This is a genomic window from Alteromonas gracilis (assembly GCF_036870955.2).
GTDB classification, from domain to species: domain Bacteria; phylum Pseudomonadota; class Gammaproteobacteria; order Enterobacterales; family Alteromonadaceae; genus Alteromonas; species Alteromonas gracilis_A.
Genome location: NZ_CP145482.2, coordinates 3863987 through 4094672 on the forward strand (window position 1 = coordinate 3863987; position 230686 = coordinate 4094672).

A 230686-nucleotide genomic window follows, 5' to 3' on the forward strand; every position below is an offset into this window, starting at 1 on the left:
GGATTGCAATTGAGCAGATTTATCAGCACTAGACGCTGACTGACTTACTAGTTCTTTATTGCTTTTTTCTAGCGCTAAAATTTCTGTCTTAAGCACATCGAGCTGTTGTAAATTACGCTGTTCAGATAACTCTTTCTTTTGTAAAGAGCCACGAACGAGAGTCAGCTCTTTATTCAACTCATTTTTCTTTTCAACTTCATTGCGAATTCGCTCATCACGCTGTTGGACAGATTCCGTTAAACTTTTCCTATCAGACTTAAGCTTTTCGAGATCATCTTTAACTTTTAAGAGTTCTTCTGACTTATTTTTCAGCTTGGCAGTTGTTGATTGAAGCGCATTAGAAAAATCGTCCTTCTCAATCTTATACTTTTTGCGTTCTTCGAACACCTGATGAAAAAGCGCCGTGCGATTGGCATTGAAAAACATTCCCTTAAGAGAATTGAACTCACTCATTGCAGAGCTTAGCGCTTTTTCAACCAAACTGCCTTGCTCATATTGTTGCAGCAAAACTTCGAGGCATTTGGGTACGCCAGTTAACTTTTTCGCACGTGTTTTGTGATGACGAAGTGTCTTATCGATAACAGAAGTCTCAGCAAGACTCTCGGAAGTAAGTCCTCCCGTGAACTTTGAGAAATCTGTAGCTACCTTATCGAAATCGTTAAGCAGGTCGTCATAAGAGACCAAGATACGTTCAATACCTCTCGAGTAAAACTCGGCTTTGAACATATGATCAGCCCACAACGAGATAGCATTGTTTGTATCCATACCATTGCGTTTTTTCAACGACTGGGCAATTTCAAGAGGATGGCGGTGTGCTAAAACTGCTTTTGGCTGAATATCCAGCTTTCTGCAAGCATCTAACCATATAGGTAGAAGAAGACATACGCGAGGGTCTTTAACTGCAAAAGCTTCAAAACAACTAAATTCTTTCTCTAGTATACGTACTGCAGAATTGACCAGCCTTTGATAATCAAGCTCATTGATGTCTGCAACATCAAAGAAGACATCATCCCAACCATGACCTCTACTCACTAACAGTGTTTCATTGAATTCTTGCACCGCTTTATTTTCAAAATAACCCTTAGGGTTATCTTCGCTAGCGTCTAATAAAGACTCTCCTAAAGGAATACCAAGGCTATTAAGCGTAGAAGCTAACGCAGAAGTGCCTGACCTATGCATCCCTAAGATAAAATAAGCAGTTCTCATTCAATAATCCCGTATATGAGTAGTAGTGTTTTAACGTGAAGACAAAGGTTGTGATATTTGCAGTTAGCTGAATAACACGAGGGTAGGATGATAACTATTAGCGCTACAACGTGCAACGTAAGAGAGTATTTATACAACTTTATACTGTCTTAGGTGTCAACTTTAAGTGGATAATTAGTACAGAAAACAAAAAACCCGGCCTAAGCCGGGTTTTTCTTGTGTTCTGATTACTCAGAACTAAGAGTATATTTTACTCTTCAGTTGCTTCAACTGCTTCTTCTTCAGCTTCTACAACTGGACGGTCAACTAGCTCAACATATGCCATTGGGGCATTGTCGCCAGCACGGAAACCACATTTAAGAATGCGAGTGTAACCGCCTGGACGAGCTTCGTAACGAGGACCAAGCTCGTTGAATAGTTTACCTACAACCTCTTTGTCACCAGTGCGAGCAAAAGCTAGACGGCGATTTGCAACGCTGTCTTCTTTAGCCATAGTGATTAGAGGCTCAATTACGCGACGTAATTCTTTCGCTTTTGGTAACGTAGTTTTGATCACTTCGTGCTTTACCAAAGAACTAGCCATGTTTTTGAACATAGCTTGACGATGGCTGCTGTTGCGATTCAACTGACGACCACTCTTACGATGGCGCATAGTTTTATCCTTCTCTACAAATCAGTTTGATAAAAACCTGATTAATCTTTTTCAGCGATGCTCTCTGGCGGCCAGTTTTCTAGGCGCATACCTAGAGAAAGACCACGAGATGCTAGAACATCTTTGATTTCAGTTAGCGACTTCTTACCAAGGTTTGGCGTTTTAAGTAGCTCAACCTCAGTGCGCTGTACCAGGTCACCAATGTACTGGATAGCTTCTGCTTTCAAACAGTTTGCAGAACGTACTGTCAGCTCTAGGTCATCTACTGGACGAAGCAGAATCGGATCGAATTCTGGCTTCTCTTCTTTCGCTTCTGGCTCAGATACATCACGTAGGTCTACGAATGCATCTAGCTGTTCAGCTAGGATAGTAGCAGAACGGCGGATCGCTTCTTCAGGATCCAAAGTACCGTTCGTCTCCATGTCGATGATTAGTTTGTCTAGGTCTGTGCGTTGTTCAACACGTGCAGACTCTACACTGTAAGCAATACGTTCAACTGGGCTGTATGAAGCGTCAACTAACAAACGACCAATTGGACGATCATCTTCTTCAGAGGAGCGACGGGTAGAAGCTGGTACATAACCACGGCCCATTTCTACTTTAATGCGCATGCTGATTTCAGCTTCGCCAGTTAAAGTACAAATAACGTGCTCAGGGTTTGTAATTTCTACGTCGCCATCATGCTGAATATCACCAGCAACAACAGGGCCAGCGCCAGATTTCACTAGAGTTAGGGTTGCCTCAGTTTTACCTTCAAGGCGAACCGCTAAACCTTTCAGATTTAGCAAGATTTCAATTACGTCCTCTTGTACACCTTCTTTGGTGCTGTACTCGTGAAGAACGCCATCAATTTCTACTTCGGTCACTGCACATCCTGGCATAGATGACAGTAAGATACGACGTAGGGCGTTACCTAGAGTATGGCCAAAGCCGCGCTCTAGTGGTTCCAAAGTTACTTTGGCACGAGTAGGAGAAACGTTTTCGATCTCTACTAATCTCGGTTTTAGGAATTCAGTCACAGAACCCACAATGCTTCCTCTTTAGTTAGCTTTACTTAGAGTAAAGTTCGACGATCAACTGTTCGTTAATTTCCGCAGACAGGTCAGTTCTTTCAGGAACGCGCTTGAAAGTGCCTTCCATCTTGCTGCTGTCTACTTCAATCCAGGTTGGCTTCTCACGTTGGTCAGCCAGTTCCAAAGCAGCAACGATACGCGCTTGCTTTTTAGCCTTTTCACGAACAGAAACCACGTCTTCGGCAGAAACGTTAAACGATGGGATGTTCACAACTTGACCATTTACCATGATCGCCTTGTGGCTAACTAGCTGACGTGCTTCAGCACGAGTGCTAGCGAAACCCATACGGTAAACTACGTTATCAAGACGCTGCTCTAGAAGTTGTAACAAGTTTTCACCTGTGTTGCCTTTTAGACGCGCAGCTTCTTTATAGTAGTTGCGGAATTGCTTTTCCAGAACGCCGTACATACGACGAACTTTTTGTTTTTCACGCAACTGAACACCGTAGTCAGACAAACGGCCACGACGGGCACCATGCTGACCAGGCGCAGTATCGATTTTACACTTAGAATCGATTGCGCGAACGCCGCTCTTAAGGAACAAGTCAGTTCCTTCGCGACGGCTAAGTTTGAGTTTAGGACCCAAATATCTTGCCATGATCTTTCTCCAACTGTCCGTCGATTAAACGCGACGTTTTTTCGGTGGACGACAACCGTTGTGAGGAATTGGGGTCACATCGGTAATGTTTGTGATCTTATAACCTGTAGCGTTAAGAGCACGGATCGCAGACTCACGGCCTGGACCTGGACCTTTAACGAAAACTTCAAGGTTCTTAAGACCGTATTCTTGTGCAGCAACACCTGCACGCTCAGCAGCTACCTGTGCAGCAAAAGGGGTAGATTTACGTGAACCACGGAAACCTGAACCACCAGATGTCGCCCATGCTAGTGCATTGCCTTGACGGTCTGTAATAGTCACAATTGTGTTGTTGAAAGACGCATGGATATGAGCCATACCGTCTGCAACCTGACGTTTAGCGCGTTTACGCGTGCTACGAGCTGGTGCTTTAGCCATAACTTACTCCCCGCTTACTTCTTAATTGGCTTACGAGGACCTTTACGGGTACGCGCATTTGTTTTAGTGCGCTGACCACGTAGAGGCAAGCTACGACGGTGGCGAATACCACGGAAGCAACCCAGGTCCATCAAACGTTTGATGCTCATAGAGACTTCACGACGCAGATCACCTTCAACGGTGAACTTTGCCACTTCGTCACGAAGCTTATCAATAGTAGCTTCGTCTAGCTCTTTGATTTTTGTATCTTCTGCAACACCAGCGCCCGCACAGATGCTTTTCGCACGTGTGGGACCGATACCGTAGATCGCTTGGATAGCGATTACAGCATGCTTGTGCTCAGGAATGTTAATGCCAGCGATACGGGCCATTAACAGCACTCCTCTTGTTTATTTGTCGACGACCTAAAAAGCCCGATAGGATACTTACCCGTCGACTAAATTGCAAATAAAGGTTCAGAATACTAAAAAGCAAAACTGCAGAACCTGATAAGTATTGTCAGGTTCTGCTTACAGTCTTGCCAATATTCTGTACCGCTTAGATTAGCCTTGACGCTGCTTATGCTTAGGGTCAGAACTGCAAATTACACGCACAACACCGTTGCGCTTGATAACTTTACAATTACGGCAAATCTTTTTTACTGATGCACGAACTTTCATTACATCACTCCCCTTTCTTTCAAAATTAAGGGGCTAACTTATCGGCCGTAGCCTTTAAGGTTAGCTTTTTTCAGCACAGACTCATATTGACTACTCATCAAATGTGTCTGTACTTGTGCCATAAAGTCCATGATAACTACCACAATAATTAGAAGCGACGTACCACCGAAGTAGAACGGCACATTCCAGGCAATTAGCATGAATTCGGGCACTAAACAAATAAAGGTTATGTACAGTGCGCCAGCCAAAGTAAGGCGAGTCATTACCTTGTCAATGTAACGCGATGTCTGCTCTCCTGGACGAATACCAGGAATGAACGCACCAGACTTCTTCAAGTTATCTGCTGTATCACGCGGGTTGAATACCAACGCCGTGTAGAAGAAGCAGAAGAAGATAATCGCTGCTGCATATAACATCACGTACAGCGGTTGACCAGGAGATAGCATAAGCGCTACATCTTGCAACCACGCTGTTGATTCATTCTGTCCAAACCATCCTGCGATAGTACCCGGGAACAGAATAATGCTAGAAGCAAAGATTGGTGGAATTACACCAGCAATGTTGACTTTCAGCGGTAAATGGGTGCTTTGTGCAGCAAAAACCTGACGGCCTTGCTGACGTTTTGCGTAGTTTACCACAATTCTGCGCTGTCCGCGCTCTACAAATACAACTAAGTATGTAAGAGCGATAACAATGACGCCAATCAACAGTAGGAACAACATGTTAATGTCGCCCTGCCTTGCTTGTTCCGCAGTCTGACCTATCGCTGTTGGCAGACCTGCAACAATACCAGCAAAAATCAATATAGAGATACCGTTACCAATACCTCGTTCGGTAATTTGCTCACCTAACCACATTAGGAACATAGTTCCTGTGACTAGACTCACTACTGCCGTAAAGTAGAATCCGAAGCCAGGGTTTATTACCAATCCATTAATCAGGTTAGGCAAACCAGTCGAAATACCAATAGATTGGAAGATAGCCAATACTAGCGTTAGGTAACGCGTGTACTGGCTAATTTTACGACGGCCTGCTTCGCCTTCTTTTTTAAGCTCTACCATCGGTGGATGAACCACCGAGAGCAACTGCATGATAATGGATGCAGTAATGTATGGCATAATGCCCAAAGCCAGAACGGATGCACGCTCAAGCGCACCACCAGAGAACATGTTAAACATTTCTACAATGGTGCCTTTTTGTTGCTCGAACAAGTCAGCAAGTACAGCTGGATCGATGCCAGGGATAGGAACATAAGAACCTAGTCTGAAAACAACAATCGCACCAAGTACGAACAACAATCTTGCTTTTAGCTCACTCAAGCCGCTTTTAGCGCCTGAATCCAATCCTGGTTTAGCCATCTAGCTTATTCCTCTACTTTACCGCCAGCAGCTTCAATCGCTTCTTTAGCGCCTTTAGTAACCTTTAAACCGCTTACTGTAACAGCGCGTGATACTTCACCGCTCTTAACAACTTTAACGAACTGGATTTCTTTCTTAACAAGTCCAGCTGCTTTTAAAGTTTCAAGAGACGCTGTATCACCGTCAACCTTCGCGATTTCAGCAAGAGTTACTTGATCAGTAACAAAGCTCTTGCGTGAAGTGAAACCGAACTTAGGAAGACGACGCTGGATAGGCATCTGACCACCTTCGAATCCTGGCTTAACACGGCCACCTGAACGGCTTTTTTGACCTTTGTGACCTACGCCACCTGTTTTACCAAGACCTGAGCCGATACCACGACCAGAACGCTTACCAGTAGGCTTTGAACCTTCGGCTGGAGAAATTGTATTTAAACGCATGTCTTACTCCTCCACTATCTCAACCATGTAATTTACACGGTTGATCATGCCACGAACGGCTGGGGTATCTTCCAGTTCACGAACATGGTTGATTTTACGAAGGCCTAAACCTTTAAGCGTAGCTTTGTGCTTTGGCAGACGGCCAATTGCACTTTTAGTTTGCTTTACTTTAATCGTTGCCATGTCTGATTACCCCAAAATTTCTTCTACAGACAATCCACGCTTCGCAGCAACTTTCGCCGGGCTGTTCATTTCTGTCAGCGCGTTGATTGTTGCACGTACAACGTTGATTGGGTTTGTAGAGCCGTAACATTTTGAAAGTACGTTTTGTACACCAGCTACTTCAAGTACTGCACGCATCGCACCACCAGCAATAATACCGGTACCTTCTGATGCTGGCTGCATGTAAACTTTAGAGCCAGAGTGACGACCTTTAATAGGGTGCTGTAACGTGTGACCGTTAAGGTCTACGTCAACCATGTTGCGACGTGCCTTTTCCATTGCTTTTTGGATTGCAGCAGGAACTTCACGTGCCTTACCGTAACCAAAACCAACGCGACCGTTACCGTCACCCACTACTGTCAATGCAGTGAAACTAAAGATACGACCACCTTTAACCACTTTAGAAACGCGGTTTACAGCGATCAATTTCTCTAGAAATTCACCATTTTGAACGTCTTGTTTAGCCATTATAAACTCCTAGAACTGAAGACCAGCTTCGCGAGCTGCATCAGCTAATGCTTTAACGCGACCGTGGTATTGGAAACCACTACGATCGAAAGCCACTGTTTTAATGCCTTTCTCAAGTGCGCGCTCTGCGATTGCTTTACCGACTACCGTCGCTGCTTCAGCGTTACCTGTAGACTTAAGACCTTCTGCAAGGTCTTTCTCAACAGTTGAAGCTGCAGCCAACACTTCAGAACCGCAAGGAGCGATTAACTGAGCGTAGATGTGGCGAGGTGTACGGTTTACTACCAAGCGATGCGCGGCCAGTTCACGAATTTTTGCACGTGCGCGAGTAGCGCGACGAATGCGAGCTGTTTTCTTATCCATCGTATCACCCACCTACTTTTTCTTAGCTTCTTTACGACGTACGTTTTCGTCAGAATAACGTACACCTTTGCCTTTGTAAGGCTCTGGTGGACGGTAACCACGAATGTTCGCCGCAACCTGACCAACCACCTGCTTATCGGCGCCTTTCACGACGATTTCAGTTTGGCTAGGAGTTTCAACCGTAATGCCTTCAGGCATTTCGTATACTACAGGGTGAGAGAAACCTAGCGTAAGGTTTAGTTTGGCACCCTGTGCTTGTGCACGGTAACCAACACCTAACAATGTAAGTTTTTTCTCGAAACCTTGTGAAACACCTTGAACCATTGCATTTAGGATAGAACGAGCAGTACCTGCTTGTGCCCAATTGTTTGCAAAGCCTTCACGTGGAAGTGCTTTCAATTGGTTGTCTTCCTGTGCAATTTCAACAGCGTCATTAAAAACGCGAGTCAAAGTGCCTTTACTACCTTTAACAGTAACTTCTTGACCAGAGATAGAAACTTCTACACCTGATACAACGTCTACTGGGGCTTTTGCTATACGTGACATTTCAACTCCTCCGTTATGCTACATAACCGATGATCTCACCGCCCATGCCAGCGTTACGCGCTGCACGGTCAGTCATCACACCTTTAGAAGTCGACACGATAGCTACGCCTAAACCACCCATAACCTTTGGAAGCTCATCTTTTTTCTTATAGATGCGCAGACCTGGACGGCTTACACGTTCGATAGTGTCAATTACTTGCTTGCCTTCGAAGTACTTAAGTGTAACTTCTAAAACAGGCTTAACGTCACCAGTAGCAGCGAAGTCAGTGATATAACCTTCAGCTTTCAATACTTCACAGATTGCAACGCGAAGTTTTGAAGAAGGCATAGTCACAGATACTTTCTGTGCCATCTGGCCGTTACGGATGCGGGTAAACATATCCGCGATAGGATCTTGCATGCTCATTATCAGCTACTCCTTACCAGCTGGCTTTCTTAAGGCCAGGGACTTCACCGCGCATCGCAGCTTCACGAAGCTTGATACGGCTAAGACCGAATTTGCGTAGGTAACCATGTGGACGACCAGTTACACGACAACGGTTACGTTGACGTGAAGAACTTGAGTCACGTGGCAGTTGTTGTAGCTTCAGAACAGCGTCCCAACGCTCTTCTTCAGAAACGTTAACATCGCTGATAATCGCTTTAAGTGCGGCGCGCTTTTCAGCATACTTAGCTACAAGCTTAGTACGCTTAGCTTCACGTGCCTTCATTGATTCTTTTGCCATAACCCTACACCCTTACTTTTTGAATGGGAAGTTAAACGCGTCCAGCAGAGCACGTGCTTCTTCATTAGAGCTCGCACTGGTAGTGATAGTAATATCCATACCACGAACTTTATCCACTTTATCGAAATCGATTTCAGGGAAAATGATTTGCTCACGCACGCCCATGCTGTAGTTACCACGACCGTCGAATGATTTAGGATTCAAACCACGGAAATCGCGGATACGCGGGATAGCGATTGAAATCAAACGCTCTAGGAATTCCCACATACGCTCGCCACGTAGGGTTACTTTACAGCCAATCGGATAACCTTCACGGATTTTAAAACCCGCTACTGATTTTCTTGCAACCGTAACAACAGGCTTCTGATAAGCGATAGCCGTCATGTCAGCTTGAGCATTCTCAAGTACCTTTTTGTCAGCAACTGCTTCACCTAAACCCATGTTTAGAGTGATTTTTTCAATCCGAGGGACTTGCATGACGCTTTTGTATCCGAACTGCTTAGCAAGTTCAGCTACTACTGTTTCTTTATAGAAATCATGCAGTTTCGCCATCGTACTCTCCAATATAATTAAACAAGTTCGCCGTTAGACTTGAAGAAACGTACTTTCTTCTCATCTTCGAAACGGAAACCAACGCGATCTGCTTTGCCCGTTGCCGGGTTAACAATCGCAACATTAGAAACGTGAATAGAAGCTTCTTTCTCAACGATGCCACCAGCTACGCCCAATTGTGGGTTTGGCTTAGTGTGCTTCTTGACAAGATTGATGCCTTCTACAATTACACGGTTGTCAGCAATAAGCACTTTAAGGACTTTGCCTTGTTTGCCTTTGTCTTTACCCGCTAATACGACTACTTCATCATCACGACGAATTTTATTAGCCATTATCGTGACTCCTTATAGTACCTCTGGGGCCAATGAGATGATTTTCATGAAGTTTTCACTTCTCAACTCACGGGTAACCGGGCCAAAGATACGCGTACCAATTGGTTGCTTGTTAGCATTAAGCATAACAGCCGCGTTACCGTCAAAACGGATGGTTGAACCATCTGCACGACGAACGCCTTTTCTAGTACGCACCACCACTGCGTTCAGTACGTCACCTTTTTTAACTTTACCGCGAGGAATTGCTTCCTTAACAGTAACTTTGATGATGTCACCGATACCTGCATAACGGCGATGCGAGCCACCAAGAACCTTAATACACTGAACCCTGCGAGCGCCGCTGTTGTCTGCAACGTCCAGGTTAGTTTGCATTTGGATCATGTTAGTGCTCCGCTCTTAAATTAAGACTCTCCCGAGTCGTTAGTGCTGCTAAAAACAACTGGATATCGTTGCTTTTATGTACATACCCCCATAAAAAGGGCGCGAAATAATAACAGAAAACTTTTTGAAGTGATAGCGGTAAATTGAATTATTTTTAAACTATAAGGCCAATAAAAAAGCCCCAGCGAAAAGCCGGGGCTAATAACCACGTCACAGGTTATCAAGCAGGACTTTTTAACGCATTTTCTGTTGTTTCGGCGTGTCGACGTAAATGCTTGTAGATGCACGCTTTTAGGCGACTTGCTCCAACTGGTTTAGATATGAAGTCATCCATCCCAGAATTCAAGCATTTTTCTTTGTCACCCACCAAAGCATTTGCTGTTAATGCGACTATCGGGATGTCTTGCGCTTCGCCTCCCATCTTGCGAATTCTCCTTGTTGCCTCTAAACCGTCCATTGTCGGCATGTTGCAATCCATAAGAATAATTGAGTAGGCGCTGTTGTTATCAAGTGTTTGTTGCACTTTTTCTATGGCTTCTGCACCGTTCTCTGCTAAGTCAGCATCGATGCCTACTACTTTCATTTGCTCCTTTATTACTAGCTGATTAATTTCGTTGTCTTCTACAACAAGCGCTTTGTACCGACTCAAATCTTTTACGTCGCCAAAATTCATAAACGCGTTGTCAAACTGAGCAATCGGTTGATGTACGGCTAGAGCGTTATCTAAAACCAGGTCAATGATAAATGTACTACCTTTACCAAGTTCGCTTTGAACGGTAACGTCTCCCCCGTAGTGATTAACAATTTGTTTAACGATGGCCAGTCCCAAGCCAGTACCACCAAAGCGTTTTTGTGTATTGTTACTCGCCTGCATGAAAGGGAAAAAACCAAAGACTGCTGTTGTTCGCTAATACCAATGCCTGTATCTGAGACACGGATTTTCAACTTATACTGTTCATCGCCATAATGAACGCAGCGCGCATCAAGCTTTACGACCCCCGTCTCAGTAAACTTAATCGCATTATTAAGTAGATTGATGATGACCTGACCAATGCGAAGTCCGTCGACGACAAATCGCTTTCCTTCTATAGCTTTTGTATTCACGTTAAGCGTTATGCCTTTACGGTCAGCTAACCGCAAGAACATGGGTATTTGTTCGCTAATGACACACGCCAAATCAGTAGATTCATTTTCGAAAGACATATTGCCCGAGTCTATTTTCGAAAAGTCGAGAATGTCATTAATAATACCTAATAATGATTCTGCGCTTTTCATCGCCACGGCTGTGTATTCTTGTTGTGTCAGCGATAATGACGTAGTTTCTAACGTCTCAAGCATACCTTGAATGCCGTGTATCGGGGTGCGTATCTCGTGGCTCATGTTTGCTAAAAACTCACTGCGCGTCTTCAAAGCTTGTTCAGCTATTTCCGTTTTTCTTCTAAGGTCCGCCTTATCTAAATATTGTTGAGTGATATCCATAGTGGCACCGATTATCTTAATACACCGCCCATTCTCCATAACTGGGTGTGCCCTACTTTCCAGCCATTTGTGCTCGCCAGCATCGGTCTCAACTTGAAATTCATAGTTAAACTCTTCGCCTGTTTTTATAATGCGCTTGAATCTCTCTACGTATTCTTGTTTTGCTCCTTCATCTTTGATCAGACTCACTACATATTCGGGACGAACAATTTTTTCGCCACTAACATTAAGCATCTTTTTCAATGATTCTGACCACACAAGCGTGCCCGAAGATATATTGAGTTCCCATGTTCCAACGCTAAGCAAGATTGGTAATTTGTAATAGCAAAGAATTTCTTTCTTCCAATACCGTTTTTTGTGCTTTTAGTTTGTCAATAACTTGCTGCTTCTCTAATTCATTGCCAATCCATGATGCGAGAAGCAGCAAATAATCAAGTTCTATCGACGTAAATGGCGCTTCACGTGATGTTGTGGAAGAAAAATTGACCGTACCAAAAAATTCTCCGTTTACTCTGACAGGACATGCTAAATAACTTTTTAACGTGAATTTCTCGAAACAAGGATGTGTAGCGCCAGGAGACGAGTCAATATTGTGATACGAAACAACAGCATCTGTTGCCACCACGTCAGCGCAGTAGGTGTCACACAGGTCAAAGACAGCGCCTTTTTCGATGCTGCTATCCGCCGTGTAAGCGGCGAGAACTTGGTATCGCTTACCCTGAATACTGCTCACTATGCCTGCTTCAAGACCTAGAATATTGCAGCCTATTTTCAATAGGCTTTGCAGCTTTTCTGCAAACGATAGCTGCGCATCATTGGAGACAGTATGTAAGTCCTGAATAATACTCATGAGATTATTCATCCCCTAAAGCTATACAAAAAAGGGCTAACGTCAAATGCCGCCAGCCCTTTAAAATTAAGCTATTTTGGGAAAGAAGAAAGTTTTGCCTCTTATCAATTAGTATAAAAAATGACTAACTGACTAATAAAGCACATTAATTTCATAACCCGTCGCAGTGTCCGCTGGTTCTAAAGTCACGATATAGTTTTCTTCTTCGGTAAATCCAAACAATGCGGTTCTATCTAACAAGATCTGTTCTTCATTATCGTCTTCATATACTGCTATGACTTCATAATAGTCGGAAGGTAATACTTCACTGGCACTTTCGCCAAACTCCAAGTTCTGTAAATCGTATTCAGCGGTATCAATAGTTTCGTCGTTGCGAACTAAATAAAAGTCCACATCTTCAAAGTCACTTACCAAATTAATGAAGTTAACAGTTTTGTCATAGGCTTGCGGCAGCCCACTTTCTACGAACGTCACCGCGCCAAGTTGGCTGTCAGTGTTGTAAATAAGTATAGCTTTACTCTCTCCTTGGTTCAGCGTCACCAATTTATTGTTAAGTGACGTCGCGCTGCTAGTTGGGTCGTTCACAGTAACGCGGTAATCGCCATAACGAATAGCCGTAAATGAAGACAGCTCGTCAGCGGCTAGGGTGAAGCTAACGTCTTCTTCATCAGTGTTACCGCCAAAACTTACTTGTAACTCTGCATCAATATTTGTCGAATTGTAAATGCGATACTGTGAATCAGCCTCTACATCAGTCAGCGCTGTGACTGTCGACGAGTTTAAGATAGTGTCGACAACAAGACCTTCTTGAATCGCACCGCTTACATCTCGAAGTGTCATGACGTATTCAGTTTCGTAAATGAAATCGAGAGTTTGAGATTCGAATACCACAGTATCGCTACCTGGCTCAGTAAGATAAACAGTATATTCACCTTCGTCGAAATAATCGCTGTCATCATCCGCATCCCAAAACGCTAACTCGCTCATATCTGCTGGGTTAACCGTTCCAAGAAAATTTGCTGCTTCAAACGGGTCGCCAGACTCACTCATGTAAAAGTCATAAGATGATTCATCTGCCGTTACTGACAACGCAAATAGGCGAAAATGGTCTTCCATCGACTCTCTTTCATACTCGTAAGTAGTGAAAGTGGGGCTAGCGAAGTCACCGCTCATGACAACGAGCGTCTTATGGCCTTCTGTCAGATCTATCGTTACAGCGTCGATATACACTTCTTGGTCATCTGAGTCCGTACGAATAAACTCCAACTCTAGTTCTCCCTCTTCCATAGAGAACATAGAGGTTGTATCGCCAAATTGTGCAGAACCGAAGCTGTCACCGTCAACTTCACGCATCTCAACATTAGCGCCATTAGGAGAGGCGTTGTAAAACTGTACATAGGCATAAGAGTAGTCTGAGCTACTGCTGTCAGAGCCACCACAGGCACTAAGGCCGAAGAGTGCAACAAGTACACTGATTATGGTTCTAAAACCCAGCGATTGATACGCAGATGGCGTGGCGATTTGCATAATATAGAATATCCTTCAGATGTTATTTTCGTTTTGTTGAAACAAACTTAGCGGTAAGCGAGTGCTTAAAAACATGCACCATACCGCCATCTGGCAGTAGAGGAAGGGGTTGGTTCAGCCGTTTACGCAATCTTTGCAAAGCTGAACATTCTTTAACATTTCTTGACAAAACCCTACAGCGAGCACGCGCTAGCTGTGCTAGGAATATTTGCCGCAAAATAAAAAAGCCTGCATAAAGCAGGCTTAAAAGGGAGACGGTTACTGTTTACTCGTACGAGTAAGACAAAGTTACACCGCTGTAAGTTGAGTATGCGCGAATACCAATATGCCATGTGCCAGCTGCTGGCGCATCAAACGTACATACTTCATTGTTGCCGCTTTCATACGGACGACAGTCATAACTGTTAGTTTCAGGTTGTGAGCCAAACTTAACGTAAAGATCTGCATCACCTGAGCCACCCGCAGTACTGATGGTCATGCGAGTTACACCCTCTGGAATTGTCCAGGTGTAGCGATCCCAATTGCGGCGAGTGCCTGATAATCCAGTAAGCTGGCCTGATACAGGTTCAACGCCTGGCTCAGAACCGCCACCATCTCCACCACCTGAGCCAGAACACCCGTTAGTATTAAGGTAGTTATAGGCGTCAGCTAGCTGCATTAAGCCATAACCGTAGAAATTATCTCGGCCTGAGCTGCCTTTGTCTTTAGCCGTAGCATTTAATGCATTTCTAATTTGGTTGTTTGAACACTGAGGGAAGTAACTCCATACCAACGCTGCACCACCAGCAACGTGTGGTGTTGCCATAGAAGTACCGCTTAACGATGCGTACGTATTGGTTGGGTATGTTGACTGTACTGCACTTCCAGGTGCTGCAATTTCTACTTGATCATTATATTGGCTGTAGCTTGCGCGGTTTTCATTAGAGTCAACCGCTGCTACCGACATTACTGCATCATAAGATGCTGGGTACGATTTAGCGCTGTTGCCATCGTTACCTGCCGCTGCAACCAATAGCATACCCGCATCAGTAAAGCTCTGCATTGCATTGCGCTCAGCAGTAGACGAGCTGCCGCCACCCAAACTCATGTTTACAACATCAGAACCCGCTGACTGACATTGAGTGATAGCATCGATAAGATCTGAAGCAAATGTCCATTGACCACTGTCGTTAAAGATCTTAATGATGTGCATGTCCACACCAGGATAAACGCCAATAACACCTTCATTATTGTCATAAGCGCCGATAGTGCCAGCAACGTGAGTACCGTGACCATTGCCATCGTTGTACCAATTACCTACAGCACTATTATTGGCTTGGCCCGACACACCACCATTAGTATCTGGTAAATCCGGATGCCCTAGGTTATAGCCAGTATCAATGATACAAACCTTACGTGCTTGTGTATCTGATTGACCAAACTGATTAGCTTGTACCATTGTGTAGCCGTAAGGCGTCGATTGTGCTTTTAGATAGCGAAGAGGGTCGTTCTCTACGCTTTGCACATTAGGGTTATTGCGAAGTTTGTTAAGCGCAACTTTTGACATGGTTGCGGCAACCATTCTGTGCTTCTCAAGCGTTTTATTGATAACGCCACCAGCTTTGGTTACTTCTGAACGAGCTTGAGCTATATCAAAAGCCTGTTTTTTAGCACTTTGACCTTTTAAGCCTTCGCCACTTACCATTGCGTCTTTAAATGTAACGATGTAGCGCTCTTGCTCAACTGTCTGATCAATGCCTAGTGTTAGTCGATTGCCTAACGCTGATTGAAGATTCTGTGGCTTCTCATCTACTTTAACAAGCCCTTCGCTTGCCGCCATAGCAGAGTTGCCCATTAAGCCAAGTGACACAGCAAGAGCTGCTGCAGTCACACATGTGTGTTTCTTGTTTAGTTTAGAGTTCAAATTTATTTCCTGTTTATCTGTCTTGTTGTATTTCAGCACTTTTATATATCCGTACTTTTGAAATGCATTTATTATTTATGACATACAGGTAAACCGTTACCTCATACGAAATGCCCATCCATGACTATCGGCGCAACTGCGTTGCAACGACTTCCCCGTTTGCCTAAAAATGTGTAAACCCCACTTTTTTGGATTTCACAAAGTCCATATTAAGAGCGTAATCAGCATGTTACGTATGTTGCCTTACCCCTGGTTGGTACTTTTCATACTTATTAAAAATACGCAAAAAACGGCATATCACGCTGAGCTCCCTAGCGCTGTGCGCCGTGGACAAATTTATATTAGGAACAAACCCACATAATTAACAATAATTAAAGAATCGCAATTGTAACAAAATATTAAAAATCAGTAAGAATAACTTAAAAATTAACGAAATAGAGTGAAAAACAAGCTAAAATCATCAAAATCGATGTATGGAGGGAAAATGAAATGGGCAAAAAACATAACCACACCCTGAGATATTTAAGAAAATCTAAACAGTAAAACATTTAAAGAAGTTTTGGGGAGGTGGGGCGAAGAGAGCGCGCTAGTAAATAATCTCACCAGCGCGAAATAGAACTAGGTTCGGCGTTGTCTAACTATTTCGTACAGACACACACCTGTTGCTACCGAGACATTGAGGCTTGTTACGCTACCAGCCATGGGTAATTTTACAAGTTCATCACAGGTTTCTTTGGTTAATCTGCGCATGCCTTTGCCTTCTGCGCCCATCACGAGCGCAGTAGGGCCTTTTAAGTCGACATCGTATAGCGTTTTATCAGTCTCACCTGCTGTGCCTACTATCCACAAACCTTTGTCTTGAAGATGCTTAAGCGTTCTGGCCAAATTGGTAATTTGAATAAGCGGCATAACTTCAGCCGCACCGCACGCCACTTTTCTCACCGTACCGTTCAGACTCGCCGACTTATCTTTAGGGACTACAACTGCATGCACGCCAGCGCCATCCGCTGTGCGCAAACATGCCCCTAAATTATGCGGGTCGGTTATGCCGTCAAGGACAAGAATAAGTGGCTGTGACTCACGAGCTAAAATGGCATCCAAATCAGCTTCGTCAAGTACACGAGCGGGCTTTGCCCGAGCTACCACACCTTGGTGCTGTTCGCCATTCACCTTGTCATCAAGCGCTTTACGCTGACAAAACTGCACAGAGATACCAAAACGGCGAGCCTGATTAACAATGGTCGTTAAACGATCATCGTTTCGCCCTTTTAACACTAATAGTTCCATTACACGCTCTGGCTCTTTTTCTAGAACCGACTGCATCGCATGCAAACCGTATAACCATTCTTGCTGCGCCATTTAACGCTTACCTCTTTTATTCAGCTTTAATGTTTTACCACTTTTGGCACCGTTTTTTCCGGCGCCCTTTCCTGACGGTTTTGACGTGCCGCTGCGTCTTGCACCATCTTTGCCTTTTGGCTTCTCGCTAAAATCGCGTTTGCCTTTGCCAGATGCTTTCTTTGCAGACTTTACTTTCACTTTCTTACCGCTAAGCGCCGCGCAGCATAGACTTATCAAGCAATAAATCAATCTTTCTTTCATCAAGGTTAACCGCAGCGACTTTAACTTCGACCGTATCACCCAATCTAAACTGACGATGTCCGGATTCTCCGACAAGCGCCTGTTTAACCTCATCATAGTGATAAAAGTCATCGTCCAGCGATGTAATATGAACCAGCCCATCAATGTGGTATTCGGTTAATCGAATGAATAAACCAAAGTTAGTGACCGAACTCACCACGCCTTCGAATGTGTCGCCAACATGGTCGAGCATAAATTCGCACTTTAGCCAGTCAGCCACATCACGGGTCGCGTCATCAGCGCGACGCTCTGTCATTGAGCACTGCTCGCCTAGCTGCTCAATTTCGTCGACGGTGTAATTTTTAGCACCGCTCACTGCTTTTTTGCCCTGCTGCTTCGCAATAATGCCTTTTAAAGCACGGTGAACGACAAGATCAGGATAACGGCGAATAGGCGAGGTAAAGTGCGCATATGCTTCAAGCGCTAGGCCGAAGTGGCCTACATTATCGCCATCATAAATGGCTTGTTTCATTGAGCGTAGCAGCATAGTTTGAATAAGTTCTTCATCCACACGACCACGAGTTTTAAGCACTACGTCGGTAAAGGCGGCGGGTTCAGCATCTTCGGTAATGCGGTGCGGTATGCCTATCTCACCCAAATAGCTAGTAAACGCGGTTAGTCTGTCGGCGTCGGGCTTATCGTGAACTCGATACAATGCGGGCGCTTCATGTTTCTCTAACATCAGTGCTGCGCTTACGTTCGCCATGATCATGCATTCTTCAATGAGCTTATGCGCATCGTTACGCACAAGAGGTACGATATTCTCTATCTTACGCTCGGCATTAAACACAAACTTCACTTCTTGAGTTTCAAACTCAATGGCGCCGCGTTTTGCTCTTGCTTTTTTCAGCGCCCGATACAAATCGTGCAAATTACGCAGGTGTGGTACATGGGCGTCGTAACGTTGATGAAGCTCTTTATCGCCCTGTAATATATTCCATACCTTGGTGTAAGTGAGACGTGCATGGGAATTCATAACCGCTTCGTAGAACTGAAATTCTTCTAGCGTTCCCTGAGCACTTATTGTCATCTCACATACCATACAAAGACGGTCGACTTCTGGATTCAAAGAACACAGACCGTTAGACAACACTTCGGGTAACATGGGGATCACTTGATCAGGGAAATACACCGAATTACCGCGTTGCTGGGCTTCGTCATCAAGGGCAGAGCCCGTGCGCACATAATGGCTCACATCTGCGATAGCAACCCATAACTGCCAACCACCGTCGTCAAGTGGCTCACAATATACCGCATCATCAAAATCTCGCGCATCTTCACCATCAATGGTCACCAAAGGTAATTGGCGCAAATCAATTCGCCCTTCTTTGGCGTCATCAGGAACCTGTTCAGTTAGGCTTTCAATCTGCTTAGCGACACCTTTTGGCCACTGGTGAGGAATATCAAATGTACGCAGCGCCATTTCGATTTCCATTCCTGGCGCCATGTGTTCGCCTAACACTTCGACAATCTTACCCACCGGACTCATTTTACGGCGCGGTCGTTGTGTTATTTCAACTACCACAACTTGCCCCATTCGAGCGCCATGTGTACTTTCAGGCGGAATAACAATTTCGTGCTGCAGACGGCTATCGTCAGGCACTACCATGCCAAACCCTTGTTCAACAAAGTAGCGGCCTACAATAGGCTCACTTCTTGGCTCAACCACTTGAGTCACAAATGCTTCTTTGCGTCCGCGACGGTCAGTACCGCTAATGCGCGCTTCTACAACATCGTCGTGCATAAACAAATTCATTTGCCCAGCACTGATAAACAAATCACCGCTTTTGTCTTCAGGACGCAAGAAACCGTAACCGTCACGATGGCCGATAATACGGCCTTTTATCAATTCATCACGGTTTTGAAGTATGTATTTTTTCTGCTTTGTAAACTGTACTTGCCCTTCGCGCTCCATAGCCCGAAGTCGACGCTGAATACCGATACGGGCATCTTCATCGAAAGCATTAACCAAATTGCAGATATCTAGGAACGACAATGGCATGTCGTGCTCTTTCAACAAGCTCATTAAGTATTCTCGGCTTGCTACCGGGTTTTCGTACTTCTCTTTCTCGCGCTGATAATGCGGATCATCACTCATGTATTTATAAATTACCTTTTATGTTCAATTTCGTTGCAACCACAAAGATAGATAGATGTGGTTGTTTGATGCACAGTATAACAGCATTTACCCTAAAACACGGCGAAGTAATTACCTCCACACAAAACATGTGCTGGTTGTCTGTGTTGATTTTAATACATGTTGGCATTACGACACTTTTCAGCGAGCACCAATTAAGTTGCGCACAGCTATTTTATTCTGTTACTCGCTGACATCACCCTGTCACAAAGCCAACGTATAAATTGGGGTTACTTTTTCTTATTTGATTGTTCAAATAACTTAATCAACTTACCCTACAAAAGAAGCAGGCATTATGGATAGAAGATCGTTTATTAAACTGTCCTCACTCGCAGGTGCAAGTGTGGCAGTGTCAACAGGACTAGCTGGCTGTGTCTCAAGCACATCAGCAAAGAGCAATGCCATATTCACTCACGGTGTTGCAAGTGGTGATCCTCTGCAAAGTGCCGTTATTATATGGACGCGAGCACTACCAGAATCTCCTTCGGTAAAAGCTGACGTGCTATGGGAAGTAGCTAACGACAGTAACTTCGCCAACGTTATAGCCAGTGGCATCGTAGAGGCTGCCGCGAACAACGATTTCACTGTAAAAGTAGACGTAACAGGTTTATCGCCTGATAACGCTTACTTTTATCGCTTCGTTAGTGCAAATAATGTCAGTCCAGTTGGTCTCACTAAAACCCTACCAAGCAGAAAATGTAGATAAAGTGACATTTGGCATTTTCTCTTGCTCAAATTATCCCGCAGGATTTTTTACGCCTTATATGGAAGCCTCACAGGATGACGCTATCGATTATGTGTTGCATTTGGGCGATTATATTTATGAATATGATGGGCAAGGGTATGCTACAGAACATGCGAAAGAGATAGGGCGTACTTTTGAACCAGACAATGATACCGAGCTATATACACTGACTGATTATCGCAAGCGCTATGCGCTATATCGCACCGACGAAGGCTTACTTGCACTTCATCAGAAAAAGCCTTTCATTGTGGTTTGGGACGACCACGAAATCACTAACGATACATATAAAGACGGCGCCGAAAATCACCAAGAAGATGAAGGCGACTTCTACGCTCGCAGGGCTGCGGCTGTACAAGCCTATTACGAGTGGTTACCTATACGTCCACCGTTTGGCGAGGAACGTCTTGAAATCTATCGCCAGTTTACATTTGGTAAACTACTAGACTTATATATGCTCGATACTCGCGTGTTGGCGCGTGACAAACAACTTGAGTATGCGCACTACCGCGACAACGAAACAAAAGCGTTCGATCAAGAAGGCTTTGTGAAAGATATCAGCAACCCCTCACGGGGATTACTTGGCGACACGCAACGCAGCTGGCTAAACACAGCCATGCAAAACAGTAACGCGAAATGGCAGATACTCGGCCAGCAGCTTTTAATTGGTCGTATGCTGTTTCCAGTATCTATTTTCAATGGTGTTCCTCGTGAAGATATTCCTTCGCACGTTCATACGTTAGCAAACCTTAAGCGTAAACAGATGCGAGGCGGCGAGCTTACAGAGCAAGAACTCGCCATGGTTGATACCGTTATGCCCTACAATCTCGACGCATGGGACGGCTACCCGGTGGAACGAGAGCGCTTGCTAGCACAACTAAAACAACTCAATAAACCGGTTATTGCCCTTGCGGGTGATACACATAACGCGTGGCATAACGCACTTACTCTAGAAGACGGTACGTTCGTAGCCACAGAAATCGCAACGCCTGGGGTGACATCGCCGGGTATGGAGCATTACCTTTCTATGGACGATGATGCAGCTAAAACTTTAGCCGAAGACCTCCCGTTATTGATAAGAGACTTAGCGTATTGCAACCTTCATCAACGCGGCTTTCTCTCACTTGAAGTCACTGATAATCAGGCCGTTGCTACATGGCATTTTGTTGACGCCATTTTGACAAAAAGTGGAAAAGTTACTGACAAGAAGACCTACACTATAAATGCTTAACTGATATCTGTGAGCAAATAACGAAGCCATAGAAAAAACATCTGAAAAAGCCGCCATGCAACATAGCAGAGGCGGCTTTTTATTGTGGAAGTTGTCAAAACCTTGTCTGTTAAAACTCGTAATACAAACGTACACCAGCAATTCTTGGCATACCGCGCACAAACGTTGGTATACCTAATCCACCACCAGTATTCCCTGCATCTATTAAGTACTCTTTATCAAACAAGTTGTTCGCGTAAATTTCATATGAAAATGCGCTATTGTTCTCACTAAACTTGAGCGATACATCGGTTAACGAATAGGTATCCTGAGACAGACCAGGGTAGTTGCTGCTTTCGAAAAAGACCTCAGACTGAAAGCTAGTCAGCCAGTTCACGTCGAATGTCCAATCGCCAACATAGAAGAGTTTGTTGATATTTATTGCTCCGCTTACTTCAGGGGCTAAACGGAATTTATTACCACCATATTGAAATGGTGAGCCATCAGACGTGTTGTCCGCAAACTCTGCATCGAGAAAGCCTACGCTAGCGGTGAATGTTAATGTATCGCTATAGTTGTAGGTAGCCATACCTTCAATCCCCGACATGGTAGAATCACCAACCGTAACCGTGATGGATTGAAGTGTATCTTGGTCAGTATAGCTTTGCTGATAATCACTGTACTCGTATGTAAAAATAGCACCAGAGAAAATGAAATTCGCACTTTGATACTTAACACCTAAATCATAGCTATCAACAATTTCCGCTCTGGTGATGTTAGTGCCACCTGCATTGGCATCAACGACAGGTGAACGACGGCCTTTTGCGTAGTTTGCATAGAGGTTCCAGCTATCATTCGCGTCGTAACTTATAGCAAATCGCGGCAGTGTATCGTCAAAGTCTCCTTCGGCCTCAAAAGTGAATGGGCCTCCAGGCAAAGCAAATGTGTTTCGGGTAAAGCGTGTCTCATCAATGTAACGAACACCAGCCGTCACGTTGATGCTGTCAGTAACAAAATAAGATAACTCGGCAACATAACTTCTAATATCAAGCTCAGCTTCAAACGTGAAAGGCCCTTGAACAAGAACAGGCGGAAAATCTGGGCTTGAAATAGGCGTGCCGTCTTCATTAAATAGCGACGATACCAAAATGGCACGAAGCGCTTCAATTTCAGCAAGCGATGCATTAGTTGCTATGTTTTGGTCTAGCGGAATATTAGACGACGCTTCTAACTGCGCTTTTACAGCATCGAAGGTACCACGGATAAAGGGGTCAACCATTACATAGTATGGCAAAATTGAATCGTCTTGATTAATTGAGGCACCAATGAATCCTGCAAGCTTATCTCCAGAATCGTACACTAGACGCATAGAGCCACCTTTTAGCGTGGCGTCGTTGTTAAAAAACGCATCTTGTATACGCAGCGCAGAACCATCTGCATCAAACCCCTCGCTGACTTCTACATCTTTATAAAACGCATCTGCATGTAAGCTTAGTGTTTGATTGAAATCGTAATTAACCGTAATGTCATAGGCTTGCAAGGTACGTTCGATCCCCAGTTCACTGCCTAAACTAAACTCGGCCGCGGTGTAAGGGCTTGTGTCGCCGTTATTTGGTGCAATAGATCCTGATTTAAACGCAATACCCGGCTGGTCGTTGTACTCCATCGCCGCTCTTGCGACAACCTCAAGCTTCTCATAACTAGCCTTATACGTTGCTCTTAATGCCTGTACCGATACTCCCTGCAAATCCTCTCCACTGCAGGCTTCGCTATTGCCAAGGTGATTATACATACTACCAAATGCGTAATACGCCCCTTCACTACACGCATTATTTTCTACAACTCCATCCATTTCGCGGTACAAACCAGCAATTCGAAAACTGTGATTGTCGTTAATGGGCTGATTGTACATAAACTCTACTTCTTCTCCTTGCTCACTGTTGTAACCAAGTTGAACTTTGACTTCTTTTTCATTGGTAGGAAGGTTGGAGTGGATACTGATCGCACCATTGGCGGCCGCTACACCAAATAAGGTGGGTTGTGGTCCTTTCAGTACCTCAACGCGTGCAATGTCAAAAAGCGCTACACTCGATACCGTTTTTTTACTGATATCAAAGCCATCTTGATACACTGAAATACGTGGTGTGGCCGATACTGCTGATACGTCATCCGTTACACCGCGAATGTTAAATGAAGGCAGGCTGACAGCTTGTTCTTGAATTTGTACGTTAGGAAGAATGCGAGAGAGTTCATCAAGCTCCATGATATTGGTACGCTCAAGAAACTCGCTACCAATCACGTCCATGGTTACTGGCACGTCCATTATAGACTGCTCACGCATTTGTGCCGTCACCGTAATTTCTTCAATATAGTCATTTTCATCTGCAGAGCCATCGGGTGTATTGCTCTGCGCTAAAGCTGACTGAGAAAGCGCGAATAAAACCGCACTAGCGATAAGTGTGCGAGGGTACATACTTGGTTCCTTTTGAGATGTGTGTTGAGTTTTTATTGAATGAGCTATCAATTATGTTTTGAGCAAAGAATGTAGTGGGGCTTTGCGACGGTTCAATGACGTGAAAGTGACAAGTGAAAGGCATTTTTGTGACATAAATCACAGAAATATCAGACCATTAATTGGATGTATGGTCTTTTGATGCAAAAGCGTGCTACGCTTCGTGTCAGTGTACTATTCGACCCAAACTATGTTGAAGGAAAGTAAAATGAAAAAGGCGATGATGATGCTGACCGCCGTAGGTGCAGCAACACTTTTGAGCGCATGTAGCGCAGAGCATGGAACTACGCAGTGTACAACAGCGGCACAGTCAGAATGGCAAAACCAAGAGATGTTCCAAGCCAAATTACTTGCTCAAGGCTATAAGATTAATGAGTTTAAAGTTACTGGTGGCAACTGCTACGAGATCTACGGCTTCGACAAAGACGAAAACAAAGTTGAAATTTACTTCAACCCAGTCGATGGAAGCGTAGTGAAAGAAGAGCGTCATTAATTGCCAATAAAGGCAATAACGCATGAATACGTGAAAACGCTGCAGTAACCTGTGGCGTTTTTTGTTGTTAAGCCGTGTGTCAAAAATTAACAAGAGTCTGCTCCGTGAACCGCGCTACAAACAATGAACTTATTATTTGGGACCCGCTTGTACGGCTTTGTCACTGGGGCATAGTTGCTGCGTTCATTGCCAACTACTTTATTGTTGAACCTGGCCGCCTTTACCACGAAATTGCAGGGTATTGCGCCCTCACGCTTGTTATTGTGCGAATGGTATGGGGGTTTTATGTCTCTCCTACCTCGTTTGCCAGCTTTAAAACCATAAATCTTTCTCAACACGCATTTCAAGCGCACCTTCGCCAGCTCAAGAACCAAAATATACCTAAGGCTCATGGGCATAACCCGTTTGGTTGGCTGATGGTATTCGCCGTTATTATCCTATTAGTTGGGTTAGGGATAACCGGCTTTATGATGGAGGAGATTGATGCCTTGTTTGGCAATAGCGCGCTGGAATGGACACACAGTCTTATGGCCGATGGGTTATATGGATGCGTGCTTGTTCATATCGCCGCCGTGTTTTGGACACAATATAAAGGGCAAATACAATTGATTCGCCCCATGCTTAGCGGCAGGCGTAAACAGTAAACGAGCAAATCTGCTTGTTAGCTATCTAGCGGACGTTTGGCCTCGCGCACCGCTTTTGGATGCATTAACTTTTCTAAACGCGCAAGGTAACCAGCGATTTGTTGATGCTGCTGTTTATCATCAGTTACCGAATTATATAGCCAATGGTAAGCGTCTTCATAATCATAGGGACTGCCGTACCCTTCAAGAAACAACTCCACCAAGCGAATTTGCGCTTTAAGGTTTTTCAGCGCTGCGGCTTCTCGCAAGTAAACCACTGCACGAGATTTATCTTGCTGAACGAGTGTGCCTTTCGCATAGTAGCGCCCAAGCTGCTCAAGCGCAGCAGGCAACCCTTGGTTGGCGGCGTCTTCCATATAACCAATACCGCGAGACGGCGCTGCATCCACGCACACGCCCCACGCTAGCATATCACCCCATAAAAACTGGTAAGCAGGTACCTTCAGTACATCTGCACGTGCTTCAATATCTTGAACAAGCTGGCACCTGTCCTCCACCACTTTATCAAGGTGGGTATTGGCATTGATAAGCTCGATGAGTTTATCTTGGCTGTACAATTGCACTGCTCTAAGCTCTTCTATGGTCTCGCCTTCTAACGCAAACGCCGACGAAGCGCATAGGCCGCAAAAAGACTAAGCCATCAAACTACATAGTTTTCGATGTGACAAATGTGAAATCATAACTATAAAAAGCACAAAACAAGCGTAACTAGGTTATCGACACAGTATAGAATAACTTAACCGATGCGCGTGTTCTTTACACAACTCTACGCCAGAACATGCTTGACAGTGCATTCTGGCGTTTCGTTATGAACTAAAAAGCTGTAGAACCTTCTTTAATGGCTGCTCTTTCTAGGGCACAAAGCAGACTGAATGTGACGAGCATGGTCGGCCAAATCAATACCTAAATCTGTGAGATAACCACCATCAGACTGGGTAATAAGCCCTTTAGCGTATAGCCTTGCTGCTGCATTTACCATTGATTGGCTGGCATCGTGATGAATTTTGAGCCCCTGAAGCAGGCTGTCTATTGGGAACTTAAGCAGTAAATTTAACTCGTCGAGCATGTCCTGATCGAATGTCGTCATGTAACCACCTTAGGCAAAGGGTTTATGAGAAGCGCTCAATTAGCAGCGCAAAAGTCGTGTTAGTCTTGTTTTAAGTTTCTTCCCCTATATCACACCCAATTGCCTGCGCTGTAAAGCGCAAATTTTCTCTGTAAAACGTTTAATCCGTTTTTCGTCTGTCTAACTGATCGGAGTTTGAAGCAAAATAGTATATTCTTGCCGTAATTAAACGACTGTAAATAAGCCAGCATAATGAAGTATAAAGACTTACGCGACTTTATTCGCCAACTAGAAGCAAAAGGTGAATTAGTTCGAATCAAGCAAGCCATAGATACCGATTTAGAGATGACGGAGATTGCTGATCGCACGTTACGCGCGGGCGGCCCAGCACTGTTATTTGAAAACCCCAAGAACCATGAGATGCCAGTTCTGGCTAACCTCTTCGGAACGCCTGAACGCGTTGCCATGGGCATGGGGCAAGACTCTGTTGAATCTCTTCGCGAAGTAGGCAAGTTGCTTGCCTACCTAAAAGAGCCTGAGCCCCCGAAAGGACTTAAGGATCTTTGGGAAAAGCTTCCAGTGTTCAAGCAAGTACTCAATATGCCAGCAAAGGTATTGAAGAAAGCCCCTTGCCAAGAAGTGGTGTTAACAGGTGATGACGTAGACCTATCCAAAATTCCTGTTCAGCGCTGTTGGCCTGGTGACGCCGCGCCTTTAGTAACATGGGGGCTTAGCGTAACCAAAGGTCCTCACAAGAAGCGTCAGAATTTGGGTATTTATCGCCAGCAAGTTATCGGCAAAAACAAGCTTATTATGCGCTGGTTGTCACATCGCGGTGGCGCGTTAGATTTTCGCGAGTGGTGTCAAACTCATCCGGGTGAACCCTATCCTGTATCAGTAGCACTTGGGGCAGACCCAGCCACTATTTTAGGCGCGGTAACGCCCGTACCCGATACGCTTTCGGAATACGCCTTCGCCGGACTATTGCGCGGCGACAAAACAGAAGTTGTTAAATCGATAAGTAACGATCTCCAAGTTCCCGCCAGTGCAGAAATTGTACTTGAAGGCTATATTGCACAAGATGAGACAGCGCCTGAAGGTCCCTATGGCGATCATACGGGTTATTACAACGAAGTTGATGACTTTCCGGTATTTACGGTAACGCACATTACCCATCGCAAAGACCCCATTTATCACTCAACCTATACCTAGCCGTCCACCTGACGAACCCGCTATTTTAGGGGTAGCGCTGAATGAAGTATTTGTGCCTATCTTACAAAAACAGTTCCCTGAGATTGTAGATTTTTATCTGCCGCCTGAAGGGTGTTCATACCGTATGGCCGTGGTAACAATGAAGAAGCAATACCCCGGCCATGCTAAACGGGTCATGATGGGCGTGTGGTCGTTTTTACGTCAGTTTATGTACACTAAATTTGTCATAGTGTGCGACGATGACGTGAACGCGCGTGACTGGAACGATGTCATTTGGGCGATTACTACACGTATGGACCCGGCGCGCGATACGGTAATGATAGAAAACACCCCTATTGATTATTTGGACTTCGCATCATGCGAGTGTCAGGGTTAGGCTCAAAAATGGGTATGGATGCAACCAATAAGATGCCTGGTGAGACAGATAGAGAATGGGGCGTCCCAATTGTCATGGATGAAGACGTGAAAAAACGGATTGATGATATCTGGGACGAACTTGGTATTATGTAGCCAACGTTAAAGAAAACGAACGACCAAAGGCGACACGCTAAACCCAAAAGGTAAGAAGAGAATACATGTCAGAAATTAAGTGTAAGGTTGCAAGCATTACGCCTTTAACCGATGTTGTACAGAAAGTTGAATTAACCCCTTCAGAAGCAATTAGCTTTAAAGCAGGTCAATACGCCATGATTGTCATGGGCGAAAAGGATATGCGCCCCTTTTCTATTGCAAATGCCGCTTTCGACAACGGCCGCATTGAGCTACATATTGGCGCCGAGCCTGGCAATAGCTACGCTGGTGATGTGCTTGCTCGCATGCGTGATGAAGGCGAAGTGTCAGTGGTAGTCGGCAATGGTGATGCGTATTTACAAAGTAACGGTTTGCCTATTGTATTAATTGCAGGCGGTACTGGTTTTTCTTATGCATATTCCATTTTGCAAGAGCACCTAAATAGTAGTGATAAAACCCCAATGACACTTTATTGGGGCGGTAAACACGCCGAAGATCTTTACTTAGCGGACGAATTAGCAACGCTTGCTCAAGCAAACGACCATTTCACCTTTGTACCTGTGGTTGAATTTGCAAAGGATGATTGGGCAGGTCATACGGGCTGGGTTCACCACGCAGTGATGGCAGACCATGCAAACTTCGAGAATGTTCAGGTTTATGTTGCAGGTCGTTTTGAAATGGCCAAGGTAGTTCGCGATGACTTCACACAACGCGGATTGAAAGCCGACAACCTGTTTGGCGATGCATTTGCCTTTATCTAAAACCTAGTGGCAGATACATAATCCATCGATGAAAAGCCAGGCGAATGCTGCGCTTTTTTGTTTTTAGCTGCGTTGTGCGACAACCAACCGATATGCGCGTTTACTCCAATTGTTCCTTTTTGCCGTATTGGTTATGGTGAAAAGATAAACACGTGGAGAATAAAATGATAAAAAAACACCCTCTTGCGACACTCTCGTCCAGTATTTTGCCCGCGGTATTTGCCGTCACTACCCTAACTTCCTTCTCAGCAACTGCTGATAGTGAACAGCAACAGGCTTTGTATGATATCGCCCAACAGGTGTCTGCTGACAACATCGAGAAAGACATCACGACGCTGGTTAATTTTGGCACTAGGCACACATTATCTGAAACCGAGTCAGACGAGTTTGGTATTGGCGCAGCACGTCGTTGGATTAAAGCTGAGTTTGAAAAAATCTCTGAACAATGCGGCGGTTGCTTAGAAGTCTATTTTCAATCAGACACCATCAGCGGTGAAAAACGCATTCCCAATCCCGTTGAAGTGGTCAGCGTTATTGCCGTTCAACGAGGTACAACTGACCCTGACCGCTACGTCATTATGTCGGGCGACATTGACTCGCGTGTGTCTGATGTCATGGACTTTACGTCAGACTCGCCTGGTGCTAATGACAATGCTTCAGGTTTGGCTGGTACGCTAGAAGCCGCACGAGTACTGTCTAAATACAAGTTCAACGGCAGTATTGTTTACGCCGCGCTTGTAGGTGAAGAGCAAGGTTTGTTTGGCGGTCGTATAATGGCTAACCAAGCGAAAGAAGACGGCTGGCGTATAAAAGCTGTTTTGAATAACGATATGATTGGCAATATCGAAGGTGTGAATGGTGTGATTAACAACACCACGGCACGTATCTTTGCCGAGGGGACACGCGTAACTGAGACCGCGGACGAGGCCAGATTGCGTCGTTTCACTGGCGGAGAAGTGGATTCGCCAAGTAGAAATTTAGCGCGCTATATTGACAAGATTGCCGACCAATACATCGAAAACCTAGACACCATGGTGATTTATCGCTTGGATCGCTTTGGTCGCGGTGGTCACCACCGTCCATTCAACGATTTAGGCTTTCCCGGTATTCGTATCATGGAGACCAACGAAAACTACACTCGCCAGCATCAAGACTTGCGCACAGAAGGTGACATTGTTTATGGCGACACGCTAGAAGGCGTGAACTTTGACTATGCGGCTAAATTGACGGGTTTAAATGCAGTATCATTAGCTGCAATGGCGTGGGCGCCTAACCCACCAGCTAATGTCAAGATTGCTAAGCGCCGTTCAGCCATCAACAAGCCTCAAATGGGATGCACTTGACGCTAAACAGAATCCGCAGCTAAAAGGCTACAAGATATATTGGCGCCATACCGACGCCCCACAGTGGGAGTTTAGCAAATACGTGGGCAATGTGACGCAGGCAACGCTAGAGAATGTAGTCATTGATAACTATTTCTTTGGTGTAGCAAGTGTCAATAACGACGGCGTTGAAAGCGTTGTGGTCTTTCCTGGCCCAGCGGGTAGCTTTGGCGAGTAGCGGTATCCTGTTCTGGCGATTGGATTAAACCGAATTAGTACATTACAGTGTACTAATTATGCCACTTGTATTGTGAGCGCAACTTTTGTTGCGCTCTATTAGCAACACCGCAGTACGGAGACAGTATCTTGCTAAACATATCAGTAATATCGATGCGACAAATAGTAACACGCGTAGGTAAGCAACTATCAGGTATGTTGTTCATGGCAATTTGCCTTTCTGGCGCCCTGCTCCCCAATATTGCGTTAAGTCAAAGTGTGTTGGGTGCTTCACCCTTTGAAACGTATGTCAGCGATAATGGTGAGCCCGCTAAACTTATGAAAATCGTAAATAGCGCATTTGAACAGGCGGAACTTGATGTTGAACTTCGTGTTATGCGCGATGCATTTTTGGGAAGTGCCGTTTTAATCGGTAAAGTTGACGGTAGATTTGCTTATATTCAACTGGGCGAAAACACCGATGAGTATGTACTGTCCAACATCTACTTACCCATTAATTTATACGCAGTCAGTAAGAAATTTGGTGTGGAAAACGTAATGCGTTTTGCCCACTTAAACGACAACCGTGTGGCAGTAGAAAACCGCTTCGCTAATACACCTGAGTTTCGTCTCTTAAAGAACATCAAGTGGTCTCGAAATCCGTCAACGTTCGATGCCTTTAAACAACTTGCAGACGACAGGGCTCCTTATCTTGTCACCACGAAGTTACTTGCCGAAGAGTTCAACCTTCTTCTAGAAAATGATAATGAAGAGCAACTCCACTTTTCTGGTAAGCCATTAATGACAACAGGGTTTCAAATAGCACTTCGAAAGAATGTACCCAATGCAAAAGCGACCATCGAAGCGTTTAATAAAGCCATCAGCGTAATGCAAAAACTTGGGCAATTTAATGAAATACTTAAAAAGCCTTGGCTGACAAAAGACGTTAATAATGACAACGTGGCCGACTTTATTGCAAGCAGCGCCGTCACGCGGACAAACCATACTCTTGAGCATGCTTATGCACTTGATAACTACGCTACGTCTAGCAAGAGTCTTTATGTTGTTAACGGTCAGTCATTTAACACGTTAGAAGACGCGCAAGAGGCATTGGAGGCAGCGAATGCCCAGGAAAACGCATCTCAGCCACAATCATCATTAGACGCAACCATATACAAACAATTAATCCGTAAATGGTAGGCACAGTGATGCTTAGGCGGGTGCATTCCCCTATTAGTCTGGTTTGTACATCTCAAGAATGGTTAATAACTCTTCGCCATCAATAGGTTTTGAAACATAGTTTGTAAACCCAGCTTTTAACGCTTTTACGCGGTCCGAAGTATATGCATAGGCCGTTAAAGCGACGGCATTCAACGACGCTATTTGAGGGATTTCACTGGCCCGTATTTTCATGACAAGCCCCAGCCCATCTAGTTCTGGCATACCAATATCAGACAGCACAAGGTCGAACGCTTCTGGCATATCGTTAATTTCTTTCCATGCCAGTAAACCGTTTTTAACCACATTCACTCTCGCACCATTAGATTCTAAAAAGAGTTTGATAAAATCACGGGCGTCCTGTTCATCTTCAGCAACCAGAATACGCAAACCATTTAGACGTCGAGACTCGGTTAAATCACTTATCTCCGCATTCTTAGTTTCTACAATATCTTCGTGAAGATTTAGCGGCGCGATAGGAAGTGAAACGAAAAATGTTGTGCCAGTGTTGGGGCCTTCACTTTCAACGTAAATTTCGCCGCCGTGCATTTCTACCAAGCTTTTCACAATAGAAAGCCCTAACCCCAAGCCGTGTCGATTATGCTCGTTTTTACCTTGATAAAAACGGTCAAATACATGGGATAACTGGTCGCGAGTCATACCTTTACCATTGTCCTTCACACGGAACAAATAGTTAGAGTGCTCACGGCGCCCTAGCACATGCACTGTGCCCCCTTTAGCCGTGAACTTAAGCGCATTGCTAAGCAAGTTATTGATCACCTGTTTGATGCGTAGACTATCGCCAAGAATTTGCGTGTGCTCATCATCACATGAAATAGTGAGCTGAATGTTTTTGCTTGCAAACCCAGCTTCGAAGGACTTAGCAACCTCTGCAATCGCATTGGCAACTTTCAGCGAATGCGTACTTAATTTCATCGTACCCGATATAATGCGTGACAAATCGAGGATGTCATTAATTAAGGCAGCCTGTGTGGATGCTGCGCGCTTAATAACACCGAGCGCATCTGTCATCCGGTCAACGTTTGTCACATCCATCAGGGCTAAATCGGTCCAGCCCACAATGGAATTAAGCGGCGAGCGTAATTCGTGAGAAATACTGGCCAAAAACTGATCTTTGGCCTTATCCAACTCTTCTAGTTTATTTATTTGCTTGTCGAGTGACGCTTTCAGGCTCAAGGCATAGGGAATAAACAGATGATCAAAGCCTTCAATAATAAGCTTATCGTCTTCGGTCCATTCCAACGACTCATCCGCCACACTTTGTAAGTACATATCAAAAGAATTACGAGGAGTCAGTGACTTACCGACATCTTTTGTTGCAGCCTCTTTTCCCGCCCAGCGAATGGTTTTGTCTCGTTGCTCTCTAAACCATACCGTGTAGTACCCCAACTTAGATGACACACATGAAATGTACATGCCGCGAATACCGTTTAATTCATTGGACTCCGTGACCTCATCACCCAGGCGATTTATAGCAATTGACTGCTCTGACTTAGCAATAGCAAACTTTTCTAACAGAGTCTCTAACGTTGACTCTGACGGTGTTTTACCCGTCAAGTAATTATAGGTTGGCGTAACAACAGCCATACCGCAAGATTCAGCGACCTCTAATAGCTGCTTCTCTTTCTGAACAATCGCTTCAAGAGGATTTGCAAACGTCGTTAATTGATGCACGATGGTATTTAGCATACGTTGGCGTGTCTGGAAATTCTCTTTCTTCTCGTGTAAGGCTTTGGTATGCAGTTGCCACGCATACAGATGCCCAAGAGATTCACACACCAAGCGCTTTTTCTGGTCGATATAGAGAGGTTGGCTATTATGACACGCCAATAGTCCCCAGAGCTTCCCTTCAAAAACAAGAGAAACCGAAAACGAAGAACGTATTCCCATATTCTTAAGGTACTGAATATGAAGAGGTGACACACAGCGCACCATAGACATAGAGAGGTCGAGAGGCGGTCTCTCGCTATCATCTAGTTTTGGGAGCAGACCGATTGGCCGTTCTTCCACATCATAAACACAGCGCACTCTATTTCTTAAATATAACTCACGCGCTTGCTTGGGAATATCTGACGCGGGAAACTTTAAGCCTTTGAACGAGCGTGACTCCTCGCGGGTAGCTTCACCGATAACTTCGCCACTGTACGTTTTATCAAACCGATAAACCATCACAGAGTCAAAACCAATATACGATTTAAATACTGAGGCTATCGCATCGGCTACATCATTAATTGACTCGCAATCTTCAACATCAGGCAATAGAGAGCGGATATCAACATCCATGGGTACCCATTGCTTTGCCGCTTCATAGCTTAACTGCGGCGTGGGCTCTAACTCGATAACTAGCAGGCCATTAGAGTCAAACGCGACACCACTGCCTTCTTTATCCCAGTCCTTGATATGGAGTGCGTCTTCTGCGAATTTCCATTGATATGCGCGGCGCGAATTGGTCCGTTTTAGTGCTTGGTAAATAGTTTGAAAGGTATGGGCATCTGGCGTGGGTATATCAATAAGCTCGGTGATAAGGGTTTTACCAGGAACGATATTGACGTTGAATAGCTCGTTGATGTTTTCACTGACAACCTGAACTTTTTTGTCGTTAGGATTAATTGCAATAACATAGCCAAAGCTTTGCACGCTTTCTATCAAATGTATGGCTTCATCTTCGCAATTTTGCAGCGTAACTTTTCTTTCGTTGCCCATTATATTGCCCACCATCGTGCCTTGTCATTTTCGCGCACCTGTGATGAATCTTAGTTAGGCGCTTGGTTTTATTAACCATATCAAAAGTTTGAATGAGTTTTATTCTACGCTTTTTATTCCTATTGTCGAACATCGTATGCGTTGTACTTTAGACTAAAAGGCGCTAATTGATTTTAAAGAAATACAGGGGCTGACCAGCAGAAGTGTGATGACGCCTTTAAGCACTGTGCAGAAAAGCACAGTGCACAAATGTGTTCATCAAAAGTAAAAAAGAAACCTAAGAACGTATTACTGCTAAAAACCGACAACGAGATGCAGTTGCGCAAAGAACGTTTTACGCGAAATGCTTTATAAGTTCGTCCCGCGGATACTGCGCGTCATAGCCGTTAGCTTTTAGCCAATTAACGGCACTTTCAAGCTCATCGAAATGGCAAAGAACGAAGCGATTCTGATCTGATACGAGCATTTTATTTAGCTGGTATTCCTTTAACATATTGCGACTGTAGACATGAGCAGCAAACGCCAGGTTATTGTTGTTACACCACTTCACTAACCCCTGAATAATGGGTTCTATCTCGGGTGTACCCAATATCCAGCTGTCGAGATAAACAATATGGGCCCATGGCGCGTGAGCGATCATAGAGGCTTGTTTGATAAATTCAGAGCTGTATTGTGACGCCACTGTACCACTCCAAATACCACTGAGGCTGGCATTTAGCACATCATCGGTTCGCCATAATTCAAAGCTACCTTTTTCTTTCATCGCTAAATGCCCTTTTTTTCTTCCGTCATTTCAGTATAGGTGATGATGAAGACAATATTAGCAATTCGCATATATTTCAGCCCCAATATGTGTCAAATTTAATCTACCGTTTTTCTCGCCACACCAACGAATTGTGGTTGAGCTGATGTAAATCCGCTTCTCCTTTGGCAATAGACTCACTAAGTTGCACCGCCTCATAGGCTTGTTCATAACTTAAGTTTTTATATGCGGGCTTGTTAATATGGTTATACCAAACGCCGTTACATATGTTGTCTAACACAATACGTTGAAAGCAATGGTCGTTTACAACAGGCCATTGCGTAGAGGGTTTACGAGCAAGTTCAGGTAGTACGCTTTTGGTTAGGTATAAATACTGATCGATAAGCAAAGCATGTTGTTCAGACATAGTGGTAAATGAAAAATACTAAAGACAGTGATGTTTACTTAGAAGACATTGAATTCGATCCATGTTACGCAAAATAGATAAAACATCTATTCCCCCTGTCCAGCGACATGGCGTGTAAATACGTGACGTATATTCTGGTTCAACGAGTTAGACATCGGTATCAATTATTTTACGTCAAAACGCTTTGGTTTAGCTAACAAGGGGAAAGGTTTATGTGTGATGAAACGACAGAACAGGATATACAGCGCAACCTAGAAAAAGATGGGTTATGTCGACGAGACTTTAACAAGTTACTTGCACTTGGCGCCCTAGGCCTAAGCTTCCCACAGTTTGCACTAGCTAGTGACAACATTGAAGCCAGTGATGTGCTTATAGACACCCCTGCGGGAAAAGCTGACGCGTATTTTGTGAGGCCGAGCCAAGGTCAACACCCGGCCGTGCTTATGTGGCCAGATATTAAAGGCCTAAGACCCGCCTTTAAACAAATGGCAAGACGGCTAGCCAACAGCGGTTATTCGGTACTGGTAGTTAACCCCTTCTACCGTGACGTTAAGGGATTGGCGCTGCCAGACGGTGTCAGCTTTCCATCAAAAGAAGCATGGGGAATTTTAGGAGGCTATAGAAAGCACTTAACCAATGACGCCGTGGTTGACGATGCAAAAGCGTTTTTCACCTTTCTAGATAGCCAACCTAGTGTTGATAAAAGAAAAGGCGGTGCAGCAATGGGCTATTGTATGAGCGGCTCTTTTGTTATGCGCGCAGCAGCGGCGATGCCCGGAAGGCTTAAAGCCATTGCTAGTTTTCACGGTGGTGGCCTGGCAAGCGCGGCTGAAGATAGCCCACACCTCACAGTAGCTAATTCAAGCGCTGCAGCATTACATGCTATTGCTGAAAATGATGATGCGAAAGTGCCAGAAATGAAGACACTCCTAAAAGCGGCATACCGTGACGCCAATATTCCAGCAGAAGTAGAGGTGTACGAGGATACGCTGCACGGCTGGTGCCCACCTGACTCTCGAGCCTACAACGAAAAGCAAGCAGACCACGCATGGAACCGCACGCTTTCACTATTTGAAAAGCACCTTTCATAACGAAAGCCCGATTGAACAGCGTCACTCTTTTGTCGCGCTGTCCTTTTATGGCGCTGTCGGCAAGCTCAACCAGTTGAATTAGCTGCAAAAAATGCCTGAACCAGCCCCGAATAAAGCGTGTTAATATCTGGCAGTGAGGCAACGTGTTGGGCAATAGTAGTATGCGCAGAACCACGAATATCCTGATCATACCCATGAAGTCGATTAATTAAATTGACCTAAGCCTTACCACGTTTTGCATATCGCCAGACATTAAAATGCACGCTTGGGCTAACACCAACCTTCGATTTTTGCGTACTGTTAAAACACGCTGGGCAGTTCCCACAATCTTTTGCCCGTCAACATTGAGGTTATAGTCGCCATCGCAGAACGAATGTGCAGTTGCATGGGGTTGTACGTTTATCCCCAACGATTCAAAAAACAGCGTCAGTGCATGGCACAAGCACTCGTAGGCTTGTTTAACAGAATAGGCACTATATTCTGGCCAAAGATAAAAGTGTGAAACGTTCAGCATGCCCGCTGTTTGGGGAACGGGCGCACCGCCAGAGCGGCGTGATAGCACTGACCATCCATCATCAGATAATGCTTTGACTACGTCTTGCGTTGCCTGCCATTTTCGTCCAGACGGCAGTACCAGAGTATTCTCGCTACATCGATAAATTTGTAAAGCTTGGTCTAAGTGCGACGCACGAATATCTTCAATAATTTGCGCTTCTTTTTCCCACATCTTTGGATATTGGGTATCAGCGTAACGAAAAATTTTAACTTTTGAATTTGCCAACGTCTTTAACTACCACCAAATAAAAATTGTGTTGAAATAACATCATGTTTATTAAACACAAGCCTATCCAAAGACCATAACACACTATGACTTGCGTTATGTCAGTCAGCACTTAAGTCGCGCAAAAAAATCCGTCATCATTTCATTATTTGGATAAAAACATCGGTCAACTTTTCAGTTGACAAAAATAGACGAGATCCACTTTAATAGTAGTAGTACAAACTACTATTAAATTAAACATGAATGAACAAGTCACCGAACAGTTACAAACGTTAGGTTTTACACAACTTGAAAGTGAGATCTACCTTCACCTTCTCAAGAACGGCATATGTACCTAGCTATTCTATTGGTAAGGGTATAAATAAACCTGTTGCCAATGTGTATAAAGCGCTCGATAGCCTTGGGCAAAAAGGCGGTGTTGTAAGTGCATCTAGCAAAAACAAAAAATTTGGCGCTGTTGATTGGAGAACACTGCTAGAAAACCATAAAAAGCGCTTCGACAATACGTTAGAGCAATTAAGCGAGCAGCTTGAGTCGATTGTGCAGCCTGACATTGATGAGCAGATTTATCAGGTTAATAACTGTGGTCAGGTTATTGAGACAGCAATTAGAATGATAAATGAAGCACAGAGTATGGTGCTTGCAGATATAGAGCCCGATGCACTCCCACTGCTCTCAAGCGCGCTAGTCCAAGCCGCAGAGCGAGGCGTTGAAGTAAGGGTTAAGCTTTACCAAGATGAAACGCTTCCAGGAGTAACAACCGTGTTACGCCGTCACGGCAGTCCAATACATGAAAAAGCTGATGATGTAGCATTCAGTGCGTCTTGCGATGGTTCGCAGTTTATCATTGCTATGTTATCAAAAGACAAGCGGCGCGTTATTCAAGCATTTCAAAGCCAAAGTGTGCTTATGAGCATGACTATGCATACACAAATCCTTTACGGCCAGTTACTTACAGACCTCAAGGACTATGTGAATAATGACGAGTTAGAAAAAGCCAAGACTGTGCTAGCAGAGACTGAGCATCTTCACCCCCTTAGTGCCGAAAATACCGTGTTTCAGCGCTACAAGGCTCGATACAACATTTGATATCTACACGACACTTCTAGTAAAAGGACCCCAGACTGTGAAAAAAACCGTATTTTATGTAGCACTGTTAACGACATGGATATCAGGATCTGTTTTGGCTAACCCATTTGATAAAGTGGATGATTACGTTCGCAAAAACAAAGAGATAATCCAGCTAAACTCTGGCACTGCAGTAGCCGTGATAAAGGGCGATAAAATAGTCTACGAAGGCTATTTTGGCTACGCAGATATACAGCAACAATCACCTGTAGATAAAAATACGGTGTTTTACATTGCGTCGATAACGAAAGCATTCTATGCACTGAATACGCTATTGCTGGAACATGACGGCAAAATAGATACGCAAAAGCGTTTGGCAGAGATGTTTCCTAGTATGGAGTTTCAGAAGGCATTACACAGTGATGACGTGACAATTACCGATTTATTGCGCCATACCAGCGGTATTGATAACTGGCCATTAGTGGCGCTGTTCCATTTCTGTGTTGATACCATTTTGCTGACGTCAGCAAAATGGTCTTCATAAAGCATATTCCACCCAACTATCATCATCTTTAGCCTGTTCCATTTGCCGGAACCACGCGATGTAATTATCCAGATAGGCAGTGCCAACACCGTTAAATTGCCTTAGCCACTGCTTCCAACGCATCATCCAGTTATTAAGCGTCTGTATATGATAGATCCCTTCAACAACCCGCTGATTATCCAAGGCTATTAGCCGTTTATGATCAAGTTCAAAGGGAAGATTTTTAACGATAGTCTGATAGGATAAATTACCATCAGTACACAAAACACTGTCAGGGGTTAGTACAGGCGCTAAAGAGCGCTCTAGTTCTTCTCGGGTGTTTCTGTTTAATACACAGTGGGTAACTGATCCATTGCGGTCTAGCGCCAGCATGATAGGAACTTTGGGGATCTCTTTACCCTTCGAACCTCGCTTTCTGGACGGCCTATCAAGCTTCCTTCGCCCTTTGAACGATTCATTAATAAAGGTCTCATCAGCTTCAATAATACCGTGCAGCTCAGAGGGCTTGTTACGCCTTGGCTGAGAGAGAAGTTGGTGACGCCACCGCCAAGCAGTTTTAATGTTTACGCCCAGCTCTTTTGCTGCCTCCCTGAGCTTCATGGTAAGCCACATTCCCTCAGAGTATTGATGCCATTTATCCCGAATTCTCATACCGGACAACGGTGTGCCACTGAGTGAATTGAAAGTTCGGTGACATGACTTGCAATAGTAGCGTTGTTGTCCACGAGACGTTGTGCCGTATTTGGTGAAGTGCTGACCTCCACAGTGAGCACATTCAGAAACACTTTCCTCATGTACCGCAATGGCTTTACCGACATGATCTGCTGAGATCCTGTCATCAACACACTTTCTCAGACGCTTTAACTGCACAAAGCTAAGTGTTCCCAAAGAGGCTTGTAAGGTGTTAAATTGAGCGTTGTTCAAGGCCGACTCCATCCTCCTGATATTGTTGGAAGTATAGCTCACCAACACAGAAATGGAACAGCGCCCCATTAGTACAGGTTACGGCATACACCGGGCAGCATGATAACGACTTAATCTCAAAAGTCATTCAAGACTCTTACCCTAACCCAAACGCACCGCTTGGAACGTTTGAATATACCAATGTGGGGTACAATATTTTAAGTCATTGGATGGATAATACCTTTGAAGAAAAGTGGCAAACACAGCTCGCTACAAATATTTTTGCACCTCTGAATATGAACCACACCTCGTCTTACATTAGTGATGCAACGAGTAATAACTGGCAGCTAGCACGAGGTTATTCCGTTAAGTCTCCCACCCCCAACGAGCCAGTTTATTTAACCAAAACCGACAGCAGTATGCAGTCTGCTTAGCGGAATGATTACCACAGCGAACGATATGGCTAACTTTATCCGGATGCAGCTAAACAAAGGGAAAGTTGACGGAGTGCAAATATTCCCCGAAGACGTAATTACCAAGTCCCATCAATCATTGGTAAAACACAGCATGTTTGGTTTTGAGCAGGAATATGGGTGGGGTTGGTTTATACGTGATGTTTTTGGCCAACGTTTATTAGAGCACCGAGGAGGCTATGCAGGCGCAAGTACCTATGTGTCGTTTATGCCAGAACAGAAAATAGGGCTTGTGGTATTGAGCAATCAAGACAAATGGGGCGGAGATCTAGCGTACGCGCTAGAGGAACTTGTATATGCAATAGCGCTAGACAAATCGGAAGATGAGATTAACGACATTATTGATAAATATGAATCTTACGCCACGGAATCTGCCAAAAAATTCTACGAAAACAAAAGTAACCTTGCTCCTGTTAGCTTAGCTACGTTAGACGAGCAGTATGTGGGTCTGTTTGTCCACGACACTCTGGGGAAAATAGAAGTCAGCCAACAGAAAGACGGTAGTTTTCATCTTAAGTGGGGTAACTTAGAGAGCGCGTTGCTCAAAGGAAGCGCGCCTCATACACTCAACGTAGAATTTGTACCTAGCAACATTGAAGAAATTGTTTTCTCATATGCAACAAACCAAAGACGTTATCTACAATATCGAGATTATTGGTTTACAAAATCTAAGTAGCGTTGAAGAGAGCGGAGAAACCCACTTCGCTCTACCTAGTTAGTTAATTAGTAGTGTTTACGTGGTTCACGACTAATAAACGCATGAATGCCATGCTAGAGTGATAAAAATTGAATTCATTTAAGGAAAAAGCAACCATGAAAACACGCGCTGCCATTCTATTCGTGGTGGGCATATCACTAAGTGCCCAAGCCAACGCTGAAGGATTTCTCGACTCACTAAAAGACTTCTTTGGTCTTGGCGATTCAAAAGCTGAAATGGTTGAACAGCCAACTGTGGATGGCTTGCTATCGGCGTTAACCGATAACTTAGACGTTAACAGCGACCAAGCAAAGGGCGGGCTGGCGTCATTGCTTAACTATGCAAAAAACAACGTCAATGCTGAAAAATTTGCCGCACTTAAACAACAAATGCCAGGTATAGACTCTTTAATGGGTGATTTGCCTGATATCAGCAATATGAAACAAGAAGGGCTTGGTGGCCTGCTTGATAAAGCATCTGAATACAGCGAATCGTTGAAAGCAGTCAACGACCTGAAAAAGCAATTTCAGGCCATTGGTTTAGAGCCACAGATGATAATGAACTATATCGAGCAAGCTAGTGCTTATCTAGATACTGAAGAAGGTAAACAAGCCAAACAAATGCTTATGGACGCTTTTTCATCTATCAATTTATAGTGTGAATAGAGCTCACATAAGTGAGCTCTTACTATTTAATCTAACTTATCCAGACCGTTTAGGCCCTGCTCCTGTAGCGTTTTATTTAGTGGCGCTATGTCTTCGTCAAAAAGCACAGACAAGTCTTTCTTGTATTGCTGCCATGTTTCATCGAGATCTTCCAAGCGCTTCAGTGCACCAGACTGAATAGGTGCGCCAGTACGGTCAAAGTTGTCGAGCAAAAAACGTATCTGACGGTCGAGCATGTTAGGCCAGTTAATATCGTCTTCGAAAGTTTGGAATTTAGGCTGAGTAACCAGTGACTCCCAGCCATCAATGGCCTTAACAATTCGCTCTATTGATGCAGACACATCGTTGGCCAACGCCGCATTTGCGTTGCTAACGTCATTAAGTTTTTCACGCACATTTCTTGCTTTTTGCAAATGAGTAAACAGTTCGTTCAATAGCGTTGTGCTTGCTTGAATACTTTGTTCAACCAAGTATAGCTGGTCAGTTCCAGATTCTTCACGCGGGTCGGGAAGCACTTTAAACGCACGAGTATGGCTATTACCTGCTACTGTTAGCGTAGCTTTATAGTCACCTGGCATCACTCTTGCGCCATTCCACCCACCGAAAAGCTTCACATTGTCGATACAGTTAAGCGGGGCGCGGCGAAGATCCCAGACAAACTCGTTGTAACCTGCTTTGGTAGAAGGGCGATTGAATTTCACCGGGCTACGCGCATCTTCGTTACCTTTAGCACATTTTTCAAAAGTTGTAGTGTTGGAACTGAGCTCTCGTACAAATTTACCATCGCTATCAGTAATCGTAATGGTAAGCACTTGGTCCTCTTCTAACTTTTCATTAAGTACATACCTAAAGGTTGCCCCTCTTGCAGGATTTTTTGCCTGTGGCATACCACTGCCACCGCCGCTAGCAATAAGTCTTGTGCCATCGATAGGGGCATACTGAAACAGCATTTCATCTTCGATAGATGTGTTTGCCTCATGCAGTGGTGCCAAGTCGTCTAAAACCCAGAACCCTCTGCCTTGGGTTGCCACTACTAACGTGGTGCCTTTTACTTGCATGTCGGTAATCGCCACTGGCGGCAAGTTCAAATCTAAGGACTGCCAGTTATCGCCGTCATCAAAGCTCACAAACATGCCGCTTTCTGTACCAGCATAAAGTAAGCCTTCACGTTCTGCGTCTTCACGCACTACCCTTACAAACGCGTCGTCAGGCAAGCCTTTATCGATTCGCTTCCAGCGTTTGCCGTAGTTTTCGGTTTTATAAATGTAGGGAGCATAATCGTTGAGTTTGTAGCCTGTTACCGCAACATACGCCTTACCGGCTTTGTGTGGGCTTAAGTCTATCGCATTTACCTGCGCTTCTTTCTTATGAGGCGTAATGTCTTGCCATGTTTCCCCTTCATTACGCGTAATATGAAGCTTGCCATCGTCAGCGCCAATCCAAATTTCCCCCGCATTTTGCGCAGACTCCGCTATGTAAAAAATAGTGTTGTAGTATTCTGCACCAGCTTGCTCGTTAGTAATTGGACCGCCGTTCAAACCTTGTTTCTCAGGGTCGTTTCGGGTGAGATCAGGGCTTATTTCTTGCCAGTTTACGCCTCGGTCAGTGGTTTTAAGCAACATTTGTGTTCCGTAATACACGGTATTCTTATTGTGCTTTGAAACAAGCACAGGCGCATTCCAGTTAGTGCGATATTTTTGATCTCGTGCATTTCGTCCAAATACATATTCCGGATAAGGCATGATTGGGCGAGTTCTGTTTGTACTTCGCGTGTATTCCGTTAGCGTCGCATTAATGGTGGTGGCGTAAATTAGCTCTGGGTTATCTGCATCAAATGCAATATGTGCGCTTTCCCCTCCCCCCACAGCAAATTGGTCTTCAAACCCTATACCACTGTCCCACGTAGCTGAAGGGATCGCCAGCGTCGTATTATCCTGCTGCCCTCCGTAGACATAAAACGGCTCAAGATTATCAGTTATCACACGGTAGAATTGTGCTGTAGGTTGATTGTAAATACTCGACCATGATTTACCGCCATCAAAAGTAACGGTTGCGCCGCCGTCATTCGCATTTATCATGTTTAAGCTATCACGTGGGTTTATCCATAAATCATGAGTATCGCCATGCGGTAGTTTCTTAATTTCAAACGTTTTGCCGCCGTCGATTGACTTGTGCAGCTGTACGTTCATTACATACACCGTATTCTCATCATTAGGGTCGGCTTTAATATGGTTGTAGTACCACGCTCGCGCTTTGAGAATGTTGTCACCGTTTAATTGCGTCCAAGATTTTCCTGCATCATCACTTCGATAGAGTCCTCCTTCTTCGGCTTCAATAATGGCATAGACCCTTTTGGGGTTGGCTGCTGATACATCTATTCCTACTTTGCCGATTAGTTTGGGCAAGCCCTTTTCTAATTTTTTCCATGTATCACCGCCGTCTTTTGATTTATAGATACCGCCGCCGTTGCCGCCTGACTTGATAAACCATGGGGTACGACCGTGGTGCCACATGCTGGCATATAAAATTCGAGGGTTGCTTGGGTCTATTGTAAGGTCGGCAGCCCCAGTATCACCGTTCACCTTTAAAACATGACTCCACGTTTTACCGCCATCTGTTGTTTTAAAAACACCACGATTTTCATTGGGCGCCCAAATATTGCCTTGTACTGCTGCCCATGCGATATCAGGGTTAGTTGGGTGAATTCGAATTTTAGGAATTTGGCCGCGTGTGTCTAAACCAACCAGCGTCCACGTTTCGCCTGCATCGGTAGATTTATATACCCCTTTACCATGGCTGGTCGTGACACCGCGAATAGGGCCTTCATAGGTTCCGACATAAATGACGTTAGGATCTGACGGGGCCACTGCAATTGAACCAATGCTACCAACGGCAAAGTCTTTGTCGGAAATCGCTTTCCATGACATTCCAGCGTTATTTGATTTCCAAACACCACCGCCAGCCGTTCCCATGTAGTAAAGTTGCGAATCGCCTTCAACGCCGGTTACTGCGACTGACCTTCCTCCTCGATAAGGGCCAATAAAACGGTATTTCATACCATCGAAAAGTGAGGGAGTAATGGTATCTTCTAGTGAATAGGCAGCCCCTTGATTTCCTAGGAACAGGATGGCACTTACTAACGCCATAGTAACGTTGCGTTTAATGCAAAACATATAAAGCCTTTATCTGGGAACAGTCGTCAACGACGAACGATTAAAAGGATAGAGTTGTTTACGATAAAAGCAGAATGCAAAATACCTGTCAATTAAAGTTAATTGAGCAGATATTGTTTTAATTGGCGATAACTCAATAAGATAACTAACAACGGCTCGCTTTAAATTAAAAATAATTCGCGAGTGAACCTGAAAGAGTCCATTTTCCACGTTATAATAACATTTGTTTAATATACGATGATGAGCGTTACCTTCCCATCGATCAGTACGCTCAATATGATAAATAATAATAAATAATTAGCAGCACGTTACATCGGACGTTTAAGTGCTTGAGAGTGTTAACAATGCATTTAAGAAGTCTGTTGCTTTGTTTGATTTTTGCTGTACTTTCGCTACCTGTATCAGGCATTGAGCGCAAACAAGCCATCATCGATTTATCGCAGCAAAAATCACTTACTGCGGGCGAATACGCCAATTTTTTCCAAGAATCATCTGCTCCCTTAACGTTAGAGCAAGCTATTGAACGTTTTGATACGTCGCCTCTGAATATGGGAAGCGGTCAGTCTTTGTCGCTGGGCATAAGTGTGTCGCCAGTATGGCTTAAAGTACGTTTGTTACTTCCCGAGAACGAAGATCCTCTCTATCGCTTTAGTGTAGAAACCCCGTGGCTGGACTACATAGATGCATGGCTTGTCCACAACGGAAAAATTATTAAGCAAGTGCGCGGTGGCGATGCGCTAGCGTATTCAGACAGACCGATGCAATATCGTTACTTTGCCTTTGAGTCTCCATTACCCGAGGGTGAAACAATGCTTTATATGCGTGTTGAAACCATTGGTCCCATGGCAATTCCTTTGTATATTTCTGAGGCAAAACTTGCTACACAACGTGATGTTTCAAGCGGTTATCAATACGGCTTTTTGTACGGCATTATGGTTGCACTTGCCGTATACAACCTTATTATTTATTCCAGTATTCGTCATAAAGAATATGGCCTTTACGCTTTGTATTTACTTGGTTTTGTAGCCAATAGTCTATCTTACACTGGGCAATTACACACGTGGATCACACCCGACTGGGGCCCATATTTCCAAGACTGGATGGATATATTTTTGATGATCACGTATTCCATTGCAGGCCTACATTTTGCGCGCGTGCTTTTGAATACGCGTTTCTACGCTCCTCTTTTAGATAAAGTGACAACGGCCGTTACTGTAGTGATCCCTATCGGCATGATTATTAGCGCTACGTTTAATCAATTGACCATTGCTCTTTTACTTGCCTTCATCCTCAATAGTAGCTTTGCCATATTGTTTATCGTATTGGGACAGCAAGCATTGAAACACAATGTACCTGCTGCCAGGCTATTCTTAATTTGTTCGGTCACCGCCGCTACCTGTATTTGTATATCCACAGCAGCCGTATGGGGTTTGGTGCCATATAACGACTTTACGTTTAAGCTCATCGAACTTGGTGTAGCATTTGAAGCCATCTTCTTAGCCTTTTTATTAGCACAGCGTTTTAGGTTGGCAGAAATAGAAAAGCAACTTGCCGTGCGAAGTGCACGCCAAGACGCACTGACTGGATTGAACAACCGAACCGGCTTTGAGCATTTAGTTCACCCGATTTGGCATCAACACGTTCGTAGAAAGCGTGATATATCTTTGGTTCTTATCGACATAGATCACTTCAAAAAAATTAATGACCAATACGGACATGCTATTGGTGACGAAGTACTGCGTTGCGTAGCGGCACTGCTCGAGCACGGCAGCCGACGGGGTGACATTATCGCCAGATGGGGCGGTGAGGAGTTTTTGCTATTTCTTCCCGATACCAGTGAAGAACAAGCCAATCAGCATGCAGAACGACTGCGTATATTAATTGAAGATGCTGTCATTGATAGCGGTGAAGCCAACATACAGTTCACCGCTAGTTTCGGTGTCTGCGGTACAAAAGAAGGCCTGCTAGCTGACACTACGCTAACCGAAGACGTTTTAGAACACATGATAAACGTCGCTGACAAAGCGCTTTATGATGTAAAACAATCAGGAAGAAACAGCGTTCGCGTAGCAAATTGCTGAGATTAAACCATCACTAGTTGGTTGTTCTCCTGGAGCCCTCTATTCCCCCGACGCAAAATGCATGCTTTCCAATTATTCTTGGAATGGTTGTAGTGGGGTTCTGCTCCGACCAAGTTGTAAATGCGGACAAAGTGTTTTGAACAACAGGCCAATGGTCTCTAAACAGCAAGTGCAAAATAGGCAGCAATGTTTCTAGCACCGCATCATCATTAAGACGGCAGACATTATCTGTGTCTGTTTATAATCTGATAACAGAAAATACGTGGTGATGCCATTACGAGCAAGAAGAGAAAGCCCAACAATAATATTAAGTCATGTCATCTACGCGAGACTATTTTAGTTAGGTTCGCCACAACTTCGTTATGAGCGTATGATAACTCACAGATTGCAGGCTTTCTCATTTTTAATAAACTTAATAACTAACGTTTAGCGTATTGCATGGTTATGGGAATAACCTGCCCATCATGAGTAACTTCAATTTTCATGTCGTCAAAACTTGGGGCTTTACCAGTTTGAGGATTGTTACTTGAGCCCCAGCCATCCGTCGGCCAATAGTCTTTTCCTCGAGAAAACTTTCCGTCTTCATCAAGATCATGCCAGATGGATACTGCGTAGATACCTGGCTCGACATTCAATTCAACCGTCATATTTTCATTCTCCTGACTTCGCAAAATAGTTCCGCCAGCACCTTCGTCAGTTCGGAACTGGTTGGCATCTTGTACCGAGATATAAAGTGGCGCATGCCCCGTCTTTATGCCTTCAAGGTTAACCGCTAACGTCACGTATTCATTGGCAACGACATTAGTGGTAAAGAGACTACCGCAGGCTGCTGCGATTAATGTTAAGGATTTTGCTAATTTCATATCTATTCCTCTATCATTTGACAATAAACTAGTTTGCATTTCAAACTAGTTTATTATCAAATCACAATTAAGTTTGAAAAACAAACTAATTTTTGATAAAAATCTCATTAATACAAGCAATGCAGGAAATACGTATGCAACCAGAGACTAAGCAACAGTTGTTAGACGACTTGGATTTTGCCGCTAAGCTAGCGAGAGACGGAGCAAATACGCCGTTGCTAGGAGGCACTTATTTCATTATTTGGAGTGGTTTATTAGTCCCGACCTTGATATTGCATGGAGCGACTATTGATGGGTTTTTGCCTATATCTGCTAATTATGTAGGACTTATGTGGATGGCTTACGGCATCGTTGGTACTGTATTATCTACCATATACGGGTTCAAAGCTCGCACTAAAAAAGGTATTAATTCTTGGCTCAACCGCCTATCACGGACTGCAGGGATAACAGTCAGCGTGCTGATCTTTTCATTCGCTGTTGCCATGACCGTTTCTGTAGCAATGGGCAAGTTTGAAAAAGAGAGTTTTAATCTAATACTACCTTTTGCCTTCGCCTTGCAAACCTTTCACCTCACCATTCTTGGCCGCTTAAGTCAGAAAGCGTATTTAATATCAGCCTCCTATTTTGCCGCAATCAGTATGCTTGTTACCTTAATATTTAACGATCTAAATCTTATTTATTACTTTTCAGCTTTTAGCGTTCTGTTAACAATGACACTACCTGGTTTTTTAGAGATTCGTGACGAGACCAAAAATGACTGAATCGGCTAATAACAAAAGCCAATCGCCTGATAACCAGCAAGGCTCTATACAGGAGATTGATGAAGTAATTCATGGGCGACTTAGACTTGGCGTCATGGCTTACTTATCAACGGTAAATCCAGCGAGTTTTGCTGAGTTAATTGAGCGTACAGGAGCGACGAACGGAAACTTATCAACTCATTTAGGAAAGCTAGAATCCGTAAGCTATGTAGTTCAGGAAAAGGGTTACAAAGGCAAGCGCCCCCAAACGTTGGTCCATCTGACAGACGCTGGACGTATTGCATGGCTAGATTATCTAGAAGCAATGAAACAATTGTTAGGTTAAATCAGTAGCTAACTGCGACCGCTACTATTCTGCATACCTCCCAAGAACTACTCGGGAATCACAAGCATTAGGCTGAGCAAAGGGCTTGCCAAGTAAGTCGCCCAAGCATGCAAGACTATTCGGATAGTCCGCTAGAGTTTTCCCGCGCCAGCTGCGTAAGCTCGTCGACCAGCCTCTTTTTATAGCGTCGCTGCCGACGCCTGGCTTTTGCCGGGCTGGCTCGCCAATCCGAACGCTTATCCGCTACCACCTCATCAATATCGCTGGCCAGTTCTACACGCCTGGCGTCTTTCGGTGATGTACGTTTAGGCATCGTTTAGACTTTGGCCTCTTTAATTGATTAGCTTTCATGCCTTTACGTCAAACGACCGAGTTGTGGTTCAACAGATGCAAGTCAGCATAACCACTGATGACCGACTCACATAAATAAGCTCTAATGTGAATTGCACTGACAACTGTTTGGTCTGGTAATTAGATCTTGGCTTATATAAGGCTTACTAACGCAATGTAAATTACAAAACCAATTGCATACCACTGTCGTAAAAAAAGGTAACATTATTTGGAATAACCTCATGCTGACAAATCTTGCTCCGCAATCACGCCGCTTGGCCCTGCGCGAATTTACCGCCCCACTGGATTGGGCAGGCACAGCGTTATCACTACGCCAACTGTTGTCACTACCCAAAGGTGATCGCCGTCCGATTATTCTAGCGCACGGGTTTTTAACCGATAAATGGTCGATGCGTCCTTTGAGAAGCTTTCTGTGCCACCTTAATTATGATGCGGTCGATTGGAATTTGGGTCGCAACCTTGGCAACGTTGACGAGGATATTGTCGGGTTAGGCAAGCAGTCGCTGGAATTATGCAGACAGCAATCCGCGCTAGTTACATTAATTGGCTGGAGCTTAGGCGGGGTCATTTGCCGTGAAGTCGCAAGGCTTTTTCCTGACTGCGTCAAAGAGGTAATCACTTTGGGCACACCGATCAGCGGCGGCCCCAAGTATACGGGACCAGGCAGGCGTTATGCGAGATTAAAAAATATCGATCTGGATGCCTTTGAACTTCAGGTGTTGGAGCGTAACAAACAAGGCTTCGAACAGCCGATTACCGTTCTCTTTAGCCGACGCGATGGTGTGGTTGGCTGGTAAGCAGCCCTTGATGTTTACAACCCACAAAGAAGTAGACTGCACTCATCTGGGTATCGGCATCCACAGCACCAGTTGGCGGTCTATTGCACTAACGCTGGCTGGGCAGAGCTCACAACTCCGTTATTCCGAACTCAGTGAGTTGCTGACTGCCTAAGCGTTTACCGAATGAAATTACATAAGCCAACGAATACATTTTAAGCACAGGAACTTGACTCGGCGTGAATCCGGCTGACAGCAAAGCAGCGTTGCTGAATCTCCAAGTTGTTCATTCGGCTTGAATCGACCTGCAGCACTGATTCCCTAAGCGTGTGCTTTTTGTCCTGTATTATCGTATTAACCCCTTAATAAAACGATAAATTTTGACGTACTACTGCATGCTTACTACCGAGTAAACAATTAACTGGACGTATGTATGTCACAAATAAACAATAATATCTATACTCATTGTTTTCACTTCATTGATGCGTTGTATTAACTTGTCTTCAACAACTCCTTATCTCACTTCCAGTCCAAGTTTCACGCAGTCATTGCTATGCTTTAGCGCAATCATCATGGTCATAGCGCTTGGCCTGTTTGGGTTCGGCATCAACTTACACGCGTTGTTTTTTTTATGCCTGCTTTGGGCGGGTGTGAATGCCTTTAGTCTAGGATACGGGTACTTACAAATCCGTGAGTTAATGACTAGGTGCACTTACTCGAGCAATGCCAGCAATCTACATCTTTATTCTGATTGGGATGGTTATTGCCAGCTTTATGCATAGCGGTACCATTGCAACGTTAATATACTACGGATTGAGTTGGTTGAATCCAAGCATATTTTTAGCCGTAGGGTTACTGCTCTGCGCTGTCATGTCGGTGGCTACAGGCACGTCCTGGAGTACTGTTGGAACCATGGGTGTCGTGCTAGTGGGCGTTGGTGTAGCGATGAACATACCTACGCCACTGGTTGCAGGAATGGTGGTCTGTGGTGCAACCTTCGGTGATAAAATGTCTCCCGTTTCCGATACAACTAATTTGGCTACAATGAGCGCTGAAACCAACCTTTATCGCCACATGTACGCAATGCTTCTTACCACCCTACCCAGCTTCTTTCTGACATTTTTGTTATTTCTGGTGATAGGCTTTAGCTTTGATAGTCAAAATATAAACGTAAAAAACGTGGGTGAAATCCAATCTGCTTTGGCCAGTTACTACAACCTCTCGCCTTACATCACATTATTGCCGCTACTGTTGCTTACAGTATTAAGTATTAAAAAAGTTCCCGCGGAAGTCACGATGACGGCCAGTATTATTCTGGCCGTCATCATTGCCATTTTCTTTCAACAGACCAGTGCAATAAGTGTCATTAATGCCCTGTGGGAGAATACGTCGCAGGCAACGGGCATTGAAAATCTTGATTCACTGCTAGGTCGTGGAGGCATTAGTAGTATGAGTTGGACCTTGCTACTGGCTATGATGGCCATAGCATTGGGGGGCATATTGCACGGGGCAGGCTTTCTGACCGTATTCGTGGCCGGAATTGTCAAACGAGTTAAACGTACAGCAACACTCGGCGTGGACGTGCTCGAATACGCGCCTTATGCTTTTTTCAACTACTTAAATCCAATCATCGCGGTATCAATGGCTGCAATGGGCATTGGGTTATTAAACATCAAAGACAAAGCATTGTGACCAGGCGATACACAAAAGCCGGGTTGCTGATGCTGGTTTTAGCGCTGGGCGGTATAAGCGTTATCATCGTGACAGATAGACCTGAAAAACAGAATACAGGCCAAAGCGCAGTAACCAATCAAATAAGAGCGCTGTCTATCTCGCACTTAGTATGTGAATTCTTGAGTAAACAAGATGATGCACGTTCAATCGATGAGCTTGCAAGTCACTTAAGTGAGGTATTTTCTTCAAAAACACCACAACCATCACCAGAACATAAAATAGGTAGGTGCGATAAAAAGCTCAACGAAAAAGAGTACTCGCTACTGAGCACTATGTTTATAACATTGCCGCTTGACGAGGCCTACTTGGAATTATTGAAGCACTTTAATTTGGAAGCGAAGTCAGTTTCAGAGCTGGTAAAGGCGCTTGGCAATAGCGTTGCTAGCTCTTTCGATATCTATTATACCGACGACAAAAAGCAACTTTTGGGATTTTCAGTCGAAAAAGATGATAAACGCATCTACGTGGTAGTAAACTTTTCTTACGATATGCATGACCTGCCACTTCCATTAGGATTTATGGCTTCAACGAAAATAAAGCTATGGAAAAGTGATTCCGGAGAAGTAAACGAGTTTGTTACTCAAGGTCCGTTGAGCATAGATTTACTTTCTACAGCAGTTATCATCGTAGATTGAAAAATATTTGATTAATTTACTAAACACAAAAACTACACGCCAAAGCCCCGCTCAAGCTGATCACTCCTAAGAGATTCTTCTAACTCTTTTTACACATTGTGTGATAACGACTTTCCGTAATGCCCAAGCTGCTTCAGAAATATCTAGCTACTTATCGCTATGACAATAGCGCTCCAATATAAATTTTTCCCATAAATGAGATACATAGCAGGTTTGTCCGAACAGCTGAGAGCACATCCCCCCATATGAAACGATTTATTAACCTTCATGAAATTCGACACAACTAACACAAAAAACATTGATCTCAATCAAATCAAATTATAAACTTTCAGTAATTTCTGAAGCTTCAGCAGGTAAAAAATATGAAGATGACGCCGTTAATCACATCTGCAGTCATGCACTTTGGGGAAATGGGCAGTCGATGGGGATTTAATCGCACCGTTGGTCAAATACTAGCGCTCATTGTTCTAAACGAAGAGCCAATTTCGGCTCAAGAAATTGCAGACGCATTAAACATCTCTCGCGGAAATACCAGTATGGGGCTTAAGGAGTTGCAGTCATGGCGTTTGGTAAAGCAGCACCTTGTACCCGGTGAGCGCAAAGAGTTTTTTGTACCAGCAGGCGATATATGGACGCTGGCAAATCGCGTTTTTGAAGAAAGAAGAAAACGTGAAATTGATCCCACTATGAGCTTGTTGCGCGATCTTCTTCTCGACACGCCAGCAAGTGAAAAAGAAGCCAACGCGCAAAACAAACTGAACGAAATTCACGATTTACTCGAATCAATAACGGCATGGTCTGAAGAACTTCAGAATCTTGGACCTGAAAAGTTAAATACGTTGATGAAGCTTGGCGCTGGTGTGGGCCGAATGCTTGAGTTTAAGGACAAGTTACTTCCGGGAAAAAACAGCGTTAACTAAGGGGTCTTCTATGGATGCATTCTTGCTGTCTCGATTACAATTTGCGTTAAATATTAGTTTCCATATTCTCTTTCCTACCATCACGATGGCGATGGGATGGTTTCTATTTTATTTTAAATTGCGTTCAAACCTGTCTGGTCATCCAGTATGGATGCGGATGTACCGTTTTTGGGTACGCGTATTTGCACTGAGCTTTGCACTTGGTGTGGTAAGCGGCGTTACCATGTCTTTTCAGTTTGGTACAAACTGGCCTGGTTTTATGGAAAAAGTCGGTAATGTGGCCGGACCGCTTTTAGGGTACGAAGTGCTTACAGCGTTTTTCTTAGAAGCAACGTTTCTTGGCATTATGTTGTTTGGCATACGCCGCGTGCCGAATTGGCTGCATACCGCGTCAACGCTCATTGTGGCCTTGGGCACAACAACATCTGCTTTTTGGATCTTGGCGCTCAATAGCTGGATGCAGACCCCACAGGGCTTTGAAGTTGTCGATGGTGTGGTGTACGCCACTAGCTGGAAAGAAATTATATTCAACCCCTCTTTCCCGTATCGATTCGCTCACATGATGTTAGCTTCTGGTTTAACAGCAAGTTTCCTTATTGCTGGTTTATCGGCCTATCGCATGCTGAAAGGTGACGACAAGCTTGCACCTCGGCTAGCGCTGAAGACGGCGACTTATACAGCTGCCGTACTTATTCCACTACAGATTTTTGCGGGAGACATGCACGGTTTAAATACCCTTGAACATCAACCTCAAAAAGTCGCCGCCATGGAAGGGCTTTGGGAAACCACAGAAGGTGCTCCGCTACTGCTGTTTGCAATTCCTGATGAAGAATCTAAAGAAAACCATTTTGAAATTCCCATCCCCTATGGGGCAAGTCTAATTTTGACCCACGAACTTAAAGGGGAAATTAAAGGGTTGAACGAATTTGAAGGAGAACATCCTCCCGTTGCGCCTGTTTTTTATGGGTTTCGGGTCATGGTAGGCGTAGGCATGTTGATGCTACTGGTTTCATGGTTAGGCAGTGGTTTTTTACTGCGCAACAAACCTTTACCAATATGGTTAAAACGAACGTTTGTGGGTATGGCATTTAGCGGCTGGTTGGCGACACTGGCAGGCTGGTATGTAACTGAAATTGGCCGCCAACCTTATTTGGTCAGCGGTGTCTTAAAAACCTCAGACGCGGTTACGCAACTGCCGCCTAGCAATATAGCACTGTCGTTTACGTTATACGCGGTAATCTACACTGTGCTGCTAATTGCTTACATGGGTACCCTAATGTTGATGTGCAGACGTGCTGTTGAAATTGAAGAAATTACAACAGAGGAACGCGAAATCGCGAAAGCGAAAATGCAGCCAACAAATACTGACCCTGTAACGGTCTAAGGAACAGACATGTTTGAAAACGTATCTGCAGAAATGCTTAGCAATATCTACGTGGGTCTACTCGGACTGTCTGTCTTGTTGTATGCCATTTTAGACGGGTATGACCTCGGTGTTGGCGTATTAATCCCGCCAAGAACCGAAACGTTTCGCGACGATATGATAGCGTCAATTGGTCCCTATTGGGACGCTAATGAAACTTGGCTTGTGTTGGCCATTGGCTTGTTACTAATAGCCTTTCCCGAGGCGCATAGCGAGGTATTACAAACGTTGTATTTGCCCGCTACGTTTATGCTATTAGGGCTTATTTTACGTGGTGTTGCTTTTGACTTTAGGGCAAAAGTAGTTCAGGTAAAGAAGCGCAAATGGGATATGGCATTTAAGTACGGTTCTTTGCTAACAACACTCGCACAGGGTTATATGTTAGGGATTTATGTCACAGGACTGCGAACTGACTTGTGGGCACAGGGCTTTGCACTACTCGCTGCATTTGGTGTAACGGCAGCCTATGCGTTTATTGGCGCATGCTGGCTTATTTTAAAATCTGAAGGCGAACTGCAGCAAAAAGCTTACTACTGGGCACGCCGAGGATTACTTGTTTTAGCGGGAGGGATCATTGCTGTGAGCATTGCGAACCTGACGCTTCATGACAGCGTTCGTGACCTATGGTTATCTGCGCCATGGGGATATGTGCTCTTTGCTTTTCCAGTGGCATGCTTTGGGCTGCTAACACTATGCGCGGTTTTACTGAAAAGACTCCCTGATGCTCAAGGAAAAGGAGAATGGCTGCCATTCTTCATTGCGTTACTGGTATTTTTGCTTTGCTTTGTGGCTTTTGGAATTAGCTATTATCCCTTCATTATACCTGGGGAAATGACTATCGCAGAAGCGCTCAGCGACGCCAATTCATTACGCTTCCTATTAGTCGGTGTGGTAATCGTTGTCCCGGTTATTTTGGCTTACACGGCTATGGTGTACAAAATATTCGCTGGGAAATCAGAAAAGCTATCATACTACTAAAAATGCCAATCACACTTGGCGCCTGACTGGCTTGGTCAGGCGCTACATACCATTTAGTGATAATGAGCATCACATCCATTCATTGGCTCATTATTAACCCACCAATTTAACTTTTGTTTCAACATTAACAATAGCTGTTCGCTTAAATGTTGATAGTAACTCCTTATTGCCTAAAAGATTTTAGTCACAAAAGTGATCTAAAGTTCAAGTTGTGTTCTAGAAAACAGATGAAGCGGTCAAAACTACCGCATTGACATTAAAGTGTAATAATACTATATTTCATTTGGGGCATTTTTATTAAGAAGGAGCCATTATATGGAAAATGTATTTCACTCATTTTCAAGGTTCTTCAAGCGCGCCCACCCCTATACGGTTGCCCATTACATAGGCCGTAAAAACGCGCAGCGTATCTTAGGATGTAAAATTAAAAAGAAATCCAAGATCTTTGCCGAACAGCACGTTGAAGACCAATCACATTAAATTGAGTTGGGGCCTGAATTAAGGCCCCATTTTTTTGCCCGTTGAAGACACACACTCGTCAAAGCACTTGAGTACAACTGATAGTGCTAATTTAACTTAAATGTATTCACGTTAGATTGAAGCTCGGTCGCCAGGCCCGCCAAACTTTGTGCTTCTGAATTCACATTGTTATTGGCTGCTTTTACATCATCACCTAGCATTTGAAAATCTAATACACCCTCGCGCGCTAGAGTGACTTGCTCTCTGGCATGTTGCACTAGATCAGATGCATCGTTACTCACTTTCACCAATGACAAAATGCTTTGACGACCATTCTCAAGTGTTGTGACCAAGTCGTTTGCCATTGCTAACGCGTTGTGCGCTTTGTCTTTGTTCGATGTCATTGTTCGTACCGACGCCTTTATCGACTCGACAATGGTCTCAAGCATTGTATTGATTTCTACCGTTGACTGGTGAGTTCTCGACGCTAGTGTTCGCACTTCGTCAGCAACCACAGCAAACCCTCGTCCAGATTCACCTGCCCTTGCCGCTTCAATTGCAGCATTCAATGCAAGAAGGTTGGTTTGATCTGCGATTTCAGCAATAGTAGACACCACGTTAGACACGTTTTTGCCATCGTTTTGCAATCTATCAAGTGTAGAGGCTGTTTTATCTATGTCTTGAGTCAGATCTGAAATGGCGCGAGCCGTGGCTTCAACATCGTCTCTACCTTGCGCGACTTGTTCTGCACTGCCTTGCGCTTCTTTAGCGGCTTGCTGCGACAAATGTAGGCTTTGCTCCATTTCACCAGACAGTGTGTCCATTACACTTACCAGTTGCTTAATATCGCCTTGGAAACTACTGATAGCACTGGCAGAGTGGCTTGTAGCGCCGTTAAGTGCTTTCGACGAATGATTAAGATCATTAACAGCAACTTGTAAATCCTGCATACCTTTGAGGAATACGCTCAGTAAGCCCTGAACGCTTTTGGTTATAGCATCAAGCTCAGACAGTTGCTGCCCAGGCAAATGCGTGGCTAGGCGACGTGAGCTCGCAAGCTCATTTAATTTCAACGCCATTGATTCGATAGGATTAGCGATATGTAGTTTAGCAAGCACGTAGCCCACAACCGACACAATAAGCAATAACACTATCAAACTGACAATAATCCACTCGCTGGTATTTAGCTCCGAGGAAATCGCCATTGTTCTATTGCTTGCTGCGCGCTCTACACTGGCTCTGACTTCATTCATTTGCTTATTCAATGCGTCTGACGCTGTGGTAATTTCAGCAAGATTATCTCGTGCCGTATCCCAGCTTATCGATGATGCAGACATCGTATTCTGTAGCGACGATATTGCCTTAGTGAGATTATCAAACTGCTTTTCGGTCTGGCTGGTTCCAGAACTAGAAAGCGTAGAAAATTGCGCTGAAACTGAGGCGACAATGTCTTTTTTACGGGCGTCGAATTGAGAGGTATCTAACGTTGTTCCGTAAAGCGAATAAGCAATAAGCACCAACTCTTTGCTACCGCTTTGAATGTTATTGATAGCGTTAAGCGAGGGAAGCGTCTCCGACACGTATGTGTCGACGAGGGTTTCAACACGATTGTTATTTTGCGTTAGTACAAATGCAGCAATGACAGCCACGATAATCACTAATGCATAACCCACCAAAATTCTCTGTTTTATAGTGTTAAACATGCTCTTCCCTTCTTTTTTGGGAGCATGATTAAACTCTTGCGCAACACATAACAATGCGTGCAGCTTAGTAAGAGGTTATCGATAGCACCCTCGTCAGTATTTCAGGCTTTTCTTGCTTATGAATAAGAATAGACCCTTTTGGGGGCTTTTTTCTTTCATCATTGAGTATTAACGCCTTTAAATCGCAACTAACACTGTATCGGCGTTTACGCGAGTCACTTTACCAAGATTTTTAAGGACTATTTCTAGGCCCCATTTATTAAAGATGAGTGAGAGGAACTGCGGTAGTGTACTTTATCTGTTCCATCGCAAAGCTCGAAGTTACGTCAGAAAACTCTATCCCGTTTACCAATCGCTTATAGAAATGATCGAAGCAATCCATGTCGGTCACCAGCACTTTAAGTAAATAATCATATTCGCCTGACATTCGATAACACTCTACAACTTCATCAAACGATGCCGCATGCTTCGCAAATGCCGCTAACCACTTCCCATCATGCTTACCCGCTTTTACTTGCACAAACACGGTCATGGTTAAACCTAGGAAACGGGCTTGCAATAAAGCGACACGCTTAGAGATTACGCCTTTCTCTTCCAGCTTCTGGATTCGACGCCAGCAGGGCGTCACGGTAAGCCCAACTTGCTCTGCAATTTCAGATACGGGCGTTTCCGCGTTTTGTTGGAGTAACGATAAAATAGCGCGGTCAATGCTATCAAACACAGTATTGTTCACGCTGTTATAACCACCATGGGTTGCTAAAATCTATATTTTCAGTTGGGATAACAAACTTAAACGGCTCTGAAAATCCACCCCAAAACGCTTTTTCAAGCGTTTCGTCGTTAAACTGCAGTTGGCCGCTTTCTTTATATTGCATCAACAACTTTTTATAGGCATCGACAGGCATAAGAGGGTTCGACTGTCTAAACACAACCCGACCGCCAAATGTTTTGTACATGGCTTTTTCAACGAGAAACTTAGTTACCTCTCGTTGCGCTATGCTTGAAATGTCTTTCGCTGACGCAGTGTCGCTCTCTGTTTCTCCCGCTCGTTGTTGGGATGAAGCTAACTCGTTACTAAATTTATCTTCAAACTGCTTTACCAGCGTTTCATCCGCTGTAATGCCATTGCGTTTGGCATAATCGAATATAATTCGTTCCACGACGCTGTCAAAGGCCGCTATTTGTATTCGGTAGTCAAGTAACGCATCAAAGTTGCCCTGTGCTTTTTCGCGCAGTGCATCTAGTTCAGTTTGGCTTGGCATAAGCGCGTCAGCCGTTAGTGACTCACCTAAAACAACAACCAGTGCTTGAGTCTGTGAATCATCTTCTTGGGCCATCGGCTGATTAAAACACGATAACAAGACAAGCCAACAAATTAAGTAGGTATTTCGAAATGACACGTTATTCTCCCTGAAACACTGCAAGTAGCACTTATGACTAACTCGGTTAGTAAAGCATTAAATAGGTGACGGAAGCAACTGAGAGGAAAAGCTAGTAGAACAACAAAAAGAGGGATTTAGATAGAGGGTGTACAAGAATGAAAAACGGCGGTCAATTGACCGCCGTTTTTGAATTCTTAGATAGCTTGCACGTTAGCAGCTTGAAGACCTTTTTGACCTTCTTCAACTTCAAATTCTACTCGCTGACCTTCTGGAAGCGTTTTGTAACCGTCAGAGATGATCGCACGGAAATGAACGAATACGTCCTTACCGCCGTTATCTTGAGTTAGAAAACCGTAACCTTTATCAGCGTTGAACCACTTAACTGTGCCTGTAACTTTAGACATGTCGTATAGACCTCAAATATCGTATTAAATAGCGCCTAAGCGCGTGTAACAAGTTTCTTTAGAGTCTTTAAATTGGCGGAGTATTGGGTCTTACTTACGAATGGACAAACAACTTACAACAAATTACCGGGTAACTCGAGTGGTTTAACATATAGCAAATAATACAAAATCGCGTCTATTTAAAGACTTTGGCCAAAAGCCAAGAACACTATAACACTCTTCGGGACGATTAATATACAAATTAATTGCTAAACTGCGGATTTCATAAATATTTCACTTCAACGTAACAAAGCTTATCGTCCGTTACGCCATGCCATAAACCAGCAAATCGCGCCTAAAACACCACTAAATGCAGGGATATACCACGATATATCATACATTGGTAATATTGCAGACATAAGCACAAAAGTGGCACCAACAATACTATAGTGAGTGGTCTGAGTTGTTTTCTTTTGTTCTTGTAATAAAGCAGCATGGGCACGCTGCTGTTGCAACGGCATCTTCTTCATTTGCTGCAGACTGTCATAGAGCAAGTCTGGCATTTCAGGAAGTTTCTCAGACCAAAATGGTAGGTTATCTTTTACCTTGCCCATCATGGCACTAAAGCCAATCTGCTCTTTCATCCAGTTTTCAAGAAAGGGCTTGGCCGTTTTCCACAGGTCAAGCTGCGGATACAGCTGTCGTCCCAACCCTTCAATATAAAGCAACGTTTTTTGTAACAGCACTAGCTGGGGTTGCACAACCATGTTGAATCGACGGGCAGTATTGAACAGTTGTAGCAGTACATTACCGAATGAAATTTCTGCCAACGGTTTTTGAAAAATAGGTTCGCAAACGGTGCGGATAGCCATCTCAAACTCATCGATATTGGTATCTTGCGGTACCCAGCCTGAATCAGCATGAAGTTGAGCTACTTTACGGTAATCGCGATTAAAAAACGCAATAAAGTTTTCAGCTAAGTAACGTTTATCCTCGCGATTTAATGTACCGACAATCCCAAAGTCTATGGCGATGTATTTCGGGTTTTCAGGGCTTTTTGTAGACACAAATATATTCCCTGGGTGCATATCCGCATGAAAAAAACTGTCGCGAAATACTTGAGTAAAGAAAACCTCTACACCACGCTCTGCCAGCTTTTTCATATTGGTATTTTGTGTCAGCAACGCATCAATGTTCGAAATTGGTAGTCCGTAAATACGCTCCATCACCAACACATTGCTTCTGCAGTAATCGCTATATATCTTGGGCACATATAACGCGTCAGAACCTTCGAAATTACGGCCCAACTGAATGCCGTTGGCAGATTCTCTAAGCAAATCTAACTCGTCTACAATGGTTTTGCGATACTCAACCACCACTTCAACGGGGCGAAGCCGTTTGCCGTCGGGCAACCAGCGCTGAAGTACGTTCGCTAAGCTAAATAACAACTCCATGTCGGCAACAATGGTATCGCGTATATCTGGACGCAATACTTTTACCACAACATCTTCATTATTCTGCTTAAGTTTTGCAGCGTGAACTTGCGCGATAGACGCCGAAGCCAGCGGTGTTTCGTCGAATTCACTGAACAGCTCGCTCAACTGGTTAATACCAAGTGCTTGTTTCACGATGTTCTGTGCTGCATCAGATGAGAACGGTGCGACCTTGTCTTGTAAACGCGCCAATTCATTCGCGATAGCGGGGGGCAGCAGGTCACGACGTGTAGACAACATCTGTCCAAACTTAATAAACACGGGCCCTAAACTTTGCAGCGCAAGCGTAATACGCTCGTCAACAGATTTACCTTTATGCTTATTGCGCACCCAGAAAATACCGTGACGCATGGCGCGAGCATACCAAGGCAACCACTTAGCGGGAATAAGCTCGTCTAACCCGTGTTCCAACAATACCTTGTTAATTCGGTACAACCTTACAATACGCATTAAAGGCCCTGTCTTATTACTTAAGTTTTTCTTCTAATTGACGCAGACGCGCGTCTAGGCGATCGGTGCTGTCGCGAAGCGCATTTACATCATCACTAAAATGCATGACTGCAAGGCGATGTGCAGCTAGTTGTTTTTCTTCAACAAGGCTATTCCCAACAACACGCCCGAGCGAGGACAATACAGACAGCGATTTTTTATGTACCGCTTTCGCTACTTGCACGGTTTGATGTGCAAACACATCGTTTGTTTTTTGGGAGAGCAATTCTTCTACATCAATATCTAGCTGCTGAAACAACGCACTAACCTGCTGAGCAACCTGCAATTCACCCTCTAAAAACAGCGCTTTCTGCTGAATAAGGCGCGTCAACTGACTGGTTTCTTTCAGTTCAGGCAAGGTACTCATCGATGTCTTTATGCAGCAATCCTTGCTGCCTAGGTGTGTAACAACATGGTCAAATGACTCATGCTCTGTTAGCACATCAACTCGGTTAGAAAACGATAGCGTGATGCCGTAAGGCAACGGCGAAACAAACGCAGTAAGGCGTGCACCATTAAGTGCTTTAAGCCGCTGTTCACTGCCTTCATCAAGTGAAAGTACTTTATTGATCGTCGTTTCTATCGTTGCCGCAACGAGGGATGAGGTGGGCATTAAAACTTGTAACCTCTGTGAAGTGCTACGATGCCACCCGTGAGGTTTTGATAATCACACTGATCAAAGCCCGCTTCTTCAAACATTCCTTTTAACGTATCTTGATCAGGGTGCATGCGAATACTTTCAGCCAGATACTGATAGCTTTCTGCGTCATTAGCGACAAGCTGCCCCATTTTCGGCAAAATATGGAACGAGTACATATCATAGAGTTTGCTTAACTGCTCTGAAGTAGGCTTTGAAAACTCAAGTACCAACAGTCTGCCACCTGGCTTAAGAACACGGTAAATGGAATTTAGCGCATTTTGTTTTTCAGTCACATTGCGAAGACCAAAGGCCATTGTAACAACATCAAAATGATTGTCTGGAAAAGGAAGCGCTTCAGCATCAGCCTGAACGTAGTCTATGTTGCTGACTAACCCTCTGTCGCGCAATTTGTCGCGTCCCACCTTTAGCATTGACAAGTTAATGTCTGCCAAAGTAACGCGACCTGTGGGCCCCACTAAACGAGAAAACTTGGCCGTTAAATCGCCTGTACCACCTACAATATCTAATACTTTGTTACCAGTGCGAACACCACTGCAATCAATCGTGAAGCGCTTCCATAAGCGATGAACACCCATCGACATTAGGTCATTCATGACGTCATATTTCGCTGCAACCGAGTCAAAAACATTGGCAACAAGTGACGCCTTTTGCCCTTTATCAACCTGCTTAAAGCCAAAGTGTGTGGTTTGATCTGGCGTCGAATCCGCTGATGTCGTGGAAGTCTGATTGTCGCTCATGACAGTCCTGTTCTATTGATTATTTATTGAGGTCGAAGTGTATCGGATTGTGATGGTAAGCAAAAGCTTTAAACCACACTGTATCGACAAACGTGCATGCTAAGCCACGCGATTATTGGTGCCCCAACTAAACGCAACAATAGCACTAATTTCCTGCAGTGAACGTCCACTCTCCTGCTGCCATGTTGCAAACACGTTGTTTGCCGCAGATAAGGATTTTTTGGTCGTCAATCCACCATCAATAATGTCATTTTTTCGCAAGTAGTCTTCGACATCGCGAGAAAATAAAAAAGTGTCTATACCCAAAGAACGCAGCATATAAGGCCCAGTATTGCCCCCCAGCCTTGCACCTCGCTTTTTGAGAAACTCCCACAATTGCGTGATGTCGTTTGCATTAAAGCTGGCAACAAAGTTACCAAAGCTACCGTGTTCGCGCGCAACATCCTTAATCATTATGGCGTTGTCTCGAACTGTCATCACTTTTTTATAGTTTCTGACTATGCGTTTGTCAGATGCCTTTTGCTCTAACATTTCATCCGGCATCAACAAAACTTTATCAATATCAAAGCCAAAGAACACCGTTTCAAAGTCAGGCCATTTTTGCTCTATAACGCGCCAAACAAAACCTGACTGAAATACTTTTTTGGTCATAGCCGCTAAAAAGCGATCATCACTGATCCCTTTAATTTGGCTTTTGCTGAGCGGCGCCTGAAGCATAGCTTCAAGCACCTTCTCGCCGCCTTTGCGCTCACACGCTCGGCGATAAATAGAGTGAAACGACTCAGCCATGAATATTTAGCCTTTAATACCGCTGTGGCGAAGAAGCGCATCAACTTGTGGTTCACGGCCTCTAAAGGCTACAAACAATTCCATAGGTGCCTTGCTTCCGCCCATCTCAAGAATATTCTCAAGAAATGCTTTGCCTGTTTCTCGGTTAAAAATCCCGTCTTCTTCAAATTTGCTGTACGCATCAGCCGATAGCACTTCAGCCCATTTGTAACTGTAATAGCCCGCTGCATACCCACCTGCAAAAATATGCCCAAAGCTATTTTGGAAGCGGTTAAATGACGGAGGAATGACCACAGCGACTTCTTCGCGCACTTTGTCTAACGTGCCTTGCACGTCAACAGTACTGCCCTTTTCGCTATGTAGAAGGAAATCAAACAAACTAAACTCAAGTTGACGCACCATTTGCATAGCAGACTGATAATCACGCGCTGCAAGCATGCGGTCTAACAAGTCAGCGGGTAATGGCTCACCTGTTTCAAAATGACCGGAAATAAAATTAAGTGCATCTTCTTCCCAACACCAGTTTTCCAAAAACTGGCTTGGTAGCTCCACGGCATCCCACGGCACACCATTAATACCCGACACACCTGCGGCCTTCATTTTCGTCAGCATATGATGAATGCCGTGACCAAACTCATGGAATAAAGTCACCACTTCATCATGAGTAAATAGTGCGGGTTTGTCGCCAACGGGCGCATTGAAATTACACGTCAGGTAAGCAACTGGAAGCTGTAATTCGCCATTTAACATCTCGCGACGCACGCGACACTCGTCCATCCATGCACCGCCGCGCTTTTTGGCGCGTGCGTATAAGTCGAGATAGAAACTACCACGCATCACATCAGCGTCATCCGTTATCGTAAAATAACGCACGTCGTCGTGCCACGTATCAACGCCAGGCTGCTCTACAACGTTAAGACCATATAAACGGTGCACTACTTCAAACAAGCCCGATAAAACCTTATCTTCAGGGAAGTACGGTCTCAGCATTTCATCTGAAATTGTGTACTTTTCTTGTTTCAGTTTCTCGCTGTAATAAGGCAAGTCCCATGCGGCAAGCTCAGTAACGCCGTGTGTTTCTTTGGCATACGAGCGCACTTCTTCTAACTCGCGTTCAGCCTGTGGCTTGGAACGGCTTGCCAAATCACGTAAAAACCCGATAACTTGGTCAGTAGACTCTGCCATCTTAGTCGCAAGCGAACGCTCTGCATAAGTTTCAAAATCTAACAACTGTGCAAGTTCAGTGCGCAGTTCTAGGGTTTCCTTAATGATATCTGTGTTGTCCCACTTGCCTGCATTCGGACCTTGTTCAGATGCTTTAGTCGCATAGGCACGATACATTTCTTCTCGCAGTGCTCGGTTGTCGGCATACAACATTACCGGTAAATACGACGGAATATCTAATGTGAATAGCCACCCTTGCAAGTCTTTCTGATGCGCCGCTTGTGCTGCTGCTTCTAACGCAGATTCTGGCATGCTAAGCCAAATCACTTTTATCGCTAACATGTTTAGTCCACCCCATGGTGGCATCCATCACGTTGTTTGAGAAGTTTGAGGATAGCTCGCTGAGTTTTGCCTGAATCTCAGCAAAACGTGTTTTCTTTTCGGCGGGTAATGCAACCCCAGAAAGTGTGAACTCTCGAATGGCATTTTCAATCACTTTTTGTTGCTCTTCAGATAAACCGGAAAATTCATCCGATGACTTTAGTGCTACATAAGCATTGTATAAGCCTTCGTGCTGTCCAACCCATGTACCGTATTCAGACAATAGTGGCAAACATCCGTCATGGGCCTCTCTGAGCGCGTCACTGCTTACAACACTGTTCATATGTGAAACAGGTGAAAACATCTTACTAAGCCTATCGTCAGACTCCTCTAAGCGTTGAACGACATTTTTGTATGAATAGTCCTTGGAAGCTACAACGTCTTCGATTTCTTTTTTGCACTGTTCGATAGCATTTTCAATAGCAGGCTTGATTGATTCAGGCGTAATAGAAGAAAAAATTGGTAGTCCGTCTACCATTTCGATTGCTGGTGTCGTCATAAAATGTGAGCTCTTATTTTGATATACGAAATATGATGGGGCTTAGCGAAGCAAATGCAAGTTTAACTGCGCACAATTGACTTGCGATAGTTTTACTCCTAGCTTTAATGAAGCGATCACTGCACGCTTTTTTCAAGTAACGTTGTGTCTTTTTGGGGTGGGGCTACTTACGTTATCAAAGCGAAGTTAAACACCACAAAATGTCGCAACTGTCACAAGTTATCCTTTTGTCTACTTTGTCGCAATACGCATTACTGTATATACTTTAATCACTAAGAAAGTGAGAAGGCCGATGTATGAAGACGCTTACGTCAGGTGAAATTGCAACGTATTGTGATGTAAATTTACGCACTGTTATACGCTGGATAGAAAGCGGCAAGTTAAAAGGATTTAAGTTACCAGGCAGAGGAAACAACCGGGTGCTTGTCGAAGACTTTATTGAGTTTTTAGAGCGCCACGAAATGCCTATACCCGAGGCATTAAAAAACACGACGTCATCCTCAATCTTAATTGTTGACGACGAAATGCCCGTAGCAAAGTCTATTCAACGTGTTGCGAGGCGCGCAGGATACGATAGTTATATAGCAACGGGGGGTTTCAAGCGGGAATCATGCTCAGTGAATATGAACCTAAAGTAATGACACTCGACCTCAGCATGCCTGGTATGGATGGGTTTAGTGTTATCGACTTTACGCGCGGTCAGGACAAGTATAGCAATTTGAAGATCGTGGTCATTTCGGCCCTAGACGAAGCAAGTCTAGAACGGGCCCTTGAAGTGGGTGCAGACGCCACACTACAAAAGCCCTTTTCAAATCACGATTTAACCATGGTGCTTGAGCAGTTCATGTCAGCGTAACGCTTGCGAACAATTCATCGAAAAGGAGTTTAAGTGATTAACTGTATTAAAGTTATCAAGTATCTCTTAGTCATATTTACCTTGATGCTGCCCGCGATGAGCTTTGCTCAGTCAGTTGATGTTACCAATACAACATTAACGTTAGGCGTGGTTCCGCAGCAGTCGCCCAAACGCATGGCAGAGCTATGGCAGCCGCTTATCGATTATGTAGAAGAATATTCAGGCATAAGAATAGACTTTCAGACCACGAGAGACATTCCCACTTTTGAAGCAAATGTTGCCAAAGGGTCATATGACATTGCTTACATGAACCCCTATCATTTTGTCGTATTTCATGATTCTGTCGGCTATAAAGCACTAGCTCGACAAAAAGACAAAGTCATTAAGGGGATTATCGTTGTTCACAAGAAAAGCGATATTCAACATATTTCTGAACTACAAGACAGCGAAATTGCATTTCCCGCGGCAACCGCTTTTGCCGCGAGCATTATCACCAGCGCAGAACTACGTCGTAACGACGTGCCGTTTATTCCACGCTATGTTAATTCACATGATTCAGTTTATTACGCTGTTCAAAAGGGCTTCTTTAAAGCAGGCGGTGGTATTTTAAGAACGCTCAACGGAATACCTGAAGAAGTCAGGCGCGACATCCGCGTACTGTGGATGAGCGATGGATTTACACCTCATGCTATTGCAACACATCCCAATATGGCACAAAAACACAGACAAGCTATCCTTAATGCATTGATAGCGTTAACAAACGATACAAGTCAGGCCATGATATTAAAAGGGCTCGGATTCAAAGGTTTCATCCCATCTGACGATGACGACTGGGACGACGTAAGAGCTCTTGGAATTAACTCGCTCTCAAGACCTCATTTTTGATAAAGGGACTTATGCGACTATCACTTCAAACCAAGACCATAATAGGCATAGCCACTACTGCCCTCATATTACTGTTGGTACTAGTAATTACGATTTTTAATCTGCTTAACGATTTAGTTGATAATAGTGTAAAAAAGTCAGCCGAAACTTCAGTATCGCTTTTTGTATCAACAACCAAGAATGCTTTTTTAAGCTATGACCTGGCGTCGCTGGAGGCCGACGTATCCGAAATTTTAACTAACCCCAACATCGCGTATGTCAGAGTAAAAGACAAACATGACCGAATTTATATAGAAAGAGGCGATGTAGAGGCATATAGAAGGCCTTTTCGCGAAGACAACGGTGTATCGACAGCCACTGACGGTATATATGATACACGTGCCCCTATTATGGTAGATACAACCTTGTATGGGTTTGTCGAGATTGGTTTAAACATTGCTTCTGTTGCTGATTCGGTTTCTCGTGTTCGTAACTGGACATTAGCCATTGCTTTGGTGGAGTTAATTCTAATTGGGTTGAGCTCGTACATTCTTGGCGCCTACCTGATGTCACATTTAAAACAGCTTCACCAAGGCTCGCTCCATTTAGGGCGTGCTATTGAGAAAAACGACTATAAAGATGTTTTTATTAACGTAAAGGGCAACGATGAACTTAGTGACTTGGCCGAAGCATTTAACCAGTTAGTACAAAAGCTCAAAGAAGAGAACGAGCAGCGTCAACGGGCACAGGATGACTTAACCGAGCTTAACGCACTACTTGAGGTGAAAGTTCAGGATAGGACCGTCCTACTACATCGCAGAAATGCGCAATTAGAAGACGCAAACAAGAACTTGAAAGAAACACAAGTTCAGCTTCTCCAGGCGGAAAAAATGGCGTCTGTTGGCCAACTTGCCGCAGGCGTTGCTCACGAAATCAACAACCCAGTGGGATTTGTCAGCAGCAACATTTCTACGTTATCCGACTACGTTTCTACCTATCAAGTGCTCTTCGCTCAACTAGAAGACATTGCCAATATTGAAGATGACGTAAAACAGAGAAAGGCACTGGTTGAATTCAAAGCCATGCTAAGCAGGCACGACATGGCGTTTATTAATCAAGATATTAGCGAACTATTGCAAGACTCAGAAGAAGGACTAAAACGCGTCGCCGATATTGTAAAAGGACTAAAACTTTTCTCTCGTATCGACACTGATGATATGCAGCCACATAACTTGAACGACTGCGTGCGCACTACACTTGCTATGGTAAATAACCAGCTAAAATACATCTGCACCGTCAACACGCATTTAGGTAGTATTCCAGACGTGCCGATGAATGTGGGGAAAGTGTCGCAAATTATTACGAATTTGCTCATCAACGCAGGGCAAGCTATCGAGAGCACAGAAAAGCAAGGAACAATTACTATAATAACTACAGTTGAAGGTGATTTTGTTAAGCTGGTTATTAAAGATACGGGCTGCGGCATTGAACCCTGCCACTTCGATAAACTCTTCAACCCATTTTTCACTACTAAACCAGAGGGGCAAGGTACCGGACTCGGGTTATCCATTTCATATGGCATAGCACAGGAACATGGCGGCAATCTCTCAGCCTCAAATAATGAAGACGAAGGAAGCAGCTTTGTGTTGACACTACCACTGGCACAAAATGAGCAAGCTGCGAACTCAAATAGTGAGACGTTATGATGCACAACATATTAGTAACAAACTGCGACAGGCGCGAATTGACGTTAAGGACGAAAAACTATGACTGAGCCTAGTTCAGGTACGAATACAGACAAAAGTACAGATAAGAACGTGACCTATACTGTTCTGTTTGTTGATGATGAGCCCAATATCCTGCGCGCCATTAAACGCGCATTGTTTACTATGGATATCACACTTTTGCTTGCTGAAAGTGGCGCTCAGGCACTAGAACTGCTAGAGCAGCATCACGTACACGTTGTTATTTCAGATATGAAAATGCCGCAAATGTCGGGTGCCGAGCTTCTTGAGCAGGTTGCAATAAAATACCCAGAAACGTTTCGTGTTGTGCTGACTGGCTATGCCGATATTGAATCAACAATAAAGGCGGTTAATCAAGGAAAGATCCACCGAGTATATGCAAAAGCCGTGGGACAATCAAGAGCTTGTAGCTTCGGTAGAAGAAGGGCTTGAACGCGTTAAACTTAAAACAGAAAATGAACGCCTGCAAAAGCTTACTCAATTGCAAAACAAAAAACTCAAAGACGTGAACGCGTCGCTAGAACAGATGGTGCATAAGCGCACCCGGCAAATTAGGGCTGCACTCAACAAAATTGAAAAGCACAACCTTGCCATGGAACAGGTTCTATTTAACGTTATCAGTATAAACCCTCATATTAATGGTAAGTTTGCTATTGAAGTGTGTGAGCTTGCAACGAAGTTAGCGCGTTCGGCTCAATTAGAAAAAGAAGAGATAAAACAAATTCGCTATGCAGGCTTAATTTGTGAAATTGGCGTATTAGGGCTTGAAACTGATGACTTCCTTGGCCCCTTCACAAAACTGAATTATCAGCAACAGCAAAACTACCTGTCGCAAACTAAACAAGCCGCACTTATTCTTGCGCCAGCTCATGAACTTCATCCTGTGTCTGAAATTATTGAGTTCCAATTTGAGCATTATAATGGCTCAGGCCTAAATAAAATGGTGGCGAAAGAAATTCCCGTTGGCGCCCGCATTATTGCTATTGCCAGAGACTACTGGCGTTTAGTAACCTAAGCCGAATGACTGGTGCTGAAATGAGTCCGCGCGATGCAAAAATTGAAATGAAGAAGCATAGAAACACCCGTTATGACGGTGAGTTTTTAGATGTGCTGCTCGACGCAGACGACATGTCTACATCAAAACTGCTTAATACTTCGCTTAAGGCATCAGAACTTAAACCTGGTATGGTGCTGTCACAAAACCTCTATAACGATAGCCACATTCTGATTTTACCCGAGGGGCATGTGTTCACAGACTCGACAATACAGAAACTCAATCACTTCGAGCACGAACGTGGCAAAGCGTTTAGCATTCACGTTGAGCCTGAAGAGATGAAAGATGCCGAAGACGGTGAATAGCTGGTAATGAATTAAACGAATTTACGTTTTGCCTTTTATTTGAATGGCACCATCCCCATGATCAATTGAAATGACTTAGCGTCGCTCCCGGTCTTGTGTGTTTAAATGAAAATAGCGACTATTTCTAAAGGCGAGCGTTGATCCCTTGCCTTAATGACTATAAAGGTACCTTGTATGCAACATTTTGATTATATCTGTATTGGAGGAGGCAGTGGTGGTATTGCCTCGGCCAATCGCGCGGCCAAACACGGTAAGAAAGCAGCAATTATTGAAGCGAAAGATATTGGTGGTACCTGTGTAAATGTGGGATGTGTTCCTAAAAAAGCCATGTGGTACGGCGCACAGGTCGCAGAAGCCATTCACAGATATGCACCTGAATATGGCTTCGACGTCTCGGTAAATCATTTTAGTTGGGACAGTTTGATCGCTAGCAGACAAGCGTACATAGAGCGTATTCATGCTTCATACGACAGGGTGTTAACCGCTAATGACGTAACGCTAATCCGTGGATTTGCTAAGTTCATCGACAATAACACCGTTGAAGTAGACGGTGTAAGATACACCGCTGATCACATCACTATTGCTGTTGGCGGACGCCCCATTATTCCAGATGTGCCTGGTGCACAGTATGGTATCGACTCTAACGGCTTCTTCGATTTAAAAGTGCAACCAAAGCGTGCCGTCGTTGTGGGTGCCGGTTACATTGGTGTGGAGCTTGCCGGGGTTCTACATGCATTGGGGACAGAGTCTCACTTAGTGGTTCGTAAGCATGCGCCACTGCGTAATTTCGACCCTCTCATTCATGAAACCTTGGTAGACATGATCCATGCAGAAGGCTGCACTCTGCACAACCACACCAGTGTTGAAAAAGTAGAAAAAGCCGACGATGGCGAACTTTCAGTAACGCTTACCAATGGTGAAGTACTTAAAGCAGATTGCTTAATTTGGGCCATTGGTCGTGAACCTTCTACAGACAAAATAGACATTGAAAATACCGACGTTGAGCTTAATGAGAACGGCACGGTAAAAGTAGACAAATACCAAAATACAACGGCTAAGAATGTGTACGCAGTTGGTGACATTACAGGTGAAGCCGAGTTGACGCCTGTTGCAGTAAAAGCAGGTCGTCTTCTTAGCGAGCGATTGTTTAACAATCAAAAAGACGCGCACATGGATTATTCGATGATCCCGACTGTAGTATTTAGTCACCCGCCAATTGGAACTATTGGGCTTACTGAACCTGAAGCCATTGAGGAGTACGGCGAGGACAACATTAAGGTTTATACCTCAAGCTTCGCGTCTATGTACACCGCGGTAACTCGTCATCGTCAGATGACAAAAATGAAGTTGGTATGTGCAGGTAAAGACGAAAAGGTAGTTGGCCTACACGGTATTGGCCACGGCATGGACGAAATACTGCAAGGTTTTGCTGTTGCAATTAAGATGGGTGCGACAAAGGCTGACTTTGACGCGTGCGTAGCTATTCACCCCACCAGCGCTGAAGAGTTTGTTACTATGTAGGACACATTTTAGACCTTGTACTGCCCTAAATTCTTTGACGCATTTGGGGTAGTACAAGACTTAAGTGATTTTCAGCTTAGACAAGTACACGCTCTAGTTATTACTCATCTCTTCAATGGGTTTCTCTGGACTAACAAGGTCAAAGGTTTGCGCTGCCCATGCCGCATTTATTTTAGTTGGAACAACAAATGCCGTATTGCCGTTAAGTTCCCTGACTTTCATCTCGCTGTCTTCAACCCTTTTAATAAAACCTTGAGGTTGAACAGTATTTGTCACTGGTTCAAATTGCTTGTGTATGTAAAACAGATCACCAAGGTGTAGGCCATGGTTCTCTCCCATATTGACGATAACCCCATCATCGTAGGAAGAGACTATTTGTGCAAAAGGTCTTGAACAGCGTAGTTTTTCATCGATATCAATCACGGCATTTGAAATGCTTTCTAATACAGAACGACCAAAACTAGAACGCCAGAAAATACTAGACGAGATATCAACAACGTCATAGAGACCATATACCCAGTCAGCTTCAGAATGGTATTGCTGTTCGTGTACGATTTCCTGCCTCATTAAATCCACAAGATATACCGAAATAGTGATGTTTCTTCGAGTTGTATTGGTGGATTGGAAACCCTCTTTCTTTACTCGCGTAAAAACGCTTACTTCGTCAACGATACCAAACAGTGCATACTGATATCCAAATTGTCTGGCGAAATATTGGGCGGTTTCGACAAGTTCTGACTTTTTTGTTTTATCGAAGAGAGTCTCTGGCACTAGGTATTTGTTAACAAAGTGAGGCTTTACAATTTCTGTTTGGTCTTCAAGCATTTGCTTAAAACGCTCACCAATATGGTCACCAAGGTCGTAAATTTGGCCGACCGATGCTTGGGACGGATGCTTTATTCGGAACGGAGTAACAAGTACATTTCGCTTATACTTCTCAAAATGACAACTGAAGGACTGAAAGACATCGACCCGTACATTTACGGTAAGAATGTTGTTGTCTATGACTTCTCGTGTAACTTCAGCCCGTCTAATCACGCCTTGCGACTGCAGGATAACTTTGCTGCCAATTAGAAGGCCATTCAAAACGATATCTTGCGAGGACACCATTGCACCTCCCTTGAATGTTGCATCCGCAATAGCGTTTTTAATTGCTATTTCACGCACAGCATCAAGGGGCGCATTGCTTATTTCGACCGACGAAGACCCTTCTATCCAGTTTGCCGAATGCGCCATTCCAAGATATAGAGAGAATAAAGAAAGAAACAAAAATCGGAACATAATGGTCAATTGAAGATTGACAGTAAGCTGCCAATCAATGTTTCTTTTTGATTGTCCTTCATGCGACCCGCACCACTGTATTCTATCCGAGCGTTGCCAAGTTTCGTCGAACTGATAGCGTTATCTGGAAGTATGTCGATTGTTCTTAGTTCACCGGACACACGAATGTATTCTTCACCTTCATTTAACTTTACCCATTTTTCTCCTGCGACTTTTAAGTTTCCGTTGTTGAGCACTTCACGCACAAATACATTGACCACCCCTTCTAGTGTATTGGACTGTGTTGTACTTGAATTGGAGTTAAACGAAGAGTTCTGTTGGTGATTTAGCCCTACATCATCGTCATTCAAAGACAATCGTCCCGCTCTCAATTCAAGGCTACCAAGTTCTAATTCGGATTTTTTATCGCTTTGAAGAGCCTGTTGTTTAGACGCTTTGGTTTCTTCTTCGAGTTGAATCTGAAGCATATCGCCAATTTGATAAACACGTTTGCTGACAAAGATCCCCGTGTACTGGTTCGGATCGAATAAGGAGCCATTTGGCACTCGATGTGGCATAGACATATTCGTCCTAACAGGCGTATAACGCGGGTCATTCATAGACGGTTCTTCCAATTGCTGTTCAATATCTACAGGTTGGTAGTTTGCATTTGGATCAGTCGGTAATGACTTAACGACGTCTTGCTCAGATGAAGGTGGCGTTGCACACCCTAAAAGGAGAAAACATGAGAAAGCTGAACTGGCTACAAGAGTTTTATTGAAGAGGCACATTATAAAATTCCATTTTGTGAAGAATCATCGGATAGGCTCGAAGGCTCATGAAACAACTGGGTTGCAGCGTCTGCAATGTTGCCAACTATAGATTTACCCGTCGCCGCCTCTGTAATCATATTGAGCGAGGAAAAAATCATACCCGACGGTCCGCCCAGGATGTATGAGCCTGCGAGTGAGGCACCACGACTCACTTTCTCGGAGGTCACGGAGGAGTATATATCAGAAACAATTGGAATATGGTTTAGCGCATTAAAAGCATCAAATGCGTCGCCGATATCCAGTCCATTTTCACCAAAAGAGAGTTGCTCGAACGTGGACAGCTGTGTTTCTGGTTCTGCGTTTGTGGTAGCAGTGTCTGTATCAGCAGAGCTGGTCTTCGATGCTTGACTATGGATAAGTTCCGTCATTAACGCGTTTAACAATTGCGATTGAATTTCCGTTTCATTTTCAATTTGTGGAAGGTAGTTCTGCTCTGATTGGGGTGAAAATAACGCTCGCCCTGTTTCTGTGATGTTCGTTAATGTATTTACTGCGTCGTTCAGTTCAGACGGCTCTTGGCTAGACCCACTGTCCGTAAACTGATTTAGAAGGTTTTGAAAAATACTTGGGACATTATCTTGGGTATCTGTTATCGGGGTTTCTATACTTTGGCCAAAGTCAGCTTGCTCAAGAATCCCAGAAATTAAACTTGTCATGAATATCTCCACCTATGTTTGAACACGTGCAGTCTAGGAATATTTCGGAACAAAATATGTGAGTATTTTTTAAATGTTCTTGTTTAGAAAATAGAAACAGTTGGGCTGTACGTGCTGTAGAGAAAGGGCTGCAAGGTAAGTGCTAACATTCGTAAAGAAATGTAAAATTATAAATAACAGCTAAAGATTTATTGAGTATTGCCGAGTTCGCTGGTATTTTTCATGTCGAGAGGTCAATGGTAGGAGATTGACTGCAATCCAAGTCAAATCTCCATTTGAAAGAAAACAAGATTGGATTATTACCATGACTCTTGATCAGCTTCGTGCGTTTGATGCGGTTGTAAAGTACGGCACTGTTCGCGCCGCAAGCCAACATATTTTCAAATCTGCCCCTTCTATTAGTCTATCAATTAAAAGCCTTGAAGAGCATATAGGCGTCAAGCTATTTTCAAGAACTGGTTATCGTTTGGTTTTAACCGAAGACGGTGAATTGCTATATCGCAAAACACAGGAAATTCTTTTCAATGTAACTGAGTTCGGAAGTTTGATTAAAAACAAGAACGTGAGCGCTTACAAACGGCTTTCCTTTGCGTTATGCCCATATACGCCGCTGGCAGTGCAAAAGGCTATCGCCTTGGTGATGAAAAACCATTACCCCAATACAGACTTAGCTTTCACGACTATCCGAGATCAAAGTCCCAGTGAAATGCTTCACGAGTCGGACGTTGATTTTATTTTCACGTCTAATCTTGAGGGTATTGATTCAGGCATGAAGTGCAAATCGATTATTGAAGCTACGCTATTGCCCGTCGCAGTCTCTCAAAGTATTGCCGATAGAAAGTCGAGAATTACTTTGAAGGGAATTTCTGGACCGCTTGGGGCCACTAGAAGCAGTATTTGTGTAGAGAATACCGCTACCCTCAAAGCGCTTTTACACGCTGAAATAGGCTGGTCCATAGTACCTGAGGAGTTGGTCGAAACTGAGTTAAATGACAGCAGTCTTGTTCAAGTCAAACCCAATGTGCCTTGGGTTGACCGGGTAGAGTACTTTGTTATTAGTAAAAGGGACTGTACCAAAAGAAAAATACTTGATGCCCTAGCTGCACTTCTCTTTGAAGATCTGGGAGTTTTGGCTCCAACTGTATAATTCAGAGGCTCCAACGTGCTTAGGAGACAACGTCTCAATTAATGGTTCGCGAGCGTGCGTTGAGGTGCTATTTCATCTTTGACGTGTTCAAAAATGGCTTTAAAAGAAAAAAGCTTAGTGTGTTAATTACCACTAAGCTTTCAATCAGTGAGGATTATTTAACTTGAAAGAGCTGTCTTAGTGTTTTTGTTTAGTAGATATAACACCAAGCACGCTGATACAGAAATTGGCAATGCAAGTGTAAAATATCCGATAGCCGCAAAAGACACGCCAGGTGAATAATTCTCAAAATTATAGTGCCAAAGCAGGTGAACTGTGAAAATCACATACTGGTGTAAAAACACAGTTAAATAAGAATATTTCCAACGCTTGTTGTATGCAGCGATAACGATTACAAATGCTATAAACGAGTAAACGAAATAAATCATTGGTATTTCCCCCTTCTTATATACTGCTGGGAAGGAAAAAGTCTAAGTTTCGCATTTAATTGGGTAGCACTAGACTGAGCATTTTTATTACTCCCAACCTTGACGACGCTACGCACAATTTTAGAACTAAGTCTTCTGTCCATGTAGATATCCTTATTCAGACTAATTTGAACGCTTTGTGATACACAACGCTTATAAAGCAATACAAGACTATCGCTATTTCATCAATTATTTATTAAAACTTAAACACAAGCTTGATTTTACTTAACAAAAGAGGAGGAGATAAAGGCACATAACCTAGTGTTGCATTATGAAAACTTGTGCAGCTATCTTGAAAGCTATTGGGAAATATTACTTGCTCGCACCAAGGGCAAACCAACGAAAGCATATTCAGTCACCAAGACAATAGCCTCTTTCATTAGAAGTAAGTTTCATTTTTGTTCAAGTTTTAACTATGAATAAAGATTAAGTGTTTTACAATCACATGTTCCATTTCGATTCTGCCAGCAGGACTATGTAGTAATGAAAAAAAGAGTCGCTGTTAAAGACCTCAATGTTGGTATGTACGTTGTTCAGGTCACCAAGTCGAACGGCTCGGCGATCATGACTTCAAAAGGCGTTATAAAGCACCTTGGTGCAATTAAAAAACTAAAATCACTTGGGGTTAAAGAAGTTGAAATAGACACCAGCAAGAGCGTGGTAGCGGCAGAAGATCTTTCCCCTGAGACTTCGCCTTCGCAAAACGAAACGCTTGATACGTCGATTGAACGAAACGCTACCCCACTTGCCAGTGAGATGCGTCGTGCTAAGTCGATGTACGCAGATGCGCGCACTGAACTTAAAAACACCTTCGAAACACTCAAGCGCGGTGGCGACATTGACATTGCGCCTTATGAAGACATTGCCAAGGGCTTTTTTGAGTCTGTTTTTAGAAACCAAGACGCATTATTGTGCATGACTAAACTTCAGGACAAAGACAGCTACTTATTCGAGCATTCGCTCAATGTGGCAATATTGCTGGCTATTTTTTCTGTTCACCTTGGCTTTAGTAAACAACTTGGTACCAAACTGACACTCGCGGGCCTTTTGCACGACCTAGGAAAAAGCAAAATTTCAGACGACATCTTGTTTAAGCAAGGAAAACTAAGCAAAGATGAGTTCGAGATCATGAAACTGCACACGGTTTATGGTGAAGATATTCTTTCAAACATGAATGTGGACGACCTTACCAAGCAGATAGCGCTACAGCACCATGAACGACTGTCGGGCAGTGGCTATCCTCATGGACTTATTGCACATCAAATAAATCAATACGTTCGCATGAGCAGTATCGCAGATTCGTATGACGCTATTACCGCCGAGCGAGTTTACAAACCTGCGATATCGTCTGTAGAGGCGCTGCGGCTGCTTCAGCAATCGCAAGGCAAGGAATACGACGATGACTTAATTAACAAGTTTGTAAGAGCCATTGGCCTTTATTCCATTGGCACGGTCGTGTTAATGAAAAGTCAAAAGCTTGCCATTGTTACCGACACGAATTATGAAGCGCCGCTCAAACCAAGTTTAACGGCGTTTTATCACACTAGGTTTAAGCGTCATATTGAACCTAGCCCTATTGCGCTTCAGCTAACGCGAGAAACCGACGCAATTGAAAAGGTGGTAAACGCCGCAGACTACCAACTAGACATTAATCTTCTTATTGAGCGCTTTATTCTCGATAGCTATCGATAAGACTCGGTAAATGTTAGTTCATTAGAAAAACTCTACATCTTGGTAGAGCAAGTCGTCATCTGAATCGTTTTTTGCCTCGCCAGTGTCTTCTTCAAATGCGGTTAATTGTGGCGCTAGACGCGTAAGTATACCTTGCAAGGTGTTGTCTACGTCTTGAATTTCGGCAAGTTCATCACTGGCTTCTAGCTGGCTTTCAATAAGCTGCATAAAGAACGCTTCTTGAACTTCGGTGAGTTCGAGCATATGAAAGCTGTCTTGGATAGACTCAGAAACACTCTTTGCCACCCTGGCTTTTTCTTGCGCTTGACCGATGACTATTTGGCGAATTTGGTCGATAACGCTACTGATATCAGTATGCGTTGCACGTAATGCTTGCTGTTGTCGCAAACTATTAAATCGGGCGTTAATAGCAGGTACGAGTTTCGCTCCCATGTCTAAAATAGCGTCGTGAATAACAGGGTCTTCCCTAGCCACATGCTTAACCAAGAGCGACACGTTTTCATCATTAAGCATCAAGCGTTTGCCAAAGCGATATATACGCCCCTGGTCATGCAAAACCGTGAACACTTTTTCCGTTGTTGCATCGCACGCTGACATGTCGGTATCGTAACTGGTTGTGTCCCTATCATCTCGATATTGAATAGCGGCATGAACACCATTAAACCGCAATGTTGTAAGAATATTTTTAGACATAGCGTGAATGTCGTTACAGGTGTTAAGCGCTGACACAATTTCCATGCCTGTGCCATAAATAGCCGCCTGACTTAATGCCGTTTGTGCAACTTCTCGCGTATCGGCGTTGTCGGCATGCATTTGCTGCATTATCTGTATTTGGTGCTTAGCGCCCAGTACCGTCTCAGTGAAAGGCACAATACTGTATGGCTTAGTGATGTAGTGAGACACACCGGCGTTAAACGCCTCTCGAATGGTATCGTCGTCACTCATCTGCGACACAACAATAACGACAGGAAGTGTTAATGGGTTTGAAGTATCAAGCTGTTCACAAAAAATAGACGCTTTCGTTTTCCCTATTTTCCAGTCAGAAATTACTATACTTATATTATTGTCTTTAAGACATGTGACCGCTTCTAGCATATTACGGGCTGTGTGCACAGTAAAATGCTCACTAAATGCAAGCTCGTATATTTCTACTTGGGTGGCATCTTGTTCAACAATTAACAAATCCATGTCTATATTCCAAAAAGATAGGTTGATAAGTGACGTACCGACAGATAAGCACGCTATACATATGAAATTAGCTCAAATGCGGCAAAATGCGAGTTTCAAAGTATTAAAAAATATTTCAACATGGACAAAAGCGGCGTGCGAGTAATGACTCTTCACTTATAAAAATGAATTTCATAAGGTTTTGTTAGATAAAAATCACGGAAAAGCGTAAGTTTACGCGCGGCGTGACCGCTTGATTTCGCATAAGGATATAACATGAATACACACCACACTCATCACAGCAGAAAAAGTGCTTCTTTGTTTTGGCGAGAGCGGGTGACGCCCATTTTGTTTTTTATGCTAATGCTTGTCGCATGGTGGGTGTTTTTGCGTTACGCGCCATTTGACGCAGCACACAGTACAACGGGCACCTTAAAAGGCACGGCAGACAAGTTTCAGAACACAGAATTGCTGTTTCTTATTGACGCGTTGATAACACTTCCCATCGCCTGCTTACTGTTAATTAAAAACAAGAAAAAAGCATTAATAAAGGGCGTGGCATTAGCATCTCTTGCTCTAGTTGCAGGTAACGTACTTCTGCCTGTTCATATGCAGCAATGGCTACCTGTCATCATGGACGGAAGGTTGATTGTACTTGGCGTCTTCTTATTCCTAGAGGTGATAACCATTCTTAGTATCGTAACCCTTATTCGGACAGAATTTGCTAAAGGGGTTGATTTAGACAGCGCAATATTAAGAAGTGTAGCCACGTTTATTCCAAGCGGTATGTTACGACAAATAATGTGGTTTGAAGGCAGAATGTGGTCGTGCTTACTGATGTCAAAAAAGCTTTCTACGCTCCCCCTAAAAGGCGACGTACACTTTTCTTATTGGAACAAAGATGGCGCACACTCTAACGCCTTCGGCTTTATCATTATCATGGCTGTTGAATTACCCATTGCTCACGTATTACTTCATTTTATGTGGTCGCCCTTCGCAGCCAATGTAGTTACGGGCCTTTCAATATTGGGGCTGCTGTTTTTTGTTGCCGAACACAATGCAATGAAACTCAGACCCATTTCTTTGTTGTTTAATGAGGGCACTACTCCTACGTTAATTATTCGCTACGGTTTGAGCAACCCTATCGAAATTCCAATTAGCAACATATCGAGCGTTTCACCTCATGGTGAATACGTAAAGCGGGCCTCTCACCGTAAGCGGTTTAATTACGCAGGCGTACCCAATGTGAAGATAAAACTAGCATCAAGCGAAACACTCGTCACCGAGTACTATGTAGGTGTGGATGACCCGCAGCAGCTTATAAAAGCCCTTAACAGCTATCAATAACCATCAAAAAAGGGCTTCATTATAGAAGCCCTTTTTTTAGCTATTTTATATTAGCGGTTTCGACCATATTGTTCATGGGACGACACCCAGTCTGATGAACTGATTGCCGATGCCAGCGAGATTTCACCTACTAATACTACTGACGCAACTATTTCAGCAAACTTATACACGCGGTCACGTCCATAGCAATCAAGTAGTTCTAAACATTCACGCTGAGTACCAATACCCGTACCACCACCGTACGTTGCAACAATCAATGATGGAATGGTGATAGACACATGTAGATCACCTTCTTCCGTGAGCTCAGAGTACATCATAGCGGCCGACGATTCAGATACGTTAGCGACGTCTTGCCCAGTGGCGATAAACATGGCAGTAATGCCGTTAGGGGAATGAAGACCCGTATTGTTAACGCCAGACAAGAACGACCCCACGCCTGCGACACGACCGTGATAATCAATTTGCTTAGGCTCTACACGCATTACCTCTAGTAAATGCTCTCGTTTAATTGTGGCTTCTGCGGTAACGCGTTTACCACGGGTTCGCATAATATTAATCTGAGATGCTTTTTTGTCAGTTGCGAAGTTAGACTCTAGATAGAAGTTTTCGATACCTTCATAGTGATCTAATATCCAACCGCACGCAGCGAATGTGGCTCGACCAACCATGTTTTGACCCGCGGCATCACCCGTTCTAAAGTTAAAACGTAAGAATGCAAATTTATTAGAAAGGAAGTGGTCAATATAAGTAAGCTTTGCCACGCTTGACGTTGCTTCCGCCTCCTCTTTTATCTTATCGAAGTTCTCTTTTACCCACTTCACAAAGTCACGAGCGCCGCGGGCATTATCAAAAATGAAGACAGGAGCTCGCTGCATGGCATCGTCTACTACCGTGGCTGTCACGCCGCCGCTCATATTAAGTAATTTCATGCCGCGATTGTAAGACGCGACCAAGGTGCCTTCAGTGGTGGCTAGTGGTACAACAAACTCGCCTTTAGCATGCTCACCATTAATTTTTAATGGACCTAGCTATACCAATTGGTACCTGGGCGACACCGATAAAGTGTTCGATATTGCCTTTCAATTCTTGTGGGTCAATGGAGTATTTACCCACATGATTTATTTTCTTATCTGTGGCGCTTTCGAAATATTCTTGACGTGTTTTTATAATTGACTCGCCATAGTCATCCATATCATCACGAGGAATAAACGCACTGCGCTCACCCGCCGCGGTAATATTATCTTCTACTTCAAACTTTAATTTTCCGAACGGTGAGGCTGAAAAGCAAATACCAAGCTTGCGCTTTTCAGGGCACGGCGCTTCATCAATATCAAGATGCACCGTAATAGTTTGACGCAATCCAAATGGCTTACCTTCAGACTTGTTAAGTTCTTCTACGGAAATGCACGTATCGCTTGAAAGTTGTAGCGATATTTTATGGTCTGGAATTTTTTCTCCATCTAATGAAATCCATTTCAACTCTTTTATTGTGGCGTCTTTTAATCTGTTTTTAAGAGAAAATGACACCCCTTTATCAGTCTTTGAAAGACTTGCTCTAGTGTATAGTTGTTTTAAGAGTATGCTGGGTACAAACATGTATCTTCCTTCTTATTAGTGCATTCTTACCGTTTTTTTTCACATTCCTATGCTTTTTATAGCACATTCTTTAGACACTTCTATGACTATTTATCAACCGTGTTTATTTTGCTTGTGATAAATCAACTATCGTTTTTGAGCCAATCGCTTTCGTAATTGCGCCACCCCCTTGGTTTTCAAAGGGTTCTAATTTTGAGACTTAGTCTCGCCGCCAAACCATTAACCATCTCACTATTGTTGGATACGTCACTGCGGTGATGATAACGAGGCGGTATCTGGTCGTAACAACGGAGGCGTCAAGGATTGCGATGCCAAGGATGATTAAGCCTGCACGGAAGCAGCATCCAGATACTGACTTTTCTTAGTCATAAGACATTCAAATATTCGTCATTCAATAAGTTTATTTGAGCAAAAAAAGGGGTTGGTTGTGAGAAAAGGACTTTTTCGCCAAGAAGCGATTGATCATCAGGCGCATGCCACTTTGGGCAAGTTACTGATGATACCGAGACCTCTCTATGTAATTATTGCGGGACTCATCGCGCTGTGGGTGGTCTTGGTACTCGTATTCTTAAATACCAATCAATATCAAAGAAAAACGTCAATACAAGGGTGGTTGGAACCCACTGACGGCATATTTAAGCTTTATAGCGAACCAAGGAGAGGTAAAGTCAAACGCCTTTTCGTACAAGAAGGCGAAAGTGTGAAACAAGGCGACCCGTTAGTATACATCGATTATGGACAATTCGATGATACAGGGCTACGAGTCGACACTCAGCTTTTGAAAGAATTGAACACCAAATACGATAGGACGTTGAAGAATATAAAAAGGCTCGCTGCGCTTCACTCCAGTGAACTCGATGACCTTAAAAACACAATTGTTCGCAATCGTGCTGTTCAAACTGAGTTGGAAGAAATTGCGTCGCTTACAAAACGTCAATGGGAAGTGTCACGAGTACATTTTAATAGAGCACAGTCTTTATTAAATAAAGGATTTACCACTGAATCTGATGTCGAAAACCACCAGCTTCAATTGCTATCTGCGAAACAGCACTACGTTCGAGCGCAGCAAGAGTTGCGTAACGTAAAGGCCGACATTGTAAACGACGAACGCAAGCTCATCACATTACCCAATCGTCATGCTAATGAGCGCTCGTTGCTAGAAGACGCGTTAAGTGATTTGAAACAGCAAATAATCACTCAAAAGCATAATGCCACACAGACCATTTATGCTCCGAAGGACGGCATCGTTTCAGGGCTTCAAGTTAAGTCGGGTAATACAACGCATAGTGCCGCATTGTTACTCTCTATACTTCCAGAACACTCTGAAATACTCGCTCGTATTGTAGTGCCAGTTCATTCATCAGGGTTTGTGGAAAAAGGCCATTCTCTTCACATTCGCTACGATGCGTTTCCTTTTCAAAAATTTGGATTACATCATGGCACGATTGCAAATGTCTCACAGAATTTAGTATTACCCGGAGAAGTAATCGATCCTCCTGTTGCTATCGTCGAACCCGCCTATTTGGCAACTGCGACGCTTGATAGTAGCTCAATAGCAGCATACGGAAAGCAAATAACGCTTAAAGCAGGTATGACATTCTCTGCCGATGTCCAGTTGAGCGATCGCACGTTAATGGAATGGCTGTTAGAGCCCCTATACAGCGTAAAAGGGAGCATGGAGTAATGCTAGAACGTGCTAAACCGTCTTTACATACCCGGTTCTTCAGTCGTCGGCGAATTCCCGTAGTACTCCAAAATGAAGCAGCTGAGTGCGGATTGGCTTGCGTTGCGATGATTGCGAAGTATTTCGGTGACAAGCGAGATTTAGTGGCATTTCGACAGCACTACTGTGTGTCATTAAAGGGCGCAACACTCAAAGACGTGATGGATATAGCACTTTCTCTAGGCCTTAATAGTAGAGCGGTAAAAATAGAAATCAGCGATCTGATACAACTTTCCAAGCCTGCAATTTTGCACTGGAACATGAATCACTTTGTTGTTTTGGAAAAAACTACAAAAACGCACATCACTGTCATAGACCCGGCAATGGGAAAATGCGTTTATACATTTAATGAAGCGTCGAAACACCTATCAGGTATCGCGCTTGAGGTATCTTACAGTGAAAAATTTGAGCCCCGCGAAAATGCCACCCGCTTAAAGCTTGTCCAGTTCTTCCGACACGCCGTTGGATTCAAACGAAGTCTTCTGACCTTGCTAACACTGTCATTGGTATTACAGATATTTGCTCTCGCCTCTCCCTACTACATGCAGACCGTTGTTGACGATGTATTGGTTTATCACAATGCTTCATTGCTACAGGCGCTGGCGATTGGTTTTGGCTTTTTGTTGCTAATTGAAACGTTTACCAATGGCCTTAGAAAAACACTCATATTACAGCTCTCAAGCCGCCTACAATTGCAGCTCTCGGCGTCGGTATTTAAACACCTCCTCATATTGCCATTAGAATATTTCGCCAAAAGACACATAGGCGATGTGGTATCTCGATTTGGTTCACTGGCGCACGTTAGAGACTTTATCACCACTGGCGCAGTATCGGCCATTTTAGACGGTGTCATGGCACTTAGCACACTAGCGATAATGGCAATCTATTCAATAAAGCTCTCTGTTGTTGTCGCAATTATAATGGCGCTTTACTTATGCATGAAACTAGGGTTATTGCCATGGATGAGAAAGCTTACTTCAGAGAAAATTAATCTGGCCGCTGCTGAGCAAAGTCATTTCATAGAGAGCTTAAGAGCCATCTCTCCAATACGCATTTACCAACAAGAAGCAAAACGACACGGCGAATGGCAAAACAAACTGGTTGAGACACTCAACAAAGATATTCAGTTAACTAAGTTAAATATTGGAAGCAGCACGGCAAACCAACTGATTTTCGGTGCAGAGCAATTGATTATTGTCTACATCGGCGCCCTTCTAGTGATGGAAAGCAGCATGACAATAGGCATGTTGCTTGCCTTTGTTGCTTACAAAACACGCTTTGTTAGCGCTATAGACAACCTTATTACTCAACTTATTGCATTTAAAATGTTGGGGCTACATATCGAGCGTCTAAGCGATATTTTACACACGCCTCCTTCATTGCCATCTAGCAACATACCAGTTCCCTGCGTATTGCTAGATGGCACTACGCAATGTGATTCCTTGGCGCTTAACGTTGAAGCATTAAGCTATCGTTACAGCAATAGTAGCGAGTATATTTTTAACAATCTTTCAATGCAGGTGAGAACTGGCGAGATAATCGCGATTATCGGCAGCAGTGGCAGCGGAAAAAGCACACTATTGAAGTGCCTTATGGGTCTTTATCCTCTGAGCAAAGGAAAGATACAAAGGCTGCCCTTGCCTGGTAAAAAGCGCCACGTAAGGCTGGCAAGCGTACTTCAAGACGACATGTGTTTAAGTGGCACGATCGCCCAAAACATAAGCTGTTTTGAGAATAACCCAAATATAGAGAATGTGGTGTATGCAGCAAAGCTTGCCTGTATTCACAATGATATCGTCAATATGCCAATGCAGTATCAATCATTAATTGGTGATATGGGAAGCAGTCTTAGCGGTGGCCAAAAACAGCGTCTTTTGCTTGCTCGAGCACTCTATCAATCGCCCGACATTTTGTTTCTCGATGAAGCCAGCAGTCATCTAGACCTTGAAAATGAAAGGGAAATAAACCTGCACCTTAAGGCTTTAAAGATAACTCGAGTTATCGTTGCACACCGACCTCAATCTATTGCCATGGCAGACACCGTTTATCGGTTACGCGATGGCAAACTCACTAAGCTCTCTCCCTCTGCTGTACGGGGGATAACATTACAACAGACGTCCGGAGAAAATCGATGAAGACTCAAGAAGTAAGAGAACAAACCACCCTTATGACTGCAAAAGAGCGTCAGCAAATTGAAGTAACAGGCATTACCTCAAGCGAACTTATTATGCCAATCGACTGCTTGTCTAAACGCGAACTTCAAGTCGCCCATAAAATAATGGAGGGACGATCTAATAAAGCAATTGCACAAGAGCTATTTATTAGCGAGCGAACGGTTAAGTTCCACTGTGCCAATATTTACAGAAAGCTGAATATCACGAGTCGCACAGCGCTTATTGCAGGGTGCTTTCGGGCGCTATACCACGAAGCGGTGTCGTTATAACGCGGTAAGACGCTGTTTCTTTTAACCACGACGCGAATACAAGGAGCGTACATTATGCAACAACATCAGCACGACAAACTTACATCATTGCAGTTAAAGCAGGTGACAGGAGGTATTGAGGTAAGTGAAATCCCCACCCAAGGGGATGTCATTGAAACACCCAAAACGCCGATTTTTGACTCGTTAACGACGAATGATAGCGTCACAATGCTGCCGGATATTATGTCGTAAGCCATAAAAAAGGGCGCATTCTCATGCGCCCTTTCACTATTACTGCGTTAATGCTCTTATTACAAAATAAAGCGCGATAAGTCTTCGTTATCTACCAGTGTCTCTAAGTGAGAATTCACATAGTTAGCGTCAATCACAAAGCTCTCGCCGCTTTTTTCAGAAGCATCAAATGAAATATCTTCCATTAAGCGCTCTAGCACCGTGTGCAGACGACGCGCACCAATATTCTCGGTACGTTCGTTTACTTGCCACGCTGCTTCAGCAATGCGCTGAATACCAGAATCATCAAAGCTAATGTCCACACCCTCGGTTTTCATTAGTGCAATGTATTGCTGTGTAAGCGATGCATTAGGCTCGGTAAGAATGCGCTTGAAATCGCCTACTTTCAGTGCAGCAAGTTCAACGCGAATAGGTAAACGGCCTTGTAGCTCTGGAATAAGATCAGACGGCTTACTCATTTGGAATGCGCCAGATGCAATAAACAAGATATGGTCTGTTTTCACCATGCCGTGCTTGGTCGACACTGTCGAACCTTCTACCAAAGGCAGTAAGTCACGCTGAACACCTTCACGCGACACATCGCCCGACGTATTGCCTTCGCGCTTACAAATTTTGTCAATTTCATCGATAAACACAATACCGTGCTGCTCTACCGACTCAATGGCTTTCTCTTTTAAGTCTTCCTGGTTTACCAGGCGTGCTGCCTCTTCTTCAACCAATAGCTTAAACGCATCTTTAATTTTCAGCTTCTTCTTTTTCTTTTGCGAACCAGACAAGTTTTGGAACATGCCCTGAAGCTGGTTGGTCATTTCTTCCATGCCTGGAGGCGCCATAATTTCAACGCCCACCTGTGGCTGTGCCACATCAATTTCAATTTCTTTGTCGTCTAGGTCACCCTGACGAAGCTTTTTACGAAATGCTTGGCGCGTGCCGCGATCTTCAACGTCTTCTTTATTTCCCCACGCGTCTTCTGGCGGTGGAATAAGCACGTCAAGAATGCGATCTTCCGCAGCTTCTTCTGCACGGAATTTCACTTTCTTCATTTCGTTTTCTTTCGTCATTTTCACGGCAATATCGGCCAAATCACGAATGATAGTTTCAACTTCTTTACCCACATAGCCCACTTCGGTGAACTTAGTCGCTTCTACCTTAATAAAAGGCGCATTAGCCAGCTTAGCTAGGCGACGTGCAATTTCAGTTTTACCAACACCTGTTGGGCCAATCATAAGAATATTTTTGGGTGTGACTTCTTGGCGCAGCTCTGGCTCAAGCTGCATGCGACGCCAGCGGTTACGCAATGCAATAGATACAGCGCGCTTTGCGTCTTGCTGACCAATAATATGGCGGTCTAGCTCGTGAACAATTTCTCTTGGTGTCATTTCAGACATGAATAAACCCTTTTCTAACAAGTGCATCGTGCGCGTAAGTAAATAACAAGAATGCGAGCGCACACAGCAGATAACGACATGTTGATGCGTTCAAGCAGTGCCGTTACTTAGTAATCTAGTACATCAATAGTTTGGCTATGGTTGGTAAATACGCAAATATCACCAGCAATAGTTAACGATTTTTCAGCAATTTCTTTTGCACTTAACTCTGTGTTATTAAGCAAGGCAGTAGCAGCAGCCTGTGCATAATTACCACCAGAACCGATAGCAATAAGGTCTTGTTCTGGCTGCACTACGTCACCGTTTCCGGTAATGATAAATGAAGCCGTTTCATCGGCTACAGCCAGCAGGGCTTCTAATTTTCGAAGCATGCGATCGGTTCGCCAGTCTTTAGCAAGTTCTACAGCTGCTTTGGTTAAATGCCCTTGATGCGCTTCAAGCTTAGCTTCAAAACGTTCAAATAGCGTAAACGCGTCGGCAGTACCACCTGCAAAGCCAGCCAGTATTTTGTCGTGGTATAAACGGCGCACTTTGCGTGCATTACCTTTCATAACGGTATTGCCCAGTGATACCTGGCCATCACCAGCCATTACCACTTGATTTCCACGTCGTACAGATACAATCGTTGTCACGTTAATTCCCCGTTTAGCTGGGCGCTGCCGCGTTTTTGCTTTCATGTTACAAAGGCAGCAGCGTACAATTTCAATACCAATTAAAGTGGGGGAAGGCTGGTTAATTTCAAGGGTATTACCTAATTAAGTGCATACCGCGTAAACAGTAAAAAAGCGTATGTGCGGTAAAACACATTGAACAGGTAACGCATAACGCGCATACTCCAGCGTGAATAACCGTTCAAAAACACATGGAGTAGTAATGAAGTATCAAGGACGAATTCAGCATTGGGACGATGCTAAAGGGTTTGGTTTTGTCGAGCCCAACGGAGGTGGTACCCGTGCTTTTGCCCATATAAAGGCGTTTTCCAACCGCTCAAGACGGCCCGTCAACGGCGATATCATTGTGTATGAGCTGAAAAAAGACAACAAAGGTAGTTATCAAGCACACAATATAAACTTATTAAAAGATTATAAGACCAAGCGGATAATGTCTGCTAAGCACACGGCTAAAAGCAAGTTTACTATTGCCTTTCTATCGTGTTTCGCCATAGCGCTTGCACTTTTGACCTTCTTCAATATGTTACCCGCCATCCTGATTTTTGCGTATTGTGCAATAAGCGGTGTAACCTTTTTGCTCTATGCCATCGACAAGTCAGCAGCAGAGAAAAACCGCTGGCGTATATCTGAAGCAAAACTGCATTTTTTCGGCTTTATCGGCGGCTGGCCAGGCGCATTAGTTGCGCAACATGTCTTTAAACACAAACGCAGCAAAACTGAATTTATGCGTGTCTATTGGGCCCTTGTACTGCTAAACCTTACTGCCCTTGGACTTGTTGCCTTCAACGTCATCGATATCCCGGCATTACCTAACGGCACGTTAACGTCTCTGTTTTAATCGCTAGTGGTAAAAAACGCATAAACAGTGACAACACTTGTTACAAATCATAGTTGCCGTGAGCGTTGTAATATCGCGTAATAGCAAGCGTTTACGGTTTACCTTGAGATTAATAGTATGCAACTTCAACGCGCCGCGGCATAGCAGCGATTATATGCGCCCTCACTTACCTTTTTGGTTTTGTGCTTTTCTTTGGGCTGCTTGATGCCCCTACAGATAGCTCTGACAAAGGTCACCTTCACTTCTTAATCTCACAACGAGATACCTTCTTCATTGGGTATATTGTTATTGGCATTGTGTTTAGTTTGAGTTTGCTACTACTCAATCAATCCCTTGAGGCGCGTTTTAAATCAAGCACGCCTAACTTTGCGAAATATACTCAACGCGCTGGGTCACATTTGGGCAACCTTTGTGCTGGCAAGTACTTTTATTTTCTTAGTTAGCTTGCCATTTTTAGCCAACTTCGCTGACACCAACGAAGACAGCGCGGTAGTGGTACTTAAGAGCGTGGATATTGTGGTTGATGCACTTGGCGGTGGCATAGAATTACTCGGCGCGATATGGGTGCTGATAATAAGCTTTATGGGTATTAAGGCCAATGTTTATACAAAAGCACTTCACGTTATTGGTGTTGCAGTAGGTATTGCTTAGGTATATTAACCCTGTTTTCCGGTTTGTCTTTGCTAACCGGAAACATGGTATTTGAAGCCTCTACGGCCATTTTTGGCTTAGGGCAGATAGCTTGGTTCGTGTGGTTGGGTGTTGCAATGGTCAACGCTAAGCAATAAGCACTGTGCGCAACAACGATATAAAGGTGCTTTGCACCTATTGACTAATTGGGGTTGCGAAGCTTTACTGTCTATACTCAAAAATACGGATAACAAAAATTATAGGCAGCACTGCATTGCGTTACTTCGTATTTTTCTCAGTATTTATTTCCAGCCTTTGTGGGGCGGCATGTTTATTTAGCAGCACCGCATTTGCGAATACGAATGAGCGCCCTATTGTAGTCTCAGCAGCTTACTGGGAGGATTTTACGAACAAGGACAACACTGGCGTGTACTTTGAACTGCTTGACGAGGTATTCGACGGTTACACTATTCACTATCAAACCAGCACCTACCCCCGCGCACTGAATCAGCTCAAACAGCATAAAGCCGATGTTATAGTTGGTGTATATCAACACGACTTACCCGATGCGGTTTATGCCACGTGGATTTTAGATACTGACCTGCCTATTCATATTTTTTATCGACCCGATTCGTCTCCTTCAGATAATCTCGACGAGATTTTTATTGGGAAGCAAATTGCTTGGCGAAAGGGTTACGGCTTTGACTCGCTGTTTCCTAATATTGAGAGCGCCTATCCACTAGACACAATAGAAGCAGGGTTTGCACTTGTGTTAAATCGGCGTCTCGATTATATGCTCGATTACGACATTAATTATTTGGAGGCATATCATGGTCGAATTCACCACAAAGCCATACGTGAAGGAGACAAGTTATATTTGGCATTTAAGAATACCCCACGCGGTAAGGCGCTTGCTGCGCACTTTGACGCCACAATGCCACTTTTAAGAGATAGCGGCAAACTCGAAGAAATATATGGTTCGCATTATGCCCGCTCAGGGTTAGCTGAGTTTGCAGTGCTTACGCCAAGCGGCATCGACTAAGAGATAGGACTATAGAGTTGCGACTAAAGAGCTGGGAATAACAGTTCACAACATCAATTAACGATATGACAGTTGATAAGATTCAATATTAAACCCGTAAGCGCTTTCGGCACCTTTCAGCACTAACGTACCTTTTCGAGGCAAGCGTTTGAATTCTTCTGCGGCTAGGCACAGTCTGTCATGAGACAGTGTTTTGGTATCTTCAAGCAGCACTTTGTAGCGACAACGCTTTGCAGAATCCCCTTTGCGATACTTCACTTTATGCTCTGCAACATGAGTAGTAGAAACGCTATGCAATGCGTAGGGCAACGTATTGTCTACTAGGAACCAACTAAATAGCGCGCCCAACAAGGGCATTGTCACTATGGATATTTTGCCGCGTACACTGCTATTTAAATGTTGCAGTTGAAGCTTGTCGACATAAAGTGAGGTAAACCATAACCAACCTACCAATAGAGCAAGTGCATATATTGCCCACGAAGAGTTATCCAGCCAACTATTTGTCACACTAAAGTCGGCGAAAAGCGACGTTATTGGCCCGAGAAATAACACAAGTATTACGATGTCACAGCATCGAGTGACAACATGTCGTTCTGACCATTTGGGCTTAACAAACGGTTCGTCGGTATCCTCACCTTCAATCTGTTCGCCCTTATCCATTTCTGCGGATGATTTCTTTTGTGCAAGTGCAGCTTGCGCCGCTGCGTAACGGTCTGAATAAGCGCGTTGTTCGATATTTTCCAGCACATCTTCAAGCTCCTCTATACTGTAACGCGTATAGTCAGGACCTTGATCGACACTGCTCAGCATTGTGCGTGCGGCTATTCATTTTTACGTCCTTTTAATTATTCCTTTTTGCTATTCCATTTTGCTTTGGGGTGCGCTTCTGTCGGCTTATTTAGGTGAGCAGAGACCTATAAATTCCAGTACCAAATTTGGCAGGTAGCAATGTTCACTTTGCGCAGGCTGTGCTTGGCTTTTTCAGCATCACGCTTGGTCTCAAAAGGCCCTAAAATTACGCGGAACCAATCTCCATTGCTGCCAGAGCTGTGTCTAATGAGCGCTTCTAACCCTTGAAACGCAATTTTCGCTTTCATTTCTTCAGCCTGTGCACGGGTTCTAAATGATGCGCACTGCATTAAGTAGCGTTTGTCTGACTTTTCTTGTTCTTTTACTTCAACCTCTACCTCGTAGCCAGGTAGGGTTTTGATGTATTCCCATTCTTCTTCAGGTAATTCTGGCAGTGCTTCTTCTGTAGGTGCAACAGGGCGAGCTGCTTGTGTATCAACGTCTTCTTCCACATTGTCTTTGATAGACCATAAGAACGCGCCAAAACCAATAACAAGCGCAAACACGCCAACTAAACGGATAATAGGTAGTTTGGGAGAAGCAGACGAATTCATCTGTGCGTTAGCCGCAGGTTTTTTACCTTTGCTTGCAGGTTTCTTTTTTTGTGTAGAGCGTCCACGAGAGACATAATCGCGTTGGGCCATAGTTGGCAAAATTCCTACTTGTTATCGTTTTTCGTTGTCGTAAGAAACGTCGTATACCAAATTAAATAATGATCAACGATGTTAACGGTATCAGCGATGCGCACTATCGCTAACGAAAATTCTATCGCATTGCTAGGCAACAAGCTAACTGAAATCAGTTGGGTCAATATCCACCGACCAGCGTACTTTTGTTGCTTGAGGAAGCGCCTGTAAAAAGGGAAGCGCTAATCTTAGGGCACTATGCAGTGGGGCACGCTTTTCATGGCTGCAAACCAACATAAAACGAAAGCGCCCCTGACGCTTTTCAATAAGGCAAGGAAATGGACCGTTCAATTCAACAGCGTGCTGCTGTAAAAAAATGGTTTTGCTTTCTTGTAAAAAGCGATATGCCAGCGCACTGTCGGTGGCTTCAGCCCGAATAACAAATTGGCTAATGTACGGGGGCAGCCGCGCAGCCTTGCGCTCCATTAACGCGTGGCGCGCAAAATGTCCGTACCCGTTGTGCACCAAGTCTTGAAGTAACGGATGATGGGGGTTATGTGTCTGTAACCACATTTCTCCTGGCTTGCTGGCGCGCCCAGCACGTCCTGCTAACTGAGTGACTAACTGAGCGAGCTTTTCAGGCGCGCGAAAGTCAGCACTAAATAATGCCCCGTCACAATCAAGAACGGCCACTAATGTCACGTGAGGAAAGTGGTGACCTTTAGACAGGATTTGCGTACCAACCAACAACTGATACTCGCGCCTGTTGATGGCGTCTAGCGTTTGGTGCAGCTTGTCTTTACCACGCACCGTATCGCTGTCGATGCGAACTTGCTTTACCCCTGGAAACAAGGCGGTTAAGCCTTGCTCAACCTGTTCAGTCCCCGTGCCCGCTGTTACTAGCTCGTTGCTATGGCATGCTTCACAGCTTTTAGGCATCGAGCGCGTACTGCCGCAATGATGGCACTGCAAGCGATTTTGCGCCTTATGCACAGTATAGGGCCTGTCGCACCGTTTACACATTACCGTCTCACCGCAATGGTGACACAGCATAGCTGGGGCGTAACCTCGTCGGTTCACAAACACCAGCACTTGGTTTCCCGCGGTGATATGCTGGCGCATGATAGTAAGCAGGCCTTGCGAAATACCATAATGAATAGGCTGATCACGTGCATCAAGCACATGTTGATGTGTGCTTTGTGCTCCACCTGCTCGCTTAGTTAATTGAAGATGTGCGTAGCGATTGCTAAGCGCATTATTAAGGGTTTCAAGCGCAGGCGTTGCACTACCTAACAATAACGGTATGTTATGCTGCTTTGCACGCATGGCTGCAAGGTCGCGCGCGTGATAGCGCAGGCCATCTTGTTGCTTGAACGATTCATCATGCTCTTCGTCCACAATAATCATGCCTGGGTGTTTAAGCGGCGTAAAAATGGCAGACCGCGTACCTATGATAATACCCAGTTCACCTGCACGTGCTCGCTGCCACACATGTAAACGAGCTTTGTCTGGCACTTGAGAATGCAACACACCTACTTCAATGCCAAAACGTTTTTCAAAACGCGCTACCGTTTGAGGAGTGAGCCCAATTTCAGGCACTAAGATAAGCACCTGCTTGCCATCTTTTAACAGTGGCTCAATAGCCTGCAAATACACTTCGGTTTTACCGCTTCCGGTCACACCTTCAAGTAGGCTCACGGCAAAACTGCCGTGCTGACGATTGAGTGCCGCAATAGCGACTGACTGCTGAGTATCAGGTACAGGCTTTTCACCTATTTGCAGTGTTGAAAGCCAACCATGCTCGGTAAATGCAGGTACCGTGGCATGTAGCGTTGCCATCTCTTTATCTATTAATGCTTTTACCGCGGGCGCGCCATAAAGCTTTCTGGCCTGTGTAGCCAACAGCGGCGCTTTTAACAGCGCTTCAAAACACGCTTTTTGCTTAGGTGCTCGAGATAACGTATCGGCACTTTCAGTCCGCCCTTGTTCACTTAACACCAACATGTCTTGCGCAGTAGGGTTTTCAGACTCCCCTTTTCGCAACAGCACCTAGCAGCATGGCGTGCAATACTTCGCCCGGCGCGTGATGATAATATTGCCAAAGCCATTGGGCCATTTTTAACAACACACCGTCGATAACCGGCGTATCGTCAATGACCTCTTCAATGGCTTTTAACTTTTCAATGTTCTCAACGTGTTCTTGTTGCACTACGCCAACGGCAACACCAACTAACTTTCGTGGACCAAAAGGCACCACTACCCTTACGCCTTCTTCAAGCATACTGGTGTGAGTGTAAGTAAAGAGTTGTCTTAATGGCGCAGGAACTGCGACTTGAATAAATACCATAACTGGTTATGTCAGCCTTTTTATACACGCGTTGCAAGCAACCGTTGATGATACAGGTTGCCCTGCTCATTCGCCATACAAAAACCGCTTGATCAATACCAGCCCTTCCTTTATCATGCGCCGCTCTTTTGCGATAGGCTGTTCTTTGAACGACTTATCATTTGAATATAAAGTTACGTATGGTGTGCAACTTCGGGTTGTATAGCGATACGGCCTTATTATGTGAGGTAATCCCATGAAACAAGGTATCCACCCAGACTACGCTGAAATCACTGCAACATGTTCTTGCGGTAACGTAATGAAAATTCGTTCAACAATGGGTAAAGACATCAACCTAGACGTATGTTCTTCATGTCACCCATTCTACACTGGTAAGCAGCGTAACGTTGATACTGGTGGTCGTGTTGATCGCTTCAAGAAGCGTTTCGGTGCATTGGGTAAAAAATAAGCCCATTACCGTTTTCGGTATCGATATCAAAAAAGCGCCTACACGGCGCTTTTTTATTGCCAATTCGCAGTACAATTCAAAGGTATTGGCGCTTCTAGCAATGCATAAAAGACGCTATTGCAGTTGTTTAGTTTGTAAATACCTTTCCCAATTACCACCACTTAGGCGCTTACAGTTTTCTTCACTATCAAAACGAATAGCGGAAGCTTTTGACTTAATCGTGTCCAACGCAATATTCACACTGTTTATAAAGCCCATATCCCATTGCGACCTAATAGCCTCTTGTCGTTGAGACTCTGTCTGAAATACGGCAACAATTTCAGGCGCCCGCCAATGACCAATATGGGTAAGCCAAACAAACCCATTTTTATCTTTTTTTGCTTCCTCACAAACGTCTGTAAGTACTTCAACAAGCTTTCTTTCAGTCACATATGCCTCACTAAAACTACCCAACCTTTTTTGAACGTCTACTCATTTCACCTATTTTAGCCTTACCCAAAAATACAGTAAGCGTATATAACAAGCGCTATTAATAAATAATATGAATGGCAATTATAGCCCTATATTACTGGTCTAATAAGTAAGCGTCACCTACATTGATGTGTAGTGATTATGCTAGCAAGAATTCTCATCAGATCTGTACACAGTGAAATGCTGTGTTAGAGTTGCGGCCGATATGCGAATAGTCAGTATTAATTCTATGAATAATGCCTTAGTATTGCGCTTATCCCAGCACTTGCTGGATAGATTCTAACAATAACGTCGTGTAACTCTTGCTGTAATAACAACAATAATAATCACAAAAAGAAGCGTACAAGGCGCAAGCAAAAAAACCGATGAACCCTACATCTAAGGATACCATTTTACATGTCAGATTTTAGACAACGCGCACTTGATTACCATGCTAACCCCACACCGGGAAAAATTCGTGTGGAGCTTTCTACCCCAGCAGACAGCGTTGACGACCTTGCACTTGCCTACAGTCCGGGTGTTGCTGAACCTGTAAGGGAAATAGCTGAAGACCCTGATAACGCCTATAAATATACAGCCAAAGGTAACATGGTTGCCGTTATCAGTAATGGTACGGCTATTTTAGGTCTTGGGAACCTTGGTCCTTTGGCATCAAAACCCGTTATGGAAGGTAAAGCATTGCTCTTCAAACGCTTTGCTGGCCTTGATGCTATTGATATTGAAGTAAAACACAGAACTACAGAAGAGTTTATCAATACAGTCGCAAATATTGCAGATACCTTTGGCGGGATTAACCTTGAAGATATAAAAGCGCCTGAGTGCTTTGAGATAGAACAAGAACTCATCAAGCGTTGCAACATCCCAGTTTTCCACGATGATCAACACGGCACTGCGATAGTCACCGCAGCAGGTATGCTGAACGCTCTAGAGATTCAGGGCAAAACTATCGAGAACGCTAAAATCGTTTGCATGGGTGCCTAGTGCGGCAGCAGTGGCATGTATGGAGCTACTTATTAAATGCGGAGCGCAGCGCGAGCGCATTTATATGCTTGATAGAAAAGGTGTTATCCACACGCGCCGTGAAGATTTAACGGAACATAAAAAGCTGTTTGCCAACAACACAGACAAACGTACGCTTGAGGATGTAATGGAAGGTGCTGACATATTCGTTGGTGTATCTGGCCCGGATGTACTTCCACCAGAAACCTTGGCATTAATGGCCGAAAACCCGATTGTATTTGCATGTTCAAACCCTGATCCAGAAATAAAACCAGAGCTTGCCCACGAAGTACGTCAGGACTTGATTATGGCCACGGGTCGTTCGGATTATCCAAACCAAGTGAACAACGTACTGTGCTTCCCATTCATCTTCCGTGGAGCACTAGATGTGCGCGCTAAAGCCATTAATGATGAAATGAAAGTCGCGGCGGTGGAAGCACTACGTGCAATCACGAAGGAAGAGGTACCTGCTGAAGTACTTGCGGCAAGTAAAAGCGACAGCTTAACATTTGGTAAAGACTATATTATCCCTAAACCAATGGACCCGCGCTTGTGTGAGCGCATCGCTTCAGCGGTGTCACAAGCTGCGATTGATTCAGGCGTTGCAAGAATACCGCAGGCGCCCAGCCCAGAATAATCTGAACAACAAATGCAAAAACGGCGCTTTCAAGAAGCGCCGTTTTTTTATTCTTTGATAAGAATGCCTTTCTATCGACGCGATTAGGGCTCTTCTGTCACGTCATTTTCAAAACTAGGATCAATACCCATTTCTTCCATGATGCGGCGCGCTTCAGCTTTAACACACGATTAGGGTTGTCTTTGCGCAGGTCATCATCATTAGGTAGGGGTTGCCCTGTAAACGCATGTAAAAATGCTTCACACAATAACTCTGAATTTGTTGCATGACGCAAATTGTTAATCTGTCGACGAGTACGTTCATCTGTTAACGCTTTCAGCACGTTAATGGGTATAGAAACAGTGACTTTCTTAACCTGTTCGCTCTTTTTACCATGCTCTGCGTAAGGATGAATATACTTACCGTTCCATTCTGCCATTGTACTTACTCGGTCTACTCTTATTTATGTTATGAATAGAAATTCTAAACAAGTTCACGAAAAGGTCAATTGAGCAGTGTAAACCTCTTGACGTCTAGACATATATTCTTTAATTTAGACGTCTAAACGTCTATATGAACATTACATTTGAGAGAATAGCCATGGTTTCTTACGCACAGGGTATCGATGCACTAAATCAGTCACTGTCAGAATTGCGTGATATTGATGTGTCTTTTGAGTTTTTCCCACCAAAAACTGAAGCCATGGAAAAGACCCTTTGGAAATCAGTAGAACGTCTTGCCCCACTCAAACCAAGCTATATGTCGGTAACTTATGGCGCCAATAGCGGCGAGCGAGATAGAACTCACGATGTAGTGAAGCGTATTCAACAGCAAACTGGCGTGGCGGCTGTACCTCATTTAACCTGCGTAGACGCAAGCCGTGAAGAGTTAAAACAGATCGCGCAAGACTATTGGGACTCAGGCATTCGCCGTATTGTTGCGCTGCGCGGCGATTTACCGCAAGGGGTGGACAAAACAGAGATGTATGCCTCAGGTTTAGTCGCGCTCTTAAAAGACGTCGCCGACTTTGATATTTCAGTTGCGGCATACCCAGAAAAACACCCTGAAGCGCCCAACGCTCAGTTTGACTTGCTTAACTTAAAGCGCAAAGCTGAAGCTGGCGCAACAGAAGCTATTTCACAGTTCTTCTTTGACACCAGCGTTTTCTTGCGTTTTAGAGACCGTGCAGCGGCGGCTTAGTGTCGATCTTGACTTAGTACCAGGCATATTACCTGTCACAAACTATCAAACCTTAGTGAAGTTTGCAGGGTTTACTAATGTGCATGTACCAGGTTGGTTACATAAGATGTTTGACGGCCTGGATGAGGACGATCAAGCCACCCGAAACTTGATTGGCGCTAACATCGCGATGGATCAAGTAAAGGTCCTTGCAAAAGAAGGCGTTAAACACTTCCATTTTTATACGCTTAACCGAAGCGAGTTGAGCTATGCCATTTGCCATATGCTTGGTGTACGAGGAAACGGTTAAACACCTTTTTTGCATAAAACTTTTGCTACAAGCCCTCCTCACAGTTACCATTTCTAAACGTGCGGTAATGTCCACCGCATTGTTTGATGTTTAAATGCTGTCGGGAGAGCGTGCGTGGATTTAGAAAAAGTTAACGCCATTTACAGGAGTATGGCGCCGCAGGTCAAAGACCTCTTTGATATATTCGTTAAGCGCTGTAGAGAAGACAGCATCACGATTTCTGCAGGTCACCTTGCTTATGTGACCTTGTTATCTCTGGTGCCATTTATCATGGTTACCTTTACGATAATGTCGGCATTTCCTGCTTTCGCTTCAGTACGTACTAAGCTTGAACATTTCGTTTTTAGTAACTTCGTGCCCACCGCTAGCGACGTGGTTCATAAATATATGACCGACTTTGTTGGCAATGCTTCTCAGATGAGTGCAATCGGTATTTTATCCCTCTTAGTTGTTGCGCTATTGCTTATATCCAATGTTGATAAAACCCTAAACCGCATTTGGCGCACGCAAAGCGACAGACCTATTATTTACACATTTGCCATATATTGGATGGTAATTACGCTGGGCCCTATGCTAATTGGCTCAAGTGTGGTCGTGAGTTCATATTTAACTGGCCTTGCGGCATTTACTGAGGAATACACACCTGGGCTGGGCACATTCTTACTTAGTTTAGTGCCAAGCGGTGCTGCCATGCTGGCCTTTGCTATATTGTATATGGTCGTACCGAACAGGCGCGTATACGCGCGCCATGCGCTTGCGGGGGCTGTTGTGGCCACCATCGCCTTTGAAATGACCAAGTCAGGGTTCGCCCTCTATGTGACCAACTTTCCCTCGTACGAGCTCATTTACGGAGCTTTAGCGGTTGTGCCTATTTTATTTATTTGGGTATACCTATCTTGGATTATCGTGCTGTTCGGTGCAGAGTTTACTTGCAGTTTAGGCGAAGCATTTGAAAATAGAAAAGCGGAACACGAGCCCAGGACAGTACCAGAAGAGTAAATAAGGCAGTATCAAAAAAGGGAGCTATTGCTCCCTTTTTACTAACAGCCACTAAGCATTATTACGCGATGTGCTTTAGTTTTTCATTGATGCAATAAACGCATCCGATTCTGCAATCGCTGAGTTCATTTGGCGAATAAGCTGCGCCACATTATTTTCTATGGTTGAAAGCTCACCTTGTAATGCGCCAATCGCACTTGCATTAAGATTATGCTTTAAATATAAAACGTTATCTTGTAGTGCGGTTAAGACAGGTGGCATCTTGCTTTCTGCGTTGCGCATAGCTTTCATTAGCGATTTATAACGGCGCTGTGTTTCACGCAACTTTGCCGCACTGTCGCGTTTTAACGAAGCATTTTGATATTTCTCTAGCTCTTCTTGCCATTCGTCAAACAACGCTTCTGCAACGCCTTCCACTTTATCAATACGCGCCGTTACGTCAGCCGCAGCTGCTACACTGTCTTCATATTGGCCGTTTAAGCTATCATATACATCTTCAAGCTCGCCACCATCGAAAGCCACAGCTGCGCTAAACGCTTCAAGCGCAGAGCTAAATTGCTCTTGCGCCTCTTCTTGTGACTCTTTAGCGTTTTCGACACGATCAACCAAGATGTCTCGTTTTTCTACGCCCACTTTTTCCCAAGCGGCATAATATGCCGACTGACAACCAGTAAGAGAAAGCACTGCAATAAATACCGCAGCTAGTAATTTCATGATGTTAATCTCCAGCTTTATAGCGCGCCGCACTAATAATACTGATTAGATGCAAAATTACGCCAAGAGGCCAAAACACGATTGCGAGTACTACTGTCGCAGCAAGCGCATATGACACGCCCACAGCAATGAAGTAAAACAATGCACCTAAAATTCTGCCTTGCACTAAATGCCCTAAACCAGGGATAAAAAAGTTACAAATAGCGGCAATAACGTTACCGCCCGATCCTTGACCTGCCATATAAACATCCTCGCATTTATGATTATAATATGATTAGCTAGTACGCGATGACACTTGTTCTATCGTCTATATTTTTCAAAATCAGGCGGTAGAGGGAGCGAAAGCGGATAGCTCGTGTAGTCTTTATAACAATAAATTAAACCAAAACAGGCACTCACACAACGCGCAGAAACAAAATGAAACGACTTTATCCCGACGTAACCTGCTACCAAAATGGATTGATAAACGTGGGCAGCGGGCACTCGCTCTACTTTGAGCAAAGTGGCAACCCTGACGGTATTCCCGTGCTATTTGTACACGGAGGACCTGGCGCTGGGCTTCCACCCAACTATAAGTGCTTTTTTGATAACAACAAATATCGCATTATAGGCTACGAACAGCGTGGATGTGGCCGCTCTACCCCTCTCGCCTCAACATCTAATAACGACACCAACCAAAACGTCAACGACATTGAACTGCTACGCCAACATTTAGATATTCCTAAGTTACTGTTATTCGGCGGATCATGGGGATCTACGTTGTCGTTGCTTTATGCCATAGCGCATCCCGATGCCGTCATTGGGTTAATATTACGGGGCGTATTTTTGGCTCGCCAAGAAGATAGAGATTGGTTCTTGTCACCAAAAGGTTGTGCAGCGCAGCTCTTCCCAGAATATTATCGCAAATTCACCAAAGACATCCCTACGCCTCTTTCTACTAGTCAGGTATGTGATTTTTACAGCCATGCTATCAACTCAAACAATGAGGTGCTAAGACATGCAGCGCTCAAGCGTTGGTATCAGTGGGAAGAAAGATTGTCTCGCATCACACTGCCCCCTGGAGTTGGCGACTCTACATCCCACTACCCTATGCAATTGGTGACATCGTTGGCTACATTAGAGTGCCACTTTTTATCCCATAAGTGCTTCATTCCAGAAAACTATATTCTTGAAAATATAGAAAAAATACGACATATTCCTGGCACGATTGTACACGGCCGATACGATATGATCTGCAAAACCGAGGCCGCAGAGGCACTGCATAAAGCATGGCCTCAAAGCCAGTTGCAGATTATTGCAGATGCAGGGCACAGCACATCAGAGCCAAGTATTGGCTATGCGCTTTGCCGAGCAACGCGAGACATGTCGCGCTTTATTCAGGAGTCTAAGAAGTGATAGGACTAATTCAACGTGTTTCTCAAGCCAATGTGACTGTCGCAGGTGAGGTAATCGGTGAAATTGGGCCAGGCATGCTGGTTTTACTGGGCGTTGAAAGAGACGATGGCGACGCACAGATTGAAAAACTCGCTAACAAACTTTGCCGTTATCGCATGTTCAATGATGATGACGGAAAGATGAACTTGAATGTTGAGCAAATAGGCGGCGAAATATTGGTGGTTTCTCAGTTCACGCTTGTCGCCGATACGCAAAAGGGAAACCGTCCTGGCTTCTCTCGTGGCGCTACGCCGCAGCATGGCAACGATATTTACATCAAGTTTGTTGATGCACTTAAAAGTAAAGGGATGCGCGTCGCTACTTACCAGTTTGGTGCCGATATGCAGGTTGGCCTTATCAATGATGGGCCTGTGACATTTCAGTTTCAGGTCTAAATCAACGTATTTCTCGAGCCTAGTGCGTGTCATCTTCGCTCTAACTTAATTCTACTTACATATTTTAGCTTGTGCCTAGGTAGCGGTTACGTTTAAATACTCTTTCACTTTTTTAAAAAGGTCGGTTTATTGTGTACAAGGTTGTCACGCCAAAGAGCGATGCCGAGTTTGAAGCTTATTTCCATTTTCGCTGGCAGCACTTACGCCAGCCTTGGAACTTTCCTCCCGGCTCAGAAAAGGATGAATATGAGCAAGTCGCTGAGCACCGTATAATCACAAATCGAAATGGTGATATTGTTGCTTGCGGTCGCGTGCATCTAAATACGGCTGAAGAAGCTCAAATAAGGCATGTCGCCGTGCATTCCGAACACTTAAGAAAAGGTTTGGGACAAATGATGATGGCAGCCCTTGAAAACGTAGCCAAGGACTTAGGTGCGGAGCGCGCGGTAACCAACAGCCGAGAGATATCCATCGATTTCTTTAGTGCCTGCGGTTTCGAGATTGAGCGAGAAGCTCCTAACGAATTGGGCATGTTAAAGCGACAACAAATGGTGAAGAAATTCACTGAGAGCAACACACTCGTCTTGCACCCTAAGTGGTGTAAAGCACTTCAAGATACCTGGACAGAAACCATTCCTATCACTGAACATATGGGAATAAAACTCTATCAATACACAGGTAGAACACTGGAAACCCGCGCTTCTCTGAATAAAAATATCAATATCCACGGCACTATGTTTGCTGGCAGCATTTTCTCACTTGCCACGCTTACTGGCTGGGGCATGATTTATTTGCAGCTAAGAGAACGCGGTTTAGACGGCGATATTGTGCTTGGTGACGGCGATATTCATTACCACAAGCCCATTACCATGAAACCCCGTGCAATCTGCAATATAGAGACACTATCTGGAAAATTTAAACCCCTCGAGCGCGGACACAAAGCTCGCTTTGAGCTTAGTGTTGCTATCTTAGATGGTGATAACCCTGTGGCCGAATTTGAAGGGGTGTTTTGGGTGCTCCCGCCTTCAAAAAATGAAGAAAAATAAGCCGAGAAACCAATAAATGCTCACATGGTGTAACGCCATCTTAAATGACAGACAATAAAAAAGCGCCATGTAGGCGCTTTTTTTGGAATCGTGAATCGCTACAACTACGCAACCATGGCGGCTTGAAGCTTCTTCATCGCATTTTTTTCAATTTGGCGAACACGCTCAGCAGAAACTTGATATTTGTCCGCTAAGTCTTGCAGCGTTATTTTGTTATCGGCTAACCAACGCGTTTCGATAATGTCTTGGCTACGTTCATCCAATGTTTTAATCGCTGAGTAAAGACGCTTGCTTGCGGCAGTATCCCAGTCGTTATTGATAACATCAGTTTCGACATCTGAAGATTTATCTTCTAGATATTGAACGGGTGCAAAGTTACCGGTTTCGTCTTCATCTGCGGTTAAGTCAAACGCTTGATCTTGGCTGCTCATACGCGCTTCCATTTGAAGCACTTCTTTTGTACTTACACCCAGTTCATCTGCGACCGTTTGTACTTCGTCATGAGTAAACCAACCAAGACGCTTTTTCGCTTTGCGTAAATTAAAGAACAACTTACGCTGTGCTTTTGTTGTCGCAACTTTAACGATGCGCCAGTTTTTAAGCACAAATTCGTGAATTTCGGCTTTAATCCAATGCACCGCGAAAGAAACCAAGCGAACGCCCACCGTTGGGTCAAAACGCTTAACGGCTTTCATCAGACCGATATTGCCTTCTTGAATTAGATCAGCTTGTGGCAAGCCATAACCTGAATAAGACTTTGCAATGTGCACTACAAAACGAAGATGCGACATTACTAGCTTTCGAGCGGCTTGTAAGTCTTCGTCTTCGCGAAGGCGCACTGCCAACTCGCGCTCTTCTTCAGCGCTAAGCATATCAATGCTGCTAACAGCCTGAATGTAGCCTTCAATGCTACCGCTGTGTGGCACTGACAGGGCCATAGATTGCAAATTATTGCTCATTGTTCACCTCATTTATTGCCGCTTCATATTAGCAAAGTAACCGAAGCTGCGCGAGACCTAATTAAGATATGAAGTCTAACCGATATGTAGGTATAGTGACTTTTTACACAATATCAAGACCTACATTAAGAAAAAAAGTTCAACTGCGATGATGACGCTCTCTTCTCAAAAAATGCTTTACGGCATCGTTCAGAGTAAATCGAGACAAGCGTTAATCATACAACTTTTTATGACACTATTATTATACAGCGGCAAATTGTTTTTTGTTTACCACTAGTCTCATCAGTACGAAAACTGTCGTACGAGCAGCGTCACATAATCAATTAGGCTAATTGAATAGATGTGTCCTATGATATGTCTTGCTTTTCGCGAAGGAAACTGAAAATAATAGATTGATACAATCGATTTTTTGCACTACTTACCGCTGTGACGTATTTCTTAAGACACAAACTATAAAAAACAAGTCGTTGTAAAAGAAATACGAAAGACGCAGCAATGAGGGATTTGATGTTTGCTTATGTCGCTAGACAACCAATATTTAATGTAAATCGCGAAGTTTACGCTTACGAGTTGCTTTTTCGCATAGGCGAAGAAAATTGCTTTCCAGATATTCCCCCTGATGAAGCGACGTCAAAAATTCTTACCTCCACGCATTTGAGCTTGGGTATCGAGGAAATTACTGGCGACAAGAAAGCCTTTATTAACTTCCATCGCGATACATTGATGTTCCGTTTCCCAACATCATTAGATGCCAGCAAAGTGGTTATTGAGGTTGTTGAGACTGTTGAAGTTGACGAAGCCCTGGTGGCAGCATGCAAGCACATTCGAGGGCTGGGTTACCCGATAGCACTTGATGACTACGATATGCAAGGTAAGTGGGAAGCCTTCATCCCTTTCACAAGCGTAGTCAAAATTGACGTTACTGAAATTCCTCACGAAGAAATACCTGCCCTTGTCGAACGCTTCAAGTCGCACAAAATTGAATTAGTGGCTGAGCGGATTGAAACCTACGAAGAGTTTCGTAAATTTAAGGAAATGGGCTTTGATTATTTTCAAGGTTACTTCCTTGCCAGACCAGAGATAGTAAGGCACCGAAAGCTAGGTCCAAGTAGTTTGACCATGATGCAATTGCTTTCGCTTAGCAGCCAGTCAAAGCTGAACTTTGACGAAGTAAACAAGATCATCGAACGCGATCCATCGCTTACTTACTTGCTTTTGCGTTTTATAAACAATCCATTGGTGAATAAACGCCACAAAATCACATCGTTAAAACACGCGCTTACCTTTATGGGTGAAGTGGAAGTGAAAAAGTTTATTTCACTTTTGGCATTGGCCAATCTAAACGACGGACAACCAACAGAATTAATGCAAATGGCGTTGGTGCGAGCGAAGTTTTGCGAACTCGTTTACACAAAGATTCACCGTGACGATGACCCGCTTACTGGTTTTTTAACCGACCTGCTGTCGCTGCTTGATGCAATGATGGAACAAAGTATTGAAGATCTTGTTAGTAAAGTTCCTATAAGTGATGCCGTTAAAGATGCATTATGTGGCCAACCAGGCCTGTTGCGAAACTGTTTAACACTTGCGCAGTATTTTGAAAGAGCCAAGTGGGGCGGTATTCAGCAATTTGCAAACAAGTATGACGTTAAACAGAATCTGTTACACAGCTACTACAACGAAGCTATCAAGTGGGCGAAGCACATGCATAACGCTGCACTTAATGATAACGACGGGTAGCATTTTATGGTAACAATAGTTGTTAGTTTGCGATTACATATCTTAGACTAAAAAGAGTGATGCTTATTTGTAGTGCTATTTAATGCGTATTCGCTGATTCGGCACCACAGGGACGGTGTCTGAATCATCAAAAAAGTACACGCTACCATGTTGAATCAGGAAAGAATTATGTTCGCGTTTATTGCCCGTCAGCCCATTTTAGATAAGAGCAAAAGTGTTTTTGCTTATGAGCTGCTCTTCAGAGATGGAAAAAGTGGTGCTTACCCAGAGCATAGTGAAGACAAATCGAAATTTATTACAGAGCATTTTCACCCTCTCGGTCTAGATGACATCTGTGGCGAGAAAAAATCCTTTATCACGTTCTCTTCGGAAACCTTAATTTCGAGATTTCCTACTAACTTAAACCCAGATTCGGTTGTTGTTGAATTAGCTGATCCCACAGACACGACAAGCGGTTTGTTTGAAGCTTGCCAACACATTAAGCAACTAGGGTTCAAGTTGGCTATTGATGACCCCATGATGGTCGGCTCAAAACACGATATTTTTCCACTTATCGACATTGTCAAAGTGGATGTTACCGAGAGCCGTTTCGAAACGATTGAAAAACAAATCCCCCGCTACCACGACAGCAATGTTCAACTAGTAGCTGAGCAGGTAAACACCCAAGATAACTTTTCGACCTGTGTCGATTTGGGTTTTGATTTGTTCCAAGGGTATTTTTTCTCGCAGCCAGAAGCGCGTATATTGCGACAGTTAATGGCATCGAAAATGAATGTCGTCGATTTGATGGGTGAAAGTGCCAATTCAGACTTTGATATTGTGCGCATAAGCCAAATCATTGAACGCGATGCTACGCTGAGCTTCTTATTACTAAAGTTCATCAATAACCCGACAATTAACAAGCGCTATAAAATAACTTCTCTTCGCCATGCACTTAACTACATGGGTGAGGTAGAAATTAAGAAGTTCATTGCGCTGTTAAGCTTGACTAACCTGGGTGATGAAAAGCCGCTAGAGATCATTCATATGTCGCTAGTTCGTGCAAAATTCTTCGATTTGATGGCAGAGCGAAGAGGGCTCAAGAATAATCCGCCTATCGCATTTTTAGTAGGCCTATTTTCGCTACTCGAAGGCCTGCTTGACCAGTCAATGACGGATATCCTAAAGCAGCTGCCTCTGTCAGAAGAAGTGAATGATGCCTTACTAGGTAAGAACGCAGAAATGAACAGTTACATGACGTTAGTCAGGGCATTTGAAAGTGCACTGTGGATGAACGTTATTAAGCAAGCCAAATTACTGGGTATCGATCAGAAGCAACTTCATGTTCTATACAACCAAGCCATTGTTTGGGGTAATGGTGTTCGAAGTGCAATTTCATCCCACTACCCTAGAGCAATAGCGTAAAGTAGTTAAAATAAGGCGCTTAGCTTCGGCGCTTTTTTATTTTGGTTCGATTTGCCTTACGTGGCGCTGAACTGAGATAAGCGAGCCTAATAGCCCCAGTAAAATAGACAGTCCCAGCATGGTAAGCAACGCATTGCCTGTTAGACCCGTAATATTAAACTCTTTTTGATACATAGCGGCAAACGTCGTAATACTGCTGTCCATCCACCACAAAATAATAATGACAGCAAACCAGGCCATTAAACCACCTAGCAATCCATACCAAAAACCTGTGTATAAGAAAGGACGGTGAATAAATGCATCCGTCGCCCCAACCAACTTCATCACTACAATTTCATCGTACTTATTGAGAATATTCAGACGAATGGTATTGCCAATAATCAACACCACTGCAATAAACAGCAAAAGACCAATAAGGGTTACCAAATCAGTCGCTATATCAATAACAGCGTAGAGTCGCTCAAGCCACTCAATGTCTAGCTTCCCAATGTCGACCTCGCGTTGCTGTCTAAGCTTATCAAGAAGCTCCTGGGCTGCTGTAGGTGAAGCATATTTCTCGGTTGGCGTAACCAACACTACATCAGGCAAGGGGTTTTTCTCTAAATAAGCAATGGCATCACCAAGGCCTGATAAGTGTTGAAACTCTTTTAAGGCATCGTCTGCTGGAATGTAGACAACGCTATCTATTTCTTGCCAAGTATTAAGCCTAGCGACTAACTGTTGAGAGCTTGTCGCCGTCACATTGGGCTTTAGGAAAAGTGAGATTTCTGAAGCCTGTTCCCACCCCGCGGTAATTTTTTCGGTGTTTTTCACCATAATGTAAAGGGTACTGGGAAGCGTAATACTGAGTCCTAGCACGCCAATTGTCATTAATGATGCCATAGGTTGGCGCCACAGCTCTCCAAGGCTAGAAAGCGCTTGCCTTACATGACTAACAAAAAACATCACAACAGACTGGATAAGCCCCACTTTTGATGATGAAGCACCTTGCGCGCGGCCTTTGAATAAGATACTCATGACCATTCTCCATCTGCGCTGCTTTGATTGTCCAGCCCTTCGGTTAAACCATCGGTAATCATTTGCCCATTTTTAAGCGTAAGCGTGCGGTATCGCATGCGCGCAATAAGACCTAAATCGTGGGTTGCAATGAGGACAGACACGCCCGCCTGATTGAAATCTTCGAAAAGACGGATAATTTCCATCGATAGTTTAGGGTCTAAGTTACCAGTAGGCTCATCGGCCAGTAAAAGTGGAGGCTTATTCACTACAGCACGAGCAATACCCACACGCTGCTGCTCACCACCAGATAACGTGATAGGGAGACAGCGTGTTTTATCTCTTAGTCCCACCATTTCTAGCGCGGCTTCTACTCGTTTGCGAATTTCTTTGTGGGTGTAACCTTCAATAACAAGGGGAAGTGCCACATTATCAAATACGGTTTTATCCATAAGAAGCTGATGACTTTGGAAAATCATACCAATATCACGTCTTATGTAGGCTATATCTCTGCGCGTAATGCTATTTAAATCGTGGCCATTAATTAGCACGCGACCAACAGTAGGACGCTCCATAATGCTGATAAGCTTGAGCAAGGTGCTTTTTCCTGCACCAGAGTGGCTTATTAAAAAGGCCATCTCACCAGGCGCAATGTGAAAACTCACTTTGCTTAGCGCCCGCTGGCCGCCAGGGTAGGTTTTGCTTACCTGCTCAAACTTTATCATTATTCTTCCCTACTGCCGTTACGGGTTAGCTTTGTGGTGTTTCCATCTCGCTAAACAAGGCATCAATAAACTCTTGCCCATCAAATGAGCGCAAATCGTCAATGCTCTCACCTACACCAATATACCTTATAGGAATACTAAACTGATCGGCAATAGAGAATATCACCCCACCCTTTGCAGTACCGTCTAATTTGGTTAGCGTGATGCCCGTAAGACCTACCGCTTCATTAAATAATTTAGCCTGACTTACGGCGTTTTGCCCTGTGCCAGCATCAAGAGTCAGCATAACTTCATGTGGCGCGTTGGGGTTGAGTTTTTTCATAACTCTAACCACTTTTTTGAGCTCTTCCATCAAGTTGTTTTTGTTTTGTAAGCGACCTGCTGTATCAGCAATAAGTACATCTGTGCCACGGGATTTTGCAGCTTCTAGCGCGTCATAAAGTACTGAAGCACTATCTGCACCTGTGTGTTGTGCAATAACCGGAATATCATTGCGTTCTCCCCACACTTGCAGCTGCTCGACGGCTGCGGCCCTAAACGTATCACCAGCTGCCAACATAACTTTCTTACCTTGCTGCTGGAACTGCTTTGCCAATTTACCGATTGTTGTGGTTTTACCTACACCATTTACGCCTACCATTAAAATAACGAATGGTCCTTCACTCGAATCATGTGCTTGCATGACCTCAGGCAATGGCTCATGCACCTTAGAGAGCATACCCGCCATTTGTTGTTTAAGGATGTCCAGCAACGCCTCAGCGTCTTTAAGCTGTTTGCGAGACGCGCTGTCCGTGAGGTGATCGATGATCTTTTGCGTAGTGTCCATTCCTACATCAGCAACCAACAGCTGCGTTTCTAAGTCTTCATACAACTCATCATCAATGGCCTTGCCTTTGAACAAGCTAACGATGCCGCTACCTAAATTCTCTTTGGTACGCGATAAGCTGTCTTTTAATCGTGCAAATAACGATTTCTTCTCTTTGGGCTGTTCGGCCTGAGCTTTGGCTTCCGCTTGTGCTCTAGCACGCTCGGCTTCTTCTGCCTGTGCTTTGGCTTCTGCTTCCGCCTGTGCTCTAGCACGCTCTGCTTCTTCAGCCTGAGCCTTGGCTTCTGCTTCCGCCTGTGCTCTAGCACGCTCCGCTTCTTCAGCCTGAGCCTTGGCTTCTGCTTCCGCTTGTGCTCTAGCGCGCTCGGCTTCTTCGGCCTGAGCTTTGGCTTCTGCTTCCGCTTGTGCTCTAGCACGCTCTGCTTCTTCGGCCTGCGCCTTAGCTTCTGCTTCTGCCTGCGCTCTAGCGCGCTCGGCTTCTTCGGCCTGAGCTTTGGCTTCTGCTTCCGCTTGTGCTCTAGCACGCTCTGCTTCTTCGGCCTGCGCCTTAGCTTCTGCTTCCGCTTGCGCTTTAGCACGCGCTGCTTCTTCTGCCTGTGCTTTGGCTTCTGCTTCCGCCTTTGCTCTAGCACGCTCGGCTTCTTCGGCCTGAGCTTTGGCTTCTGCTTCTGCCTGCGCTCTAGCGCGCTCGGCTTCTTCGGCCTGAGCTTTGGCTTCTGCTGCTTGTTGCTCCTGTGCTAGCTTTTCTGCAGCAGCTTTTTCCGCCGCCTGCTGCTGTGCCAGCTCTTGAGCCTGCTGGGCTTTTTCTTTCTCTGCTTTTTTGTTCTTGTTGAACCAGCCAAAAAGTTTCGACATTGTTAGGACAAATCCTTATAAATTCTGAGCAAATTCGGCTACACTTGCCGCCAATCGTATGAACGCATGATACCACTGTCAGCCACTATGAAGCGAGTCTCTCGCCCTTCTCGGGCAACATCTTCTGCAAAAAAACGCCATTTGGCAAAAAGTGCCGCAGGGCAACGAAATACCCAAGCAGGCCAAATTCGCATTATTGGCGGACAATGGCGAGGCCGAAAACTCCCGGTACTAGACGCTCTGGGACTTCGTCCCACCACCGACCGAAACAAAGAAACGCTGTTTAATTGGTTAATGCCTTATGTAAACGGTGCACGTTGTCTAGACGTTTTTGCTGGCTCTGGGGGACTTGGGCTTGAGGCCTTGTCACGTTATGCATCGCACTGCGACTTTATTGAGCTGGATAAAGGTGCTGCAGCACAGTTGCGTACCAACTTAGCAACCCTAAAACTCGGCGATGCATCCTCAGCAAGGGTACATAATGCTAATGCTCTACAGGTCTTAAGTGGGCTATCAGTTAACCCTTATGATATTGTTTTCGTCGACCCACCATTTAATAAGGGATTAGTCGAGCCTGCACTCGTTGCGTTGATTAACTGTGTGAAAGCAGGCAGCATAATTTACCTTGAACACGAAAGTACGCTCACTACACCAACTCTGCCTGAAAAGTGGCAAATAATTAAGGAAAAGCGTACAAACGCGCTATGCTATATGCTTATTGAGGTCACTGATTAAGCGTAGGTACTACAGTTCGAGACCAATATTCGATATGCCAGCTTCTAGTGCAAGCGTCTTCAATTCGTCTGACGCTTTTGCAGGGTACTTAGCTTGTTCAACATAATCGAGAAGCTCATTTTGCACTTCTACCTCAAACTCCATCAATGGATGGCTTTTTACTGTCTCGTCAGTGGCTTCTTCGGTGGCAAGTAGATAAGCCTCTACGCTGCCTTGGGATAGCTTGCTAATTACTACCGCACCTTGAGGATCATCTCCCCCAACCAAGTTTAATAGGTAGCTAAACCAATTGCTGCATCAATAGCGGGATACACGCCATAGTTGTCAAACTCACTGGTGTCTGGGGTCGCCACTTCCACTTTTTCTAACTGTACGGCGACATTGAATTTACTTTTCGGTGACTTAAGCGACTCCCAAACCAAATTCAGACAGTTTCGAAGCGCATCAGCATCACCTGTTTCTGTCACTTCGCAAAACAACGCGTAATTCGGCAGCATACGCTCTAACAACGCAGCACCAAAAGCAACGGCCTTCCAACCCTCAAGCGCTCGCACGCGTCCAAAAGTATTCAATTTTTGCTTTGCCATTTATAGTGCTCCGGTGGCATGCATAAAGTATTGAGAAACACCATCCAGCAACATCTGAATGGCTATCATGACAAGGATCATACCCATTAAACGTTCCATCGCAACCAATCCACGCTCACCAAGTATTTTGTGAAAGACATTTGAAAACATCAAAATGACCGCACTAATTGACCAAGAGGCGGCTAAGGCGATAGACCAGTCTGTCATTCTATCAGGTGCTTGGTTTGCCAAAAGAATAAGCGCAGCAAGTGTCGATGGCCCCGCTATCATTGGAATGGCTAACGGTACTAGGAAGGGTTCTTCACCTACAGCCAATCCACTAGGATTTCCCGCCGATGGAAAAATCATTTTCAGCGCAATAAGAAAGAGGATTATGCCGCCTGCAATACTGACAGTTTCCTGCTCAACATTGAGAAAATTAAGTACTGATTGACCACTAAAAAGAAACAGAAACAAAATACCTAGTGCAAACAGCAATTCGCGGATCATGATAAATTGACGGCGTTTTGGTTCTATCGATTTCAACACCGACATAAATACAGGCAAGTTGCCAAGCGGATCCATGATCAAAAAAAGCATGATTGCCGCAGACCAAGTATCCATTGCAGAGGCTCTCCAGAAAGTGTATTCAAAGCGAAAGGGTGATGGCGCGCAATGGTAAACCAAGCTAGCTTGCTTAAAAACACCTATATCGCTCTATAAGTAAAAAATATTCGAAAAATAAAAAATATACGCTTAAATAATAGGGTAAAGATAGCGCCAGTTCTGATTTTTTCAGTGAAGGATATTGACTATCTACACCTTTTGGATAATGTCGTAACAGTAAAGCTTTTGATGTAATGGGTTGTTCCGACATATTTGTTCGTGACCTTAACTTCAAGAATAAGAATAATCAAAAAATAACAATTGGATAAATACAATGAGTTTGATGACAGTCAAAGAGGTAGCCGCGTTTCTAGGTGTGCAGGAAGTTCGCGTTGAACGTTTAGAAAGAGAGAGCCTTTTAGTGTCGAGAGAAAAAGATACAGATGGCAACCCACTTTTTGACAGTGGCGATGTTGAGCGCTATAAGCAGCTTGCAGAACGCCTTGGTGGTATCTAAACCTATTTGAATTAAGAAATAGGCTATATGAAAGAAAAAAGGCACCATCAAACGATAGTGCCTTTTTCAATTACGCTACATTTTAGCGCGTTTTAAAGTCTTTCAGCATACGCGCAATAGAGCGAATGCCTTTTGCAGTAGCGCCAACCTAAGCATTTCGGCGGTTGCTCCGCCATGGTAAGCTGCCGCCAGATCTAAGTGTACCCACCCTTCGTGCTTCACAAAGCGTGACAAGAAGCCAGCAGCATTTGATGCGCCGCCACCGCCGCCACCTTTCATAGGTCGGCTATTTGCTGTATCTGCAAATGCCGATGGACAACGATCCGCGTGGAATGCTTCAAGAGGCAATGGCCAGAAGCGTTCGTTCTCTGCCTTAGCCGCTGCAAGCATCTGTGCTTGTGCATCGTCATCGAGTGAAAATACGCCATGATAGTCAGAGCCAAGCGCCACTACCGCAGCACCTGTTAATGTAGCGGCATCGATGATAAGTGGCGCACCTGTATCGGTCGCAGCCATTAGACCATCAGCCAATACTAGACGCCCTTCAGCATCGGTATTAACCACTTCAACGGTTACGCCATTTTTGTAAGTAAGCACATCACCTAGCTTGTAAGCGTGGCCGCTGATCAGGTTTTCAGCGCAGCACAAGATAAGCTGAATGCGCTTTTCTATACATTGAGTAATAGCAAGTCCCAACGCACCCGTAACCGTCGCAGCTCCGCCCATGTCGCATTTCATATCAAGCATCCCTTCGCTTGATTTAATACTGTAACCACCGCTGTCAAACGTGATGCCCTTACCAACTAGTACTGCATCAACCGAGCGCGTCGTTGTTTCCAGTAGGATTATAATCAAGCACAAGCATTGCTAAGCGGACGCTCACTACCGCGACCTACATTGTATATACCAATCCAACCCTGTTCTTTTAGGTCTTCACCTACAGTCATTGTATACGACACTTTGTCACCGCCCAGAGACGCTATCCATTGTGCGGCGCGCGTTGCCAATGTTTCTGGACTTAAGTCTTCAGGAGTATCATTGACTAACTGACGAGTGAACAGCAGTGCCGCATATTCTTGTTCTAACGCCGCTTTGTCATCCGTGTCAGCCCATTCGATCGCGCCAGGCTTTCGTGCTCGCGTAAAGCTTAAAGCAAATGCCCACTGTTGCTCTTTATGCCACTGGCCTTCCAACGCAACATGTTGCAAATTCAAGCCGTCAAGCTTGCGAGCCGCCTGCTGAATCAAACGCTCATTTAAGGCATCGTCAGGTAGGTGAATAACAGCGCCTGCTTCGGTAAATGAAAGTTTTGCCCCTTCGCCCCAAACGCTCTGGGCGTTTTCTGTCGAAAGACTAACGGTGAATGTTGCCATTAGATTATTTCCTTTTGTCTTAAATTTGTTTCGCGCATTCTGCGTTGTATAAATGTCTGCTATTCTGCGCGCCTGTTCTCATTGTTAAGGAGAAACATGGAATTTTCATCTTCACTCATACGCGGCACGCTTGTAAAAAGATACAAACGATTTTTAGCCGATGTAGCATTACCTGACGGCAGCATAGTCACCGCGCACTGTCCCAACACGGGAGCAATGACGGGCTGTGCAGAGCCTGGATTTACCGTTTTTTTGAGTGAATCAACCAATCCCAAGCGAAAACTCAAATATACTTGGGAACTAGCGCAGACATTTGACGGTCATTTTATTGGTATAAATACCCATAATGCTAATAAATTGGTGGCAGAAGCACTCAATAACAAGGTGCTTGGTTTATTTAATGATATTGACTCATGGAAAGCAGAAGTAACACCTCCAACCGCAAATAGTCGATTCGACTTTGCTTTAACGCGCGGCAGCGATGTTGCCTACATGGAGGTCAAGTCTGTGACGTTGGCAGAAGAAAACCGCGGCTTTTTTCCTGATGCAGTTACACAACGAGGTGCCAAACACTGCCTTGAACTTGCGCGTTTAGCACAATCTGGTATACAAACATGTCTGCTCTTTTGTGTACAACATACGGCAATTGACAGCGTTAGTATCGCGTCGCACATTGATCCAACGTATGCACAAAGCGTAAAAGCTGCCGAAAAAGCGGGCGTAAAGGTGTTAGCTGCAGGCTGTACAATTGATGAACAAAAACTTATTTTAAATCAAACACTCCCAGTTATTTTGTAAAAAATAGGTTGATTTTTTTCATTTCGACGCCATATTTGCGCCTTGTTTTAATGGGAGAACGCATTTATTGCGTTAGCTGGAAGCCGAAAGGCTATAGTAAAGAGTTAGTGTCTGTTGGCCTTTTCTGTGTGTCGTATACAGCAAAGTTCAACAGACACTAATTGCCAGCATAATAATTACATAGACACGATTAATTGCCTGAAGCTGTCGAGTCTGATATAGATATCGGTCCAATCAGGACAAGATGGATGTCGTAGTGTAGGAGATGTGGCATATGCCAACAGGAAAAGAAACTAAATCCCTAGGACTATTAGCGCTGGCAGGTTTGCAGCCATACGAAGCAAAACCAGACGAAGAATACATGGGCGAGCCCCAAATGGAGCACTTCCGTCTTTTGCTAAAAGCATGGCGTAACCAGCTTCGCGAAGAAGTTGACCGCACGGTAACCCACATGAAGGATGAAGCTGCAAACTTCCCTGATCCTGTGGATCGCGCCGCGCAAGAAGAAGAATTCAGCTTAGAGCTACGAACGCGCGACCGCGAGCGTAAGCTAATAAAGAAAATTGAAAAAACGCTTAAGCGTATCGAAGAAGACGATTTTGGTTTTTGCGATTCGTGTGGAATCGAAATCGGTATTCGCCGCTTAGAAGCTCGTCCTACAGCAGACCTTTGTATTGACTGTAAGACAATGGCTGAAATTAAAGAAAAGCAACTTCAAGGCTAAGTAACAGTTACCTTGACAAAGTAGATATGAAAGCCTCATCCCGAAACGATGGGGCTTTTTGTTATTATGCATAAAAACTATGTAGGGCGCTTTGCTCCCTCACCTTCAGGCCAACTTCACTTCGGTTCATTGATTACCGCCGTAGCGAGCTACCTAGACGCAAAACGTTACGATGGAAAATGGCTGGTAAGAATGGAAGACATTGACGAGCCTCGTTGCATAGAGGGTATCGATGCCGACATTCTCACTTCATTAGAGAAGCACAATTTATTGTGGGATGACGAGGTCATCTATCAAAGTCAGCAGCATTCGCGTTATCAAGACACGCTAGACCAGCTCGTAGGGCAACAGCGAGCGTACTTCTGTACTTGTACACGAAAGCAAATTAAGGCAATGGGCGGTCAGTACAGTGGTGTTTGCAGGGACAAGGACTACACCAATTCAACGCCTGATACCGCGCTCAGACTGAAGCTCGATGCTACACTTCAAGGGTTTGATGACCTTATTATGGAGCGCTTTGACGTCGCAACGAGTGAACTAAAAGCCGAAGATGTGGTACTTAAACGCCGCGATGGGCTTTTTTCCTATAACTTGGTTGTAGTATTAGATGATGTGTTTCAGAAGGTCACTCATGTAATACGCGGGTGCGACCTTATAGATGTGACACCTTTGCAACAAGCGGTGTATCGCGCTCTTGATTTTGCGCCTGTTAACTACGGACATGTCCCTGTTGCGGCCATAGCCCCTGGCAGAAAGCTTAGTAAGCAAAATCGTGCTACACCGATAAATAACGAAACACCAAAGGAAAACCTGGTGAAAGCGATGCGCTTTTTAGGTTTTTCATTTCCCGATGCAGCGGAATTTGATAGTACTTCAGAGTTATTGCAACATGCTGTATCGGTGTGGGATAGGAAAAAAGTCGTGAAAATGCCCGAAATTATTGTTCCACAACATGAATCCACTTATTATAGCGAACCTTTATAGTCTGCGGAGAGACCATCATCATTCATCGTGTTATTAAAACTGTTAAGCGTGCTTTTTCAAAAGAAGGCTCGTCAAACAATGTATTAAAGCCAAGAACCATGACACGTGGTGAGCACGGTATATCTCGCGAAGATATCAGTGCCAATGCGTTGAAGGTGATGTACCGCCTTAACGGAGCTAGGTTTTGAATCTTATCTGGTTGGTGGCTGTGTACGCGATATTTTGATGGGACATGAACCAAAAGACTTCGATGTAGTAACCAACGCCACACCGGAACAAATTAAAGGGTTGTTCAAGAACTGTCGGCTTATTGGTCGTCGCTTCAGACTGGCGCATATCGTATTTGGCCGAGAGATCATTGAAGTCGCGACATTTCGCGGTCACCATCAAGAGTCTGATGCCGACGTTGATACGCCAAAAGGCAAAGCTATTGCCAAGCGAGACGCACATGGGCAGCTAGTCAGAGACAATGTTTTTGGTACGATAGAAGAAGATGCCGAGCGCCGCGACTTTACATTCAACGCGATGTACTACAGCGTGGCAGATTTCACGGTAAAAGACTTTGCTAATGGCCTAGAAGCAATTGAAAAGCGTGAAGTGGCCCTTATTGGGGACCCAGAAACACGCTATCGAGAAGACCCGGTTCGCATGCTGCGAGCAGTGCGATTCGCAGTAAAGCTGTCGATGCAAATAGAAAAGCAAACGGCAGCGCCAATCAAATCGTTAGCGAATTTACTTCAAAACATTCCGCCTGCACGCTTATTTGAAGAGACACTAAAACTGTTTTTGTCTGGCAAAGGTGAAGCAACATTTATGATGTTGCGTGATTACGGTTTGATTGATCCGCTGTTTCCTCAGCTTACCCCGTTTTTGAAAGACGAAAACAGCCGTGAAATGCAGTTTATTCGACGCGTGTTAGCGAACACTGACGAACGTATCAACAGCAATCAGCGCGTTACACCTAGCGTTTTTGTATGCGGCATTACTTTGGTATCCAGTAGAAGAACAGTCCCAGCGCCTGCAGGCCGAGTCTGGTTTGAATGCGCATGATGCCTTTAATATTGCGTCGGGTGACGTCATTGCCCGACAAACCCAACGCATCATGATCCCCAAACGCTTTTCAACCGTGGTGCGGGATATTTGGATACTACAGCAGCGTTTACCTAAACGTTTTGGTAGACGAGCATTCCAGTTATTAAGTCACCCGAAATTCAGAGCAGGTTACGATTTCTTGCTAGCAAGAGGTCAAACTGAAGGCGGCGATTTACTTGAACTTGCCCAGTGGTGGACGCACTTCCAGCACGCCGAAAACGGTAAGCAAAAAGGTATGCTAAACGCACTCAGAAAAACCGAAGGGGCAAAAGGCGCGCCGAAAAGACGCAAGCGTCGCCCAGCTAAAAGAGATTCAGATGCATAAAGAACACGTTTATATCGGTGTAGGTAGCAACCTAGGCGATAGCCAAGGGAAAGCCCAACGTGCCTTTGACGCCATTGCGCAAATTGAGGATACCCGTGTTCTCAAAACCTCTTCGCTTTACTCAAGTAAGCCTATGGGGCCGCAAGACCAGCCTGATTACATCAATGCCGTATGCCTTGTAGAAACCACGTTAAAGCCACACAGCTTATTGAAGCAACTTCAGCGTATTGAATTAGAAGAGGGCCGCGAACGCAAAGACGAACGTTGGGGGCCTCGTACACTAGACTTAGACATTCTACTTTACGGTAGTGAAACTATTGATACGGCAGACCTCACCATACCCCACTATGGTATGGCGGAACGAGAGTTTGTCATGGTGCCCTTATTTGAAATTGCACCGACAATGGTGATGCACGACGGAAAACCCATTTCTCAGTGGGTGGCTAATTGCTCACTTGATGGCCTTCGTCGCCTGCGTACTTCCAATTAGCGGCAAAATCCGTATAGTTCGCCACACGTTATCTATATTTTAACTCTATTTCCTTACATTACCTGGATCATGTCATGAAAAAAGTTACGGTTTCAGGCTTGCTAAAGAAAAAGCAAGCAGGTGAGAAAATTACCTCGTTAACGGCATACGACGCCAGTTTCGCGAAGATGTTTGATGAGCAAGGCATTGATGCACTGCTTATCGGCGATTCACTAGGTATGGTCTTGCAAGGCGAAGACGACACGCTGCCAGTAACTATTGACGACATTGCATACCACACTCGCAGTGTAAGAAAAGGCACCCAGCGCGCATTCGTGTTGGCTGACATGCCTTTTATGTCTTATGCCACTGAAGCTCAGTCCTATAAGAACGCCGCCAAACTAATGGCCGCTGCGGTGCAAGTATGGTAAAGATGGAAGGCGGTAGCTGGCTATGTGACACCATCAAAGGCTTGAATTTACGCGGCGTACCCGTTTGTGGTCACCTAGGCTTAACCCCACAATCAGTGCATGTATTCGGTGGGTTTAAAGTACAAGGTCGTGAAGCCAGTCAAGCAGAGAAACTTTTAGAAGAAGCAAAAGCTTTAGAAGCCGCTGGTATTCAACTATTGGTTTTGGAATGTGTACCTTCATCATTAGGCAAAGCGATCAGTGAAGCATTGAGCATTCCTGTAATTGGTATTGGTGCAGGTAAAGACACTGACGGCCAAATTTTGGTCATGCATGATATGTTTGGAATTAGTGCCAACTATATGCCTAAGTTCTCTAAAAATTACTTACAAGAGACAGGCGACATGCGCCAAGCCGTTGCGAAGTATATTGAAGAAGTTGAAAGTGGCGTATTTCCCTCGCCAGAGCACAGCTTCGAGTAACGAGGTTAATTATGATAGTTGTCGATAGCATCGCTTCGCTTAGAGCGTTAATTGGCGATTGGAAGCGCAGCGGACAAACGGTTGGCTTTGTTCCCACCATGGGCAATTTACATGATGGTCATTTAAAGCTAGTCAAACGCGCTAAATCTCACAACGACAAGGTGATTGTGAGTATCTTTGTTAACCCCATGCAATTTGGTGCCAATGAAGACTTAGACGCTTACCCTCGTACGATTGAAGAAGACAAAGCCAAGCTTATCGCCAATGGGGCAGATGCAGTGTTTTTGCCAAGCGTGAGCGACATGTATCCGGCAGGTCTTGATGTGCAGACCTATGTCGAAGTGCCCGGCATTTCCGACGTGCTGTGTGGCGCTAGCCGCCCGGGACACTTTCGCGGAGTGGCGACCGTGGTCAGCAAGCTGTTTAACATGGTGCAACCGGATGATGCTTTTTTTGGCGAAAAAGACTATCAGCAACTGCAAGTCATCCGCACCATGGTGCGAGACTTGTCAATGGCTGTTACTGTGCACGGCGTACCCACAGAGCGAGAAGCAAGCGGCTTAGCGATGAGTTCGCGCAACGGCTATTTGTCAGCTCAAGAAAAAGCAGCGGCAAGCTTAATTTATAAGGCTATGCAGCAAATGCAGGCTGATATTGAACAGGGTAATACAGACTTTGTTGCTATTGAGAAGAACGCTATTGCTGAGCTTGAGCAACACGGTTTTAAAAATGACTACATTCGCATCGTCAATGCGCAAACATTTATGCCCGCAAGTCCTGATGACTCTCACATTGTGATTGTCGTTGCGCTCTTTATGGGCAAAACGCGTCTAATCGACAACCTTCAAATAAAACGCTAGCGATATCACACTTTCAAAAATACAAAAAAGGCCCGTAGCGAGTATGCTTTACGGGCCTTTTTTTATCATTCAGTACGGTCTTTGTAATTTATGCTGACGCCAGTAGATGCTCATCTGATACGAAATCGATAAGCTCTTGCCATGCTTTTGTCTCTTTGGCGATAAGATGTTGCTCTGCCAAAATAGCCGCCAAATCATTGTGGCTGGTCAGTGGGTTAGCCAGTACGACCCGAAATACAGTAATGCACTGTGACGGATAATCAGGGGCTTCTAAACGTGTGCGTGACACGAACGACTTACCCGCTTCACGCTGCTGTTTTTGTACCGCGACAACTAATGCATCAATTTTTTCATTGATGGCATTGCGCGTTTTTGCGTTCACATGTTTTAGCTTTTGCTGGACTTCAGCTGGACACACACGATAGGTTAGCAATGAGAGTGTTGGTGACGTGGTAAGCTCAAAGTCTTGCGCCTTATCAATCATATGTGCAAAGTCTTTGGCTTTATCGATACTTCTATCAATCAGCAATTCATAGCCTTTGCGACCAAAAATATGTAGCGCTGAGTAGACCATCATGGCCATACCGTTGCGTGAGCCTTCCAACGTCGTCGCCCCGAGATCTTTCGAGCCCGCACGCAAAATGTACTGAGCATGATGCCTAACTGCATTGGCGTTTTGTGGGTCTTTGAACAGCGCCATGCCTGCACCCATAGGTACATACATCTGTTTGTGAGCGTCAATGGTGATTGAGTCGGCACGCTCAATACCTTTAAGTCTGTCGCGATAACGTGACGAGAACAACGTTGCGCCGCCCCATGCAGCATCCACATGGAACCAACAGCCAAGTTCTTTGGCAACATCTGCCAATTCGTCGAGAGGGTCAACGTGCCCCGTTTCCGTTGTTCCACCCACACCAACAATGGCCAACAATTTATTACCTTCTTCTTGATAGCGCTTGCCTGCTCGCAATGCTTTGGCCGGATCAAGGGTCTGTCGAGGGGCAGGTAGAGTTATAAGCTGTTCACGCCCTAATCCAAGCACATCGACTGCTTTTGAGAGTGAGTAATGCCCGCGTTTGCTGCACATAACGCCAAGGTTGTTGATATCGTGAAAGCGATAAGCTGCGGCAAGCCCAGCTTTCGCCACGCCTGAGAACCCTTTTTGTGGGCCAAGCAGTTTATTTCGAGCCACCCAAAGCGCGGTGATATTTGCTATTGTGCCACCAGAGCAAAACGCGCCAAGTGAGTGTGCAGCGCTGTGCAGGTGTTTGTCGTAAAAGGCCTGTGATTGATCATAAACAAGGTTATGCATCATTCCCAAAACTTGGCGTTCAAGTGGCGTAAACGCTTTTGACGTTTCGATTTTCACTAAGTTTTGATTTAGTCCCACCATTAGCTTTGACAGCGGCAAATGGAAATAAGGAAGGGCAGACGTCATGTGCCCAATGAACGTTGGTGAGTACGTGTTAACAGAGTGTGCAACCAGCTTGTCCAGCAGGCTCTCGGCGTGTGTAGAAACGAATTCAGGCGCCTCAGGTACTTTCGAATCTGAGAAGTCTTTTTCAATTTCTTCAAGCGATGTCTTTTTCGTAACAACATGCTGCGACAAAAAGTCCAAAATGTTGTCAGATAAATGCTGCTCTATTTGAGCCAGCTTTGAGTCTTTGTGTTCAGGCTTGGTAAAGACCCTAAACAAGTGCTCTAAACTAACTTGCGCTTCACCCACTCAACACACCTCACTCATCAAACATACACACGTTTCGCCACGTGGCGAAATCAACAGGCGGTTTTTGTTGGGGACCTAGCCTGACACTTACTTTCCTTTTGCGCTAGCGACGTACACCTTTTTCTCTAAAGGCTGACTGTTTAGGACGACCGCTTAGCATTGACATGGTCCATTCGTTGCCAAACCTGAAACTAATCACAATACTTTCAGGTGACGCACTTTACATCAGAATGCAATTCTCGCCAAGTGCTTGGCATGCCCATTTAAGGCAATCTGTAGTCCATTTAATTCTATTTCGCGTTAATTCACGCATACTGGCGCATTGCTGCTATATTTTATTTATGAATAAATACGAAAAAGTGAGGCTGGTAGTTTATGCCCATACGTGAAATATCTGAAGCATTCACTGTTGATGACATCGTTCCCTACTTCCAACCCATCGTAGACCTAGACAGTCAGGGGGTATGGCGATATGAATGTTTGGCGCGGCTTATCACTCAGGGAGACAAAACGTTTCTTCCCAGCGAGTTTTTATATTTGCTGGAACGAGAACACCATGTGAATACCTTGGCAGCTAATATGTTTGTTCAGTGCGCCAGCTATTTTCATGATGTAAATATTCCGTGGAACATCAATATTACTGCAAAAGATCTTCACAACGAGGAATTGATCAATACCCTAATGGCGCACTTAGCCAACTACCCGAACCCAGAACGTGTAAGCATTGAAGTGACAGCGTCTACCGCACTTTCAAACAAGCAACAGTTGGTCAAATTTATCGATAAAAGCATGCACGCAGGCCTGGGTGTTTTTATTGATAATGTAGGGTCATGTCCGGGTAACATTCGCGCATTAATGAATGTGCTTAGGTACGAGGTATAAAATTGGCGGGCGGCTTAATTCGGCATTACGACGAACAAGACGCTGTGCGCGAATACGTCGATTATCTACTCGGCTTGTGCCAGCAACATGGCGTAAACGTTATTGCGGAACACGTTGAAGACGAAACCCTGCTAGAGCGCGTAAAACGCCTTCCCATACGCTATGCACAAGGTTATGTATTTAGCCCGCCTATGGCCAATGTGAGAACTGCGCAGCAAAGTCATTAGGGGCTCTGCTGCAACGTTTTCTGCTCTCAATTTGCTATTTATTTGTGCTGCTAATTATTAATCTTCATCGCTGCGACACTTGAGCTTCCAGCACGACTGCCCACTAGAACGATATTTTCGTTCGAACGGGGTCATATGCATATCGCCTGTCACTTCAACGAGATCTGACACCAATCCATAGTGTTTAGCAGCTTTTGCAAATTCCATTAGATATACAAGCCAATTGCTGCGTACCTCGATATTCGGTGTGATGGTCATTAGGTCAACCATGGCGGCACTGCCATGCCAACGCTTTTGCACTTGCGTCTTCTTAGGGTAAGGGTTGGGATATAGCAAATAGTGCTGCGTGATATTCCAATTCGACTGTTGAACTAAACGCCAAAAATCATTCACATCGGCCCTGATCACTCGGTAATTATCACTTTGAACCTGATAATGCGCGTGTTTATCTACACGCAGTGCAGACTTATCAATACCGATAACGCGGGCATGTGGGTTTGCACTGGCCAAATTAGCTGTACTTTCCCCAACACCACAACATGAGTCGAGTATGACATCACCATCGTAGTCGCTGAGCCAATCACATACCTCGTCAAATGCCGTTTGTGTATGGGCACTGACTGGGCGCTTGTTCTCGCTTTCCCGATATTTCACAACAAGTTCATCTAACTTATCATGAACACCTACCTGCGACGTTGTGATGCCGCGAGAGTTACCACTTGCCATTAACTACGAATACCTTTACCAGTTTTCAGAAGGTAGTACGCTACGCTAAACAATACTGCATTGAAGCCCACCAGCAGACCTAATGAAAGGGTGACATTGACGTCTGATACACCCAGGAAGCCATAGCGGAAGCCATTAACCATATACACAACGGGGTTAGCTTTACTTACCCATTGCCAAAATTCAGGCAGTAGCGACAACGAGTAAAATACGCCGCCAAGGTAAGTAAGCGGTGTCAGAACAAAGGTAGGAACTACACTAATGTCGTCAAAAGTTTTTGCGAATACAGCGTTAATTAGCCCTGCTGTGGCAAACAGTGTCGATGTGAGTAGTAGTGTTAGTGCAATAATGCCCAAGTTGTGAATTGATACATCAACAAAGAACAGTGACACCAAGGTTACGATGATACCGATTAAAATAGCGCGCGCTACGCCTCCTCCCACGTACCCCAAGATAATCACTGAGGTTGGCATCAAGCGATACCAATAATTCTTCAATATTGCGTTGGAACTTCGCACTAAAAAATGACGACGACACGTTTGCATAGGAGTTTGTAATAACCGACATCATAATGAGGCCTGGAACAATAAACTCCATGTAGGTAAAACCACCCATTTCACCAATGCGGTTACCAATAAGGCTGCCAAAAATGACAAAATAGAGGCTCATAGTAATGGCGGGGGAACCAAAGTTTGCACCCATATGCGTAAAAATCGCGTGCATTCTTTTATCCAAATAGTAGTCAGCGCAACATAGTTTTGCTTTAACCAGCTGGTGTTTTCTTGCGTATTCATTTCTGTGGTTTCTGTCTTCACTGTCTTAATACCGTGCTTGTTAAACCTGTTGCTAGCCAGCTTGTTTTGCCGACTCTACGAGTCGTACAAACAATTCTTCTAACCGGTTTGATTTATTTCGCATACTCATTACTTGAACGCCTTGATCGCTAAGCTGCGTGAATACAGGGTTCAGCCCTTCTGTTTTTTCAACGTCCACTTCTAACGTGTGATCGTCCAACAAACGGTACTCAAAACCTGCTAGCTTAATTGCTTCAAGCCCATCAGGGACTTTAATATCCAGCACGAATGTTTCAAGGCTCAACTTGGCAAGCAGCGCTTTCATACTGGTATTTTCAACAATGATACCTTTGTTGATTATGGCGATGTTGCGACACAACATCTCTGCTTCTTCTAGGTAGTGCGTAGTCAGAATAATGGTTATGCCCTGGCGATTTATTTCTTCTAAGAAGCCCCACATAGAACGACGAATTTCAATATCTACACCCGCTGTTGGCTCATCAAGAATGAGTAGTTTAGGTTCGTGCATCAAGGCTCGCGCTATCATCAAGCGGCGCTTCATCCCCCCTGACAACTCACGAGCTCTGGCGTCGCGCTTATCCCACAAATCTAGTTGGTCGAGGTACTTTTTAGCCCGCTCTTTTGCGACATTACGCGGGACACCATAATAGCCTGCTTGGTTTAAAACAATTTGAAGTACTGTCTCAAATTGATTGAAATTAAATTCTTGGGGAACAAGTCCAATACATGCTTTAGCCTGCTCTTTCTGCGTATTTAAGTCATAACCAAAAACCGATACGCTGCCTTCACTTTGATTAACCAGTGAGCTAATGATTCCAATGGTGGTGGACTTACCTACCCCGTTAGGTCCAAGCAGTGCGAAAAAGTCGCCTTGTTCTACAGTTAGGTCGACGCCTTTTAGCGCTTGTACGCCACCCTTATAGGTTTTCTGTAACCCTTTAATATCCAACGCTTTCATGATTTGCCTGTGTTATTGGTCACAGCCTACTCGCTGTGGTGAGATACAATCGCGGCTAAAACCGACAATGCCTGGTATGTGCTGACGAATACCTGTGCTAGGGGCACAAGTGTAACGTAAAACGTACTGCCAATAGAACGCATGCGCGATCTAGCGATTGTTTTTAACGATTAAATACAGCAAGGTATGTGGGTACAAAAAGTGTGCTTTTCAAGCCCCAACCTATGAATCATCTCTATACGAGTGCAAGAAACAATAACGTACAACACGATAATAAAAAACAAGGAATCGCTTATGTCACTTGACCCTCTTTTGTCACCACTGCCACCTGAAACTACTCCTGAACTGGCCGACGACTTTGCCGTATTTATCGATATTTTGGGGTTTATTCCAAATAGCCTATTAACCATGCAGCGCAAGCCTGAAATGGTAAAAGGCTTCGCAGCATTGACCAAAGGCGTGATGGGTGAAGGTAGCGTCGTCGACGGCGGGTTTAAACGACTTATCGCACATTTTGCGAGTCGCGCAGCGGGATGCCAGTACTGCGAAGCGCATTCCCTTATTGCCGCTGGTATTCATGGTATTAGCGACGAAAAAGTAGCGGCTGTGTGGGAATATCAAACCAGCCCACTCTACACAGAAGCAGAGCGTGTAGCCCTCGATTTTGCGCTAGCAGCAGGCAGCGTACCCAATGCAGTTGATGCTCCCTTGATGGCAGCCATGCGCAAGCATTGGGGTGAAGAAGAGATTGTAGAAATTCTCGGGGCCGTGAGTCTTTATGGCTTTTTAAATCGCTGGAACGACTCGATGGCGACAGAAATAGAGTCGTCACCCAAAGCGTTAGGTGACGATGTATTGGCACAGGGCGGATGGACCGGCGGCAAACACGTTAAGTAGGCCACCTGCCAATCCTTTTAAAGCACGCAGAGCTAGTGTGCGTTGTGACTCATTAACACCTAAGCGCACGCTCTGCAATTTCCATTTCTACTTTTCTGTCAAAGAAAATGCCTTCATGCTCGCTTTCAGTACTTTGAGACTCACCGACCGCGACCGTCATAATTTGCTCACTTGGCACACCTAATTCCGTAAGCTGCTTTTTCACGCTAAGCGCTCTTTGCATAGACAATGCTTGATTAAACTGAGCGTCGCCGCGCTGATCTGCCTGTCCCGTTAATCGCACTGTAAGCTTCTCGTTTCGCTTAAGAGCACTGGCGACAAGGGCTAGTTGATCGTCATACACAGGCTCAACAACTACTGATCCTGATTTAAACTGAATACTGCTTTTTAGGGTGGGTGCTGGGGCGACCGACAACGATTCCTCGTAGGCAACTTTGGACATCATAAGCTGTTTTTCCATCTCTTGATTTGCCGCTAGTAACGTCGAATTTTCTTCGCGAACTAAAGACAGCTTTGCCAGTTCAGCATTGCTCTCGTTAAGTGCCAACTCTTGGGATGAGTTTTCACCGATGAGCGCTCCTAAAATACCTGCAACGGCTGCGCCCGCTGGGCCAGCAACAATGGCGCCAATGACCAATCCGCTGCCAAGCCCGACGACAGCCGACGCTGACTCTTTCTCTTGCTGTGAGTGCGAAACATTGTTTGCCTGCGATGGCGCATTAGATGGCTTAACAGTCGCAGCCGACACGTTTAACGATAATGCAGTTAATGCCATAAGCGTAGTCACAGTCATTTTTTTTGTAGCTGTCATGATGACGATTCCTCATAAAAAGGCGCTGTGCGTCGTTGGGGTAACGCACAGCGCAAAGGGTAATAGTGAATTGCGTTACTTAGGGCTAGTAAACCAAGCTTACATGGCCAAAAAAGCGTTAAATCGAGGAAATGTCATGATGTAAAGCGTCAAATATGGCGTAAATGAGGCGCTCTTGTGGATTTTATGTCGAACTTGAGCAATGTTGTCGCGTCAAAGGTATAGTGTGCACAATTATCGGAAATCAAATACGGATAAAAGGTATGCCTAAAACTATTGCGTTAGTAGAAGATGATGCAGCCATTAGGGAAAATTATATTATGGCGCTGAAAGCACAAGGGTATGGCGTGAATGCTTATGATGATAGGCCATCAGCAGCGCTAGCTTTTAACCATACATTGCCAGATTTAGCCATAATCGATATCGGTCTTAAAGACGAAATAGAGGGCGGCTTTATGCTGTGCCAACAACTTAGGGGCCTATCACAGACACTACCCATTATTTTCTTTACCGCCAGAGACAATGATGTAGACACCATTAGCGGTTTACGAATGGGGGCGGATGACTATCTAACCAAAGATATCAGCATGGCACACTTGCTTGCGCGAATTGCGGCACTGTTTCGTCGTACTGATTTGTTGTCGGCGCCCAGTGATCAAAAAGACGAGCTTAAGGTTGGCGATCTTAAGGTGGACGTTTCACGCATGACGGTGAGTTGGCAAAACCAGCCTGTGCTATTAACGGTGACTGAATTTTGGATGCTCCACGCGCTGATCAAACGCCCCGGGCACGTAAAAAGCCGTCAACAACTGATGGACGAGTCACGTATGGTGGTAGACGATACTACTATCACTTCCCACATTAAGCGCATGCGCAAAAAGTTTGTACAATTAGACCCTCGCTTTGACCATATCGATACCGTCTATGGTATGGGTTACCGCTGGCAACTATAGAGGTAAAGGTTGTTGAGTAGGTGCTTTTAATGCGGTTTCGCTTCTCTATTCGCGTACAGCTTTTATTGCTGTCGTTGTTTTTGTTCACCATTCCTTACTTAGGTTACAAGTATGTGTGGGAACTAGAACAATACTTAAGAAACGGGCAAGAGCAAACCATGATAGGTACTGCACGCGCAGTAGCTACTGCCCTTCACGAGCGCCCCGCTTTATTCGACAGTCAGTCTGCCTACTTACAAGATGTGAGGCCTGGCACCGACTTGTACGCCCCACCAATTCCCTCTCCAATTCGCTTAGATGGCGAGCTTAATGATTGGCAGCAGGTCGACGAACTTGTTAGCACATACGGCAGTCGCGAAGTCATCGAATACTACGATGACAACCAAGGAGAACCCACCAGCCTGTCTTTTAAGCACATGGTCGGTCGCTACGGTCAGTTTTTGTATGTCATGTTTGAGGTATCTGACGATACGCTTTTGTGGCGTCAACCTAACAGCTTAAGTGTAGAAACCGACGATCACCTTCTTATTGGAATGGAAACACTTGAAGGCACACTGGCCCGTTACGTAGTAGCTCCCTACGAGAGTGGATGGGTAAATGCTTACAAACTTGCTAACTCAACAAATACAACACGTGCAGTAGAGAATGCACTTTCAATTCAAGGGCGATGGCAGGAAACTGCAAACGGTTACAATATAGAGCTTAGATTTCCATTATCGATGACAACCGCATGGCCTGGCTTTCACTATTGTCGATGTCGATGACCCGATAACACGAGCCAAGCAGTATGCGCTAGGCACAGCTAATACTAAAGAACTGAAAGAGTTAGGCACGGTTATTACCCCCTCACCTGAAATTGAGCGCATTCTCGCTGGTTTAAAATATGCTGATTCTCGCGTATGGGTGGTCGACAAGCACAAGCGAGTGTTGGCTAGAGCGGGTGACATTCAGTCGGCGACTGGAATTGAAGTTACCATGCAAGACGCACCGTCTTTTGCAGCATGGGAGTGGGTGGAGAGTGAGTGGTTACTACCAATTTATTATCAAATATTGACGAGACCTCCCGCTGACTTCATTGACGAACTTGACGATGCCTATGCACTCGTGGGCCAAGATATCGGCACAGCACTAAACGGGCAACCAGACTCACTTTGGCGATTATCGCCTGACAATAAAGCCATTATTCTATCTGCAGCCTACCCTATCTTCATTGATGGCGGTGTGATGGGTGCTGTCATTGTTGAGCAAACCACCAATGGTATACGCACGCTTCGCAACCGGGCACTAGAGCAGCTGTTTCACGTTATTTTAGCCGTTATGTTATTGGGAACCTTGGGCCTTTTACTCTTTGCTAGCCGCATATCAAGTCGCATACGCGCATTGCGCGACAGTACAGAAGCGGTGATTGACGATAATGGCAAAATTATTGGCGAATTGCCTGTATCAAATCAACGGGATGAAATCGGTGATCTGTCTCGCTCTTTTTCTGATGTGCTCTCACGCCTTCAGCAGTACAACTCTTATTTGGAAAACATGGCGTCACGCCTATCTCACGAACTAAGAACTCCTATCGCCGTAGTAAAATCATCCCTCGACATGTTGTCGCATGTTAATGATGGTGAGCAGCAAGCGGTATTTGTTGAGCGGGCACAGTCGGGTGTTAATCGACTAAGTACTATATTAAATAGTATGAGCGAAGCGACACGCCTCGAACAAGCTATCGCTCAAGAAGATTTAGAGCCTTTTAACCTTGTCGAGGTCATTGCAGGTTGTATAGAGGGTTATCGGCATACTTATACCAAGCGGCAGTGGTCGTTTCAGGCTACGCAGGCGGCACTAACTGTAAATGGTTCGCCCGAGCTGGTCGCACAACTGTTCGATAAGATTATTTCAAACGCGGTAGATTTTAGCGACCTTGATGACAACATCGCTATTTCGCTTGAAAAGAAAGACAGGCGAGTGCTACTTCGTGTAAGTAATCCCGGCCCCCTGCTGCCAGAAGGAATGAAGACACAGCTTTTACAGTCTATGGTATCCGTTCGAAAAGAAAACGACGTGCAAAACGCGGCGCAGTCACCGCATTTAGGTCTAGGTCTTTACATTGCCAATATGATCATGGCTTTTCACAAAGGTACCTTGTCACTTGACAACAAAGAGGACCAATCAGGCGTAGTTGCCACGGCATCATTCCCTTTGCAAACATGAAATAATTTGACGCTAAATAAGGTCTTTTCAAGTAATGTGAGTTAGTCTTATGGGGTGTTTATTGTTTTGCGAAAGCACACCATTTTAATGTTCTTAATATGGCGTCCAAATGAAAAAGATTTTTGTGGTAATTGTATTGGGTCTTCTGTCCCACTTAAGCGCAACAGCACGCGCGGAAGAACCGGTCTCATTGACAATAAAACTGAGCGACAGTGAATCATCAAGCGTGCGCGATGGCGTGTTTATATTTGAACCTCTATTTGATATAAACGAGAATGACGTGCCTACCCGGCCTCCTGCTGTCATGAATCAAATAGATAAACAGTTTGTTCCTCATGTGCTGGTAGTGCGCACGGGCACCGACATTTCGTTTCCAAACGCCGATAACTTGTTTCATCACGTCTACTCTTTTTCCCCCGTGAAGCAATTCGAATTAAAACTTTATAAAGAATTCACTGCAGAACCACTGAACTTTGAAACTCCAGGGGTCGTAGATATTGGCTGTAACATTCACGATTGGATGCTGGGTTATATTATCGTGTCTGATTCACCGTTCTTCGGTAAAACCGATGATTCCGGCTCCATTGCCTTGCAGCTGCCAAAAGGCGAATATCGCGTTCGGTTTTGGCACCCTATGGTAGATGGTGAATCAGCGTTTCCTACGCAACAATTAGTGGTAGACGACGCGACAACATTAACATGGCAGCTGGATGCTGCAATTCCTGTTGATGACGGTTTTGACTCAGGATTTGGCGATTATTGATGCGTATTGCGGGTAAATTTGTAGCGGGTTTAGTGTGCGTGTCATGCGCGTTCAGCGCAATGGCAAAAACTGACGTGTTGATCAGAGGCACGTACAGCGCACAAGATGACGCGACAAGTTTTCAGCAAAAAGGGACTAGCCACCAACGGTTTGATGGCGACGGCATCCACCTTTCTCAAGCGGTGCTGGCAACAGAGCAGCAAGTTACGAATGACTGGAGCATAGCCGGGGTACTCAACGCATATAGTGATGGTGAACAACGTGCGGGCATCTCGCAACTGTATGCAAAATATCGTCCCTTGACGGCTTCAAGCATTAAACCTGAAGTGAAGATAGGCATGTTTTATCCTGCCCTTTCAGCTGAAAATACTGATATTGGTTGGCTTTCTCCTCATTTTCTTACTAACTCTGCAATCAATAGCTGGATTGGCGAAGAACTGCGCACAGGAGGTGTTGAGTTCAGCCTCCGACAAAACGGTAGGCAGGTACGCAGCAATTGGTCTTGGAAACTTCTCGCCAGCGTGTTTAAAGGTAACGATACAACGGGAACACTGCTTTCTTGGCGTGGGTTTGCATTACATGACCTAAGCAATCGCTATTAAATGATCGCGTTAATTTTGCACCACTTCCTTGGGTGGTTAATGAAAGCGGTCTCAATGCCCCCGCCTGGACAGATCCTTTCAGGGAAATTGATACTCGCGTTGGATATTATGTTGGTGCTCACGTTGCTCATAAACGCAATGCAGAAGTGAAATACTATTACTATGACAACAACGCGGACCCCAAAATTTTAGATCCAGACCGTATCTACGCGTGGCATACTCGCTTTCACTCACTCACACTTCGCTACATGGCGAAGAAAAACTTAACAGTATTCTCTCAGTTTTTAGCGGGCAACACGCTTATGGGCAGTGATATTGTAGATAATGATTTTATAAGTGCTTACGTTGCTGCCGCTTATGACATGGGCCAATGGACATTTGCCGCAAGAGCAGATTGGTATCAAGTTATTGACCGTGACCAGACAATGTACGACCCAAACGACAGCCAGGGTCACGCCCTCACACTCACCACGCGTTACGACTTCAGTGAAAATGTCGCGGTAACTGCTGAATGGCAAACTAACAGGGGCGATCAAGACAACCTAACGTTTTTCCAGAGCAATACAAGCTACACAGAAAACTTGCTACAGGTTGCCTTGACTTTAAGGCTCTAGTCGGAGCCTCTTTGTTTATTTAGTTCCGAAGAGCCACCCTTTCTATTGTCGTTAATAGTAGGTATTTCTATCAAATAATTTTGTCGCATCGTTCAATTAATCATTGTTCACTTTTTGCAAGCGCTGATATCTGCTGTTTAATTGCTGGTAAATCAGAAACCAAAAAATCATGTCTTGCTAAGTGTCGTTCAACGCACGGTGTTTTTTTGAAGTACTTTTCTTTCCAACTTGCTGGAAACAACCCGTCAGCCATCAAAGAAGGATATTCAAGGTAGAAGGACGCTACTTTTTTATCGTAATGAGTAAGAGCAACTTTTGGTTCTTCCAAATCCTCGAAGCTTGGCAATCCCTTATCAACACGTGCATTATCAATGTCACGATATATTTGATCTGCCATTTTCTCTATATCAGCGAAGTCTTCATGAGTGAGCTCTGTGTCTGGATTAAAACCGCTGAGGCGGTCTCTAAAGTTATTGGTAAAATCCATAAAAACGGCCAAACTACCAGGGTCGTTTCTCTTCATACCAAATTCAACCCATGCTAAAGCCTGCTTGACATGCTTTTTAGGGATGCCCCTTTTGGTTCTTTTGGCTTCGTTTGCAAGTGCCATATTTTCTATAACTAATCGATTCAATCCGTGAGCAGTATCGCCTAACATGACAAGACGTTTGGCAGCCTCCAATTTAGTCTGATCATCAAACATTTGTATGTCTGGTGACTTCACGATTGTGATTAATGCAAACTTATCATCCTCATCCCAGCCCAAGCGGATAAGTGTCTCTCTATCAGCTTCTTTATAAGGTATGAGATATTCGTCGTTCACCCCTGGAAACTCACCAGTCCGATGACCCAAGCCATCCATAAGCTCGTTTAATTTGCCGCCTCGCGCAATTGCTCGGCCCCTAGACAACTGCCATTCGCTGAGCTGGCTGGCTGCATAGTCCTCATCATCTTCCAGTAAATCTTCCGAAGCTATGCACCAGTTATCTTCATAAGTAAGACTTTTATCTTTGTTAGACCCGGTTATATTCGCTATCTCTGTGGCCCTGATACTAGCCTGTTTCTTTAGAGCAACTATCTTGGAGTCTGAATTTGTAGTTGTTTGTAGCTGAGCAGTTTTCTCTGAGTCTTTGGTATGCTCAGGAGCCAACTTCTCTAAACTAACCTCACCGTTATCAGACCCACGACTTAAAAAGCTCCAAGCAGTTATCCCAGCCGCGGTAACCGCAAGGATAACAAATAGTTTCATAAATGGTTTCATGAACAGCCTCCCTACTATTGACCTTGACCAGACAATGTACGACCCAAACGACAGCCAGGGTCACGCCCTCACACTCACCACGCGTTACGACTTCAGTGAAAATGTCGCGGTAACTGCTGAATGGCAAACTAACAGGGGCGATCAAGACAACCTAACGTTTTTCCAGAGCAATACAAGCTACACAGAAAACTTGCTACAGGTTGCCTTGACTTTAAGGCTCTAGCTCTGTGCAACCTCTACAAGGTTAAAGGCTGTGTTTTCTTGCCCTTCAACCAAGACTCTGCATTGCCCCCAACTTTCTGGGATCTTCCAGACGTGGTTTTCAGCTACTGTGAATTTTTCTCGGTGAGACTCGCATCGCACTTCAACCGTGTCTAGCTCACCGTCAATAGCATCGAATGCAAACTGATTTCTCACAAGGGTGTGAAACCAGTTACCGCCTTCGTCGATGGTCACAGCAACACGAATATTATTGTTTGAATTGATATGTTCCTGCACCTTGCTTATTAATGGCTTAATTTCGTCCAGCCTTTCTTGCTGATCTTCCATTTCTTCCAAGCGTTCAAAATAATCAAGTGCGTCTGCATACAGGCCTAGCTGACTTGCCAGAATGACCATGCGCTGATGAACAAAAGCAATGTGGTTATCACCAAAGACATTGTTCTTGCCGTCACCTCCCCCATTGCTTGACAGCATACGGGAAAAGCTACTTAGCTCGCGACTCCAGTCCTCTAAACCACTCGCAATAAGCGCATCCAAATTCCACAGCCAAGCATTTTCATAACGATTGAGGTTGTTTCTTGCGTGCAAGCTTTCAAGGGCTTCGTCTGCTTCAACATATTTACTTTGTTGATAGATAGCATCTACGTCTTTATAAGCGCTTATGAAGCTGCGGGTTGCACCACGCTCTCCGCCTACCAAAAAGTCGAATTGAACAGCCTGATGACATTGCTGAGTAGGCTCTCCATTCTTCATTGCAGGTTCAAACGTCCAGCGTTTGATGGCATTCAGCGCCTTGCGTCGAAAAGCGCGATTCCCACTGTAATCATCAACAACGGGGTCTTGAACATTGCCCTCTTCGTCTATGACATAGCTCATTTTTACCCAACCCTCTTGGCCTCGTCGAGCAGCTTCTACAGGGTATTCAGGATTGACACGTTTACGTATTTGCGCAGGCTGAAAAGCCGAGATTCGTTTTACTTCATCTTTTGCGGTATTAGCTTTGACTTTTTCTTCAGCTTCATCACATGGAAGGCTAAGTTCTTGTGCCGTTGCCAAGCCAGTCATCAGCAGGCCACTTAACAAAAGTGATGTTTTCAATAAAAGAGGAGCACGCATTGCGCGCTGTGGTATAGAGTTTTGTTTGTCTTGCATTATAAATCGTCCTTAATTTGTCGCCGACGTGATAATCATTTACGCGTCGAAGCATCGCCTCTAAGTGTAGACGCGAGCTTAACTACTGCTGTTAGTCTTAATTTAGCGCTTTTTGCTTTGTTGTTCAAAAGAAGCATCAGGCACGTTCTTGATCATCATTTGCTCTTTTCGCTTCGTCATCATTTTCGCGAGGCGACGCATACTGACCGTGGTGTCTTTTTCGTCAACAATATCAACACCTAGTAACCGCTCAAGCAAATCTTCGAGTGTTAACACACCCTCCAAGCCGCCGTATTCATCAACTACCAGCAACATATGAACATGCTTATTGATAAAGTGCTCAAAGGTGACACTTAGCGGCATTGTGTTAAGCACAGTAACCATGTCTTTTGCATATTCCGACAGCGGCTTGTCTGTGTTTCCCCTAGCTTGAGCAACGAGCAGATCTGAACGCATGACAAACCCGGTGATGTTTTCCGAGTCATTGTCTTCAAAAACAGGAATACGCGAGAATTCAATGTTCGCATGCTTATGAAAAAAGGCTTCTACCGTCATTGACTCTGACACGGAAAACAGTGCTGTTCGATGGGTGATGGCATCTTTCACTTTCAATTCGTGAAGGCTTAACAAGCTTTGCAAGAAGGCCGCTTCATGATTTGCTAACTGTCCTTCTTGCCCAGAAAGCTCGGCCATTGCGTGAAGCTCGCTTCGACTTAGCCCTCGTAGCGGACTGTCTTCTTTGAAACTACGGGTAAGTAGCTCCGACATTTTGACAAAGGGCTTGAGCGCCATTGATAGGTACTTTAAGAAATACGCCGTCGCTGGCGCAAGCGAACGCCAGTATGTCGCACCTAGTGTTTTGGGAATGATCTCTGAAAACACAAGAATAAGTAATGTGAGTACGGCTGATATTACCCCTAAATACGCTTCACCAAAAACCGCTGCAGCTTGCGCGCCCGCACCAGCTGCTCCCATAGTGTGGGCAATAGTGTTAAGCGTCAAAATGGCCGAAAGAGGCGTATTAATATTATCGGTTTGCGACCTAAGTAACGCACCGCTTGGTTTGCCGTCTTTTTCTAATACCGAAATATAAGCCGATGACACACTGAGTATGACAGCTTCGGCAATCGAGCAAAGAAATGAGAAGCCCAAGGCTATAAAGACGTACACAACAAGTAAAAACATGAATGGTTTCCAACTCCATTTAGAGCGTACAAAAAACGCGAGGGACTATTATGAGTGACAGCACACAATATACAAGCTTGCTGAACAAATAAGTGTTACAAGACCTTGCGACTCATTAGCTGCAACATGTTGAGTGGTCATGCTGGTGTTGACGGGCCATTCGCCATTTCAGTATGGCTAACCTTACTATGAGCACAAATAAGACAATGGCACACAGTGCGTAAATAACTTGCACATTGGCGCCGTGCTCATGGAGGTGGCTTTCCATATTGATCATGTGTTCCAAAGAGAATGCCTGCACTATATAGTTAAGTGCATAGCCAAAACCGATACTGGCCGACATCACGCTAAACAAATAAAGCAGCAATGTGCGGTTACCCATTTCTTGTCTGATCATGCCCATAGTGGAAACGTTTGTAGCAGGACCCGCCATTAGGAATACCAATACCGCACCAGGGGAAAGCCCTGCTGCAAGAAAACCAACTGCGATAGGTGTTGAAGCAGTCGCGCAAATGTACATTGGGATACCAATGACTGCCATAATCATCATGGCTAGAAATCCATCTCCCCACTGCGTTAGAAAATCTGTAGGTACCCATGTTTTAATGGCCGCAGCAAGCGCCAACCCGATGAGTAGCCATACCACTATATCTTCCAGTAACTTACCACTGGCGAAGCTCAAGACAGCTTTGGTCTTTGCCGTAAATAGGGGCTTAGCTGCATCATGATGTGAGGAAGTTTCACTTGAGCAACAGTGCGCCTCACTGTCAGATTTTCTCGGTGCTGGTGCTTCGCTAGCACAACAGCTGTGTTCACCTTCATGGTGTTGTGGCATTGATTGCCCACTGTTTTTGTCAGTAGAAACACTGTCGAAAACACGTACCATTATGCCCGCATAGACAGCACTCACTACTGCTGTGATAGGCCTTACTATTGCGTACAATGGTCCAAGTAACGCGTACGACACTGATACACTATCGACACCTGTTTCAGGTGTTGATACTAAAAACGATATTGTAGATGGCTTAGATGCGCCGCTGCGTCTAAGTCCAAGCGCAGCGGGAATGACACCGCAAGAGCACAGTGGCAGCGGTGCGCCAATTACGGCGGCTTTGCTAATCGACGACAGAGACTCATTTCCCATGTGCTTTTCAAGAAACGAAACAGGCACAAGCTCATGCATAATGCCCGCGACAAGTAAGCCGAGCAATAACCATGGCGCTGACTCAACAAAGAGCGACAAAAAGTTTTGACCTAGTAATAGAATCTCTGACATACCGCCTCGTGGAACAAACCGTTACTTTTGCATGGGTAAATCAACACTGCCCCCCTGATACTATCAGATAATCCCTTTTTCAGAAAATGCCCACAGGTATCGTTAGTGCGCTTTAAAAGCAAAGCGTTTTTTACACTATACAGAGCGTCTTATAGATATAAAAAAGCCAGCGCAAATGCGCTGGCCGAATGTTGACTATCTCGAAATGATGTTCAAATGACGAGGTCAACCATGAAAAAAGAATGAAGGTTACAAATCTTTTTCTTTTTTAAGTTTCGACACTACCGAGAACGCTTCCAGCATAACCAGTACCGATACCACCAACACTACGGCATCTAAAAATACTAATAGGTAGTTTTCTGCCATGTAGTACTCTTTAAGTTTGATCAGGCCAGCAAAAAACGCCATGACCAACACGAATGCCATAGGGATAAGGGTATACCGCGCAGGGCGACCAAGCTTAATTAACATGACCGAAATAACCAACAATGTCAGACTAGCCAATATTTGATTGGTTGAGCCAAACAGAGGCCAAATGATCATTCCGCCGCTACCTGATGAGCCACCCGCACCGAACGCAAGCAGCAGACAACAACCTACCGCCACTAGGGTGGCTACCACACCATTTTTTAACGCGCTAATAGAGTAGATATCTCCCCACTCTTGAATAATATAGCGCTGAAGACGAACGCCCGAGTCCATCGTCGTGCTTAAGCAAACAAGACAACCATAACCGCGAGAATAGTAGAGGAGAAGTCCACAGGTAGACCCCAACCTTGTTGGATTAAGTTGGCTCCACCTGTAATAAAAGCCCCTACGCTACCCGCACCAAGATGACTATATACTTCATGCCATTCCTCAGGAGAGGCTGCAAACGCAACGCCGCTTACTGCAACAATGGTAATGAGCGCAAGTGAACCTTCACCTACCGCGCCAAGATAGCCAACGAAACGCGCATCGGTCTCTTTGTCTAATTGTTTAGAACTGGTGCCTGACGACACAATACCGTGGAAGCCCGATACAGCGCCGCAAGCGATCGTCACGAACAATAGCGGAATAAGACTTGGCGTATCGACCGCAGTTTGCGTATTAAACGCGGGGGCAGTAATGTCTGGTAGTGAAAAGAATACAGCGCCATAAAGTAAAAACAGTCCCACAAGCAACTGCATACCATTAATAAAATCGCGCGGTTGCAACAGCATCCACACCTAAACAATAAAGAGGCTATGGCCGCGTAAACAAACAAGATTAGGATCCAGTTTGCCTTGTCACCAAGCCCAAACATTGTTTCAGGCAAGCTTAAAGGAATATAACTTCCTGCATAAACCGATGCGTAAAGCACTAAAATACCTACGATACACAGAGGGATTAAGCTGAAGTTTCGCTTTAGCAACTGCCCAATGACCAAGGCGACAACAATGGCTGTCCATGCAGGGAACACCGCGTTGGGTTGAGAGACAAATGAATTGGCAATGACTACACCAAACACCGCATTTACCATCAGCAACACAAGGAAGACGACAATCATGAACAAAGACCGAGACCGTTTACCAATGACGCTCTCTGACAGCGCGCCCATTGACTTGCCTTTGTGGCGAGCACTGGCCCAAAGTGCGCCCATGTCGTGTACACCTGCAAATAAAATAGTGCCAAACACGACCCAAAGCACAGCGGGCACCCACCCCCAATAAACCGCGATAGCGGGCCCTACTATCGGCGCAGCGCTAAGCTACCGAAGTAAAGTGGTGGCCCCATAGCACCACCTTATTGGTGGGCACAAAATCGACACCATCACGTTCGGTGTGCGCTGGCGTTACAAAGCTATCATCCAATTTGAAAATACGGTTTGCGATAAATTTTGAATAAACAAACCAACCGAACATCATTCCAATGATGCCCAGAATTACTATGGCAATAGACTGCATACTGTCGTCCTATTTGTTGTTTTTGTATACACTACATCACTTTATAGTGCTTAAAGGTCGAACCTGCAAATTGCATATACCTCAACAACTTACAATGAATTAGAGAGACCCTATTCTTGCCGCTCTGCGTGAATAACCAAGTAAGCAAAAGTGTATAGCATGCGCAAAAACCTTACTAACTAGGTGAAGTAGGTTACTAGGCCGCGTATTTAAACATGTATTTAAAAGCAGGGTAAATCATTAGACTAAAGTCTAATTACAACTAAATGATATTGCCCCTTACTCAGCGCTGTCTTGGAATAAGTACGGTTTAGGTCGACGTTTTAGTATAAGTCGCGATAATAACGGTGTTCTTCGTTGAGCTTTTGGTACTGAACATCGCCGAGTATCGTACACAGCGCTGTATCAACGCCTTTACCCATCGTGTCATAACGACCACATACATACACCAGCCCCTCAGTGCCTAAGAAACTGCGGATGCCGTGACAATGTTGTAGCAGTAGATGTTGCACGTATCCTTTCTCATGTGGTGACTGTGAGTAAATGATGTGTTTATGGGATATGCACGACGACTGATGAAAGGGAGAAAGAGTGCTATCTAAGATATTGTCTGTATCGGGGCAACGCTCTCCAAACAGGATCCAAACAGGCCCAGCGTTTTCTAGCAATGCGCGTTTGGCAAGCTGCGCTCTGATGCCCGCCACACCACTACCTGCAGCAATAAGCAAAAGCGGCGCGTGAAGATTATTGATATTCGCATTAGCATGTGTGCGGATAACGCCTACGGCTTGCTGCTGAGGTTGCAAGCTTTCAGTTAGGTAACCTGAACCTGCACCTAGCGAACCATCATCTTTAACCAGCTGCCTAACCACTAATTTGACGTCACCTTCTTCAGGTACAGAAGCGATGGTGTACGAGCGCACCACGGGTTTGCTATTAGCTACAACGCCCGTACTGGTATAGCTACCTTCATAGACCAATACATCGAGTATATCTCCGGCCTTCCAGTGCATGGAGACATTTGGAACAAGCCTTTTTCCTTCGCTAATTTGCGAGGTCGGTGCTGTAAACGACAGTGCGAAAAGCTTTTGCTTTGAATCTGGTTGCCCCTTGTCATTTAACAAGGTTCGACTAGACAAAACCATTGGCGCCGCCTTATCATGCTCGTCGTTGTTTGTATTGTTTAGAAAGACGAGATGCTCTCCACGTCCTGCGTCAAGCTTCAACAATGGCTTGGCCGCATTACCTCCAAGCTGTTCAATCCCTTTAAACAGCGTTACGGCAAATTGACAGAATGCACTGTACTGCCTGTCACCGAGCCCCACTACTTCAAATTGTAAATGCGACAGTAGCTTGCTGTTTGACCGCGTAGCTTGCTGCAAAGCCCGGTTAAATTTGCGCCCCATATCGGGCGGTTCTCCCTCACCATAGGTACTCACAACGAAAATTGCTTTTGACACGCTGCGCAAAGACGATAACGACAAAGATGCCATTGAAACGACAAGTGCACTATTTGAACCCTCTAACTGCGAGGCTTTTGCCTGCGCAATTTTTTCAGCAGTGCCCGATTGACTAGCGTATACCACCAGCGTGCTTTCTCGACTAATTTCACTGTGCTTACTTTTATGCTTTTTTTTATGTTTGTGAAAAAGCACCGCTACCCATAATGCATAAAACAAAATACAAAGTAAGGCGATAAGGTAGCGGTGTGTTTCTGTCATAGTGCTTATAGATAGTGAAAGTTAGAATGTTAAATGAGCCATGACGCTACAGTGGCAGCACTTCAAATGTGGCAGAGTAGCTTCCGCTTCTTATCGTTGCTGGCGCTGTCGCATTGCCGTCTTGGTAGCTGATTTCAACAAAGTACATACCGGCTTCTGGCCATGTAATAGAAAACTGCCCTTTGTCATCTGATTTCATTTGCATAAGCTGCTGGTCGTTGCGATAACGCATTCCCCCGCGCACAACTTCAATGTCGGCACCAGCGGCCACTTCACCATCAATCAATAGTGAGAAGCGCGCAGTTTCCTGTGCAAATAGATCGTTCGGGTGCGTGATAGCGACGAGTTCTAAGCCAATATTCGTTGGTGCAAAGTTGTCAGTAGAAGGCGCTCCTAGTGTCACAAAGGTTTCCACTCGGCGACTCGTTTGGACTACGCGTAATTCATTGGCGTTTTTGGGTACGGCAGAATCAAACTGAGCTGCGACAAAGGGCTGGCCGCGTCCCGGCCACATTTTGCGATCACCGTTGTCATCTCGCCAAAATGCTCGCAAGCCTGAACTCGCTGAAGCCAGTTTATAAGTACCTTCCTGCTTCAGATGTAAATCAAAGGTAGTACGATATTTGCCACGTGACACATGCTCAACATCCACGCTGTCACCATTAGGCGCGCTAGTCACCAAATTATCCACACTCATTGGAAAATGGTCAGGGTGAAAAATCGTGTTTGAAATGGCGGCATCAAAGGTAACGTAAGCATCATCACCTGAAAGTACCGTTGAACTTGGCAGTAACCATGCTCGGTGTGCATTGGCTGAAAAAGACAATGCTAGTGAGGCGCTTATTGCAAAAGCTGTTGCTCGTATTGAAGGTTTCATATCTCTTCCCTGTTACTATTCGCCATGGGTGGTAAGCGCAACGCGCCCCACTTCAGATGTCCCTTTGGCTTCAATAGGAAATCCATTTTTAGATAAAGGCAGTGCAAAAGGTAGCGAGACGACTTCTCGTCCACCTACCTCACGAGATACCTCTACTCGCAGCGTATACTCACCAGCAGGCATATTTTTGAGTGCTGTGTTCAGCTGAGTGTCTATTGTGTATTGACCAGGCCCTTTTGTAGCACTAGTAAGCCCATCGTAAGGCAAATCAAGGCTTCGACCGCCTCGACGCCACCACTGACGAAGATCTTTTAACCACTCTTTTCCCTTTTGTTCACGCTTATCAACGTCATACCATACAGCGATTTGGGTGGCTTTGCGTTTAGCATCTTCGACCCACACTGCAACATACGGCTTGTGATATTCGGCTACATCAAGCGTTGGCAAATCTATGCTCAGAACGGCTTCTTCATTTGCCATAGCCGTGTTAGACGACAACCACAGCGTCACTGCGGTACCTAACATAGCTATATTTTTCCATGAACTCATCATTACACTCCTACAATTGATGCACATACCACTTGCAATATAAGGGCAATATGCACGTTGCTTGTGTTAGTAAACTTAGTGAACAAACAACAACAAAATAATAAAGGGGATCAACACCCCCAGCGCAGTAACAGGCCAGGTTGATATACGATTCGCTGAATGACGCATCAACAACAATAAACCTGAGAGGCTGAATATCACGCACGCAATGGCAAAGACGTCGATAAACCATCGCCATGCCAAGCCCGTGTTTCGCCCCTTATGCAGGTCGTTAAAGTAGGCTATCCACCCCCTATCAACGCTCTCATAGGTGATAGATTCCAGCTCAATATCAAACGCAAGCCAGCTATCCGCACCGGGCCCAGGCCATGAGGCATAAAACTCAATACCGTCCCACTCCCCTTCTACACTTTCTGGAAGCACAACGTTGTGCTGCTCATCCATGTAGTCAACAAGCACGTTAGGGATCGCCATCTTGCTCGGACTCAAGTTATGAAAAACAGCGACTACGTCATTAGAAACGGGCGACTCAACCGTGCTTACCACCCTATTCGCCGGAATATCGGCTGCGTGATTCAGTGTTATTCCTGTAAGGGCGAACAAACACATCCCCACCAAACACACGGCGCCACTTATCCAATGCCACTGTCTTACACCACCAATTGAAAAGCGCTTCACTGATTTAACTCTTCTCTCTGTCAGATTCCACATTTAACCGGGCTGAATAATACAGATTTTTCCGCAGCTTTCAACGCAAATGAGATTTATTATCATTTTGAACGAATGAGTACCTTTTTGACGAATGAAAGCTTTCGTGATGAATGAAGGTAATGAGCCCTAGACCGCATGCTTGAGAATTTTCTCAAGCGCTTCAATATTCGCTAACAAGTCGGAACGCGATGGGTATGCTTTAACAACATCTCGTAGCAGTGCCAGCGCACTCGAATAGTCATGCTGCTCAATAGCCATTTGCGCTTGCCCCAGCATAGCGCGCTGTCTTGTTTCTTCGAGCGCTTGGGCACGAGTAAACATTATTTTTGCTTGTGATATTCGTTTCTGTTTGCGATACAGTTGCGCCATTGCCAACAGTGCCTCACCATTGTCTGGCATAATTTTTATAGCATCTTGCAGATACGTGATAGCTTCTTTGTCATGGCCCTGTGCAACTAATAGTTGCGCGCGTAATACGATAATTTGCGCTTTGTGAAGCGAGTTCAAACCTGCCAAATGAGACGCCGCCCTAGAGAGTGAGGTGTTTAACAACGACCATTTCTGCGAATTCATTAGATAAGTCGCAACATCTATATAAGCTTTAACGCCCTCACCGGTATTATCGTTGAGCAAAATATTACTGTAATCTGCCAGTAAGTTCGCAGCGCGCAATACACTACCTGAAGAAACATGTAACTTTGAAAGCATGATTAGATTAGATGTCGAATTGTCGCCAAGCGTGAGTGCAGTCTCTAGGCTGCTTATTGCCCTCGTCTTGTTGTTTTGTTTTAGTGCCAGCTGGCCACGCTGTAACCATAGCTGACGGTCTTGAGGTGTCTCTGACAGCATTTGTTCTAAAAGACTGTCAGCTTGTGTCAAACTGTCTGATTGGATAAAAGCGAACAAAAGCCCTTGATACCACTGCGGATTGCCTGGTTGCAGTAGCAGCGCCTGTTGATATCCATTTATAGCGGTAACGGCTTTTCCTAACTGCAAATTAGTATAGGCTAACTGCCCAAATACTTGCGCGTCATTTACACCAAGCTCTACGCAGCGAGTGAGATGACGTTGAGCCATCTCGAGCTCATTAGTCATCAGGTATACAACGCTTAGACTACGGTGAGCTGATGCAAGTGTTGGGACATCTTTTACAATCGCTAAAAGCGTCGTTTTCGCTTCTTCGTAACGCTTATTGTTGAGCAAAACCTGACCATACAATTCACGCATTTTAATACTCAGACTATCTGTGTCCTCTTGTTCAAAGCGCCGAAGTGCCTGCACAATCTTTCCCTTTTCAACAAGCGGTAAGATAGTATTTAGTAACTCGCGCTCGTCATGGGAGATGCGTAAATTCGGTTGCTCTGAAGCTATACTTCCCACGGTAAATTTCCAACTTGGTACATCGAGTTCGATGTCTACAGAGGCAAATGATGTTGAACAAAACGTTAACGCACAGAATACGATGTGCATTAGGACTGTGATCGGCGTTCGCTTACGCTTATACACAGGGCGGTTAAAAACACTCATAACACTTTCCATTTTGACTACGCTTCAATGAGTACAGGCCAGATAAAACGCGCTTTCACCGCCGCATCTTCTTTTGACGGAGACGTAAAGCGACTGTTTTTTACAAAACGCATTATTTCTTTATTTAACTCATGATGAGGATTTTCCACGATATCCATAAGCTCAACATGACCTTGTTCATCAATTAACACATCCAACTTGACCAGTACTTTGTTTACGCCTTGTTTTTTAAGGCGCTTGGGGAAATGAACTTTTACGGGCGTGAGTAATGTGGGCGTGGTATCAAGCTCACTGAGCTCAAATGCACTGATATCTACTTCGGGCATTGCCCAGCTGACCTTTTGAGTATCGGCAAAAGGCAGGCTGGGCATATCCATCTCTAGCGACGGCGATACCTCAAACTTGGCGACGTCAACCGTGGCGTTTGTTCCCTCAACCTGCATGTCTATGGCAGCTTTGTTAGCCTGCGATGTATTCACAGGAGGAGGCGGGGGTGGAGGCATTACTGCAATATCAATGTTGCGCACAACCATTGTGTCTTTGTTTTGTGCGTCCATAGTTTGCCCTAGCCACATCATGCCGAGTGCGCTTAATAGCACAACACCTGAAAGAAAAACTGATTTGGCGCGATAGAACATATCCAATAACCTTTTCTAGGGCTTATAAGTTGCTATGTTGACGGAGGAAGCGCCTGCGAGCTTGGCTTCATCTATAACGCTCACCAACAGTTCTGAGCGCACTGACTTATCAACTTGAATCACTACAGGGATCGATTCTTTGATCATTTGCTGTTCTACTACAGAACGAACCCCTGTTAGCCCAATATTGGCGCCGTCATACATAACGCGACTATCATCGGTAATAGCGAGCATGAGGGTATTTTGTTTCAATTGTTGAGCAGATATAGCCTGGGGCTTATCCACTTCCACACCAGTTTCTTTGACAAAGACTGTAGAGACGATAAAGAAAATAAGTAAGATGAAAACGACATCGAGCAAGGGAGACATATCGATGCCTTGTAATTGCTGCGCTTCAATGCGCCTTTGTAAGCGACTATTCACTGGCAACCTCTCGCAATACTGTTACAGCGTTGCGCTTGCTGACATATTTGGCACATACCATCATTAACCAACCAGGAATGGCTAGCACTAGCCCCAACTGTGTAGTAAACAGCGCATCAGCTATACCTTGCGTAACAAGCTGACTGTCGACATCACCACTTATCATGCCAGTAAAACTCAATTGCAACCCAGATATTGTCCCAAGCAGCCCCATCAGTGGAAGTGCACCAACTAACACGTTCGCCAGCGCGTCGGCATGACTCGCAGACTGCGCTTGTGTGGATATTGCTACTTGCTTTATCCTGAGCAACCATCGAAAAAATTGACTGATAAGTAAACCAGGCAGTAAGCAGCATTACCCAACACAGCGGGTTGTCAGCAATCTGCACAATCATGATGGCGCCCCTGTATAGTGAGGGTTTCTTGATGCACTGGCTTGTGCTTTATCATCACCACTTAACAGCAACGCAAAACCTTCAAGCCCCTCGTAATAGTGCTTTGCCTTGCGAGATAACACCGCATTTAAGATGAGCGCAGGTATAGCAACCACTAAACCAAGTTCAGTGGTAACTAATGCTTTTGCAATGCCGCCAGAAATGATTTCAGGATCACTTGAACCAAACGCCGTCATCATACGAAAAGTTTCAATCATGCCGCTTACCGTGCCAAGCAGCCCTAAAAGAGGCGCAACGGCAGCGGTGACCGCGATAGCGCCATTGAATTTTTCTAGCTTGTATTTGAACTTCTGTAACGTACTAAACAGCTCATCATCTCGCTCATAGGTAGTCTGTGTGCGCTGAGCGATGTCGATAAGCTCTCGCTGCATACCAACAAACTCGTTCTTTGAAGATTGTTTGAGTACGCCTTGCAGTGCTGCGGACGATAGCACGGTTTGCACCTTCGGAAGTCGCCATAGCTGCACAACTTTGAATAGGGCAATAGACACTGCAATTAAGCCAAAAGCGATAATAGGGATTACCCACATACCACCATTTGTCACATGCTCTTGTAAACTCTGCCCACTTTGCTCCTGCGTGGCAGCACGACCCAATGTCGGGTCGAAAGTCACGAACCCAATTTTTGTTTCAATCAAGTCTAGTAGTCTTTCGGTATCATCCTCATCAAATGCAACCTGAGCATGGGGGTGAGGGTGGTTGGAGGTAACACTTGCTAATCCAGCCTGCTGTGACTGGCGAGTAACAAACCAGGTCACAGGTCCAAGTGAAAGTGTTTGTCCCTCAGATAACTCACCATTTTTCATAATGACTTGTTGCTGACGAAATGCTGGGTTTTGGTTTGCCAGTGCGGTTTTTGCAATTGGCAGAACAGCATCGACTTTCTCAAAAAGCGATAGCTTTTCTAACTCTGCCGTTTTCTTGCCCTCTTGCATCAAAAATCGATTTAACACATTCTCTTGAAAGACTTGCTGCTCCTGCCATTGGGCGAGTCTATTCTCCAGTTGACTCAAGCCTAACGTTTTTTCATCATTTTTACGCCGTGCTACGGACGTTGACTCGCGAAGTGCTATCACTTCTCTCTCTAATGCATTTAAAGTTAGTGCAAGCTTAGCGCGAGCTTGGCTCACGTCGGTCTCGGTTTGTGCTAAACGCACCTTGGCGTTTTCGACTTTTTTGAGCATTTCTTGATTGAGTTTATCTTGTTTAGTTGCTTGCTGAGGCGTGGCAAAGGTCTGAAAAGGGCTCAATAGAACAAAAGTGACAAGCAGTGAATACAGCAGCTTCATTTGCCTACCTCCATACGCAAATCTAGCGGAAGTAAAACGTATTCAGGCTGGCGCTGTTTCTCATAGATGGCGATAGCTTTTCTGATATTGTCTAATGAATCCTCGTCAATGACATCTGATGGCGTATCGAAAAACCACTCCCAACGGCCAGATAAGCTATTACCGATGCCTTGATATTGCCCGTCGCTGTTAGTGAACCATGCATAACTGCTACCTAAATAAAGCTGTTTTATCATCACTACTTTATTGTCTGGCGTATTCATCACACTTTCATGGACGGTAATGGAGCTGTTGAACTTATTGAGCGATGAAAGCTGTGCCAATATGACTTGAAGCTGTAATGAAGAGCTAAGCATCTTCGATGAGTTGTGAACGCTCTTCATCCCAGCGGTGCCTCAATACCTCAGGTAATAAGGGATATATTGTGTCTAATATACCATTGAGGGGCATGAGTGATTGCTCAACAGACTGCTGCTGAGCTTCCAAAATATTTTGCTGCGCCAGCAGTGCTTCTCGCTTCGCTTCGACATCGCTGCTTTGTTCTTCGTTATGAGTAAGCAGGCTTTTAAGCTGAGATCGCTCTGCTTTTAGCAACTCTATACGCTGCAACAGCGAAGGTTCGCTTTGTCGCCACTCGCTTTCCAATGCCGAAATTTGCTTCTCTATACGCAACCATTTTTCAGTTAGGCTATCGAGTTGCTCAGGCAACGACGCAGCGTGTGACAGAACACTAAACAATGATAAACAGCCAGCTAATAGTAACGGCACGTAACGACACAACATGGATGGAACCTTCTCGATTTCATTGAAAATACGTTAATCGCTATATCTATTTCACACGTGCTAATGCGAAAAAACGCGATACGCGACAATCTTAACGATAATCGTTATCATTTGCAATGAAATACAAGAAAGGTTGTTATGATCAGCAACAAAAACTCATCAATCAGGACGAAGCCGGAAAAAAGAGAACCTACTGTTTAGCGTACCCAGTAAAAAACTGCTTTATTGCAAAGTAGGCTGCTTCTGATTCAGGGGTATCGTACGCGACCAGGTAATCTGCATGTGACATACCTTCAAATACTTCAAGTAGGGTTAATCCTCCTGATTCTCGAATGGCGCGATTTACTCTTACAGTGTCGCTTAAGAACATGTCCCTTGTGCCCGTGAGTAAGAAGGTTGGCGGGAACGAATCAAATGTACCGTATAGTGGCGAAATGACTGGGTCAGTGAATGAAGTATTTCCGGCATATAAGGATGCGGCGCTTTCTAATTGTCCATCATAGGTAACCAAAATGCGGTCGACACCTTCATTGGTAAACAATGTGTCACCGGTTTTCGTTAAATCAGCCCAAGGTGTCCCAGCATAAATTGCACTAGGCGGCGCAATGCCTTGAGCGACGATTTGTTGAGTAGCCGTTAAGACAAGGTTGCCTCCTGCCGAGGTGCCTCCGATGAAAATGTGGCCGGGTGAGTGCGATTCCAACACCGCCTTATAGATAGCGAGTACATCATTAAGTGCAGCTAGGTGCAGGTGACGAAGGTGGCATACGGTAATCGACGCTAAGCACTTTTATGCCAAGTCTGTGGGCGATGAGTATTCCCTCTTCAATGCTTGGTAAGCCGCCAAATAGAACAAAAGCACCGCCATGAACATCTATATAAATATGATCTTTGAAAACCTCACTGACATTTTTCGGCGTAATCTTTCGAACAGCCACACCAGCCATATTAAGCAGTTCTACTTCAACACCAAACTGCTTGCGCATTTTCTTAATTTTCTTTTTCTGTTCAGCGTTTCTGGCTTGAATATATTCACGCCATTGTTCAACCGTAGAAGGTGTCGCACTGATTGCATCGTCTACTGACGGAATAGGAAATTGCGCCAGCGCTTTCTTAAATTGGGGGCTTATCGCTTTCGGCTCAGGTATCGAACGTTCCTTCATGACTACCTCGCTGGCGTTTAGGAAAAATGGTATGAAAAAAAGTAGTAACACGAGCCTCTTGTTGTGGCAGTTAATACAACGATGTGCAAAAGGCATCTAAACTATTCCTTTTCTAACCCGTCGATGCAATTTACTACAATTGTCTTGTATTAATAAGTAAAACCAGCACATATTTTGTGTCATAAGTTTTCCATAAGGTTTCTAAATTTTTCATATAAAACATGGAGATAAATTTCATTTTTGAGAATTTTGATTATTGATAAAAGTGTAAGGCTTTCGTAAGAGATTATTCGTCATTTTCAGTTTAGCTTTGAAAGTGTTGTCAGACAGCAGTAAGAAAACACAAATGCATGTCTGTAAAAATGATTAACTATATATCGTCTGTAAAGGAGCTAAATGATGAAGCGTCTAACACTAAAACTACTTACACTGAGCCTATTAACAAGCGCAAGCGGTGCGTATGCAGTAGAACAAGATATGCCAATACTTGATACGTTCGATGAAAACCACACGCAACAAGTATTACAGGAAGCAGCATATCACTCTGTAAACACCGACCTTATGGATACATTAAATACCAATGTTGCCACGCACCTTGAGTCACGTTTGGTCTCAATAGAAGAAAGCTTGCTTGAAACGTTAGCGAATACGTTCACTCTTTAATTATAAGGACATATGACATGAAATTTATCTCACTTCGAAACACAGCGATGGCACTTGGTTTAGCCTTTACTTCAGCAACGACACTGGCAAGCGATCAGGACGCTACTACTTCGGTTTGGGAAGTCTCTAAAGGAGAAGATGTCGTCTATATTGGCGGTACGATCCATATTTTGCCCATTTCTGAGTTTCCTTTACCCGAAGTATTCACCTCCACTTATGAGAAAAGCGATACATTGGTATTTGAGGCAGAGCTACCAGACCCAGCAGACCTTGCTGCACAACAAAAAATGATGGCGGCGCTAGCGTATTCAAACGGAAAGACACTCAAAGATGAACTATCGGGTGACACCTATGACGCGTTGAACACCTACTTAAGCGCGTTTGGTGCGACTGCCGACCAACTAGCAGGGTTTAGGCCTGGGATGGTGGCAACAACCTTAGTTGCAATGGAGGCACAGCGTAACCAGCTTGCTGGTGAAGGGGTAGATGCTTACTTTACACAATTGGCAAAACGCGATGACAAATCACGCGAATATTTAGAAAGCTTAGACTTTCAAATTCAGATGCTCGCTAACATGGGTAAGGGTGAAGAAGACCGCTTAATTTCTGAAACTCTAGCGACCTTGCCCGAGTTAAAAACGATGTTGACGCAGACCATCAAGGCGTGGCGTGTTGGCAATACTGAACAAATAAACGAACTTGTAATTGATACATTCAAACGAGAGTCACCTACCTCTTTTGATGAAGTCTTTACGCAAAGAAACCAAAACTGGATACCGCATATTGAAGCCATGTTTGGTGACGATGACCAAGAGTTTGTATTGGTAGGTGCAGGGCACCTTGTTGGCCAAGACAATGTTCTAAAGCTGCTAGAAGCGAAAGGATACAAAGTCGTACAACTTTAACGGCCTGCGAGCACTTCTTAATGTGACGCCAACCCCGCATCTTTGAATGGGCTTGGCGATACATTTTACTTTGCTAAAGAAGAACCTAAATTCGCACTCTCTTGCCTTTTGATTACGCCCATAACACCTAAGCAGACGCTGGTGAATGAAGCAATACATCCATACCACATTGCGGCATTACCTACTTCAACATACCCGTTAACCAAAGAATAGGAAATAGCAAGGTAGGCGCAGATAACCCCCAAGGCCGCACAAGCATAACCCACTACTTGTGAACGCTTGCGATGGATTTTGACGGAAGCAATGTCATCCGCTTCGGCAGCAGCCGATCTAAAAGTAACAAGACTATCACTTGTAGTGTCTAAAGCACTCGCTAGCGCCAGCAAAGTCTCTGAAGACGACGTCCCCTTCCCCTCTGCACGCTGGACCGTTCGCAAACTTAACCCAGCATTTGCAGCCAACTTCTCTTGAGTCCAACACTTTTTCTTTCTCAGTGATTTAAGCAATTCAGTATTTAGCACACCGTCCACAAGTTCATCCTCCATTTTGACTTGCCTATATAGTTGAATAAAACCGAACTTATTACTACGTCATCCTTGCGTCAACCACCCGCCAAACACCCAAAATAGCCACTAGTTGTACTTTTTTCGGTATTCACCCAAGAACAATCACCTGTATCCATGCTAAAGAGCGGGCACTTGTTCAATCTAGATCTCTCAGCAGAAGGTATGCGGTGTCGGAGTTCTTACATAAAAGCTGGGATGGGTTCACGGCGTGTTCCCTCCTCTCCCACCAAGCTTTATGTTTGGCAGATTGCGAAGGGAGTGAAGTCCCATTAAAAACTCTCAGCTGCATGGAAGCAGCTGCGGAGCCGCTAATACAAAAACACGGATGGGTTTACTGCGTGTTCCCTCCTCTCCCACCAAGCTTTCTGTTTGGCAGATTGCGAAGGGAGTGAAGTCCCATCAAAAACTCTCAGCTGCATGGATGCAGCTGCGAAGCCGCTAATACAAAAGCACGGATGGCTCCACGGCGTGTTCCCTCTTCTCCCAACAAGCTTTCTGTTAGGCAGATTACGAAGGGAGTGAAGTCCCATCAAAAACTCTCAGCAGCAGGGACGCTGCTGCGAAGCCGCTAATACAAAAGCACGGATGGCTCCACGGCGTGTTCCCTCTTCTCCCAACAAGCTTTCTGTTAGGCAGATTACGAAGGGAGTGAAGTCCCATCAAAAACTCTCAGCAGCAGGGACGCTGCTGCGAAGCCCCCACGGACGGGTTCACGGCGTGTTTTTGATGGGGCTTCACTCCCAAACTACAAATCGCAGGCATAAAAAAAGCGCACCTAAGTGCGCTTTTTTGGGCTTATGTTGCTAAGTCTAGATTAGTCTAGGATCTTAGATACAACACCAGCACCTACTGTACGACCACCTTCACGGATTGCGAAACGAAGACCTTCTTCCATCGCAATCGGAGCAATTAGCTCAACTTTGAATTTAAGGTTGTCACCAGGCATTACCATTTCTACGCCTTCTGGAAGCTCTACAGCACCAGTTACGTCAGTTGTACGGAAGTAGAACTGTGGACGGTAGCCTTTGAAGAATGGAGTATGACGGCCACCTTCATCTTTAGATAGTACGTATACTTCTGCTTCAAAGTTAACGTGTGGAGTGATTGAACCAGGCTTAGCTAGTACTTGACCACGCTCAACTTCGTCACGCTTAGTACCACGTAGAAGAACACCAACGTTCTCACCCGCGCGGCCTTCGTCAAGAAGCTTACGGAACATCTCAACACCAGTACAAGTAGTTTTAGTAGTTTCTTTGATACCTACGATTTCTACTTCTTCACCAACTTTAACGATACCTTGCTCTACACGACCAGTTACAACTGTACCACGGCCTGAGATTGAGAATACGTCTTCGATTGGAAGGATGAACGGCTTGTCGATTGCACGCTCTGGCTCTGGGATGTATGAATCAAGCGCTTCACCAAGCTCGATGATTTTCTTTTCCCACTCTGCGTCGCCTTCAAGCGCTTTAAGAGCTGAACCTTGGATAACTGGTAGGTCATCACCTGGGAATTCGTATTCGTTAAGAAGTTCACGAACTTCCATTTCTACTAGCTCTAGAAGCTCTTCATCGTCAACCATGTCACACTTGTTCATGAATACGATGATGTAAGGAATACCAACCTGACGACCAAGTAGGATGTGCTCACGAGTCTGTGGCATAGGACCATCAGTCGCAGCTACTACTAGGATACCACCGTCCATCTGAGCAGCACCAGTGATCATGTTTTTAACGTAATCAGCGTGTCCTGGGCAGTCTACGTGTGCGTAGTGACGAGTAGGAGTATCGTACTCTACGTGTGAAGTAGAGATGGTGATACCACGTGCTTTCTCTTCAGGCGCGTTATCGATTTGATCGAATGCCTGAGCGTCACCGCCGTAAGTTTTAGAAAGAACTGTAGTGATTGCTGCAGTTAGGGTAGTTTTACCGTGGTCAACGTGGCCGATTGTACCCACGTTTACGTGGGGTTTCGTACGTTCAAACTTTTCTTTTGCCATTTTTCTCGTTTCCTAAGTTAAAAGTCCGACCCACAAATAGACCGGACCGAACCTTCATTTAGATTAAATTCTAGATTCAATAATAGCCTGCGCCACATTGTTCGGCGCCTCAGAATAATTGAAGAACTCCATAGAGTATGAAGCACGACCTTGTGTTTGTGAACGCAAATCAGTTGCGTACCCAAACATTTCTGAAAGCGGCACTTTTGCACGTATTATTTTAACACCTGCTACGCCATCTTCCATACCTTCGATCATGCCGCGTCGACGGTTAAGGTCACCTACGACGTCACCCATCCAATCTTCTGGAGTAGTCACTTCAACTTTCATTGTGGGTTCAAGTAACACCGGATTTGCTTCTGCGGCGCCTTTTTTGAAACCCATAGAGTTAGCGATCTTAAACGCCATTTCAGAAGAGTCAACATCGTGGTACGAACCATCAAACAAAGTAACCTTAACATCAAGTACCGGATACCCTGCAAGAACACCACTTCGCATCTGCTCCTGAATTCCTTTATCGACCGCTGGAATGAACTCTTTTGGTACCACACCACCGACGATTTCGTTCACAAATTCGTAGCCAGCACCTTCTTCTTGAGGCTCAATGCGCAACCATACGTGACCAAACTGACCACGGCCGCCTGACTGACGAACGAACTTCCCTTCAACTTCAACGTTCTTACGAAGGGTTTCGCGATAAGCAACCTGAGGGTTACCTACGTTACATTCAACTTTAAATTCGCGCTTCATGCGGTCGACAATGATATCTAGGTGAAGTTCACCCATACCAGAGATGATCGTTTGACCCGTCTCGTCGTCAGTTTTTACTTTAAACGACGGATCTTCCGCTGCAAGCTTACCTAGGGCAATACCCATTTTCTCTTGGTCAGCTTGAGATTTAGGCTCAACCGCAATTGAAATTACCAGCTCTGGGAATTCCATACGTTCCAATGTGATAACGTGATTTGGATCACAAAGCGTATCATAGGTAGTAACATCTTTAAGGCCAATGGCCGCAGCAATATCACCAGCGCGTACTTCTTTTAATTCTTCACGGTCTTTCGCGTGCATTTGCACGATACGACCAAAACGTTCACGCTTGCCTTTGACAGGGTTATAAACCGTATCACCTGTGTTAACCACACCAGAATAGCAGCGGAAGAACGTAAGCGTACCCACAAAAGGGTCGGTCGCTATTTTAAATGCGAGCGCAGAAAACGGCTCATCGTCGCTTGAATGACGCTCTGCTTCCGTCTCATCTTTATCGTCAAGCACACCAGTGATAGCTTTAACTTCTGTCGGAGATGGAAGATATTGAATAACAGCGTCTAGTACTGCCTGAACACCTTTGTTTTTGAAGGCACTGCCACAAGTGGCAAGAACAATTTCGTTGTTCAGTGTACGCTGACGAAGGCCAGAACGGATTTCTTCCTCAGTAAGCTCTTCGCCTTCCAAGTACTTGTCCATTAGCTCGTCTGATGCCTCAGCAGCCGCTTCGATCATCTCGGTACGGTACTGCTCAGCGGTATCTAAATATTCAGCCGGAATGTCTTCATAGGTAAATGTCATACCCATGTCATCTTCATTCCAGTTGATGGCTTTCATTTTCACAAGGTCAATGACGCCATGGAAATTCTCTTCAGCGCCCATGTTGATTTGAATCGGAACACAGTTTGCGCCTAAACGCTTGCGGATTTGACCCACAACACGTTCAAAATCAGCGCCAGCCCGGTCCATTTTATTAACGAACACAAGGCGTGGCACTTCATATTTGTCAGCCTGTCGCCAGACTGTCTCTGATTGAGGTTCTACCCCAGAAGACCCACAGAATACGACTACCGCACCGTCTAGCACACGTAATGAACGCTCTACTTCAATAGTAAAGTCAACGTGTCCAGGGGTGTCGATGATGTTGATCCTGTGTTGATCGAACTGTTGCTCCATACCAGACCAGAAACACGTAGTCGCAGCAGACGTGATAGTAATACCACGCTCCTGCTCTTGTTCCATCCAGTCCATGGTAGCAGCACCATCGTGCACTTCACCGATTTTGTGAGACAGTCCTGTATAAAACAGAACACGCTCTGTGGTCGTGGTTTTACCCGCGTCCACGTGAGCCACAATACCAATATTGCGATAACGCTCAATCGAGGTCTTACGAGGCATAAATCTCTCTCAGTTAAATAACGTTGATTACCAACGGTAGTGAGCAAACGCTTTGTTTGCTTCGGCCATACGGTGAACGTCTTCACGTTTCTTAACCGCTGAACCTTTGTTATCTGCTGCGTCTAGCATTTCAGCCGCTAGGCGTTGTGCCATAGACTTTTCGCCACGTTTACGTGCAGCTTCAACCATCCAACGCATACCTAGCGCGTTACGACGAACTGGACGTACTTCAACTGGAACCTGATAAGTTGAACCACCAACACGACGAGACTTAACCTCTACTGTTGGGCGGATGTTATCAAGCGCTTCCTCGAAGATATCTAGGTGTGCTTTGCTGGTTTTTTCAGCAACAATATCAAGCGCACCGTAAACGATTTTTTCAGCGACTGACTTTTTGCCGTCGAGCATTACGACATTCATGAATTTCGCAAGCAGTTGTGAACCAAATTTTGGCTCTGGTAGGATTTTACGTTGACCTACGACTCTTCTTCTTGGCATTTTCTATTCTCCGTATGAATTCAGGGAAAACCCAAAACTCTTAAACTTCAGTTTGGCCTTACTAACGGAGAACCGTTATGACTTAGGCTTCTTCGCGCCGTACTTAGAACGGGCTTGTTTACGATCGTTTACACCTGCGCAGTCAAGAGTACCGCGAACTGTGTGATAACGAACACCTGGTAGATCTTTAACACGACCACCACGGATAAGTACTACACTGTGCTCTTGTAGGTTGTGACCTTCACCACCGATGTATGAAGAAACTTCAAAACCGTTAGTTAGACGTACACGACATACTTTACGTAGTGCAGAGTTTGGTTTCTTAGGCGTAGTAGTATATACACGAGTACATACACCACGTCTTTGTGGACAAGCTTGTAGAGCAGCTACGTTGCTTTTTTCAACGGGCTTTCTACGCGGCTTGCGCACTAACTGGTTAACTGTTGCCATTAACTAGCTCCTGATTAAAAACTACGAAAACCCAATCACTGTGATTGGGTCCATATTAATGCGATTAATTGTTTAATCGCTCTTATTTGTGAACATTGTGCTCGTCAACATTCACTGAGCGCTGATACAAAAAACCGCGACCGTTTATCGAGCCATTTGATGGCTATCCAAAATCGGGTCGCGGAATATTAAAGATCATCGCTCTGACTGTCAAGGTGTACAAAGGTTAAGCAGTTAATTTATCTGCAATCTGTACAACTGGACTGCCAAATTGTTAGGAGCACGTTAACGTACTCCTATGATCTTGCCTTATTCGGCAGTATCTTCGTCTGCACCAGCGTTAAGCGCTTCGGTTAGTGCCTGTTCTGCTTCAGCAGCAGAAACTGACATTTCTTCGATTTGCTCTTTGCGACGCTGTGCACGGCGTTCGTGGTAAGCGAAACCAGTACCCGCTGGAATTAGACGACCAACGATTACGTTTTCTTTCAGACCGCGTAGGTCATCTTCTTTACCCTGAACCGCAGCTTCAGTTAGAACACGTGTTGTTTCTTGGAACGATGCCGCTGAGATAAATGACTCAGTAGACAGTGACGCTTTAGTGATACCAAGCAGCTGTGTTTCATACTGCGCTGGGATCTTGCCGTGTTTTTCAATTTCACGGTTAGCCACTTTAACGTTCGATACTTCAACCTGTTCACCTTCAAGGAACTGCGTATCGCCTGGATTAGTGATAATACACTTACGTAGCATCTGGCGGATAACTACTTCGATGTGCTTATCGTTAATCTTAACACCCTGTAGACGGTAAACTTCTTGAACTTCGTTCACGATGTAATTTGCTACCGCTGAGATACCACGTAGACGTAGGATATCGTGTGGAGACTCTGGACCATCAGCGATAACTTCGCCTTTTTCCACTTTCTCACCTTCGAACACGTTAAGCTGACGCCACTTAGGAATCATCTCTTCGTACGCGTCACCCTCAGCAGGTGTAATTACAAGACGCTTCTTACCTTTGGTCTCCTTACCGAAGCCGATAGTACCTGAGATTTCTGCAAGAATTGCAGGCTCTTTAGGCTTACGTGCTTCAAATAGGTCCGCAACGCGCGGTAGACCACCCGTGATATCACGAGTCTTCGAGCTTTCCTGAGGAATACGTGCTAACACGTCACCTTCGTTAGCCACTTTGCCTTCTTTCGCTTCGATAGTGGTGAAGCTTGGAAGACGAATTTCTTGAAGGCCGAACTCGTCGCTTTCAAGAATTAGCTTAGGCTCTTTAGCGTTAACTTTCGCAAGGTCTTTAACAACGATACGTGTTAGGCCAGTAAGCTCGTCTTGCTGCATTTCGGTGTTAGAGTCATCAATGTCTGCGAAGCTAATCTTAGCTGCACGTTCAGTGATGATTGGGTGACTATGCGGATCCCAGTTAGCAACAATGTCGCCAGCTGCAATCGTTGCGCCGTCATCCACGCTAAGTACAGCACCATAAGGTACTTTATAGCGCTCTTTCTCACGGCCTTGCTCGTCGATAACAGTAAGTTCTGTTGAACGAGAAACGATAACCACTTTGCCGTCAGAGTTACGTACGAATTTCGCGTTGTGTAGCTTAAGGCTACCCGCCGTCTTAACTTGTACGCTGTTCTCAGCAGATGCTCTTGATGCCGCACCACCGATGTGGAACGTACGCATGGTAAGCTGTGTACCTGGCTCACCGATTGACTGTGCTGCAATAACACCAACCGATTCACCGCTACCCACCATGTGACCACGTGCAAGGTCACGTCCGTAACACTTAGCACAAACACCGAAGTCATTGTCACAAGTGATTACCGAGCGAACCATGATTTGGTCAACTGAGTTAGCTTCAAGCATGTCTACTAACGCTTCGTCTAGAAGAACGTTACGCTCAACTAGTACTTCGTTAGTACCTGGCTTAAGTACATCTTCTGCTACCACACGACCTAGTACACGCTCGCGTAGTGGCTCAACAACGTCACCACCTTCGATTAGTGGTGTCATTTGAACACCTTCGAATGTGCCACAGTCGTCGTTAGTGATTACCAAGTCTTGTGCAACGTCTACTAGACGACGCGTTAGGTAACCCGAGTTAGCTGTCTTAAGTGCGGTATCCGCTAGACCTTTACGAGCACCGTGAGTTGAGATGAAGTACTGTAGTACGTTCAGACCTTCACGGAAGTTCGCCGTAATTGGGGTTTCGATGATTGAGCCATCTGGCTTAGCCATCAGACCACGCATACCTGCTAGCTGACGAATCTGAGCGGCACTACCACGAGCACCCGAGTCGGCCATCATATAAACAGAGTTAAATGATGATTGCTCTTCTTCTTCGCCATCGCGGTTAATTACGATGTCAGTCTTAAGGTTATCCATCATGGCCTTAGCAACTTTTTCGTTGGCATTTGACCAGATATCGATAACTTTGTTGTAACGCTCACCCGCGGTAACAAGACCGTTTTGGAACTGTTCCTGAATTTCGATAACTTCTGCTTCTGCCGCATCAATGATGTCTTTCTTAGCAGCAGGGATAACCATATCGTCGATACCAACAGACGCACCCGCGATCATCGCGTAGTGGAAACCGGTATACATGATTTGGTCAGCAGCAATTACTGTGTCTTTCAGACCTAGCGTACGGTAACAAGCATTCAACAGTTTTGAAATTTGCTTCTTGCCCATCGCTTGGTTGATGATTTCAAACGGCAGACCCTTTGGAAGGATCAATGAGAAAATTGCACGACCAACAGTAGTGTCAGTTAGCGTTACTTTCTCAGTTTTATTGCCATCTTCATCGATGTCATATTCAGTAATACGTACTTTAACGCGAGAGTGAAGCTCAGCATTACCTGTGCGGTATGCTTTTTCTGCTTCATTCGGGCTGGTAAATACCATGCCTTCGCCTAAGCCGTTTACTTTGTCACGCGTTAGGTAATAAAGACCCAATACAACGTCCTGTGAAGGTACGATAATTGGCTCACCGTTCGCAGGTGACAGAATGTTGTTCGTTGACATCATAAGCGCACGTGCTTCTAGCTGTGCTTCGATTGTCAACGGAACGTGTACCGCCATTTGGTCACCATCGAAGTCGGCGTTGTACGCCGCACACACTAGCGGGTGAAGCTGAATCGCTTTACCTTCGATTAGTGTTGGTTCGAATGCTTGGATACCCAAACGGTGAAGTGTAGGTGCACGGTTAAGTAGTACCGGGTGTTCGCGGATAACGTCATCTAGTACGTCCCAAACTTCTGGTGCTTCGCGCTCTACAAGCTTCTTAGCTGCTTTGATTGTTGTCGCAAGACCACGACCTTCAAGCTTACCGTAGATAAACGGCTTAAATAGCTCAAGTGCCATCTTCTTAGGAAGACCACACTGGTGAAGACGTAGCGTAGGACCAACGGTAATTACAGAACGGCCTGAGTAGTCAACACGCTTACCAAGAAGGTTTTGACGGAAACGACCTTGCTTACCTTTGATCATGTCTGCAAGCGACTTAAGTGGACGCTTGTTAGAACCAGTAATCGCACGACCACGACGTCCGTTATCTAGAAGCGCATCAACAGACTCTTGAAGCATACGCTTTTCGTTGCGTACGATGATGTCTGGAGCAGCTAGGTCTAGAAGACGCTTAAGACGGTTGTTACGGTTAATAACACGACGGTATAGGTCGTTAAGGTCAGACGTTGCAAAACGGCCGCCATCTAGTGGTACTAGGGGACGTAGATCTGGTGGAAGTACCGGAAGAACCGTCATAATCATCCACTCTGGCTTATTACCAGACTGTTGGAATGACTCAAGCAACTTAAGACGCTTAGTAATTTTCTTACGCTTGGTTTCAGAGTTGATTGAAGGTAGCTCTTCACGCATAGCCGCAACATCTGCGTCTACGTCTAGTGCAGTTAGAAGATCGAATACTGCTTCAGCACCCATCTTCGCTTCAAACTCATCACCGTGCTCTTCAAGTGCATCCAAGTACTCTTCTTCGTTAAGAAGTTGGCTGCGCTCAAGGGTAGTCATACCTGGCTCAGTTACCACGTATGATTCAAAGTAAAGTACACGTTCAATATCACGAAGTGTCATATCAAGCATTAGGCCGATACGAGACGGAAGTGATTTAAGGAACCAGATGTGTGCAACCGGGCTAGCTAGCTCGATGTGACCCATACGCTCACGACGTACTTTAGTCAGTGTAACTTCAACGCCACACTTCTCACAGATAACACCACGGTGCTTAAGGCGCTTGTACTTACCGCAAAGACACTCGTAGTCTTTAACCGGACCAAAGATACGCGCACAGAACAGACCGTCACGCTCAGGCTTGAACGTACGGTAGTTGATTGTTTCAGGCTTTTTAACTTCACCGAATGACCATGAACGGATCATGTCAGGTGAAGAAAGACCGATTCGAATATTATCGAATTCTTCAGTCTTGTTTTGTTGCTTTAGAAACTTTAATAAGTCTTTCACATTACTCTCCCAGCGGAGTCAGTCTCTAGAGCCCGGCGCAAGCACCGGGCCATCTCATAACATTACGCGGCGATTGCCGTATTACTTCTCTTCAAGCTCGATGTTGATACCCAACGAGCGAATTTCTTTAAGTAGTACGTTGAATGACTCTGGCATGCCAGGCTCCATTCTGTGGTCGCCATCGACGATGTTCTTGTACATCTTGGTACGGCCGTTAACGTCATCTGACTTAACAGTAAGCATTTCCTGAAGGGTATATGCTGCACCGTATGCTTCAAGTGCCCACACTTCCATCTCACCGAAGCGCTGACCACCGAACTGTGCTTTACCACCAAGAGGCTGCTGTGTAACAAGGCTGTAAGAACCAGTAGAACGCGCGTGCATTTTGTCGTCTACTAAGTGGTTCAGTTTCAGCATGTACATGTAACCAACCGTAACTGGACGCTCAAATTCGCGACCGGTACGACCGTCAAACAAAGCAATCTGACCGCTTTCTGGAATATCAGCAAGCTTCAGCATTTCTTTGATTTCAGATTCACGTGCACCGTCGAATACAGGCGTTGCTACTGGAACACCCTTACGAAGGTTCTCAGCTAGACGACGAACTTCGTGGTCTGTGAAGTTATCGATGTCAACTTCTTGGTGATTCTCACCAAGCTCGTACACCTTCTTCAAGAAGTCACGTAGTTCAGCTAGCTCACGCTGTTCTTTAATCATGCGATCAATCTTCACGCCAAGACCGTGTGCAGCCATACCCAAGTGCGTTTCTAGGATCTGACCGATGTTCATACGAGACGGTACACCTAGTGGGTTAAGTACGATATCTACCGGCGTACCGTTAGCATCGTATGGCATGTCTTCTACAGGCTGGATAGTCGAGATAACACCTTTGTTACCGTGACGATAGGCCATTTTGTCACCCGGTTGGATGTGACGCTTAACCGCAAGGTAAACCTTAACGATCTTAAGTACGCCAGGTGCTAGGTCATCGCCTTGTGTGATCTTACGACGCTTCGCTTCAAACTTCTTATCGAAGTCTAATTTGATTTCAGCGTGCTGATCGGCAATTTGGTCTAGCTCTAGCTGCGCATCTTCGCTATTTAGTGCAATTTCAAACCACTTCTCGCGCGGTAGGCTGTCAAGCTTGGCTTGGTCAACACCAGCACGGATTAGCGCAGTTTGTGCACGAGCAAAAATACCGTCTGCTAAAATTTCGAACTCGTCGGTAAGGTCTTTCTTAACCTGACGTAGCTGCATGTCTTCAATTTCTAGCGCACGCTTATCTTTCTCTACTCCATCACGAGTAAATACTTGAACATCGATTACCGTACCGTGAACAGAGTTTGGTACCCGTAGAGACGTATCTTTAACGTCAGACGCTTTTTCACCGAAGATTGCACGTAGTAGTTTCTCTTCTGGTGTAAGCTGCGTCTCACCTTTAGGCGTTACTTTACCTACAAGGATGTCACCGCCTTTCACTTCTGCACCAATATAAACAACGCCTGACTCATCAAGCTTGCTTAGTGCAGACTCACCCACGTTCGGGATATCAGAAGAAATTTCTTCTGGCCCAAGCTTAGTATCACGAGCGATACAGCTAAGCTCTTGTATGTGGATAGTTGTAAAACGGTCTTCCTGCGCTACACGCTCAGAAATAAGGATTGAATCCTCAAAGTTGTAGCCATTCCACGGCATGAACGCGATACGCATGTTCTGACCAAGTGCAAGGTCACCTAGGTCTGTTGAAGGACCATCAGCTAGCACGTCACCTGCAACAATCGGGTCGCCAACACTACAAGTAGGCTTCTGATTGATACACGTGTTTTGGTTAGAACGAGTGTACTTAGTCAAGTTGTAGATATCGATACCTGCTTCACCTGGAAGCATTTCATCTTCGTCTACCTTAATAACGATACGGCTGGCATCTACGTAATCAACCACACCACCGCGCTTAGCAACCACAGTAACACCTGAGTCAACCGCGATAGTTCTTTCCATACCGGTACCAACTAGCGGCTTATCAGCGCGTAGTGTAGGTACTGCCTGACGTTGCATGTTCGCACCCATTAGTGCACGGTTCGCATCATCGTGCTCTAGGAATGGGATAATGCTTGCAGCAATTGAAACGATTTGCTGTGGCGAAACGTCCATGTACTTGATGTCTTCTTTCGGCATCAAAGTTGTTTCACCGCGGTGACGACATGGAATTAGGTCGTCAACCAACTCGCCCGCTTCAGTTAACGCGATGTTAGCCTGAGCGATTGCGAATTGACCTTCTTCAATTGCAGATAAGTAATCAATTTCATCAGTTACCACACCGTCTACAATGCGACGGAACGGCGTTTCTAGGAAACCGAAGTCATTGGTACGCGCGAAGCTTGCCAATGAGTTAATTAGACCGATGTTCGGGCCTTCCGGCGTTTCGATTGGACATAGACGACCGTAGTGCGTCGGGTGTACGTCTCGAACTTCGAAGCCTGCACGTTCACGTGTAAGACCACCCGGGCCTAATGCAGAAATACGACGCTTATGCGTTACTTCTGATAGCGGGTTGTTTTGGTCCATGAACTGAGAAAGCTGTGATGAACCGAAGAACTCTTTAACCGCTGCCGAGATAGGCTTAGCGTTAATAAGATCTTGTGGCATTACGTTGTCTAGGTCGCCTAAGCTTAGACGCTCTTTAACTGCACGCTCTACACGTACAAGACCAACGCGGAACTGGTTCTCTGCCATTTCACCAACAGAACGGATACGACGGTTACCTAGGTGATCGATATCATCTACTTCGTCTTTACCGTCACGAATCATTATCAGCTGCTTCATTACAGAAATAATGTCGTCTTTGTCTAGCGTGCCTGAACCGATTAGCTCTTCACGGCCTAGACGGCGGTTGAACTTCATACGACCAACTGAAGATAGGTCGTAGCGCTCATCAGAGAAGAACAAGTTATCGAATAAGGTTTCGGCTGCGTCTTTTGTTGGTGGCTCACCAGGACGCATCATACGATAGATTTCAACTAGCGCTTCTAGACGGTTAGTTGAAGAGTCGATACGTAGTGTATCTGAGATGTATGAACCGTGATCTAGCTCGTTGATGTAAAGCGTTTCGAAGTCTTTGATACCCGCTTGGCTTAGCGCCGCTAGGTTTTCAAGCGTTAGTTCTTCGTTCGCACTTACAATTACTTCGCCAGTGTCTTCGTTTACGTAAGTTGCTGCATAAACACGGCCAATTAGGTAATCGGCTGGCACTTCAAGCTCAGTAAGACCGGCTTTTTCAAGTGCACGTGTGTGACGCGCAGAAATACGACGACCAGTTTCAACAACAACGTTGCCTTCACCGTCAATGATATCAAAAGCAGCCGTTTCACCACGTAGGCGATCTGGAACCACTTCCATCATCAATTTGTCTTTATTAATACGAATCGCTACTTTGTCGAAGAAGGTATCTAAGATTTCTTCAGACGACATTTCAAGCGCGCGTAAGATAATAGTTGCAGGCAACTTACGACGACGGTCGATACGTACGAATAGGTTATCTTTCGGGTCAAACTCAAAGTCTAACCACGAACCACGGTAAGGAATTACACGTGCGTTATAAAGCACTTTACCTGACGAGTGGGTTTTACCTTTGTCGTGATCAAAGAATACACCAGGTGAACGGTGTAGCTGTGACACGATAACACGCTCAGTACCATTGATAACGAACGTACCGTTCTCAGTCATCAATGGGATCTCGCCCATGTACACTTCTTGTTCTTTAATATCTTTTACTGTACCTGGCGCAGCGTCTTTATCGAACAACACTAACCGTAGTTTTACTCTTAACGGAGCAGAGAATGTGACGCCACGAATTTGACATTCTTTAACGTCGAATACCGGCTCTCCCAGGCGATAGCTTACATACTGAAGCTCTGAGCTACCTGAGTAGCTTTTAATTGGAAAAACGGAACGAAATGCTGCTTCCAAACCGTATTGAGCATCTGCGTCGATCTCAATAAACTTTTTGAAAGAATCAAGCTGAATTGAAAGAAGGTATGGAATTTCCAATACCTGTGGGCGTTTGCCAAAATCCTTACGGATACGTTTCTTTTCGCTATAAGAGTAAACCATGGGTTCCTCAGCCTGCTGATTTTTGACCCAACCTGCTGCTAAATGCTTTAAAACGCGTGCTATGGGCTAAAAGCTACGTTCTAAATGGCGCAATAAGCAACAAACTTCCACAACCCTTTTTCGGGCAGATACACCAGCATACAACAAAATTTAACCAATTATTAGTTAACTTGTTGGATTTTTATGCTTTTTATGGGTATGTCCGAATGGCGCTTTTAGTAGTGTAGACAAGGGTTAAATTCTACACACTATACAGCGCAAAAAGGCTGGTGGTTTAAAAAACCACCAGCCTTGCCGTCTCAGGCAATAATTTGACTATGTCAAATTACTTGATTTCTACTTCTGCACCAGCTTCTTCAAGCTCTTTCTTAAGTGCTTCAGCTTCATCTTTGCTTACGCCTTCTTTGATAGCTTTAGGAGCAGACTCAACTACTTCTTTAGCTTCTTTAAGACCTAGGCCAGTCGCGCCGCGAACTGCTTTGATAACTGCAACTTTGTTGCCACCGAATGAAGTCATTACAACGTCGAATTCAGTCTTCTCTTCGGCTGCACCAGCGTCGCCGCCAGCAGCTGGACCAGCAACAGCAACAGCAGCTGCAGCAGATACGTTGAATTTCTCTTCAGCCGCTTCAATTAGTTCTACCAGTTCCATTACCAGCATTTCAGCGATTGCGTTTAAGATATCTTCTTTAGTTAGAGCCATGTTCTCTAAACTCCTGGGTATAAAATGTTAAAAAAATCAATATGCCAAAAACGCCAATTACTTGGTGTCTTTGACCGCCGCCAATACGCGCACAAACTTGCCAGGAACTTCGTTGATTGTTTGAACGAATTTCCCAACTGGTGCTTTGAAGGTTGCAAGTAGTTTCGCAAGCGCTTCGTCGCGGGTAGGTAGTGCTGCAACTGCGTCCAATTTCTCTGGACCAAGAAGACCGCTACCAATTGAAAGTGCAGTAACTTTAAGCTTATCGTTAGTCTTACCGAAGTCTTTGAAAAGACGTGCCGCACCGCCTGGTGCGTCGATAGAGAAACCATAGATAAGCGGACCAGTTAAGGCGCTGTCTAAGTCTGCAAATTGACTGTCTGCTAGAGCACGTTTTGCAAGAGTGTTACGTACAACCTTTAGGTATACGCCTTGCTCACGAGCTTTAACACGTAGTTCAGTCAGTTCACCAACTTCCATCCCACGGTATTCAGCAACGGCTACGGATAGAGCGCGAGACGCAACTTCAGAAACTTCTGCTACGATCTCTTTTTTTGCTGCTAAACCTAGTGCCACTGAGTTCACCTCTTTGTATCTGACTTTGTATGTAGTTGCCCACTTACGCCGTCAGGGTTCACAGATTGATACCAACCCTCATGGTTGATACCGCTCTACGGTGTTTGTTACCCCAGAGAGTCTGAGTCAAACCACCGTCTGCGCAGGTTGTTGTATTAAGCAGTATGTTGATTGTGAAAGTTCTCTTACCTCTTTCACCACACCGCACCTGCGGTCTAGGACGGGAGCTGCTTATTAGCACTGCTAAATGACACAGCTCCAACCCATAACCTTTAAGAGATTTCGATGAGCGTTAGCTCAGCGAAATTAAAGACCTACAGAAGCCTTATCTAGAGATACGCCAGCACCCATTGTAGTGCTTAGGCTGATCTTCTTGATGTATGTACCTTTAGCAGAAGAAGGCTTAGCTTTCTTCAATGCTTCAAGTAGCGCTTCAAGGTTTTCTTGAATTTGGTTCGCTTCGAACGCAATCTTACCGATGCTAGCGTGGATGATACCGTTCTTGTCGTTACGGTAGCGTACCTGACCAGCTTTCGCGTTCTTAACTGCTGTTGCAACGTCAGGCGTTACAGTACCAGTTTTAGGGTTAGGCATAAGGCCACGTGGACCTAAGATTTGACCTAGTTGACCAACAACACGCATTGCGTCTGGGCTAGCAACTACTACGTCAAAGTTCATTTCGCCTTTCTTAACTTGCTCAGCTAGGTCGTCCATACCAACGATGTCTGCACCAGCTTCTTTAGCCGCTTCAGCGTTTGCACCTTGAGTGAATACTGCAACGCGAACGTCTTTACCAGTGCCGTTAGGTAGTACAGTTGCACCACGAACGTTTTGGTCAGATTTCTTCGCATCGATACCAAGGTTAACAGCTACGTCAACGCTTTCTGCGAACTTAGCAGTCGCTAGTTCTTTAAGAAGCGCAACTGCTTCGTTGATTTCGTACTCTTTAGCAGAGTCAACTTTGTCGCGGATTAGGCGAGCGCGTTTAGTTAATTTAGCCATTCGATTAGTCCTCTACGTTCAAGCCCATTGAGCGAGCAGAACCCGCGATAGTGCGTACCGCTGCATCTAGGTCAGCTGCAGTAAGATCTGGCTCTTTAGTTTTAGCGATCTCTTCCAACTGAGCGCGAGTAACTTTACCCACTTTTTCAGTGTTAGGACGGCCAGAACCACTCTTGATGCCCGCTGCTTTCTTAAGCAGGTAAGACGCAGGAGGAGTCTTAGTTTCGAATGTGAAAGAACGGTCTTCGTATACAGTAATTTCTACTGGTACCGGAGCACCTTTCTCAAGGCTGTCAGTTTTCGCATTGAAAGCCTTACAGAATTCCATGATGTTTACACCGTGCTGACCTAGTGCAGGACCAATAGGTGGACTTGGGTTAGCAGCGCCAGCTGCAACCTGAAGCTTGATAATACCGCTTACTTTTTTAGCCATTTTACATGCTCTCTTGTTTGGGTCTAACGCCTCGCAAATACAGAGTTTATTTGCTCAATCGGCTTCCCGTTTCCATTTAAAAGGGCGCGCATTATATAAGGTGATTAATAACTATGCAAGGGCTATCTAGTATAAAAAACTATCGAAAGGCCAGTTTTATAATTTTCTGCAATTGTTATCTTCGTTATGGAGTCAACTCTTGTTTTGCTCATTTTTTCATCTAGGAGAGTTAAATAATGGAACCACTATGTTAGCTAAGTAATAAAGAAATAGAGCAAGTATCAGGCGCTATAGTTGCAAATGCGCTGGTGGCAATTGCAGGAGGAGTTGGCGGCTTTTATGGGTCAATCATTGGCGGTGGTAGGAATGCTACATTTTCAAGTATAGCAAAGGGCACGATTGCTGGCATGGTGGTAAGCGCCATAAGCCCAGTGCGTGGAATTACTTCTGCGGTAACTACCGTTGGTGGGGGAGTGGTTTCAGGCGGTGTCGTTAATTTATTGGATGATATAAAAGAGATTAGTGAAGATAGCTATTAGCTGTTTTAAAGTCGATAAAATTACAGGAGAGCTATATTGGCATTTTTTATCTGGCTTGTATCCATCTGCGCATTAAATTGGCTAATCAAAAGAGGATTAAATGTAAGCTTCTGGTCTGCATTTACAGACAGCAATAGAATTTCTCAACATTCAGGGGTCTTGTTTTTAATGGGCTTTGTCATGATCGCTTTTATAACTTTTTTCATCTTCGTTATATGAGATCTAAGCCTGAGTAGCTCAGGCTTCTTTTATTTCTATTGACCTTAACGATAAACAAATAGACCACATAGCAGTCGTATTTAAGGCATAAAAAAAGACGGATAAACCGTCTTTTTTCGAATGTGTCGAAAGGCTTAGCCTTTTTCTACCTGACCGAATTCTAGGTCTACTGGTGTAGAACGACCGAAGATAAGTACCGACACTTTTACGCGGCTCTTTTCGTAGTCTACTTCTTCTACCACACCGTTGAAGTCTGCAAACGGACCGTCGATAACGCGGATAACTTCGCCCGGCTCGAACAATGTCTTCGGTCTTGGCTTATCAACGTTCTCTTCAAGGCGGTTCAAGATAGCGTCCGCTTCTTTTTGCGTAATTGGCATTGGACGGTCAGATGTTCCGCCGATAAAGCCAAGTACACGAGGTACGCTTTTCACTAAGTGCCATGACTCTTCTGTCATCGCCATTTCTACCAAAACGTAACCTGGATAGAACTTACGCTCTGATTTACGTTTTTGACCTGCACGCATTTCAACAACTTCTTCAGTTGGTACTAGTACCTGACCGAAAGAATCTTCCATGTTGTGCATTTTGATGTATTCAAGCAGGGTCTTCTTAACGCGAGACTCGTACTGTGAATAGGCTTGTACCACGTACCATCTTTTCTTTACTGCTTCTTCTTCAGACATACGTTTATGCTCCTATTCCAGTAATAAAGCCAACTACACGAACAATAATGCCGTCTAGTCCCCATAAAATCAGTGCCATAACCAAAGTCGCGGCAAGTACGATAAGTGTAGTCTGATTTGCTTCTTGACGCGTTGGCCAAACGACCTTACGAACTTCAGTGCGAGACTCTTTGGCAAAGCTTAAGAAAGTGCTGCCTTTCTCTGTTGAAGCGGCGATGAAACCAGCAATAACCACTACTACAACAGCGGCGATGGCACGGTATAGTACCGAGATCTCACCGTAAACTGTGTTTGCGGTTACCAAACCTACAAGCAGTGCAAATACCACTACCCATTTAAACATGTCCAATGCATTGGACTGATTTTCCGTCTTTTCGCTCATGTTACGATCCTAGCACTACAGCGTCGTTGTCTTACGCTCATAAAGAGCGCAATAAAAAATTTGATGTTAAGTAAAAATGGCAGGGGTGGAGGGACTCGAACCCCCAACCATCGGTTTTGGAGACCGCTGTTCTACCAATTCGAACTACACCCCTGTGGTGTCTAATGACAAATTTTACTTACACTACCCTTGTCAATGGTGCGTCTTTTCGTAGGAAAGTGCGGTATCGCAAGGGAGGGACGCGTATTATACTTAACCACCTTTAAGATACAAGCGCTTTATCTCGTATCGTTAAAGAATGTCAAATACGCAATCGCCACCCTACTCTATGCCGATAAAGCCACCAGTTTGGTGGGCCCATAGCTTGGCGTAAATACCATCGTGGACAATAAGTTCAGCATGAGTACCTTGTTCGACGATTTTTCCTTTGTCGAGCACAAGCAAGCGGTCCATTTGCGCAATAGTCGATAGTCTGTGTGCTATCGCTAGTACTGTCTTTCCTTCCATCACTTTGTCTAAGCATGCTTGAATGGCGGCCTCCACTTCGGAATCAAGTGCTGACGTCGCTTCATCTAACACAAGTACAGGCGCATCTTTTAGCAATACTCGCGCAATCGCAATACGCTGTCTTTGACCACCAGATAGCTTGACGCCTCGTTCGCCGACGTGAGCGTCGTATCCAGTTCTACCGTGACTGTCAGTAAGTGTAAGAATAAAGTCATGAGCTTCTGCCTGTTTGGCAGCCCGAATCATGTCCTCCTCGGTGGCATCTGTGCGTCCATACAAAATGTTGTCTCTAACCGAGCGGTGCATTAGCGAGGTATCTTGCGTGACCATACTAATTTTGGCGCGCAAGGTTTCTTGACCTACGTCGGTAATGTCCTGCCCGTCTATGATTATTTTGCCGCTTTGGGTATCGTAAAAGCGCATAAGCAAATTAACCAACGTGGATTTACCTGCCCCTGAACGACCCACCAGCCCTACCTTTTCACCTGGCTTGATGGCTAAATCCAAATTAGAGAATACATCAATGGGTTTGTTATCAGCCCCTGAGTAAGAGAAGTTAACCCCGTCAAAGTGAATACCTCCACCACTCACCTTAAGGGCATTGGCTTTTGGTTTATCCTTAACAGCGGTAGGTTGTGCTAGCGTATTCATACCGTCTTGCACAGTACCTAAGTTTTCAAATAATCCGGAGACTTCCCACATCACCCAGTGAGACATACCGTTTAGTCGCAAACAGAGACTTATTGCAATGGCAATGTCGCCGGGACTTGCAATATTTTCCATCCATAAGTACACCGACAACGCACCAATAGTAAATATGAGGATGGCATTAGCCATTTCAACGCAAAACTCCAGCACGGTTACCAGGCGCATTTGCGGATATACGGTTTGTAGGAACCCATTCATGCTCTCTTTGGCATAATCCGCTTCGCGTCGACTGTGTGAGAACAGCTTTACCGTTGCAATATTGGTGTAGCTATCAACAATTCGCCCTGTCATTAAAGAACGCGCATCGGCTTGGCGTTGCGATACATCTTTAAGCTTCGGCACCAGTACACGAAGGATGCCAATATAAACAAAAAACCAAACGATAAGCGGCATAGCAAGCCGCCAGTCGGTGCTGAATATCAGTACTACCATGGAAATAAAGTACACGCTGATATACACCAGTAAGTCGAGAACTTTGGTGACGGTTTCCCTTACTGACAGTGCCGTCTGCATGACCTTAGTCGCGACGCGTCCTGCAAACTCGTTATGGAAGAACGTGAGGCTTTGCCCCAGCAAATATCTATGCGCTTGCCACCTAATACGCATAGGATAATTACCCATTAGCGATTGGCGCGAAAACAGCGAACGCAGCAAAATGAATAGTGGAATAAAGACCAGAACCGTCAGTCCCATCCCGATGAGTGTGATTTTTTGATCGACCAAGAAAGTTTCTCGGTCTTGCTCTGAAAACCAATCAACTAGCTGCCCTAGGAAGCCAAAAAGTGCCACCTCTAGCATAGCCACTATAGCGCTCAGTACCGACACCGTAAGAATTACCCCCCACATCCCCTTGGTGTAGTACTTACAAAACGCAATGATACCCGTAGGGGGTTGTGTAGGCGGTGCATCTGGAAAAGGCTGCGTTAGCCTCTCAAAAAATGAAAACATGTAATACTCGTTAATTGACTGTAGACGCTAGTGTGACACTAAAGAAGACAAGCTCAGCACACTGAGCACTTTTGATTTAGCGCACTTTAAATATCAAAGAAAACGCTTTAGTTACGTAATTCTACACTAAATGTTCATCCCATTGTTGCGAGAACCATCCCTTCCTTTTCGTTGAAGTAAGTGTGCACGACAAGATGCCCCTTATCATTCGAAGCGTTAAGCTAATATTAAAAACGCGTTAAGCATCCATTTATTTGCGATTAAGCCGCTTTAGGTCATAGGCGCTTTTGTCCATACTTTGCGCGAGAAAAAATTATAAAAAATAACACACATTATGGATAATCATTTTATGAAGCGAAGCCATTTCAACGTTAGGCGCTTTCGCTCCTCTTTAGTCTTGGGTTTGGTTTTTAGCAGTGCATTCACTCTGTCATCGTTTGTTAAGGCGGAGCCGTTGTCGACTTCTCAAACTCAGGACAATAATCTTGGCACTGACTCCACGATTGTCACCGAACGCAAGAGCGACGTAGTCAGTGATGATAGCGACACTCTTATTGTTCCTTTTTTAGAAGCATCAGTAGAACTTGACGGTATAATCGACGAGCCAGTTTGGAAGCAGGCAGCCACAGTGCCCATGACATTCGTCACCCGTCCTTTTGAGAATACAACCCCTCCCGTCGAAACCACTGCTCGCATTTTTGAGAATGGTGAGAAAATATTTATCGCTTTCACCGCACAAGATAACGATGTGTCACAACTAAGGGCCCTGTTTAGGGACCGCGACCGAGTGTGGGACAACGACTTAGTTGGCGTAAAGATAGACACCTTTGGCGACAGCCGCCTTTCCTATCAGTTTTTTGTCAACCCGAGAGGCATTCAAATTGATGCAATAGAAAACCAAATGACGCGCAGTGAAAGCACCAGTTGGAACGCGATTTGGGACGCTGAAGCCACAATTACTGAAGAAGGTTACAATGTGGAAATAGCTCTGCCATTTCGAATTTTGAATTTCTTAGACAGCGATGGGCCTAAACGTTGGAGAGCGGAATTTGTACGCTTTTACCCACGAGAAAATAACCTTCGCATTTCCAATAGACCCGTAGATAGAAACAATGCATGTGCACTTTGCCTTATGGGTGATATGGAAGGATTTGCATCAGCAAAACAAGGAAAGAACTTATCAATAACGCCGTATGTTGTAGCAGGAAATACACGTAATCGCGCACCGTCAACGGTGACAGGACAGTCTACTGATTGGCAATATGAAAATAACCAAGAAGTTGGCGTAGACGTTAACTGGGGTATATCGTCCGATATGTTGCTTCAAGCCACTATCAATCCTGACTTCTCTCAGGTTGAAGCAGATGCGGGTCAGCTGGGCATTAACAACCCGTTCGCGCTCTTTTTTCCAGAGCAGCGTCCTTTCTTTTTGGAAAATGCTGACTTTTTCAGTACACAATATGACTTGGTGTACACCAGAAACATAGGCGCACCAGACATTGGTACCAAGCTAACCGGACGGATCAATAACCACACCTTCGGTATTCTTGCCGCAAATGATGAAAGCACCACATTTTTGGTACCGGGAAACCTAGGCTCTAGTGTAGCGCGACTAGACGAAGAGAGTACTAACATCGCCGCTCGCTATCGTTACGACATTTCAGAAGATTTATCATTTGGTGCTATTGTCACCTAGCCGTCACTCTGAGGATTATCACAATATTGTGATGGGCGTGGACACTCGCTACCAAATAACGCCCAGTGATACGTTACGAGTGCAGGTACTGCGCTCAGACACAGAATACCCGGACGCACTATTTAATGATTTTTGCCGCAATGAGTGTAACGAAGATGACGATGTCAGCGAGATAACGCTTCGCACACGCAAAGATGGCGCTTTTTCTGGCAGTACTTACAAAATTGATTACCGCCACGAAGTTCGCGACTGGTATGTGTATGCTAATCGCACAAGTACACAGTCTGACTTTCGTGCAGACTTAGGCTTTGAAAGCACTGTAGACAGGCACAAAAGCGTATTGGGTGGCGGCTATGTTTGGTGGAATGACAATGCCTGGTGGAATCGCTTTGAGTTTGGCGGTGACTGGGACATCACCCACAACGACGACGGCGAATTGATTGAGCGAGAAATGCAGGCACAAGTTGAGTTAAACGCGGCCTATCAATCGTACTTTAACTTTCAATGGGTGAAACGGGACACCGTTGGGCTTCGCCAAAATGGAGCAAGCCTTGCTATTGACGGCAATACAACACGCTTTGTTGAACAGCAATACTCATTTTACTTCGAAGCACAGCCCAATCGAACGCTCTATTTTGAAAACTTTGCTCGGGTCGGTGACAGAATAGACTTACGCAATAATCGATTAGGTGATCAGATACTATTCGAGCCCTCCATTACCCTAAATTTAGGGCAACATTTAGAAGCGTCATTAAGTCATGAGTACAACCGAATAGAAGTAAACGATGAGATGCTATTCACTGCCAACTTATCGGATTTACGCTTGAGCTACCAGTTTAGCGCCAATCAGTTTATTCGTGTGGCACTTGTGTATGCGGATATTAAACGCAATACCGACAACTACCTTATGAGTGTGGACGCTCGCGACAAAAGTCTAGGCACGCAAGTTGTTTATTCCTATATGATAAATCCGCTATCGCGCTTATTTATCGGCTACGGTGACTCAGCCTTTGCGGATGACGAAACACCAGGCCTACTGCGTACCGAACAAGCTATCTTTATGAAGTTTAGCTACGCCTGGCTCTATTAGTCGGAAAAACCTAGTTTGGCGAGGGTAGCTTCAACTTTTTCTTGGTGCTGCGCTTGCCACTCTTCAAGGGTCATTGAAGCGTCTTTATTACCCCGAGCTTTGGCAATATCGAAGGCATTTTCGGCTTGGTCTTGGGGTATCACGGCAATACCCTCCTCGTCTGCAACGATAATATCCCCCGCATGCACCTTAACCCCACCACAATGAATTGGCTGGTTAAGGGGCGATATACATTTTTTGGCACCAGGCTTGGGGACGACTCCGCGTGCGAATACAGGAAATTGGTTTTCGCGCGTCTCTGCAATATCACGAATAACGCCATCGATAACAAACCCCTTGATACCCCGAGACTGTGCAATTGCACATACGTTCCCGCCAGCTACAGCAAATTTATCGTCTGCCTCTACCACAATGATGTCACCTGCTTTAGCTCTATAGATGGCAGCGTGAAGCATCAAATGATCACCTGGCTCGCACTTTACAGTAAACGCAGGTCCCGCTATACGCGGTACACCAAACCACAGCGGCTTGATGGCATAGTCCATAAACTGCTCTCGCGGCAGAGCGTCAGCGTATTCACAGGGTGAAACATTCTCGAAAGGTAAAGTAGTAGACATAAACAGTTCCAATTGCTGATGGTAGTCACTGGCTGATTAGTTCTCGTATGCGGCAAAACCCGATAAAACTAATGAGCTCCCTGTTCTCACTATAACCTTTTGTGCATTACAAGTTGTTACAAGCTGTGTATTTTCACTATAAACGCTTTTTCTAATACGCGTGCCATGCTAAAAAAACAAAGCTCGCCAGAAAGAGCGCACTAAAACAGTCTCTAAGAACAAGCGCGAGGGCGTGTCTAACGTCCATCTGGCGATAAATATAAGATAAAGGAAACTACCATGTTACGTACCGCACTGAGCTTAAGCGTTGCACTGGCACTAACGGCCTGCAGCCCGCAAAGCACCACGTCAGAACAACAAACACAAACCGCATCAGAAGCCACACAACAGCAGACCTTGTCTTCTGGTATCATGAAAGAAAACATGGACTTGAGTGTAAATCCAGGTGACGACTTCTTCCGTTATGTAAACGGTACCTGGTTCGACAACTTTGAAATCCCTGCTGACAAATCAAGTTACGGTGCATTTGTTATCTTGCGCGATGAAGCTCAAGACCACGTGATGAATATCATAAAGTCATCAGCGGAAGGTGACTTTAAAGCGGATAGTGACGAGCAAAAAGTGGGTGATTTTTATCGCGCTTACATGGACATGGAAACCCGTAACGCCTTAGGTGTTTCTCCGCTTAAACCAGAAATCGCAAAAATTGATAGTATCAGCAGCTACTCTGACCTAGCGGCTTATTTCGCCTATGCAGCTCGCTATGGCTATGGCGCTCCTTTTAGTCTAACGCAATATCCTGACCTAAAGTCACCAAAAGAGTATCTTATGTACACATGGCAGGGAGGTCTTGGCCTGCCTGAAAGAGAATATTACTTCAAAGACGACGAGACGTCACAAACCATTCGCGATGCCTACGTAAAGCACATTCAAACCATGTTTGAACTCGCTGGATTTGATGCGCCTGAAGCAAGCGCAAAAATGCTGTTCGACTTAGAAACGAGCATTGCACAACTGCATATGAAAAAAGAGCAGGCACGTAATTTTGCGGCGAACTACAACAAGCTAACTATCGAAGAACTTAAAGCGCTTATGCCTAGCTTTGATTGGGATGCTTACCTCGCCTCTGCCCAAATTAGTGATATTCCTGCACTAGGCATTTTGCAAAAAGACTTCATGCAAAGCATCGATAGCGTTATTTCACAAACCTCTTTGGAGAATTGGAAGACTTTCTTGAAATGGGGGTTACTAAACGCATCAGCAGGTCGCCTATCGGCTGAACTGGACGAAGCAAATTTCAATTTTTACAGCAAAGTGCTACGCGGTGTAGAAGAGCAGCAGCCTCAATGGCGCCGTGCAGTAAGCCTATCTAATGCACATGTTGGTGAACTCATCGGTAAAGTGTACGTTAAACAACATTTCCCACCTGAAGCGAAAGAGCGCATGATGGAAATGGTGAATAACCTCTTGCTTGCGTATAAAGAAAGTATTGAGAATCTTGATTGGATGACTGATGAAACACGCGCTCAGGCGCTAGATAAGCTTTCTAAGTTCACGGTAAAAATTGGTTATCCTGACGAGTGGCAAGACTACACTGCGCTAACCGTTAATGCAGGTGATTTGTTCGGCAACCTTAAGCGCTCTTCAGATGTAGCTTACGAAAAAATGCTTAAGAAGCAAGGTGGCCCAGTTTGGACGCACGAGTGGGGAATGACTCCTCAAACGGTTAACGCCTATTACAACCCACCACTTAACGAAATTGTGTTTCCAGCAGCAATTTTACAGCCGCCATTTTTCGATATGAACGCGGAAGACGCAGTTAACTACGGCGGCATTGGCGCTGTTATTGGTCATGAAATTGGTCATGGCTTCGACGATTCAGGCTCTACCTTTGACGGTGACGGCGTACTGCGCAACTGGTGGACTGATGCTGACCGCGCTGAATTTGAAGCACGTACAGCGAATCTTATTGAACAATACAATGAGTTCGAGGTACTACCGGATCTTCACGTAAATGGCGAGTACACGCTAGGTGAAAACATTGGTGATCTAGGCGGCATTAGCATTGCGCTCAAAGCCTATCATTTATCTCTTGATGGCGAAGAAGCACCTGTGCTTGATGGTTTCACTGGCGACCAACGAGTATTCATCGGTTACGGCCAAGTATGGGCGAGCAAATATCGTGAAGAAGCGCTTCGCAGCCAGGTTCAAACCGATACGCACTCACCAACGGAATTCCGTACAAATGGTGCGGTTCGCAACGTACCTGAATTCTACGAAGCCTTTAATGTTACTGCAGAAAATGCGCTGTACCTTCCACCGGAAGAGCGTGTGAAAATCTGGTAACGCAAATAGCTATGCGCTAAGAGATTACCCGTTAATGTCTTACTAATGCGCATGTAATGGGGCAATAAGCTTGATTTTTAGGGTCGCCCTTTTTTATTTCACCTCATCTTAAGAGGAGAGGTAATGCCAAATTATATGTCCTTCGTGTATGCTCTCTGTGCTTTCACCTATTTAGGCTCGCTAAGCTTTACTCCCTACCCAGGACAGTTCGTTGTAAAAGCATTACCCATACTTCTTCTTTCATTTTTTAGCTTCATCTCTTTAAAAAGTAAGCTTAAGGCTGCCGTTGTATTTGCCTTGTTCGCAAGTGCTGCTGGCGATATATTCCTTGCACTGACTTTCGAAGGTAACTTTGTTCTCGGCTTAGGCTGTTTTTTAGTTGCCCATATTGCGTACATTGTGAGTTTCTTCATAGCACGCATTGACAGGCAGGGTAGACAAATGGAAACGCAGCGTAACCCGGCACTCCTTGGCGTTGCATGCGCTTTTGTTGTGGGCTTTTCCGTATTAATGGCACAGCATATTCTGCCTGCCGCAGGCGACCTTTTCTATCCTGTCTTCATCTATATTATGGTTATTACTACAATGGGAATAACAGCGCTAGTTGTTGCGCGCTCTTGGTATATTGCGCTGGGTGCGCTTGTATTCGTAACTTCAGATGCAATTTTGGCCCAGACGATTTTTATTAAGCCAATAACCCTGTCAGGATTTGCCGTAATGTTGACTTATTACGCTGCCCAGTACCTGCTGACGAGAGGGTTTATACAGGCGGCTAGGACAGAGCAACTAGAACGTTAAGCGCTGTTTCTACCTGTGCTGATGGCACAAAAATATGGTCATGGTAGTACGCAGCTACCACATTAGCACTGATACCTACTTTCGCTAATGCGGTAGACATAGCCGCGGTCATTCCCACTGCATCGAGGCTTGAGTGCACTTCACATGTAATACAACGAAACGTCCCTTCAAACGATAACCCGAGTTCCCGAGCTAGTAACGCATCTAAAATTAACGTAACCCCCTCGCGCTCTCTATGCATGCCTTTTGATTGACGCAGTAATGACGATGTGACCTGCTCGTCAGGCAGCGAAACAAACACAAAGTCCTCATCACTGGCTGTTGGTGAAAGGTCTCGCAATAACGCCTTTAAGTCTGTTTCGCTAGGTCATGCTTATTCTCTGCTACTCGTTTAAAGCTTTCTTGCTCTAACGCGCTTACCCTTAATTTTGCCTTCACGAAATTGTGCCATGGCTCGCTTAACACTGCGCGCTTTGACTGCGACATAACTGGCGCTGTTTTGCACGGCTATTTTACCGACATCATCTCCAGGAATACCTGCATCTTTGGTCAGTGCACCTACTAGGTCACCCGGTCTTAGCTTTTGCTTTTTGCCCGCACTTAATGAGATACATGTAAATTCAGGTTGAATGATTTTGTTTTTGTGGAACCTGAGACTTTGCGCCCCTTTAAGGGTAATGTCACTGCCTTGTAGCACTTCAATTTTCCGCAAGAAGTGCTCTTCGTCGTCGCTGACTAGCGTGATTGCCATTCCTTGTGCTCCAGCTCGCGCAGTTCGGCCAATGCGATGCACATGAGTTTCTGGCTCTTCGCTTACGGTATAGTTAATGACGCAAGCAACGTCATCAATGTCCAAACCACGCGCTGCGACGTCGGTGGCAACCAGGACTTGCAACGCATCACTAGCAAACTGCATTAATACAGAGGTACGTGCATGTTGCTCCATGTCCCCCTGTAAGCCTGCTGCACTAAAGCCTTCTTCGATGAGCTCTTCAACAACTTCAGACACTTGCACCTTGCGGTTACAAAACACTATCGCATTTTTAGGTTGATAGTGGGTTAACACAGCTTTCAGCGCCTGAATACGCGTGTGAGGAAGTACATTAAAACCAAGTTGTGTTATGGCTGGTTTACTCTCTTGAGACTCTACTTTACATGTCACTGGTTGATGTAAATAGTGTTTAGCTACTCTCTCAATTTGCTCTGTGTAGGTAGCCGAAAAGAGGAGCGTCTGTACGTCTTTTGAGATCTCAGAGAAGATAATACGCAAGTCATCTTCAAACCCCATGTCCAGCATTCTGTCGGCTTCATCGAGAACGCGAAGCTTCACTTGGCTTAAATCAAGGCGGCGCTTTTCTACGTGATCCATAACACGACCAGGAGTACCAACAATAACGTGTGGACTGTGTTTAAGTGATTGGATTTGCGGCCCCATGGGCTGCCCGCCACACAAGGTCGTGACCTTGATGTTGCCAATGAGCTTGGCAGCCATTCGGAATTGTTCGGCAACTTGATCTGCTAGCTCTCTTGTGGGGCAAAGTACCAGTGCTTGCGTAGTGAACTCATTGACTTCAATGCGCTCTAACGCAGGAATAACAAAGCATAAGGTTTTGCCACTCCCTGTTTGCGCTTGACCAATGATATCTTTGCCCTGTAAAGCATCTGGAAGCGATTGTGCCTGGATAGGCGATAACTGATAGATACCTTGCGTATCCAAAGCTTTAGCGATCGCTGGATTGATGTCCAAATGCTTGATTGTTTCTACTGTCATTAATTCTTGTTCCAAAGGTGTATAACACCGTTTTTGGTATGGTGAGCAATGCCGTATTGCTGTGAAACTTTCTGACTCCACTGCGATAGTCGCTCGTTAAAGGTTTGGCTTTTTCTTACCTTCGCTGCGGCCAACTTCAATTTTTCCAACACTAGCACGCACGTATCTTTACGCGAAAGCGCAACATACGCTGTCGTCACGTCGTACTCGCTAACCAAACGCACGCTCTTACACGGATATTTGTTGGGGTCACACCCGAAATCGACTGCGCCTTGAGATCCGAAAATGACGTCTATTTCATCATTAAAAAGCGCATCAGCTAAGCCTTGCCACGAATCGAAACCGTGAACTTCAAAGCCGTTTTCAAGCGCGACATTATACCGATAATCTTCAAGTAATGTCCCTATTCGATATGACTTTGGCACTTCATTTAAGGAGGAAAAATAAGGTTTATCTACCCCGAACAGACCATGTAGATTTCTCGATACTGGTGTCACCCAATGAAACACGTCATCGCGCTCTTCTGTTCTTACTACCGAAAAAACCATTACGTTTGACTTGCTCATGGCTTCTTTCGCAATACGTTTCCACGGCGCAGAGAGAATGGCAGGCGGCATATCTACTTGGTCAAGTACATCTCGCACTAAATCTGCCGCAATCCCCTCTAATTCTCCGCGCTCACCGAGTTGCGAAAACAGCGGTACCAAATCAGCGATAACCCACAAATTAGTCGTATTGGCATGCAATTCACCTGGCAAACTTACCGTACCGTGAGTCAAAATCACATCAGTAAATTGAGCCCTCATCGTGTGCATTAACGATTCTGCAAATGGAGCAAATGCGTCAGATGTTTTAAAGTTACTTATGCGCTCTGATAATTTTTCTGCTAATTCGGTAGGCGCATGGCGCTTGTCCAGTGCAATATAGGTGAGTCCCACTTTGACGTCTTGACTTCCCGCATTTGGCGTACACACCACATCAGGGTCAGCGCAGCGATAGGCGATAAGAGGGGAGATCCAATAATACTCTTGCTCATTATTTTCAGTTCTTAATAAACCGAGGGTGACGTGAGGATTATTGTTATCAGAGCTCCCAGCATTGGACGTGGTAAGCGTCAGGTCACTGCCCTTTACACTTTCACTTAATAGCGTTGTGGCATACTTTTCTAGGGCAAGCTGTTGTGTTTGACTAAACTCAAAACGCCTGTCGTTTTCGATAGAAAACGACAGAACTTCAGCATCCGCCTGTGAGGCTAGTCCCCACAAGCAGCACACCACTGCATTAACTAAAACTAGGCTTCTTGAAATGCCTCTTGCAACTTCCATCGTAAAGATTGCCCCGCATAAAATGGTACCATGTCGGTGCCATCTGCTAGGGTAACTTCTTCAGGCACCGTCCATTCTTCTTTTACTAACGTCATTGTAGTCGTATTTCTGGGTAAGCCATAAAAATCAGGGCCGTAATGACTCGCAAAGCCCTCTAATTTATCCATAACGCCGAGTTGCTCAAACACTTCTGCATAAAGTTCAATGGCTGACCAGGCGCTGTAACACCCCGCGCAACCACAAGCGTTCTCTTTTTTATGTTTCGCGTGCGGTGCAGAATCTGTACCCAAGAAAAACTTTTTGTTTCCATTTGCTACCATCTCACGAAGTGCCTGTTGATGGGTATTACGCTTTAGTACAGGTAAACAATAATTATGAGGGCGTACACCGCCGACTAGCAGGTCGTTACGGTTTAATAGTAAATGCTGAGGCGTAATGGTAGCACCAACGAAATCGCTGGCCTGTGCAACGAAGCTCGCCGCATCTGCAGTCGTGATGTGCTCAAACACTACTTTTAGTTGAGGGAATGCCTCAACAATCGGACCTAAGTGAGTATCGATAAACACTTTTTCACGATCAAAAATATCAATGTGATGCTCTGTAACTTCGCCGTGAATGAGCAGCAACAGCCCTTGTTCCTGCATAGCCTCAAATACCGGATAAAGTGCCTGAATCCCCTTTACTGCTGCGTCTGAATTAGTCGTTGCGCCTGCGGGATACAGTTTACACGCTGTTACGCCAGCTTTTTTTGCATCAATAATATCTTGTGGCGTGGTTTGATTGGTCAAGAACAAGGTCATCAACGGCTCAAAGTTGCTACCAGCAGGACGTGCTGCTTCTATTCGTGCTTTATAGGCCATTGCCATTTCGGCATTTACTACAGGCGGTACTAGGTTAGGCATGACAATAGCGCGCTGAAAACAGCGGGCCGTAGCAGGTACTGTTTCCGCTAACATTTCATTGTCGCGAAAATGAAGATGCCAATCATCAGGGGTAGTAATCGTAAGCGTTTGCATGCCTTAACTCTCTCAATACATAGTGATACAACAGGTTTGCGCAATAATAGCACAAGGGCCGCGCCAGCGTTACTGTGTACTGTGTTCTACCCAAATCAATTTATCGGTGTCATAGCCTGCTTGCTGTGCCGTGCTCAACAGTTGCTTAATAGTAGATTCTGGCAGTGATGGTGTCCTTGCCAAAATCCATAGAAAGTCCTTGTCTGGCCCAGTCACTAACGCGTATTGATAGTTCTTTTTGTCTAGTGACATGATTACATAGCTGGCGTAGAAGGGGCCGAAAAATGAAACCTTTAAGTGTCCTGTTGATGGCTCGCCCACAAAGAACGCTCTGCCTTGTGCTTCATCCCAACTATTGTCTTCTTTTGAAAACCCTTTATTAATTACGTTTACACCACCATCATCACGCATACTGTAAGTTGCGGTCACTTCACTCAATCCGTCTTCAAAACTATGGTCAAAGCGTGCAACCTCATACCAAGTTCCCAAATACCGAGAGAGTTCAAAACCAGTAACAGGCTGCACATTGTCGGGCACTCCCGTACAACCAGAAAGTATGAACAGTAGAACAGCAGTAACACACCACCAATTTCTTCGCTTTTGCATACACAAATTCCTTATTCTTGTTGGCCTTATTCTTTTCTCAATGGGCAAACTATCGCCCACAAAGTTTATTTTATCTTTGCATGGTTTTAATTCATGCCTTACCGCGCTCTAATGAGCACTGAAACTACATATACGATCATGAGGAAGAATACATATGCAAGCATACTTTGAGCACGCAAGCAGACTTGTCTACGGCTGTATGGGGCTGGGAGGAGGATGGAATGACAGTCCCGCCAACAAAACAGATGTAGACCAAGCACGTGCTATCATAGATAAAGTGCTCGAACTTGGTATTAATGTATTCGACCATGCTGACATCTACACATTTGGCAAAGCTGAATATGTTTTCGGGCAGGCATTACAGCAAGCACCGAGCTTACGAGACGACATGATAATTCAATCCAAATGTGCAATACGCTTTGAGGATGAGTTAGGACCAAAACGCTATGATTTTTCAGCCAAACATATCCAAACATCGGTAGAAAGTTCCCTATCGCGCCTTAACATAGAGCAACTAGATATTCTTCTGCTTCACCGCCCAGACCCCTTAATGGAATTAGAAGAAGTAGCTAACACCCTTTCATTGTTACAGACACAAGGAAAAGTAAAACATGTCGGGGTGTCGAATATGCATGGGCATCAAATTGCCTATCTACAATCAGCACTAAATACACCAATTGTTGCCAACCAATTAGAAATGAGTTTGGCATTTAGAGACTGGCTTGAAGATGGCATTACAACAAATAGTGTTGCTAATCGACAAACAGGTTATGCCTCAGGCACCATGGAATATTGCATGCTTAATAATGTTCGGCTTCAGGCATGGGGAAGCTTGGCGCAAGGACGCTTTACTGGCGCAAAAACGCAAAATGAGACTGATGAAGCAACAACAAAACTTGTGGCTTCATTAGCTTATGAATATCAGACAACACCAGAAGCTATTGTGTTGGCGTGGTTAATGAGACACCCAGCCAACATTCAGCCTGTACTGGGTAGCACTAATTTGGAACGCATTGAAGCTAGTCAACGTTGTATGGACATCTCGCTATCACGCGAACACTGGTATATGCTTTTTGAAACCGCTCGCGGTCAAGAGATGCCTTAAAAGGGAGAAGCCAAATGCTTAAAGGTTTTCATCACATAGCGATTATATGTAGCGATTACCCGCGTTCAAAGCTGTTCTATACCGATGTACTTGGATTTAGCGTCATAGACGAAAACTATCGAGAGGCACGAGATTCATATAAGTGTGACCTTAAGCTACCGGACGGCAGCCAAATAGAGCTTTTTTCGTTCCCTGGAGCACCAAAGCGTCCCAGCAGACCCGAAGCGCAAGGACTTCGCCACCTTGCGTTCAAAGTCGACAATCTTGATGACATGGTCTCGTATCTTGCAGCAAAAAACGTGGAGTGCGAGCCTGTGCGAGTAGATGAATACACAGGCAAACGTTTTACATTTTTTCAAGATCCAGACGGTTTACCACTTGAGCTTTACGAGCTCTGAAGCATACGAACCTCGCGTTGTGGAAAAGGAATTTCCACTTTAGCGCGCTGTAATGCACTGAAAATTGCCTGATTCAACGCATAGCGAGTTTCAAAGTGGCTGGTTGTGGGCGCCCACACCCGAACACCAAAGTTAATACTGCTATCGCCAAAGTTATCAATACCAATAGCTGGCGCTTTCTCATTTGAAACGTTTTCAACCGAGGACACCGCGTCAGCTATTATTTTTGCAACCTGTTCTGTATCACTTGAATAAGCCACGCCAATTTCTAACTCAATTAGCATTTGCTCGGCGGAGTTTTGCAGGATTTCACCCACAATGAGTTTGTTAGGTATTTGAATTTGTACATCATCTTCATCAATGAGGATGGTATAGGGCAACATGACTTTATCGACTACACCCGAGACACCCTGCACTCTAACAGTATCCCCAACAACAAAAGGTCGCGTGATGATAATGGTAAAGCCTGCGGCATAATTGGCTAGCATGCCTTGAATAGCCAAGCCCGCCCCAAGTCCTACAGCACCTACAGCGGCAATGAGCGGAGTAACACTGATACCGACATTCCCTAATGCGATGATGATTACGATACCCAGGACGATTAATTTGCTGGCCCCACCTGTAAAACGACTAAGCGTGACATCAATGTCTCGCTTAACCATAACGTTTTCAACCACCGAGCCTATTTTTGATGCAAGCCACCATCCCACCAAAAATATGACAATGGCACCAAATATTTGAAAACTGTAGGTAACCGCAAATTCAACTAAAGTATCGTAAAGCACCTGTGCTTGTTTGAGTTCTTCCATAACACTTGAGACATAAAGTAATAAGTATGCCTAGAGGATAAACAACAAAAGTTAAGTGCACAATCAGCGCAAGGTGTTCTTGTCATTGCTGTGAAGAAATTATCATTAAGAGGCAATATTACCCATATTCGCTAGCTTCTATTTCTGCGAGTTTCTTCGCAGTAGGGTTGTATAAAAAGTTAAACACTAGCCCAAAAAATAAAACGGCAGCAAATACCGTAGCGACAATGAAGCCATATTTAGCGTCGCCACCATTTGCGTCGCTCACGACACCCATAATAAACGGTCCCATTGCTGCGCCTGCTGCAGTGAAGAACAGAATAACGCTAAGCAACGGTACCGTGTTGATGCTTAGGAAAACAGCTTATTCCCTTAGAGTTGAAAGTAGGATAAATCACCGACATGAAAATGCCCGTGAGTGGGAAAAGAAATAAGGCGACATTTTTTCCCCCCATAGACCAACACCAAAACAAACTACAATAGCACCACTGAATAACATCAACACGAGTGCCCAATTAAAATGTGACATCATCCAAATACCGACAAAACGCCCTGCAGCGCGGAGAATGAAAAAAGCAGTAACACTATAAATAGCCAATAACTGCGTGAAACTACCCGTATAGCAGTCGTACGTTGCTTTTAGCGATGTTGCGTCACATACCAAATAACTCGGCATCCAGACATAGATCGCGCTTTCTGCTGCAACATATAGAAATGCCCCCACAGAGAAACCTAATGCATACGGATTTTTTAGCAGCGCTAGACTCTGAAGTATTGAAACATTCTTCACAGCTTCATCGTTCTCTCGCACATAGCTAGGATACTTTACAAGAAGTGCTCCGATAATAAGAAGGGTACAAACACCACTAAGCAATAACGTACAACCACTGCCAAGCCACGCCCTGATGAATCAAGTACGCCACAATCAGCGGTCCAATGATGGCACCCACCCCAAAGAAAGCTTCGGCGCCATTCATTGTCGACGTATGCTGTTTAGTCGACGTAGAAATATCTCCTATTAGCGCCAGCGCGCCTGTTTTGAAAACGCCAACAGCAACACCGGACAAACTCATTAGGCTAACAATCAGTACAAAATCATTGGCGACTAAAAAGCTGTAACATGCCACACCGAACAGCGCCAAGCCGATAATAATTGTTGGTTTGCGTCCCAGCTTGTCGGCCAAAAATCCAAGAAATAATCCAGAAAGTGCAATGCCCAGCATGGGTAGTGAATGCATTAAGCTTGCCTGTGCATTGGTCACAGAGAATGCTACTTTTACCTCTTTGATTATTTCCCCTACGGAATCGGATGTCATTGCGAACATCATAAACATTAAGTAAGTTAACCATCTGATAATTCTGCTGTTTGGGTCCTGCTTCGACATAGGGCTCTCTCAATAAACTTGGTTAAGGGCTATGCCCTTACTCAATGCATTAACTGAATCTGCTTTTGAATAATAGCTATACGTTACGCTCAGTTTCTCAATCGCTTAAAACTGAACGGTAAATACATCTATAAATTTATTTGCTAAAATAACTTAATCGTTTAAGATAAAAGTTAACAGAATTTAAACAACCTGTAAACCTGCTAATAGTTGTACCGCTTCTATTTATGCAGGAATGGTGAGTTTTTGTATGTGTTGGAGTGATTTATGAATTATGCGGCTGATAGCCAATTGTGTTTAGACCGAATACTGGCATCTATTGATCTGTCTGGCTTGACGAAGAAGGATGCGTCTCTTTTTACACGTAGGCTACACGCTCATTTTCCGGCGCTTTTTGAAAAGTTTGTTCACGTTTACGGGCACCAGTACGATTGCTATTTCCATTTACAAAAACTTGTTGAAACGTTGAGAAATGGCGTCAAGGAACGCAAACCTACGCTTAAGAAGCTTGATGATGAGCGGCTTAAAAATCCGCTTTGGTATCGTCATCAAAGCCAGGTTGGTATGGCAGCCTATGTAGACTTGCTGGGCCCAACGCTTAGCGATCTTCATAAACGCATTCCTTATTTTAAAGCTCTCGGGGTTACCTATCTCCATCTCATGCCGCTTTACGATGCACCGGCTGGAGACAGCGATGGCGGCTACGCTGTTAGCGACTACCGTAAAGTAAACCCATCACTAGGTACTATGGCTGAACTTGAGAAACTCGCTAATGCGTTACAAAAGGAAGGCATTAACTTAGTACTCGATTTTGTATTCAATCACACATCCGACGAACACCGATGGGCCAAAGCGGCTTTACAGGGCGATAAGCAGTATCAAAACTATTATTATTTGTTTGACGACCGTACTATTCCCGATCAGTTTGAGCACACCCTGCGCGAGATTTTCCCGCAAGTAAGACGCGGTAGTTTTACCTATAACGACGCCATGGAAAAATGGGTATGGACGACATTTAACAGCTTTCAATGGGATTTAAACTACAGTAACCCTGAGGTGTTTAATGCGATTACTTCAGAAATGTTGTTTCTTGCGAACATTGGTTGCGCAGCATTGCGCTTAGATGCTTTGGCGTTTATTTGGAAGGAAATGGGCACCAATTGTGAAAATCAAGACAAAGCACATACACTAATTCAGGCCTTCAACACGTGTCTACAAATTGCAGCTCCCGCCGTCGTTTTTAAGTCAGAAGCCATTGTTCACCCCGATGAAGTTCTCAAGTACATCGAAAAAGACGAATGTCAGCTCTCATACAACCCATTATTGATGGCATTATTGTGGAATTCGCTTGCAACTAGAAAGACACGCCTTCTTACACGCTCTATGCAAAAGAGCTTTTCCATTTCAAGTGAATGTACGTGGGTTAATTATGTTAGGTGTCATGATGATATTGGATGGACATTTGATGATGCCGTAGCGCAGGAGCTTGGTATAAACCCCTATGATCATCGCTACTTTTTAAATCAATTTTATACCGGTCGCTTTGAAGGCAGCTTTGCTAACGGCGTTCCGTTTGCTGAAAACCCATCAAATGGCGACTGTCGAGTGTGTGGCTCGCTGGCTTCGCTTTGCGGTCTTGAAGGCGCGTTAAAGGAGCAAGATAAAGACGCGATAGATGATGCCGTAAAACGAATGCTCCTTTTGTACGGTATTACCTTTAGTATTGGCGGAATACCATTGCTTTACTCAAGTGACGAGATAGCAAAACTCAACGACTATAGCTATCGCAATCATGACGACAAAAAGCATGATGATCGCTGGGTTAATCGAATTGCCGTTACTGAGCATGACACAGCATTAGCACTCGCCTCATGTGAGGCGCCAACATTGCAAGAAGAAGCAAGCAAAGCAGTATTCGATGGTCTGCAAGCTATGCTTTCGATCCGCAAAGAAAACACGATATTTGGTGATGCAACGACAACCATTCTTGAAATTGATAATCTGCACTGTTTTGCGTTTTTGCGTGAGAATAGTCACGAGGAAAAGCTACTGGTGCTTTGCAATTTCAGTGACCACGAGCAAAAAATCGAGCCCCGTGTACTCGAGGCTATTAACTATCAATCGAGTATTGATTTACTGACGCAACATTCACTGTCTGGAAACGAGGCAACGCTGGTTCTCAAGCCGCTTCAGCAGATGTGGCTGCACCTTAATAAGTGAAACTGGCTATGCGCTAATGTTTTCGTAAAACTCTAGTTAGCATAGCCTTTACCTCTGGTTTCCAGCGCATTTACGCGCTACCTGACCATTGTTTTTCCATCGCTCTTGGGCGATGGAAAACTTAATCTCTATACCTACCAAACACTTATCATGTTTCTTTTGTCATGACCTGTTATATCGTATATCTCATCTATAATTAGGTTGAGAGTGTGGATATTGCTATGCGTATTGGACGTCATCGAATATCAAAGTAATGCGGGTCTTGTTTGTGTGCTTGATTGTCAGTGCGCAAAGCCCGGCGCGACGCCACACAACCAAAGGTAGCGTCATATGGATATGAGTCATGATAACGGAACGAGCTATGCAAGGTAACGATTCTTTAGAATATATGTGTCCGCACTGCGGCACGATTAACGACTTTAAATTAGTCGCGCTACGGGATATGTATCACGAGCATCAAGAGACATGTGCCTGCTGTAACAAAAAGCTGAGCCTTACCGCCGCCGATGGTATTGGAGGGCGCGTAAACTTAATAGTCGACGCTATAGAGCCTGATAACGTTATTAAATAACGTTCAAACACAAAAAAGCCGCTTTATTAAGCGGCTTTTCTATTGGTGCTATTACTGTAAAACCAATAACTCAGATTAGCGGAAAAACTCTCGCTTCAGGTCATTGTCAGTCAAGAATCGACCGCCAAGCGCTGATGTCTTAGTGTAAGAATTTGTATCTCTTATTCCACGAGCTTTCACACAATAATGTGTGGCATTTATGCTAACAGCAACATCCTGTGTATTAGCCAAGGTCTGGATAGCAATTAATACTTGCTGCGTTAGTCTCTCTTGCACTTGAGGGCGTTGTGCGAAGAAACCCACAAGACGATTTATCTTAGACAAGCCTATGACGGTATCATTCGGAATATACGATACGGTCGCAGTACCATCTATCGTCACAAAGTGATGTTCGCAGGTACTGGTTAGGCTTATGTCACTAACTTGTACAGGTTGGTCGATCTGCATTTTGTTTTCGATTGCCGTAATCTTTGGAAACTTTCGATAATCTAAACCACCAAAGATTTCATTAACGTACATTTTCGCAATACGGTTTGGCGTATCACATAAGCTGTCGTCTGTTAGGTCTAGGCCCAGTGTTTCCATAACGTCTCGCATTGCACTTTCAATGCGTTTACGCTTTTGTTCGTCCGACAAACCATTGTCCACCATAGGCGTTTCTAGACCCTTGGCTTCAAGTGCTTCTCGTACGCGCTGAGCAGGCTCTGAAATAGAGGGGTCGAGTGCATCACGCACAATTACCGCTTCTTTTGCTAACATTACTTTTTCCGTGGTTACTTCTTTTTTGATCTTCTACGTTAATCAGGTCGTTACAGATCCATAACAAGGCAACATAACTTTTATTTAATGTCGTTGTCACCGTGTGTGCTCATGGCACACAATCATCCAAACCGTTACCAATTTTTATAAGGAATTCACTTTGAATTCACCCGTTTTAATTACAGGTGCTAGTCAACGACTAGGACTCGCCATGGCAGAAAGCTTATTAGAAAAAGGCTTTCCAGTGGTAATCACTTATCGCTCGTACAAACCAACGATAGCTCAACTAGAAAATAAAGGTGCTACGGTTTTACAGGCGGATTTTAGCACTGAGGCGGCTATTGATCGAGCAATTGATGAGATTAAAGCAATCAGTAAAACCTATCGTGCCATTATTCACAACGCCTCAGATTGGGCACAAGAAAAGGACAGTGAAGACAAACATGCGTTAATAAACAGCATGATGATGGTCCATGCCGTTGCGCCCTATCGTATTAATTTAGCGCTTGAATCACATTTGATAAACGATGGGGGACAAGCCGATATCATTCATATGACTGATTATGTGCAAGAAACAGGTAGTGAAAAGCATATGGCTTATGCCGCTAGTAAAGCTGCGTTGCACAACCTTACGCTGTCTTTTGCTAAAAAGCTCGCACCTAGCGTGAAGGTCAATAGCATTGCGCCAGCACTTTTGATGTTCAATGAGGGAGATGACGACGCTTACAAACAAAAGGCGATAAAAAAGTCCTTACTTGAGACTGTTCCCGGCGCACAAGAAGCGGTAAAAGCCATGCACTACCTTATGCAAAGCGATTACATCACAGGGCAAACTCTTCACCTAAACGGTGGGCGGCACCTAAAGTAGTTCACTTCAATCAACGTATTTACGAATCGTCACCGCCAATTTATTTCATCGCCCCTCACCTTGGTCATAGGCCTTGGTGGGGCTATAATCTCGGCTTTATTGTTTAATTGGAATTTACTATGCAAGGCAATCGCACTATGGCGCCCGAATGGCATGATATTGATGCCGTTATGCTGGCGTGGCCACATGCGCAAACCGACTGGGCACCTTGGCTTGAAGAAGCAAGAAGCACTTATCTTAATGTCATTGCTGCGGTAAACCGTTTTAATGCGGGCGTTATCCTGCTTTGTGCTGCTGACGATGTGGATAGTCTCAAGAGTCAGTTGCCTGACGATGCTCGCGTACTTATCGTACCCGCCGTATTTAATGATACTTGGATGCGCGATTACGGCTTTATTACATGTAAAGATGCAGAGGGCATTGGTTATCCAGTGGAGTTTCGTTTTAATGGCTGGGGAAATAAATTCAATGCAAGCGAAGACAATTTAGCAAACCAGCGTTATCTAGCGTCTATGTGTAATGCGGCACTGCGCAGCAGCCCAATAGTTGCCGAAGGTGGTGCACTTGAAATTGATGAAGACGGTCATTTGCTTAGCACCGCACAGTGTTTGTTAAACCCTGAGCGCAATGGCGATATGTCGTTGAGTGCCTACGAAGACACCTTTAACGATATGCTGGGCTGTAGCAAGGTAACCGTTTTACAACACGGTCATCTTGAGGGCGATGATACTGACGGTCACATAGATACCCTTGTGCGTTTTACATCGAATAAAGGCTTGGTCATTCAAGCGAGTAACAACCGACCGCAAGACAGCCATTACGAGGGGCTTAAAGCATTGTGTGACGAATGCGCGCTAGAATTGCCAGAACATAAGCAGTTCCACCTGCCGCTGCCTTATATCGAAAACGAAGAGGGTGACAGGTTACCTGCGTCTTATGCCAACTACCTCATTTGTAACAAGGCAATTTTGTTACCCGTGTACGGGCAGCCAGAAGACGGTGAAGCAATAGCTGTGGTACAAAAAGCGTATCCTGAGCACATTGTTGAACCTATTGATTGCAGTGTACTCGTAAAGCAGTACGGCAGTTTGCATTGTATTTCTATGCAAGTACCTACACATACCTTGAAAGATTCGATTATTGCCACCTTAAAAAAAGGAGTGTCACTACATGCGCCCAACTAAGCTAAAAGTTGGTCTGGTACAGCAGGCCGTTGCTGATAACAACAAAGCAACGAACTGGAATAAAAGTGCCGAGCAAATAGCCAAGTTAGCCGCTGAAGGCTGTGAATGCATATTGCTTCAGGAGCTGCACAGCACCATGTACTTCTGTCAGCAAGAAGATACTGACGCTTTTGATTTGGCAGAGCCAATTCCAGGTCCGGCAACGGAATTTTTTGGCGAGCTTGCAGAGAAGCACAACATTGTATTAGTCACCTCTCTGTTTGAAAAACGTGGTTCTGGTCTGTATCACAATACCGCCGTTGTGTTCGACAGAAGTAAAGAGATTGCCGGTAAATACCGTAAAATGCATATTCCTGACGACCCTGGCTTTTATGAGAAGTTTTACTTTACCCCAGGCGATATGGGTTTCACTCCCATTGAAACCAGCGTTGGAAAACTTGGCGTATTGGTATGCTGGGACCAATGGTATCCAGAAGCTGCACGCCTTATGGCGATGGCAGGAGCTGACTTGCTGTTCTACCCAACGGCGATAGGCTGGGATCTAACCGACACTGATGACGAGCGCGCTCGTCAGCATGGCGCTTGGGAAACCATTCAACGCGCACACGCGGTGGCCAACTCAGTACCTGTTATCGTCGCTAACCGCACGGGCTTTGAAGCCTCTCCAGTCGAAGGCGACCCAGGTATCCAGTTCTGGGGGCAAAGTTTTATCGCGGGCCCGCAGGGTGAAATTTTGGCCAAAGCCGACGCTGATGGCGAAACCACGTTAGCTGTCGAGCTGGATATGGAGCGCACCGAAAAAGTAAAACGCATTTGGCCTTACTTCCGCGACCGCCGCATTGACGCCTACGACGATTTGACGAAGCGCTGGCGCGATTAATACACACTGGCGAAAGTAACAGCTAAAGAAAAAGCGGCATAAACCAAAAGGGTTGTGCCGCTTTTTTTATGCTTGGTTGACTGTTTGAAAGAATACTCAAGATAGCTTCACCTTAAAGTTCAGCACCTTTAAACGCTACACCTTAAAAAGAATGTCGTCATACATCATAAAAGTGTGCCGCGCTTTTTTAGGTAAAAGCGACAGCATAACGTCTTCATCAATATCAAGCCCTCCTGTAAACTGCCCAAACGCAGGCATAATAAATAGCCCGTCGTTATGGGTGAAACATTTACCGGTGAAACGACGCCGTGAAATAGCGGTGCGAGTCTTAGGGTGAAAGTGCCCTATTATTTGTGCTTTAACATCTGCTTGCTGAGGCTCATGACGAAACACAGCATCACCCAGCAGCACTTCAAAACAAGGCGTTCCGGGTATGCCATCGGGTAAATCGGGGTCGTGATTTCCTTCCACCCAAAACCATTCTTCTACGCGACTTACCAAATCACACAGGTAAATCCGGTCTTCTTCTATCATGCGTGACATACTGTGTTTGTCATGAAAGCTATCGCCTAAGCTAATGACTCGACGAGGGTTGTAGTCGCGTATTATCTTGTCTAATCGCAGTAACGTGGCCCTTGAATCTAGATTAGGTAACGGGTTTGCATAGCTACTTAGGTAGCTGCCTTTCTCCAAGTGTAAATCAGACACTATTAGCCAATCACAGGCTGGTAAATAGGCAACGCCACGGGCATCGAGGATCCACAGATAATCAGCAAATTTTGTAATGCTGAGCTGCCGCTGACTTAACTGCTGTGTCAGCCATGTGTCACTGATAGCCAAAATAACCCTTCTACTTCATTAATTAACGTCAACTCGCTATTTACTCACGCTCGGCAGTGGAAAGCAGCGCGCGCACTTCATCAAGCATACTTTCTGCTTCGGCATACAAATTAGCTTGCTCGATAATGGCTTGTGCCCCTGCGCCTTTCACTTGTTCACTGCGCACATCAAGCACAATGGGGATCGCCATGGGCGACGGTTTTTCTAAGTTCACAAGCACCGCACTATCCACATAGCGAATAAGTAGGTTAGCCAAGCGCGTTAAGTCTAATAACTCGCGCTCGGCATCCGCCCGCGCAACCTTTAACAGTATATGGTCTGCGTCGTGTTCGCGCAGCGTATCGTATATTAAATCGGTAGAAAACGTGACCTGCTTCATGGTCTTTTGACTAGCGTGATAACGCTGCTCGGTCAAGCCACTTACCACCGCCACTTGTCGAAACGAGCGCTTGAGCATAGGCGCTTGCAGCATCCAGTCTTCTAACTCATCACCCAAGATATCAGGTTGAAACAGCTGCTGAAGCTGCCCCTTAGAGAGTGTATTTACTGACGCTATCGAGAGCCCGTAATCTGTCACACTGAAACTTAACGGTTTAATGCCCATTTTTTCCATGCGCCGCGTTAGCAGCATGCCAAGTGTCTGATTGGCCTTTCTACCGTCAAATGTATAGTAAAGGGTGTAGTAAGCTTGTCTAAAAGGGAACTGTTCAACCAATACATTGCCAGTTTGAGGTAGCTCAGAAAAGGCAGCTTGAAGGTTTAGCCACTCTTGCACCTGCCCTGGTAGAGCCTTCCACGCTGTCGGCGTTGCCAAAATGGCGCGTACACCGTCCGCTAAATACGTCGATAGGGGCATTTGCCCACCCGCATAACTGGGAATTTTAGGCTCTTTAGCTTTAGCGGGTTTTGCGTGAAGCTGCATATCGCGAATGGCCTCAAATTTGAGCACCTCTCAAGCGAAATAGAAGGTATCGCCAGGCGTTAGCTGCTGTGCAAAATACTCTTCTACTTCGCCAATAATTTTGCCTTGGTTACCCCGACGGATACGCTTCACCTTAAGCCGTCCGGCTTCGACGATGGTACCGATGTTTTGCCGATGGCGCTGAATAACACGGCGATTGGTAGGTGAATAGGTGCCGTCTTCGTTTTGACTCAGGCGCTGGTAACGCTCATAGGCATTTAGGGCACTACCGCCGTCTTGGGTAAACTGCCATAGCTTATCGAAATCATCCCTGTCTAACCCCTGATACTGCGTTGCCGAAAGTATCTGCGCATAAAGAGTATCTGGTGTATCAGGGTTGCTGCACAAACAATTTAAAATAAACTGAGGAACAATATCGAGTGCGCCCGGTTGCGGCGATTCGCCATCTAGCTCTCCTTTTTCAATCGCCGCAATGGCCGCCTGACATTCCAACGCTTCAAACCTATTGGTAAGCACTAGCAGTGCTTCACTGGGTTCGTCCAAACGGTGATTGGCGCGCCCAATACGCTGCAGTAAACGGCTGACACCTTTTGGTGCCCCCACTTGGATAACCTTGTCCACGTCCCCCCAATCGATGCCCAGTTCAAGGGCAGACGTACACACTACAGCGCGCAATAGCCCGCTTGCCATCATAGCTTCCGTTTTACGACGCTGCTCTTTACTCAAACTACCGTGATACAAGGCTATCGGGAGCGCCGCTTTGTTTGCCTCCCATAACATTTGAAACAGAAGTTCTGACTGCGCACGGGTGTTCACAAAAACAAGGGTAGTTTGGGCGTTTTCAATGGCGTGATAGATATCATCAATGGCGTAGCGCGCCATAAAGCCACCAAAAGGCATACGCGCTTTCGAGTGGAGCATCTCCACATTAGGCTTTTCGCCTACTTTTACTTTAACAATGTGTGACTGGCTGTCAGTTCCAGCCAACCACGCCCCCAAGGTTTCAGGAAAGGCTACCGTAGCTGACAAGCCTATACGTTTAAGCTGTGGTGACAGCACGTTAAGCCGCGCTAACGCAAGCGATAAGAAGTCCCCTCGCTTATTGGCCATTAAGCTGTGGGTTTCATCAATAATTACACGCTGCAATTTACCGAACAGCTTATCGGCGTCAGCATAGCTAAGCATCAGCATGAGCGACTCAGGCGTGGTTAACAGGATATGAGGCGGCTTTTTTCTCTGGCGCTGGCGCTTATGCGATGGGGTATCGCCAGTGCGCGTCTCTGCGGTAATACTTAGCGCCATCTCCTCAATAGGTTGCAAAAGGTTGCGATGAATATCTTGGGTCAGGGCCTTAAGCGGGGAAATATAGAGCGTATGCAACCCTTTAAATTCTGCCTGTTTAGTGTGTTCATAAAGCTCCACCAAGCTTGGAAGAAACCCCGACAGGGTTTTGCCTGCGCCCGTTGGCGCAATCAGTAGTGTGCTTTTGTGTTGATCCTTATCTACCAACATGCGCTTTTGATAGTCGCGAAGCTGCCAGCCTTTTTGCTTGAACCAGTCAGTAAATACTGAAGGCAGTGATGTCATTTCTTGCTCGTTGTGGTTTTCTTTCGTTATACGCAGGCTGCACTGAACGGTTTAGTTGTATGAAAAGTGACAAGAGATTGCGCCTTCTTACTGATTTTACGTATATATCGGTAGGTTTGTGTTCAAAATAGGTATTTAAACAGCGTGCATCCTGAAACATGGCTAAAAACAGACGACATTGGCCTTTATTGCGAACCAGGTGACTTTTATATCGACCCTATGAAAGAGGTCGCCACAGCACTTATCACTCATGGTCATGCAGACCATGCACGTGCAGGGCACCATAGCGTCTACGCCAGCACAGAGACGCTAGCTATTATGCGTAGCCGCTATGGCGAGGACATGGCTAGTGAGCAACATGCCGTTACCCTAGCCGAGCCGCTTTATTTTAATGATGTTTCAGTCACGTACTATCCTGCAGGTCACATTTTGGGCTCTTGCCAGTTACTGATTGAATATGCTGGCTACCGCGTTGTGGTATCAGGCGATTACAAACGTCGGCCTGACCCCACCTGCCCGCCGTTTCAAGTCGTTCCATGTGATGTACTTATCACCGAGGCAACCTTTGGTTTACCCGTTTTTACGCACCCGCCCATAGAAAATGAAATCGACAAACTGCTGCATTCATTACGAGTATTTCCACAGCGATGCCATTTGGTGGGAGCTTACGCGCTAGGTAAGTGCCAGCGCCTCATAATTGCGCTGCGCCGAGCAGGATATCAAAAGCCCATTTATCTGCATGGTGCACAGGTAAAGCTTTGCGAACTCTATCGCCAATTCGATATTGACTTGGGTAATTTAATTCCCGTGTCAGACGTTGCAGACAAAGCTACGCTGGCAGGCGAAATAGTGATAGCACCGCCATCAGCACTGGCAGACCGCTGGTCTCGAAGTTTACCCAATGTTCGCACGGTGATGGCCTCAGGTTGGATGCAAATTCGCGCTCGCGCTAAACAGCGCAATGCCGAGCTTCCACTTATTATTTCCGATCATTGCGATTGGCCTGAACTACTTCAAACCATTAAAGAGGTTAACCCCAAAGAAGTATGGGTAACCCATGGAAGAGAAGATGCGCTGATGTATCAAGCCCAAAAGATGGGCTACAAAGCGCGTGCATTGTCACTTGTTGGGTATGATGAAGCTGAGCAAGGAGGTGATTAATGGAAGCTTTCAGTCACTTACTTGAGCAGCTTTACTACACCGCAGGCATGAAAGCCAAAGCGCAGCTTATTGCTGACTACATAGCCAATACACCCGACCCCGACAGAGGATGGGCTATTGCAGCCATGGCGGGGACTCTGCGATTTGATTTTTTCAAACGCAACACAGTTAAGAAACTGATAACCGAGCGTACCGACCCTGCCCTATTTGCCATGAGTTATGATTACGTTGGTGAAGTGAGTGAGACTGTGGCGCACCTTTGGCCTGACAATGAGCCAGTTTCCCCGCTGCCTTCACTAGGAAGCATTGTTGAGACCTTTGCCAGTATCAGCAAGCAACGCGTTTCAGAGACCTTGGCTGACTACCTGACGATGATGACTCCCTCGCAGCGCTGGGCGTTACTAAAGCTTGGGACGCGGGGGCTCCGCATTGGCGTGTCAGCACGCTCCATCAAGCACATTCTTGCTGACTACGGCAATAAAGACATTAAGGATATTGAGACCTTATGGCATGCGGTCTCGCCGCCCTATAACGAACTGCTGCAATGGCTTGAAGGAAAGGCGAGTAAGCCAAACATTGACGATGTGGTGACCTTTCACCCCGTCATGTTGTCACACCCCATTGAAGAAAAAGATATCGATACCTTTGCGCCAAATACCTGGCAAATTGAAAACAAATACGACGGTATTCGAGTGCAGTTAAGCCTAAATACACAGAAAACAGAACCAGAAAAAGCACTATATTCACGCACGGGCGATGACATTAGCCATTCATTTCCAGATTTACTCTGTGATATGTCAGGTCACATGGTGCTAGACGGTGAGTTGCTGGTGATCCACAACCAAGCTACAGACAATGCACTTCCTGATGTTGATACCTTCAACGCACTTCAGCAGCGACTTAACAAAAAGAAACCCAGTAAAGCGCTAATGCAATCGTCACCCGCAGGCCTTATTGTGTATGACGCACTTATGCTTGAAGGTAAATCGATAACACAAATGCCTTTGAAGGCCCGCAGAGAAAAACTCGCCAACTATCTAGGCGCCAACCCTCATCCGCAGTTGTTTTTGTCTGATGTACTACATGCAGATTCACCACAGGATTTAAGAGCACTTCACAGCAGTGTTTGTGAAAACCGTGCTGTCGAAGGGTTAATGATTAAACGCTTAGACAGTGTGTATGTGCCGGGGCGGCCTAAAGGGCAGTGGTTTAAATGGAAGCGCGACCCATTGCAGGTAGATGCCGTCATGATGTACGCCCAACGCGGCCACGGTAAGCGTTCCAGTTTTTACTCAGACTACACCTTTGGCGCATGGGAAGGCGAACAGCTATTGCCCATAGGCAAAGCCTATTCAGGGTTTACCGACGAAGAGCTAAAAAAGTTAGACAACTGGGTAAGGCGACATGCTGTTGGCCGTTTTGGCCCGGTAAGGGAAGTGGAAAAAGCCTTGGTGCTAGAAGTCGCCTTTGATGCTGTGCATCCGTCTAACCGACATAAATCGGGCGTGGCCCTTCGCTTTCCGCGTATCCACCGCATTCGCTGGGATAAACCTACAAACGAGGCAGACACACTGGATACGGTAAAAAGCTTGATTGAAAGTTAACGGTTAAAACTGTGGCCTTTTTACTCTATGCACACATTGAATTTGTCGCTAGGCAATATCGTCGTGCGTGGGAAGTGCACTGAAGGCCCCAAACTGGGTAACCGTGTAGGCACCGCAGCGAATAGCAAACGCAGTGGCCTCATTAACCTGTTCTGCGCGTTCAACCCATTGGTCAAACTCAACCGTGTTGCCAACACAAGTGGTGATGTAATACAAGAAACCGCCAATGAAGGAATCACCTGCTGCCGTTGTGTCTTTTACATCAGCTTTTGGCGATGCAAGCGTGCCTTTAAATGTGGCAGAGTAATAGTGAATGGGCTCGCCACCATCGGTAACCAGAACCAGCTTTACGCCACTTTTTAACCACTGCTGAACTTTGATCTCTGCGTTGTCTTCGCCATAAAGTGCAGCAAGCTCTTCTCGGCTTGCTTTGATAATGGTCGCCTTTTTGGCCGCTTCATCAATACGCGCAGGTGCCTTTGTAGTGTCGTCCCAAAATGCGGAGCGATAGTTAATATCCAAACACACCAACATATTATTCTGTTTGGCTTTATCTAACATGTATTGGGTACTTGGCAGCAGCTCTGGGGTAGAAATAGAACCCGAGCAAAAATGCAAAACGCTGTTGTCGTCGCATGGAATTAACGACAGATCATCTTCTGAAATGTGCTTGTGCGCCGCATTATCGACGTAAAAATCAAATGAACGCTCGCCATCGTCGTCTAAATTAACGAATGCTAATGCCGTTTTGCCCGCGTCAGTAGTCCACACAAAATCGGTATTCACTTGGTAATGCGCTAGCATTGTTTTGAGAAAGTCGCCGAAGGTGTCGTTGCCCACTTTAGACACCATTGCACTTTGCCCGCCTAGCTTTGCGACCGCCACGGCGACATTGGCAGGCGCACCACCCGCGTAAGGTTGAAAGGGAAGCATGGCAGGTGTGCTATTGTCTTTTGGCGCAGCACCCTGGCTTAACATATCAATTAGCACTTCACCTAAACATAAAATTTTCATACCCACCTCGACACTTTTCATAATTCACTACTCGGGACGATTCGAACGTTTCTGCACTTCTAACGGCCACAGGCTTAGCAGACTTTCGCTGTAGTATTAATCATCACCCCAGCTAAATCAACCTAATTGATTTAATTATTTTATACTCATGCTTACACCACCAAGTAACGATTATTCTGTGATAACCTTAGCGTAACTTTCTTTGCATATCTTTTGCCAACACTCTGGTGCATATTAATAGTGAATACACCTATAGACTTAACTGACAAACGTGCACCTGAACTGTTAGATAATCGTTCTTCAAACGAACGCGAGGTACTCTCGCTTATACGTCAACACGGTGCACTCCCTAAAGCGACCATCTCAAAAATGACTGGCCTGTCAGCCCAATCTGCAACGGTAATTATTAAAAAACTGGAGGCTGACAATCTGGTAAAACGGCTTCCCGCTGAGAAAGGTGCCGTTGGGCAACCTAAAATACCCTTTGCACTTAATGAAAGTGGCGCATTCGGCGTAGGTTTGAAGATAGGTCGTCGTAGTTATGATATGACGTTAATTGATTTTACTGGGCAAATTGTAAATTCCATTCATGAAACCGTGCACTACCCATCAGTTGGTTCATTGTTAGCCTTCGCTCAACGTGCCCATCGTAAACTAATTGGCGACTCGCCTGATGGTTCAGTAAAGCGGGTATTGGGAATGGGTGTTGCTATGCCTTTTTCCCTTTGGGAATGGGCCGAGGAAGCCCGAGCACCTGACGAAGAGCTACAACAGTGGAAGCAATTCGATATTCAACAGCGCCTTGGTGACCTTTTGTCACTCCCTGTATTTTTAAGAAACGACGCGACAGCAGCCTGTAGCGCAGAACTCTCGTTTGGCAATTCCCTTCACTGGCAGCACTTTCTCTACATATTTGTAGGTGCGTTTGTAGGCGGGGGGATAGTACTCAACGGCCGTTTAATAAGTGGGAAAGGTGGAAATGCTGGCGCCATTGGGTCTATGTTACTGCACGACACAGACGACTCGCGTCAATTGATTACTCAATCTTCCTTATACTTACTTGAAAGTGCACTTAACAAAAATGGGGAGAAAGGAAAACAGCTTTTTGAAAACACAGAGCGGTGGCAGGTAAATGAAGATGTACTAACAACGTGGCTTAAAACTGCCGCTCGAGGCCTTGCCTATGCATCGCATAGCGCTATGAGCTTGCTGGATTTGGAAGGAGTCATTATTGATGGTGCGATGCCAGAGGCTGTTAAGCTGCAACTTGTGAGTGAAACGCAATCACAGCTTAATAAACTGGATGACAGAGGTGTGTCTGAGATACACGTTAGTGCAGGTGAAATAGGGGCGAAAGCACAGTCCATAGGCAGCGCTAACCTACCTCTTTTAGCAAACTACGCAAGACACCTTTAACGTCAACTCACGACGTAGAGGATTACAAGGCAAAATCGGCTGTTTCAAAGTATATCGTGCGACTTTCATAGCACTGTTCAAAGGCACTACGCAGCTGCTTTACGCTCGGCGTTCGACTAGCGATTGAAGGAAGACGCGGTAATTCAGGGCATTTTTCTCCTAAAACAATAGCATCGAAAGAAGGCCTGTTTTGGATTCGGTATATGTACAGCGCCTTGTCGCTACCAGACAGTGCGAACCTTTCCCAATTTGACTCTGCTTTAGCTCGTGATGGGAAGTCCTTTTTCGTACTCGCCACGGACAGCGCGACTTGCCGCTTGTAAACCTGCTTCACAAAATGAAATTCAGTGTTTTCTTTCCATACTTCACCCTCGCGTTCAAAATGCCCCTTAAACACCGTTGCATTAATAGCAAACGCTTCGCCTTCTACAAGACGATTCAAGTCAAAAGGCATGGGGAGTAAAGTCAATTTAGCGCGACCATCATTTAGCGTGGCACTTTCTTTTTCAATGAGAAATGTCACTATTTCCGCTTTAAGACTGCTCGTTACTTCATACACAATTTGATAGTCATGAGGTGCACGGTAAAGTGGTAGATGGCTGGCATATAAATCTTGCCCGTCAGTAAACAACACCATACCGTGCGATCCCATTCTCTGATGCACATGATGCTCTTGTGGGGCGGCTTGAACCAACACCACGGTTGCAAATTGAAAAAACGAAAAAACTGTAGCTAGTATTAAGAACCGCATTTTTATCCACTTCTAAAAATAAGTGCAGTCACGCTAACGTTTAGATAAAAGCCAAACCACGCTTTGAGCTTTTGATTAGCAACCTGCATCGACTTCGACGACCTAAGTATGGCATTGTTTCTATCAACCAATTAGCGATAAAATTTAAACAATCATTTCCCAACCGGAATCAAATATGGATATAGACGATCTAAAAAAGTTTCTTGTTGTTGCCAAAGAAAGTAACTTGCAAAGTGCATCTCGTGAGCTTCATGTTACCGCAGGTGCACTGTCAAAAGTCGTCAAGCGCCTAGAAACTAAACTCGGCACACCTTTATTTGATCGAATAGGGCGCAGTATCGTGCTGAATCAGCGTGGATTAAAGTTTCGTCAATATGCACTGCACTTAGTCAACGAAGCAGAACAAGTGATTAGTGAATTTAATGGTCAAAACCAAACCACCACAGTGAGGCTGTGTGGCCCCTCTATTTTACTTCAACATCATCTCAGCGATATTGCAAAGACCGTCTTAGGTCAACCTTACGAGTTCACGATAGAAGCTTGTTGGGAAGGACAGGCGTTACAAAGGCTCACAGCTGGGCATGCCCATATAGCGTTAGTGACCAAGGCTGGACTTAATGATAACGACCAGAAAAATGATTTAAACCATATCAGCTTGGGTACAACGGGATATCAACTTGTTGCAAGTGCCTCTCACTCAATTTTCAATGAGTTTCCCAGCGAGACTGTGCCAAGAGAAGCATTACAAACATACGGGTTTGCATGCCCAAGCGTGTCGCCGTTTTGCGGGATACGTCGTGGCGTTGGCTCTGATGGGTGGCGTGACGACAAAATTCAGCGACGAATTGAATATCGCTGCGACGATTTCAGTGTGCTACTTTCATTGGTCAACGAAGGGCTAGCACTGGCCTATGTTCCGGATTTTGTAGCTGTCAGCCATGGCTTTGAAAGTATTGCAATTGAGGGATGGGAGCAAACAAATGAAGAAGAGAGTGTCTTAGTGTACAAACCCAGCCTCGCGCATGGCTGGCTAAATACGTTTGCAGCACATTGGCAGTAAAGTGCTATAAAAAAGGCGCTTTCTGTCGCTACTGCATGGCTTTGCATGTTGCGACATTGAGCGCCCTTCTCTCTAGTGTGGGTGTAGACTAGCGGAGATTCTCATCAAGAAAATCTAATAACCCTTGGTACAGCTCCTGACGATCACCCTCATCAAATACGCCGTGCCCTGCCTGAGAATACTGAAGGTACTCTGGAGCATTTCCTGCCTCTTCCAACTTTTTTGCTAGTGCTTCTGAGTTAATTTCAGGCACTCGTCGGTCTTTAGAGCCATGAACGAGCATCACTTTCGCCTTAATTTCCTTTGCGTGATTAATAGGTGAATATTCAGAAAGCTCCTGCTGGTCAGTTCCAAGCACGCGTTTTAGGTAGGCTTCACCACCCCAGTTTGTCGGAATGTCACTCTCTGAGTACATGTAGTTCAGGTCATACACACCAACATAGCCGATAGTACATTTGTACAAATCTGGTTCACGAACTACTGACATGAGTGCTGCGTATCCGCCATAGCTTGCTCCATACGCACACACGTTATCGCCATCAACATAACCTTGCTCAATAACCCATTTCACTGAGTCATTGATATCTTTAATCATTGCGCCGCCCCACTCTCGGTAACCTAAGCGTTCAAAGCGCTTACCGTAGCCATCGCTGCCTCTGAAGTTGACACGCAGTACTGCATAACCTCTATTAGCAATGAGCTGAGTTTCAGCATCGTAACGCCAAAAGTCTCGAGTGCCTGATTGATGAGGTCCGCCGTGAATAACCACAACAAGCGGTGGTTTTTCATCACCTTTTTTAACTGTAGGCAGGGTCAGGTAACCGTGAACAGTTTCACCATCTTCTGTTGGAATCGCCACAGGCTGCATAGCCGCAAGAAAACGCGGGTCTATCCACGAACTGTTCGCCCAGATAAAGTTGGCCCCCATGGTTTCGCTATCGAAAAGATAGTATTCACCTGGGTTTATATCACTAGAAACATGCACAAGCAGCGTCTTCCAGTCTTTTGTCGCACTAGCAATATCCACAGTTTGCCCTGCAAACGCCTGCACTAACATTTTGTGGATTTTTGCAATCTTGGCGCTACCAGACGCATAAACAAACTCAGATTTACCTGGGTAAGTGATACCAACAGCAGGCATACCGTTACTATCTAGAATAAAATCTTCAATATCAGTGGCGTGGTCAGCAAATACACGAGCATATTCTCCGGTCTCGAGGTTCAGTGTCCACAGGGTGTGGATACCCTCTTCACCAAATCGACCTGAAAGGTATATAGACTTGTTGTCTTCGCTCAGACCTATTGGATAAAGGCCGCCTCTCATTTCAAACGCTTCGTTTAACGGCTTCCACTCAGCGTCGTTGTTAGGGCGATAAGCAGCGTGCCCGTACCCGTTCTCGTCACGCCAAGTCATAAAGTTAACCTGACCTTTCTTAGTTGCTAAAGCGCGGCTGTGACCGTGAGGTAAAACATCCAGTTTACGCTTTTTACCGCTGTATATGTTTAAGCGGCTGATAATAGGAGCTCTGTCGCGTGAGTCATAGTACAGCGAGCCCTCTTTCGTCCACGGATACTCAGCAATGAGGATATGGTCTTCATCGTCTTCTAGGTAGCTGAGTATTTCTTGGCTTGCAAGGGTATTGTCTTTATTGGATAAACGGGAACCTGCTTTGGCATCGCTTGCGCGAAAGCCGTAAAGCATCTCTCTTTTCGAGCCATCTACGTTCATAGCAAAAAGCTCGCCCGTTGGTACTGGGCTATCAAAATTGCTTTGCTTTTCAGCATATTCAAACACAAGACGTTCGTTGTTCACCCAGTTTACCGTGTGAATAATGTCTTTGTTTTCAGGCTTTATACCGCCCACAATTTGCATGTCAGCTGCATTTAGCACAGCTAAAAACACGCGACTGTCATAGCGCACGCGAGCAGCAATATATTTGCCGTTAGGAGACAGTTTCAAATCTAGATAGTCGCCGTGCTTTATGAAGTATTCTAGGGGGAGTTGCTGAGACGCAAAAGATGCTGCGCTCACAACTAGTAGTAGTGAGAGTAAAATCCCTTTCATTGTTAACCTTTGTTTTTTTGGATGTGTCTTCTTTATGTGTTCGCGGTCAGTGTATTACAAAGTGCACACCGAAAAAAGAATGGTGTGCAGCAAGTGTCTTAAGCCATTAGTTTTTAAAAACTTTTTAATTCTTAGGTTTAACGCGTTACGACATTTTTCGCGCCTTTTATAAGTGCCTCTTTATCTATTTTGTTGGGCACTTCAACACCTCTGCGCGCAGCAGGGCGCGCCTCTATGCTATTTTTCCAACGAATAAGATTGTCTAAGCCGTCAATGCTAGCGCCAGACCATTCGTATGTCCGTACCCAGCACCAGTTAGCCATATCTGCAATTGAGTAGTCGTCAACCAAATATTCTCTGTGCGCCAAGTGACCATCAAGTACCGTGAATAAACGACGGACTTCATTTTGATAGCGGTCAATGGCGATAGGAATTTTTTCTTCAAGATAGCGATAGAACACGTTGGCTTGACCCATCATTGGGCCTATGCCGCCCATCTGAAACATAAGCCATTGTGTGACTTGGCTTCTACCTACTGCCGTATTCGGGATAAACAGACCGGTTTTTTCCGCCAGATAGAGCATAATGGCACCCGACTCAAAAACGGTGTGCCCGCCTGCCTCGCGGTCGACAATAACTGGTATTCTGCCATTGGGGTTCATAGCTAAAAACTCTGGTGTTTTCTGCTCGCCTTTCATCAAATTAACGCTGTGAACGTTATAATCTAAGCCCATCTCTTCGAGGGCGACAGATGCTTTCCAGCCATTAGGCGTTGCTGCGGTATATAAATCTATCATTAGGCTTTTGCACTCGCTCTGTTACTTACTGATTCATACCAGCGCATTAGGTTAGGCTGCTCTTCTTTTATTCTGATATCGACAACCCTCGCAAAATCGATAGCGCACAGAGCAGTAATGTCGGCAATACTAAAGGCATCGCCTGCAACAAACGGTTTAACCGCGAGCCTTCGCTCTAATATATTGAGATATTTAGATGCATTGATGCCTGCTTCTTTACCGTATTCTGGCACAGGTACCATGCGGTCTTTGAAATAGCCGGTTGTATGTTGAAAGCACATACCAACTTGAAGCATAAAGGCAAACTCCACCTGACGTTGCCACATAGAAATTGTGGCTTTCTCGATTGGTGATGTACCCATCAATGAAGGGGCAGGCTGTAGTGCTTCGAAATAAGTACAAATCGCATCAGTTTCAGCAATACAAGTACCATCGTCGAGTTCTAGTATGGGGATTTTTCCTAAAGGATTTTTAGCGCGCATTTCTGCACTTAAATTTTCTCCTTTTTGAATATCGATTTGTACGTATTCAACATCAATACCTTTTTCCGCCAGAAACATTCTTACTCTGCGCGGATTGGGTGCTGTTTTCGTCTCGTATATTTTCATACTTTTTACTCACTTGGTGTGCGTTGTATCGCGTGCGCTTTCTTTTTGAGCGTATTAACCTAGAGTAGACAGTGAGTTGCTTGCATACAAATCACTCTCTATAGCAGTAAAACTATTCAGCACTTTTATGGTTATACCTGTGTGAACGGAGCAATGGTAAGACCTATTAGGATGTGGGTGGTTGCGTTAACACTCGAAGGCGTTTTATCTCATTACTATTGAAGTGTGACGTTTCATACTGGCGAAGCGCCTGCGCTACTTCTTCATCAGACATTCGCCCGTCTGCAAGCGATTTGCGGTATGCCTTGTACTTATCGACGCGTTGCCCCCATGCTTTCTGGCCCTCCCAGGTTTTTAAAAAGCGTTCTGCAACCTCATGACCAAACTCTGCAGCAATAGCGTTATAGCGCGTGTTTGAATCTACATAATCGTGTTTTATCTGCTGAATTTTATGCATATCTAATGTCCCGCGAAATGCACGCTTCTCTGATTGTGAGCCATTGTTGATCTGCTCCATGATTAGCGCTTTCCGTTGCGCTTCATCTAATGTTTTCTCTTGCGCGATTTTCAAGCGCTGTAATGCGGCATTGTCAGTCTCGGCGTCTTGACTGAAGAGGAAGTGATATTCCCTATCATTAAAAAAACGCCTTCTTAGCAATTCGCGTTCATCTAGCCTGAACGCAACGTCACTAAGGCTTTGCATAGACAAATCTACTTCAATATCTTCTGAAGATAACGCTACCTTGTAATTGACATAGCGCGAGAATAAATCAATGGCGAATACCGCCGACTCTGGTGTGTAGGTCTTCGATGCATAACGTTGAAACGCGTCTATCACTTCGATTGCTAATAGTTGCCCAAGGTCTGCATGTTGTTGCTGTTCGAATATGAATTGGTCAAAGCTATCCTTAACAGCAAAACTCAGTACGAACGCAAGACGATCTTTGCCTTTGCCTTCGTTATTGAGATTAACAATAAGCGCGACATCCATGGTACTAGCGTATTCCTCTAGCTGTTTGTCACCAGTAATTTTAGCGTCATCATCGCGCTGCTGGAATGCAAGTGTCCCAACTAGGAGGGCTGCCAACCCTCCTATACATATGAAAAAAGCTTTCATTATAGGCCGAGGTTCTTCAACCTATTTGCTTGTCTAACAAACACATCGACGGGATTGGTTTCAAACCAATGGGTAATGCCGAAGCTTTGGTTCACTTCATCTAAATGGTTCATTTTATAGTTGTCTTTTAAGACTTTCCCTAAGTGTGAACTACACGAAGACACTAGGCCGTCGTTGGGTTCATTAAATGCCGTGCCCGTAATCGCAATAAAAGGATCAGCAATATCCAATGCATTAGTAAAGGTTCTCGCGCCACTCCAAGAGAAGTAATACACTCCGTTGTCGTCAAGCATTTTGCCGTCGTTTCGGCAGTACGCTGACGGCATCCCTTCTGGGTATTTCTGATTGAAAGCGATACTCCCCGCGGTTGAAAGAGAATTCATTGCTGCGATCGAGTCTGTCGGCGTGCTGCGCGGATCTGAACCCGAGGCAATCTCTATGATATTCGCAAACGCATCAACCACCACACTCGCGGCTCCCTCTTGAAATGAGTCTTCTGCAATGGCATTGCGCAGTTCATCGGCAACTTTGCTCCCCCAATTCACTCCTGCAACCGAAGAGACTGAAGCAACCTTATTAGGCGCAACACTTGCAGCATAGCGCGCAGTCGGACCTCCGTGACTATGCCCGATAAGATTTACTTTTTGCGCGCCTGACAAAGCAAGCACTTCGTCAATGTATGCCAATAATTGCTCACCGCGAACTTCGGATGAATTGGCGGGTGAAACTTGTGCGATATAGACTTCAGCACCATTACGGCTAAGTTTATGTGGCACTTTGTAGAAGTAGTCGACAAAAAGTACATCATCAAATCCAAATAGCCCATGTACTAAAACGATTGGGTATTTGGTTTTCGCATAAGTGCTGGCGTGGGCTTGACTAGCAAGAGCTGCAGCGACTATTACTGCAGATACAACGAGTTTCTTTAGTAGTTTCATTGTGTGTCCCATAATTATAATGTCCATTAGCTGGTGGTCTGTGGTCAGACCTTTGTTATATTTATGTAAACACAATGTAAAGATCAAGTCTTGGAAGACTATGTCATCAACAAAGGGTGGGCACTTCTGCAGTTATGCTTGTCTTACCCTCTCTTAATTACTTTTTAAATCAGTTTGTTAGCCCAAACCTTTGGGCTTTTGCCTTTCACTATTTCCATTATAGATAGGCTACATAGACGCCATTGATGTAAACGCATTACCTTCGGTGAGCATAGGTTTGTATGTAGTTTACCGCGAGACTAGGTGTTGTAAGCCATTCGCCCTTAAATGGGTTAAGCTTCATACCAGTTTGAAAAGTAAGATTAAATTCATTGCCTACCCAAGAGTTAAGCTCATTGGGTTTAACAAACTTGCTCCACGCATGTGTGCCTACGGGCAAGTAGCGCATTACGTATTCGGCACCGATAATCGCAATGACAAAACTTTTTATAGTGCGATTTAACGTCGCCAAAACCAATAACCCACCCGGTTTGACCATACTCGCGCATTCTTGGATAAGTTGTTTTTGATCGGGTACGTGTTCAACCACTTCCGCATTAATAACGACATCAAACTGTGTACCTTCTTTTACGACTTCGCTCGATAGCATATGCCGATACTGTACATCTACATTGCTTTGAGCCGCATGGCGTTTTGCCACCTCAACGCTTATCGCACTGGCATCTATCCCGGTAACATTAGCGCCTAATTTCGCTAATGGCTCACTGATAAGGCCGCCACCACTGCCAATATCAATAATCGACAGAAAATGGTAGCCCTGTGACGAATGCTCAAGATTAAAGTGTGCATCAATCTGAGCTTTGATCACATCTAACCTTGCCCTATTAAATTCCAATGCCGTTTTATACTGACCATTAGTGTCCCACCAGCTTTCTGCAAGTGCGTCAAACCGTGCTATTTCATCGCTAGAGAAGTTAGACTCGCCAGTTTTTTTGCTTTTATCTAGCATGTATTGCTGTCCTCATGCACTCATCAAAATCGTTGCTTTTAACGTCCTAATTTTCTTAGAACGCCCGCTATTGTCATCCAAATTCGTTGATTACCGTAAATAGGTGAAGCGCCGATTGCCCTCACAGCATTAAATCAGTATCGAGAGATAAAAATTTAATATCTTTACGGGATTAACGCGCTTCATTTAACTCGCTATGATAGTTATTACGTTACTTGAGAGGTATTTGATTTTGGCAAATGCAAAAAATGTCTATGGTCGTCCTTTGCAACTTTGTTGTGGAAACACGGGTTTTACTCGCGAGGGCTTTTGCTACGTGCCAGATGCTGATGTAGGAAACCACAGCGTATGCGCTGTTGTTACCGACGAGTTTCTTCAGTTTTCCTTGCGTCAGGGTAATGACCTTATAACCCCATGGCCTAGCATGGAGTTTCCAGGGCTGCTAGATGGCGATAGGTGGTGTTTGTGTGCTGCACGGTGGTTACAAGCCTACCAGGCTGGCGTTGCTCCTAAAGTGCGTCTTGAAGCGACTCATGAGAAGGCACTTGATATTATCCCTCTTGCACTGCTTGAAGAGTATGCAGCCGACTAAATAGAGCAAAAAGTCTATCTACGTCAGCAAAAAGGCGCTAATTTAAGCGCCTTCTTGTAATCTGCCATTACGGCGTACGTATTACCATTAGTCGAGTTTCTGTCATATCCTCAATGGCGTAACGAATGCCCTCGCGACCTAAGCCCGAGTCTTTTACCCCCCCATAGGGCATATTGTCGACACGCCAACTTGGAACATCACCAATGACTACGCCACCAACATCTAACACATTCCAGGCCTTATGTGCCTTGTAGATGTCTCGAGTGAATACACCTGCTTGTAGTCCATATCGACTGTTATTCACCTCTTCAAGCGCATCGTCATAGTTGTCAAACGGCACCAAGATAGCCAAGGGCCCGAATGCCTCTTCAGCGCTTGCATCACAGTCTTTCGGAACGTTTTCCATCACCGTTGCTTCAAGCATGGCGCCGTCTCGTATACCTCCACATAAAACAGTGGCGCCCTTCTCTTTTGCGTCTTCAATCCACCCGTGTAATCTCTCTGCTTCTCCAACAGAAATCATGGGGCCAATAAAAGTATCTTCGTCTGAAGGATCGCCAGATACCAATGCCTTTACTTTTTCAACAAAGCGCTGTTTGAATTCATCAAAGATACTACTGTGAACAAGCAAACGTTGAACACTGATGCAGCTTTGTCCTGACTGATAAAATGCACCGATAATAACGCGCTCTATTGCATCGGCGATATCAGCATCCTCATCCACAATACATGCTGCATTTCCACCTAGTTCAAGCACAACAGGTTTTTTGCCAGCTTTCGCTTTCAGTGCCCAGCCCACATCTGGCGAACCGAGTAAAACTGAGTAGCTTTAGTCGCTCGTCGGTTGTAAATAGATCAGCGCCGTCCCGGCTACAAGGCAAGATGGAAAACGCGCCTTTTGGTAAGTCTGTCTCAGCGAGCACCTCGCCAATGATGAGCGCACCAATAGGTGTACGAGAGGCAGGCTTGAGCACAAAGGTGCAGCCAGCGGCTATCGCTGGAGCAACCTTATGTGCCGCAAGGTTAAGCGGAAAGTTAAATGGAGATATAAACGAACAAGGTCCAATAGGTACCTTCTTAGTCATACCTTGATACCCTCTAGCACGAGCGGATATCTCCAGGTTAACCACTTCACCGTTAATACGTACTGATTCTTCAGCCGCTATTTTAAACGTGTCAATCAGTCGACTAACTTCGCCTTTAGCGTCTTTAATTGGCTTGCCCGCCTCTATACACAGGGCCTGAGCAAGTTCATCTGCTCTTTCAGTAAAGCGTTTCACACAATGCTCTAAGACGGCTTGACGCTCATAGGGGGCCATTGCCGTCATAGCGGGCTGCGCTTGCTGTGCTGCTGCAATGGCCTTATCTATCGTATCAGCGTCCGCCATTGCCACCTTCGTCGCCACATCTCCGGTGTACTTGTTTGTAACCTCAAGGTCTGTGTTGGCAAAATGTGCCTCGCTAGCTAAATAATACGGATAACTGTCCTTCAACATGTCTAGGCTCCTTTTGTTTGCCTTTTCATTTGCGCCTACAGCTTAGCGCTGAGCTCTTTAATAGTATGATTGAGTGTCTCGTCATTCATGCTGTAATCAACAGGGCAGTCAATGATATGCACGCCAGGTGTGTTCAAACACTTTTCAACCAATGGAATAAGTACATCAGTATCATCAACTCGCCAGCCTTGGGCGCCATAACTTTGAGCATATTTGACAAAGTTTGGGTTGCCATAGTCTAGCCCGAATTCATCAAACTGCATGTTCGCTTGTTTCCACTTAATCATTCCGTACGCGTCATCGCGCAAGATGATCACAACGAGATCCAGCTTAAGCCGAACTGCGGTTTCAATTTCCTGACTGTTCATCATAAACCCGCCATCACCGCATACACTGACAACGGGCACATCTGGTTTTACAAGCTTAGCAGCCATGGCTGACGGTAATCCTGCCCCCATGGTGGCTAAGGCATTATCGAGTAACAGAGTATTAGGGTGATAAGCGGGGTAATTTCTCGCGAACCAAATCTTGTACACTCCATTATCTAGAGTGACGATGCCATTTTCTGGCATCACTTTGCGGATATCTCTTACAAAACGTTCAGGCAATATTGGGAAACGGCTGTCATCTTCCGCCTCTGCTCTGTGCGACACATAAGCCTCATGCACATCTTGATAAAAATCGAGCTTCCATCCTTCTTGCGGCGCAATTCCTTCTTTTATCTGCCAGATACTATTGGCGATGTCACCTACCACTTCAAGCTGCGGGAAATACACCGGGTCAACAGCCGCTGGCTCGAAATTCACGTGAATGACTTGTTTGTCGTTGTGATGCATAAAGAAGGGCGGCTTCTCAACCACATCATGCCCTACATTAATGATGAGGTCAGCGCGCTCGATTGCGCGGTGTACGAAGTCACCATCTGATAGCGCCGTGTTTCCAGCAAAGCGCTTGTCACTCTCGTTCAGCACCCCTTTTCCCATTTGGGTAGTAACAAACGGAATACAGGTTTTATCCACAAACTCTCTAAGCATCTTTGCAGTAAGCTTTCGGTTTGCCCCAGCACCAATCAGTAGCAGAGGCGAGTGTGCCTCTTCAATCATGGAAATTGCCTGCGCAATGGCCTTGTATTCAGCAATGGGTCTTCGCGAGGTACTTGGTTCGAGCAAATGCGCAGACGTTTGTTCAGCTGCAATGTCTTCAGGTAACTCTATATGCACGGCACCTGGGCGCTCTTCATGTGCTAATCGAAACGCCTCACGAACCGTTGAAGGTATTCGATCGCCACTTACAACTTGCGTGGTAAATTTGGTGATAGGACGCATCATGTCTACGATATCAATAACCTGAAAACGGCCTTGCTTGCTCGTTTTAATGGGTTTTTGCCCGGTTATCATTAACATTGGCATCGCACCTAGCTGCGCATAGGCCGCTGGGGTTACTAAATTGGTCGCACCGGGTCCTAGCGTTGCTAAGCATACGCCCACTTTGCTAGGTTAGCCGTCCATAGGTAGCGGCCATAAATCCAGCGCCTTGTTCATGCCGAGTGAGCACTAATTTTATAGAAGAAGAGCGAAGTGATTCGAGCAGGTCGAGGTTTTCTTCACCGGGGATGCCAAATATGTATTCGACACCCTCCGCTTCGAGGGCTTTTACAAATAGGTCTGACGCTTTCATTTACTGCACGCTCCTTGTAGAGAGGTATTTCGATAGAAGTGAACACGCTTTTGTTACGCCTACAGTATAGAAAACGATTGATAATTTTATGACATTTATTACGTTCTTAGCTGTTGTCCTTGTCCCATTGCGCTAACTTGGCTCTCGTCGACGCATCCACTTTGGCTTTATTCTCGCCTGTCCACCAGCGCTCCATGATGCGCACATTTTTTTGATTAGCTTTATAGAAAATATCTGCAATATCACCGACAAAAGGAATAAATCCGAGGCCAAAGTCGATAGCAGAGTTTTTGATCATTTGCGCAATGAGTGCTTTAGGCATACCCATTGACTTACCTAGCCAAACAATACGCAAAGAGACAAATAACATGATTGCATCATAAGCTCCCGGTATAAGCCCGACGAGTGAGTCCAACCCCACCCGTATCGGTATGATAGGTAGCTTAACCGCCGTATCGAGCAAATTTGCCATTTTTTGGGCCTTCAGTAAGGCTTTGGGCGCTTTCACATCCATGTTGACCTTCTCCCTCTCACTCGCTATCTATTTATTTGCGCCAAGCGCTCTGGCTAATCCAGCGCGCAGCCCGTTGTCGAGCTCGGCTTTCCACCCATGCAAATTCTCTTGCACGACATCAAACAGCACGTCGATATGCTCTTTATCACTGTTTAACGCCTCAATGTACTCATAACGCTCACCACCTGACTCCATAAAATATTCGCGATTTTCTTCACCAATTTCTTCAATGGTTTCAAGACAGTCAGCAGAAAAGCCCGGGCACATCACCTGAATAGACTTTACGCCTTTTTCAGGGAGTCCTTTCAATGTTTCGTCGGTATAAGGTTTAAGCCACTCTTCTCTACCAAAGCGGGATTGAAATGTGGTCATGTACTCATCATGACTCAAACCCAACTTCTCCGCTAATAGGCGAGACGTTTTATGACACTCACAGTGGTAAGGGTCACCGTTCATTAAATAACGCTTTGGTATACCATGATAGGACAAGATCAGTTTATCGGCGCGTCCGTGTTTTTCCCAGTGCGCCTTCACTTTATTGGCTAAGGCAGTAATAAAGTTATCTCTGTCATTGTAATGATTCACAAAGCGCAGCTCCGGTAGCCAGCGTCGTGATGTAAAGTCCTTGGCTATTGCGTCAAAAGTCGACCCCGTTGTTGATGCACTGTATTGAGGGTATAAGGGCAACACGACTAATTTACGCACGCCTTGAGAAAGCATATTGTCAATCACGTCAGAAATGGCTGGATTGCCATAACGCATTGCAAAATCGACAACTACATCATCGCCGTAGGCAGCTTTGCAACGCTCGGCCAACGCACTTGCTTGCGCTTTAGTGATGGCCATCAAAGGAGACCCTTCCTCGGTCCACACCGTCGAATAAGCTTGTGCTGAACGCTTAGGGCGTATGTTCAAGATGATCATATTGAGCACAAACCACCAAATGGCCTTTGGCACTTCGACCACTCGAGGGTCTGAAAGAAACTCTTTTAGATAAGGACGCAAAGCTTGCTTGGTCGGTGCCTCAGGTGTACCTAAATTTGTCACCAATACGCCTATTTTATCGGCCTGACCGTGGGTAAACCCCTTGTTCGACTTGTATTTCATTAAAGACTATTTCCGAGAAGTATTGCACTGTAAGTTCTCAACACTGAGTCATGTCATGAGAAACTTTTGATATGTGTAATAGTATACTGAATTACCTCAATTAATGATCGTTTACCGCGTGAAAATAAAACGATTATCAGCAGCGCTTTTAACGATTAACACAGCGTAAAACAATATCCCATAAAAAAGGCGGTGCTTAGCTAAGCACCGCCTTTGAAATCCATTACCTCAAGCAACGTTAAGGCTGGTAGTAGGTTGCCGCACCAGGCCCTACTGGCATACCCAATAAAAACACCCAGATATAGAAGAGTATTGTCCAACCTACAATAAAGACCATTGAATAAGGGAGCATCATGGCAATCAAAGTTCCCATTCCCAAATCTTTCTTGTATCGCGCAGCCATGGCCAAGATAAGGCCAAAGTAGCTCATCATTGGAGCGATGACATTCGTCACTGAGTCTCCAATACGATATGCAGCTTGAATAACTTCCGGTGCATAACCAATTAACATGAGCATTGGAACAAAAATAGGTGCTGTAACCGCCCATTGCGCTGATGCACTACCTAACGATAGGTTTACCACACCGCACATCATAATAAACAAGATGAACACTGCTGGCCCATCAAGCCCTGCCGCCTGAAGCAGGGCCGCGCCTTTTACAGCAAGTACGGTACCCAAGTTTGTCCATTTAAAAAATGCAACAAACTGCGCAGCAAAAAAGACGAGTGTGATGTAAAGCCCCATAGCGCCCATGCTTTTAGACATAGCGTCTATAACGTCTTTATCGTTTTTCATAGAGCCCGTTACTTTGCCATAAACAAAGCCAGGAATAGCAAACGTAATGAAGATAAATGCAACAATCCCTTTCAAGAATGGCGAACCAGCCACTTCCCCCGTTTCAGGATGACGCAAAATTCCGTTTTCGGGTACTACGGTTAAGGCTAGCACTGCGCAAACAAGTAAAAATGCTATACCCGCCCAACGAAGGCCTTTTTTCTCAATATCGGTTGGCGCGTCCATTGACTGATTTCCCAAATCAACCGACGCATCTGATTCATCAAATTTTCCTAAACGAGGCTCTACGATTTTCTCGGTAACCAATGCCCCCATAGTGGCAATAACAAATGTACTAATAAACATGAAGTACCAGTTAACTTCAGGGCCAACTACGTAATCTGGATCAATCATATGGGCAGCGGCTTCAGTAATCCCCGATAGCAAAGGATCGACGGTGCCAAGTAGCAAATTCGCGCTGTATCCAGCAGACACGCCGACAAATGCTGCAGCCAAACCCGCTAATGGGTGGCGACCAAGGGAATGAAAAATCATAGCAGCCAGCGGTATTAGCACCACATAACCAAGCTCTGAAGCTGTATTTGAGATAATGCCTGCAAACACTATCGCAAAGGTGACGGCACGTTGAGAAGCGTTCATAACCAGTGCGCGCATAGCAGCAGATAGCAAGCCAGAATGTTCCGCTACAGAAACACCTAACAGTGCAACCAGTACCGTACCAAGTGGCGCAAAACCGGTAAAGTTTGTCACCAAGCTTAGGTGACTATTCTTTGCAGTCCCTCGGCACTCATTAATGAGATGACTTCAATCATGCCATCTGCTTCTCTGCCTTTCGCTCCTTCGGGGCGGGGATCGGCCACGGCAATATCGAAGTAGCCTAAAACACCACTTAATACCACGATAAACAGTGAAAGAAGCGCAAAAAGCGTGACTGGATGGGGAAGTAGGTTCCCTAAAAATTCAACCGTAGCGAGAAATCGCGAGAATAACCCGCCCTTTCCGCCGTTGTTATCGGCAGAAACTGTATTTGTGTTTTCCGTTGTCAAAATTTTCCCTCTGTCGTTTTTCGTCGCACCTACTTCATCGATGACCATGCGGGGAAAGCGAAGCCGTCGTACTACCAGTGGTGCAGTTTTTATAATTAATTCGCTTGTATTTTACCCGATTTCACATAATTTTGGCAGTCAAACCGCGAAATGATGTAGGCATAGGTACTAACTGAATGTGTAGATGCACCAGAAATATTTATGGTGTTCAATAGCTTGCCTAGATAACCCGGACATAAAAAAGCCAGTCTAAACGACTGGCTTCTAGTATTTAATACCAGGCTTAGCGGTTAGTTGCCTCTGGATTGGTTCATGTACTTAAAGAACTCACTATCCGGGGCAATTACCATCACGTCCTGCTTGCTATTGAAGCTTTTCTTGTAGGCATCCATACTGCGAAGGAAGCTGTAGAAATCAGCATTTTTCGAATAAGCATCTGCGTAGATTTGAGCCGCTAATGCGTCACCTTCACCACGAAGTTGACGTGCATTACGCTCAGCGTCAGCAAGCATTACCGTTACTTTTGCGTCAATATTTGCACGAATTACTTCGGCTTGCTCCTGACCTTCAGAACGGTGCTCACGCGCAACGGCAGCACGCTCAGCGCGCATACGTTGGAAGATAGAGTTGCTCACTTCGGTAGGTAAGTTAATTTGCTTAACGCGAACATCCACAATCTCGATACCAAGTTCATCTGACGACGTTGCAGCTTGCTCCATCGCTTGGTTCATCAATGCAGAGCGCTCACCTGAAACGATTTGCGCAATAGTACGCGTACCAAATTCAGAACGTAAGCCGTTATTGACTTTTTGCTTAAGTAGCGCTTCAGCTTGCAGCTTATTGCCACCTGTAGACAAGTAGTAGCGTGCAAAATCATCAATGCGCCACTTAACGTATGAATCTACGATAAGGTCTTTCTTTTCGCTCGTTACAAAACGGTCTGGTGAACCATCAAGTGTTTGGATACGCGCATCCAGCACGCGTACTGAATCAATAAACGGCAGCTTGAAGTGCAAACCAGGTGTAAACACTTTAGTATCGCCAGTCGCGTCATCACGCTGAACTTTACCAAACTGAATAACAATGGCGCGCTCGCCTTCTTTAACCGCAAATAAAGAGCCTGATGCGAGCAATACGATAATGACACCAGCGGCAATGAGTAAATTCTTCATAGCTAATTATCTCCCCTCTCTAATGCTATTGCCGCGTAGGCCCGAAGTTGGTGACGAATTGCGGCTTCTGCCCGCTGCGTCTGTAACCGGTGCCTGTAGGCCTTCTAGCGTGTTACGAGAACGAGGTGTCGTTGATGACTGCTGGCGTTCCATGATTTTATCTAAAGGTAGATACATCATGTTGTTGCCGCCTTTACTGTCTACCAAGATTTTGCTGGTACTGCCTAATACCTCTTCCATGGTTTCAAGATAGATACGCTCTCGTGTAACTTTAGGAGCTCTCTCATATTGAGGAAGTAATTCGTCAAATCGCGCCACTTCACCTTGCGCTTCCAGCGTTACACGCTCTTTGTAAGCTTGCGCTTCTTCATTCATACGATTCACCTGACCACGTGCACGAGGTTCAATTTCTCTTGCATACGCTTCGGCTTCACGAATGAAACGCTGCTCATCTTCCTGTGCAGCAATAGCGTCATCAAACGCATCTTTAACTTGCTCAGGTGGACGCGCGTCACGGAAGTTCATATCAATAATAGATACCCCCATGTCGTATGGCTCAATGATTGACTGCAACTCTTCCCAAACGCGTTGACGGGTCACTTCACGACCGTCCGTAAGCACATCATCCATCGTTGAATGACCAACAACATAACGAATGGCGCTATCCAGCGATTGGCTAAGGCTTTGTTCAGGACTTTCGACAGCAAAAGTCCAGCGGTAGGGGTCAACAACACGGAACTGCATTTCCATTTGAACACTAACCACGTTCTCATCTTCGGTCAGCATAGAGCCTGATGAAGATTGGTCGCGAATAGATTGAACATCTACAGGAATGACTGTATCGATGAAGGTAGGCGCCCAACGAAGGCCCGGCTCTACCTGTTGATGATACTCACCAAATCTCAGCACAACGCCACGCTCGGCTTCGCGAATGGTGTAAAAGCCGCTTACACCCCAGATAATTATGAGTAAGCCAACAAGAATACCAGCGCCAATGCCGCTCAAACTTTTACCTGAGCCACCACCATTACCGCCAGATTTACCGAACTTGCCGAACAAGTTTTTAAAAACATCGTCTAAATCTGGGGGACCTTGCTCTTTCCCACCGCGATTTTTCCACGGGTCGTTATTATTGCCACCCGGCTCATTCCAAGCCATGCTGATACTCCATAGATTACTGTTATATTTTTTGAATTACGCATGCATTTCCCACGAAATGTGGGTTAATGACGCACAACATACTCTGATATTCCGTTTTCCAGACGCTTTTCAAGTCTGTTCCAATCGGCTGCGGGCATTCTTACGTCTACCACCCAGTCACCGTGACTATCATATTCTTCGCTAGCGATACAATTTAAGTCGTATAACACACCACGCAGTCGACTGTGGGCCGGAGGAATCTTTAACGTGTAATTAACCATGCTCTTACCTAGGCATTCGGTCAAAGCTTGGCTAAGTAACTCAGTGCCCTCTCCTGTTTGTGCAGACAACCACACTCGAACAGGTACGCCTTCATCGTTTCTTTCTATACGCGGTTCCACGTCTTCGAGTTTATCAATCTTATTACAGATTAGTAATTGTTGTATTTCTCCGGCTTCAATTTCTTCAAGTACATCGTTAACTTCATCCATCGTTTCGCGATACTTTGCATCAGCAATATCAACAACATGAAGCAACAAATCGGCTTCTTGTGTTTCTTGCAATGTCGCTTTGAATGCAGCAACCAAGTCATGCGGTAGATGACGAATAAAGCCTACCGTGTCAGCAAGTATAGCCGGGCCAACATCTTTTAGTTCGATTTTACGTAATGTAGGGTCAAGTGTTGCAAACAGCTGATCTGCTGCATAAACGTGAGAATCGGTAATAGTATTGAACAGCGTCGATTTACCCGCATTTGTATAGCCAACTAAGGATACCGTGGGTATTTCGGCGCGCTTACGCGAACGACGTCCTTGCTCGCGTTGCTTTTGCACCTTCTCCAAACGACGAAGAATGGCTTTAATACGGCCTCGAAGCAATCGACGGTCAGTTTCAAGCTGCGTTTCACCAGGACCTCTAAGACCAATACCACCTTTTTGACGCTCAAGGTGGGTCCAGCCTCTAATGAGACGTGTAGAGATATGCCTCAATTGCGCTAGCTCTACTTGAAGCTTACCTTCATGGGTTCTCGCGCGCTGCGCAAAAATATCTAAAATAAGCCCCGTTCTGTCCAGCACTCTGCATTTACACACGGCTTCAAGGTTTCGCTCCTGAGAAGGAGAAAGCGCGTGGTTGAAAATAACAACATTAGCATCGTGTGCTTTTACAGCAGCTGCTATTTCCTCTGCCTTACCTGAACCGACAAAGAATTTGGCATGCGGCGCACTGCGTGAAGTGGTAATCACTTCTACCGCATCTACCCCAGCTGAAGACACAAGCAACTCGAGTTCACTTAAGTCCTCTTTGCTGTTCTCGTCGGAAAAATTTACATGAACTAGTACAGCCTGTTCACCTAGCTTCATAACGGTCAAACAAGCGCGTTACCTTTTAAATTATTCACCTTTAGTATTTTCAGAATCTCCTGCACTTGGCATGGTAATAGCGCGTCTTAGAAGTACCACTGTAGAAATTGCATGCTTGTACACCATTTGGCTTACCGTGTTCTTCAGCAAAATAACGAATTGGTCAAAAGACTCAACTTGTCCCTGAAGTTTGATTCCGTTTACCAGATAAATTGATACTGGAATACGTTCCTTACGCAAAGCGTTTAAGAATGGGTCTTGTAAAGATTGCCCTTTAGCCATTTGATATCCTTAGTTTTTATTATTCGCAATAGCAATCACACTATCGCTGCACGTCTAATGTATACCACACTCCAACATCTAAAGTGTGACTTTCGCTGTAATTTTAGTCAAATTATCGTTAGCAAATGTGTCCAGCCATGTAACGTCTTCCCAGCCTCTTAGCCATGTTAACTGCCGCTTGGCTAACTGCCTTGTTGCGATTATGCCGCGTTCTCGCATTTCTGCATAAGGCAACTCACCCGCCAAGTACTGCCACATTTGTCTATAACCCACTGAACGTATAGAAGGTAAATCCTCGTGAAGATCACTTCGTTCATAAAGTTGTTCTACTTCTTGCTCAAAGCCTTGCTTGAGCATCATATCGAACCGCTGTGCAATGCGCTCATGCAACACCGCCCTATCTTGCGGTGCAATGGCAAATTGTGCGATATCATACGGGCATTTGTCACCTTCTTGTTGTTGCCAAAAAGTCAGTGTTTTACCTGTAGACCGATAAACCTCTAGCGCTCTTGTAATACGTTGAGGGTCGTTGGGGTGAATTCTCTCGCCACTCACAGGATCTACGCGACACAACTCATCGTGTAATGCAGCCCATCCCAAACGTTTTGCCTGTTCGTTTATTTCTTCGCGCTTTGCCTCGTCCGACTTAGGTAGTGGCGAAATTCCATTTATCAAGGCATTAAAGTACATCATTGTACCGCCTACCAAGACTGGCAGCTTACCTCTACCTCGAATTTCATTTACTAACCTATTGGTATCATTGACAAATTGAGAGACAGAGTAGCTTTCTACTGGGTCAATAATATCTATCAAATGATGCGCAATTCCTGCTTGCTCTTCCTTCGTCGGCTTCGCTGTACCGATATCCATTCCTTTGTATACCAGAGCCGAATCGACACTGATAATTTCGCAATCAAGGCGTTTTGCTAAATCGATCGCTAGACCCGTCTTTCCCGATGCAGTGGGGCCCATTATTGCGATTACAGGCGATGCAGAATCTATGCCAGCAGACATGTTATTCTCCCCAAACATCAAGTACTTCCTCAAGGGTGCGAACTTTAGCAAATTGCTTTATATATTCCCATTGTTTAGCATCGCTCTGCTGCTCCAACCAGTACCACACCTGACTTGCTGTCTCATCGGCAAAATCTGATAGTGGAATGGCAATCCTTGACGATAAGTGGTTACTCTCCTCATTTGACTCAGTACCACTCACTGAAAGGATGTGAGCAAACCATTTTATCCATGGCAGATGACGCGTGCCCGCGGGAACTTGCTGTAGACGAAGCTTGCCTGCCACCTTGTTAATGTCAAAATGCATCGACGCTAACAAATCAAGGGTATTGTCTTGCACACTGTTGTGCTCTATCGCAATCAAGCATCAATAAAGGTTGCCCATGTTGTGCTTTTAAAAATAGTTCGCTCAACCAGATACTTGCAAGTTTTTCAACGCTAACTAAATAAAGTTTCTGTTCGTGACTATAAAGACGCTGAAAAGCCGATAGATTGAGATAGTTTAGTGTTTGGTTTTCGCTGGTCGATTGCGCCATCATGTCGCTATTTGGCGTCATAAGCGCTGAGTAATTCGATTGATAAGCAGCGCTTGGACCTTTTGCCGACATACTTCGACTTCCGCCACGGCTTTGTAACGAGCCCGAAGCTTGCCCCTTTGGATGATACGTACCAGTATGCACGGAATCACCATGGTGTGAGACATTAGGTTGAGATTGCAACGGCCTAATGTAGTCGTGCGATACGTCTGGCGTCATAAAAGGTGCTTCGTTGCCGTATTCTTGCTCTGTAACCGAGTCGAGTGTCGATGTATCGGTGAGTGCATACAGTGCATCACTTACCGTTTTACAAATAAAATCATGAACCAGGCGCCCTTGTTGAAATCGGACTTCGTGCTTTGCCGGATGCACATTGACATCAACGTCTCTTGGGCTAAGCGTCAAATACACTACAAAACTAGGTTGCTCAATAACGCCCCATACGCTTTCGTATGCTTGCCGTATGGCGTGCATGATAAGTTTATCGCGCATTCCTCTGCCATTTACGAAGCTAAATTGACAATCGTTACTACTGCGTAACATGAGCTCGTTACCAAGCCATGCATCAATGCTAATACCCTCATATTGGGTATTGATATGAACGGCGTTTTGAATAAATTTTTGTCCAACCACTGCGCCAATACGCGTTGCTAGGCTTCCCACCTTATCGGCAATATAGCGCTTAATCACCTTATCGTTGTGCTTTAGAATAAAAGACACTTTCGGATAGCTTAGCGCAATACGTTTTATCACTTCTTCAATGTGTTGGAATTCGGTTTTTTCGGTGCGCAAAAACTTACGCCGCGCTGGGGTGTTGTAAAATAAGTCGGCCACATCAATCGTGGTTCCAATCGGATGTGCCGCAGGCTGAACGTTTACCGCCATTTCGCGCCCTTCACAATACGCCTGCCACGCTTCGGTTTGCTCTTGGGTACGCGATGTTAAAGTAAGTCGACTGACCGAGCTGATACTCGCTAGCGCTTCGCCGCGAAACCCAAGTGACAATATTTGTTCTAGGTCATCGAGTGTGGTGATTTTACTCGTTGCATGGCGACTTAACGCTAGCTGCAATTCATCTTTGATAATACCCGAGCCATTATCTTTGATGCGAATTCGCTTGTGGCCACCTTTTTCAATGTCCACCTCAATTTTAGTAGCGCCAGCGTCTAAACTATTTTCAAGCAGTTCTTTTACGACAGATGCCGGACGCTCAACCACTTCACCAGCGGCTATTTGGTTTGCGAGTTGCGGAGATAAAAGCTGTATAGGCAATGGTTTACCCTGTGATAACTGGTTAATTTGTTGCTATGCATATGCGCGAGAAAGCGCAATGCGGGCGATGTACGCTGAACATAACGCAGCGCTAATGCGTTGACTTAGGTTCGCGGAATAGTGAGCACTTGGCCCACACGCACAACATCACTATTGAGGTCGTTTGCCGCTTTAATACTACTCACTTTTACATTGTAACGTTGCGCAAGAAGTGAGAGTGATTCTCCGCTTCGAACCTTGTGCGTTCTGTTATTCGCCTTTTCTCTTGCCCATAGTGTACCATCCGGTGGCGTTTGCTTGAAATAGCGCTTAGTGGCACTAAATACGGCTTTTGCTAGACGCTCACGGTACTTTGACCAGTTGAGGTTTTTCTCTTCTTGAGGGTTGGAAATAAAACCTAGCTCTACCAAAATGGACGGAATGTCTGGCGCAGTCAGCACAGCAAAGCTCGCCGCCTGTGGTCTTCTCTTGTGAAGACTTGTTACTTTTTTAAGTTCATCAACCACTTTGTTGCCAATATCATGACTACTAGCCATGCTGTGATCCATTGAAAGCCCTAAAATGGTTTCTGTTAAATAGCGTTCACTGGATTTATCATTAATAACTTCTGCAGCACCACCTAGTAATTCGGCATGCCGTTCTGATTTTTCTAACCAACGACCCAATTCAGTATCGGCTCTACGCATAGACAACACCCAAACAGATCCACCGCGAGGCTCAGGTTGACTAAATGCGTCCGCATGTATGGAAATCAGCAAGTCTGCTTTTTTCTCTCGCGCGATTTCTGGTCGTCTATTTGGCGAGATATAAGAATCGTTGCTACGTGTCATAATAGCTTTCATTCCAGGCTCCGCATTTATCATCGCCTGAAGTTTTTTCGCCACGCTTAACGTAATGTGCTTTTCAAACGTGCCCGCGGGACCAATGGAACCAGGGTCTCGACCGCCATGGCCCGCATCAATTGCAACAATGATATTGCTGTCTCGTGGGCTGCTCTTGTCGTCAATGACAACAGAGGATGAGGTCGAAGCGAGAACGCCACTTCTGTTTGGCTGGCTGTCTGCTAAGTCTACGACCAATCGATGGCCAAAAGAACCAGCCGGCGTAATAGCAAAAAGCGAAGGCTCTGCCTTCCTATTAAGTTCGATGACAATACGAGCAGCAGATTTATTTTTTGGTGTTGAATAGCGAAGTTTTTTGACCAGGTCGCCGTCGTTTGCAACCTGTGAAAAATCAAACGACTTGTCAGTTTGTTGCAGATCCACTACCAAGCGGAGCGGTTTAGTCAGCGTAAAGTACGTAAATTCAGGCGCTGTTTTCATATCAAAAACTACGCGAGTGGTATCTGATGACGGCGCTATTCTCACGCCTTCGATGCTGTTTTGTGCAGCGTGCGCAATATGCACAAACATCCACAAAAACAACACACTAACTATACTACGCACCATGTTTTGCCTTTACGCTTTTATTGTTATTTATCTCAACACTTGGCTACTACACATGCTTGCATTGCTGAAGTAGCTTCGCACCATGAGCACTTTTTGCATCTATCATAAACTGTCTGCCCGACGGTGTAATATTTATACTAATCACTAAGTCAGGGGATGCCAAGTACTCACCACCTTTTTCCGACCATTCCACTAACGCAATTGCACCACTTCCGAAGTAGTCTCTGATCCCCATAAACTCGAGTTCTTCCGGGTCAGCTAAACGATATAGGTCAAAGTGATAAATATTGACGCTTTCTAACTCATAAGGTTCAACTAGGGTATACGTCGGACTTTTAACGCTACCTGAATGTCCCAGCGATTGAATGAAGTATCGACTGAATGTGGTTTTCCCAGCGCCTAGATCGCCATTTAGATAGATGACGGCATCACTGGGTAGTTGACTGGAAACGGCTTGCGCTAAGTCTTTGGCTAGTTGCGCAGTATCTTCTAGTTCGTTAGCAAAAAATGAGGTATGCGGGTAAGACATCAACAATATTCCACAGAGTTAAAAGCTGAAAAACACAGTAGATGCCTTCCCGTTTAGGGGAATATCACAGATATTAATGATTAATCAGTGCACGTACTGCGTCGAACAAGTCGCTCGCTATCATACCACGTTGCCCATAAAGTTGGGCAATATCATCACCCGCCTTCGCATGCAGCACCACACCGTATTTTGCAGCAATATCAGTCTCAACACCTTGTGCTAACAATGCACCCAATATACCGCTTAAAACATCACCGCTACCCGCTGTTGCCATGCCCGGATTACCGTGACGACATACCCATGTTTTCTTTTCATTATCAATCAGTGTGCCAGCCCCTTTAGAACACATACGGCGTGATACCGCTGAGAACACTGTCTTGCGTAGTTAAATCTATCCCCTTCAACATCATCGATAGAGACGCCAAGCAGACGCGCAGCTTCTCCAGCATGAGGGGTAAGAATGCTGTCACTAATAGTGTAAGCGGTAGATTGTTTACACAGAATATTTAGCGCATCAGCATCTATAACAATGGGCTTATTATGGTTTTGGCAATGTTTAAGCGTCATTTCAAATGTGGCGTTAGCCCATTCGTCTTGACCAAGTCCGGGGCCAATCACCACGCAGCTTGCCCACTCCAAGGCGTCGGCAAGGTTTGAGTCGGTCACCATTAATTCTGGACGTCCTGCACTGACCTGAACAATTGAGGATTCATGGGTGTAAACACGTACCATACCTGCACCGCTTCTCAGGGCAGCTTCACCCGCTAGGCGGATTGCGCCAGCTGTCCCCTTATTGCCGCCAATACAAAGAAGGCGACCATACGTACCTTTGTGGCTGTTTATTTCGCGCGGCCCCATACCTTTGAAATGGTCAATGTTTAGCATGGTGGCACTCGCTTTCGCTAAACCCTGAAACGCCTTACCTATACCGAGGTCAGCATAGACCAGTTTACCGCACGACTGCTTCCCTGCGCCTGTCACTAGGCCTGGCTTGATACCCACAAACGTAACCGTTATATCGGCTTGAACACAGCGCCCAAGGCTCTGCCCGGTGTTAGCATCAAGACCTGATGGCACATCAACGCTCACCACTGGTGTTGCGCTAGCATTAACGGTGTCTATGACATCGGCAAATTCATTGCGTATATAACTATTGATACCCGTTCCCAAGAGGGCGTCGATTACAACATCGGCCTTTTCCAATAATGATTTGTCGAAAGGATTGATCTTTCCGCCAGCGTCTGCCCAACGTTGCTGCGCCTTGCCCGCATCGCCATCAAGTATTCGATTGGGTTCAACAGCACACACATGCACTTGCTTACCTGCTAGTTTTGCGTTCATTGCCGCAATGTAGCCATCCCCTGCATTGTTGCCTTGGCCAACGAGAACCAAGTAAACATCAGAATTGGGCATCAGCTCTTGGCACTGCTTAAACACTACATCATAAGCTCGCTGCATCAGTGTGAACATGTCACAACCTGAATCAGCCGCTGCTTGTGCTTCATTTTCTCGAACCTGATCGGCTCTAAATAGTTTGTATGATAAACTTGACGTGAGTTGAGTATCTAGCATGAGCAAATGTCCGCAATTAATTCCATCGACCTCGTTGAATTAACAAACAATATCAAGGCTTGGGGAAGAGCGCTAGGCTTTCAACAAGTTGGTATCAGTGATATTGATCTGCATCAGCACGAGGCACATCTACAGGCGTGGTTAGACAAAGGTTACCACGGCGACATGACCTTTATGGAAAGCCATGGAATGAAGCGTGCCCGTCCCGACGAATTAGTACCAGGCACCCTTCGCGTCATCAGTGTTCGAATGAACTATCTTCCCCCAGACGCCTCTTTTGCTAAACACTTAAAGCGCCCAGAAATCGGCTATATAAGTCGCTACGCGCTGGGCCGGGACTATCACAAAGTATTGCGGAAAAGACTCAAGCAATTAGGCGATAAAATTACTTCTGCGTTAGCCCACACCCAATATCGTCCTTTCGTTGATTCGGCTCCCGTACTTGAACATGCTATTGCCGAAAAAGCAGGTATTGGATGGACAGGAAAGCACAGCCTCACACTTAATAAAGAAGCCGGTTCCTGGTTTTTTCTCGGTGAACTCTTTATTAATCTACCGCTTCCAACCGACTCACCCGTAGAAGAGGGATGTGGGACTTGTACTGCGTGCATGACTATTTGTCCAACCGAGGCTATTGTGGCTCCATACACAGTAGATGCAAGACGCTGTATTTCTTACCTCACGATAGAATCGGATGACGATATTCCAGAAACACTTCGACCGAAAATGGGCAATAGAATATATGGTTGTGATGATTGTCAGTTAGTTTGCCCATGGAATCGTTTCGCAGACGTAACATCTGAAGATGACTTTCATCCACGACAGGTGCTTCACGGCCAATCACTAAATACGCTTTTTAGCTGGTCAGAAGAGACCTTTTTGTCCAATACAGAAGGCTCGCCAATACGAAGGATAGGTTACGAAAAATGGCAGCGGAACATCGCCGTTGCCATTGGCAATGCGCCTTTTGATGCTAATAGTGTAACGCTGCTTGAAGAGAGAAAAGGTGCTGTCAGTGAATTGGTAGATAGGCACATAGACTGGGCGCTAACGCAGCAATACGCCAAGCGCGATACCTTAGATAAAAGCGAAGCTACGCGCCAACAGCAGAGGTTAATCCGAGCCGTCGAAAAAGGGCTTCCCAGAGATGCATAGCAAGTGTCTTTAATCAGCCGTTCTCGGTTTAACCGTTTCTGCAATTGGCGACACGAACAACTCATCAGTGCTATTTTTCGACAAGCTAAGTTCCGCATCATTATGGTCATTAAAAACAGGTAGCAAAGAAAAGCCTACGGTAAGCTCAATGTCATTTATCGCGGGAGTTTTCGTAACTTCAGGTAATGAATACTGCCACCACGTCTCGTTTTGAATGGCATATATGAGCGAATCAAGTTCGACTTCGCTGCCGCTGAAGTTGCCAGTAACTTGGCAAACATGGTCACTACAGTTCACTGAACTTACATGTAATTGCGCTAAGTTGGGCTGGCGCTTAAAGTAATGCAAAACTGCCTGCTGCGCCGTTAGCTCTGCATTACTTAACGCTTTATCCGATGCGTCATTGTTTTGAGTGTTTGACGAAAGTTTTAGTGCAGCCTTTATAACCTTGAGGTCACCTGCGCCAGTGGCACGTGAGCGCTCTAACACGAAAGACAAGCGCTCTTTTTCAGCCTTTGATTGACTCAGCTGTTGCTGATACCCGGAGAATTTGTAGCCAGCTACAACGGCAAATAATATCAGCAATACTACAGGCCACAGTTTCATCCGGTTCCCTTCGTTTTTGCGAAATTATTTATGGTATTGCTGACTTAGCTTATGCACTGCATTAACAAAAACACCTAAGCATTTTCAGGCGGAAC

Annotated in this window: 198 protein-coding genes, 1 tRNA gene and 28 pseudogenes (2 of these 227 cut by a window edge); 88 read left to right on the top strand and 139 right to left on the bottom strand. The window is 45.0% G+C overall.

The annotated features are described in order from the left end of the window. The 25 genes and pseudogenes from V6N89_RS18575 to rnr form a co-directional block, all read right to left on the bottom strand. Positions 1-1206, bottom strand: partial view of a hypothetical protein gene (locus V6N89_RS18575; RefSeq protein ID WP_338518917.1) — the start only. It extends 1542 nt beyond the left edge of the window; the window shows 1206 of its 2748 coding nt (coding positions 1-1206); the start codon lies at positions 1204-1206; its stop codon lies off the left edge, out of view. Between the two features lie 250 nt (positions 1207-1456). Continuing rightward, entirely contained in the window at positions 1457-1858 is a 402-nt protein-coding gene (gene rplQ / locus V6N89_RS18580; RefSeq protein WP_346993086.1) for a 50S ribosomal protein L17, read from the bottom strand. 41 nt (positions 1859-1899) lie between these two features. After that, positions 1900-2889: a DNA-directed RNA polymerase subunit alpha gene (locus tag V6N89_RS18585; protein WP_334015833.1), complete on the bottom strand. Its 990-nt coding sequence runs from the start codon at positions 2887-2889 to the stop codon at positions 1900-1902. A gap of 19 nt (positions 2890-2908) precedes the next feature. After that, positions 2909-3529, bottom strand: a complete 621-nt coding sequence (gene rpsD, locus V6N89_RS18590; protein WP_012519214.1) for a 30S ribosomal protein S4 — start codon at positions 3527-3529, stop codon at positions 2909-2911. Positions 3530-3553: 24 nt separating this feature from the next. After that, a complete protein-coding gene (gene rpsK / locus V6N89_RS18595; protein WP_013786215.1) occupies positions 3554-3946 on the bottom strand; it encodes a 30S ribosomal protein S11 in 393 nt (130 codons plus the stop codon). Positions 3947-3960: 14 nt separating this feature from the next. Then, positions 3961-4317 (bottom strand): 30S ribosomal protein S13, encoded by a 357-nt coding sequence (gene rpsM, locus V6N89_RS18600; RefSeq protein WP_039217822.1) that lies wholly within the window; start codon positions 4315-4317, stop codon positions 3961-3963. Positions 4318-4488: 171 nt separating this feature from the next. After that, positions 4489-4605, bottom strand: coding sequence for a 50S ribosomal protein L36 (rpmJ, locus tag V6N89_RS18605; RefSeq protein WP_012519217.1), 117 nt, complete (start codon positions 4603-4605; stop codon positions 4489-4491). 38 nt (positions 4606-4643) lie between these two features. Continuing rightward, positions 4644-5963: a preprotein translocase subunit SecY gene (gene secY, locus V6N89_RS18610; RefSeq protein WP_159627411.1), complete on the bottom strand. Its 1320-nt coding sequence runs from the start codon at positions 5961-5963 to the stop codon at positions 4644-4646. Positions 5964-5968: 5 nt separating this feature from the next. Beyond that, the gene (rplO, locus tag V6N89_RS18615; protein ID WP_012519219.1) at positions 5969-6403 is read right to left on the bottom strand and encodes a 50S ribosomal protein L15; all 435 of its coding nucleotides are present in this window, start codon (positions 6401-6403) and stop codon (positions 5969-5971) included. Positions 6404-6406: 3 nt separating this feature from the next. Continuing rightward, positions 6407-6586: a 50S ribosomal protein L30 gene (rpmD, locus tag V6N89_RS18620; protein ID WP_044058207.1), complete on the bottom strand. Its 180-nt coding sequence runs from the start codon at positions 6584-6586 to the stop codon at positions 6407-6409. Positions 6587-6592: 6 nt separating this feature from the next. Next, complete coding sequence (gene rpsE, locus V6N89_RS18625; protein WP_012519221.1) at positions 6593-7093, bottom strand: 30S ribosomal protein S5; 501 nt, start codon at positions 7091-7093, stop codon at positions 6593-6595. Positions 7094-7102: 9 nt separating this feature from the next. Further along, positions 7103-7456: a 50S ribosomal protein L18 gene (gene rplR, locus V6N89_RS18630; RefSeq protein WP_338518922.1), complete on the bottom strand. Its 354-nt coding sequence runs from the start codon at positions 7454-7456 to the stop codon at positions 7103-7105. Positions 7457-7468: 12 nt separating this feature from the next. After that, positions 7469-8002: a 50S ribosomal protein L6 gene (gene rplF / locus V6N89_RS18635; protein WP_334015711.1), complete on the bottom strand. Its 534-nt coding sequence runs from the start codon at positions 8000-8002 to the stop codon at positions 7469-7471. A gap of 13 nt (positions 8003-8015) precedes the next feature. After that, entirely contained in the window at positions 8016-8408 is a 393-nt protein-coding gene (rpsH, locus tag V6N89_RS18640; protein WP_039217831.1) for a 30S ribosomal protein S8, read from the bottom strand. A 13-nt stretch (positions 8409-8421) separates the two neighbouring features. Beyond that, positions 8422-8727, bottom strand: coding sequence for a 30S ribosomal protein S14 (gene rpsN / locus V6N89_RS18645; protein WP_012519225.1), 306 nt, complete (start codon positions 8725-8727; stop codon positions 8422-8424). A gap of 12 nt (positions 8728-8739) precedes the next feature. Then, positions 8740-9279 (bottom strand): 50S ribosomal protein L5, encoded by a 540-nt coding sequence (gene rplE, locus V6N89_RS18650; RefSeq protein WP_346993087.1) that lies wholly within the window; start codon positions 9277-9279, stop codon positions 8740-8742. Between the two features lie 17 nt (positions 9280-9296). Continuing rightward, complete coding sequence (gene rplX, locus V6N89_RS18655) at positions 9297-9611, bottom strand: 50S ribosomal protein L24 (RefSeq protein ID WP_338518924.1); 315 nt, start codon at positions 9609-9611, stop codon at positions 9297-9299. A 12-nt stretch (positions 9612-9623) separates the two neighbouring features. Beyond that, the gene (gene rplN, locus V6N89_RS18660; RefSeq protein ID WP_012519228.1) at positions 9624-9992 is read right to left on the bottom strand and encodes a 50S ribosomal protein L14; all 369 of its coding nucleotides are present in this window, start codon (positions 9990-9992) and stop codon (positions 9624-9626) included. A gap of 220 nt (positions 9993-10212) precedes the next feature. Further along, the gene (locus V6N89_RS18665; RefSeq protein WP_431189813.1) at positions 10213-10665 is read right to left on the bottom strand and encodes a response regulator; all 453 of its coding nucleotides are present in this window, start codon (positions 10663-10665) and stop codon (positions 10213-10215) included. A 111-nt stretch (positions 10666-10776) separates the two neighbouring features. Further along, positions 10777-11705, bottom strand: a pseudogene (locus V6N89_RS18670) (PAS domain-containing sensor histidine kinase); the annotation flags it as partial. Positions 11706-11769: 64 nt separating this feature from the next. Continuing rightward, positions 11770-12321 carry a GAF domain-containing protein gene (locus tag V6N89_RS18675; RefSeq protein ID WP_338518926.1) on the bottom strand — a complete coding sequence of 184 codons (552 nt, stop codon included), beginning with the start codon at positions 12319-12321 and terminating at the stop codon, positions 11770-11772. Positions 12322-12453: 132 nt separating this feature from the next. Further along, positions 12454-13848 carry a DUF4397 domain-containing protein gene (locus V6N89_RS18680; protein WP_346993089.1) on the bottom strand — a complete coding sequence of 465 codons (1395 nt, stop codon included), beginning with the start codon at positions 13846-13848 and terminating at the stop codon, positions 12454-12456. 265 nt (positions 13849-14113) lie between these two features. Then, positions 14114-15751 (bottom strand): S8 family serine peptidase, encoded by a 1638-nt coding sequence (locus tag V6N89_RS18685; RefSeq protein ID WP_338518929.1) that lies wholly within the window; start codon positions 15749-15751, stop codon positions 14114-14116. Positions 15752-16369: 618 nt separating this feature from the next. Next, on the bottom strand, positions 16370-17110 hold the full coding sequence (gene rlmB, locus V6N89_RS18690) for a 23S rRNA (guanosine(2251)-2'-O)-methyltransferase RlmB (protein ID WP_338518930.1): 741 nt from the start codon (positions 17108-17110) through the stop codon (positions 16370-16372). After that, positions 17111-19490 (bottom strand): annotated as a pseudogene (rnr, locus tag V6N89_RS18700) (ribonuclease R). It abuts the gene before it with no gap. 334 nt (positions 19491-19824) lie between these two features. Between rnr and V6N89_RS18705 the strand changes: the two are divergent. Next, a pseudogene (locus V6N89_RS18705) lies at positions 19825-21502 on the top strand (alkaline phosphatase D family protein). Positions 21503-21611: 109 nt separating this feature from the next. Here the strand turns inward: V6N89_RS18705 and V6N89_RS18710 are convergent. Next, positions 21612-23954: a TonB-dependent receptor gene (locus V6N89_RS18710; RefSeq protein ID WP_338518933.1), complete on the bottom strand. Its 2343-nt coding sequence runs from the start codon at positions 23952-23954 to the stop codon at positions 21612-21614. A gap of 247 nt (positions 23955-24201) precedes the next feature. On the opposite strand from V6N89_RS18710, the gene V6N89_RS18715 reads away from it, so the two are divergent. Both V6N89_RS18715 and V6N89_RS18720 read left to right on the top strand, forming a co-directional pair. Then, positions 24202-24486: a PepSY domain-containing protein gene (locus V6N89_RS18715; RefSeq protein WP_338518934.1), complete on the top strand. Its 285-nt coding sequence runs from the start codon at positions 24202-24204 to the stop codon at positions 24484-24486. A gap of 104 nt (positions 24487-24590) precedes the next feature. After that, entirely contained in the window at positions 24591-25130 is a 540-nt protein-coding gene (locus V6N89_RS18720) for a cytochrome b/b6 domain-containing protein (protein WP_338518935.1), read from the top strand. Between the two features lie 17 nt (positions 25131-25147). Here V6N89_RS18720 and V6N89_RS18725 read toward each other — a convergent pair whose 3' ends face one another. Together V6N89_RS18725 and V6N89_RS18730 are read right to left on the bottom strand one after the other, a co-directional pair. After that, entirely contained in the window at positions 25148-25711 is a 564-nt protein-coding gene (locus V6N89_RS18725) for a tetratricopeptide repeat protein (protein WP_346993820.1), read from the bottom strand. A 254-nt stretch (positions 25712-25965) separates the two neighbouring features. Beyond that, complete coding sequence (locus V6N89_RS18730; RefSeq protein ID WP_338518936.1) at positions 25966-26217, bottom strand: TIGR02647 family protein; 252 nt, start codon at positions 26215-26217, stop codon at positions 25966-25968. Between the two features lie 231 nt (positions 26218-26448). On the opposite strand from V6N89_RS18730, the pseudogene ubiD reads away from it, so the two are divergent. The 4 genes and pseudogenes from ubiD (at position 26449) to V6N89_RS18750 (ending at position 31417) form a co-directional block, all read left to right on the top strand. After that, positions 26449-27918 (top strand): annotated as a pseudogene (gene ubiD / locus V6N89_RS18735) (4-hydroxy-3-polyprenylbenzoate decarboxylase). 65 nt (positions 27919-27983) lie between these two features. Beyond that, entirely contained in the window at positions 27984-28679 is a 696-nt protein-coding gene (fre, locus tag V6N89_RS18740) for an NAD(P)H-flavin reductase (RefSeq protein WP_346993090.1), read from the top strand. 164 nt (positions 28680-28843) lie between these two features. After that, positions 28844-30239: pseudogene (locus tag V6N89_RS18745) on the top strand (M28 family metallopeptidase). A gap of 152 nt (positions 30240-30391) precedes the next feature. Next, positions 30392-31417, top strand: coding sequence for a substrate-binding periplasmic protein (locus tag V6N89_RS18750; RefSeq protein ID WP_346993091.1), 1026 nt, complete (start codon positions 30392-30394; stop codon positions 31415-31417). A 33-nt stretch (positions 31418-31450) separates the two neighbouring features. Here V6N89_RS18750 and V6N89_RS18755 read toward each other — a convergent pair whose 3' ends face one another. From V6N89_RS18755 to V6N89_RS18765, 3 genes are all read right to left on the bottom strand, one after another. After that, the gene (locus V6N89_RS18755; protein WP_346993092.1) at positions 31451-34159 is read right to left on the bottom strand and encodes an ATP-binding protein; all 2709 of its coding nucleotides are present in this window, start codon (positions 34157-34159) and stop codon (positions 31451-31453) included. 334 nt (positions 34160-34493) lie between these two features. After that, a complete protein-coding gene (locus V6N89_RS18760) occupies positions 34494-34922 on the bottom strand; it encodes a hypothetical protein (RefSeq protein WP_338518942.1) in 429 nt (142 codons plus the stop codon). 103 nt (positions 34923-35025) lie between these two features. Further along, positions 35026-35328: a hypothetical protein gene (locus V6N89_RS18765; RefSeq protein WP_338518943.1), complete on the bottom strand. Its 303-nt coding sequence runs from the start codon at positions 35326-35328 to the stop codon at positions 35026-35028. A 212-nt stretch (positions 35329-35540) separates the two neighbouring features. Between V6N89_RS18765 and V6N89_RS18770 the strand changes: the two genes are divergently transcribed. Next, positions 35541-36419: a dienelactone hydrolase family protein gene (locus V6N89_RS18770; protein WP_338518944.1), complete on the top strand. Its 879-nt coding sequence runs from the start codon at positions 35541-35543 to the stop codon at positions 36417-36419. Positions 36420-36627: 208 nt separating this feature from the next. On the opposite strand, the gene V6N89_RS18775 is transcribed toward V6N89_RS18770, so the two are convergent. Then, positions 36628-37200: a lipoyl protein ligase domain-containing protein gene (locus V6N89_RS18775; protein ID WP_338518945.1), complete on the bottom strand. Its 573-nt coding sequence runs from the start codon at positions 37198-37200 to the stop codon at positions 36628-36630. A gap of 294 nt (positions 37201-37494) precedes the next feature. Between V6N89_RS18775 and V6N89_RS18780 the strand changes: the two genes are divergently transcribed. Further along, complete coding sequence (locus tag V6N89_RS18780; RefSeq protein ID WP_338520171.1) at positions 37495-38289, top strand: TrmB family transcriptional regulator sugar-binding domain-containing protein; 795 nt, start codon at positions 37495-37497, stop codon at positions 38287-38289. A 37-nt stretch (positions 38290-38326) separates the two neighbouring features. Further along, positions 38327-38812: a serine hydrolase domain-containing protein gene (locus tag V6N89_RS18785; RefSeq protein ID WP_338518946.1), complete on the top strand. Its 486-nt coding sequence runs from the start codon at positions 38327-38329 to the stop codon at positions 38810-38812. Here the strand turns inward: V6N89_RS18785 and V6N89_RS18790 are convergent. Then, positions 38807-39736 (bottom strand): IS1595 family transposase, encoded by a 930-nt coding sequence (locus tag V6N89_RS18790; RefSeq protein WP_338518947.1) that lies wholly within the window; start codon positions 39734-39736, stop codon positions 38807-38809. The two genes, V6N89_RS18785 and V6N89_RS18790, sit on opposite strands and share 6 nt — an antisense overlap. A 209-nt stretch (positions 39737-39945) precedes the next feature. On the opposite strand from V6N89_RS18790, the gene V6N89_RS18795 reads away from it, so the two are divergent. The 3 genes from V6N89_RS18795 (at position 39946) to V6N89_RS18805 (ending at position 41541) form a co-directional block, all read left to right on the top strand. Next, positions 39946-40149, top strand: a complete 204-nt coding sequence (locus tag V6N89_RS18795; RefSeq protein WP_346993093.1) for a hypothetical protein — start codon at positions 39946-39948, stop codon at positions 40147-40149. Positions 40150-40174: 25 nt separating this feature from the next. Continuing rightward, on the top strand, positions 40175-40864 hold the full coding sequence (locus V6N89_RS18800) for a serine hydrolase domain-containing protein (protein WP_346993094.1): 690 nt from the start codon (positions 40175-40177) through the stop codon (positions 40862-40864). 137 nt (positions 40865-41001) lie between these two features. Next, the gene (locus V6N89_RS18805; protein ID WP_338518949.1) at positions 41002-41541 is read left to right on the top strand and encodes a DUF2780 domain-containing protein; all 540 of its coding nucleotides are present in this window, start codon (positions 41002-41004) and stop codon (positions 41539-41541) included. Positions 41542-41576: 35 nt separating this feature from the next. Here V6N89_RS18805 and V6N89_RS18810 read toward each other — a convergent pair whose 3' ends face one another. Then, positions 41577-44723 (bottom strand): WD40/YVTN/BNR-like repeat-containing protein, encoded by a 3147-nt coding sequence (locus V6N89_RS18810; RefSeq protein ID WP_346993095.1) that lies wholly within the window; start codon positions 44721-44723, stop codon positions 41577-41579. Between the two features lie 344 nt (positions 44724-45067). Here V6N89_RS18810 and V6N89_RS18815 point away from each other — a divergent pair, with 344 nt between their 5' ends. Further along, entirely contained in the window at positions 45068-46804 is a 1737-nt protein-coding gene (locus V6N89_RS18815; RefSeq protein ID WP_338518951.1) for a sensor domain-containing diguanylate cyclase, read from the top strand. 419 nt (positions 46805-47223) lie between these two features. On the opposite strand, the gene V6N89_RS18820 is transcribed toward V6N89_RS18815, so the two are convergent. After that, positions 47224-47667: a DUF2141 domain-containing protein gene (locus tag V6N89_RS18820; protein WP_338518952.1), complete on the bottom strand. Its 444-nt coding sequence runs from the start codon at positions 47665-47667 to the stop codon at positions 47224-47226. A 134-nt stretch (positions 47668-47801) separates the two neighbouring features. Between V6N89_RS18820 and V6N89_RS18825 the strand changes: the two genes are divergently transcribed. The 9 genes and pseudogenes from V6N89_RS18825 (at position 47802) to V6N89_RS18865 (ending at position 56050) form a co-directional block, all read left to right on the top strand. Next, positions 47802-48428, top strand: coding sequence for a hypothetical protein (locus tag V6N89_RS18825; RefSeq protein ID WP_338518953.1), 627 nt, complete (start codon positions 47802-47804; stop codon positions 48426-48428). Then, positions 48421-48753, top strand: a complete 333-nt coding sequence (locus tag V6N89_RS18830) for a winged helix-turn-helix domain-containing protein (RefSeq protein WP_346993096.1) — start codon at positions 48421-48423, stop codon at positions 48751-48753. The genes V6N89_RS18825 and V6N89_RS18830 overlap by 8 nt, the downstream gene beginning before the upstream one ends. A 572-nt stretch (positions 48754-49325) precedes the next feature. Then, entirely contained in the window at positions 49326-49901 is a 576-nt protein-coding gene (locus tag V6N89_RS18835; protein WP_338518955.1) for an esterase/lipase family protein, read from the top strand. A 461-nt stretch (positions 49902-50362) separates the two neighbouring features. Next, positions 50363-51572: pseudogene (locus tag V6N89_RS18840) on the top strand (Na+/H+ antiporter NhaC family protein). Beyond that, the gene (locus tag V6N89_RS18845; protein ID WP_338518956.1) at positions 51569-52249 is read left to right on the top strand and encodes a hypothetical protein; all 681 of its coding nucleotides are present in this window, start codon (positions 51569-51571) and stop codon (positions 52247-52249) included. The pseudogene V6N89_RS18840 and the gene V6N89_RS18845 overlap by 4 nt, the downstream one beginning before the upstream one ends. 362 nt (positions 52250-52611) lie before the next feature. Continuing rightward, entirely contained in the window at positions 52612-53169 is a 558-nt protein-coding gene (locus V6N89_RS18850; protein ID WP_338518957.1) for a GbsR/MarR family transcriptional regulator, read from the top strand. Positions 53170-53179: 10 nt separating this feature from the next. After that, the gene (locus V6N89_RS18855; RefSeq protein WP_338518958.1) at positions 53180-54553 is read left to right on the top strand and encodes a cytochrome ubiquinol oxidase subunit I; all 1374 of its coding nucleotides are present in this window, start codon (positions 53180-53182) and stop codon (positions 54551-54553) included. Between the two features lie 9 nt (positions 54554-54562). After that, the gene (locus V6N89_RS18860) at positions 54563-55570 is read left to right on the top strand and encodes a cytochrome d ubiquinol oxidase subunit II (RefSeq protein ID WP_338518959.1); all 1008 of its coding nucleotides are present in this window, start codon (positions 54563-54565) and stop codon (positions 55568-55570) included. A gap of 315 nt (positions 55571-55885) precedes the next feature. Further along, a complete protein-coding gene (locus V6N89_RS18865) occupies positions 55886-56050 on the top strand; it encodes a hypothetical protein (RefSeq protein WP_338518960.1) in 165 nt (54 codons plus the stop codon). An 86-nt stretch (positions 56051-56136) separates the two neighbouring features. Here V6N89_RS18865 and V6N89_RS18870 read toward each other — a convergent pair whose 3' ends face one another. The 9 genes and pseudogenes from V6N89_RS18870 to prlC all read right to left on the bottom strand — a co-directional run bounded on the left by V6N89_RS18870 (position 56137) and on the right by prlC (position 65710). Next, on the bottom strand, positions 56137-57732 hold the full coding sequence (locus V6N89_RS18870) for a methyl-accepting chemotaxis protein (RefSeq protein WP_338518961.1): 1596 nt from the start codon (positions 57730-57732) through the stop codon (positions 56137-56139). A gap of 259 nt (positions 57733-57991) precedes the next feature. Beyond that, positions 57992-58465, bottom strand: a complete 474-nt coding sequence (locus tag V6N89_RS18875; protein ID WP_338518962.1) for an Lrp/AsnC family transcriptional regulator — start codon at positions 58463-58465, stop codon at positions 57992-57994. A gap of 4 nt (positions 58466-58469) precedes the next feature. Next, complete coding sequence (locus V6N89_RS18880) at positions 58470-59132, bottom strand: hypothetical protein (protein WP_338518963.1); 663 nt, start codon at positions 59130-59132, stop codon at positions 58470-58472. Between the two features lie 176 nt (positions 59133-59308). Beyond that, the gene (gene cspE, locus V6N89_RS18885) at positions 59309-59518 is read right to left on the bottom strand and encodes a transcription antiterminator/RNA stability regulator CspE (protein WP_012519905.1); all 210 of its coding nucleotides are present in this window, start codon (positions 59516-59518) and stop codon (positions 59309-59311) included. Positions 59519-59811: 293 nt separating this feature from the next. After that, positions 59812-61440, bottom strand: coding sequence for a ubiquinone biosynthesis regulatory protein kinase UbiB (gene ubiB / locus V6N89_RS18890; protein ID WP_346993097.1), 1629 nt, complete (start codon positions 61438-61440; stop codon positions 59812-59814). Positions 61441-61456: 16 nt separating this feature from the next. Beyond that, the gene (locus V6N89_RS18895) at positions 61457-62092 is read right to left on the bottom strand and encodes a ubiquinone biosynthesis accessory factor UbiJ (RefSeq protein ID WP_338518964.1); all 636 of its coding nucleotides are present in this window, start codon (positions 62090-62092) and stop codon (positions 61457-61459) included. After that, a complete protein-coding gene (ubiE, locus tag V6N89_RS18900) occupies positions 62092-62877 on the bottom strand; it encodes a bifunctional demethylmenaquinone methyltransferase/2-methoxy-6-polyprenyl-1,4-benzoquinol methylase UbiE (protein WP_346993098.1) in 786 nt (261 codons plus the stop codon). Before ubiE ends, V6N89_RS18895 begins: the two co-directional genes overlap by 1 nt. Positions 62878-62976: 99 nt before the next feature. Then, positions 62977-63666 (bottom strand): DNA-3-methyladenine glycosylase I, encoded by a 690-nt coding sequence (locus tag V6N89_RS18905; RefSeq protein ID WP_338518965.1) that lies wholly within the window; start codon positions 63664-63666, stop codon positions 62977-62979. Between the two features lie 6 nt (positions 63667-63672). Continuing rightward, positions 63673-65710: pseudogene (prlC, locus tag V6N89_RS18910) on the bottom strand (oligopeptidase A). Positions 65711-66006: 296 nt separating this feature from the next. On the opposite strand from prlC, the pseudogene V6N89_RS18915 reads away from it, so the two are divergent. The 7 genes and pseudogenes from V6N89_RS18915 to gorA all read left to right on the top strand — a co-directional run bounded on the left by V6N89_RS18915 (position 66007) and on the right by gorA (position 72055). Further along, a pseudogene (locus tag V6N89_RS18915) lies at positions 66007-66566 on the top strand (response regulator). 33 nt (positions 66567-66599) lie between these two features. Further along, complete coding sequence (locus V6N89_RS18920) at positions 66600-67451, top strand: phosphate/phosphite/phosphonate ABC transporter substrate-binding protein (RefSeq protein WP_338518966.1); 852 nt, start codon at positions 66600-66602, stop codon at positions 67449-67451. An 11-nt stretch (positions 67452-67462) separates the two neighbouring features. Then, complete coding sequence (locus V6N89_RS18925; RefSeq protein WP_338518967.1) at positions 67463-69136, top strand: sensor histidine kinase; 1674 nt, start codon at positions 67463-67465, stop codon at positions 69134-69136. Positions 69137-69196: 60 nt separating this feature from the next. Then, a complete protein-coding gene (locus V6N89_RS18930) occupies positions 69197-69607 on the top strand; it encodes a response regulator (RefSeq protein WP_338518968.1) in 411 nt (136 codons plus the stop codon). Next, positions 69552-70190 carry an HD-GYP domain-containing protein gene (locus tag V6N89_RS18935; protein ID WP_338518969.1) on the top strand — a complete coding sequence of 213 codons (639 nt, stop codon included), beginning with the start codon at positions 69552-69554 and terminating at the stop codon, positions 70188-70190. Before V6N89_RS18930 ends, V6N89_RS18935 begins: the two co-directional genes overlap by 56 nt. A gap of 20 nt (positions 70191-70210) precedes the next feature. Beyond that, complete coding sequence (locus V6N89_RS18940; protein ID WP_338518970.1) at positions 70211-70534, top strand: hypothetical protein; 324 nt, start codon at positions 70211-70213, stop codon at positions 70532-70534. Between the two features lie 174 nt (positions 70535-70708). Continuing rightward, a complete protein-coding gene (gene gorA, locus V6N89_RS18945) occupies positions 70709-72055 on the top strand; it encodes a glutathione-disulfide reductase (RefSeq protein WP_346993099.1) in 1347 nt (448 codons plus the stop codon). A gap of 93 nt (positions 72056-72148) precedes the next feature. Here gorA and V6N89_RS18950 read toward each other — a convergent pair whose 3' ends face one another. From V6N89_RS18950 to V6N89_RS18960, 3 genes are read right to left on the bottom strand one after another with little or no spacing between them, the layout of a single operon-like run. After that, the gene (locus V6N89_RS18950; protein ID WP_338518971.1) at positions 72149-73336 is read right to left on the bottom strand and encodes a flagellar assembly protein T N-terminal domain-containing protein; all 1188 of its coding nucleotides are present in this window, start codon (positions 73334-73336) and stop codon (positions 72149-72151) included. Positions 73337-73341: 5 nt separating this feature from the next. Next, complete coding sequence (locus V6N89_RS18955) at positions 73342-74106, bottom strand: flagellar basal body L-ring protein FlgH (RefSeq protein WP_338518972.1); 765 nt, start codon at positions 74104-74106, stop codon at positions 73342-73344. Next, positions 74106-74804, bottom strand: coding sequence for a hypothetical protein (locus V6N89_RS18960; protein WP_338518973.1), 699 nt, complete (start codon positions 74802-74804; stop codon positions 74106-74108). The genes V6N89_RS18955 and V6N89_RS18960 overlap by 1 nt, the downstream gene beginning before the upstream one ends. A 247-nt stretch (positions 74805-75051) precedes the next feature. Between V6N89_RS18960 and V6N89_RS18965 the strand changes: the two genes are divergently transcribed. Together V6N89_RS18965 and V6N89_RS18970 are read left to right on the top strand one after the other, a co-directional pair. Then, a complete protein-coding gene (locus tag V6N89_RS18965; RefSeq protein ID WP_338518974.1) occupies positions 75052-75951 on the top strand; it encodes a LysR family transcriptional regulator in 900 nt (299 codons plus the stop codon). A 950-nt stretch (positions 75952-76901) separates the two neighbouring features. Further along, the gene (locus V6N89_RS18970; protein ID WP_338518975.1) at positions 76902-78110 is read left to right on the top strand and encodes an HD-GYP domain-containing protein; all 1209 of its coding nucleotides are present in this window, start codon (positions 76902-76904) and stop codon (positions 78108-78110) included. A 21-nt stretch (positions 78111-78131) separates the two neighbouring features. On the opposite strand, the gene V6N89_RS18975 is transcribed toward V6N89_RS18970, so the two are convergent. Beyond that, positions 78132-79298, bottom strand: coding sequence for a response regulator (locus tag V6N89_RS18975; RefSeq protein WP_338518976.1), 1167 nt, complete (start codon positions 79296-79298; stop codon positions 78132-78134). Between the two features lie 255 nt (positions 79299-79553). Between V6N89_RS18975 and V6N89_RS18980 the strand changes: the two genes are divergently transcribed. Continuing rightward, on the top strand, positions 79554-80624 hold the full coding sequence (locus tag V6N89_RS18980) for a hypothetical protein (protein ID WP_338518977.1): 1071 nt from the start codon (positions 79554-79556) through the stop codon (positions 80622-80624). A gap of 50 nt (positions 80625-80674) precedes the next feature. On the opposite strand, the pseudogene V6N89_RS18985 reads toward V6N89_RS18980, so the two are convergent. Continuing rightward, a pseudogene (locus V6N89_RS18985) lies at positions 80675-81815 on the bottom strand (hydroxymethylglutaryl-CoA reductase). A gap of 832 nt (positions 81816-82647) precedes the next feature. Here V6N89_RS18985 and V6N89_RS18990 point away from each other — a divergent pair. The 4 genes from V6N89_RS18990 to V6N89_RS19005 are packed head-to-tail and all read left to right on the top strand — an operon-like array spanning position 82648 to position 86617. Then, on the top strand, positions 82648-83904 hold the full coding sequence (locus tag V6N89_RS18990; RefSeq protein WP_338518978.1) for an HlyD family secretion protein: 1257 nt from the start codon (positions 82648-82650) through the stop codon (positions 83902-83904). After that, positions 83904-86078 carry a peptidase domain-containing ABC transporter gene (locus V6N89_RS18995; protein WP_338518979.1) on the top strand — a complete coding sequence of 725 codons (2175 nt, stop codon included), beginning with the start codon at positions 83904-83906 and terminating at the stop codon, positions 86076-86078. Before V6N89_RS18990 ends, V6N89_RS18995 begins: the two co-directional genes overlap by 1 nt. Beyond that, complete coding sequence (locus tag V6N89_RS19000) at positions 86075-86386, top strand: helix-turn-helix domain-containing protein (protein ID WP_338518980.1); 312 nt, start codon at positions 86075-86077, stop codon at positions 86384-86386. Before V6N89_RS18995 ends, V6N89_RS19000 begins: the two co-directional genes overlap by 4 nt. 54 nt (positions 86387-86440) lie before the next feature. Beyond that, positions 86441-86617, top strand: coding sequence for a hypothetical protein (locus V6N89_RS19005; RefSeq protein ID WP_338518981.1), 177 nt, complete (start codon positions 86441-86443; stop codon positions 86615-86617). A gap of 59 nt (positions 86618-86676) precedes the next feature. Here V6N89_RS19005 and hslU read toward each other — a convergent pair whose 3' ends face one another. Beyond that, entirely contained in the window at positions 86677-88005 is a 1329-nt protein-coding gene (gene hslU, locus V6N89_RS19010) for an HslU--HslV peptidase ATPase subunit (protein ID WP_159627527.1), read from the bottom strand. 107 nt (positions 88006-88112) lie between these two features. Then, complete coding sequence (hslV, locus tag V6N89_RS19015) at positions 88113-88637, bottom strand: ATP-dependent protease subunit HslV (protein ID WP_159627529.1); 525 nt, start codon at positions 88635-88637, stop codon at positions 88113-88115. 241 nt (positions 88638-88878) lie between these two features. Between hslV and V6N89_RS19020 the strand changes: the two genes are divergently transcribed. The 3 genes from V6N89_RS19020 (at position 88879) to V6N89_RS19030 (ending at position 91186) form a co-directional block, all read left to right on the top strand. Further along, entirely contained in the window at positions 88879-89514 is a 636-nt protein-coding gene (locus V6N89_RS19020) for a DUF1294 domain-containing protein (protein ID WP_338518982.1), read from the top strand. Positions 89515-89880: 366 nt separating this feature from the next. Next, positions 89881-90165: a hypothetical protein gene (locus tag V6N89_RS19025; protein ID WP_346993100.1), complete on the top strand. Its 285-nt coding sequence runs from the start codon at positions 89881-89883 to the stop codon at positions 90163-90165. Positions 90166-90418: 253 nt separating this feature from the next. Beyond that, positions 90419-91186 carry a substrate-binding periplasmic protein gene (locus V6N89_RS19030; protein ID WP_338518984.1) on the top strand — a complete coding sequence of 256 codons (768 nt, stop codon included), beginning with the start codon at positions 90419-90421 and terminating at the stop codon, positions 91184-91186. A gap of 57 nt (positions 91187-91243) precedes the next feature. Here V6N89_RS19030 and V6N89_RS19035 read toward each other — a convergent pair whose 3' ends face one another. The 3 genes and pseudogenes from V6N89_RS19035 to priA form a co-directional block, all read right to left on the bottom strand. Continuing rightward, entirely contained in the window at positions 91244-91996 is a 753-nt protein-coding gene (locus V6N89_RS19035; RefSeq protein WP_346993101.1) for a hypothetical protein, read from the bottom strand. 104 nt (positions 91997-92100) lie between these two features. Beyond that, the gene (locus V6N89_RS19040) at positions 92101-92679 is read right to left on the bottom strand and encodes an SPOR domain-containing protein (protein WP_338518987.1); all 579 of its coding nucleotides are present in this window, start codon (positions 92677-92679) and stop codon (positions 92101-92103) included. Positions 92680-92823: 144 nt separating this feature from the next. Beyond that, positions 92824-95008: pseudogene (priA, locus tag V6N89_RS19045) on the bottom strand (primosomal protein N'). 235 nt (positions 95009-95243) lie between these two features. On the opposite strand from priA, the gene rpmE reads away from it, so the two are divergent. After that, positions 95244-95456, top strand: coding sequence for a 50S ribosomal protein L31 (rpmE, locus tag V6N89_RS19050; RefSeq protein ID WP_071816133.1), 213 nt, complete (start codon positions 95244-95246; stop codon positions 95454-95456). A gap of 114 nt (positions 95457-95570) precedes the next feature. Here the strand turns inward: rpmE and V6N89_RS19055 are convergent, their stop codons facing one another. Further along, positions 95571-95885 (bottom strand): hypothetical protein, encoded by a 315-nt coding sequence (locus V6N89_RS19055; protein ID WP_338518988.1) that lies wholly within the window; start codon positions 95883-95885, stop codon positions 95571-95573. A 438-nt stretch (positions 95886-96323) separates the two neighbouring features. On the opposite strand from V6N89_RS19055, the pseudogene V6N89_RS19060 reads away from it, so the two are divergent. Beyond that, positions 96324-97563, top strand: a pseudogene (locus tag V6N89_RS19060) (malic enzyme-like NAD(P)-binding protein). Between the two features lie 83 nt (positions 97564-97646). Here the strand turns inward: V6N89_RS19060 and metJ are convergent. Beyond that, positions 97647-97981 (bottom strand): annotated as a pseudogene (gene metJ, locus V6N89_RS19065) (met regulon transcriptional regulator MetJ). 161 nt (positions 97982-98142) lie between these two features. Here metJ and metF point away from each other — a divergent pair. Together metF and V6N89_RS19075 are read left to right on the top strand one after the other, a co-directional pair. After that, positions 98143-99031 (top strand): annotated as a pseudogene (gene metF / locus V6N89_RS19070) (methylenetetrahydrofolate reductase). Positions 99032-99145: 114 nt separating this feature from the next. Then, on the top strand, positions 99146-100030 hold the full coding sequence (locus tag V6N89_RS19075) for a virulence factor BrkB family protein (protein WP_338518989.1): 885 nt from the start codon (positions 99146-99148) through the stop codon (positions 100028-100030). Between the two features lie 75 nt (positions 100031-100105). Here the strand turns inward: V6N89_RS19075 and V6N89_RS19080 are convergent, their stop codons facing one another. Beyond that, positions 100106-100744 carry a DUF2959 domain-containing protein gene (locus tag V6N89_RS19080; RefSeq protein WP_338518990.1) on the bottom strand — a complete coding sequence of 213 codons (639 nt, stop codon included), beginning with the start codon at positions 100742-100744 and terminating at the stop codon, positions 100106-100108. 4 nt (positions 100745-100748) lie between these two features. Next, positions 100749-100985 carry a hypothetical protein gene (locus tag V6N89_RS19085; protein ID WP_338518991.1) on the bottom strand — a complete coding sequence of 79 codons (237 nt, stop codon included), beginning with the start codon at positions 100983-100985 and terminating at the stop codon, positions 100749-100751. Positions 100986-101161: 176 nt separating this feature from the next. Between V6N89_RS19085 and pip the strand changes: the two genes are divergently transcribed. The 3 genes from pip to V6N89_RS19100 all read left to right on the top strand — a co-directional run bounded on the left by pip (position 101162) and on the right by V6N89_RS19100 (position 103619). Continuing rightward, on the top strand, positions 101162-102139 hold the full coding sequence (pip, locus tag V6N89_RS19090; protein WP_338518992.1) for a prolyl aminopeptidase: 978 nt from the start codon (positions 101162-101164) through the stop codon (positions 102137-102139). Further along, positions 102136-102573: a D-aminoacyl-tRNA deacylase gene (gene dtd / locus V6N89_RS19095; RefSeq protein ID WP_346993102.1), complete on the top strand. Its 438-nt coding sequence runs from the start codon at positions 102136-102138 to the stop codon at positions 102571-102573. Before pip ends, dtd begins: the two co-directional genes overlap by 4 nt. Positions 102574-102704: 131 nt before the next feature. Continuing rightward, complete coding sequence (locus V6N89_RS19100) at positions 102705-103619, top strand: bifunctional GNAT family N-acetyltransferase/hotdog fold thioesterase (protein ID WP_338518993.1); 915 nt, start codon at positions 102705-102707, stop codon at positions 103617-103619. Between the two features lie 104 nt (positions 103620-103723). On the opposite strand, the gene rpoH is transcribed toward V6N89_RS19100, so the two are convergent. Continuing rightward, positions 103724-104578, bottom strand: a complete 855-nt coding sequence (gene rpoH, locus V6N89_RS19105; RefSeq protein ID WP_346993103.1) for an RNA polymerase sigma factor RpoH — start codon at positions 104576-104578, stop codon at positions 103724-103726. A gap of 507 nt (positions 104579-105085) precedes the next feature. On the opposite strand from rpoH, the gene V6N89_RS19110 reads away from it, so the two are divergent. Both V6N89_RS19110 and V6N89_RS19115 read left to right on the top strand, forming a co-directional pair. Next, a complete protein-coding gene (locus tag V6N89_RS19110; protein ID WP_346993821.1) occupies positions 105086-106318 on the top strand; it encodes an EAL and HDOD domain-containing protein in 1233 nt (410 codons plus the stop codon). A gap of 168 nt (positions 106319-106486) precedes the next feature. Continuing rightward, positions 106487-107722: an EAL and HDOD domain-containing protein gene (locus V6N89_RS19115; protein WP_346993104.1), complete on the top strand. Its 1236-nt coding sequence runs from the start codon at positions 106487-106489 to the stop codon at positions 107720-107722. A gap of 36 nt (positions 107723-107758) precedes the next feature. On the opposite strand, the gene ftsX is transcribed toward V6N89_RS19115, so the two are convergent. From ftsX to ftsY, 3 genes are read right to left on the bottom strand one after another with little or no spacing between them, the layout of a single operon-like run. Further along, the gene (gene ftsX / locus V6N89_RS19120; protein ID WP_338518996.1) at positions 107759-108739 is read right to left on the bottom strand and encodes a permease-like cell division protein FtsX; all 981 of its coding nucleotides are present in this window, start codon (positions 108737-108739) and stop codon (positions 107759-107761) included. Beyond that, entirely contained in the window at positions 108736-109443 is a 708-nt protein-coding gene (gene ftsE, locus V6N89_RS19125) for a cell division ATP-binding protein FtsE (RefSeq protein ID WP_346993105.1), read from the bottom strand. The genes ftsX and ftsE overlap by 4 nt, the downstream gene beginning before the upstream one ends. 25 nt (positions 109444-109468) lie before the next feature. After that, positions 109469-111124 carry a signal recognition particle-docking protein FtsY gene (ftsY, locus tag V6N89_RS19130; RefSeq protein WP_338518997.1) on the bottom strand — a complete coding sequence of 552 codons (1656 nt, stop codon included), beginning with the start codon at positions 111122-111124 and terminating at the stop codon, positions 109469-109471. Positions 111125-111190: 66 nt separating this feature from the next. On the opposite strand from ftsY, the gene rsmD reads away from it, so the two are divergent. After that, complete coding sequence (gene rsmD / locus V6N89_RS19135; protein WP_338518998.1) at positions 111191-111859, top strand: 16S rRNA (guanine(966)-N(2))-methyltransferase RsmD; 669 nt, start codon at positions 111191-111193, stop codon at positions 111857-111859. Between the two features lie 9 nt (positions 111860-111868). Here rsmD and V6N89_RS19140 read toward each other — a convergent pair. Both V6N89_RS19140 and V6N89_RS19145 read right to left on the bottom strand, forming a co-directional pair. Beyond that, a pseudogene (locus V6N89_RS19140) lies at positions 111869-112446 on the bottom strand (YjaG family protein). Continuing rightward, a complete protein-coding gene (locus V6N89_RS19145) occupies positions 112447-113049 on the bottom strand; it encodes a YhgN family NAAT transporter (protein ID WP_338518999.1) in 603 nt (200 codons plus the stop codon). Positions 113050-113365: 316 nt separating this feature from the next. Between V6N89_RS19145 and V6N89_RS19150 the strand changes: the two genes are divergently transcribed. Continuing rightward, on the top strand, positions 113366-113548 hold the full coding sequence (locus tag V6N89_RS19150; protein WP_338519000.1) for a helix-turn-helix domain-containing protein: 183 nt from the start codon (positions 113366-113368) through the stop codon (positions 113546-113548). Between the two features lie 82 nt (positions 113549-113630). Here the strand turns inward: V6N89_RS19150 and pepB are convergent. Then, positions 113631-114921 (bottom strand): annotated as a pseudogene (gene pepB / locus V6N89_RS19155) (aminopeptidase PepB). Between the two features lie 96 nt (positions 114922-115017). Here pepB and sfsA point away from each other — a divergent pair. The 7 genes and pseudogenes from sfsA to panC all read left to right on the top strand — a co-directional run bounded on the left by sfsA (position 115018) and on the right by panC (position 121065). Continuing rightward, positions 115018-115719 (top strand): DNA/RNA nuclease SfsA, encoded by a 702-nt coding sequence (sfsA, locus tag V6N89_RS19160; RefSeq protein WP_338519001.1) that lies wholly within the window; start codon positions 115018-115020, stop codon positions 115717-115719. Positions 115720-115993: 274 nt separating this feature from the next. Continuing rightward, positions 115994-116443 (top strand): RNA polymerase-binding protein DksA, encoded by a 450-nt coding sequence (gene dksA / locus V6N89_RS19165; RefSeq protein ID WP_159627589.1) that lies wholly within the window; start codon positions 115994-115996, stop codon positions 116441-116443. Positions 116444-116509: 66 nt separating this feature from the next. After that, positions 116510-117427: a tRNA glutamyl-Q(34) synthetase GluQRS gene (gene gluQRS, locus V6N89_RS19170; protein ID WP_338519002.1), complete on the top strand. Its 918-nt coding sequence runs from the start codon at positions 116510-116512 to the stop codon at positions 117425-117427. 98 nt (positions 117428-117525) lie between these two features. Further along, positions 117526-118844: pseudogene (gene pcnB, locus V6N89_RS19175) on the top strand (polynucleotide adenylyltransferase PcnB). Continuing rightward, on the top strand, positions 118837-119334 hold the full coding sequence (gene folK / locus V6N89_RS19180) for a 2-amino-4-hydroxy-6-hydroxymethyldihydropteridine diphosphokinase (protein ID WP_338519003.1): 498 nt from the start codon (positions 118837-118839) through the stop codon (positions 119332-119334). Before pcnB ends, folK begins: the two are co-directional and overlap by 8 nt. Positions 119335-119408: 74 nt before the next feature. Next, positions 119409-120205: pseudogene (gene panB / locus V6N89_RS19185) on the top strand (3-methyl-2-oxobutanoate hydroxymethyltransferase). Positions 120206-120216: 11 nt separating this feature from the next. Beyond that, on the top strand, positions 120217-121065 hold the full coding sequence (panC, locus tag V6N89_RS19190; RefSeq protein WP_338519004.1) for a pantoate--beta-alanine ligase: 849 nt from the start codon (positions 120217-120219) through the stop codon (positions 121063-121065). A gap of 88 nt (positions 121066-121153) precedes the next feature. On the opposite strand, the gene panP is transcribed toward panC, so the two are convergent. Then, the gene (gene panP, locus V6N89_RS19195) at positions 121154-122791 is read right to left on the bottom strand and encodes a pyridoxal-dependent aspartate 1-decarboxylase PanP (protein WP_338519005.1); all 1638 of its coding nucleotides are present in this window, start codon (positions 122789-122791) and stop codon (positions 121154-121156) included. A gap of 375 nt (positions 122792-123166) precedes the next feature. Between panP and V6N89_RS19200 the strand changes: the two genes are divergently transcribed. Both V6N89_RS19200 and V6N89_RS19205 read left to right on the top strand, forming a co-directional pair. Continuing rightward, positions 123167-123673: an EAL domain-containing protein gene (locus V6N89_RS19200; protein ID WP_346993106.1), complete on the top strand. Its 507-nt coding sequence runs from the start codon at positions 123167-123169 to the stop codon at positions 123671-123673. Between the two features lie 2 nt (positions 123674-123675). Next, positions 123676-123900, top strand: coding sequence for an EAL domain-containing protein (locus V6N89_RS19205; protein WP_346993107.1), 225 nt, complete (start codon positions 123676-123678; stop codon positions 123898-123900). Between the two features lie 57 nt (positions 123901-123957). Here the strand turns inward: V6N89_RS19205 and trmB are convergent, their stop codons facing one another. The 3 genes and pseudogenes from trmB to V6N89_RS19220 form a co-directional block, all read right to left on the bottom strand. Next, the gene (trmB, locus tag V6N89_RS19210) at positions 123958-124626 is read right to left on the bottom strand and encodes a tRNA (guanine(46)-N(7))-methyltransferase TrmB (RefSeq protein WP_338519007.1); all 669 of its coding nucleotides are present in this window, start codon (positions 124624-124626) and stop codon (positions 123958-123960) included. Next, positions 124626-125420 (bottom strand): annotated as a pseudogene (locus V6N89_RS19215) (ABC transporter permease). The gene trmB and the pseudogene V6N89_RS19215 overlap by 1 nt, the downstream one beginning before the upstream one ends. Before the next feature lie 52 nt (positions 125421-125472). Beyond that, complete coding sequence (locus V6N89_RS19220) at positions 125473-126399, bottom strand: ABC transporter ATP-binding protein (RefSeq protein WP_346993108.1); 927 nt, start codon at positions 126397-126399, stop codon at positions 125473-125475. 294 nt (positions 126400-126693) lie between these two features. Between V6N89_RS19220 and V6N89_RS19225 the strand changes: the two genes are divergently transcribed. Then, positions 126694-127296, top strand: coding sequence for a carboxymuconolactone decarboxylase family protein (locus tag V6N89_RS19225; RefSeq protein WP_346993109.1), 603 nt, complete (start codon positions 126694-126696; stop codon positions 127294-127296). Between the two features lie 52 nt (positions 127297-127348). Here V6N89_RS19225 and pdsO read toward each other — a convergent pair whose 3' ends face one another. After that, positions 127349-128107 carry a sortase-associated OmpA-like protein PdsO gene (pdsO, locus tag V6N89_RS19230; RefSeq protein ID WP_346993110.1) on the bottom strand — a complete coding sequence of 253 codons (759 nt, stop codon included), beginning with the start codon at positions 128105-128107 and terminating at the stop codon, positions 127349-127351. Here pdsO and V6N89_RS19235 point away from each other — a divergent pair. From V6N89_RS19235 to V6N89_RS19260, 6 genes and pseudogenes are all read left to right on the top strand, one after another. Next, positions 128106-128252: a hypothetical protein gene (locus tag V6N89_RS19235; protein ID WP_346993111.1), complete on the top strand. Its 147-nt coding sequence runs from the start codon at positions 128106-128108 to the stop codon at positions 128250-128252. The two genes, pdsO and V6N89_RS19235, sit on opposite strands and share 2 nt — an antisense overlap. Positions 128253-128370: 118 nt before the next feature. Then, on the top strand, positions 128371-129060 hold the full coding sequence (pdsR, locus tag V6N89_RS19240) for a proteobacterial dedicated sortase system response regulator (protein WP_338519010.1): 690 nt from the start codon (positions 128371-128373) through the stop codon (positions 129058-129060). A 29-nt stretch (positions 129061-129089) separates the two neighbouring features. Beyond that, a pseudogene (gene pdsS / locus V6N89_RS19245) lies at positions 129090-131265 on the top strand (proteobacterial dedicated sortase system histidine kinase). Between the two features lie 109 nt (positions 131266-131374). After that, a complete protein-coding gene (locus tag V6N89_RS19250) occupies positions 131375-132028 on the top strand; it encodes a methylamine utilization protein (RefSeq protein ID WP_346993112.1) in 654 nt (217 codons plus the stop codon). Beyond that, on the top strand, positions 132028-132630 hold the full coding sequence (locus tag V6N89_RS19255; RefSeq protein WP_338519012.1) for a hypothetical protein: 603 nt from the start codon (positions 132028-132030) through the stop codon (positions 132628-132630). Before V6N89_RS19250 ends, V6N89_RS19255 begins: the two co-directional genes overlap by 1 nt. Positions 132631-132662: 32 nt before the next feature. Next, positions 132663-133244 (top strand): hypothetical protein, encoded by a 582-nt coding sequence (locus V6N89_RS19260; protein ID WP_338519013.1) that lies wholly within the window; start codon positions 132663-132665, stop codon positions 133242-133244. 100 nt (positions 133245-133344) lie between these two features. Here V6N89_RS19260 and V6N89_RS19265 read toward each other — a convergent pair whose 3' ends face one another. After that, positions 133345-134505, bottom strand: coding sequence for a hypothetical protein (locus tag V6N89_RS19265; RefSeq protein ID WP_346993113.1), 1161 nt, complete (start codon positions 134503-134505; stop codon positions 133345-133347). Here V6N89_RS19265 and V6N89_RS19270 point away from each other — a divergent pair. After that, positions 134504-134728, top strand: a complete 225-nt coding sequence (locus V6N89_RS19270) for a hypothetical protein (protein ID WP_338519016.1) — start codon at positions 134504-134506, stop codon at positions 134726-134728. The genes V6N89_RS19265 and V6N89_RS19270 overlap by 2 nt on opposite strands. Here V6N89_RS19270 and V6N89_RS19275 read toward each other — a convergent pair. The 17 genes and pseudogenes from V6N89_RS19275 to V6N89_RS19355 form a co-directional block, all read right to left on the bottom strand. Beyond that, a complete protein-coding gene (locus V6N89_RS19275) occupies positions 134725-135879 on the bottom strand; it encodes an energy transducer TonB (RefSeq protein WP_338519017.1) in 1155 nt (384 codons plus the stop codon). The genes V6N89_RS19270 and V6N89_RS19275 overlap by 4 nt on opposite strands. A 102-nt stretch (positions 135880-135981) precedes the next feature. After that, complete coding sequence (locus V6N89_RS19280) at positions 135982-137064, bottom strand: CNNM domain-containing protein (protein ID WP_338519018.1); 1083 nt, start codon at positions 137062-137064, stop codon at positions 135982-135984. A gap of 115 nt (positions 137065-137179) precedes the next feature. After that, on the bottom strand, positions 137180-138340 hold the full coding sequence (locus tag V6N89_RS19285; RefSeq protein WP_338519019.1) for an SO_0444 family Cu/Zn efflux transporter: 1161 nt from the start codon (positions 138338-138340) through the stop codon (positions 137180-137182). Between the two features lie 249 nt (positions 138341-138589). Continuing rightward, a pseudogene (locus V6N89_RS19290) lies at positions 138590-140265 on the bottom strand (carbon starvation CstA family protein). 323 nt (positions 140266-140588) lie between these two features. Then, positions 140589-141986 carry an NADPH cytochrome P450 oxidoreductase family protein gene (locus tag V6N89_RS19295; RefSeq protein WP_346993114.1) on the bottom strand — a complete coding sequence of 466 codons (1398 nt, stop codon included), beginning with the start codon at positions 141984-141986 and terminating at the stop codon, positions 140589-140591. A 46-nt stretch (positions 141987-142032) separates the two neighbouring features. Then, complete coding sequence (locus tag V6N89_RS19300) at positions 142033-142863, bottom strand: DUF4198 domain-containing protein (protein ID WP_346993115.1); 831 nt, start codon at positions 142861-142863, stop codon at positions 142033-142035. Between the two features lie 15 nt (positions 142864-142878). Continuing rightward, positions 142879-143415, bottom strand: a complete 537-nt coding sequence (locus V6N89_RS19305) for a DUF2271 domain-containing protein (RefSeq protein WP_338519024.1) — start codon at positions 143413-143415, stop codon at positions 142879-142881. Positions 143416-143487: 72 nt separating this feature from the next. Continuing rightward, positions 143488-144090, bottom strand: a complete 603-nt coding sequence (locus V6N89_RS19310; RefSeq protein ID WP_338519025.1) for a PepSY-associated TM helix domain-containing protein — start codon at positions 144088-144090, stop codon at positions 143488-143490. Between the two features lie 159 nt (positions 144091-144249). Beyond that, positions 144250-145650, bottom strand: a complete 1401-nt coding sequence (locus tag V6N89_RS19315; protein ID WP_338519026.1) for a tetratricopeptide repeat protein — start codon at positions 145648-145650, stop codon at positions 144250-144252. A 17-nt stretch (positions 145651-145667) separates the two neighbouring features. Then, the gene (locus V6N89_RS19320) at positions 145668-146288 is read right to left on the bottom strand and encodes an energy transducer TonB (protein WP_338519027.1); all 621 of its coding nucleotides are present in this window, start codon (positions 146286-146288) and stop codon (positions 145668-145670) included. A 15-nt stretch (positions 146289-146303) separates the two neighbouring features. Then, positions 146304-146711 (bottom strand): ExbD/TolR family protein, encoded by a 408-nt coding sequence (locus V6N89_RS19325; RefSeq protein WP_338519028.1) that lies wholly within the window; start codon positions 146709-146711, stop codon positions 146304-146306. Continuing rightward, positions 146704-147021, bottom strand: a complete 318-nt coding sequence (locus V6N89_RS19330; RefSeq protein ID WP_346993116.1) for a MotA/TolQ/ExbB proton channel family protein — start codon at positions 147019-147021, stop codon at positions 146704-146706. Before V6N89_RS19330 ends, V6N89_RS19325 begins: the two co-directional genes overlap by 8 nt. 81 nt (positions 147022-147102) lie before the next feature. After that, a complete protein-coding gene (locus V6N89_RS19335; protein ID WP_338519030.1) occupies positions 147103-148455 on the bottom strand; it encodes a MotA/TolQ/ExbB proton channel family protein in 1353 nt (450 codons plus the stop codon). Then, complete coding sequence (locus tag V6N89_RS19340) at positions 148452-148838, bottom strand: DUF3450 family protein (protein WP_346993117.1); 387 nt, start codon at positions 148836-148838, stop codon at positions 148452-148454. The genes V6N89_RS19335 and V6N89_RS19340 overlap by 4 nt, the downstream gene beginning before the upstream one ends. Then, positions 148804-149223: a DUF3450 family protein gene (locus V6N89_RS19345; protein ID WP_338519032.1), complete on the bottom strand. Its 420-nt coding sequence runs from the start codon at positions 149221-149223 to the stop codon at positions 148804-148806. Before V6N89_RS19345 ends, V6N89_RS19340 begins: the two co-directional genes overlap by 35 nt. 205 nt (positions 149224-149428) lie before the next feature. Then, positions 149429-149941 (bottom strand): alpha/beta hydrolase fold domain-containing protein, encoded by a 513-nt coding sequence (locus V6N89_RS19350; RefSeq protein WP_346993118.1) that lies wholly within the window; start codon positions 149939-149941, stop codon positions 149429-149431. Positions 149942-149969: 28 nt separating this feature from the next. Next, on the bottom strand, positions 149970-150401 hold the full coding sequence (locus tag V6N89_RS19355) for an alpha/beta hydrolase fold domain-containing protein (RefSeq protein ID WP_346993119.1): 432 nt from the start codon (positions 150399-150401) through the stop codon (positions 149970-149972). Between the two features lie 396 nt (positions 150402-150797). Here V6N89_RS19355 and V6N89_RS19360 point away from each other — a divergent pair, with 396 nt between their 5' ends. After that, positions 150798-151064, top strand: coding sequence for a hypothetical protein (locus tag V6N89_RS19360; protein ID WP_338519036.1), 267 nt, complete (start codon positions 150798-150800; stop codon positions 151062-151064). Positions 151065-151081: 17 nt separating this feature from the next. Then, positions 151082-151969, top strand: coding sequence for a TraB/GumN family protein (locus V6N89_RS19365; protein WP_346993120.1), 888 nt, complete (start codon positions 151082-151084; stop codon positions 151967-151969). A gap of 65 nt (positions 151970-152034) precedes the next feature. Here the strand turns inward: V6N89_RS19365 and V6N89_RS19370 are convergent, their stop codons facing one another. From V6N89_RS19370 to rplK, 11 genes are all read right to left on the bottom strand, one after another. After that, positions 152035-152514 (bottom strand): helix-turn-helix domain-containing protein, encoded by a 480-nt coding sequence (locus V6N89_RS19370; protein WP_346993121.1) that lies wholly within the window; start codon positions 152512-152514, stop codon positions 152035-152037. Positions 152515-153349: 835 nt separating this feature from the next. Further along, on the bottom strand, positions 153350-154534 hold the full coding sequence (tuf, locus tag V6N89_RS19375) for an elongation factor Tu (RefSeq protein ID WP_338518858.1): 1185 nt from the start codon (positions 154532-154534) through the stop codon (positions 153350-153352). Between the two features lie 63 nt (positions 154535-154597). Then, entirely contained in the window at positions 154598-156700 is a 2103-nt protein-coding gene (fusA, locus tag V6N89_RS19380; protein ID WP_346993122.1) for an elongation factor G, read from the bottom strand. A gap of 27 nt (positions 156701-156727) precedes the next feature. Next, positions 156728-157198, bottom strand: coding sequence for a 30S ribosomal protein S7 (gene rpsG, locus V6N89_RS19385; RefSeq protein ID WP_346993123.1), 471 nt, complete (start codon positions 157196-157198; stop codon positions 156728-156730). A 75-nt stretch (positions 157199-157273) separates the two neighbouring features. Beyond that, a complete protein-coding gene (gene rpsL, locus V6N89_RS19390) occupies positions 157274-157648 on the bottom strand; it encodes a 30S ribosomal protein S12 (protein ID WP_014951037.1) in 375 nt (124 codons plus the stop codon). Positions 157649-157957: 309 nt separating this feature from the next. Further along, positions 157958-162130, bottom strand: a complete 4173-nt coding sequence (gene rpoC, locus V6N89_RS19395) for a DNA-directed RNA polymerase subunit beta' (protein ID WP_338519041.1) — start codon at positions 162128-162130, stop codon at positions 157958-157960. A gap of 81 nt (positions 162131-162211) precedes the next feature. Beyond that, a complete protein-coding gene (rpoB, locus tag V6N89_RS19400) occupies positions 162212-166240 on the bottom strand; it encodes a DNA-directed RNA polymerase subunit beta (protein WP_346993124.1) in 4029 nt (1342 codons plus the stop codon). Between the two features lie 325 nt (positions 166241-166565). After that, positions 166566-166943 (bottom strand): 50S ribosomal protein L7/L12, encoded by a 378-nt coding sequence (gene rplL, locus V6N89_RS19405; RefSeq protein WP_338519042.1) that lies wholly within the window; start codon positions 166941-166943, stop codon positions 166566-166568. A 57-nt stretch (positions 166944-167000) separates the two neighbouring features. Continuing rightward, positions 167001-167519: a 50S ribosomal protein L10 gene (rplJ, locus tag V6N89_RS19410; RefSeq protein ID WP_334013821.1), complete on the bottom strand. Its 519-nt coding sequence runs from the start codon at positions 167517-167519 to the stop codon at positions 167001-167003. A 306-nt stretch (positions 167520-167825) separates the two neighbouring features. Then, complete coding sequence (gene rplA / locus V6N89_RS19415; protein ID WP_338519043.1) at positions 167826-168521, bottom strand: 50S ribosomal protein L1; 696 nt, start codon at positions 168519-168521, stop codon at positions 167826-167828. A gap of 4 nt (positions 168522-168525) precedes the next feature. Continuing rightward, positions 168526-168954 carry a 50S ribosomal protein L11 gene (gene rplK, locus V6N89_RS19420; RefSeq protein WP_346993125.1) on the bottom strand — a complete coding sequence of 143 codons (429 nt, stop codon included), beginning with the start codon at positions 168952-168954 and terminating at the stop codon, positions 168526-168528. A gap of 308 nt (positions 168955-169262) precedes the next feature. Between rplK and V6N89_RS19425 the strand changes: the two genes are divergently transcribed. Further along, on the top strand, positions 169263-169493 hold the full coding sequence (locus tag V6N89_RS19425) for a hypothetical protein (RefSeq protein WP_338519044.1): 231 nt from the start codon (positions 169263-169265) through the stop codon (positions 169491-169493). A gap of 353 nt (positions 169494-169846) precedes the next feature. Here V6N89_RS19425 and nusG read toward each other — a convergent pair whose 3' ends face one another. The 4 genes from nusG to V6N89_RS19445 form a co-directional block, all read right to left on the bottom strand. Next, positions 169847-170398, bottom strand: a complete 552-nt coding sequence (gene nusG, locus V6N89_RS19430; RefSeq protein ID WP_346993126.1) for a transcription termination/antitermination protein NusG — start codon at positions 170396-170398, stop codon at positions 169847-169849. A gap of 4 nt (positions 170399-170402) precedes the next feature. Continuing rightward, a complete protein-coding gene (secE, locus tag V6N89_RS19435) occupies positions 170403-170780 on the bottom strand; it encodes a preprotein translocase subunit SecE (protein WP_338519046.1) in 378 nt (125 codons plus the stop codon). A gap of 77 nt (positions 170781-170857) precedes the next feature. Continuing rightward, positions 170858-170934: transfer RNA gene (locus V6N89_RS19440), tRNA-Trp, on the bottom strand. Between the two features lie 167 nt (positions 170935-171101). Continuing rightward, the gene (locus V6N89_RS19445) at positions 171102-172943 is read right to left on the bottom strand and encodes an ABC transporter ATP-binding protein (RefSeq protein ID WP_338519047.1); all 1842 of its coding nucleotides are present in this window, start codon (positions 172941-172943) and stop codon (positions 171102-171104) included. Between the two features lie 454 nt (positions 172944-173397). On the opposite strand from V6N89_RS19445, the gene V6N89_RS19450 reads away from it, so the two are divergent. Beyond that, positions 173398-174639, top strand: coding sequence for a carbohydrate binding family 9 domain-containing protein (locus V6N89_RS19450; protein WP_346993127.1), 1242 nt, complete (start codon positions 173398-173400; stop codon positions 174637-174639). After that, a complete protein-coding gene (locus tag V6N89_RS19455; protein ID WP_346993128.1) occupies positions 174623-175729 on the top strand; it encodes a hypothetical protein in 1107 nt (368 codons plus the stop codon). Before V6N89_RS19450 ends, V6N89_RS19455 begins: the two co-directional genes overlap by 17 nt. Here the strand turns inward: V6N89_RS19455 and V6N89_RS19460 are convergent. Beyond that, positions 175726-176346 (bottom strand): RraA family protein, encoded by a 621-nt coding sequence (locus tag V6N89_RS19460; RefSeq protein WP_338519050.1) that lies wholly within the window; start codon positions 176344-176346, stop codon positions 175726-175728. The genes V6N89_RS19455 and V6N89_RS19460 overlap by 4 nt on opposite strands. Before the next feature lie 279 nt (positions 176347-176625). Here V6N89_RS19460 and V6N89_RS19465 point away from each other — a divergent pair, with 279 nt between their 5' ends. Both V6N89_RS19465 and V6N89_RS19470 read left to right on the top strand, forming a co-directional pair. Continuing rightward, positions 176626-178692 carry a M13 family metallopeptidase gene (locus V6N89_RS19465; protein ID WP_338519051.1) on the top strand — a complete coding sequence of 689 codons (2067 nt, stop codon included), beginning with the start codon at positions 176626-176628 and terminating at the stop codon, positions 178690-178692. Positions 178693-178815: 123 nt separating this feature from the next. Then, on the top strand, positions 178816-179490 hold the full coding sequence (locus V6N89_RS19470; RefSeq protein ID WP_338519052.1) for a lysoplasmalogenase: 675 nt from the start codon (positions 178816-178818) through the stop codon (positions 179488-179490). Here the strand turns inward: V6N89_RS19470 and V6N89_RS19475 are convergent. The 5 genes from V6N89_RS19475 to V6N89_RS19495 all read right to left on the bottom strand — a co-directional run bounded on the left by V6N89_RS19475 (position 179465) and on the right by V6N89_RS19495 (position 184208). Beyond that, positions 179465-179830 carry an ACT domain-containing protein gene (locus tag V6N89_RS19475; RefSeq protein ID WP_346993129.1) on the bottom strand — a complete coding sequence of 122 codons (366 nt, stop codon included), beginning with the start codon at positions 179828-179830 and terminating at the stop codon, positions 179465-179467. The two genes, V6N89_RS19470 and V6N89_RS19475, sit on opposite strands and share 26 nt — an antisense overlap. A 51-nt stretch (positions 179831-179881) precedes the next feature. Continuing rightward, on the bottom strand, positions 179882-181261 hold the full coding sequence (gene dbpA, locus V6N89_RS19480; protein ID WP_338519053.1) for an ATP-dependent RNA helicase DbpA: 1380 nt from the start codon (positions 181259-181261) through the stop codon (positions 179882-179884). Further along, positions 181261-182586 (bottom strand): substrate-binding periplasmic protein, encoded by a 1326-nt coding sequence (locus V6N89_RS19485; RefSeq protein WP_338519054.1) that lies wholly within the window; start codon positions 182584-182586, stop codon positions 181261-181263. Before V6N89_RS19485 ends, dbpA begins: the two co-directional genes overlap by 1 nt. Beyond that, entirely contained in the window at positions 182553-183602 is a 1050-nt protein-coding gene (gene pyrC, locus V6N89_RS19490) for a dihydroorotase (protein WP_338519055.1), read from the bottom strand. The genes V6N89_RS19485 and pyrC overlap by 34 nt, the downstream gene beginning before the upstream one ends. A 69-nt stretch (positions 183603-183671) precedes the next feature. Beyond that, on the bottom strand, positions 183672-184208 hold the full coding sequence (locus V6N89_RS19495) for a lipocalin family protein (RefSeq protein ID WP_338519056.1): 537 nt from the start codon (positions 184206-184208) through the stop codon (positions 183672-183674). Positions 184209-184362: 154 nt separating this feature from the next. Between V6N89_RS19495 and V6N89_RS19500 the strand changes: the two genes are divergently transcribed. Both V6N89_RS19500 and gloA2 read left to right on the top strand, forming a co-directional pair. Beyond that, positions 184363-185313 (top strand): aldo/keto reductase, encoded by a 951-nt coding sequence (locus V6N89_RS19500; RefSeq protein ID WP_346993130.1) that lies wholly within the window; start codon positions 184363-184365, stop codon positions 185311-185313. A 14-nt stretch (positions 185314-185327) separates the two neighbouring features. Further along, positions 185328-185711: an SMU1112c/YaeR family gloxylase I-like metalloprotein gene (gloA2, locus tag V6N89_RS19505; protein ID WP_338519057.1), complete on the top strand. Its 384-nt coding sequence runs from the start codon at positions 185328-185330 to the stop codon at positions 185709-185711. On the opposite strand, the gene V6N89_RS19510 is transcribed toward gloA2, so the two are convergent. Next, a complete protein-coding gene (locus tag V6N89_RS19510) occupies positions 185699-186520 on the bottom strand; it encodes a mechanosensitive ion channel family protein (protein ID WP_338519058.1) in 822 nt (273 codons plus the stop codon). The two genes, gloA2 and V6N89_RS19510, sit on opposite strands and share 13 nt — an antisense overlap. A gap of 118 nt (positions 186521-186638) precedes the next feature. Then, positions 186639-187854: pseudogene (locus tag V6N89_RS19515) on the bottom strand (MFS transporter). A 318-nt stretch (positions 187855-188172) separates the two neighbouring features. Between V6N89_RS19515 and V6N89_RS19520 the strand changes: the two are divergent. Then, the gene (locus V6N89_RS19520; RefSeq protein ID WP_346993131.1) at positions 188173-190125 is read left to right on the top strand and encodes an amylosucrase; all 1953 of its coding nucleotides are present in this window, start codon (positions 188173-188175) and stop codon (positions 190123-190125) included. A gap of 343 nt (positions 190126-190468) precedes the next feature. Then, complete coding sequence (locus V6N89_RS19525; RefSeq protein WP_338519059.1) at positions 190469-190696, top strand: hypothetical protein; 228 nt, start codon at positions 190469-190471, stop codon at positions 190694-190696. Positions 190697-190771: 75 nt separating this feature from the next. Here V6N89_RS19525 and folE read toward each other — a convergent pair whose 3' ends face one another. Next, positions 190772-191455 carry a GTP cyclohydrolase I FolE gene (gene folE / locus V6N89_RS19530; RefSeq protein ID WP_338519060.1) on the bottom strand — a complete coding sequence of 228 codons (684 nt, stop codon included), beginning with the start codon at positions 191453-191455 and terminating at the stop codon, positions 190772-190774. A 160-nt stretch (positions 191456-191615) separates the two neighbouring features. Here folE and folM point away from each other — a divergent pair, with 160 nt between their 5' ends. The 3 genes from folM to V6N89_RS19545 all read left to right on the top strand — a co-directional run bounded on the left by folM (position 191616) and on the right by V6N89_RS19545 (position 194387). After that, positions 191616-192323: a dihydromonapterin reductase gene (gene folM, locus V6N89_RS19535; protein WP_338519061.1), complete on the top strand. Its 708-nt coding sequence runs from the start codon at positions 191616-191618 to the stop codon at positions 192321-192323. A gap of 119 nt (positions 192324-192442) precedes the next feature. Beyond that, complete coding sequence (locus V6N89_RS19540) at positions 192443-193507, top strand: agmatine deiminase family protein (RefSeq protein ID WP_338519062.1); 1065 nt, start codon at positions 192443-192445, stop codon at positions 193505-193507. Further along, a complete protein-coding gene (locus V6N89_RS19545) occupies positions 193494-194387 on the top strand; it encodes a carbon-nitrogen hydrolase (protein WP_226431993.1) in 894 nt (297 codons plus the stop codon). Before V6N89_RS19540 ends, V6N89_RS19545 begins: the two co-directional genes overlap by 14 nt. 135 nt (positions 194388-194522) lie before the next feature. Here V6N89_RS19545 and pdeM read toward each other — a convergent pair whose 3' ends face one another. Both pdeM and V6N89_RS19555 read right to left on the bottom strand, forming a co-directional pair. Continuing rightward, complete coding sequence (gene pdeM / locus V6N89_RS19550; protein ID WP_338519064.1) at positions 194523-195227, bottom strand: ligase-associated DNA damage response endonuclease PdeM; 705 nt, start codon at positions 195225-195227, stop codon at positions 194523-194525. Positions 195228-195267: 40 nt separating this feature from the next. Continuing rightward, positions 195268-197736: pseudogene (locus V6N89_RS19555) on the bottom strand (ligase-associated DNA damage response DEXH box helicase). A 144-nt stretch (positions 197737-197880) separates the two neighbouring features. Here V6N89_RS19555 and V6N89_RS19560 point away from each other — a divergent pair. Together V6N89_RS19560 and V6N89_RS19565 are read left to right on the top strand one after the other, a co-directional pair. Further along, positions 197881-198897: a ligase-associated DNA damage response exonuclease gene (locus V6N89_RS19560; RefSeq protein WP_338519065.1), complete on the top strand. Its 1017-nt coding sequence runs from the start codon at positions 197881-197883 to the stop codon at positions 198895-198897. Beyond that, positions 198897-200501 (top strand): cisplatin damage response ATP-dependent DNA ligase, encoded by a 1605-nt coding sequence (locus V6N89_RS19565; RefSeq protein WP_346993132.1) that lies wholly within the window; start codon positions 198897-198899, stop codon positions 200499-200501. The genes V6N89_RS19560 and V6N89_RS19565 overlap by 1 nt, the downstream gene beginning before the upstream one ends. Before the next feature lie 48 nt (positions 200502-200549). Here the strand turns inward: V6N89_RS19565 and V6N89_RS19570 are convergent, their stop codons facing one another. After that, positions 200550-201536, bottom strand: a complete 987-nt coding sequence (locus V6N89_RS19570) for a carbohydrate kinase family protein (RefSeq protein WP_338519066.1) — start codon at positions 201534-201536, stop codon at positions 200550-200552. 219 nt (positions 201537-201755) lie between these two features. Between V6N89_RS19570 and V6N89_RS19575 the strand changes: the two genes are divergently transcribed. Further along, positions 201756-202931: an ROK family transcriptional regulator gene (locus V6N89_RS19575; protein WP_338519067.1), complete on the top strand. Its 1176-nt coding sequence runs from the start codon at positions 201756-201758 to the stop codon at positions 202929-202931. A gap of 22 nt (positions 202932-202953) precedes the next feature. Here V6N89_RS19575 and V6N89_RS19580 read toward each other — a convergent pair whose 3' ends face one another. Continuing rightward, positions 202954-203682, bottom strand: coding sequence for a hypothetical protein (locus V6N89_RS19580; RefSeq protein WP_338519068.1), 729 nt, complete (start codon positions 203680-203682; stop codon positions 202954-202956). A 175-nt stretch (positions 203683-203857) separates the two neighbouring features. Here V6N89_RS19580 and V6N89_RS19585 point away from each other — a divergent pair, with 175 nt between their 5' ends. After that, positions 203858-204742, top strand: a complete 885-nt coding sequence (locus V6N89_RS19585) for a LysR family transcriptional regulator (RefSeq protein WP_338519069.1) — start codon at positions 203858-203860, stop codon at positions 204740-204742. An 88-nt stretch (positions 204743-204830) separates the two neighbouring features. Here the strand turns inward: V6N89_RS19585 and V6N89_RS19590 are convergent, their stop codons facing one another. The 6 genes from V6N89_RS19590 to ubiG all read right to left on the bottom strand — a co-directional run bounded on the left by V6N89_RS19590 (position 204831) and on the right by ubiG (position 211276). Beyond that, positions 204831-206807, bottom strand: coding sequence for an alpha/beta hydrolase family protein (locus V6N89_RS19590; protein ID WP_338519070.1), 1977 nt, complete (start codon positions 206805-206807; stop codon positions 204831-204833). A 137-nt stretch (positions 206808-206944) separates the two neighbouring features. Continuing rightward, entirely contained in the window at positions 206945-207604 is a 660-nt protein-coding gene (locus V6N89_RS19595) for a glutathione S-transferase family protein (RefSeq protein ID WP_338519071.1), read from the bottom strand. Next, positions 207604-208212 carry a glutathione S-transferase family protein gene (locus V6N89_RS19600; RefSeq protein ID WP_346993133.1) on the bottom strand — a complete coding sequence of 203 codons (609 nt, stop codon included), beginning with the start codon at positions 208210-208212 and terminating at the stop codon, positions 207604-207606. Before V6N89_RS19600 ends, V6N89_RS19595 begins: the two co-directional genes overlap by 1 nt. 166 nt (positions 208213-208378) lie before the next feature. Beyond that, the gene (locus V6N89_RS19605) at positions 208379-209299 is read right to left on the bottom strand and encodes a lipase chaperone (protein ID WP_346993134.1); all 921 of its coding nucleotides are present in this window, start codon (positions 209297-209299) and stop codon (positions 208379-208381) included. A 29-nt stretch (positions 209300-209328) separates the two neighbouring features. After that, entirely contained in the window at positions 209329-210267 is a 939-nt protein-coding gene (locus V6N89_RS19610; protein WP_338519073.1) for an esterase/lipase family protein, read from the bottom strand. 256 nt (positions 210268-210523) lie between these two features. Then, on the bottom strand, positions 210524-211276 hold the full coding sequence (gene ubiG, locus V6N89_RS19615; protein WP_338519074.1) for a bifunctional 2-polyprenyl-6-hydroxyphenol methylase/3-demethylubiquinol 3-O-methyltransferase UbiG: 753 nt from the start codon (positions 211274-211276) through the stop codon (positions 210524-210526). A gap of 232 nt (positions 211277-211508) precedes the next feature. Here ubiG and V6N89_RS19620 point away from each other — a divergent pair, with 232 nt between their 5' ends. Then, the gene (locus V6N89_RS19620) at positions 211509-211868 is read left to right on the top strand and encodes a DUF2237 family protein (protein WP_338519075.1); all 360 of its coding nucleotides are present in this window, start codon (positions 211509-211511) and stop codon (positions 211866-211868) included. A 67-nt stretch (positions 211869-211935) separates the two neighbouring features. Here the strand turns inward: V6N89_RS19620 and V6N89_RS19625 are convergent. The 15 genes and pseudogenes from V6N89_RS19625 to V6N89_RS19690 form a co-directional block, all read right to left on the bottom strand. Beyond that, positions 211936-213364: pseudogene (locus V6N89_RS19625) on the bottom strand (aldehyde dehydrogenase family protein). A 35-nt stretch (positions 213365-213399) separates the two neighbouring features. Further along, positions 213400-215041: pseudogene (locus tag V6N89_RS19630) on the bottom strand (acetolactate synthase large subunit). Between the two features lie 106 nt (positions 215042-215147). Further along, a complete protein-coding gene (locus tag V6N89_RS19635) occupies positions 215148-215555 on the bottom strand; it encodes a DUF4112 domain-containing protein (protein ID WP_346993135.1) in 408 nt (135 codons plus the stop codon). A 27-nt stretch (positions 215556-215582) separates the two neighbouring features. Beyond that, the gene (gene hemH / locus V6N89_RS19640) at positions 215583-216662 is read right to left on the bottom strand and encodes a ferrochelatase (RefSeq protein ID WP_338519077.1); all 1080 of its coding nucleotides are present in this window, start codon (positions 216660-216662) and stop codon (positions 215583-215585) included. 238 nt (positions 216663-216900) lie between these two features. Beyond that, positions 216901-218504 (bottom strand): annotated as a pseudogene (locus tag V6N89_RS19645) (AbgT family transporter). Between the two features lie 290 nt (positions 218505-218794). Then, positions 218795-219676, bottom strand: a complete 882-nt coding sequence (hflC, locus tag V6N89_RS19650) for a protease modulator HflC (RefSeq protein WP_338519078.1) — start codon at positions 219674-219676, stop codon at positions 218795-218797. A gap of 6 nt (positions 219677-219682) precedes the next feature. Then, the gene (gene hflK / locus V6N89_RS19655) at positions 219683-220834 is read right to left on the bottom strand and encodes an FtsH protease activity modulator HflK (RefSeq protein ID WP_346993136.1); all 1152 of its coding nucleotides are present in this window, start codon (positions 220832-220834) and stop codon (positions 219683-219685) included. A 65-nt stretch (positions 220835-220899) separates the two neighbouring features. Beyond that, positions 220900-222190 (bottom strand): annotated as a pseudogene (hflX, locus tag V6N89_RS19660) (ribosome rescue GTPase HflX). A gap of 17 nt (positions 222191-222207) precedes the next feature. Continuing rightward, positions 222208-222459 (bottom strand): RNA chaperone Hfq, encoded by a 252-nt coding sequence (gene hfq / locus V6N89_RS19665; protein ID WP_346993137.1) that lies wholly within the window; start codon positions 222457-222459, stop codon positions 222208-222210. A 78-nt stretch (positions 222460-222537) separates the two neighbouring features. After that, the gene (miaA, locus tag V6N89_RS19670) at positions 222538-223473 is read right to left on the bottom strand and encodes a tRNA (adenosine(37)-N6)-dimethylallyltransferase MiaA (protein WP_338519081.1); all 936 of its coding nucleotides are present in this window, start codon (positions 223471-223473) and stop codon (positions 222538-222540) included. 1 nt (position 223474) lies between these two features. Next, complete coding sequence (locus tag V6N89_RS21870) at positions 223475-223813, bottom strand: hypothetical protein (protein WP_338519082.1); 339 nt, start codon at positions 223811-223813, stop codon at positions 223475-223477. After that, positions 223794-225281 (bottom strand): DNA mismatch repair endonuclease MutL, encoded by a 1488-nt coding sequence (gene mutL / locus V6N89_RS19675; RefSeq protein WP_431189740.1) that lies wholly within the window; start codon positions 225279-225281, stop codon positions 223794-223796. Before mutL ends, V6N89_RS21870 begins: the two co-directional genes overlap by 20 nt. Positions 225282-225385: 104 nt before the next feature. Continuing rightward, on the bottom strand, positions 225386-226729 hold the full coding sequence (locus V6N89_RS19680) for an N-acetylmuramoyl-L-alanine amidase (RefSeq protein WP_346993138.1): 1344 nt from the start codon (positions 226727-226729) through the stop codon (positions 225386-225388). A gap of 46 nt (positions 226730-226775) precedes the next feature. Further along, positions 226776-227258: a tRNA (adenosine(37)-N6)-threonylcarbamoyltransferase complex ATPase subunit type 1 TsaE gene (tsaE, locus tag V6N89_RS19685; RefSeq protein ID WP_338519084.1), complete on the bottom strand. Its 483-nt coding sequence runs from the start codon at positions 227256-227258 to the stop codon at positions 226776-226778. Positions 227259-227331: 73 nt separating this feature from the next. After that, positions 227332-228830, bottom strand: a pseudogene (locus V6N89_RS19690) (NAD(P)H-hydrate dehydratase). Between the two features lie 6 nt (positions 228831-228836). Between V6N89_RS19690 and queG the strand changes: the two are divergent. Then, positions 228837-229985: a tRNA epoxyqueuosine(34) reductase QueG gene (gene queG / locus V6N89_RS19695; protein ID WP_346993139.1), complete on the top strand. Its 1149-nt coding sequence runs from the start codon at positions 228837-228839 to the stop codon at positions 229983-229985. 9 nt (positions 229986-229994) lie between these two features. Here the strand turns inward: queG and V6N89_RS19700 are convergent, their stop codons facing one another. Beyond that, entirely contained in the window at positions 229995-230591 is a 597-nt protein-coding gene (locus V6N89_RS19700; protein ID WP_338519086.1) for a hypothetical protein, read from the bottom strand. 24 nt (positions 230592-230615) lie between these two features. After that, positions 230616-230686: pseudogene (gene hemE, locus V6N89_RS19705) on the bottom strand (uroporphyrinogen decarboxylase) (it continues 1023 nt past the right edge of the window).

Excerpts from the sequence above, each read along its gene's own strand:
- rplQ (WP_346993086.1), bottom strand. The coding sequence starts at position 1,858 with ATGCGCCATCGTAAGAGTGGTCGTCAGTTGAATCGCAACAGCAGCCAT.
- rpsD (WP_012519214.1), bottom strand. The coding sequence starts at position 3,529 with ATGGCAAGATATTTGGGTCCTAAACTCAAACTTAGCCGTCGCGAAGGA.
- rpsK (WP_013786215.1), bottom strand. The coding sequence starts at position 3,946 with ATGGCTAAAGCACCAGCTCGTAGCACGCGTAAACGCGCTAAACGTCAG.
- rpsM (WP_039217822.1), bottom strand. The coding sequence starts at position 4,317 with ATGGCCCGTATCGCTGGCATTAACATTCCTGAGCACAAGCATGCTGTA.
- rpmJ (WP_012519217.1), bottom strand. The coding sequence starts at position 4,605 with ATGAAAGTTCGTGCATCAGTAAAAAAGATTTGCCGTAATTGTAAAGTT.
- secY (WP_159627411.1), bottom strand. The coding sequence starts at position 5,963 with ATGGCTAAACCAGGATTGGATTCAGGCGCTAAAAGCGGCTTGAGTGAG.
- rplO (WP_012519219.1), bottom strand. The coding sequence starts at position 6,403 with ATGCGTTTAAATACAATTTCTCCAGCCGAAGGTTCAAAGCCTACTGGT.
- rpmD (WP_044058207.1), bottom strand. The coding sequence starts at position 6,586 with ATGGCAACGATTAAAGTAAAGCAAACTAAAAGTGCAATTGGCCGTCTG.
- rpsE (WP_012519221.1), bottom strand. The coding sequence starts at position 7,093 with ATGGCTAAACAAGACGTTCAAAATGGTGAATTTCTAGAGAAATTGATC.
- rplR (WP_338518922.1), bottom strand. The coding sequence starts at position 7,456 with ATGGATAAGAAAACAGCTCGCATTCGTCGCGCTACTCGCGCACGTGCA.
- rplF (WP_334015711.1), bottom strand. The coding sequence starts at position 8,002 with ATGTCACGTATAGCAAAAGCCCCAGTAGACGTTGTATCAGGTGTAGAA.
- rpsH (WP_039217831.1), bottom strand. The coding sequence starts at position 8,408 with ATGAGCATGCAAGATCCTATCGCGGATATGTTTACCCGCATCCGTAAC.
- rpsN (WP_012519225.1), bottom strand. The coding sequence starts at position 8,727 with ATGGCAAAAGAATCAATGAAGGCACGTGAAGCTAAGCGTACTAAGCTT.
- rplE (WP_346993087.1), bottom strand. The coding sequence starts at position 9,279 with ATGGCGAAACTGCATGATTTCTATAAAGAAACAGTAGTAGCTGAACTT.
- rplX (WP_338518924.1), bottom strand. The coding sequence starts at position 9,611 with ATGGCTAATAAAATTCGTCGTGATGATGAAGTAGTCGTATTAGCGGGT.
- rplN (WP_012519228.1), bottom strand. The coding sequence starts at position 9,992 with ATGATCCAAATGCAAACTAACCTGGACGTTGCAGACAACAGCGGCGCT.
- V6N89_RS18665 (WP_431189813.1), bottom strand. The coding sequence starts at position 10,665 with ATGAATTTTGGCGACGTAAAAGATTTGAGTCGGTACAAAGCGCTTGTT.
- V6N89_RS18675 (WP_338518926.1), bottom strand. The coding sequence starts at position 12,321 with ATGAGTATTATTCAGGACTTACATACTGTCTCCAATGATGCGCAGCTA.
- V6N89_RS18680 (WP_346993089.1), bottom strand. The coding sequence starts at position 13,848 with ATGCAAATCGCCACGCCATCTGCGTATCAATCGCTGGGTTTTAGAACC.
- rlmB (WP_338518930.1), bottom strand. The coding sequence starts at position 17,110 with ATGGCGCAGCAAGAATGGTTATACGGTTTGCATGCGATGCAGTCGGTT.
- V6N89_RS18710 (WP_338518933.1), bottom strand. The coding sequence starts at position 23,954 with ATGTACCCTCGCACACTTATCGCTAGTGCGGTTTTATTCGCGCTTTCT.
- V6N89_RS18715 (WP_338518934.1), top strand. The coding sequence starts at position 24,202 with ATGAAAAAGGCGATGATGATGCTGACCGCCGTAGGTGCAGCAACACTT.
- V6N89_RS18730 (WP_338518936.1), bottom strand. The coding sequence starts at position 26,217 with ATGACGACATTCGATCAGGACATGCTCGACGAGTTAAATTTACTGCTT.
- fre (WP_346993090.1), top strand. The coding sequence starts at position 27,984 with ATGTCAGAAATTAAGTGTAAGGTTGCAAGCATTACGCCTTTAACCGAT.
- V6N89_RS18750 (WP_346993091.1), top strand. The coding sequence starts at position 30,392 with ATGCGACAAATAGTAACACGCGTAGGTAAGCAACTATCAGGTATGTTG.
- V6N89_RS18755 (WP_346993092.1), bottom strand. The coding sequence starts at position 34,159 with ATGGGCAACGAAAGAAAAGTTACGCTGCAAAATTGCGAAGATGAAGCC.
- V6N89_RS18760 (WP_338518942.1), bottom strand. The coding sequence starts at position 34,922 with ATGAAAGAAAAAGGTAGCTTTGAATTATGGCGAACCGATGATGTGCTA.
- V6N89_RS18765 (WP_338518943.1), bottom strand. The coding sequence starts at position 35,328 with ATGTCTGAACAACATGCTTTGCTTATCGATCAGTATTTATACCTAACC.
- V6N89_RS18770 (WP_338518944.1), top strand. The coding sequence starts at position 35,541 with ATGTGTGATGAAACGACAGAACAGGATATACAGCGCAACCTAGAAAAA.
- V6N89_RS18795 (WP_346993093.1), top strand. The coding sequence starts at position 39,946 with ATGGATAATACCTTTGAAGAAAAGTGGCAAACACAGCTCGCTACAAAT.
- V6N89_RS18800 (WP_346993094.1), top strand. The coding sequence starts at position 40,175 with ATGGCTAACTTTATCCGGATGCAGCTAAACAAAGGGAAAGTTGACGGA.
- V6N89_RS18805 (WP_338518949.1), top strand. The coding sequence starts at position 41,002 with ATGAAAACACGCGCTGCCATTCTATTCGTGGTGGGCATATCACTAAGT.
- V6N89_RS18810 (WP_346993095.1), bottom strand. The coding sequence starts at position 44,723 with ATGTTTTGCATTAAACGCAACGTTACTATGGCGTTAGTAAGTGCCATC.
- V6N89_RS18815 (WP_338518951.1), top strand. The coding sequence starts at position 45,068 with ATGCATTTAAGAAGTCTGTTGCTTTGTTTGATTTTTGCTGTACTTTCG.
- V6N89_RS18820 (WP_338518952.1), bottom strand. The coding sequence starts at position 47,667 with ATGAAATTAGCAAAATCCTTAACATTAATCGCAGCAGCCTGCGGTAGT.
- V6N89_RS18825 (WP_338518953.1), top strand. The coding sequence starts at position 47,802 with ATGCAACCAGAGACTAAGCAACAGTTGTTAGACGACTTGGATTTTGCC.
- V6N89_RS18830 (WP_346993096.1), top strand. The coding sequence starts at position 48,421 with ATGACTGAATCGGCTAATAACAAAAGCCAATCGCCTGATAACCAGCAA.
- V6N89_RS18835 (WP_338518955.1), top strand. The coding sequence starts at position 49,326 with ATGCTGACAAATCTTGCTCCGCAATCACGCCGCTTGGCCCTGCGCGAA.
- V6N89_RS18850 (WP_338518957.1), top strand. The coding sequence starts at position 52,612 with ATGAAGATGACGCCGTTAATCACATCTGCAGTCATGCACTTTGGGGAA.
- V6N89_RS18855 (WP_338518958.1), top strand. The coding sequence starts at position 53,180 with ATGGATGCATTCTTGCTGTCTCGATTACAATTTGCGTTAAATATTAGT.
- V6N89_RS18860 (WP_338518959.1), top strand. The coding sequence starts at position 54,563 with ATGTTTGAAAACGTATCTGCAGAAATGCTTAGCAATATCTACGTGGGT.
- V6N89_RS18865 (WP_338518960.1), top strand. The coding sequence starts at position 55,886 with ATGGAAAATGTATTTCACTCATTTTCAAGGTTCTTCAAGCGCGCCCAC.
- V6N89_RS18870 (WP_338518961.1), bottom strand. The coding sequence starts at position 57,732 with ATGTTTAACACTATAAAACAGAGAATTTTGGTGGGTTATGCATTAGTG.
- cspE (WP_012519905.1), bottom strand. The coding sequence starts at position 59,518 with ATGTCTAAAGTTACAGGCACAGTTAAGTGGTTCAACGCTGATAAAGGT.
- ubiB (WP_346993097.1), bottom strand. The coding sequence starts at position 61,440 with ATGCGTATTGTAAGGTTGTACCGAATTAACAAGGTATTGTTGGAACAC.
- V6N89_RS18895 (WP_338518964.1), bottom strand. The coding sequence starts at position 62,092 with ATGCCCACCTCATCCCTCGTTGCGGCAACGATAGAAACGACGATCAAT.
- ubiE (WP_346993098.1), bottom strand. The coding sequence starts at position 62,877 with ATGAGCGACAATCAGACTTCCACGACATCAGCGGATTCGACGCCAGAT.
- V6N89_RS18905 (WP_338518965.1), bottom strand. The coding sequence starts at position 63,666 with ATGGCTGAGTCGTTTCACTCTATTTATCGCCGAGCGTGTGAGCGCAAA.
- V6N89_RS18925 (WP_338518967.1), top strand. The coding sequence starts at position 67,463 with ATGCGACTATCACTTCAAACCAAGACCATAATAGGCATAGCCACTACT.
- V6N89_RS18930 (WP_338518968.1), top strand. The coding sequence starts at position 69,197 with ATGACTGAGCCTAGTTCAGGTACGAATACAGACAAAAGTACAGATAAG.
- V6N89_RS18935 (WP_338518969.1), top strand. The coding sequence starts at position 69,552 with ATGCAAAAGCCGTGGGACAATCAAGAGCTTGTAGCTTCGGTAGAAGAA.
- V6N89_RS18940 (WP_338518970.1), top strand. The coding sequence starts at position 70,211 with ATGAGTCCGCGCGATGCAAAAATTGAAATGAAGAAGCATAGAAACACC.
- gorA (WP_346993099.1), top strand. The coding sequence starts at position 70,709 with ATGCAACATTTTGATTATATCTGTATTGGAGGAGGCAGTGGTGGTATT.
- V6N89_RS18950 (WP_338518971.1), bottom strand. The coding sequence starts at position 73,336 with ATGTTCCGATTTTTGTTTCTTTCTTTATTCTCTCTATATCTTGGAATG.
- V6N89_RS18955 (WP_338518972.1), bottom strand. The coding sequence starts at position 74,106 with ATGTGCCTCTTCAATAAAACTCTTGTAGCCAGTTCAGCTTTCTCATGT.
- V6N89_RS18960 (WP_338518973.1), bottom strand. The coding sequence starts at position 74,804 with ATGACAAGTTTAATTTCTGGGATTCTTGAGCAAGCTGACTTTGGCCAA.
- V6N89_RS18970 (WP_338518975.1), top strand. The coding sequence starts at position 76,902 with ATGAAAAAAAGAGTCGCTGTTAAAGACCTCAATGTTGGTATGTACGTT.
- V6N89_RS18975 (WP_338518976.1), bottom strand. The coding sequence starts at position 79,298 with ATGGATTTGTTAATTGTTGAACAAGATGCCACCCAAGTAGAAATATAC.
- V6N89_RS18980 (WP_338518977.1), top strand. The coding sequence starts at position 79,554 with ATGAATACACACCACACTCATCACAGCAGAAAAAGTGCTTCTTTGTTT.
- V6N89_RS18995 (WP_338518979.1), top strand. The coding sequence starts at position 83,904 with ATGCTAGAACGTGCTAAACCGTCTTTACATACCCGGTTCTTCAGTCGT.
- V6N89_RS19000 (WP_338518980.1), top strand. The coding sequence starts at position 86,075 with ATGAAGACTCAAGAAGTAAGAGAACAAACCACCCTTATGACTGCAAAA.
- V6N89_RS19005 (WP_338518981.1), top strand. The coding sequence starts at position 86,441 with ATGCAACAACATCAGCACGACAAACTTACATCATTGCAGTTAAAGCAG.
- hslU (WP_159627527.1), bottom strand. The coding sequence starts at position 88,005 with ATGTCTGAAATGACACCAAGAGAAATTGTTCACGAGCTAGACCGCCAT.
- V6N89_RS19020 (WP_338518982.1), top strand. The coding sequence starts at position 88,879 with ATGAAGTATCAAGGACGAATTCAGCATTGGGACGATGCTAAAGGGTTT.
- V6N89_RS19035 (WP_346993101.1), bottom strand. The coding sequence starts at position 91,996 with ATGCTGAGCAGTGTCGATCAAGGTCCTGACTATACGCGTTACAGTATA.
- V6N89_RS19040 (WP_338518987.1), bottom strand. The coding sequence starts at position 92,679 with ATGGCCCAACGCGATTATGTCTCTCGTGGACGCTCTACACAAAAAAAG.
- rpmE (WP_071816133.1), top strand. The coding sequence starts at position 95,244 with ATGAAACAAGGTATCCACCCAGACTACGCTGAAATCACTGCAACATGT.
- V6N89_RS19080 (WP_338518990.1), bottom strand. The coding sequence starts at position 100,744 with ATGAAATTACTAGCTGCGGTATTTATTGCAGTGCTTTCTCTTACTGGT.
- V6N89_RS19085 (WP_338518991.1), bottom strand. The coding sequence starts at position 100,985 with ATGGCAGGTCAAGGATCGGGCGGTAACGTTATTGCCGCTATTTGTAAC.
- pip (WP_338518992.1), top strand. The coding sequence starts at position 101,162 with ATGAAACGACTTTATCCCGACGTAACCTGCTACCAAAATGGATTGATA.
- rpoH (WP_346993103.1), bottom strand. The coding sequence starts at position 104,578 with ATGAGCAATAATTTGCAATCTATGGCCCTGTCAGTGCCACACAGCGGT.
- V6N89_RS19110 (WP_346993821.1), top strand. The coding sequence starts at position 105,086 with ATGTTTGCTTATGTCGCTAGACAACCAATATTTAATGTAAATCGCGAA.
- V6N89_RS19115 (WP_346993104.1), top strand. The coding sequence starts at position 106,487 with ATGTTCGCGTTTATTGCCCGTCAGCCCATTTTAGATAAGAGCAAAAGT.
- ftsX (WP_338518996.1), bottom strand. The coding sequence starts at position 108,739 with ATGAGTATCTTATTCAAAGGCCGCGCGCAAGGTGCTTCATCATCAAAA.
- ftsE (WP_346993105.1), bottom strand. The coding sequence starts at position 109,443 with ATGATAAAGTTTGAGCAGGTAAGCAAAACCTACCCTGGCGGCCAGCGG.
- ftsY (WP_338518997.1), bottom strand. The coding sequence starts at position 111,124 with ATGTCGAAACTTTTTGGCTGGTTCAACAAGAACAAAAAAGCAGAGAAA.
- rsmD (WP_338518998.1), top strand. The coding sequence starts at position 111,191 with ATGATACCACTGTCAGCCACTATGAAGCGAGTCTCTCGCCCTTCTCGG.
- V6N89_RS19145 (WP_338518999.1), bottom strand. The coding sequence starts at position 113,049 with ATGGATACTTGGTCTGCGGCAATCATGCTTTTTTTGATCATGGATCCG.
- V6N89_RS19150 (WP_338519000.1), top strand. The coding sequence starts at position 113,366 with ATGAGTTTGATGACAGTCAAAGAGGTAGCCGCGTTTCTAGGTGTGCAG.
- sfsA (WP_338519001.1), top strand. The coding sequence starts at position 115,018 with ATGGAATTTTCATCTTCACTCATACGCGGCACGCTTGTAAAAAGATAC.
- dksA (WP_159627589.1), top strand. The coding sequence starts at position 115,994 with ATGCCAACAGGAAAAGAAACTAAATCCCTAGGACTATTAGCGCTGGCA.
- gluQRS (WP_338519002.1), top strand. The coding sequence starts at position 116,510 with ATGCATAAAAACTATGTAGGGCGCTTTGCTCCCTCACCTTCAGGCCAA.
- folK (WP_338519003.1), top strand. The coding sequence starts at position 118,837 with ATGCATAAAGAACACGTTTATATCGGTGTAGGTAGCAACCTAGGCGAT.
- panC (WP_338519004.1), top strand. The coding sequence starts at position 120,217 with ATGATAGTTGTCGATAGCATCGCTTCGCTTAGAGCGTTAATTGGCGAT.
- V6N89_RS19200 (WP_346993106.1), top strand. The coding sequence starts at position 123,167 with ATGCCCATACGTGAAATATCTGAAGCATTCACTGTTGATGACATCGTT.
- trmB (WP_338519007.1), bottom strand. The coding sequence starts at position 124,626 with ATGGCAAGTGGTAACTCTCGCGGCATCACAACGTCGCAGGTAGGTGTT.
- V6N89_RS19220 (WP_346993108.1), bottom strand. The coding sequence starts at position 126,399 with ATGAAAGCGTTGGATATTAAAGGGTTACAGAAAACCTATAAGGGTGGC.
- V6N89_RS19225 (WP_346993109.1), top strand. The coding sequence starts at position 126,694 with ATGTCACTTGACCCTCTTTTGTCACCACTGCCACCTGAAACTACTCCT.
- V6N89_RS19235 (WP_346993111.1), top strand. The coding sequence starts at position 128,106 with ATGATGACGATTCCTCATAAAAAGGCGCTGTGCGTCGTTGGGGTAACG.
- pdsO (WP_346993110.1), bottom strand. The coding sequence starts at position 128,107 with ATGACAGCTACAAAAAAAATGACTGTGACTACGCTTATGGCATTAACT.
- pdsR (WP_338519010.1), top strand. The coding sequence starts at position 128,371 with ATGCCTAAAACTATTGCGTTAGTAGAAGATGATGCAGCCATTAGGGAA.
- V6N89_RS19250 (WP_346993112.1), top strand. The coding sequence starts at position 131,375 with ATGAAAAAGATTTTTGTGGTAATTGTATTGGGTCTTCTGTCCCACTTA.
- V6N89_RS19255 (WP_338519012.1), top strand. The coding sequence starts at position 132,028 with ATGCGTATTGCGGGTAAATTTGTAGCGGGTTTAGTGTGCGTGTCATGC.
- V6N89_RS19270 (WP_338519016.1), top strand. The coding sequence starts at position 134,504 with ATGAACAGCCTCCCTACTATTGACCTTGACCAGACAATGTACGACCCA.
- V6N89_RS19265 (WP_346993113.1), bottom strand. The coding sequence starts at position 134,505 with ATGAAACCATTTATGAAACTATTTGTTATCCTTGCGGTTACCGCGGCT.
- V6N89_RS19275 (WP_338519017.1), bottom strand. The coding sequence starts at position 135,879 with ATGCAAGACAAACAAAACTCTATACCACAGCGCGCAATGCGTGCTCCT.
- V6N89_RS19280 (WP_338519018.1), bottom strand. The coding sequence starts at position 137,064 with ATGTTTTTACTTGTTGTGTACGTCTTTATAGCCTTGGGCTTCTCATTT.
- V6N89_RS19285 (WP_338519019.1), bottom strand. The coding sequence starts at position 138,340 with ATGTCAGAGATTCTATTACTAGGTCAAAACTTTTTGTCGCTCTTTGTT.
- V6N89_RS19295 (WP_346993114.1), bottom strand. The coding sequence starts at position 141,986 with ATGACAGAAACACACCGCTACCTTATCGCCTTACTTTGTATTTTGTTT.
- V6N89_RS19300 (WP_346993115.1), bottom strand. The coding sequence starts at position 142,863 with ATGAAACCTTCAATACGAGCAACAGCTTTTGCAATAAGCGCCTCACTA.
- V6N89_RS19305 (WP_338519024.1), bottom strand. The coding sequence starts at position 143,415 with ATGATGAGTTCATGGAAAAATATAGCTATGTTAGGTACCGCAGTGACG.
- V6N89_RS19315 (WP_338519026.1), bottom strand. The coding sequence starts at position 145,650 with ATGAGTGTTTTTAACCGCCCTGTGTATAAGCGTAAGCGAACGCCGATC.
- V6N89_RS19320 (WP_338519027.1), bottom strand. The coding sequence starts at position 146,288 with ATGTTCTATCGCGCCAAATCAGTTTTTCTTTCAGGTGTTGTGCTATTA.
- V6N89_RS19335 (WP_338519030.1), bottom strand. The coding sequence starts at position 148,455 with ATGAAGCTGCTGTATTCACTGCTTGTCACTTTTGTTCTATTGAGCCCT.
- V6N89_RS19340 (WP_346993117.1), bottom strand. The coding sequence starts at position 148,838 with ATGAAGAGCGTTCACAACTCATCGAAGATGCTTAGCTCTTCATTACAG.
- V6N89_RS19355 (WP_346993119.1), bottom strand. The coding sequence starts at position 150,401 with ATGAAGGAACGTTCGATACCTGAGCCGAAAGCGATAAGCCCCCAATTT.
- V6N89_RS19360 (WP_338519036.1), top strand. The coding sequence starts at position 150,798 with ATGATGAAGCGTCTAACACTAAAACTACTTACACTGAGCCTATTAACA.
- V6N89_RS19365 (WP_346993120.1), top strand. The coding sequence starts at position 151,082 with ATGAAATTTATCTCACTTCGAAACACAGCGATGGCACTTGGTTTAGCC.
- V6N89_RS19370 (WP_346993121.1), bottom strand. The coding sequence starts at position 152,514 with ATGGAGGATGAACTTGTGGACGGTGTGCTAAATACTGAATTGCTTAAA.
- tuf (WP_338518858.1), bottom strand. The coding sequence starts at position 154,534 with ATGGCAAAAGAAAAGTTTGAACGTACGAAACCCCACGTAAACGTGGGT.
- fusA (WP_346993122.1), bottom strand. The coding sequence starts at position 156,700 with ATGCCTCGTAAGACCTCGATTGAGCGTTATCGCAATATTGGTATTGTG.
- rpsG (WP_346993123.1), bottom strand. The coding sequence starts at position 157,198 with ATGCCAAGAAGAAGAGTCGTAGGTCAACGTAAAATCCTACCAGAGCCA.
- rpsL (WP_014951037.1), bottom strand. The coding sequence starts at position 157,648 with ATGGCAACAGTTAACCAGTTAGTGCGCAAGCCGCGTAGAAAGCCCGTT.
- rpoB (WP_346993124.1), bottom strand. The coding sequence starts at position 166,240 with ATGGTTTACTCTTATAGCGAAAAGAAACGTATCCGTAAGGATTTTGGC.
- rplL (WP_338519042.1), bottom strand. The coding sequence starts at position 166,943 with ATGGCTCTAACTAAAGAAGATATCTTAAACGCAATCGCTGAAATGCTG.
- rplA (WP_338519043.1), bottom strand. The coding sequence starts at position 168,521 with ATGGCTAAATTAACTAAACGCGCTCGCCTAATCCGCGACAAAGTTGAC.
- rplK (WP_346993125.1), bottom strand. The coding sequence starts at position 168,954 with ATGGCTAAAAAAGTAAGCGGTATTATCAAGCTTCAGGTTGCAGCTGGC.
- nusG (WP_346993126.1), bottom strand. The coding sequence starts at position 170,398 with ATGTCTGAAGAAGAAGCAGTAAAGAAAAGATGGTACGTGGTACAAGCC.
- secE (WP_338519046.1), bottom strand. The coding sequence starts at position 170,780 with ATGAGCGAAAAGACGGAAAATCAGTCCAATGCATTGGACATGTTTAAA.
- V6N89_RS19445 (WP_338519047.1), bottom strand. The coding sequence starts at position 172,943 with ATGTTTTCATTTTTTGAGAGGCTAACGCAGCCTTTTCCAGATGCACCG.
- V6N89_RS19460 (WP_338519050.1), bottom strand. The coding sequence starts at position 176,346 with ATGTCTACTACTTTACCTTTCGAGAATGTTTCACCCTGTGAATACGCT.
- V6N89_RS19465 (WP_338519051.1), top strand. The coding sequence starts at position 176,626 with ATGTTACGTACCGCACTGAGCTTAAGCGTTGCACTGGCACTAACGGCC.
- V6N89_RS19470 (WP_338519052.1), top strand. The coding sequence starts at position 178,816 with ATGCCAAATTATATGTCCTTCGTGTATGCTCTCTGTGCTTTCACCTAT.
- dbpA (WP_338519053.1), bottom strand. The coding sequence starts at position 181,261 with ATGACAGTAGAAACAATCAAGCATTTGGACATCAATCCAGCGATCGCT.
- V6N89_RS19485 (WP_338519054.1), bottom strand. The coding sequence starts at position 182,586 with ATGGAAGTTGCAAGAGGCATTTCAAGAAGCCTAGTTTTAGTTAATGCA.
- pyrC (WP_338519055.1), bottom strand. The coding sequence starts at position 183,602 with ATGCAAACGCTTACGATTACTACCCCTGATGATTGGCATCTTCATTTT.
- V6N89_RS19495 (WP_338519056.1), bottom strand. The coding sequence starts at position 184,208 with ATGCAAAAGCGAAGAAATTGGTGGTGTGTTACTGCTGTTCTACTGTTC.
- V6N89_RS19500 (WP_346993130.1), top strand. The coding sequence starts at position 184,363 with ATGCAAGCATACTTTGAGCACGCAAGCAGACTTGTCTACGGCTGTATG.
- gloA2 (WP_338519057.1), top strand. The coding sequence starts at position 185,328 with ATGCTTAAAGGTTTTCATCACATAGCGATTATATGTAGCGATTACCCG.
- V6N89_RS19510 (WP_338519058.1), bottom strand. The coding sequence starts at position 186,520 with ATGGAAGAACTCAAACAAGCACAGGTGCTTTACGATACTTTAGTTGAA.
- V6N89_RS19520 (WP_346993131.1), top strand. The coding sequence starts at position 188,173 with ATGAATTATGCGGCTGATAGCCAATTGTGTTTAGACCGAATACTGGCA.
- V6N89_RS19525 (WP_338519059.1), top strand. The coding sequence starts at position 190,469 with ATGATAACGGAACGAGCTATGCAAGGTAACGATTCTTTAGAATATATG.
- folE (WP_338519060.1), bottom strand. The coding sequence starts at position 191,455 with ATGTTAGCAAAAGAAGCGGTAATTGTGCGTGATGCACTCGACCCCTCT.
- V6N89_RS19540 (WP_338519062.1), top strand. The coding sequence starts at position 192,443 with ATGCAAGGCAATCGCACTATGGCGCCCGAATGGCATGATATTGATGCC.
- V6N89_RS19545 (WP_226431993.1), top strand. The coding sequence starts at position 193,494 with ATGCGCCCAACTAAGCTAAAAGTTGGTCTGGTACAGCAGGCCGTTGCT.
- V6N89_RS19565 (WP_346993132.1), top strand. The coding sequence starts at position 198,897 with ATGGAAGCTTTCAGTCACTTACTTGAGCAGCTTTACTACACCGCAGGC.
- V6N89_RS19570 (WP_338519066.1), bottom strand. The coding sequence starts at position 201,536 with ATGAAAAGTGTCGAGGTGGGTATGAAAATTTTATGTTTAGGTGAAGTG.
- V6N89_RS19580 (WP_338519068.1), bottom strand. The coding sequence starts at position 203,682 with ATGCGGTTCTTAATACTAGCTACAGTTTTTTCGTTTTTTCAATTTGCA.
- V6N89_RS19585 (WP_338519069.1), top strand. The coding sequence starts at position 203,858 with ATGGATATAGACGATCTAAAAAAGTTTCTTGTTGTTGCCAAAGAAAGT.
- V6N89_RS19590 (WP_338519070.1), bottom strand. The coding sequence starts at position 206,807 with ATGAAAGGGATTTTACTCTCACTACTACTAGTTGTGAGCGCAGCATCT.
- V6N89_RS19595 (WP_338519071.1), bottom strand. The coding sequence starts at position 207,604 with ATGATAGATTTATATACCGCAGCAACGCCTAATGGCTGGAAAGCATCT.
- V6N89_RS19600 (WP_346993133.1), bottom strand. The coding sequence starts at position 208,212 with ATGAAAATATACGAGACGAAAACAGCACCCAATCCGCGCAGAGTAAGA.
- V6N89_RS19610 (WP_338519073.1), bottom strand. The coding sequence starts at position 210,267 with ATGAAACTACTAAAGAAACTCGTTGTATCTGCAGTAATAGTCGCTGCA.
- ubiG (WP_338519074.1), bottom strand. The coding sequence starts at position 211,276 with ATGCTAGATAAAAGCAAAAAAACTGGCGAGTCTAACTTCTCTAGCGAT.
- V6N89_RS19635 (WP_346993135.1), bottom strand. The coding sequence starts at position 215,555 with ATGGATGTGAAAGCGCCCAAAGCCTTACTGAAGGCCCAAAAAATGGCA.
- hemH (WP_338519077.1), bottom strand. The coding sequence starts at position 216,662 with ATGAAATACAAGTCGAACAAGGGGTTTACCCACGGTCAGGCCGATAAA.
- hflC (WP_338519078.1), bottom strand. The coding sequence starts at position 219,676 with ATGAAGAATTTACTCATTGCCGCTGGTGTCATTATCGTATTGCTCGCA.
- hflK (WP_346993136.1), bottom strand. The coding sequence starts at position 220,834 with ATGGCTTGGAATGAGCCGGGTGGCAATAATAACGACCCGTGGAAAAAT.
- hfq (WP_346993137.1), bottom strand. The coding sequence starts at position 222,459 with ATGGCTAAAGGGCAATCTTTACAAGACCCATTCTTAAACGCTTTGCGT.
- miaA (WP_338519081.1), bottom strand. The coding sequence starts at position 223,473 with ATGTCTGCTGGCATAGATTCTGCATCGCCTGTAATCGCAATAATGGGC.
- V6N89_RS19680 (WP_346993138.1), bottom strand. The coding sequence starts at position 226,729 with ATGGTGCGTAGTATAGTTAGTGTGTTGTTTTTGTGGATGTTTGTGCAT.
- tsaE (WP_338519084.1), bottom strand. The coding sequence starts at position 227,258 with ATGTCTTACCCGCATACCTCATTTTTTGCTAACGAACTAGAAGATACT.
- queG (WP_346993139.1), top strand. The coding sequence starts at position 228,837 with ATGTCCGCAATTAATTCCATCGACCTCGTTGAATTAACAAACAATATC.
- V6N89_RS19700 (WP_338519086.1), bottom strand. The coding sequence starts at position 230,591 with ATGAAACTGTGGCCTGTAGTATTGCTGATATTATTTGCCGTTGTAGCT.